Origin of the sequence: Streptomyces fildesensis (genome assembly GCF_016107395.1) — a bacterium.
In the GTDB taxonomy this organism is placed as follows: domain Bacteria; phylum Actinomycetota; class Actinomycetes; order Streptomycetales; family Streptomycetaceae; genus Actinacidiphila; species Actinacidiphila fildesensis.
In genome coordinates this window covers 1-230,686 of record NZ_JAAIKO010000001.1, presented here as the reverse complement: position 1 = coordinate 230,686, position 230,686 = coordinate 1, and the positions used below count along the sequence as shown (strand labels likewise).

At 71.5% G+C, this 230,686-nt stretch carries 192 protein-coding genes, 2 tRNA genes, 1 pseudogene and 1 riboswitch (1 of these 196 cut by a window edge); of the genes and pseudogenes, 112 read left to right on the top strand and 83 right to left on the bottom strand.

Annotated features, from left to right (window positions below; genetic code table 11):
• The 3 genes in view from C6N31_RS00965 to C6N31_RS00955 are tightly spaced (at most 19 nt apart) and all read right to left on the bottom strand, a layout consistent with a single transcriptional unit that may run on beyond the window.
• Positions 1-808 carry the 5' portion of an Mrp/NBP35 family ATP-binding protein gene (locus C6N31_RS00965; protein ID WP_138350998.1) on the bottom strand. 350 nt of this gene lie to the left of the window's left edge, so only the first 808 of its 1,158 coding nucleotides appear in the window; the start codon lies at positions 806-808; its stop codon lies beyond the left edge, outside the window.
• A 19-nt stretch (positions 809-827) separates the two neighbouring features.
• The gene (locus tag C6N31_RS00960; protein WP_138350997.1) at positions 828-1,382 is read right to left on the bottom strand and encodes a DUF1003 domain-containing protein; all 555 of its coding nucleotides are present in this window, start codon (positions 1,380-1,382) and stop codon (positions 828-830) included.
• Complete coding sequence (locus C6N31_RS00955) at positions 1,372-2,685, bottom strand: magnesium transporter MgtE N-terminal domain-containing protein (RefSeq protein ID WP_138350996.1); 1,314 nt, start codon at positions 2,683-2,685, stop codon at positions 1,372-1,374. The genes C6N31_RS00960 and C6N31_RS00955 overlap by 11 nt, the downstream gene beginning before the upstream one ends.
• A 285-nt stretch (positions 2,686-2,970) precedes the next feature.
• On the opposite strand from C6N31_RS00955, the gene C6N31_RS00950 reads away from it, so the two are divergent.
• A complete protein-coding gene (locus tag C6N31_RS00950) occupies positions 2,971-3,696 on the top strand; it encodes a hypothetical protein (protein ID WP_164295276.1) in 726 nt (241 codons plus the stop codon).
• 33 nt (positions 3,697-3,729) lie between these two features.
• Here C6N31_RS00950 and C6N31_RS00945 read toward each other — a convergent pair whose 3' ends face one another.
• A complete protein-coding gene (locus C6N31_RS00945) occupies positions 3,730-4,257 on the bottom strand; it encodes a hypothetical protein (protein ID WP_138350994.1) in 528 nt (175 codons plus the stop codon).
• Positions 4,258-4,410: 153 nt separating this feature from the next.
• Here C6N31_RS00945 and C6N31_RS00940 point away from each other — a divergent pair, with 153 nt between their 5' ends.
• On the top strand, positions 4,411-5,379 hold the full coding sequence (locus C6N31_RS00940) for a DMT family transporter (RefSeq protein ID WP_138350993.1): 969 nt from the start codon (positions 4,411-4,413) through the stop codon (positions 5,377-5,379).
• A gap of 26 nt (positions 5,380-5,405) precedes the next feature.
• On the opposite strand, the gene C6N31_RS00935 is transcribed toward C6N31_RS00940, so the two are convergent.
• Complete coding sequence (locus C6N31_RS00935; RefSeq protein WP_138350992.1) at positions 5,406-6,521, bottom strand: magnesium and cobalt transport protein CorA; 1,116 nt, start codon at positions 6,519-6,521, stop codon at positions 5,406-5,408.
• Positions 6,522-6,946: 425 nt separating this feature from the next.
• On the opposite strand from C6N31_RS00935, the gene C6N31_RS00930 reads away from it, so the two are divergent.
• From C6N31_RS00930 to C6N31_RS00915, 4 genes are all read left to right on the top strand, one after another.
• Positions 6,947-7,534, top strand: a complete 588-nt coding sequence (locus C6N31_RS00930) for a suppressor of fused domain protein (RefSeq protein WP_138350991.1) — start codon at positions 6,947-6,949, stop codon at positions 7,532-7,534.
• Positions 7,535-7,699: 165 nt separating this feature from the next.
• On the top strand, positions 7,700-8,338 hold the full coding sequence (locus C6N31_RS00925) for a DUF6758 family protein (protein WP_138350990.1): 639 nt from the start codon (positions 7,700-7,702) through the stop codon (positions 8,336-8,338).
• Positions 8,339-8,420: 82 nt separating this feature from the next.
• The gene (locus tag C6N31_RS00920) at positions 8,421-9,278 is read left to right on the top strand and encodes a PHP domain-containing protein (RefSeq protein ID WP_198357007.1); all 858 of its coding nucleotides are present in this window, start codon (positions 8,421-8,423) and stop codon (positions 9,276-9,278) included.
• Between the two features lie 145 nt (positions 9,279-9,423).
• On the top strand, positions 9,424-10,032 hold the full coding sequence (locus C6N31_RS00915; protein WP_138350988.1) for a MarC family protein: 609 nt from the start codon (positions 9,424-9,426) through the stop codon (positions 10,030-10,032).
• A gap of 84 nt (positions 10,033-10,116) precedes the next feature.
• Here the strand turns inward: C6N31_RS00915 and C6N31_RS00910 are convergent, their stop codons facing one another.
• Positions 10,117-10,257, bottom strand: coding sequence for a DUF8834 family protein (locus C6N31_RS00910; RefSeq protein WP_187145002.1), 141 nt, complete (start codon positions 10,255-10,257; stop codon positions 10,117-10,119).
• 124 nt (positions 10,258-10,381) lie between these two features.
• On the opposite strand from C6N31_RS00910, the gene C6N31_RS00905 reads away from it, so the two are divergent.
• Positions 10,382-11,278, top strand: coding sequence for an NYN domain-containing protein (locus tag C6N31_RS00905; RefSeq protein WP_138350987.1), 897 nt, complete (start codon positions 10,382-10,384; stop codon positions 11,276-11,278).
• A 4-nt stretch (positions 11,279-11,282) separates the two neighbouring features.
• On the opposite strand, the gene C6N31_RS00900 is transcribed toward C6N31_RS00905, so the two are convergent.
• Positions 11,283-12,140, bottom strand: a complete 858-nt coding sequence (locus tag C6N31_RS00900; protein ID WP_198357006.1) for an alpha/beta fold hydrolase — start codon at positions 12,138-12,140, stop codon at positions 11,283-11,285.
• Between the two features lie 130 nt (positions 12,141-12,270).
• The gene (locus C6N31_RS00895) at positions 12,271-13,869 is read right to left on the bottom strand and encodes a DEAD/DEAH box helicase (RefSeq protein WP_417791749.1); all 1,599 of its coding nucleotides are present in this window, start codon (positions 13,867-13,869) and stop codon (positions 12,271-12,273) included.
• Positions 13,870-14,327: 458 nt separating this feature from the next.
• Here C6N31_RS00895 and C6N31_RS00890 point away from each other — a divergent pair, with 458 nt between their 5' ends.
• Entirely contained in the window at positions 14,328-15,065 is a 738-nt protein-coding gene (locus C6N31_RS00890) for a ferritin-like fold-containing protein (protein ID WP_374117421.1), read from the top strand.
• Between the two features lie 46 nt (positions 15,066-15,111).
• Here the strand turns inward: C6N31_RS00890 and C6N31_RS00885 are convergent, their stop codons facing one another.
• From C6N31_RS00885 to C6N31_RS00870, 4 genes are all read right to left on the bottom strand, one after another.
• Positions 15,112-15,390, bottom strand: coding sequence for a hypothetical protein (locus C6N31_RS00885; protein ID WP_138350984.1), 279 nt, complete (start codon positions 15,388-15,390; stop codon positions 15,112-15,114).
• A 112-nt stretch (positions 15,391-15,502) separates the two neighbouring features.
• Entirely contained in the window at positions 15,503-15,733 is a 231-nt protein-coding gene (locus C6N31_RS00880; protein WP_138350983.1) for a DUF3107 domain-containing protein, read from the bottom strand.
• Positions 15,734-15,904: 171 nt separating this feature from the next.
• Positions 15,905-16,546, bottom strand: a complete 642-nt coding sequence (locus C6N31_RS00875) for a TetR/AcrR family transcriptional regulator (RefSeq protein WP_138350982.1) — start codon at positions 16,544-16,546, stop codon at positions 15,905-15,907.
• 102 nt (positions 16,547-16,648) lie between these two features.
• The gene (locus C6N31_RS00870; protein WP_138350981.1) at positions 16,649-16,885 is read right to left on the bottom strand and encodes an Rv3202a family protein; all 237 of its coding nucleotides are present in this window, start codon (positions 16,883-16,885) and stop codon (positions 16,649-16,651) included.
• Positions 16,886-16,990: 105 nt separating this feature from the next.
• On the opposite strand from C6N31_RS00870, the gene C6N31_RS00865 reads away from it, so the two are divergent.
• From C6N31_RS00865 to moeZ, 12 genes are all read left to right on the top strand, one after another.
• On the top strand, positions 16,991-18,016 hold the full coding sequence (locus C6N31_RS00865; protein ID WP_138350980.1) for an alpha/beta fold hydrolase: 1,026 nt from the start codon (positions 16,991-16,993) through the stop codon (positions 18,014-18,016).
• 8 nt (positions 18,017-18,024) lie between these two features.
• Positions 18,025-19,455 (top strand): DUF3152 domain-containing protein, encoded by a 1,431-nt coding sequence (locus C6N31_RS45835; protein WP_244809396.1) that lies wholly within the window; start codon positions 18,025-18,027, stop codon positions 19,453-19,455.
• A gap of 82 nt (positions 19,456-19,537) precedes the next feature.
• The gene (locus C6N31_RS46025; RefSeq protein ID WP_368860151.1) at positions 19,538-19,630 is read left to right on the top strand and encodes an Ms4533A family Cys-rich leader peptide; all 93 of its coding nucleotides are present in this window, start codon (positions 19,538-19,540) and stop codon (positions 19,628-19,630) included.
• A gap of 176 nt (positions 19,631-19,806) precedes the next feature.
• Positions 19,807-21,525 carry an ABC transporter substrate-binding protein gene (locus tag C6N31_RS00855; protein WP_198357005.1) on the top strand — a complete coding sequence of 573 codons (1,719 nt, stop codon included), beginning with the start codon at positions 19,807-19,809 and terminating at the stop codon, positions 21,523-21,525.
• Positions 21,522-22,520, top strand: a complete 999-nt coding sequence (locus C6N31_RS00850) for an ABC transporter permease (protein WP_381586396.1) — start codon at positions 21,522-21,524, stop codon at positions 22,518-22,520. The genes C6N31_RS00855 and C6N31_RS00850 overlap by 4 nt, the downstream gene beginning before the upstream one ends.
• Complete coding sequence (locus tag C6N31_RS00845; protein ID WP_164295271.1) at positions 22,517-23,506, top strand: ABC transporter permease; 990 nt, start codon at positions 22,517-22,519, stop codon at positions 23,504-23,506. The genes C6N31_RS00850 and C6N31_RS00845 overlap by 4 nt, the downstream gene beginning before the upstream one ends.
• Entirely contained in the window at positions 23,503-25,218 is a 1,716-nt protein-coding gene (locus C6N31_RS00840) for an ABC transporter ATP-binding protein (RefSeq protein WP_198357004.1), read from the top strand. Before C6N31_RS00845 ends, C6N31_RS00840 begins: the two co-directional genes overlap by 4 nt.
• A gap of 270 nt (positions 25,219-25,488) precedes the next feature.
• Positions 25,489-27,252, top strand: coding sequence for a DUF3492 domain-containing protein (locus tag C6N31_RS00835; RefSeq protein ID WP_198357003.1), 1,764 nt, complete (start codon positions 25,489-25,491; stop codon positions 27,250-27,252).
• On the top strand, positions 27,249-29,246 hold the full coding sequence (locus C6N31_RS00830) for a hypothetical protein (protein ID WP_198357002.1): 1,998 nt from the start codon (positions 27,249-27,251) through the stop codon (positions 29,244-29,246). The genes C6N31_RS00835 and C6N31_RS00830 overlap by 4 nt, the downstream gene beginning before the upstream one ends.
• Before the next feature lie 79 nt (positions 29,247-29,325).
• Positions 29,326-30,237: an NAD-dependent epimerase/dehydratase family protein gene (locus tag C6N31_RS00825; RefSeq protein ID WP_138350974.1), complete on the top strand. Its 912-nt coding sequence runs from the start codon at positions 29,326-29,328 to the stop codon at positions 30,235-30,237.
• The gene (locus C6N31_RS00820) at positions 30,225-31,070 is read left to right on the top strand and encodes a spherulation-specific family 4 protein (RefSeq protein WP_138350973.1); all 846 of its coding nucleotides are present in this window, start codon (positions 30,225-30,227) and stop codon (positions 31,068-31,070) included. Before C6N31_RS00825 ends, C6N31_RS00820 begins: the two co-directional genes overlap by 13 nt.
• Before the next feature lie 110 nt (positions 31,071-31,180).
• Positions 31,181-32,359 (top strand): adenylyltransferase/sulfurtransferase MoeZ, encoded by a 1,179-nt coding sequence (moeZ, locus tag C6N31_RS00815; protein ID WP_138350972.1) that lies wholly within the window; start codon positions 31,181-31,183, stop codon positions 32,357-32,359.
• A gap of 71 nt (positions 32,360-32,430) precedes the next feature.
• Here the strand turns inward: moeZ and C6N31_RS00810 are convergent, their stop codons facing one another.
• The 8 genes from C6N31_RS00810 to C6N31_RS00775 all read right to left on the bottom strand — a co-directional run bounded on the left by C6N31_RS00810 (position 32,431) and on the right by C6N31_RS00775 (position 45,431).
• The gene (locus C6N31_RS00810; RefSeq protein WP_138350971.1) at positions 32,431-34,035 is read right to left on the bottom strand and encodes an alpha/beta hydrolase; all 1,605 of its coding nucleotides are present in this window, start codon (positions 34,033-34,035) and stop codon (positions 32,431-32,433) included.
• Between the two features lie 101 nt (positions 34,036-34,136).
• A complete protein-coding gene (locus tag C6N31_RS00805; protein ID WP_138350970.1) occupies positions 34,137-35,216 on the bottom strand; it encodes a hypothetical protein in 1,080 nt (359 codons plus the stop codon).
• Positions 35,204-35,869 (bottom strand): hypothetical protein, encoded by a 666-nt coding sequence (locus C6N31_RS00800; protein WP_138350969.1) that lies wholly within the window; start codon positions 35,867-35,869, stop codon positions 35,204-35,206. The genes C6N31_RS00805 and C6N31_RS00800 overlap by 13 nt, the downstream gene beginning before the upstream one ends.
• 201 nt (positions 35,870-36,070) lie before the next feature.
• On the bottom strand, positions 36,071-37,156 hold the full coding sequence (locus C6N31_RS00795) for a phosphotransferase family protein (protein WP_138351084.1): 1,086 nt from the start codon (positions 37,154-37,156) through the stop codon (positions 36,071-36,073).
• A gap of 149 nt (positions 37,157-37,305) precedes the next feature.
• Positions 37,306-38,466 carry an Rv3169 family protein gene (locus C6N31_RS00790; protein ID WP_138350968.1) on the bottom strand — a complete coding sequence of 387 codons (1,161 nt, stop codon included), beginning with the start codon at positions 38,464-38,466 and terminating at the stop codon, positions 37,306-37,308.
• Between the two features lie 329 nt (positions 38,467-38,795).
• Complete coding sequence (locus C6N31_RS00785; RefSeq protein ID WP_232484653.1) at positions 38,796-39,560, bottom strand: VC0807 family protein; 765 nt, start codon at positions 39,558-39,560, stop codon at positions 38,796-38,798.
• A 182-nt stretch (positions 39,561-39,742) separates the two neighbouring features.
• Entirely contained in the window at positions 39,743-42,346 is a 2,604-nt protein-coding gene (locus tag C6N31_RS00780) for a glycosyl hydrolase (RefSeq protein WP_198357001.1), read from the bottom strand.
• A gap of 184 nt (positions 42,347-42,530) precedes the next feature.
• Positions 42,531-45,431, bottom strand: coding sequence for a flippase-like domain-containing protein (locus C6N31_RS00775; RefSeq protein ID WP_138350966.1), 2,901 nt, complete (start codon positions 45,429-45,431; stop codon positions 42,531-42,533).
• Between the two features lie 80 nt (positions 45,432-45,511).
• Here C6N31_RS00775 and C6N31_RS00770 point away from each other — a divergent pair, with 80 nt between their 5' ends.
• From C6N31_RS00770 to nudC, 8 genes are all read left to right on the top strand, one after another.
• Positions 45,512-45,877 carry an MGMT family protein gene (locus C6N31_RS00770; protein WP_138350965.1) on the top strand — a complete coding sequence of 122 codons (366 nt, stop codon included), beginning with the start codon at positions 45,512-45,514 and terminating at the stop codon, positions 45,875-45,877.
• Between the two features lie 107 nt (positions 45,878-45,984).
• A complete protein-coding gene (locus C6N31_RS00765; protein WP_198357000.1) occupies positions 45,985-46,146 on the top strand; it encodes a hypothetical protein in 162 nt (53 codons plus the stop codon).
• A gap of 175 nt (positions 46,147-46,321) precedes the next feature.
• A complete protein-coding gene (locus C6N31_RS00760; protein WP_381586453.1) occupies positions 46,322-49,750 on the top strand; it encodes an ATP-dependent helicase in 3,429 nt (1,142 codons plus the stop codon).
• A 130-nt stretch (positions 49,751-49,880) separates the two neighbouring features.
• Positions 49,881-50,672, top strand: a complete 792-nt coding sequence (locus tag C6N31_RS00755) for a hypothetical protein (RefSeq protein ID WP_198356999.1) — start codon at positions 49,881-49,883, stop codon at positions 50,670-50,672.
• Positions 50,673-50,753: 81 nt separating this feature from the next.
• Positions 50,754-51,563 carry a hypothetical protein gene (locus C6N31_RS00750; protein ID WP_138350962.1) on the top strand — a complete coding sequence of 270 codons (810 nt, stop codon included), beginning with the start codon at positions 50,754-50,756 and terminating at the stop codon, positions 51,561-51,563.
• Positions 51,564-51,764: 201 nt separating this feature from the next.
• Positions 51,765-55,331: an ATP-dependent helicase gene (locus C6N31_RS00745; RefSeq protein ID WP_198356998.1), complete on the top strand. Its 3,567-nt coding sequence runs from the start codon at positions 51,765-51,767 to the stop codon at positions 55,329-55,331.
• A 63-nt stretch (positions 55,332-55,394) separates the two neighbouring features.
• Complete coding sequence (locus C6N31_RS00740) at positions 55,395-56,813, top strand: M20/M25/M40 family metallo-hydrolase (RefSeq protein WP_138350960.1); 1,419 nt, start codon at positions 55,395-55,397, stop codon at positions 56,811-56,813.
• An 88-nt stretch (positions 56,814-56,901) separates the two neighbouring features.
• Entirely contained in the window at positions 56,902-57,840 is a 939-nt protein-coding gene (gene nudC / locus C6N31_RS00735) for an NAD(+) diphosphatase (RefSeq protein WP_232484650.1), read from the top strand.
• Between the two features lie 79 nt (positions 57,841-57,919).
• Here the strand turns inward: nudC and C6N31_RS00730 are convergent, their stop codons facing one another.
• Positions 57,920-58,162 (bottom strand): mycoredoxin, encoded by a 243-nt coding sequence (locus C6N31_RS00730; protein WP_138350959.1) that lies wholly within the window; start codon positions 58,160-58,162, stop codon positions 57,920-57,922.
• Between the two features lie 175 nt (positions 58,163-58,337).
• Between C6N31_RS00730 and C6N31_RS00725 the strand changes: the two genes are divergently transcribed.
• From C6N31_RS00725 to C6N31_RS00705, 5 genes are all read left to right on the top strand, one after another.
• Positions 58,338-60,542, top strand: a complete 2,205-nt coding sequence (locus C6N31_RS00725) for an ATP-dependent DNA helicase UvrD2 (protein WP_138350958.1) — start codon at positions 58,338-58,340, stop codon at positions 60,540-60,542.
• A 160-nt stretch (positions 60,543-60,702) separates the two neighbouring features.
• Complete coding sequence (locus tag C6N31_RS00720) at positions 60,703-60,984, top strand: hypothetical protein (RefSeq protein ID WP_164298489.1); 282 nt, start codon at positions 60,703-60,705, stop codon at positions 60,982-60,984.
• A 125-nt stretch (positions 60,985-61,109) separates the two neighbouring features.
• Complete coding sequence (locus C6N31_RS00715) at positions 61,110-61,469, top strand: WhiB family transcriptional regulator (RefSeq protein WP_138350957.1); 360 nt, start codon at positions 61,110-61,112, stop codon at positions 61,467-61,469.
• On the top strand, positions 61,466-61,792 hold the full coding sequence (locus C6N31_RS00710) for a putative WhiB-interacting protein (protein WP_138350956.1): 327 nt from the start codon (positions 61,466-61,468) through the stop codon (positions 61,790-61,792). The genes C6N31_RS00715 and C6N31_RS00710 overlap by 4 nt, the downstream gene beginning before the upstream one ends.
• A gap of 149 nt (positions 61,793-61,941) precedes the next feature.
• Positions 61,942-62,139: a hypothetical protein gene (locus tag C6N31_RS00705; protein WP_138350955.1), complete on the top strand. Its 198-nt coding sequence runs from the start codon at positions 61,942-61,944 to the stop codon at positions 62,137-62,139.
• Positions 62,140-62,154: 15 nt separating this feature from the next.
• Here the strand turns inward: C6N31_RS00705 and C6N31_RS00700 are convergent, their stop codons facing one another.
• Both C6N31_RS00700 and C6N31_RS00695 read right to left on the bottom strand, forming a co-directional pair.
• The gene (locus C6N31_RS00700) at positions 62,155-63,504 is read right to left on the bottom strand and encodes an ABC1 kinase family protein (RefSeq protein WP_138350954.1); all 1,350 of its coding nucleotides are present in this window, start codon (positions 63,502-63,504) and stop codon (positions 62,155-62,157) included.
• Between the two features lie 20 nt (positions 63,505-63,524).
• The gene (locus C6N31_RS00695) at positions 63,525-64,691 is read right to left on the bottom strand and encodes a TOMM precursor leader peptide-binding protein (RefSeq protein WP_198356997.1); all 1,167 of its coding nucleotides are present in this window, start codon (positions 64,689-64,691) and stop codon (positions 63,525-63,527) included.
• Between the two features lie 223 nt (positions 64,692-64,914).
• On the opposite strand from C6N31_RS00695, the gene C6N31_RS00690 reads away from it, so the two are divergent.
• From C6N31_RS00690 to C6N31_RS00675, 4 genes are all read left to right on the top strand, one after another.
• Positions 64,915-65,490: a M48 metallopeptidase family protein gene (locus tag C6N31_RS00690; protein WP_138350952.1), complete on the top strand. Its 576-nt coding sequence runs from the start codon at positions 64,915-64,917 to the stop codon at positions 65,488-65,490.
• Positions 65,491-65,560: 70 nt separating this feature from the next.
• Complete coding sequence (locus tag C6N31_RS00685; RefSeq protein WP_198356996.1) at positions 65,561-67,138, top strand: TerD family protein; 1,578 nt, start codon at positions 65,561-65,563, stop codon at positions 67,136-67,138.
• 6 nt (positions 67,139-67,144) lie between these two features.
• The gene (locus tag C6N31_RS00680) at positions 67,145-67,828 is read left to right on the top strand and encodes an AIM24 family protein (RefSeq protein ID WP_138350950.1); all 684 of its coding nucleotides are present in this window, start codon (positions 67,145-67,147) and stop codon (positions 67,826-67,828) included.
• Between the two features lie 15 nt (positions 67,829-67,843).
• The gene (locus tag C6N31_RS00675; protein WP_138350949.1) at positions 67,844-68,614 is read left to right on the top strand and encodes an AIM24 family protein; all 771 of its coding nucleotides are present in this window, start codon (positions 67,844-67,846) and stop codon (positions 68,612-68,614) included.
• A 36-nt stretch (positions 68,615-68,650) separates the two neighbouring features.
• Here the strand turns inward: C6N31_RS00675 and C6N31_RS00670 are convergent, their stop codons facing one another.
• Entirely contained in the window at positions 68,651-69,178 is a 528-nt protein-coding gene (locus C6N31_RS00670; RefSeq protein WP_138350948.1) for an NUDIX hydrolase, read from the bottom strand.
• Positions 69,175-70,626, bottom strand: coding sequence for a zinc-dependent metalloprotease (locus C6N31_RS00665; RefSeq protein ID WP_138350947.1), 1,452 nt, complete (start codon positions 70,624-70,626; stop codon positions 69,175-69,177). Before C6N31_RS00665 ends, C6N31_RS00670 begins: the two co-directional genes overlap by 4 nt.
• 129 nt (positions 70,627-70,755) lie before the next feature.
• Between C6N31_RS00665 and C6N31_RS00660 the strand changes: the two genes are divergently transcribed.
• From C6N31_RS00660 to C6N31_RS00645, 4 genes are all read left to right on the top strand, one after another.
• Complete coding sequence (locus C6N31_RS00660; protein WP_138350946.1) at positions 70,756-71,859, top strand: NAD-dependent epimerase/dehydratase family protein; 1,104 nt, start codon at positions 70,756-70,758, stop codon at positions 71,857-71,859.
• Between the two features lie 109 nt (positions 71,860-71,968).
• On the top strand, positions 71,969-72,427 hold the full coding sequence (locus tag C6N31_RS00655; protein ID WP_138350945.1) for a molybdenum cofactor biosynthesis protein MoaE: 459 nt from the start codon (positions 71,969-71,971) through the stop codon (positions 72,425-72,427).
• A gap of 118 nt (positions 72,428-72,545) precedes the next feature.
• Positions 72,546-72,704, top strand: a complete 159-nt coding sequence (locus C6N31_RS00650) for a hypothetical protein (RefSeq protein WP_187145007.1) — start codon at positions 72,546-72,548, stop codon at positions 72,702-72,704.
• A 76-nt stretch (positions 72,705-72,780) separates the two neighbouring features.
• Entirely contained in the window at positions 72,781-73,857 is a 1,077-nt protein-coding gene (locus C6N31_RS00645; protein WP_138350944.1) for a YlbL family protein, read from the top strand.
• A 90-nt stretch (positions 73,858-73,947) separates the two neighbouring features.
• On the opposite strand, the gene C6N31_RS00640 is transcribed toward C6N31_RS00645, so the two are convergent.
• Positions 73,948-74,502 (bottom strand): PPA1309 family protein, encoded by a 555-nt coding sequence (locus C6N31_RS00640; RefSeq protein WP_203675294.1) that lies wholly within the window; start codon positions 74,500-74,502, stop codon positions 73,948-73,950.
• A 131-nt stretch (positions 74,503-74,633) separates the two neighbouring features.
• Here C6N31_RS00640 and C6N31_RS00635 point away from each other — a divergent pair, with 131 nt between their 5' ends.
• The 5 genes from C6N31_RS00635 to C6N31_RS00615 all read left to right on the top strand — a co-directional run bounded on the left by C6N31_RS00635 (position 74,634) and on the right by C6N31_RS00615 (position 81,490).
• On the top strand, positions 74,634-77,492 hold the full coding sequence (locus C6N31_RS00635) for a UPF0182 family membrane protein (RefSeq protein ID WP_164299437.1): 2,859 nt from the start codon (positions 74,634-74,636) through the stop codon (positions 77,490-77,492).
• A 41-nt stretch (positions 77,493-77,533) separates the two neighbouring features.
• Positions 77,534-77,607, top strand: a tRNA-Met gene (locus C6N31_RS00630).
• 167 nt (positions 77,608-77,774) lie between these two features.
• Positions 77,775-79,670: a tetratricopeptide repeat protein gene (locus tag C6N31_RS00625; protein ID WP_138350942.1), complete on the top strand. Its 1,896-nt coding sequence runs from the start codon at positions 77,775-77,777 to the stop codon at positions 79,668-79,670.
• A gap of 121 nt (positions 79,671-79,791) precedes the next feature.
• Positions 79,792-79,865 (top strand) — tRNA-Met (locus C6N31_RS00620).
• Between the two features lie 239 nt (positions 79,866-80,104).
• On the top strand, positions 80,105-81,490 hold the full coding sequence (locus C6N31_RS00615; RefSeq protein ID WP_138350941.1) for a hypothetical protein: 1,386 nt from the start codon (positions 80,105-80,107) through the stop codon (positions 81,488-81,490).
• Here C6N31_RS00615 and C6N31_RS00610 read toward each other — a convergent pair.
• Positions 81,456-81,866 carry a Fur family transcriptional regulator gene (locus C6N31_RS00610; RefSeq protein WP_138350940.1) on the bottom strand — a complete coding sequence of 137 codons (411 nt, stop codon included), beginning with the start codon at positions 81,864-81,866 and terminating at the stop codon, positions 81,456-81,458. The two genes, C6N31_RS00615 and C6N31_RS00610, sit on opposite strands and share 35 nt — an antisense overlap.
• Positions 81,867-82,006: 140 nt before the next feature.
• On the opposite strand from C6N31_RS00610, the gene C6N31_RS00605 reads away from it, so the two are divergent.
• The gene (locus tag C6N31_RS00605; protein WP_198356995.1) at positions 82,007-83,467 is read left to right on the top strand and encodes a catalase; all 1,461 of its coding nucleotides are present in this window, start codon (positions 82,007-82,009) and stop codon (positions 83,465-83,467) included.
• Positions 83,468-83,731: 264 nt separating this feature from the next.
• Here the strand turns inward: C6N31_RS00605 and C6N31_RS00600 are convergent, their stop codons facing one another.
• Together C6N31_RS00600 and hisN are read right to left on the bottom strand one after the other, a co-directional pair.
• Positions 83,732-84,142, bottom strand: a complete 411-nt coding sequence (locus C6N31_RS00600) for a CBS domain-containing protein (RefSeq protein WP_138350938.1) — start codon at positions 84,140-84,142, stop codon at positions 83,732-83,734.
• A 102-nt stretch (positions 84,143-84,244) separates the two neighbouring features.
• On the bottom strand, positions 84,245-85,045 hold the full coding sequence (gene hisN / locus C6N31_RS00595; protein ID WP_138350937.1) for a histidinol-phosphatase: 801 nt from the start codon (positions 85,043-85,045) through the stop codon (positions 84,245-84,247).
• A gap of 133 nt (positions 85,046-85,178) precedes the next feature.
• Between hisN and C6N31_RS00590 the strand changes: the two genes are divergently transcribed.
• Positions 85,179-85,859 carry a TetR/AcrR family transcriptional regulator gene (locus C6N31_RS00590; RefSeq protein WP_138350936.1) on the top strand — a complete coding sequence of 227 codons (681 nt, stop codon included), beginning with the start codon at positions 85,179-85,181 and terminating at the stop codon, positions 85,857-85,859.
• A 110-nt stretch (positions 85,860-85,969) separates the two neighbouring features.
• Positions 85,970-87,556, top strand: a complete 1,587-nt coding sequence (locus tag C6N31_RS00585; protein ID WP_198356994.1) for an MFS transporter — start codon at positions 85,970-85,972, stop codon at positions 87,554-87,556.
• 58 nt (positions 87,557-87,614) lie between these two features.
• Here C6N31_RS00585 and C6N31_RS00580 read toward each other — a convergent pair whose 3' ends face one another.
• The 4 genes from C6N31_RS00580 to C6N31_RS00565 form a co-directional block, all read right to left on the bottom strand.
• Positions 87,615-87,938 (bottom strand): DMT family transporter, encoded by a 324-nt coding sequence (locus C6N31_RS00580; protein ID WP_138351078.1) that lies wholly within the window; start codon positions 87,936-87,938, stop codon positions 87,615-87,617.
• Between the two features lie 161 nt (positions 87,939-88,099).
• Positions 88,100-89,104, bottom strand: coding sequence for a ribosome small subunit-dependent GTPase A (gene rsgA, locus C6N31_RS00575; RefSeq protein ID WP_138350934.1), 1,005 nt, complete (start codon positions 89,102-89,104; stop codon positions 88,100-88,102).
• Between the two features lie 7 nt (positions 89,105-89,111).
• Positions 89,112-90,449, bottom strand: coding sequence for a 3-phosphoshikimate 1-carboxyvinyltransferase (gene aroA / locus C6N31_RS00570; RefSeq protein WP_138350933.1), 1,338 nt, complete (start codon positions 90,447-90,449; stop codon positions 89,112-89,114).
• A 112-nt stretch (positions 90,450-90,561) separates the two neighbouring features.
• Complete coding sequence (locus C6N31_RS00565; protein ID WP_138350932.1) at positions 90,562-91,275, bottom strand: M50 family metallopeptidase; 714 nt, start codon at positions 91,273-91,275, stop codon at positions 90,562-90,564.
• Between the two features lie 54 nt (positions 91,276-91,329).
• On the opposite strand from C6N31_RS00565, the gene C6N31_RS00560 reads away from it, so the two are divergent.
• The 9 genes from C6N31_RS00560 to def all read left to right on the top strand — a co-directional run bounded on the left by C6N31_RS00560 (position 91,330) and on the right by def (position 99,070).
• Positions 91,330-92,145 carry an SOS response-associated peptidase gene (locus C6N31_RS00560; protein ID WP_138350931.1) on the top strand — a complete coding sequence of 272 codons (816 nt, stop codon included), beginning with the start codon at positions 91,330-91,332 and terminating at the stop codon, positions 92,143-92,145.
• Positions 92,146-92,159: 14 nt separating this feature from the next.
• Positions 92,160-92,825, top strand: a complete 666-nt coding sequence (locus tag C6N31_RS00555; protein ID WP_138350930.1) for an alpha/beta hydrolase family protein — start codon at positions 92,160-92,162, stop codon at positions 92,823-92,825.
• Positions 92,826-93,066: 241 nt separating this feature from the next.
• Positions 93,067-93,732, top strand: a complete 666-nt coding sequence (locus tag C6N31_RS00550; protein WP_187145327.1) for a sigma-70 family RNA polymerase sigma factor — start codon at positions 93,067-93,069, stop codon at positions 93,730-93,732.
• Positions 93,729-94,052 carry a mycothiol system anti-sigma-R factor gene (gene rsrA, locus C6N31_RS00545; RefSeq protein WP_138350928.1) on the top strand — a complete coding sequence of 108 codons (324 nt, stop codon included), beginning with the start codon at positions 93,729-93,731 and terminating at the stop codon, positions 94,050-94,052. The genes C6N31_RS00550 and rsrA overlap by 4 nt, the downstream gene beginning before the upstream one ends.
• 207 nt (positions 94,053-94,259) lie before the next feature.
• Complete coding sequence (locus tag C6N31_RS00540) at positions 94,260-95,660, top strand: HD-GYP domain-containing protein (RefSeq protein WP_138351077.1); 1,401 nt, start codon at positions 94,260-94,262, stop codon at positions 95,658-95,660.
• Positions 95,657-97,126: an HD domain-containing protein gene (locus tag C6N31_RS00535; protein WP_138350927.1), complete on the top strand. Its 1,470-nt coding sequence runs from the start codon at positions 95,657-95,659 to the stop codon at positions 97,124-97,126. The genes C6N31_RS00540 and C6N31_RS00535 overlap by 4 nt, the downstream gene beginning before the upstream one ends.
• An 89-nt stretch (positions 97,127-97,215) precedes the next feature.
• Entirely contained in the window at positions 97,216-97,338 is a 123-nt protein-coding gene (locus C6N31_RS45060; protein ID WP_269284347.1) for a biotin/lipoyl-binding protein, read from the top strand.
• A 17-nt stretch (positions 97,339-97,355) separates the two neighbouring features.
• Positions 97,356-98,351, top strand: a complete 996-nt coding sequence (locus tag C6N31_RS00530) for a tetratricopeptide repeat protein (RefSeq protein WP_138350925.1) — start codon at positions 97,356-97,358, stop codon at positions 98,349-98,351.
• Between the two features lie 62 nt (positions 98,352-98,413).
• Complete coding sequence (gene def, locus C6N31_RS00525) at positions 98,414-99,070, top strand: peptide deformylase (protein ID WP_198356993.1); 657 nt, start codon at positions 98,414-98,416, stop codon at positions 99,068-99,070.
• 89 nt (positions 99,071-99,159) lie between these two features.
• Here the strand turns inward: def and C6N31_RS00520 are convergent, their stop codons facing one another.
• The 4 genes from C6N31_RS00520 to C6N31_RS00505 form a co-directional block, all read right to left on the bottom strand.
• Entirely contained in the window at positions 99,160-100,191 is a 1,032-nt protein-coding gene (locus C6N31_RS00520) for a ribonucleotide-diphosphate reductase subunit beta (protein ID WP_138350923.1), read from the bottom strand.
• On the bottom strand, positions 100,191-102,548 hold the full coding sequence (locus C6N31_RS00515; RefSeq protein ID WP_244809401.1) for a ribonucleoside-diphosphate reductase subunit alpha: 2,358 nt from the start codon (positions 102,546-102,548) through the stop codon (positions 100,191-100,193). Before C6N31_RS00515 ends, C6N31_RS00520 begins: the two co-directional genes overlap by 1 nt.
• A 170-nt stretch (positions 102,549-102,718) precedes the next feature.
• Positions 102,719-102,796: riboswitch (cobalamin riboswitch) on the bottom strand.
• Positions 102,797-102,890: 94 nt separating this feature from the next.
• Positions 102,891-103,385 (bottom strand): GNAT family N-acetyltransferase, encoded by a 495-nt coding sequence (locus tag C6N31_RS00510; RefSeq protein WP_138350921.1) that lies wholly within the window; start codon positions 103,383-103,385, stop codon positions 102,891-102,893.
• A 55-nt stretch (positions 103,386-103,440) separates the two neighbouring features.
• On the bottom strand, positions 103,441-103,644 hold the full coding sequence (locus tag C6N31_RS00505; RefSeq protein ID WP_138350920.1) for a hypothetical protein: 204 nt from the start codon (positions 103,642-103,644) through the stop codon (positions 103,441-103,443).
• Between the two features lie 88 nt (positions 103,645-103,732).
• Between C6N31_RS00505 and C6N31_RS00500 the strand changes: the two genes are divergently transcribed.
• On the top strand, positions 103,733-104,707 hold the full coding sequence (locus C6N31_RS00500) for a helix-turn-helix domain-containing protein (protein ID WP_138350919.1): 975 nt from the start codon (positions 103,733-103,735) through the stop codon (positions 104,705-104,707).
• 36 nt (positions 104,708-104,743) lie between these two features.
• On the opposite strand, the gene mctP is transcribed toward C6N31_RS00500, so the two are convergent.
• The 3 genes from mctP to C6N31_RS00485 all read right to left on the bottom strand — a co-directional run bounded on the left by mctP (position 104,744) and on the right by C6N31_RS00485 (position 107,621).
• On the bottom strand, positions 104,744-106,396 hold the full coding sequence (gene mctP, locus C6N31_RS00495; RefSeq protein WP_138350918.1) for a monocarboxylate uptake permease MctP: 1,653 nt from the start codon (positions 106,394-106,396) through the stop codon (positions 104,744-104,746).
• Positions 106,393-106,659 (bottom strand): DUF3311 domain-containing protein, encoded by a 267-nt coding sequence (locus tag C6N31_RS00490; protein WP_138350917.1) that lies wholly within the window; start codon positions 106,657-106,659, stop codon positions 106,393-106,395. The genes mctP and C6N31_RS00490 overlap by 4 nt, the downstream gene beginning before the upstream one ends.
• Positions 106,660-106,838: 179 nt before the next feature.
• Positions 106,839-107,621 (bottom strand): GntR family transcriptional regulator, encoded by a 783-nt coding sequence (locus tag C6N31_RS00485; protein WP_138351076.1) that lies wholly within the window; start codon positions 107,619-107,621, stop codon positions 106,839-106,841.
• A 320-nt stretch (positions 107,622-107,941) separates the two neighbouring features.
• Between C6N31_RS00485 and C6N31_RS00480 the strand changes: the two genes are divergently transcribed.
• The 6 genes from C6N31_RS00480 to C6N31_RS00455 all read left to right on the top strand — a co-directional run bounded on the left by C6N31_RS00480 (position 107,942) and on the right by C6N31_RS00455 (position 115,741).
• The gene (locus tag C6N31_RS00480; protein WP_138350916.1) at positions 107,942-109,237 is read left to right on the top strand and encodes an extracellular solute-binding protein; all 1,296 of its coding nucleotides are present in this window, start codon (positions 107,942-107,944) and stop codon (positions 109,235-109,237) included.
• A 114-nt stretch (positions 109,238-109,351) separates the two neighbouring features.
• Positions 109,352-110,359: a carbohydrate ABC transporter permease gene (locus C6N31_RS00475; protein WP_138350915.1), complete on the top strand. Its 1,008-nt coding sequence runs from the start codon at positions 109,352-109,354 to the stop codon at positions 110,357-110,359.
• Complete coding sequence (locus C6N31_RS00470) at positions 110,356-111,210, top strand: carbohydrate ABC transporter permease (RefSeq protein ID WP_244809403.1); 855 nt, start codon at positions 110,356-110,358, stop codon at positions 111,208-111,210. Before C6N31_RS00475 ends, C6N31_RS00470 begins: the two co-directional genes overlap by 4 nt.
• Positions 111,207-112,751 (top strand): glycoside hydrolase family 3 protein, encoded by a 1,545-nt coding sequence (locus C6N31_RS00465; RefSeq protein WP_138350914.1) that lies wholly within the window; start codon positions 111,207-111,209, stop codon positions 112,749-112,751. Before C6N31_RS00470 ends, C6N31_RS00465 begins: the two co-directional genes overlap by 4 nt.
• A gap of 41 nt (positions 112,752-112,792) precedes the next feature.
• Positions 112,793-113,863, top strand: coding sequence for an SIS domain-containing protein (locus tag C6N31_RS00460; RefSeq protein WP_138350913.1), 1,071 nt, complete (start codon positions 112,793-112,795; stop codon positions 113,861-113,863).
• A gap of 429 nt (positions 113,864-114,292) precedes the next feature.
• Positions 114,293-115,741 (top strand): sensor histidine kinase, encoded by a 1,449-nt coding sequence (locus C6N31_RS00455; protein WP_138351074.1) that lies wholly within the window; start codon positions 114,293-114,295, stop codon positions 115,739-115,741.
• A 131-nt stretch (positions 115,742-115,872) separates the two neighbouring features.
• Here the strand turns inward: C6N31_RS00455 and C6N31_RS00450 are convergent, their stop codons facing one another.
• Both C6N31_RS00450 and C6N31_RS00445 read right to left on the bottom strand, forming a co-directional pair.
• Complete coding sequence (locus tag C6N31_RS00450; RefSeq protein WP_138350912.1) at positions 115,873-116,130, bottom strand: WhiB family transcriptional regulator; 258 nt, start codon at positions 116,128-116,130, stop codon at positions 115,873-115,875.
• 317 nt (positions 116,131-116,447) lie between these two features.
• Positions 116,448-117,416: a diacylglycerol/lipid kinase family protein gene (locus tag C6N31_RS00445; RefSeq protein ID WP_138350911.1), complete on the bottom strand. Its 969-nt coding sequence runs from the start codon at positions 117,414-117,416 to the stop codon at positions 116,448-116,450.
• A 48-nt stretch (positions 117,417-117,464) separates the two neighbouring features.
• Here C6N31_RS00445 and C6N31_RS00440 point away from each other — a divergent pair, with 48 nt between their 5' ends.
• Complete coding sequence (locus tag C6N31_RS00440) at positions 117,465-117,884, top strand: hypothetical protein (protein WP_244809405.1); 420 nt, start codon at positions 117,465-117,467, stop codon at positions 117,882-117,884.
• Positions 117,885-117,957: 73 nt separating this feature from the next.
• On the opposite strand, the gene C6N31_RS00435 is transcribed toward C6N31_RS00440, so the two are convergent.
• From C6N31_RS00435 to C6N31_RS00415, 5 genes are all read right to left on the bottom strand, one after another.
• On the bottom strand, positions 117,958-118,923 hold the full coding sequence (locus tag C6N31_RS00435; protein WP_232484647.1) for an RNA polymerase sigma factor SigF: 966 nt from the start codon (positions 118,921-118,923) through the stop codon (positions 117,958-117,960).
• A 109-nt stretch (positions 118,924-119,032) separates the two neighbouring features.
• Positions 119,033-119,446, bottom strand: a complete 414-nt coding sequence (locus tag C6N31_RS00430; protein ID WP_138350908.1) for an ATP-binding protein — start codon at positions 119,444-119,446, stop codon at positions 119,033-119,035.
• A gap of 182 nt (positions 119,447-119,628) precedes the next feature.
• On the bottom strand, positions 119,629-120,198 hold the full coding sequence (locus C6N31_RS00425) for a GNAT family N-acetyltransferase (protein WP_138350907.1): 570 nt from the start codon (positions 120,196-120,198) through the stop codon (positions 119,629-119,631).
• A gap of 9 nt (positions 120,199-120,207) precedes the next feature.
• Positions 120,208-120,930 carry an AAA family ATPase gene (locus C6N31_RS00420; protein ID WP_138350906.1) on the bottom strand — a complete coding sequence of 241 codons (723 nt, stop codon included), beginning with the start codon at positions 120,928-120,930 and terminating at the stop codon, positions 120,208-120,210.
• Positions 120,931-120,958: 28 nt separating this feature from the next.
• On the bottom strand, positions 120,959-121,858 hold the full coding sequence (locus C6N31_RS00415; protein WP_244809407.1) for a 1-aminocyclopropane-1-carboxylate deaminase/D-cysteine desulfhydrase: 900 nt from the start codon (positions 121,856-121,858) through the stop codon (positions 120,959-120,961).
• A gap of 129 nt (positions 121,859-121,987) precedes the next feature.
• On the opposite strand from C6N31_RS00415, the gene C6N31_RS00410 reads away from it, so the two are divergent.
• Positions 121,988-122,917, top strand: coding sequence for a MurR/RpiR family transcriptional regulator (locus C6N31_RS00410; RefSeq protein ID WP_244809409.1), 930 nt, complete (start codon positions 121,988-121,990; stop codon positions 122,915-122,917).
• Between the two features lie 113 nt (positions 122,918-123,030).
• Here C6N31_RS00410 and sodN read toward each other — a convergent pair whose 3' ends face one another.
• Positions 123,031-123,426 carry a superoxide dismutase, Ni gene (gene sodN, locus C6N31_RS00405; RefSeq protein WP_138350904.1) on the bottom strand — a complete coding sequence of 132 codons (396 nt, stop codon included), beginning with the start codon at positions 123,424-123,426 and terminating at the stop codon, positions 123,031-123,033.
• A 140-nt stretch (positions 123,427-123,566) separates the two neighbouring features.
• Between sodN and sodX the strand changes: the two genes are divergently transcribed.
• Entirely contained in the window at positions 123,567-123,989 is a 423-nt protein-coding gene (gene sodX, locus C6N31_RS00400; RefSeq protein ID WP_198356992.1) for a nickel-type superoxide dismutase maturation protease, read from the top strand.
• Here sodX and C6N31_RS00395 read toward each other — a convergent pair.
• Entirely contained in the window at positions 123,893-124,522 is a 630-nt protein-coding gene (locus C6N31_RS00395) for a CGNR zinc finger domain-containing protein (protein WP_138350902.1), read from the bottom strand. The genes sodX and C6N31_RS00395 overlap by 97 nt on opposite strands.
• Before the next feature lie 79 nt (positions 124,523-124,601).
• Between C6N31_RS00395 and C6N31_RS00390 the strand changes: the two genes are divergently transcribed.
• Positions 124,602-125,387 carry a class I SAM-dependent methyltransferase gene (locus C6N31_RS00390; protein ID WP_138350901.1) on the top strand — a complete coding sequence of 262 codons (786 nt, stop codon included), beginning with the start codon at positions 124,602-124,604 and terminating at the stop codon, positions 125,385-125,387.
• Positions 125,388-125,473: 86 nt separating this feature from the next.
• On the opposite strand, the gene C6N31_RS00385 is transcribed toward C6N31_RS00390, so the two are convergent.
• Genes C6N31_RS00385 through C6N31_RS00375 form a run of 3 tightly spaced genes read right to left on the bottom strand, consistent with a single transcriptional unit; the run spans position 125,474 to position 128,181 of the window.
• Positions 125,474-126,241: an amino acid ABC transporter ATP-binding protein gene (locus C6N31_RS00385; RefSeq protein WP_138350900.1), complete on the bottom strand. Its 768-nt coding sequence runs from the start codon at positions 126,239-126,241 to the stop codon at positions 125,474-125,476.
• Positions 126,238-127,194, bottom strand: coding sequence for an amino acid ABC transporter permease (locus C6N31_RS00380; protein ID WP_138350899.1), 957 nt, complete (start codon positions 127,192-127,194; stop codon positions 126,238-126,240). Before C6N31_RS00380 ends, C6N31_RS00385 begins: the two co-directional genes overlap by 4 nt.
• 30 nt (positions 127,195-127,224) lie before the next feature.
• The gene (locus C6N31_RS00375; RefSeq protein WP_138350898.1) at positions 127,225-128,181 is read right to left on the bottom strand and encodes an ABC transporter substrate-binding protein; all 957 of its coding nucleotides are present in this window, start codon (positions 128,179-128,181) and stop codon (positions 127,225-127,227) included.
• Between the two features lie 506 nt (positions 128,182-128,687).
• Between C6N31_RS00375 and C6N31_RS00370 the strand changes: the two genes are divergently transcribed.
• The gene (locus tag C6N31_RS00370) at positions 128,688-129,884 is read left to right on the top strand and encodes an NAD(P)-dependent malic enzyme (RefSeq protein WP_138350897.1); all 1,197 of its coding nucleotides are present in this window, start codon (positions 128,688-128,690) and stop codon (positions 129,882-129,884) included.
• 79 nt (positions 129,885-129,963) lie between these two features.
• Here the strand turns inward: C6N31_RS00370 and C6N31_RS00365 are convergent, their stop codons facing one another.
• Together C6N31_RS00365 and C6N31_RS00360 are read right to left on the bottom strand one after the other, a co-directional pair.
• On the bottom strand, positions 129,964-130,704 hold the full coding sequence (locus tag C6N31_RS00365; protein ID WP_138350896.1) for a hypothetical protein: 741 nt from the start codon (positions 130,702-130,704) through the stop codon (positions 129,964-129,966).
• Positions 130,701-131,207: a SigE family RNA polymerase sigma factor gene (locus C6N31_RS00360; RefSeq protein WP_138350895.1), complete on the bottom strand. Its 507-nt coding sequence runs from the start codon at positions 131,205-131,207 to the stop codon at positions 130,701-130,703. Before C6N31_RS00360 ends, C6N31_RS00365 begins: the two co-directional genes overlap by 4 nt.
• Before the next feature lie 183 nt (positions 131,208-131,390).
• On the opposite strand from C6N31_RS00360, the gene C6N31_RS00355 reads away from it, so the two are divergent.
• Complete coding sequence (locus C6N31_RS00355; RefSeq protein WP_138350894.1) at positions 131,391-132,356, top strand: zinc-binding dehydrogenase; 966 nt, start codon at positions 131,391-131,393, stop codon at positions 132,354-132,356.
• 70 nt (positions 132,357-132,426) lie between these two features.
• On the opposite strand, the gene C6N31_RS00350 is transcribed toward C6N31_RS00355, so the two are convergent.
• The 3 genes from C6N31_RS00350 to C6N31_RS00340 form a co-directional block, all read right to left on the bottom strand.
• Positions 132,427-133,419 (bottom strand): PadR family transcriptional regulator, encoded by a 993-nt coding sequence (locus C6N31_RS00350; RefSeq protein WP_138350893.1) that lies wholly within the window; start codon positions 133,417-133,419, stop codon positions 132,427-132,429.
• Between the two features lies 1 nt (position 133,420).
• The gene (locus C6N31_RS00345; RefSeq protein WP_138350892.1) at positions 133,421-134,302 is read right to left on the bottom strand and encodes a DUF4097 family beta strand repeat-containing protein; all 882 of its coding nucleotides are present in this window, start codon (positions 134,300-134,302) and stop codon (positions 133,421-133,423) included.
• 169 nt (positions 134,303-134,471) lie between these two features.
• A complete protein-coding gene (locus C6N31_RS00340; RefSeq protein ID WP_138350891.1) occupies positions 134,472-134,657 on the bottom strand; it encodes a DUF6104 family protein in 186 nt (61 codons plus the stop codon).
• Between the two features lie 169 nt (positions 134,658-134,826).
• Here C6N31_RS00340 and C6N31_RS00335 point away from each other — a divergent pair, with 169 nt between their 5' ends.
• The 7 genes from C6N31_RS00335 (at position 134,827) to fxsT (ending at position 147,637) form a co-directional block, all read left to right on the top strand.
• The gene (locus C6N31_RS00335; RefSeq protein WP_244809410.1) at positions 134,827-136,938 is read left to right on the top strand and encodes a VMAP-C domain-containing protein; all 2,112 of its coding nucleotides are present in this window, start codon (positions 134,827-134,829) and stop codon (positions 136,936-136,938) included.
• Positions 136,939-137,038: 100 nt separating this feature from the next.
• Positions 137,039-138,088 (top strand): AAA family ATPase, encoded by a 1,050-nt coding sequence (locus C6N31_RS00330; RefSeq protein WP_244809411.1) that lies wholly within the window; start codon positions 137,039-137,041, stop codon positions 138,086-138,088.
• 4 nt (positions 138,089-138,092) lie between these two features.
• The gene (locus C6N31_RS00325; protein WP_198356991.1) at positions 138,093-141,530 is read left to right on the top strand and encodes an SAV_2336 N-terminal domain-related protein; all 3,438 of its coding nucleotides are present in this window, start codon (positions 138,093-138,095) and stop codon (positions 141,528-141,530) included.
• A 97-nt stretch (positions 141,531-141,627) separates the two neighbouring features.
• The gene (gene fxsA, locus C6N31_RS00320; protein WP_138350888.1) at positions 141,628-141,819 is read left to right on the top strand and encodes an FxSxx-COOH cyclophane-containing RiPP peptide; all 192 of its coding nucleotides are present in this window, start codon (positions 141,628-141,630) and stop codon (positions 141,817-141,819) included.
• A 241-nt stretch (positions 141,820-142,060) separates the two neighbouring features.
• Positions 142,061-143,161: an FxsB family cyclophane-forming radical SAM/SPASM peptide maturase gene (locus C6N31_RS00315; protein ID WP_138351071.1), complete on the top strand. Its 1,101-nt coding sequence runs from the start codon at positions 142,061-142,063 to the stop codon at positions 143,159-143,161.
• Positions 143,158-144,582: an HEXXH motif domain-containing protein gene (locus C6N31_RS00310; RefSeq protein WP_138350887.1), complete on the top strand. Its 1,425-nt coding sequence runs from the start codon at positions 143,158-143,160 to the stop codon at positions 144,580-144,582. Before C6N31_RS00315 ends, C6N31_RS00310 begins: the two co-directional genes overlap by 4 nt.
• Positions 144,583-144,640: 58 nt before the next feature.
• Positions 144,641-147,637, top strand: a complete 2,997-nt coding sequence (gene fxsT / locus C6N31_RS00305) for an FxSxx-COOH system tetratricopeptide repeat protein (protein WP_138350886.1) — start codon at positions 144,641-144,643, stop codon at positions 147,635-147,637.
• Positions 147,638-147,730: 93 nt separating this feature from the next.
• Here fxsT and C6N31_RS00300 read toward each other — a convergent pair whose 3' ends face one another.
• The 3 genes from C6N31_RS00300 to C6N31_RS00290 form a co-directional block, all read right to left on the bottom strand.
• Positions 147,731-151,516, bottom strand: coding sequence for a multifunctional oxoglutarate decarboxylase/oxoglutarate dehydrogenase thiamine pyrophosphate-binding subunit/dihydrolipoyllysine-residue succinyltransferase subunit (locus C6N31_RS00300; RefSeq protein WP_198356990.1), 3,786 nt, complete (start codon positions 151,514-151,516; stop codon positions 147,731-147,733).
• A 230-nt stretch (positions 151,517-151,746) separates the two neighbouring features.
• The gene (locus tag C6N31_RS00295) at positions 151,747-152,823 is read right to left on the bottom strand and encodes a HAMP domain-containing sensor histidine kinase (RefSeq protein WP_138350884.1); all 1,077 of its coding nucleotides are present in this window, start codon (positions 152,821-152,823) and stop codon (positions 151,747-151,749) included.
• Positions 152,820-153,536 (bottom strand): response regulator transcription factor, encoded by a 717-nt coding sequence (locus C6N31_RS00290; RefSeq protein WP_138350883.1) that lies wholly within the window; start codon positions 153,534-153,536, stop codon positions 152,820-152,822. The genes C6N31_RS00295 and C6N31_RS00290 overlap by 4 nt, the downstream gene beginning before the upstream one ends.
• 202 nt (positions 153,537-153,738) lie before the next feature.
• Between C6N31_RS00290 and lon the strand changes: the two genes are divergently transcribed.
• Positions 153,739-156,156: an endopeptidase La gene (gene lon, locus C6N31_RS00285; protein ID WP_138350882.1), complete on the top strand. Its 2,418-nt coding sequence runs from the start codon at positions 153,739-153,741 to the stop codon at positions 156,154-156,156.
• Positions 156,157-156,289: 133 nt separating this feature from the next.
• Here lon and C6N31_RS00280 read toward each other — a convergent pair whose 3' ends face one another.
• Complete coding sequence (locus C6N31_RS00280; RefSeq protein ID WP_138350881.1) at positions 156,290-157,147, bottom strand: lysozyme; 858 nt, start codon at positions 157,145-157,147, stop codon at positions 156,290-156,292.
• 211 nt (positions 157,148-157,358) lie between these two features.
• Here C6N31_RS00280 and C6N31_RS00275 point away from each other — a divergent pair, with 211 nt between their 5' ends.
• Positions 157,359-157,784: a MarR family winged helix-turn-helix transcriptional regulator gene (locus C6N31_RS00275; protein WP_138351069.1), complete on the top strand. Its 426-nt coding sequence runs from the start codon at positions 157,359-157,361 to the stop codon at positions 157,782-157,784.
• A gap of 48 nt (positions 157,785-157,832) precedes the next feature.
• On the opposite strand, the gene C6N31_RS00270 is transcribed toward C6N31_RS00275, so the two are convergent.
• A complete protein-coding gene (locus tag C6N31_RS00270; RefSeq protein WP_138350880.1) occupies positions 157,833-158,603 on the bottom strand; it encodes a hypothetical protein in 771 nt (256 codons plus the stop codon).
• 369 nt (positions 158,604-158,972) lie between these two features.
• Here C6N31_RS00270 and C6N31_RS00265 point away from each other — a divergent pair, with 369 nt between their 5' ends.
• Genes C6N31_RS00265 through C6N31_RS00245 form a run of 5 tightly spaced genes read left to right on the top strand, consistent with a single transcriptional unit; the run spans position 158,973 to position 164,170 of the window.
• The gene (locus C6N31_RS00265; protein WP_244809412.1) at positions 158,973-161,369 is read left to right on the top strand and encodes a sensor histidine kinase; all 2,397 of its coding nucleotides are present in this window, start codon (positions 158,973-158,975) and stop codon (positions 161,367-161,369) included.
• The gene (locus tag C6N31_RS00260; RefSeq protein ID WP_187145008.1) at positions 161,366-161,881 is read left to right on the top strand and encodes a roadblock/LC7 domain-containing protein; all 516 of its coding nucleotides are present in this window, start codon (positions 161,366-161,368) and stop codon (positions 161,879-161,881) included. The genes C6N31_RS00265 and C6N31_RS00260 overlap by 4 nt, the downstream gene beginning before the upstream one ends.
• A complete protein-coding gene (locus C6N31_RS00255; protein ID WP_138350879.1) occupies positions 161,881-162,276 on the top strand; it encodes a DUF742 domain-containing protein in 396 nt (131 codons plus the stop codon). Before C6N31_RS00260 ends, C6N31_RS00255 begins: the two co-directional genes overlap by 1 nt.
• Entirely contained in the window at positions 162,257-162,865 is a 609-nt protein-coding gene (locus C6N31_RS00250) for a GTP-binding protein (protein ID WP_138350878.1), read from the top strand. The genes C6N31_RS00255 and C6N31_RS00250 overlap by 20 nt, the downstream gene beginning before the upstream one ends.
• A gap of 42 nt (positions 162,866-162,907) precedes the next feature.
• Entirely contained in the window at positions 162,908-164,170 is a 1,263-nt protein-coding gene (locus C6N31_RS00245; RefSeq protein WP_138350877.1) for a styrene monooxygenase/indole monooxygenase family protein, read from the top strand.
• A 126-nt stretch (positions 164,171-164,296) separates the two neighbouring features.
• On the opposite strand, the gene C6N31_RS00240 is transcribed toward C6N31_RS00245, so the two are convergent.
• From C6N31_RS00240 to C6N31_RS00215, 6 genes are all read right to left on the bottom strand, one after another.
• Positions 164,297-165,412 (bottom strand): C40 family peptidase, encoded by a 1,116-nt coding sequence (locus tag C6N31_RS00240; protein WP_307811123.1) that lies wholly within the window; start codon positions 165,410-165,412, stop codon positions 164,297-164,299.
• A 176-nt stretch (positions 165,413-165,588) separates the two neighbouring features.
• Entirely contained in the window at positions 165,589-166,827 is a 1,239-nt protein-coding gene (locus C6N31_RS00235; RefSeq protein ID WP_138350876.1) for a PQQ-binding-like beta-propeller repeat protein, read from the bottom strand.
• Between the two features lie 115 nt (positions 166,828-166,942).
• Positions 166,943-168,505, bottom strand: coding sequence for a chitinase (locus C6N31_RS00230; protein ID WP_232484692.1), 1,563 nt, complete (start codon positions 168,503-168,505; stop codon positions 166,943-166,945).
• A gap of 236 nt (positions 168,506-168,741) precedes the next feature.
• The gene (locus C6N31_RS00225) at positions 168,742-169,038 is read right to left on the bottom strand and encodes a DUF8847 domain-containing protein (protein ID WP_138350875.1); all 297 of its coding nucleotides are present in this window, start codon (positions 169,036-169,038) and stop codon (positions 168,742-168,744) included.
• Complete coding sequence (locus C6N31_RS00220) at positions 169,035-169,790, bottom strand: TetR/AcrR family transcriptional regulator (protein WP_138350874.1); 756 nt, start codon at positions 169,788-169,790, stop codon at positions 169,035-169,037. Before C6N31_RS00220 ends, C6N31_RS00225 begins: the two co-directional genes overlap by 4 nt.
• Positions 169,791-169,860: 70 nt before the next feature.
• On the bottom strand, positions 169,861-170,751 hold the full coding sequence (locus C6N31_RS00215; protein ID WP_232484645.1) for an AurF N-oxygenase family protein: 891 nt from the start codon (positions 170,749-170,751) through the stop codon (positions 169,861-169,863).
• Positions 170,752-170,923: 172 nt separating this feature from the next.
• Here C6N31_RS00215 and C6N31_RS00210 point away from each other — a divergent pair, with 172 nt between their 5' ends.
• The 3 genes from C6N31_RS00210 to C6N31_RS00200 all read left to right on the top strand — a co-directional run bounded on the left by C6N31_RS00210 (position 170,924) and on the right by C6N31_RS00200 (position 174,116).
• Complete coding sequence (locus tag C6N31_RS00210) at positions 170,924-172,039, top strand: ferritin-like domain-containing protein (RefSeq protein ID WP_138350872.1); 1,116 nt, start codon at positions 170,924-170,926, stop codon at positions 172,037-172,039.
• Positions 172,040-172,099: 60 nt separating this feature from the next.
• Complete coding sequence (locus C6N31_RS00205; protein ID WP_138350871.1) at positions 172,100-173,239, top strand: CapA family protein; 1,140 nt, start codon at positions 172,100-172,102, stop codon at positions 173,237-173,239.
• 106 nt (positions 173,240-173,345) lie between these two features.
• Positions 173,346-174,116, top strand: coding sequence for a polysaccharide deacetylase family protein (locus C6N31_RS00200; protein WP_138350870.1), 771 nt, complete (start codon positions 173,346-173,348; stop codon positions 174,114-174,116).
• Positions 174,117-174,155: 39 nt separating this feature from the next.
• On the opposite strand, the gene C6N31_RS00195 is transcribed toward C6N31_RS00200, so the two are convergent.
• Together C6N31_RS00195 and C6N31_RS00190 are read right to left on the bottom strand one after the other, a co-directional pair.
• Positions 174,156-175,607 (bottom strand): penicillin-binding transpeptidase domain-containing protein, encoded by a 1,452-nt coding sequence (locus C6N31_RS00195; RefSeq protein ID WP_198356988.1) that lies wholly within the window; start codon positions 175,605-175,607, stop codon positions 174,156-174,158.
• Positions 175,604-176,953, bottom strand: coding sequence for an FtsW/RodA/SpoVE family cell cycle protein (locus C6N31_RS00190; RefSeq protein ID WP_138350868.1), 1,350 nt, complete (start codon positions 176,951-176,953; stop codon positions 175,604-175,606). Before C6N31_RS00190 ends, C6N31_RS00195 begins: the two co-directional genes overlap by 4 nt.
• A 96-nt stretch (positions 176,954-177,049) precedes the next feature.
• Here C6N31_RS00190 and C6N31_RS00185 point away from each other — a divergent pair, with 96 nt between their 5' ends.
• The 3 genes from C6N31_RS00185 (at position 177,050) to C6N31_RS00175 (ending at position 179,128) form a co-directional block, all read left to right on the top strand.
• Positions 177,050-177,703, top strand: coding sequence for a pentapeptide repeat-containing protein (locus tag C6N31_RS00185; RefSeq protein WP_138350867.1), 654 nt, complete (start codon positions 177,050-177,052; stop codon positions 177,701-177,703).
• 23 nt (positions 177,704-177,726) lie between these two features.
• Positions 177,727-178,215, top strand: coding sequence for a glutathione peroxidase (locus C6N31_RS00180; RefSeq protein ID WP_138350866.1), 489 nt, complete (start codon positions 177,727-177,729; stop codon positions 178,213-178,215).
• Positions 178,216-178,495: 280 nt separating this feature from the next.
• Complete coding sequence (locus C6N31_RS00175) at positions 178,496-179,128, top strand: hypothetical protein (RefSeq protein ID WP_198356987.1); 633 nt, start codon at positions 178,496-178,498, stop codon at positions 179,126-179,128.
• A 303-nt stretch (positions 179,129-179,431) separates the two neighbouring features.
• Here C6N31_RS00175 and C6N31_RS00170 read toward each other — a convergent pair whose 3' ends face one another.
• The gene (locus C6N31_RS00170) at positions 179,432-179,623 is read right to left on the bottom strand and encodes a hypothetical protein (RefSeq protein WP_138350865.1); all 192 of its coding nucleotides are present in this window, start codon (positions 179,621-179,623) and stop codon (positions 179,432-179,434) included.
• A gap of 154 nt (positions 179,624-179,777) precedes the next feature.
• Positions 179,778-180,785 (bottom strand): helix-turn-helix transcriptional regulator, encoded by a 1,008-nt coding sequence (locus C6N31_RS00165; protein ID WP_138350864.1) that lies wholly within the window; start codon positions 180,783-180,785, stop codon positions 179,778-179,780.
• Positions 180,786-181,169: 384 nt separating this feature from the next.
• Here C6N31_RS00165 and C6N31_RS00160 point away from each other — a divergent pair, with 384 nt between their 5' ends.
• The 8 genes from C6N31_RS00160 (at position 181,170) to C6N31_RS00125 (ending at position 192,314) form a co-directional block, all read left to right on the top strand.
• The gene (locus C6N31_RS00160) at positions 181,170-182,990 is read left to right on the top strand and encodes a fatty acyl-AMP ligase (RefSeq protein WP_198356986.1); all 1,821 of its coding nucleotides are present in this window, start codon (positions 181,170-181,172) and stop codon (positions 182,988-182,990) included.
• A complete protein-coding gene (locus C6N31_RS43530) occupies positions 182,984-184,765 on the top strand; it encodes an acyl-CoA dehydrogenase family protein (protein ID WP_307811121.1) in 1,782 nt (593 codons plus the stop codon). The genes C6N31_RS00160 and C6N31_RS43530 overlap by 7 nt, the downstream gene beginning before the upstream one ends.
• A gap of 38 nt (positions 184,766-184,803) precedes the next feature.
• Complete coding sequence (locus C6N31_RS00150) at positions 184,804-185,097, top strand: acyl carrier protein (protein ID WP_138350861.1); 294 nt, start codon at positions 184,804-184,806, stop codon at positions 185,095-185,097.
• A complete protein-coding gene (locus tag C6N31_RS00145) occupies positions 185,097-188,132 on the top strand; it encodes a type I polyketide synthase (protein WP_198356985.1) in 3,036 nt (1,011 codons plus the stop codon). Before C6N31_RS00150 ends, C6N31_RS00145 begins: the two co-directional genes overlap by 1 nt.
• Positions 188,129-189,148, top strand: a complete 1,020-nt coding sequence (locus tag C6N31_RS00140) for a 3-oxoacyl-ACP synthase III family protein (protein ID WP_198356984.1) — start codon at positions 188,129-188,131, stop codon at positions 189,146-189,148. Before C6N31_RS00145 ends, C6N31_RS00140 begins: the two co-directional genes overlap by 4 nt.
• Positions 189,149-189,177: 29 nt before the next feature.
• Positions 189,178-191,151 carry an HAD-IIIC family phosphatase gene (locus C6N31_RS00135; RefSeq protein ID WP_198356983.1) on the top strand — a complete coding sequence of 658 codons (1,974 nt, stop codon included), beginning with the start codon at positions 189,178-189,180 and terminating at the stop codon, positions 191,149-191,151.
• Complete coding sequence (locus C6N31_RS00130; RefSeq protein ID WP_138350857.1) at positions 191,148-191,402, top strand: phosphopantetheine-binding protein; 255 nt, start codon at positions 191,148-191,150, stop codon at positions 191,400-191,402. The genes C6N31_RS00135 and C6N31_RS00130 overlap by 4 nt, the downstream gene beginning before the upstream one ends.
• A 63-nt stretch (positions 191,403-191,465) precedes the next feature.
• Positions 191,466-192,314: a 4'-phosphopantetheinyl transferase family protein gene (locus tag C6N31_RS00125; RefSeq protein WP_138350856.1), complete on the top strand. Its 849-nt coding sequence runs from the start codon at positions 191,466-191,468 to the stop codon at positions 192,312-192,314.
• A 30-nt stretch (positions 192,315-192,344) separates the two neighbouring features.
• On the opposite strand, the gene C6N31_RS00120 is transcribed toward C6N31_RS00125, so the two are convergent.
• On the bottom strand, positions 192,345-193,376 hold the full coding sequence (locus C6N31_RS00120) for a LuxR C-terminal-related transcriptional regulator (protein ID WP_138350855.1): 1,032 nt from the start codon (positions 193,374-193,376) through the stop codon (positions 192,345-192,347).
• Positions 193,377-193,573: 197 nt separating this feature from the next.
• On the opposite strand from C6N31_RS00120, the gene C6N31_RS00115 reads away from it, so the two are divergent.
• Positions 193,574-193,747, top strand: a complete 174-nt coding sequence (locus C6N31_RS00115; protein WP_187145010.1) for a hypothetical protein — start codon at positions 193,574-193,576, stop codon at positions 193,745-193,747.
• A gap of 41 nt (positions 193,748-193,788) precedes the next feature.
• Here the strand turns inward: C6N31_RS00115 and C6N31_RS00110 are convergent, their stop codons facing one another.
• Positions 193,789-194,511, bottom strand: coding sequence for a 4'-phosphopantetheinyl transferase family protein (locus C6N31_RS00110; RefSeq protein WP_138350854.1), 723 nt, complete (start codon positions 194,509-194,511; stop codon positions 193,789-193,791).
• Positions 194,512-194,866: 355 nt separating this feature from the next.
• Between C6N31_RS00110 and C6N31_RS00105 the strand changes: the two genes are divergently transcribed.
• From C6N31_RS00105 to C6N31_RS00095, 3 genes are all read left to right on the top strand, one after another.
• A complete protein-coding gene (locus C6N31_RS00105; protein WP_381586450.1) occupies positions 194,867-195,694 on the top strand; it encodes a metallophosphoesterase family protein in 828 nt (275 codons plus the stop codon).
• Between the two features lie 240 nt (positions 195,695-195,934).
• The gene (locus C6N31_RS00100; protein WP_138350852.1) at positions 195,935-198,784 is read left to right on the top strand and encodes a helix-turn-helix transcriptional regulator; all 2,850 of its coding nucleotides are present in this window, start codon (positions 195,935-195,937) and stop codon (positions 198,782-198,784) included.
• Positions 198,785-198,863: 79 nt separating this feature from the next.
• Positions 198,864-199,085 carry an MbtH family protein gene (locus tag C6N31_RS00095; RefSeq protein ID WP_138350851.1) on the top strand — a complete coding sequence of 74 codons (222 nt, stop codon included), beginning with the start codon at positions 198,864-198,866 and terminating at the stop codon, positions 199,083-199,085.
• Here the strand turns inward: C6N31_RS00095 and C6N31_RS00090 are convergent.
• From C6N31_RS00090 to C6N31_RS00080, 3 genes are all read right to left on the bottom strand, one after another.
• Positions 199,050-199,967 (bottom strand): hypothetical protein, encoded by a 918-nt coding sequence (locus C6N31_RS00090; RefSeq protein ID WP_198356982.1) that lies wholly within the window; start codon positions 199,965-199,967, stop codon positions 199,050-199,052. The genes C6N31_RS00095 and C6N31_RS00090 overlap by 36 nt on opposite strands.
• Complete coding sequence (locus C6N31_RS00085) at positions 199,968-200,729, bottom strand: SAM-dependent methyltransferase (protein ID WP_198356981.1); 762 nt, start codon at positions 200,727-200,729, stop codon at positions 199,968-199,970.
• A gap of 137 nt (positions 200,730-200,866) precedes the next feature.
• Positions 200,867-201,112, bottom strand: a complete 246-nt coding sequence (locus tag C6N31_RS00080) for a hypothetical protein (protein WP_164293333.1) — start codon at positions 201,110-201,112, stop codon at positions 200,867-200,869.
• Between the two features lie 292 nt (positions 201,113-201,404).
• On the opposite strand from C6N31_RS00080, the gene C6N31_RS00075 reads away from it, so the two are divergent.
• Complete coding sequence (locus tag C6N31_RS00075; RefSeq protein ID WP_232484643.1) at positions 201,405-202,358, top strand: polyprenyl synthetase family protein; 954 nt, start codon at positions 201,405-201,407, stop codon at positions 202,356-202,358.
• Positions 202,359-202,384: 26 nt separating this feature from the next.
• Here the strand turns inward: C6N31_RS00075 and C6N31_RS00070 are convergent, their stop codons facing one another.
• The 5 genes from C6N31_RS00070 to C6N31_RS00050 form a co-directional block, all read right to left on the bottom strand.
• Positions 202,385-204,175 (bottom strand): AMP-binding protein, encoded by a 1,791-nt coding sequence (locus C6N31_RS00070; RefSeq protein WP_198356980.1) that lies wholly within the window; start codon positions 204,173-204,175, stop codon positions 202,385-202,387.
• On the bottom strand, positions 204,166-206,430 hold the full coding sequence (locus C6N31_RS00065; RefSeq protein ID WP_198356979.1) for a helix-turn-helix transcriptional regulator: 2,265 nt from the start codon (positions 206,428-206,430) through the stop codon (positions 204,166-204,168). Before C6N31_RS00065 ends, C6N31_RS00070 begins: the two co-directional genes overlap by 10 nt.
• Before the next feature lie 82 nt (positions 206,431-206,512).
• Positions 206,513-209,281: an AfsR/SARP family transcriptional regulator gene (locus C6N31_RS43525; protein ID WP_232484642.1), complete on the bottom strand. Its 2,769-nt coding sequence runs from the start codon at positions 209,279-209,281 to the stop codon at positions 206,513-206,515.
• Positions 209,282-209,372: 91 nt separating this feature from the next.
• Complete coding sequence (locus C6N31_RS00055) at positions 209,373-210,374, bottom strand: AfsA-related hotdog domain-containing protein (protein ID WP_138350844.1); 1,002 nt, start codon at positions 210,372-210,374, stop codon at positions 209,373-209,375.
• A 315-nt stretch (positions 210,375-210,689) separates the two neighbouring features.
• Positions 210,690-212,126: a helix-turn-helix transcriptional regulator gene (locus tag C6N31_RS00050; protein ID WP_138350843.1), complete on the bottom strand. Its 1,437-nt coding sequence runs from the start codon at positions 212,124-212,126 to the stop codon at positions 210,690-210,692.
• Positions 212,127-212,372: 246 nt separating this feature from the next.
• Between C6N31_RS00050 and C6N31_RS00045 the strand changes: the two genes are divergently transcribed.
• The gene (locus C6N31_RS00045) at positions 212,373-213,740 is read left to right on the top strand and encodes an MFS transporter (protein ID WP_138350842.1); all 1,368 of its coding nucleotides are present in this window, start codon (positions 212,373-212,375) and stop codon (positions 213,738-213,740) included.
• A 27-nt stretch (positions 213,741-213,767) separates the two neighbouring features.
• Here the strand turns inward: C6N31_RS00045 and hypE are convergent, their stop codons facing one another.
• Positions 213,768-214,775 (bottom strand): hydrogenase expression/formation protein HypE, encoded by a 1,008-nt coding sequence (gene hypE / locus C6N31_RS00040; RefSeq protein WP_138350841.1) that lies wholly within the window; start codon positions 214,773-214,775, stop codon positions 213,768-213,770.
• Positions 214,776-215,003: 228 nt separating this feature from the next.
• On the opposite strand from hypE, the gene C6N31_RS00035 reads away from it, so the two are divergent.
• The 7 genes and pseudogenes from C6N31_RS00035 to C6N31_RS00005 form a co-directional block, all read left to right on the top strand.
• A complete protein-coding gene (locus C6N31_RS00035; protein WP_138350840.1) occupies positions 215,004-216,527 on the top strand; it encodes an amidase in 1,524 nt (507 codons plus the stop codon).
• 8 nt (positions 216,528-216,535) lie between these two features.
• Positions 216,536-217,306: a thioesterase II family protein gene (locus C6N31_RS00030; protein WP_138350839.1), complete on the top strand. Its 771-nt coding sequence runs from the start codon at positions 216,536-216,538 to the stop codon at positions 217,304-217,306.
• Between the two features lie 180 nt (positions 217,307-217,486).
• Positions 217,487-218,242 carry a hypothetical protein gene (locus tag C6N31_RS00025; RefSeq protein WP_138350838.1) on the top strand — a complete coding sequence of 252 codons (756 nt, stop codon included), beginning with the start codon at positions 217,487-217,489 and terminating at the stop codon, positions 218,240-218,242.
• Between the two features lie 3 nt (positions 218,243-218,245).
• Positions 218,246-220,078, top strand: a complete 1,833-nt coding sequence (locus C6N31_RS00020; RefSeq protein WP_198356978.1) for a non-ribosomal peptide synthetase — start codon at positions 218,246-218,248, stop codon at positions 220,076-220,078.
• Between the two features lie 92 nt (positions 220,079-220,170).
• Positions 220,171-221,199 carry a methyltransferase gene (locus tag C6N31_RS00015; RefSeq protein WP_187145012.1) on the top strand — a complete coding sequence of 343 codons (1,029 nt, stop codon included), beginning with the start codon at positions 220,171-220,173 and terminating at the stop codon, positions 221,197-221,199.
• Between the two features lie 23 nt (positions 221,200-221,222).
• A complete protein-coding gene (locus C6N31_RS00010; RefSeq protein ID WP_138350835.1) occupies positions 221,223-221,471 on the top strand; it encodes a phosphopantetheine-binding protein in 249 nt (82 codons plus the stop codon).
• 256 nt (positions 221,472-221,727) lie between these two features.
• A pseudogene (locus C6N31_RS00005) lies at positions 221,728-230,686 on the top strand (type I polyketide synthase); the annotation flags it as partial.

Below are 230,686 nucleotides of genomic sequence, written 5' to 3'. Positions count from 1 at the left end.
CGCGCTCCGCGACCTCGGCGGCCGCCTGCTGAGGCGTCGTCACCACGAGGATCTCGGCGTTCGGGACGAGCTGCGCGACGGAGATCGCGATGTCGCCGGTGCCCGGCGGCAGGTCCAGCAGCAGGACGTCCAGGTCGCCCCAGTACACATCGGCGAGGAACTGCTGCAGCGCGCGGTGCAGCATCGGGCCGCGCCACACCACGGGCGCGTTGCCCGGGGTGAACATGCCGATCGAGATGACCTTCACCCCGTGCGACGACGGCGGCATGATCATGTTCTCGACCTGCGTCGGCCGGCCCTCGACACCGAGCATGCGCGGTACCGAGTGGCCGTAGATGTCCGCGTCCACGACGCCGACCTTGAGGCCGTCGGCGGCCATCGCCGCCGCCAGGTTCACCGTCACCGAGGACTTGCCGACGCCGCCCTTGCCGGAGGCGACCGCGTAGACCCGGGTCAGCGAGCCGGGCTGGGCGAAGGGCACCTCGCGCTCGGCGGTGCCGCCGCGCAGATTGCCGGCGAGCTCCTTGCGCTGCTCGTCGCTCATGACGTCCAGCTCGACGGTGACACCGGTGACGCCCGGTACCCCTTCGACTGCCGTGGTGACATTCGTGGTGATCGTCTCGCGCATCGGGCAGCCCGACACCGTCAGATAGACGGCGACCTTCACGGTGCCGTCGTCCGCGATGTCCACGGATTTGACCATGCCGAGATCAGTGATCGGCTTGTGGATCTCCGGGTCGTTCACCGTCGCGAGCGCCGCGCGCACGGCGTCGGCGGTCGGAGCGGATCCGTGAATGTCGGTAGCCATACGGTCGATGGTACGGCGCTCACCGGTCGGTTCCGGCGTCGCCTTCGTCACGCCGCTCTTCCAGTTCCTTCAGCAGATCCTGGAGCTCGGAACGGATCCAGTCGCGGGTGGCGACCTCCCCGAGGTTCATCCGCAGCGACGCCACCTCCCGCGTCAGGTATTCGGTGTCGGCGATGCTGCGCTCGTTCTGTTTGCGGTCCTGCTCGTGGGTGACGCGGTCCCTGTCGTCCTGCCGGTTCTGCGCGAGCAGGATCAGCGGGGCCGCGTACGACGCCTGGAGCGAGAGCATCAGGGTCAGGAAGATGAAGGGGTACTGGTCCCAGCGCATCGAGTCCGGAGCGAAGACGTTCCACAGCACCCACAGGATGATGAGGACCGTCATCCAGACGATGAAGCGCCCGGTGCCCAGGAAGCGCGCGATCCGCTCCGAGAACCGGCCGAACTCCTCCGGGTCGTAGGCCGGCAGCAGCCGCCGCCGGGTCGGGCGGGGCTGGTCCAGGCGGACCCGGTGCCGCGGCGCGGCGGTGGAGCCGCCCGGTGTCTTCGCGCGCTCGCGCTCCACGTCAGCGGGCATCGGCGGGCCTGTTCTCGTCCGGGCGGGCCTCACCGACGTGGTACGCGCCGGCCGCGCCGTGCAGCTCGGTCTCGCGCCAGTCGTCGGGCAGCAGGTGGTCCAGCACGTCGTCGACCGTCACCGCGCCGAGCAGCGATCCGCTCTCGTCCACGACGGGTGCCGAGATCAGGTTGTACGTGGCGAGGTAGCTGGTCACCGCGGACAGCGGGGTGCCGGGCGGCAGCGGCAGCAGGTCGGTGTCGACGATGGAGCCGACCAGGGTGAAGGGCGGGTCGCGCAGCAGCCGCTGGAAGTGCACCAGACCCAGGTACTTGCCGGTCGGGGTCTCGTCGGGCGGCCGGCAGACATAGACCTGGGCGGCGAGCGCGGGGGACAGGTCGGGGTTGCGGACCCGGGCGAGCGCGTCGGCGATCGTCGCGTCGGGCCGCAGCACGATGGGCTCGGTGGTCATCAGGCCGCCGGCCGTGCGCTCCTCGTAGGAGAGCAGCCGGCGCACATCGGCCGCGTCCTGCGGCTGCATCAGCGTGAGCAGGCGCTCCTGGTCGACCTCGGGCAGCTCGGAGAGCAGGTCGGCCGCGTCGTCCGGGTCCATCGCCTCCAGGACGTCGGCCGCGCGCTCCTCCTTGAGCTTGCCGAGGATCTCCACCTGGTCGTCGTCCGGCAGCTCCTCCAGGACGTCGGCGAGCCGGTCGTCGTCCAGGGCGGCGGCGACCTCGCCGCGGCGCTTGGGCGACAGGTGGTGCAGCACGTTCGCGAGGTCGGCGGGGCGCAGCCGCTCGAACGTGGCGAGCAGGTTCTCGGCGCCCTGTCCGTGCTCCTCCAGGGAGAAGCCGGTCACGGCGGACCAGTCCAGGGTCAGCGTCTCGCCGCGCCTGCGCAGCGCACCGCCCTTGCCCCGGCGGACGAAGACCTTGTCGATCTCCCAGTCGCGGCGGGCTGGCAGCTGCACCATCGAGATGTCCAGCACCGTCACCTCCTCGCCGGTCGCGACGATCCTGACCCGCCGGTCGAGCAGTTCGCCGAGGACCAGGGTCTCGGTCGGCCGCTGCTCGAAGCGCCGCATGTTGACGACGCCGGTGGTGATCACCTGGCCGGACTCGACGCCGGTCACCCGGGTCATCGGCAGGAAGATCCGCCGCCGGCTGACCACCTCGACGACCAGCCCGAGCACCCGCGGCGGCTTCCCGCCGACCCGCAGCATGACGACAAGGTCCCGGACCCGGCCGACCTGGTCGCCGCCCGGGTCGAAGACCGCGACACCGGAGATGTGGGAGATGAACACGCGCGGGGCACCTGCGGCCATGCGGTGCCTCCTGGCGTCGTGCGGGTCACGGTTCGTCGCTGTCAGGCTAACCCGCTCGGATCTTGGCTGCCGCACGGTGCTGCTCCGCGGGGCGGCGGGCGACCCCGGGCAGGCACCGGGCAGGCACCGGGCAGGCACCAGGCAGGCACCGGGCAGGCCCTGGCAGGCCACAGGCTCCAGGTCGCCCGTGGAATGGTGCGGTCCGGGTCTCGGCAGGGAGCTGTACGCTGCGGTAGCTTCGGGTCTCCCCACCACCGTTCCCCTGCCGCTGGAGGAAGAGAACACGTGTTTCCCGGCCGCCGATCCGTTGTTCTAGTCGGGGCGCTGTGCGCCGGACTGACCCTCGCCGGCTGCGGCGACCCGGACGCCGGGACCAACGGGGTCGCCAAACTGCCCCCCAAGACGATCGAGCAGCGAGCCCGCGACGCCGCCGCCGCGGCACAGACCGTCCGGCTGTCCGGCACCGTGGTCAGCAAGGGGAAGACGTACAAGCTCGACATGCGGCTGCGCGGCAACGGCGGCGTCGGCGACGTCTCGACGCAGAGCAGCACGTTCCAGCTGCTGCGGGTCGACGACGACCTGTATTTGAAGGCGGGCGCCGACTTCTACGGTGACGCCGGCTCCGACAAGAACAGCCAGGCCGCCGCGGCGAAGCTGAAGGACAAGTACGTCAAGGTGCCGGCGGGCGACCCCGCCTACCAGCAGTTCAGTGGCTTCACGGACAAGAAGGTGCTGCTCGACGCGCTCTTCGCGCTCAACGGCGAGCTGTCCACCGGCGACCACCGCAAGGTCAACGGCACCCGCACCATCGCCCTCGCCGCGGACGGCGGCGGAGGCGGCACCCTCGACGTCTCCCTGGAGGGCAGCCCCTACCCGCTGCGGTACGAACGCGCGGGCGGCTCCGGCACCCTCACGCTCGCCGACTGGGGCAAGGACTTCGCCCTCGCGGCGCCGGACGCCGCCCATGTCGTCGACTACGGCAAGTCCGTGACGGGCACCTCGGGCGGCTGACGCCGCCCCGGCCGTACGATCCGGGTACTACCGTCAGCCGCGCTTCCTGCGGCGGGCCAGCAGCCGCGGCAGCGCCTCCGGCATCGGCTGCCGGGTCGTGGCGGGCGACGGAACGGGGCCGGCCGCACCCGAGCCGTCCGGCATGGTGCCGGGCTGCTCGCTCGGCGGTCCTGACGGTACGAGCCGCAGCACCTGGCACTCACGCGCCCAGCGCACGGTCATCGTCTCGGCGTCCGGTGCGTTCAGCCGCTTGCCCTTGAGCTCCTCGACGGCGGCGGTCCACCCGTCGCTGTCGGGGACGAGCGCGGAGACGGTGGCGGGCCACGCGACCAGCCGGCCGCCCTTGTCCTTGCTGCGCACCGTCACGACCGCGGTGCCGCCGTCGGTCAGCCCGCCGAGCGGCTGCTCCCCGGGGCCGCCGCCGACCACGCACATCGCGCCGTCCACCCAGGCGTGCCACACCGCCTGCGGCGGGCGGCCGGTCGGGGCCTGGACCCAGACCAGGCCGGACTTCTTGGTGGCCTCCTCGACGAGGGCGGTCTGTTCGGCGGTTTCCGTCATGGGGCTCACCTTATTCGGTGCGCCCTTCCCCGCGGCGTGCTCCGCGGCGTTCCCTGCGGCCCTCCAGGCGGGTCCAAGCGCTGGACGACAGGAGCATGCTCTTGTCACGGCCCTTACGCTGGTCGGAGACCCTGTTCCGACCGAGGAGAACCCGTGTCCGCCGAGCCGCGCACCGTCGCCCCGCCAGTCGCCGTGCCCCCCGCGGCAGCGGTCGCGCACCGGCCGCTGGACCTGACGCTGCTGGCCGTCGCCATCGCCGGCGTCTCGTTCTCCGCGCCGCTGATCGCGGCGACCGCCGCCCCGGCGCTGGCCATCGCGTTCTGGCGGAACGCCATGGCGATCGGGGTGCTCACCCCGTTCGTGCTGCGCAGCAACCTCGGCGAGCTGCGCCGGATGGGCCGCCGCTCGCTGCTGCTGTCGGTGGCGGCGGGCGCGACGCTCGCACTGCACTTCGGCCTGTGGCTGCCGAGTCTGTCGATGACGTCGGTCGCGACCTCGACCGCGCTGTGCACCACGACCCCGATCTGGACCACGATCATCCTGCGGATACGCGGCCACCGGCCGCCCCGCATGGTGTGGGCGGGCACCCTGCTGGCCGTGGTCGGCGTCATCATCCTGACCGGTATCGACATGTCGACCGACACCCGCGCGCTGGCCGGTGACGCGCTCGCGCTGGGCGCGGGCATGGCGGCGGCCGCGTACGTCCTGCTGGGCGCCGAGGTCCGCAGGACCGCCAGCACCACCGCGTACACCTACATCTGCTACTCGACGACCGCGGTCGCGCTGCTCGTCGCGTGCCTGGTCTCCGGCGCCTCGCTGGGCGGGTACAGCGGTGAGACCTGGCTGAAGCTCGTCGCGCTCACCGTCGCCGCGCAGCTGCTGGGCCACTCGCTGCTGAACCGGGTGGTGCACGGGCTCGGCCCGTCCACCACCTCGACCGCGATCCTGCTGGAGACACCGGGCGCGGCCCTCATCGCGGCACTCTGGCTCGGCCAGACCCCGCCGGCGATGGCCTACCCGGCGCTCGGAGTGATCCTCGCCGGCCTGGCACTGGTGATCCTGGCGGACCGGAAGGCCGGCCCGGTGCCGGCAGACCTGCCGGCGACGCCCGGGGGAGCCTGACCACCACCACTGCCGGCAGCGGCCACCTACAGCCAGCCGTTCCGGCGGAATCCGCGGTGGATGCTGAAGCAGATGGCGACTGTCGCGCACAGGACCATCGGGTAGCCGTAGCGCCAGTGCAGCTCCGGCATGTGGTCGAAGTTCATGCCGTACACCCCGGTGATCATCGTCGGGACGGCGAGGATGGCCGCCCATGCGGTGATCTTGCGCATGTCCTCGTTCTGCGCGACGGTCGCCTGCGCCAGGTTCGCCTGCAGGATCGAGTTGAGCAGATCGTCGAAGCCGACCACCTGCTCGTGGACCCGCGCCACGTGGTCGGCGACATCGCGGAAGTACTTCTGGATCTCGGGGTCGATCAGCCGCATCGGCCGCTCGCTGAGCAGCTGCATCGGCCGCAGCAGCGGTGAGACGGCGCGCTTGAACTCCAGTACCTCGCGCTTGAGCTGGTAGATCCGGCCGGCGTCGCCACCGCGCGCGGACTTGCCCTGCGCGGCGGAGAAGACGTCGATCTCCACGTCGTCGATGTCGTCCTGCACGGCCTCGGTGACGGCGAGATAGTCGTCGACCACCTGGTCGGCGATGGCGTGCAGCACGGCCGAGGGGCCCTTGGCGAGCAGCTCGGGGTCCTCCTCCAGCCGGTGCCGCAGCGCGCGCAGCGAGCCGTGGCCGCCGTGCCGGACGGTGATGACGAAGTGCCGGCCGGTGAAGACCATGACCTCGCCGCTCTCCACGACCTCGCTGGTCGCGGTGAGTTCGGTGTGCTCGACGTACCTGATGGTCTTGAAGACGGTGAACAGGATGTCGTCGTAGCGCTCCAGCTTGGGGCGCTGGTGGGCGTGCACGGCGTCCTCGACGGCCAGCGGGTGCAGCCCGAACACCTCGGCGATGCCGGCGAACTCCTGCTCCGTGGGCTCGTGCAGACCGATCCAGACGAAGCCCTCGCTGCGGCTGCCGGTGCGCACCTTCTCCAGCGCGACGGCCGGGTCGATGTGGTCGCTGCAGCGCGCGCCGTCGCGGTAGACGGCGCAGTCCACGACCGCGCTCGTCGCGCTCGGCGTACGGGTCGCGCCGTAGTCGTATGAAACGGCGCTCTTGCGCAGGGAGGGACGGACCACTGCACGCAGGTCACGGATCATCGACATGGCAAGCTCCTTCACGGACTGGCCGACGGCACGGAAGCCGCACTGAAATGCTGATCAAGGCAGGGTGATCACAAGGCAGTTCAGGGCGCTCTTCCGGCGCGATGCCCGCGGCGGGCGCGGATCCATGGGGAAGTGAGAACTTCCGTGTTTCCCGGCGACGGTGCTGGGTATGGAACGCGAAGACTCAGCCGGCGAGGCGGCGGAAGGAAGAGCGGGCAGGACTGCAAGGTCGACTATGATCCATGTCAACCCCACCTCCTCCGGCCGATCCCCGCTGAGGGATGACGTATACCCATGGCAGCGCCGGACTTCACGGCGGGCCAACGCCCCACCTTAGCAAGCGCCCGGAGCGCTCCTGCCCGGCTTTGCCTGTTCCATACGGTTCCCCTACCTGTCGCGGGCACGGCGGACCTATGCTCCGCGGTATGGGCGATCTTCTTCAGCTGGTCGAGGCGCGACTGCACTCGGCGTTCGGTGAGCGGCACAGCAGGGCGGCGGTGACCTTCCTCGGCACCGACCGTATCGAGGTGCTGCGCTTCGTCGACGGCGATGTGCTGCGCTACGCGACGCTCGGCATGTCGCGGCAGCCGATGAGCGATCCCCTCGCCACCGTCGCCGACCCGCTGCGCGGCCCGCGCGCCGAACTGGTGCTGTCCGTACGGGCCGGGCTCGCCCCCGTGGACCAGGTGCTGCGGCCGCTCGCCGTGCTCGCCGCCTCGCCCCAGGTCGAGGGCGTCGTGGTGGCTCCCGGCGCCTCGCTGGACGTCGGCGGACCGCTGTGGACCGGCGCGCCGTTCTCCGCCGTGCTGGTCGCGGAGCCCGGCGGCCTGGTCGAGGACCTCGGCCTGGACGAACCGCTGGACCCGGTCCGGTTCTTCCCCGTGCTGCCGATGACACCGAACGAGGCGGCCTGGAAGCGCGTCCACGGCGGCGCCGCGCTGCAGGAACGCTGGCTGAAGTACGGCACGGATCTGCGCGACCCGCTGCGGGCGTCGGTACCGCTCACCGACTGACCCGGCCGACCCGTCCGGACCCGCCCGTCGTACGTCCCGCCGCACGTTCCGTCCCCACAAGTCCCGCCCCTGGAGCCCGTCCCGCCGTGCGTACGGCTGATCCCTCGACGCCGGACGGGTGATCGTCCTTGACGCGGGCACGTCGCGGGAGGACCGTTGGGCTCTATGAGGGGCGAACCCAGTTGCCCGAAGTGTGGTGGCCGGGTGCGAGCGCCCGGCCTCTTCGCCGATGCCTGGCAGTGCGGCGTGCACGGGACCGTGTATCCGCTCCAGCCGGTCGTCCCGCCGAGCGTCGAGGCGCTCGGGGTGGTGGTGCACCGCGCGAAGGTACCGGTGTGGATGCCCTGGCCGCTGCCGGTCGGCTGGCTGTTCTCCGGGGTGGCCTCCGCGGGCGACGACCGCAGCGGCGGGCGGGCGACCGCCGTGGCCTGCTCCGGTCCCGGGCCGCTCGGCGGCCCCGGTGAGCTGCTGCTGATCGCCGAGGAACTGGGTGTGGGCCTCGGAGCGCGCTACGCGGGCATCCAGGGACCCGATCCCGGCCCCTCGATGTGTGTGGACCGGTCCCCGCACACCAAGGTGCTGGCCGCGGGCCGGCCCACCCCGCTGTGGCATGTGGAGGACGCGCCCGGTGACCGGGCGGTCTTCGCGGGCGAGGCGCTCGGGCTGTGGCTCTGGGCGATCGTGTGGCCCGAGCAGTCCGGGCTGATGATGTACGACGAGCTGGTGCTCACCGATCTGCGGGACGCGGGGGCGGAAGTCGACCTGCTGTCGTGCGGTGCGCTGTCTCCCCGGCTGCTCTCCTGAGATTCGCAGGTTCCCCGGCCCGCTATCCTTATTTTCCGAAAGCCTGTGCCGTATACCGCCTAGCGCCGTTGGGAGCCGTGCCGTGCGCATCGACCTGCACACCCACTCCACGGCCTCGGACGGTACGGACACCCCCGCCGAGCTGGTGCGCAACGCCGCCGCCGAGGGTCTCGACGTCGTGGCGATCACCGACCACGACACGGTCGGCGGCCATGACGAGGCCGCCAAGGCGCTGTACGACCTCGGGTCGCCGCTGACGCTGGTGACCGGCGCGGAGCTGTCCTGCAAGGTCGACGGCATCAGCATGCACATGCTGGCGTACCTCTTCGACCCCGTGGAGCCCGAGCTGTTCCGGGAGCGCGAGCTCGTACGGGACGACCGGGTGCCGCGTGCGCGGGCCATGGTCGGCAAGCTCCAGGAGCTCGGCGTCCCGGTCACTTGGGAGCAGGTCGCCGCGATCGCCGGTGACGGCTCCGTGGGCCGGCCGCACATCGCGACCGCGCTCGTCGACCTCGGCGTCGTGGACACCGTCTCGGACGCGTTCACGGACCGGTGGCTGGCCAACGACGGCCGCGCGTACGTCGGGAAGCACGAGTTCGACCCCTTCGACGCCGTACGCCTGGTGAAGGCGGCCGGCGGGGTCACCGTCTTCGCGCACCCGGGCGCCCACAAGCGCGGCGAGACCGTTCCGGAGCGCGTCATAGCCGCTCTGGCGGCGGCCGGACTCGACGGCATCGAGGTGGACCACATGGACCACGACGAGGCCAGCCGGGCCCGGCTGCGCGGCTTCGCCGCCGAGACGGGGCTGCTCGCCACCGGCTCCAGCGACTACCACGGCAGCCGCAAGGCCTGTCGGCTCGGGGAGTTCGTCACCGACCCCGAGGTGTACCGGGAGATCGCGCGCAGGGCGACCGGCGCGGTCCCGATCAGCGCCGTCTAGCGCTCCTCCCGCCCCCCGGCGGCCCCGGCGCCCCGCGTCCCGCCGCCTCCTCGCCGCTCGTTCCCGCCGTGCGTCCTGATGCCCCGGCCTCAGACGCCGGCGCCCCGCCCGTTTTGCCGGCCCACCGCGGAAAGCCCCCACTGAAATGCTCGACGTCACCCTCTTCGGGTCGGTCTTTGTCACGCTCTTCGTGATCATGGACCCGCCCGGGATCACCCCGATCTTCCTCGCGCTGACCTCCGGGCGCGCCACCAAGGTGCAGCGCCGGATGGCCTGGCAGGCGGCCTCCGTCGCCTTCGGCGTCATCACCGTCTTCGGCCTCTTCGGCCATCAGATCCTCGACTACCTGCATGTCTCGGTCCCCGCGCTGCGGATCGCCGGCGGTCTGCTGCTGCTGCTCATCGCGCTCGACCTGCTCACCGGCAAGATGGACGAGCCGACCCAGACCAAGGACGTGAACGTCGCGCTGGTGCCGCTGGGGATGCCGCTGCTGGCCGGGCCCGGTGCGATCGTGACCGTGATCCTGGCGGTGCAGAACGCCCACGGCTTCGGCGAGCAGGCGTCGGTGTGGCTGGCGATCGCCGCCATGCACGTCGTGCTGTGGCTGGTCATGCGCTACTCGCTGGCGATCATCCGGCTCATCAAGGAGGGCGGTGTGGTGCTGGTGACCCGGCTGTCCGGGATGCTGCTCTCGGCCATCGCCGTTCAGCAGGTGGCCAACGGGGTGCTGGGGTTCGTGCACGGCGAGGGCTGACCCGGACGGCCCCCGTGGCGCCCACCGGACGCAGAAGCGCCCCTGTACGTCTTGCGTACAGGGGCGCCGTCGTCGAATGCTGTCTCAGATCGCCGGTCGGATGTAGATCCGCTGGCCGATGGCCGCGGCCTGTTGGACGATCTTGTTGACGGCGGCGGCGTCCACGACTGTGCTGTCCACAGCGGTGCCGTTCCGGTCGTCGAGTCGCATGATCTCGAAGCGCATGGTGCTTCTCCCTTCGTCGCACTGTCCATGAGTAGTCAACGAACCCCCTCACTAAAACATTCCCTACGCTAATGAAAACTTTTCCGAGCCTAAGTACTCACGAGTACGGGACAATGGCGGACCTATGGACAACGACAACGCGCTGGCCGCCATGGCCGCCGGTATCGAGCGCACCAACGAGCTCCTGCAGCGGGTCCTGGCCGAAGTCGCCACCACCCCCGCCACCCACGCCGTGTTCGTGGACGCCGGCTACGTCTACGCCGCCGCGGGCCGCCTCGTCGCGGGCACCGAGGACCGGCAGACCTTCGACCTGGACGCCGAGGGCATCATCGAGGCGTTCATCGACAAGGCGCGCTCGCTCTTCCCGGACAGCCGGCTGCTCCGCGTCTACTGGTACGACGGCGCCCGCCGCCGGATCCACACCCGCGAGCAGGAGCGCATCGCCGAACTCCCCGACGTCAAGGTCCGGCTCGGCAACCTCAACGCCAGCCGCCAGCAGAAGGGCGTCGACTCCCTCATCCGCACCGACCTCGAATCGCTCGCCCGGCACCGCGCCATCAGCGACGCGGTCCTCATCGGCGGTGACGAGGACCTGGTGTCCGCCGTCGAGGCGGCCCAGGGCTACGGCGCGCGGGTGCACCTGTGGGGCATCGAGGCCACCGAAGGACGCAACCAGGCGGACCCCCTGCTCTGGGAGGTCGACAGCCAGCGCACCTTCGACCTCGAGTTCTGCAAGCCGTATCTGACCCGGCGACCCGTGCCCGAGTACGGTGACGCGCCGGTGCCCTCGCGGGCGGACGTGCACTTCGTGGGCGCCCGGGTGGCCGGCCAGTGGCTCGCCGTCCGGGGCCGCGACACCCTCGCGGAACTGCTGCCCGGCCGGCCCTATCTGCCGCCGGCCTACGACCAGGAACTGCTCGTCGAAGCCGAGGGATTGCTCGGCATCTCGCTGCGCGCCCACGCCGACCTGCGACGTTCGCTGCGCGACGGCTTCTGGGACCACCTCACCGCCCAGCTCTGACTCCTCACTCGCCCTTCGGGCTCCAGAAATCGATCAGCGCCTCGGCCGTCGCCTCCGGCTGGTCCACATTCGGTGAGTGCTCGGCGCCCTTGATGACCACCCGCCGCGCGCCCAGCCGCAGCGCCATCTCGTCGAGCCACTCCGGCGGCCACGCGTAGTCGACGTCGCCGGAGAGCACCAGCGTGCGGATCGGTACGGCGGCCAGCTCGGCGACCCGGTCGGGCTCCGCGATCAGCTGCTTGCCGGTCGCGATCAGCTGCTCGGGGACATTGCCCATCCAGCGCCGGTACAGGAACTCCGCGATGGCGGGCGGGACGTCCGGCGCGTCGGCGTTCTCCGCGTCCATGTCGCGCATCGCCTGCCAGACCGCCTCCATCCCCATCGCGGGCAGCGCCTCGACGAGCATCCGCGTCCTGGCCTGCTGCTCGGCGTCGATGGCGGCCGGCCCGGAACTCATGATCGTCAGAGACGTCCACGGCGGTGCCGCGTCGATCGCCGCCGCCCGCACGATCAGCCCGCCCAGCGAGTGGCCCAGTACGTGCACCGGACCCGAACCGCCCAGCGCCTCGGTCTGCGCGAGGACGTCGGCGGCCAGTTCGGCCTGGGTGTACGCGATCTCCTCGGGCGGGCCGCCCGTCTCGTGCTGCCCTCTGCCGTCGACCGCGACCACCCGGTAGCCGGCCAGTGCCAGCGGTTCGAGCAGCGCGATGAAGTCCTCTTTGCTCCCGGTGAACCCGGGCACCAGCAGGGCGGTGCCCAGGACCGCCGTTCCGGCGTCCAGCACCGCGAAGTCGCCCCTCGCGGTGGCGAGGCGGTACGCACGGGCCCCTTCGGGCAGCTCCAGTGTCGGCGGTCTGCTCATGCCGTGAGATTACGCGACGCGTGTGTACGACAGGTTGCGGACAGCGACAGAACGCCGACGCCCCCGGTGGAGAACCGGGGGCGTCGGCGTTGCTGGTGGTGCTGTTCCGCTGTGCTGTTCCGCGGGTCGGTCAGCTGTCGGCCGGCTCGGCCTTCGCGGGACGGGTACGACGACGGCGGCGGGCCGGCTTGGCCTCGTCACCCTCGGCGGTGGGAGCCTCGGCCGGAGCGGCCTCGACCATGGTCGCCGGAGCGCCCTCCGCGGCCGGAGCGCCCTCCGCTGCCGGAGCGGCGGCGCGGGTACGGCGACGGCGGCGCGGGGCCGCCTTCGCCTCGCCCTCGGTGTCCGCCACGTCGATGACCGGGGTCACGGCCGCGGCCGCATCCACCGCGACGACGGCGGTCTCACCGGCGACGGTCTCACCGGCACGGGTGCGGGTGCGCTGACGCGGGGTGCGGGTCCGCGGCGGACGCTCCTCGGTCACGGTCGCCGCTGCGGCGACGGCGGGCTTGCGCCCACCGGTCCTGCCGCGGCCACCGGTCTCGCCGAGGTCCTCGACGGTCTCCGCGCCGAGGCCGGCACGGGTCCGATCGGCCCGGGGCAGTATGCCCTTGGTGCCGGCCGGGATGTTGAGCAGCTCGTACAGGTGCGCGGAGGTGGAGTACGTCTCCTCCGGCTCGTCGAACGGCAGGTCCAGCGCCTTGTTGATGAGCTTCCAGCGCGGGATGTCGTCCCAGTCGACCAGCGTGATCGCGATACCGGTCTTGCCGGCGCGGCCGGTGCGGCCGACGCGGTGGAGGTACGTCTTCTCGTCCTCCGGCGACTGGTAGTTGATGACGTGCGTCACACCGTCGACGTCGATACCGCGGGCGGCGACGTCGGTGCAGACCAGCACGTCCACCTTGCCGTTGCGGAACGCGCGCAGGGCCTGCTCACGAGCACCCTGGCCCAGGTCGCCGTGGACCGCGCCGGAGGCGAAGCCGCGCTGGGCGAGCTGGTCGGCGATGTCGGCCGCGGTGCGCTTGGTGCGGCAGAAGATCATCGCGAGGCCACGGCCGTCGGCCTGCAGGATGCGGGAGACGAGCTCCGGCTTGTCCATGGAGTGCGCGCGGAAGATGTGCTGCGTGATGTTCGCGACAGTCGCGCCCTCGTCGTCCGGCGAGGTGGCGCGGATGTGCGTGGGCTGCGACATGTAGCGGCGGGCCAGGTTGATGACCGCGCCCGGCATGGTGGCCGAGAACAGCATCGTCTGGCGCTTCGGCGGCAGCATGGCCATGATCCGCTCGACGTCGGGCAGGAAGCCCAGGTCCAGCATCTCGTCGGCCTCGTCCAGGACGAGGGCGCGCACCGACTTCAGGTTCAGCTTCTTCTGGCCCGCGAGGTCCAGCAGCCGGCCCGGGGTGCCGACGACGATGTCGATGCCCTTCTTGAGGGCCTCGACCTGCGGCTCGTAGGCGCGGCCGCCGTAGATGGCCAGGACGCGCACATTGCGCACCTTGCCGGCGGTCAGCAGGTCGTTGGTGACCTGCTGGCACAGCTCACGGGTGGGGACGACGATCAGGGCCTGCGGCCCGTCGGGGAGGTCCTCGGCCTTGGCGCGGCCGGCCTCGACGTCGGCGGCGACCGTGACGCGCTCCAGCAGCGGCAGGCCGAAGCCCAGCGTCTTGCCGGTGCCGGTCTTGGCCTGGCCGATGATGTCATTGCCCGCCAGGGCGACCGGAAGGGTCATCTCCTGGATCGGGAACGGATTGATGATGCCGACAGCCTCAAGGGCTTCGGCGGTCTCGGAAAGGATTCCGAGGCTGCGGAAAGTCGTGGTGGTCAGGATGCTTGCCTCTTCTGTGAGACGCGGCACTGGGCTGTGAGGGGGGTCGAGCGTCCGCGTCCGGAAAGGAACGCCGGGCGCTGACCGCGCAGGTGTCGTCCAGCCGTGGGTGGCTGAGAAGCGCGGGACCGCTGCCCTCGCACATGCCGCGAGTGGGCCCCTCCTGCTGTCAGGAGGGCGGTCGGTGTAGGAGCCGATCGGGCCACCGACCGGGCATCCAGATACTGCGTACAGTGCACAGGAAATTGCCGAAAATCGGCGGAGTGCATTACCACTCTACCCCGGAAACACGCAGCTGCACCCGATCAAATGTTTCGGCGGGGGCTACGGGGGTGGTCCGGCGGGACCCGGACTTGGCTATTGTGCGCAGCATGGAGACGCCTGACGAGACGACCGCACCTGCCACCGGAATCGCTGCCCTGGACTGGGCCGGAGCTTCCGCGGACCCCCACTACCGGGCCGCGGTGGTGGATCTGCTGGGTGCGCTGGCCTACGGCGAACTGGCCGCGTTCGAACGCCTCGCGGACGACGCGAAGCTCGCGCCGGAGCTTGAGGACAAAGCTCAGCTGGCCGCCATGGCGGCGGCTGAATTCCACCACTTCGAGCGGCTGCGGGACCGGCTTTCCGAGATCGGGGCCTCCGCGAAGGAAGCCATGGAACCCTTCGGCGCCGCGCTGGACGAGTTCCACCGGCAGACCGCTCCGTCGGACTGGCTGGAGGGTCTGGTCAAGGCCTACGTCGGCGACTCGATCGCCTCGGACTTCTACCGCGAGGTCGCGGCGCGGCTCGACACCGACACCCGCACGCTCGTGCTGGCCGTACTGGACGACACCGGCCACGCCAGCTTCGCCGTCGAGAAGGTCCGCGCCGCCATCGAGGCGGACCCGCGGGTCGGCGGCCGGCTCGCGCTGTGGGCGCGGCGGCTGATGGGTGAGGCGCTGTCACAGGCGCAGCGCGTCGTCGCCGACCGGGACGCGCTGTCCACGATGCTCGTCGGGGGAGTGGCCGGCGGTTTCGACCTGGCCGAGGCCGGCCGGATGTTCACCCGGATCACCGAAGCGCACACCAAGCGGATGGCGGCACTCGGGCTGGCTGCCTGACCCTCGCTCAGGCCTGGTCCTCAGCTGTGGTCCTCAGCTGTGGTCCTCAGGCCCGCCCCGCGACCGAGTGGCGGAGAAAGCGCCGGTCGTCAGCGGGGCGGAGGAGCAGGCTGAGCAGCGCCGCCGCGACGAGCGCCGACACCGGGAGCGTCACGGCCGCGTGGCCGGCGCCGAGAACCGTACGGGTGATCAGACCTCCGACCAGGGCCGCGATCGGACCGGTGGCGAGGACGAGGACGCGGGACGGGAAGCGTTCGGGCAAGAAGTGCGTGGCGGCGTAGGCGATGCCCAGACCGAGCGCGGCGAATGCGACTGCTTCCCACATGTACGGGGTCCTTCCCGAGGGGGCCGACCGTTGCATAACGGTCCTACCCCTTCGGGGAGCCGGACAAAACGGAGGGCTCGCACCCGATTACGGTGCGAGCCCTCCGCCGTCGTCACATCGACGCGCCGAAGCCGACCTTCCGGCTGGCGGGCTGGCCGATCTCCACGTACGCGATCTTGGCTGCGGGGATGAGGACCTTGTGGCCCTTCTCGTCCACCAGGCTCAGGAGCGGCGACGCGCCGGAGAGGGCGTCAGCGACGGCCTTCTCGACCTCCTCGGCCGACTGCACGCTCTCGATGCTGATCTCGCGCGGCGCGTGCTGCACGCCGATCTTGACCTCCACGGCTCTGTACCTCCAGGTCTGGCGGTGTGCGCGTCTTCGCGCCGTACGCAGGAAACACTAGCCGGGCTCGGAGGGGTGGAATCCGAAGATGATGAACGCCGGTAGCGAACAGCGACGGGGAATAACCGGCGGTGGCCGTCCGCGGCAGCCGTCAGTGGTGGCCGGCGGCCGTCAGTGGTGGCCGTCCGTGCCGTGCAGCGGGAAACCGGCGATACCGCGCCAGGCCAGCGACGTCAGCAGGTTGACGGCGGTGTCCCGGGGGATCTGGCTGTTGCTGGAGAGCCAGTAGCGGGCCACGACCTGGGAGACGCCGCCGAGGCCGACGGCCAGCAGCATCGACTGTTCGCGGGGCAGCCCGGTGTCCTCCGCGATGACCTCGCAGATCGCCTCGGCGCACTCCAGCGAGACCTTGTCGACGCGCTCGCGGACCGCGGGCTCGTTCGTCAGGTCCGATTCGAAGACCAGCCGGAAGGCGCCGCCCTCGTCCTCCACGTACGCGAAATAGGCGTCCATGGTCGCCTCGACGCGCAGTTTGTTGTCGGAGGTGGAGGCCAGTGCGGTACGCACCGCTTGCAGCAGTGACTCGCAGTGCTGGTCGAGCAGCGCCAGATACAGCTCCAGCTTGCCCGGGAAGTGCTGGTAGAGCACCGGCTTGCTGACGCCGGCCCGCTCGGCGATGTCGTCCATCGCGGCGGCGTGGTAGCCCTGGGCGACGAACACTTCCTGGGCCGCGCCCAGGAGTTGTTCGCGGCGGGCCCGGCGGGGCAGGCGGGTGCCGCGCGGGCGTGCCTGAGTGTGCTCGATGGCTGTCACGCCGCCTCCCAATCTGTTGAAGGAACACTGCGGGTGCCATCGTACTTTTCGGTAACGGGGCTGTGCGCGGTGCGAGAGCACATTCTCACTACCTGGAACCTTTCAGCGATAGTCCTCCTCGTCCAGGTTGACGACACGACGTTGTTCCGCGACGTCCGCGGGATCGGCGGACGCGACGGGCGAATCGGAGTCCTCCCCGGCCGGGACGTCGTCGCGGTGGACGACATCGGTGTGCTGCTCGGCGGCATCGGCTTCGGGGGTTTCGATGTCCATCTCGATGGCCGGATCGTCGGCGGCGGCCTCGAATTCATCCTCGGAAATCTGGACTTCGTCGGACACGGTGACTCCCTTCCTTACTGTCGAGCGTAGGAGCGCGGGGTCCTGAGCGCAGCCTGTGAGGGCGAACACACAGGCGCATGCGTGATCGTCTCGTAACATTGCCCCATGTCCTCGACGGAGTCTCCTCAAGCTGCGATCGCTCCCGCAGCCGTCCCCCCGCAGGGGCCGCGGCTCGGACCAGGGGAAACGCAGCGAAATGTGAGCCTGCCCGGTCTCTCTCTGGTGGTCCGCGAGCGGACCTCGGAGCGCGACGGACTCGAACCGGCCGTTCTTGTGCACGGACTGGGCGGTTCGTCGCAGAACTGGACACAACTGATGGACCGGCTGGCCGACCGGCTCGACAGTCAGGCACCGGATCTGCCCGGCTTCGGCTTCTCGCCGCCGCCGGACGACGGTGACTACTCGATCGCCGGACACGCCCGGGCGGTGGTCCGGCTGATCGAGTCCGGCGAGCGGGGTCCGGTCCATCTGTTCGGCAACTCGATGGGCGGCGCGGTGGCGACGAAGGTCGCGGCGGCCCGTCCCGACCTGGTCAGGACGCTGACACTGGTCTCGCCCGCGCTGCCGGAGCTTCCGCCGCAGCGCACCGCGTGGCCGACGGCGTTCGTCTCGATGCCGGGGATCCCGGCGCTCTATCTGCGGGCGACCAAGGACTGGCCGGCCGAGCGGCGGACCCAGGAACTGCTCACGCTGTGTTACGGCGACGCCTCGTCGGTCGGTGACCGGGCGCGGGCGGAGGCGGTCGAGGAGTACGAACGGCGGATCGCACTCCCGTACTTCTGGGATGCGATGGTCCGTTCGACACGGGGCATCGTCAACGCGTACACCTTGGGTGGACAACACTCTCTGTGGCGGCAGGCGGAGCGGGTACTCGCGCCGACGCTGCTGGTCTACGGGGGGCGCGACAAGCTGGTCTCCTTCCGGATGGCGCGGAAGGCGTCCCAGGCGTTCCGCGACTCCCGGCTGGTGACGCTGCCCGACAGCGGGCACGTCGCGATGATGGAGCACCCTGACGTGGTGGCACGGGCCTTCCGGGACCTGCTCGATCAGACGGACGGTCACGCGGTGAACGAAAAGACGGGCGCTCGCGTAATGAACGACACGACGAGCGACGCGGCGAGCAGGAGCTGATTGAGGGCGTGGGGAAACACAGCGCGGGCGGCGGCCGGCAGAGCCGCGACAACGACATATCGAGCACCCTCGGTGGCGGTCGTGCAGGCCAGGGCCGCAGACGCCGGGGTGACGTCGGCGTTCCCGTCTCCGTCCCGTCCCAGGCTCCGGCGCCGGGCGCCCGCTACGACGGCGGTTACGTCGTCGGCGACCACCCGGACTCCCGCCCGCACCCCGAGCACCGTGAGCACGCCGCCTGGGGCGCCCAGGACGGCTGGGCGGCGGAGAGCGGCCGTGGCCGGAGCACCGGCTACCGGCCGGACGAGCTCCCGGACCCGTACGACACGGGTCAGTGGCAGACGTTCGACGAGCCCGTCCTCCCCGTCCCGGATCCGTACGACACCGGTCAGTGGCAGACGTTCCAGCAGTCCGTCCACCCCGTCCAGGACCCGTACGACACCGGCCAGTGGCAGACGTTCGACGAGCCGGTCCTCCCGCCGCAGTCCTTCGAGGCCCCGCCCGGCCGCCGGATACCCCGGCAGCGCATCGAGCAGGAGACGGTTCCGGAGCCGGAGCCGGAGCCCGTCCTGGACTCCGACCTGCCGGAGGCCACGGCCGCCGACACCGGCCGGAAGAGCGGTGGCAAGGGCCGTACGTTCACCGGGATCGCCGCCGCCGCGGTGGTGACCGTGCTCGCCGTGGTCGTCGCCGGGCAGGTCGGCAGCGGTGGCGCCGGACACAGCGAGGCCGGGGCCTCCGACGGCGCGACCCGCGACGGCAGCGACGCGGCCTCACGGTCGAAGGACCGTCCGACGCCCGGCGTCGCACCCTCCAACGCACCCGCCGTGGCCGTCGCCGGCTACGACCAGCTGATGGCCAGGCAGTACCCGCTCGACGCCAAGCTGGCCCTGAGCGGCCAGTTCCAGACGATGCCGGGACACGACCCGGCGCCGGGCAAGGGGAAGGTGCTGCGCTTCCGGGTGGACGTGGAGAAGGGCCTGCCGCTCGATTCCGCGCTCTTCACCCGGACGGTCTTCACCACCCTGAACGACGACCGGAGTTGGGGGCACGGCGGGACCAAGACGTTCGAGCGGGTGTCATCGGGCCCCGTCGACATCGTCGTCACGCTCGCCAGCCCCGGCACCACTGCTAAGTGGTGTGCGAAATCCGGCCTGGACATCACCGTTGACAATGTGTCATGTGACGCCGCGTCCACCGAGCGCACCATGATCAACGCGTTCCGCTGGGCACAGGGCGCCGTCACGTTCGGCCCCGACCGGATGCACGAGTACCGGCAGATGCTCATCAACCACGAGGTCGGCCACCGGCTCGGGCACGGCCACGTCGGCTGCCCGAAGGCGGGCGAGCTCGCGCCGGTCATGATGCAGCAGACGAAGTTCCTGTCGCTCGACGGCGGCCCCACCTGCAAGCCCAACGCCTGGCCGTTCCCGAAGGCCTGACCAGCGGTTTCGACCGCCTGAGCACGAATGATCCCGCCGACCGGATTTTGACATCGGCGGGATCGTCGTTCACTCTTCTCCCATGTCGCACCGCCACGCACCCGAGGACGCCAGCATCAAGCTGGTGCTCATCGGCGTGGCCGAAATCTGCGTAGCCGACATTCTCTGTCGGTGACCCACGGTTCGGTCGCGTAGAGGCTTTCCGCCTCCGCCCCGAGCTGTCCATCCGTGGGCAGACGCACCCCCCTGAGTTCGAGCCATTTCTCCGTTGAGGGGAAGCGGCTGCTGCTGCCCGCGGGTATTCGTTGAATCCTGCCGTCATACCTCGCAGCCGCGAAAGGCCGATCTCTCATGCGTCAACTGTCCCTCATATCCCGCCGCGTGGCAGCGGTAGCCGTTGGTCTGGCCCTCGCCGGAGGGGCCGCCGCCTGCGGCCCGAAGGACAGCGGCGGCGCCAAGGCCTCCACCGACGCCAAGCCCGCCAAGGGCGGCACCCTCTACGTGCTGAACAACCAGGCGCAGGAGGACTTCGACCCGGCCCGCCTGTACACCTCGGGCGGCGGAAACGTTCCCTCGCTGGTCTACCGCACGCTCACCACCCGCACCCGGGCCAACGGCGCCGAGGGCTCGAAGGTCGCCGCGGACCTGGCCACCAACACCGGCGAGCCGAGCAAGGACGCCACCGTCTGGACGTACCACCTCAAGGACGGCCTGAAGTACGAGGACGGCTCGCCCATCACCACCGCCGACATCAAGTACGGCATCGAGCGCGCCTTCGCGGCCGAGCTGTCCGGCGGCGCGCCCTACCTGCGCGACTGGCTGATCGGCGGCGCCGCGTACCAGGGCCCGTACAAGGACAAGAACGGACTGGCCTCGGTGGAGACGCCGGACGCCAGGACGATCGTGTTCCACCTGAACAAGCCCGAGGGCGAGTTCCCGTTCCTGGCCACGCAGACCTCGTTCGCCCCGGTGCCGAAGGCGAAGGACACCGGCACCAAGTACGCCGAGCACCCGGTCTCCTCGGGCCCGTACAAGGTGATCAAAAACGAGAACAACGGTGAGCACCTGGTGCTGGAGCGCAACCCCAACTGGTCGGAGGCCACCGACGACCAGCGCAAGGCGTACCCGGACAGCATCGACGTCCAGTCGGGTCTCGACCAGGCTGTGATCAACCAGCGGCTGTCCACCGGCACGGGCAAGGACGCGGCGGCCGTCACCACCGACACCAACCTCGGCCCGGCCGAGCTGGCCAAGGTCAACGGTGACAAGGCGCTCGCGAGCCGGGTCGGCACCGGCCACTTCGGCTACACCGACTACATCGCCTTCAACCCGAAGGTGAAGCCGTTCGACAACCCGAAGGTGCGCCAGGCCATCGCGTACGCGGTCAACCGCACCACCGTGGTCAACGCGGTCGGCGGCTCCTCGCTCGCCGACCAGGCCACCACGTACCTGCCGGAGCAGGCGTCCTTCGGCTACACGCCGTACGACCCGTTCCCGGCCGGCAAGACCGGGGACCCGGTCAAGGCCAAGCAGGTGCTGGCGGAGGCCGGCTACCCGAACGGGATCACCGTCTCGCTCACCCATGACGTCACCAAGGCCGACGAGCAGGGCCCCGAGGTCGCCACGGCCGTCCAGGACGCGCTGAAGGCGGCGGGCATCACCGTCAAGCTCGACGGCCAGGAGCACAAGGCGTTCAGCGAAAAGATCCACAACGTGTCGACCGAGCCGGGCTTCTTCCTCACCGGCTGGGGTGCGGACTGGCCGTCCGGCGGCCCGTTCCTCGGCCCGATCTTCGACGGCCGGCAGATCGTCAAGGACGGCTCCAACTTCAACAACGCGCAGCTCGACGACCCGGCGGTCAACAAGGAGATCGACGAGATCAACAAGCTGACCGACCTCAAGGCCGCGGCGGTCCGCTGGGGCGCGCTGGACAAGAAGATCGGCGAGCAGGCCGTCACCGTGCCGCTCTTCCACCCGGTCTACAAGCGGCTGTTCGGCAAGGACATCAAGAACGTCGTGATCAGCGACTGGACCGGCGTCCTGGACATCTCGCAGGTCTCGGTCAAGTGACCACCCAGGACCTGACGGCCGTCGAGGCGGGGGCGGCCGGCAACCCGGCCGCCCCCGCCCCGGGGGCCCGGCAGGTCTGGCGGCGGCTGCGCGCCCAGCGCGCGGCCGTCGCCGGGACCGCCGTCATCGCACTCCTCGTCCTGGTGGCGCTCGCCGCACCCCTGCTGAGCGCCATCGAGGGCCAGAACACCACGGCCTACCACCCCGAGCTGGTCGACTCCGCCTCCGGCGGCGTACCGCTCGGCTCCTTCGGCGGGATCAGCGGCGACCACTGGCTCGGTGTCGAACCCGGCACCGGGCGCGACATGTTCTCCCGGCTCGTGCACGGCGCCCAGATCTCGCTGGCCGTCGCACTCGGCGCCACCCTCGTGCAGATCCTCGTCGGCGTCGGCACCGGCCTCGCCGCGGGGCTCGGCAACCGCTTCGTGGACAACCTGCTCAGCCGCGTCACCGACGTCATGATCACCATGCCCGCGCTGGTCTTCGCCATCGCGCTGATGGCCGTGGTGCCCGACAGCTTCCCGCGCCCGCTGCTGCTGGCGCTCATCATCGGCTTCGTCGCGTGGGGCAGCATCTCCAAGCTCGTCAGGGCCCAGGTGCTCAGCCTCAAGTCCCTGGACTACGTGGCGGCCTCCCGGCTCGCCGGCTCCGGCACCTGGCGGATCGCCCGCCGTGAACTGCTGCCGTCACTCGTCGCACCGGTCATCACGTACGCCGCCCTCCTCATCCCGGCGAACATGGTCATCGAGTCCGGGCTCTCGTTCCTCGGCATCGGCGTGAAGCCCCCCACCCCGTCCTGGGGCCAGATGCTCTCCAGCGCCAACACCTGGTACGAGGCCGATCCCGCGTACGTGCTGCTGCCCGCCGCGATGCTGTTCATCAGCGTGCTCGCCTTCACCGTGCTCGCCGACGGCATCAGGACCGCCCTCGACCCCCGCGCCGCCAGCCGGCTCCGCATCGGCACCGGCCGCAAGCGCGAGGAGGCCGCGTCATGATCCGCTTCCTGCTGCGCCGCACGGTCTCCGCCGCGGTGGTTCTGCTGGTGCTGGCCGTCGTGCTGTACGCCGTGTTCTACCTGGCGCCCGGCGACCCCGCGCAACTGTCCTGCGGGCCCAAGTGCTCGCCCGCCCAACTCGTGCAGATCCGCGAGCAGATGGGCCTGAACGACTCGGTGTACGTACAGTTCTGGCACTTCCTGCAGGGCATCGTCACCGGTCACGACTACAGCACCGGCACCGGTACGGTGCACTGCTCCGCGCCCTGCTTCGGCCAGTCGTACCGCACCGGCGAACTCGTCAGCGACATCCTCGTCGCCAAGCTGCCCGCCACCGCCTCCCTCGCCATCGGCGCGATGGTGCTGTGGCTGCTGCTCGGCATCGGCACCGGCGTGCTGTCCGCGCTGCGCCGCGGCCGGCCCACCGAACGGCTGCTCACCGGGCTCACCCTCGCGGGCACCGCCACCCCGGTGTTCATCATCGGCATCCTGCTGCTGATGCTCTTCTGCTCGGTGCTGCAGTGGCTGCCCTACCCCTCCTACGTGCCGTTCACCGACGACCCGCAGCAGTGGGCCTGGAACCTGCTGCTGCCCTGGCTGGCGCTCGCCCTCGTCGAGTCCGCCAAGTACGCGCGGCTGACCCGCAGTTCCATGCTGGAGACGCTCGCGGAGGACCACATCCGCACCTTCCGCGCCTACGGCGTCAGCGAGCGCGCGATCATCGGACGGCACGCGCTGCGGGCCGCCCTCACCCCGGTGATCGCGCTGTCGGCGCTCGACCTGGGGACGATGTTCGGCGGCGCCCTGCTGACCGAGTCGCTGTTCAACGTGCCAGGGCTCGGCCAGAAGCTCGTGCAGTCCGTCGAGCTCAAGGACCTGCCGGTCGTGGTGGGCATCGTGCTCGTCATGGGCTTCGCCGTCGTCATCGCCAACGCCGCCGCGGACGTGCTCTACGCGCTGGCCGACCGAAGGGTGGTGCTGGCATGAGCGCGGCCACCGATTCCGCAGTGGATCCCGCCGCCACGGCCGGCCTCGCCGAGCCGCTGGTGGAGGTCAGGGACCTCGTCATCGACTTCCCGACCGCGTCCGGCACCGTACGGGCCGTCGACGGTCTCAGCTTCCGGCTCGAAGCGGGCGGCGCCCTCGGCATCGTCGGTGAGTCGGGATCCGGCAAGAGCGCCACCGCGTACGCCCTGCTGGACCTGCACCGGGGGACCGGCGCGCGGACCGGCGGCACCGTACGGGTCGCCGGGACGGACGTCCTCGGCGCCGACGACACCGAACTGCGGCGGCTGCGCGGCGGCCGGGCGGCGATGGTCTTCCAGGACCCGCTCTCCTCGCTCGACCCGTACTACGCGATCGGCGACCAGATCGCCGAGGTCTACCGCGTCCATGTGAAGGCCACCCGGCGGGCGGCCCGCGAGCGGGCCGTCCAGGTGCTGGACCGGGTCGGCATCCCGGACGCGGCCCGGCGCTCGCGCGCCCGGCCGCACGAGTTCAGCGGCGGCATGCGGCAGCGCGCGCTCATCGCCATGGCGCTGGCCTGCGAACCACGGCTGCTGATCGCCGACGAGCCGACCACCGCACTCGACGTCACCGTCCAGGCCCAGATCCTCGACCTGCTGCACGAACTGCGGGCCGAGACCGGCATGGGGCTGCTGCTCGTCACCCACGACCTGGGTGTCGTGGCCGGCAGCGTCGACGACGTACTCGTCATGCGGAACGGCACCGCCGTCGAACGCGGCGCGGTGAGCGCCGTCCTGGACGACCCGCGCGAGCCCTACACGCGGGCACTGCTCGCGGCGGTGCCGCAGGTGGACGCGGCGCGGCCGGTCGTCCTCGTGAAGCAGCGGACGGGCGACGAACGGAAGGCTGCCGTGGAAGCGCCGCTTCTCGAAGCGGTCGGTCTGCGGCGGGAGTTCGGCAAGCGCCAGGACACCGTGACCGCCGTGGACGGCGTGTCGCTGACCGTCCGGCGCGGCGAGACGCTCGGCATCGTCGGGGAGAGCGGCAGCGGGAAGACCACCCTCGGCCGGATGCTGGTGCGGCTGCTCGACCCCACGGCCGGTGAACTCCGTTACGACGGCCGGGACATCGGCAAGCTCGGCGACAAGGCGCTGCGACCGTTGCGCCGCGAGCTGCAGATGGTCTTCCAGGACCCGGTCTCGTCGCTGAACCCGCGGCGCAGCATCGGCGAGTCGATCGCCGACCCGCTGCGGGCGGCGGGAGAGCTTTCGGACAAGGCGGTCGTCGAGCGGGTGCGGGAACTGCTGGAGCGGGTCGGTCTGGAACCGGACTGGTACCACCGGTACCCGCACGAGTTCAGCGGCGGCCAGCGGCAGCGGGTCGGGATCGCGCGGGCGCTGGCACCGGCCCCGAAGCTGATCGTCTGCGACGAGCCGGTCTCGGCGCTCGACGTGACGACCCAGGCCCAGGTCGTCGCGCTGCTCGGTGAACTGCAGCGTGACCTGGGGCTCTCGCTGGTCTTCATCGCGCACGACCTGGCGGTGGTGCGGCAGGTCAGCGACCGGGTCGCGGTCATGCGCGCCGGGAAGATCGTCGAGGAGGGGCCGGCGGACGCGGTGTACGACTCGCCCCAGCACGCGTACACCAAGGGCCTGCTGGCGGCCGTGCCGGTGCTCGACCCGGTCGAGTCCGCGGTGCGGCGCGCGAGCCGGAAGGGGCTCGCCGAAGTCTGAGAAACGCTTCCCGGGAGTCCGGGGAACGCTTCCTGCCGGAGCGCGGCACGGTCGCGGACAGGGTGAGTGGAGTGTGTTGTTCCGCGCACCCTAAGCGACGACAACGCGTTGTGGTGCGAGAAGTTACGACCGTTCACCCCTTCTGGTGGCGCGGCGGACAACCGTCCGTCGCGCCACTGTCGTACCGGCATACCGTCGTCGCGCCGGGCAGACGTATCCGCCCTCCCGGCCATGCATCCGGCGGACCGGCGAAGGAAGGGGGGCGTACACATGCGCATCGCGTTGCTCACCGAGGGTGGCTACCCGTACGCACGAGGTGAAGGTGGCGCCTGGTGCGACCGGCTCGTGCGCGGGCTTCCGGGCCACGAATTCGAGGTGTACGCGCTCAGCAGGTCCGAGCGGACGGAGGCCGGGGGACGGGTCGAACTGCCGTCGCAGGTACGGCGGGTGCGCAGCGAGCGCCTGTGGGGCGCGCCGCCGGAGGACGACGGCAGCCGCGGCCGGGCGGCCAGCCGGGCGCGCCGCCACCGGTTCCTGCACCACTACCGGGAGCTGGCCGCCGCGCTGGCGGGCGGCGACGAGGGATCCGCCGCGGGCCGCACCGATGACGTCATCGGCGTGTCCGGTGCGGGAGCCGACGGCTACGGAGGTGCCCGGGCGGACCGTTTCGCCTCCGGTCTGTACGGGCTGGCCGAACTCGCCCACGAGGACGGCGGACTGCCCGGGTTGCTCCGGTCCGAGCACGCGCTGCGCGCCCTGGAGGACGCCTGCCGCGCTCCCGGCGTACGACCCCTGCTGGCCACCGTCGGCGTGGCGGACCTGCTCACCGCCGCCGAACTTCTGGAACGCGCCCTGAGACCGCTGTCCGCGCCCTGGTACGAACCGGACGAGCTCGGCGCCGCCGATCTGTGCCACGCCGTCTCCGGCGGTCCCGCGACCCTTCCCGGCCTGCTGGCCAAACGGTTCTTCGGAACGCCGCTCCTGGTCACCGAGTACGGCGTCCGGCTGCGCGAGGCGCTCCTCGCGCACCGCGCCTCCGGCCTCTCCGCCGAAGTCCGCGCGCTCCTCACCGCGTTCCACCGGCTGCTCGCCGGTGAGTCCTACCGCGAGGCGGCCCTGATCACCCCGGGCAGCACCCATGCCCGCCGCTGGCAGGAACGCTGCGGCGCCGACCGCTCCCGGCTGCGGACCGTCTACCCGGGCATGGAGGCCGCCCGCTTCGCCCGCGCCGGCGAAGCCGCGGAAGCGGCCGGCGCGGACGTCCAGGGCGGGCACACCGACCCCACGCTCACCTGGGTCGGCCGCCCGGACCCGGCCAAGGACCTCATCGCGCTCCTGCACGCCTTCGACGCGATACGCACGGCGGAACCGGGCGCACGGCTCCGGATCCTGCACGTCCGCGGCGGCGTCGACTCCTACCTGGCGGGCTGCCGCACGCTGGCCGCCCAGCTCTTCCCCGACGAGGCCCAGGACGCGGTGACGGTCGGCGAGAGCCCCGTCACCTTCGAGGAGATCGGCTCACCCGGCGCACCACAGCTCGCCGACGCGTACGCCTCCGGTGACGTCGTCGTGCTGTCCAGCATCGTCGAGGGCTTCCCGCTGAGCCTCGTCGAGGCGATGTTCTGCGGCCGCGCGACGGTCTCCACCGACGTGGGCGCCGTCCGCGAGGTCATCGGCGGCACGGGGCTCGTCGTACCGCCCCGCAACCCCAAGGCGCTCGCCGACGCCTGCCTCGCGCTGCTGCGCGAGCCCGAGCGCGCCGCCCGGCTCGGCGCCGCCGCGCGCGAGCGGGCGCTCGAACTCTTCACCGTCGAGCGGTGCGTGGGCGCGTTCCGCGAGATCTATCTGGAGCTCGTCGCGCACTGTCCGGTGCGCCGCGAGCCGCTGCTCGACACCGACGGCGTGCCGCGCCCGTTCTCCGAGCCCGCCGAGGCCCATGTCCCCGGCCGCCTCACGCCCGTGCTGCCCGCCCCCACCTGGGCCCGCCGCCCGCAACCCGCGGGCTTCCCGTTCCCGGGAGGTGACCTCGCATGACCGCGACCCGAGGCTCCGCGCAGGCCGCCCTCCTCGCCCGCATCCTCTCCGACGTCCCCACCGACCCGACCCCGCCCAACGAGACCTTCCCAGGCGCCGACCTCCTCCCCCCGGCCTTCCGCCGGGCGGCCTCCGGCCCGGTGGATGATTCCGCGACCGCCGCGGAAGAGGTCCTGACCGACGGCACCGACGGCACCGACGGCACCGACGGCACCGACGGCGTCGACCGCCCGGCCGGCGGTCGGGCCGGTGACCCGGCTCCGGCCCCGGAGTCCGAGCCGGAGCGCGAACCGGAGCCGGAGCAGGAGGACGGCATCGCGACGGCCGAAGCCGCAGCCGAGGGCCTGAGCGGCTGCGTGGGTCCTTCCGACGAGGCGGATCCCGCCGCGGCCCCGGACCGCGTGAACGCGGACGACACCATCGCGTGGCCGGAACACGAAGCCGCCGCCGAAGCCGCCTCCGGGGCGGAGCCGCTCATGGAGGCGCCCAGCCGCGGACTCGACGCGGCGGGCGACATCCGTGCGCGGGTCGTGGCGGCCCTGGGCTACGGCCCGGGAACGGACGGCCGCACGCCTCTGGCGGAGCCGGCTGTGGAGGGCGGGGTGTTGTTCTCGGGGGCGCGGCCGGGGCCGGTTCTGGCGGTCGGTGGCGGTGGGGTTCCCGCCTCGGCGGCGGGTCCGAGTGGCCGGGATACCGGTGGGTCGCACGCGCCGGAGTTGCCCGTCGTTGGCGGGGGTTCGTACCGCCCGGTGGAGGCGGCTGCGGACGACCGGGTCCTGCTGTCGGAGTTGCAGCCCGAGCTGATCCTGCCGGTCGGTGAGGGCGGGGGTCTCGCCTCGGCGGCGGGTCCGGGCGCCCGGGATGGTGTCCTGCCGGATCGCGACTCCGAACCCGCCGGGAGGGCCTCGGTGGCGCGGCGGCGGGGGCCTGCTGATCCGGTGCGTGGGGTGATGCACCGGCATGAGGAGTTGTGCGCCGGGGCGGTGGATGTGCTGGAGATCGCCGCAGGGCTGGAGGCGCACGGTGTCACCGACCGGGTGGCGGGACGGTTCCGGCACCGGGACGTGTTCTCGCTCGCGGACGAGTTGTACGCCCGCGTCCCGCACGGCGCCGCGGGGGAGCGGGCCGGCGGGCAGCGGGTGGCGGCGCGGGTCGGACCGGTACGGGTCGGGCTGCTGCATGTGGTGCCCGGCGCGGGCTGCGCCGCGGCGGCCGCGTTCGTGGTGCGGTCGCCCGCCGTCGGCGCGGTGATCGCCCTGCTCGTCGCGCTGGCCACCTGGGCGGCGCTGCGACGCGGCCCGCTGCGTACCGCGAGCGCCGGCGGGGCGCTCTCGGGCGGGTGGCTGCTGGCGTTCGCGCTGTGCGGTGGTCCGCTGCTGACGAGCCTGCTCGGCGCGCCGTTCGACCCGCCCGCCGGCGGCCCGTTCGTGGCGCTGGCCCTCACCCTGGCGCCCGCCGCGTGGTGCGCCCACCGGTTCGCGCTGCGGGCGCGGGCCGAACTCACGCCGAGCCGCGGGCTCGGGGAGTTCGCCGCCCGGGTGCGCCCGCTGCTCGCCGGCACCCTCGTGCTGTATCTCGCGGTGTTGCTCGCCCTCCTGTGGGCCGCCGCCGCGCTGGCCGGTCCCGCCGGTGTCGCCGGGGCGGGCGCCCTCGGGATGCTGCTGTTCACCGCCCGGCTGCTCGCGGTGCACGGCTTCACGAGGGCGGCCGCGTGGGGGACCGGCGCGCCGGCCGCGGCCGAGGGAGCCGCGCTCGGCGCAGCCGTACTGCACCACGTGCCGGGCCTGGCCGCCGTCTCGGCCCCGGTCGAGTGGCTCGGCCCGGCGGCGATACCCGTCCTGGCCTGCGGCTGCGCCGCCACAGTCCTCGTAGTGCATGCCTTCCGCGCCCTCACCCGGGCCTCGGCGCACGGCACCGGTGCCCGCACGGGCACCCCCGCCGCCACCCACCCCCGTACGACAGACCTCCGCAACACCAACCAGGAGAAACGTTGATCACGCACCGAACGACCTCGCTCCGCCCACCGCGCGGGACAGCGCACCGGCAAGGACACCGGGTGGGGGGTGTCGGCCGATGAGAGTGCTGCTGCTCGGAGCCGATGGATTCCTCGGCCGGCACGTGGCCGAACGGCTGCTCGCCGACCCCGCCGTACAGCTGACCGCGCTGGGGCGCAGCGACGACGCCGATGTGCGGTTCGACCTGGCGAGCGGGGCGCCGGGAGCGCTGGCGCGGTTCCTGGACGCCGTGCACCCGGGCGTCGTCGTCAACTGCGCGGGCGCGACCCGCGGCGGGGCCCGGGACCTGACCCGGCACAACACGGTGGCGGTGGCGACCGTGTGCGAGGCGATGCGGCGCAGCAGCACCGGCGCGCGCCTGGTCCAGGTGGGCTGCGCCGCCGAATACGGTCCTTCGCCGGTCGGCGCGTCCACCGCCGAGGACGCGGTGCCGCGGCCGGGCGGCCCGTACGGGGTGAGCAAGCTCGCCGCGTCCGAGCTGGTGCTGGGCTCGGGTCTCGACGCGGTGGTGCTGCGGGTGTTCAGCCCGGTCGGCCCCGGCACGCCGACGAGTTCACCGCTGGGGCGGGTGGCCGAGGCGCTGCGCCGGGCGATGCAGAGCGGGGACGGCGAGCTGAAGCTCGGCGGGCTCGCCGTGCAGCGCGACTTCATCGACGTCCGTGACGTCTCGCGGGCGGTGCACGCGGCGTCGCTGTCGGCCGCGCAGGGCCTGGTGAACATCGGCTCCGGCCGGGCCGTACGGATGCGCGACATGGCGGCCGGGCTCGCGCATGTCGCGGGCTACGACGGCACCCTCCACGAGCTGGACGAGCCGCAGGTCGCGCCCGGCCCGCCCCCGTACCCCGACGGCTGCGGCATCTGGCAGCAGGCGGATGTGCGGACGGCCCGTGACCGGCTGGGCTGGCGGCCCCGCATCGGCCTCGAGGAATCGCTGGCCGACGTCTGGATGGAGGCGGCATGTCGCGTCTGACGCCGCCGCACTTCTGGGGTGCGGGGCTGCGCGACCGCTCCGGCGGGGCCGGCCCGGGAGCGGGCGGCCAGGCCCGTTCCGACCGGCTCGGCTTCGGCGTCCCGGTGAACGCGCACCCGCTGGTCGCACCGGCCGAGTGGGGTGAACTCGCCCGCCCGGGAACCCCGTTGCACTGGGTGGTGCTGAACGTGGCGCGCGGCCCCGGCACCCGGCCCGACCCGCTGTACACGGAGGCGGTGGCGCGGCTCCGGGAGAGCGGGGTGCCGGTCCTCGGTCATCTGGACGCCGGGCTCGGCGCCCGGCCGTTCGGCGCGCTCGTCTCGGACGCCTCCCACTACCTGGACTGGTACCGGGTGGACGGCTTCTACCTGGACCGCGCGCCGACGGAGCGTTCCGCGCTGAACGAGTGCCGCCGGGTGACGACGACGCTGCGGGCACTGCTGGCGGGGGACGACGGGGACAGCGCTGACAGTGATAGTGGCGACGGTGGTGACGGGCACATCGTGCTGGGGCACGGCATGCATCCGTATCCCGGGTACGCCGAGATCGCCGACCAGCTGGTGACGTTCTCCGGCCCCTGGACCCGGTACCGCTGGTCCGAGGCCCCGCAGTGGACGGCCGCGTACCCGCCGGAGCGCTTCGCGCACCTCGTCCACGGAGTGCCGCGGTCGCATCTGGTGACGGCGATGCGGATCGCCCGCTGGCAGGGCGCCGCCACCGTCTGCTTCACGGACCGCACCGACCGGGACGGCACCGACCCGTGGGAGGGGCTGGCCGGCTACTGGGACGAATCGGTGCGAACGTTACGAAAGCAGCCGCCGCCCAGTATCTGATCCCCTTCGGTCTCGCTCCTCGGACCGGGTGTCTCGGAATGAAGACCGGCGTGGCAGTGTTACGGAGAGAACCACCCGTACACCCGTATGCCTACCGATCCGGAGTCCCCGTGTCGCTGCCACCCCTGGTCGAGCCGGCTGCCGAGCTCACCGTCGACGAGGTCCGCAGGTACTCGCGCCACCTGATCATCCCCGATGTGGGGATGGACGGACAGAAGCGGCTGAAGAACGCCAAGGTGCTGTGTGTCGGCGCCGGCGGCCTCGGCTCGCCGGCCCTGATGTACCTGGCCGCCGCCGGTGTCGGCACGCTCGGCATCGTGGAGTTCGACGAGGTCGACGAGTCGAACCTGCAGCGCCAGATCATCCACAGCCAGGCGGACATCGGCCGTTCCAAGGCCCAGTCCGCGCGCGATTCCGTCCTCGGCATCAACCCGTACGTGAATGTCGTTCTCCACGAGGAGCGCCTCGAGGCCGAGAACGTCATGGAGATCTTCTCCCAGTACGACCTGATCGTCGACGGCACGGACAACTTCGCGACCCGCTACCTGGTCAACGACGCGTGCGTGCTTCTGGACAAGCCCTACGTCTGGGGCTCGATCTACCGCTTCGACGGGCAGGCGTCCGTCTTCTGGAGCGAGCACGGCCCGTGCTACCGCTGCCTCTACCCGGAGCCCCCGCCCCCCGGCATGGTCCCCTCCTGCGCCGAGGGCGGCGTGCTGGGCGTGCTCTGCGCGTCCATCGGGTCGATCCAGGTCACCGAGGCGATCAAGCTGCTCGCCGGTATCGGCGACCCGCTGGTCGGCCGTCTGATGATCTACGACGCGCTGGAGATGACCTACCGCCAGGTCAAGGTCCGCAAGGACCCGGAGTGCGCGGTCTGCGGTGAGAACCCGACCGTCACCGAGCTGATCGACTACGAGGCCTTCTGCGGCGTCGTCTCCGAGGAGGCCCAGGAGGCCGCCGCGGGTTCGACGATCACGCCGAAGCAGCTCAAGGAGTGGATCGACGACGGCGAGAACATCGAGATCATCGATGTCCGCGAGCCGAACGAGTACGAGATCGTCTCCATCCCGGGCGCCAAGCTCATCCCCAAGGGCGAGTTCCTGATGGGCACCGCCCTGCAGAACCTGCCCCAGGACAAGCGCATCGTCCTGCACTGCAAGACGGGCGTCCGCTCCGCGGAAGTCCTCGCCGTCCTGAAGTCCGCGGGCTTCTCGGACGCGGTGCACGTCGGTGGCGGCGTCATCGGCTGGGTACACACGGTCGAGCCGCACAAGCCGGTCTACTAGCGGTATCGCTGGTCGCGCATATGTTGAGGGCCCGCACACCGGAAACGGTGTGCGGGCCCTCACGTGCGTGATCAGGAGCAGGTCGTGCCCTTCGCGGGGACCGTTCCCTCCAGCAGGTAGGCGTTGACGGTCTCCGTCATGCAGGTGTTGCCGCTGTTGTACGCGCCGTGGCCCTCGCCCTTGTAGGTGATCTCGATCCCGACGTCCGGGCCGAGCCCGGCTGCCATCTTCCCGGCGCCCTCGTACGGCGTGGCCGGGTCGCCGGTGTTGCCGATGACGAGCATCGGCGCCGCGCCCGGGGCGCTGACGTCAGGCGTCTGCCAGTTGCCCGGTACCGGCCAGCCGGTGCAGGCCGGGAGGCTCCAGGCCAGGAACTCGCCGAAGATGGCGGAGGCCTGACGGAACGCGGGCAGCTTCTCGCGCACCTGCTCCTGGGTGTAACGCTGCTTGGCGTCGGCGCAGTTGACCGCCGTGTTGGCCGGCATCAGGTTGTTGTACCGGCCGTTCTGGTCCCGGCCGGCGAACGAGTCGGCGAAGGCGAGCAGCAGATTGCCGCTGCCCGTCGCCTTGGCCTCCTTGAGCGCCATGGTCAGGTACTTCCAGTCGTCCTTGGAGTACAGCGTGGCGGCGATCCCGTTCGTCGCGATGGTCTGGGTGACCTTGCGGCCGTCGTCGGTCGGCAGCGGCTTCCCGTCGAGCTTCGCCAGGAACGCGGAGATCCACTGGTCGCCGGCCTGCCGGCTGCGGCCGGCCGGGCAGTTGGCGGTGTTCTTCGCGCAGTCCGTCAGGTAGTTGTCCAGCGCGAGCTGGAAGCCCTTCGCCTGGCCGATGCCGGCCTGCTCCGGGTCGAGCGTCGGGTCGACCACCCCGTCGAGGACCGCGCGGCCCACCGTGCCCGGGAACAGATGGGCGTAGACGCCGCCGAGCTCCGTGCCGTATGAGATGCCGAAGTAGTGCAACTGTTTGTCACCCAGCACCTGGCGCATCAGATCCATGTCGCGGGCGGCACTGATCGTGTCGACGTGCGGCAGCACGTCGCCCGAGTTCTGCACGCAGGCCGCGACCAGCTTCCGCAGATCTGCCTGCTGCGCCTGTACCTCGTCGGGTGTGTCCGGGGTCCCGTCGATCTGCCGCGAGACGTCCGTGGCCCGGTCGTCCAGGCACTTCACGCCCTGGCTCTCGCCGACGCCGCGCGGATCGAAGCTCACCAGGTCGTAGCGCGACCGCAGCTTCTCGTAGTCCTTCCCGAACGACGGCAGCGCGGCCACGCCCGACCCGCCGGGGCCGCCGAAGTTGAACACCAGCGACCCGATCCGGCCGCTGCCGGTGGCCTTGGCGCGGATCATCGCGAGACCGATGGTCGGCCCGTCCGGCTTCGCGTAGTCCAGCGGCGCCTTGAGCGTCGAGCACTGCCATTCGCTCCCGGGCGCCTTGCCGTCCGTGCCCTGCGCCACACTCGGCGCCGGGCACCGCCGCCAGCTCAGCTTCTGCCCGGTCAGCGACCCGGGCAGCGCGCCCGGCGCGCCGGCCGGCGGCGTGCTGCCTGTCACGGAGGCCGTAGCCGCGGGCTTGTCGTCCGCGGCCTTCGAGTCCCCGCCCCCGCACCCCGCCGCCCCCAGCGCGATGACCAACGCGACACCCACCACCGCGTCCCGCCGCACCCGTACGTTGCTCATGGATCTCCCACCCGTCGTTCCCAATGCGCGGATGATCCCATACAGGCGGATAGGTCTGCTTGCGGTTGCGGCACGGCGGTGGGTGGCGGCGGGGCGGACGATCAGCGGACGACGCTCTGGATCTCGCGGACGGTGACGGCCTTCGGCTCGTTGATGACGCCGTTGGGCAGCCCGGTCGGCACACCGCCGTCGGAGCCGACCCAACTGACCTTCCACGTCGCGGTGACATTGAGCTGGTACGCCCCGGAGTGCTCCGTCGAACGGAGATACGTGACGCCGCAGGGCGGATTGCCGGTCGCTCCCCTGGCGTACGCGGCGCCCACCTTGCCGTCCGGGGCGATCGGGCACTCACCCGAAGCGGGGAACACGGTGGCATCGGACGTACCGGGCTCGATCCGCACACTGCTCGCCTGCGCGGTGGTCTCCGCCCAGATCTCCTGGCCGCCGCCGAGGTTCACGGACGCGCGGACCTTCACCGGCGTGTACTTCTCCCGCAGCCACACCCACGTCGGCAGGTTGACCGTCTGCGTTGTCGTCGGGCTCATGGTGATGGTCACGCCCGGGAGACGCGTGCTCGCGAAGGCGAGTTTGGAGAGCATCTCCGGGGTGATGACGTGCCTCGTCGCGCCCGGCGGCCGCTCGCCGTTCGGCACCCACAGCGGATTCTGGTCGTTGCACGACATCTGGTCGAACGCGCTGGCGGCGGGGTTGGTGGACACGGCCCACCACTGGCCCTTGCCCTCCTGCTCGATGTTGAAGTCCTTGTAGCCCTTGACGCCGGGGTAGTCGTAGCCGTCCTGGTAGTGCGCGAGGTCCATGCCCATGGCGGTGGAGAAGCTGCCGTGGACGTTGGGGGACTGCTCCTTGTAGCTCTTGGTGTACTCGTCCTTGAACTGCTGGGCGCTGTACTTGGGCCCGAACCAGCAAGGCGGCGGCGTCCAGGACGTATCGACCGAGGCGATCCGCTTGCGGCCGGGGTCGGTGGCGCCGGGTGTCACGGGAACCACCGAGTATCCGGCGGCGGCGTTGAGGTTGCGGGTGTCGTTGCCACCCGACACATGTGTCTTCGGCGGAATGGGAATCGTGTCGTTGGCGTAGCTCGTTCCCGCCGCGGAAACGACGGTGACGGCAGCGAGGGCCAGCGCCCGGCGCAGCGGTATCGAGCCACCTATTGCTTGCACTGCAGGGCACTCTCCTTCACTTCGATGGATGCCGCCTGCCACAGATCGACGTTGGGCCTGAACTTGATCAGGACGATGTCGTAGAACCTGTAGCTCTCATTGTTCTCCGGGGTGACGGCGACCTTTCCGGTCGGGATCGCCTTGCTGTACAGCTTGGCCTGGTTGTTGCAGAAGGTGACCTCGGCGGAAGTCTTGTTGGCCGCGACCTTGATGACGGGACGGTAGTAGTGGTCGGTGCCGGTGAGCGTGCTCTTGGCGTCCACATGGCGCTGGACATAGCTCTTGCCGTACACGAGCGCGCTGTCCGTCGCGTAATTGGCCAGGCCGCTCTTCGTCACGCTCTGCTTCACGACTCCGTGCACCAGTGACTGCATGAAGTTCGCCGTGGCGGCCAATGCGACCGCCTGCGTGTGGTCCGACGGCCTCGGCCAGTCGAAATTCAGCTTCAGGTCGGCGGGTAGTGCCAGGCTCGGGTCGATCGTCAACGGGGCGGCGGTCGGCGCGGCAGTGGTCGCGGCGGTGGACGGTGCGGTCGTCGGGACGCCGTCGATCGTGTCGGACGTGCCGTCGGATCCGCCCCCGCCGCAGGCGGTGAGCAGCAGGGCGGTCGCCGTCGCGAGGGCGGCGGCGGTGAGCGCTGTGGGGGCTCGCATAAAAGTGAAGGGCTCCCGGTCGGTGGGTGGGCACCGTCGGGTCAGCTCGCTGTACGTCCCCGTGGTCCCCGTACGTAGGACGTACGACGTTACCCAAGTCACGCGGGGGGATCGAGGGAGGGTCTGTGCCTAATACGTCACGTTCATGTCACTGCCGGCGAGCGGGTCGCGGGGGCCCGGCCGGACGGGCCCCCGTGACCGTCACCAGTAGCGGTTCTCGATCATCGCCTCCAGGGAGGTGCGGTGCATGATCAGGTCGTCCGGGTCGCTGGGGAGGGGGCGTTCGCCGAAGTGGATCTGGCGGTAGCCGATGCGGAGCATGACGTTGGCGTGCCGGAGGGCCGCGTACAGGGTGTGGAAGTCCAGGTCGCGGGGGGTGTGGCCGGTGGCGTCGCGGTAGCGGTCGGCGATGGCGTCGCGGGTCATGAAGCCGGGGAGGCCCGGGTAGCCGGTCTGTTCCGTCAGGTCCTGGAAGAAGCGGTGGAGGTAGATCATCCAGCCGAGGTCGAGCTCACGGGGGCCGAGGGCGGCCATCTCCCAGTCGAGGACGGCGACAGGGTCGAAGCCCGCGTAGAGGATGTTGCCGATGCGGGCGTCGCCCCAGCTCAGGACGGTGGGGCCGGGGTCGTCCGGCCACAGTTCGTCGAGCCGGTCGAAGGCGCGCTCGATGAGCGGGGAGCGGGGGCGGCCGTCGACGACCCAGTGGTAGTACTCGCGTTGGGCCGTCACATGGTCGCGCAGGGCGTCGCCGGAGGGCCCGGCCAGGAACGCGACCGGTTCCACCGGGACGGTGTGCAGCTCGGCCAGGACGTCGACGGTGGAGCGCTGGAGGTGCTCGCGGTCGGCGGGTTCGGCTTCGTAGAGCCAATTGTCGCCGTAGGTGTACGGCATGACGTCGGGCGGTACGCGGCCCTCGACGCGTTCCATGACGAAGAACGGCGCGCCGAGCGGGTCCGGGTCGGTCTCCAGCCACAGCAGGGCCGGGAGCGGGGTCTTGCTGTGCTGGGCGACGGCCTGGATGGTGCGGTACTGGCGCTCCATGTCGTACACGGGGAAGGCCGCGTACGCGTCGGGGTCCGCGGCCAGCCGCAGGACGCAGGGGCGCAGCTGCTGGCGGGCGGTGCCGGCCCGGTGCGGCACCGCGAGGTCGAACAGAACGGTCTCGCTGGACATGCCGTTGGAGGACGGGACGTGGAAGGTGCGGGTGTGCGCGCCGGGTTCGCGGGCGTGCAGCCAGGCGTCGAGCCGCTGCCGGAGGAGCTGGGGATCGCGGGTGCTGGTGGTCATGTGCGGTGCGGGGGGTGGGGTCGGGCTCGACACGGGTCCTCCTTGCGGGCCTTGCCGGACAGGGCTTCGGCTACTCCCCATTCCTTGCCGGAATCGGCGGGGAGTACGCGGGGCTGCTCCAAAGGGCTACGAGCCGTGGGCTGACAGGGTTACGGCGCCACCGAGTCGAAGCCGGTGAACCCGCTCGGGTCGTGCCGCCCGAAGCTGCCGTGCTCGAAGATGCCGTAGCCGGTGGCGCCGTCCCAGGTGAAGCGGGCCGCGTGGTCGATGACGCCGTACGCCGCCAGGCCCAGGCCCGCCGGGTCCGCCAGGTCGTACGTGCGGCGGTCCAGCCAGCCGCGGCCCTTCCACTCGCCGTGCTGCCAGTCGTCGGCCGGCGGGTAGCCGGCGCCGACCGCGAGCGGGCTGCCGCCCAGCAGTTCGACGTGGATCTCGATCGGCTTGCGGTCGGCTCCGGTGAGGTGGATGACGGCCGACTCGGGGTGCCGGCTGCCGGAGCGGTACGTGATGTCGACGTGGGCGCGCCCGAGTTGCTCGTCGGGGCGGCCGGCGTCCGCGGGGTGTACGAGGACGGCGCTGTCGAGGGTGCGGTAGCCGTCGGCGTCCTCCTGGAGGATCACCATGACGAAGCGGTCCTCGAAGCGGATCGGGATCCACAGCCAGTGGAAGCCCTCGGCACGGAACTCCTCGGCGGCCCGGCCGGGCGCCTCGCCGGGGATGGGGCGGACGCCCCAGCTGCGGTCGCGGGTGGCGGTGAAGCGGCCGCGTTCCACGGTGATCTCCTGGCCGCCGGCGCGGATCACGCCGTGGCAGCTGCCGGCCTGGCAGAACCGGTTGGCTTCGAGGAAGAGCCGGTCGCCGGTGTACTGGATGTGGTGCGGCTCCTCGACGGCCGGGAAGTCCGCCTCCCAGACCAGGTCGAAGGAGAGGCTCGAAGCCTCGTCGCCGTCCGGGTCCGCGCCGTCCGGGTCCGGTTCCTGCGGTTCGCACACCAGCCGCAGCCGTTTGAGCGGTTCCTGGACCTCGATCCGCAGCGGTCCGACCTGCTGCCGCATCCGGTCCTCGCCGAGCGCGTCCGAGGCTCTGACGGCGATGAGCCGGTCGCCCTGGAGCAGCGTCGCGTAGGCGTCGGTGACGCCGAGGTTCGGGTAGACGCCGAGGCCGGTGATGAGCAGCGCCCGGCCCTCGTGGTCGAAGACCTGGAAGATCGACCGGTCGTAGGCGTTGCGGTCACCGCTGGCGACATGGCGCATGGATCGGGCGATCTGGTGCACGGGGTACTCGTCCAGCGGAACGGGGCGTTGGGGCACGGCCGTCTCCTCCTCCTCGGTCTCCTCGGTGTCGAGAATTCCCTGACGGTACGTCAGTTATGGAGGCCGGGCCTAGATCCGTGCACGTATCACTCGGATTTCGGGCCGTACGCGGCGGCGAGCGCGGCGAACGACTCCTTCGGCTCCCACGCCAGGTCCGGATGGGCCGTTCCACGGCCCGACGGCAGCATCCTGACCACGCCGTACGCGGCCGGATCGAGGTCATGGCGCGGGCCGGGGGAGGCGGCGGGGGAGAAGCCCGTGTCGTAGTTGATGCCCTTGGCGCGCAGGGGAGTTCCTTCCGGAGGCGAGAGGGGGAGCGACGTGTGTCAGGCCGCGACGGTCTCCGTCGCCATGGCACTCGCCTCCGACGCGGCGCCTTCGTCGGCCGCCTTCACCTCGCCCGCGATCATCCGCTCGATCGGGTTGGTGGCGATGCCGCCGACCACCGCGGCGAGGAGGACGGACGCGATCAGCAGGACGGTCGACAGCCAGACCATGGTGGAGACCGGGAGGATGAAGGCCAGCACGATCCGCGCGACGCACTCGCTCAGCATGGAGACGCCCCAGATCGTGCTGAACAGCAGCTCCGCCCGCCGGAAGCGGGCGCTTCCGGCCGACAGCCGGTCCCAGGCGAGGATGTTGGCGGCCTTGCCCTTCGTCATGAACGGCTTCAGGCCGACCGACATCAGCCGCTTCCCGGTGGCGGCCGCGATCAGTACGGAGATCCCCACCACGCTGCTGAGCGCCGAGTCCTTGACGATCATCAGCCGTGCGTCGCCGGTGACGAAGCTGAGGACGATTCCCACCAGGTTGACCACCAGCATGATGCCGGCGAGCCCGTTGAACGACCGGTCCCGGGCCGCCGCGACGACGGTGCGGACAGCGGGGACGATGCTGCTCAGCATGAGCGACGCGACCAGGCCGACGCCGAAGCCGTTGTGCAGCAGGTAGTACGAACCGAGCGGCACGGCGATGTCGAGGACGAGCGGCTTCAGCATCGTGACCAGCGGGTTGGACTCCTGCTCGGTCTCAGCGGCCTTGCTCTGCGTCTGCGTCCGCGTCTCCTGCTGCACCTGCTGGACCTGCGTCATGTCCGGGCTCCTCCGTGAGAACTTCTGGTAGGAAGAGCTTCGCGCGGAGGGTGGTGCGCTCGGCAGAGCTGGATCTCCAGGCTTCGGCAGTACAAATGTCCTGGCCGGATCGCGGCGATCCGGCCAGGACATCCGTTACTTCCGTGGAGACGGCCGCGCCGTCGGATGCGCGGGCCGCACCGTCACCTCAGATCGATCGAGAAGATGCCGCGGCCGTGCGTCGCCGCGTACAGGCGCCCGTCGGGGCCCGTCCTGATCTGCAGGACGGCCACGGCGGGAAGGTGCCCCACGCGCTTCCAGCCGGTGCCGCCGGGTGCCCGGTAGATGACGCCCAGGTCGGTCGCGAGTACCAGGCCGCCGCCCGGGAGGGCGACGATGGAGTCGGACGGCACGTCGGGCATGTTCGACGAGATGTCCTTCCACGTGGTGCCGCCGTCCGTGGACTCGAAGACATGGCCGACACCGGCACCGGGACCTTCGGTCCAGTGCCGGGAGAAGCCATTGACCGCGAGGTACACGTGGTCGGCGTTCCTCGGGTCGATGGCGAAGCCGGAAAGGTATCGGTTGGGTACGGTGCCGTCCGCCCCGGTCGCGGGGAGGTCGATCTGGTGCCAGCCGGTGCCGTCCGCGTTGCCGACGGCGATGCCGCGCGTGAAACCCTGGTTGTTGCAGGGGCCGCACCACGCCGCGTAGACCTTGCCGCCGGAAGCGGCCACCGCGGTGGCGGTGTGGCCCTCTCCGAGGTCGAAGGCGTTGGTCCACTCGCCGGAGCTGCGGATCGCGTAGCCGTGGCTCTGCGTCCAGACGTGCCGGCCGCCGGCCACCCAGGCGTTGCTGTTCCTGATGTCCGCCGCGAGCGGGGCGATGAAGCGGGCCTCCCCGGTGGCGTTGTCGGCCGGGGCGACGGAGTACGAGGTGGCCTTCGTCGGGTCGGTGGTCCATGAGCCGTCGTTCACGGCACAGTTCTGGGTGACCTGAACCGCCAGATAGACGTATTCCTGGGCGATGTTGCAGCCGTTGGCCGGGTCGGTGATCGTGTCGGCGCCGTCGCCGCCGAAGTTGGAGCCCATGACGGTGTCGTGCGGACGCAGAACGGACTGCCCGTTGTCCTGCAGGCCGCCGTTGACCGCCACCCCGCGGAAGGCCGGGTCCTTGCCGATGCCCACCGAGTAGTACTGCAGGGTGTCGATGGTGCCGTCATTGAGCGAGGCCCAGTCCGTGGCATGACCGGACGAGTCCTGCGCGCCGTTCACCGGGCGGCGGTAGACGCCACCGTCGTTGCCCGCGTAGAAGTACGTTCTGCCGTGGTAGCTGCCGATGGCGGCCGCGTGCTGGTCCGGGTGGACGGTCTGGCTGCAGGCGCCGGTCTGCCGGGACGGATCAATGCTCCAGCAGGGGAAGTTGAAGTTCCAGTACGGTCCGACGGCCGACCAGGTCGCACCGGCGTTCGTCGTCTCGAAGACCTCTTCCAGACCGGCGTAGAGGTGGTCCGCGTTGTGGGGGTCCACCTGCAGAAACTGGTTGTACCAGGCCTGCACGCCCGGCATGAAGCCACTGCTGTTCAGCGCCGATCCGGCGGCGCTGAGGGTCGGATAGTCCGCGATCCGGGTCCACGGACCCAGCGGAGAGCCGGACTTGGAGGTGTAGATCCCCGCCAGCGAGCTGTCCGGATTGGCGGCCTGCTGAGCGGGGGACTGGTCGATGGCGTAGTAGCGCGAACCGTCGGCCGAGCGGGCGAAGGTGACGTTGCCGACGTCGGTCGCGGCGGTCGGCAGATCGCCGAGTGACGTGACGCGTTGCCAGCTCCCGCCGGTCTTCGCGTAGAAGCCGTTGTACGTGTCGCCGCTGCGCCAGCCGACGGCGAGGACCACCCGCGAGGGATGCTTCGGGTCGATCGCGACGTCGTTGGCGATGTTCTTGTACGGCGCGGACGGGTCGTTCGCCTGCGAACCTCCGGGCAGGAAGTCCGGATTGGGGGCGAACTCCAGTTTCCAGGGGCCGCCGGTGTGGCTGACGGAGTGGCTCCACACGCCGCGGCTCGTCGACGCCCACACCGTGTCGCCGCCGAAGCGCAGGGTGTGGACGGTGGTGTTGTCCAGTTCCTTGCCGCCGACCCGGCTGTACGCCGAGAACGTGCCGTGCCGCGGATCGGACAGCAGGTACACACCGCTGCCGAGGTAGGCGTCCGCGTTGGTCGTCGCCTCGCCGGTGCCCAGCCAGAGCCTGCCCGCGCTGTCCAGCGCGAGTGCCCCGGTGGCCTGGGCGGGCAGGGCGTCGCTGATGGCCTGCCAGTTGCCGCCGCCGGTACGGGATCTCCACACCCCGCCGCCCGCACTGCCCTCGTAGACATAGCCGGCGTTGTCGGCGACCAGGGCCGCGGTGCGGCCGGTGACGTTGCCGGCGCCGCCACTGGAGTTGGAGTCGATGTCGCGGTAGCGCGGATCGTCGGCGTTGTAGACGAGACCGGTGTCGTGCCGCCAGGTCCCGCCCGTGTTCGGGAGGGCGTTGAGGGCCGCCCAGGCGGCACCGTACGCGCCGGGCTGGATGACGCCGGGGGAGGTGCGGGCCTCGGCGAACTGATCCGCACCCTCGGCTATCTCGTCGGCCTCACCGCCCTCGTCGCCGTCGGTGGCGGCCGTGGCGGCACGTGCGAGGGTGCTGGTGACGGAGTGCGGTCTGGGGCTGCCGTGGCCGGGTGCGGCTCCGGCGGGTACCGCGATGAGCGCGGCTGTCGCGGTGATGGCGCAGATCGTGAGCCATCGCCTCTTGCGGGTTGGTGCCGACATCAGTTCCTCCCCGGTGGAGCCCGGATGGGCCGGTGCGAAGGTGTGCACGCCAGACCCGACCACGGGAGGGGGAGGAAGAGATGCTGAAAGGAGGGAACTTGGGCAAATTTTGACGAGAACCTGTCAGTCGATCAAAGCTGCCCCGACCTGGAGGCGACGGGCATCGTCCGCCGGCGGCGGTCGCTCAGAGATCGCCCTTGCGGCTGAGGTAGTTGAAGGAGAGCCAGCCCGGCAGGACGGGGAGCCAGAAGGTCAGGAGCCGGAAGAGCAGCACCGCCGGCGTGGCGATCGTGCCCGGCAGGCCGGCCGCGATCAGACCACCGGTGAGGGCGAACTCGACCGCGCCGACACCGCCGGGGGTCGGCGCCGCGGAGCCGAGGGCGTTGCCCGCGAGGAAGACGACCGCGATCGTCGAGTAGCTGAGGCTGCCGCCGAAGGAGCGTACGCAGGCGTCGAGACAGATCACGAAGGTGACGGTGACCATCAGCGTGCCGCCGATGCCCGTCACCAGCTTCGCCGGGCGCTGCAGCACGTCGAGCATGCGTGGGATGACGCCCGCGAACAGCGCCCGTACCCGGGTGGAGACGAACTTGCGCAGGGTCGGGATCGCCGTCCCGACCAGCACCAGCACACCCGCGGTGAGGAGCCCGGCCATGACCGTGCGGGACGGTGACAGCGACGGCGTCTTCTCGGTGCCGGTGATGTAGCCGAAGGTCAGCAGCAGCAGGATGTGCGAGCCGAGACCGACCAGCTGGGACGCGCCGACACTCGCCACCGCGAGGCCCGGCCGTACGCCCGTCTTCTGCAGATACCGGGTGTTGAGGGCGACGCCGCCGACCGCCGCCGGGGCGACGAGCTTCACGAACGATCCGGCGATCTGCGCCATGACCGTCCTGAACAGCGACAGCCGCTCCGGGACGAAGCCGGCCAGCGCGCAGGCCGCCGCCACATAACTGAGCGCGGAGCCGACCACGGCGACGGCCGCCCAGCCGTAGTTCGCTCGGGAGATCGTGTCGGCGATCGGCACCGAGCTGATCTGCGACAGCAGGAAGTACGCGGCGAAGGCGCCCGCGATGACCGTGACGAGGGTGCGCGGCTTGATCCGCTCCAGACGGACCGGCTCCACCGGGGCCTGCGGCCGGATGAGCAGCACCTGCTGGCGGATCCTGGAGAGCAGATCCTCCTCGCGGGCCTCGTCCTGGGCCACTTCGATGGCGCGTTTCTCGGCCCGTTTCTCGGCCTTGGCCGAGCCGCGCGAGGGGGCGGCCGCGGCCGCCGCGGCCCGCGCCTCCTTGTCGGCCGCGGACGCGGCGAGCACGGCGTCCCGCTCGCGCTGCGCCCGCGCGCGGTTCAGCTGCTTGAGCTCCGCGCGGGTGGAGCGGCTCAGCGCGATCGGCTGGAGCAGCGGCAGGGAGTTCGCGACCGCGTCGGGGCCGAGGACGGCGACGGCCGACTTGACCGCCGGTTCCGGGCCGACGCGCAGCGCGACGGTGGTCAGCAGCTGGGCGATGTCCATCCGCAGCACGATGTCGCCGGCCGCGATCTCGCCGCCGCGCAGATCCGTCAGAAAGACCTTGCCGGAACGATCCACCAGAAGGGATTCGCCGACCAGCCGCCGATGGGCGATCCGCCGCGACTGGAGCGCCTTGACCTGCTGCCAGGCGTTGTACAGCAGCGCGTCGGTGAGCTCCTCGTCCGGCAGCGAGTTCAGCCGGCGGCCGCCGATGTGCTCGTAGACGAGCATGACGGCGTCCGGGCCCAGCTCGGAGGTGGCGATCAGCTTCGGCGCGTTGGCCCCGGCGGCGATGGCCGCGTACGCGAGCAGCGCCTCCTGCTCCAGGGTCTGGCGCAGCGACTGCAGGCTGCGGCGCTGGTTGATGCCGCGCAGCGAGATGCGGCGCCACACCCGGTAGAAGAAGCCGTGCGCCTGCTGCTCGCGGTCCACGACGGTGACGTCGAGCGGCGGTCCGTCCTCCAGGGTGACGAGATAGCCGCGGCCGCGTTCGGAGTCGGGGGTCTCGGGGACCTCGTCGTCCGCGCGGCGGGTGGTCAGCGGCGCGAAGCCGACGCGCCGCAGGCCGGCGAGCAGGTTCTGGCCGGTCGGCCGGACGTTCGGCGAGCCGACCGAGTACAGGGTGCCGTAGGCGACGGTCCAGCCGATGAGCACCGTCACGATGATCGAGAACGGCGTCGTGTAGCCGCCGACCAGCACCGCGAACGCGTCCAGCAGCAGCACGAACCACAGCAGCACCCGCCAGCGCGGGCGCCGGGCCATGCCGACGGCCGTCATATAGGCGATGACCGGTGCCAGATAGCCGTGCACGGGGTCGGTGATCCCGCCGCCACCCGGCGCGATCTGGGTCATCGCGGCCCTGATCGGGTCCGGTGCGGCGTTCGTCACCCACAGGTCGGTGGCCAGCGCCACGCCGTGGGCGAGGACGGCGGCGAGCACGCCGTCGGCGATCCGCAGCCCGTCCCGTTTGATCAGCCGCTCGATCGCGAAGGCGACCGGGACGATCAGTACGGCGATGCTCGCGGTGAGGCCGGCGAAGGTGCTCAGCGCGTCGGGCGAGTTGCGCGCGCCCTTGGCGATGTCCGCCTCGACACCGCTGGTGGTGGCATGGGCGAAACCGGCGATGGCCATGACCACGGCGATGCCGAGCAGACCGAGCAGGAACCGCATGAGGTCGGCGGGGCGGTGCACGCGGGCGGCGAGCAGCGGCTCGTCGCTGGAGACGTCGTCGCTGTGGACGACATCGGTCTCTTCGGCGGACTGGGCGGGCTGGTCGGACCGGGCGGGCTCGTCGGCTGCTACCGGTTCGGTCGCTTCGAGCGGTTCGGCGTTTTCAGCCGCTTTGACTGGTTCGGTCGCTTCGGTCGGTTCCGTTGCTCCGGTCGCTTCGGGTTTGTCCGAGGGGGTTTCGTTCGAGGCGGTCGAGGCCTCAGGACCGGTGCTGCCGTTGGCGCCGCTGTCGGCTCCGGGTGTCACGCTGTCGGGCGACGGCACGTCAACGGGGCGGCCGGCCGAAGTGGCCGCCGCGTCCTGGTCCTGCTGTCCCGCTGTCTCGTTTTGTTCTCGTATCACCAGTCACCCCGCGGACGATGGTGGCATGAGCAGTGCGGGGATGCGCGCTGAACCCCCCGTTGTCGGTGGCCTGAGGCAGGATGGGCCGGATGAGTGAGCGGACGAACGAGGAGACCGCGCCCTCCGAATACGCAGAGCGGGTGCTGGAAACCGCCGAGGCCATCCCGCCCGGCCGGGTGATGACGTACGGGGATGTCGCCGAGTGGCTCGACGAGGGAGGGCCGCGGCAGGTCGGCCGCGTCATGGCGCTGTACGGCGGCGCCGTGCCGTGGTGGCGCGTGGTGCGTTCCGACGGCCACCTGCTGCCCGGCCATGAGCTGCGCGCGCTGGCGCACTACCGGGAGGAGGGCACGCCGCTGCGGGAGGCGGCGCGCTCCGCCGAGGGTCATGTGCCGCGTATCGATATGCGGCGGGCCCGGTGGGACGGCGCGCCCACCGGGGAATGACGACCGGATGCTCACAGTTTCCAGCTTCGGCCATGGCGGGCCGGAATATGCGGTGGGCCGTCCGTACGGAGTACGTGAACGCGTGGGCGAACGAGGTCGTGAATGAGGTGAGGGAGTATGCGGTCGAGCACCTGACCGAGAACCCGACCGGGAACCCGACCGGGAACCCGACCGAGTACGTGACGAAGAAGTACGCGACGAAGCACGTGACCGAGTCCACGCCCGAACACCGGTGGGACCGGCTGCGGCCCGTGCGCCGGGAGGCGTAGCGTCGACAGCTGACCGCACCGGCCCCACGGTCCGGGTCACCGTCCGGACCACCGGGCGGTACGAGAAGCCCCCGCAGGACCTGCAGCACCCGAGCCACCCACAGCACCCACGGAACCGGCGAACCACGTGACCTCCTCCTCCCTCCGACCGGCGCAGCGCGCGCCGCACCGGGGGATCGACACGGGCACCGCCGCCTACCGTCTGCTGCGGACCCCGCCCGCGCGGACCGCGCCTCCTGTTCTGGACGCGTCACAGCGCGCGGTGGTTGAGCACCGGTCGGGACCGTTGCTGGTCCTCGCGGGACCGGGCACCGGCAAGACCACGACGCTCGTCGAGGCGGTCGCCGAACGGGTGCGGCTCGGCACCGCCCCCGAGCGGATCCTCGTCCTGACGTTCAGCCGCAAGGCGGCGGTCGAGCTCCGGGACCGGATGGCCGCCCGTATGGGGGGCACGGCCACCGCACAGGCGACCACGTTCCACTCCTTCTGTTATGCCCTGCTCCGCGCGCACCAGGACCCGGAGCTCTTCGCCGATCCGCTGCGGCTGCTGTCCGGGCCCGAGCAGGACGTCGTCGTCCGTGAGCTGCTGGCGGGACAGAGCGCGCTGGAGAAGGACGGGCGCGGCCGGATCCGCTGGCCCGACGACCTGCGGGCCGCACGCACCACCCGCGGCTTCGCGGACGAGGTGCGCGCCGTGCTCGCCCGCAGCCGTGAGCTGGGCCTGGGCCCGGCGGCACTGCAGGACTTCGCCCGGCGGATCGGCCGCCCGGACTGGTCGGCGGCGGCGTCCTTCCTCGCCGAGTACCTGGACGTGCTCGACCTCCAGGGCGTCCTGGACTACGCCGAGCTGCTGCACCGGGCGGTGCTGCTCGCGGAGCGCCCGGAGGTCTTCGAGGCCCTGGCCGGGCAGTACGACGCCGTCTTCGTCGACGAGTACCAGGACACCGATCCGGCGCAGGTCCGGCTGCTGCGCGCGCTGGCGGGCCAGGGCCGCACCCTCGTCGCCTTCGGTGACCCCGACCAGTCGATCTACGCCTTCCGCGGCGCCGACGTGAACGGCATCCTCGAATTCCCGGACGCCTTCCCGCGCCGCGACGGCCGTCCCGCCCCCGTCCACGTCCTCACCGTCTCGCGGCGCGCCGGCGCCGCCCTGCTGGACGCCACCCGCCTCGTCACCCGCCGGATGTCGCTGCCGCGACTGCCCGCCGCGGCCGTCCGCGCCCACCGCGAACTGACCGCGGTCCGGGACGGCGGCACGGTCGCCGTCCGCACGTACCCCCTGGCGGGCGCCGAGCTCGACGGCATCGCCGACACCCTGCGCCGCGCCCATCTGGAGGACGGCATCCCGTGGCGCGACATGGCCGTCCTGGTCCGGGCAGGGGCCCGCTCCATCCCGGGCCTGCGCCGCGCGCTGACCTCCGCGGGTGTCCCCATCGAGATAGACGGTGACGATCTGCCGCTCCGGCACGAACCCGCCGTCGCCCCGCTCCTGCTGGCGCTGCGCGTCGCCGCCGCGGGCGCGCAGGGGGCACCCGTCGTACCCGCCCAGACCCGGATCGGCGAGCACGAGGAGCCGGCAGAACCCGAAGAGGCGGCAGAACCGGAGGAGAACGAGGCAGAGTCCGCGGGCGGGCCCGATCCAGAGCCCGACCCCGAGCCCGAGCCCGAGCCCGACCCCGAGCCCGAGCCCGACCCCGCGTCCGTGAGCGTCGAGGACGCGATCACGCTGCTGACGTCACCCCTCGGCGGCATGGACGCCGCGGACCTGCGCCGGCTGGGGCGGGCCCTGCGGGAGGAGGAGCGGGCCGCCGGCCGTACCGTGCCGCGGCCCTCCGATCTGCTGATCGCGGAGGCGCTGGGAGAACCGGAGCGGCTGGTGGCGCACGATCCGGCGTACGCGCGCGGCGCGCAGCGGCTCGGCATGCTGCTGCGGAAGGCGCGGGAGCTGTTGGCGGGCGGCGGCACCGCGGAGCAGGCGCTGTGGGAGCTGTGGGACGGATCGCCGTGGCCGCAGCGGCTGGAGCGGTCGGCGACCCGTGGCGGCACGGCCGGGCGGAACGCGGACCGGGACCTGGACGCGGTGTGCGCGCTGTTCGAGACGGCGGCGCGCGCCGAGGAGCGGACCGGCGGCCGTGGGGCGCTGAACTTCCTGGAGGAGCTGGACGCGCAGGACATCGCCGCCGACACGCTGAGCCGCCGGGCCGTCCGTACCGACGCCGTACGCCTGATGACCGCGCACCGGTCCAAGGGGCTGGAGTGGCGGCTGGTGGTGGTCGCCGGAGTGCAGGAGGGCCTCTGGCCGGACCTGCGCCGCCGGGGTTCACTGCTCGAAGCCGACCGGATCGGCCGCGACGGGCTCGCGGAGCCGCTCACCCCCGGCGCCCTGCTGGCCGAGGAGCGGCGGCTGTTCTACGTGGCGGCGACCCGCGCGAAGGAGCGGCTCGTCGTCACCGCGGTCAAGGCGGCGGCGGACGACGGCGACCAGCCGTCCCGCTTCCTGACCGAGCTCGGCGTCGAGCCGCAGGACGTCACGCACCGGGCGCGCCGTCCGCTGGCCGTCTCCGCGCTCGTCGCGGAGCTGCGCGCGACCACCGTCGACCCGGCCGCGTCCCCGGCGCTGCGCGAGGCCGCCGCCCTGCGGCTGGCCCGGCTCGCCTCGCTGAACGACGCCGGGCACGCGCTCGTACCGTCCGCGCACCCCGACCGCTGGTGGGGCCTGTACGAGCCGACGCGCTCGGCCGTTCCGCTGCGCGACCGCGATCAGCCGGTGGCGCTGTCGGGCAGCGCGCTCGACCAGCTCGCCAACACCTGCTCGCTGCAGTGGTTCCTGGGCCGCGAGGTGAAGGCGGAGCCGCCGTCGACCGCCGCGCAGGGCTTCGGCAACGTCGTGCACGTGCTGGCCGACGAGGTCGCCTCCGGGCGGACCCCCGCCGACCTGGACGTACTGATGGCCCGGCTGGACACCGTCTGGGACGCCCTGGCCTTCGACGCGCCGTGGAAGTCCCTCCAGGAGAAGCGGAACGCGCGGGACGCGCTGGAACGCTTCCTGCACTGGCACGTGATGGAGCGCGGCCGGGCGTCCGTCGCCACCGAGCACGGCTTCGACGTCGTCATCGAAGCCGGCGAGGTGCAGGTCCGGATCCGCGGCAGCATGGACCGGGTCGAGGCGGACGCGGACGGCAACGCCTATGTCGTCGACTTCAAGACCGGCAAGTCCAAGCCGACGGCGAAGGAGGTCGAGCGCCACCCGCAGCTCGCCGTCTACCAGCTCGCGGTCCGGGAGGGCGCGGTCGACGAGCTGTTCGGCGGCGACCGTCCGCTGCCGGGTGGCGCCGAACTCGTGCAACTGCGCCTCGGCGCGGCGAAGAAGGACGGCGGCGACACCGTGCCGGCCGTCCAGCGCCAGCAGCCGCTCGCGGAGAAGCGGGCGGAGGCGGCGGAGGCCGGCGGCGAGGGGGAGTGGGTGGTGGAGGACCTGCTGGCCGACGCGGCCGGCCGGGTCCTGGACGAGCGCTTCACCCCTGCCACCGGCCAGCACTGCACGCACTGCGCGTTCCGTGCGGCCTGCAGCGCGCAGCCGGAGGGCCGGCACGTCGTGGAGTAGGCCGCGAAGCACCCCGTGCCGCCGCCGCGTGACCTGTGCCTCGATCGTGCAACCCTTTCGGCCGTTCGTGCGTCCGTTCGACGTAAGGGCAAGTGTGGGTATGCGGGTGGGTTGAAGGAAAGTGGCCGTCGTGGCGTTGAGGCGCAGTGTTGTCGCAGTCGTAGTGGTCTGCGGTATGGCCATGGGGGCGCTGTCCGGCTGCCAGGGCACGGCGGACCGCGGGCGGGCGGTCCACGCGGCGTCCAAGCCGGCGACCGCGACCGGCACCCCGTCGGACGGCTCGCTGGAGGGACTGACGGCGCCGGAGATCTCCCGCCGGATGTCGTTGGCGATGAATCTCGTCACCTCCATGACCATGGAGTTCTCCGGAGTCCTGCAGAGCAAGCAGGTCCAGGTGAAGATCGCGGCGACCACGGACGGCGTTTGCGCGGCCGCGGCGCGGCTGAACAGCGGGACGATGCAGATCATCAGAACCGCCGACCGGACCGCGTACATCAAGGGCGATGCCAGGTACTGGACGTCACTGAGCCCCAAGGGCAAGTCGTTCGGGGCGCTGGCGGCCAACCGGTGGATCAGGTTCCCCTTCACCTCCGCCCCCGGCAAGCGGCTGTCCCAGAGCTGCGAGGTGGCGAACGTCCTGAAGACCCTGCAGCTGGCGCACGAATCGGCCACGAAGGGTGCCCCGGCGACGGTCGACGGAAAGCCGGTGGTCACCATCAAGAAGAAGGACCGGCAGGGGGCCGTCACCTATTACGTGGCGGCGCACGGCCCTTCGTACCTGCTGAAGCTCACGGACCAGACCGGGGGGACCATGACCTTCGGATCCTTCGGCAAGCCGGTCAACGTCGAGGCCCCGCCCGCGAACCAGACGATCGACTTCAGTCTGCTCGGCGGGGACTCCGGCCTGGGCCTCAACGCCTGAGAGGGCCGGGTCAAACCCGTTGCGCCCGCATGTTTATCTTGTGCTTATCAGCATGATGCGTGTGGGTGGAGGAGAAATCCGGTGGCAGTACAGCGGAACGTCGTGGCGGCCTCACTGGTCTGTGCGGCCCTGGTGGGCGGAGTGACCGGCTGCGGGGGCGACAAGTCCGACGACGCGGTGATCGGCTCCAAGCCGAAGCCGTCCGTCTCGGCGAGCACCACCGCGGCGACGGGGCTCGACGCCCTGACCGCGCGGCAGATCTCGGACAAGGCCGAGGCCGCGCTCAAGTCCCTCACCTCGGTGAAGGTGGACTTCGCGATGATGGACACCGGAAAGCCCATGCAGTTCAAGGCTTCCATGTCCAAGGCGGGCGAGTGCGCCGGTGCGATGAGCCAGGGCAAGTCGACGATGCAGTTCATCGGCACGCACCACACCAGCTACATGAAGGCCAACGACACCTTCTGGCGCGAAGCGGGCGGCAAGGAGGACGGCGACGCCACGGTCGAGCTGCTGCACGGCAAGTGGGTGAAGGTGCCCGGCGACGCCGCCAAGGACAAGGACCTGGCGTCCTTCTGCGACCTGGACTCGTTCCTCGACAACATGTCGTCGGACGACAAGGACGGCACCTTCAGCAAGGGCGCCCCGACCACCATCGACGGACAGCCGGTCGTCACGATCATCCAGAAGAAGGCCGGCGACTCGGAGAAGACCACCATCTACGTGGCGGCCCAGGGCGAGCCGTACCCGTTGAAGATCGTCAACGAGGGCGGCAAGGAGCCGGGCCACGCCACCTTCGGCGACTTCAACAAGCCGGTCAAGGCGGTGGCCCCGCCGGCCTCCCAGACGGTGGACATCAGCAAGTTCCAGGACGACGGCGGCAAGAACGTCTGACGGAGGCGGGGCACGGGCGCCGGGGCACGGGCACCTGGGCACGGGCACCTGGGCACCTGGGCACGGGCCACCTGGGCACCTGGGCACGGGCCACCAGGGCACGGTCGCCGCGAGGTGCACACCGCGGGGTGAACGCCCGGCGGCAGGCGTCCGTGCCCAGGTGGCAGCCGGTTGTCGGTGGGGCCGGATAGCCTCACTGGGGTGGCAGCACGCATCACGGACCCCGAGCAGCTCAAGGCGCTCCTCGGCATCCCTTTCACCCCGGAGCAGATGGAGTGCGTCACCGCACCTCTCGCCCCGAACGTGATCGTGGCGGGTGCGGGCTCCGGCAAGACGACGGTGATGGCCGCCCGGGTGGTCTGGCTGGTCGGGACGGGGCAGGTCGCCCCGGAGGAAGTGCTCGGCCTGACGTTCACCAACAAGGCCGCCGGTGAGCTCGCCGAGCGGGTCCGCAGGGCGCTCGTCCAGGCCGGGATCACCGACCCGGATCCGATCGGCCCGCCCGGTTCCGGGGAAGCACCCGGCGAGGGCGCGACCGGCGAGCCGCAGATCTCCACGTATCACGCGTTCGCCGGCCAGCTCCTCAAGGAACACGGGCTGCGCATCGGGCTCGAGCCCACCGCCCGGCTGCTCGCCGACGCCACCCGCTACCAGCTCGCCGCGAAGGTGCTGCGGGCCGCGCCCGGCCCGTACCCGGCGCTGACCAAGAGCCTGCCCTCCCTGGTCAGCGACCTGCTGGCGCTGGAGGGCGAGCTCAATGAACACCTCGTTCCGCCCGACCGGCTGCGCGCCCACGACACCGGCTGGCTCGACACCCTGGGCCCCGTCAAACTCACCAACGCGGACCTGCGCAAGCTGCCGGAGACCGCGCAGGCCCGGCAGGACCTCACCGGGCTCGCCACCGCCTACCGCGAGCAGAAGCAGCGCCGCGACCTGCTGGACTTCGGCGACCAGATCGCCCTGTCGGCGACCGTGGCCCGGACCCGCCCGGAGGTCGGCAGGATCCTGCGCGAGCAGTACAAGGTGGTGCTGCTCGACGAGTACCAGGACACCTCCGTCGCCCAGCGGCTGCTGCTCGCAGGGCTGTTCGGCGGCGAGGGCACCGGCCACCCGGTCACCGCCGTCGGCGACCCCTGCCAGGCGATCTACGGCTGGCGCGGCGCCTCCGTCGCCAACCTCGACGACTTCCCCGCGCACTTCCCGAACGCCGACGGCACCCCCGCCCGCCGCTTCTCGCTCAGCGAGAACCGCCGCAGCGGCGGCCGCCTCCTGGACCTCGCCAACGGCCTCGCCACCGAACTGCGCGCCCGGCACGAAGGCGTCGAGGCGCTGCGCCCGGCGCCCGGCGCCGAGCGCGACGGACTGGTGCGCTGCGCGCTGCTGTCCAGCCAGGCCGGGGAGATCGAGTGGCTGGCGGACTCCCTCGCGCACCTGGTGCGCACCGGCACCGAGCCCGGCGAGATCGCCGTCCTGTGCCGTACGACGGGCCACTTCGCCGACATCCATGCCGCACTCGTCGCCCGTGACATCCCGGTCGAGGTGGTGGGCCTGTCCGGGCTGCTGCATCTGCCCGAGGTCGCCGACCTGGTCGCCGTCTGCGAGGTCCTGCACGACCCGACGGCGAACGCGTCGCTGGTCCGGCTGCTCACCGGTCCCCGCTGGCGGATCGGCGCCCGGGACCTGGCGCTGCTCGGCCGCCGGGCCCGGGTCCTCGTCCGGTTCGGCGCGGGCGGCGCGGAGGACGACCCCGAGCGGCGGCTGGCGGCGGCCGTCGAAGGCGTCGACCCGGCCGAGGTGGTCTCGCTCGCCGACGCCCTGGAGACGTTCCTCGACGCCGACCCGGGCGACGAGCTGCCGTTCTCACCCGAGGCGCGGGTCCGGTTCGCCCGGCTGGCGGCCGAGATACGGGATCTGCGGCGCGCGCTGGCCGACCCGCTGATGGACGTCCTGCACCGGGTGCTCGCGGTCACCGGCCTGGAGGTCGAGCTGTCCGCGTCCCCGCACGCGCTGGCCGCCCGCCGCAAGGAGACGCTGAACGCCTTCCTGGACATCGCCGCCAACTTCGCCTCCCTCGACGGTGAGGCGACCCTCCTGGCGTTCCTCGGCTTCCTGCGCACCGCCGCCCAGTACGAGAAGGGCCTGGACAGCTCGCTCCCCGGCGGCGAGAACACCGTGAAGGTGCTCACCGCGCACAAGTCGAAGGGCTTGGAATGGGACGTCGTGGCCGTCCCGGGGCTGGTGAAGAAGGGCTTTCCGAACGAGCGCGGCCGTGAGCTGTGGACCGCCAACGCCAAGGTGCTCCCGCACACCCTGCGCGGCGACGCGGCGACCCTCCCCGATGTCGACGAATGGTCGAAGGCGGGCCTCGACCAGTTCCGTGACGCGATGAAGGAGCACAACCGGATCGAGGAACTCCGCCTCGGCTATGTCACCTTCACCCGGCCGCGCTCACTGCTGCTCGGCTCCGGCTACTGGTGGGGGCCCACCCAGAAGACCCCGTACGGCCCGTCCGCGTTCCTGGACGCGCTGCGCGTGCACTGCGAGGCGGGCCACGGCGAGATCGAGCACTGGACGGAGCCCCCCGCGGAGGACGCCGTCAATCCGGCGCTGCAGACCTCCGTCGAGCACGCCTGGCCGCTCCCGCTCGACCCCACCGCCCTCGACCGCCGCCGCCAGGCGGCCAGGACGGTCCTCGCGTACCTGGACGCGCCGGAGGAGCACGCGTTCGCGGACGCGGAAGCGGGCACGTTCGCGGACGCGGAAGGGGAGATGGAGGACGAGCCCGCCTGGGCGGACGAGGAGGAGTGGGAGGACGCCGACTGGGACGAGCTCTCGGCGGAGCGTCCCGCGGGCCTCGAGCATCCCGAGAGCCCCGATGCCGATCCCGATCCCGATCCGGTGCCGGTGGCGGAGCCGGTGCCGGAGCGTCCCGTCGACCCCGACCACGCGGTTCCCGACCCCAGGGTTGCTGAGACCGCCGTTGCCGGAGCTCCCGCACGGGCGCACCTGCTCCCCGAGGAGTCCCGTCTCGTCGCCTCCTGGGACCGGGACCTCGACGCCCTCGCCGGGGAGCTGCGGCGCGCCCGGGCGACCGTCCGGGACGTGCCGGTGCCTCCCGTTCTCACCGCCTCGCAGCTGATGCGGCTGGCCGCCGACCCGGACGGGTTCGCGCGCGAGCTCGCCCGCCCCATGCCCCGTGCCCCGCAGCCCGCGGCGCGCCGCGGCACCCGTTTCCACGCCTGGGTCGAGTCCCGCTTCGACGAACGGCCGCTCTTCGCCCCGGAGGACCTGCCCGGAGTCGAGGGCGGTGACGAGATCGACGACGAGCGCGACCTCGCCGCCCTCAAGGAGGCGTTCCTCGGCACCCCGTACGCCGACCGCTCGCCCTACCGCGTCGAGGCGCCCTTCCAACTGGCGCTGGCCGGCCGCATGATCCGCGGCCGGATCGACGCCGTCTACCGCACCGAAGGCACCACGGACACCACAGGCACCACAGGAACCACAGGCGCCACGGACACCGAAGGTGCGGACGGGGACGCCGGCGCGGGCGCCACCTACGAGATCGTCGACTGGAAGACCAACCGCTCCCGGTCCGCCGACCCGCTCCAGCTGGCCCTCTACCGGCTCGCCTGGGCCGAGCAGCACCAACTGCCGCTGCACCGGGTGACCGCCGCGTTCCTCTACGTCCGCACCGGTGAGGTCGTCCGGCCCGCGTCCCTGCCGGACCGTGCCGCCCTGGAGCGGCTGCTGCTCGACGAGCCGGGCTGAGAGCCGGGCTGATGCCGCCACCTCCGGGCGGAGGGGTCCGGCGCGCCGGTTAGGCTCGACGTCATGAGTACCGCCCCGGACAGCGCAGTCCACGCCTACATCGACGCCCACCGTTCCGCGTTCCTCGCCGACCTCGTCGAGTGGCTGCGGATCCCGTCCGTCTCCGCGGACCCCGACCGCGCGGACGATGTGCTGGGCAGTGCGCGATGGCTGGCGGCGAAGCTGGCGGAGACCGGCTTCCCGACCGCCGAGGTCTGGGAGAGCGACGGGCTGCCGGCGGTCTTCGCCGAGTGGCCGTCCGGCGATCCGCAGGCGCCGACGGTGCTGGTCTACGGCCACCATGACGTGCAGCCCGCCGCCCGCGAGGACGGCTGGGACACCGACCCGTTCGAGCCGCACACCGCCGACGGCCGGATCTACGCCCGGGGCGCGGCCGACGACAAGGGCCAGGTCCTCTTCCACACGCTGGGCCTGCGCGCCCACCTCGCCGCGACCGGCAGGACCGCGCCGGCCGTGAACCTCAAGCTGCTGATCGAGGGCGAGGAGGAGTCCGGTTCGCCGAACTTCCTCACCCTGATCCGGAAGCACGCCGACCGGCTGGCCTGCGACGCGGTGATCGTCTCCGACACCGGGATGTGGTCGGAGGACACCCCGACCGTCTGCACCGGCATGCGCGGTCTGGCCGACTGCCAGGTCGATCTGTACGGGCCCGACCAGGACATCCACTCGGGTTCGTTCGGCGGCGCGGTGCCCAACCCCGCCACCGAGGCCGCCCGGCTGGTCGCCGCGCTGCACGACGACGACCGGCGGGTGGCGATCCCGGGGTTCTACGACGGTGCCGTCGAGCTGACCGCCCGTGAGCGGGAGCTCTTCGCGGCGCTGCCGTTCGAGGAGTCGCGCTGGCTGAGCACCGCCAAGTCCCACGGGGCGCTCGGCGAGGCGGACCACACCACCCTGGAGCGCATCTGGGCCCGGCCGACCGCCGAGGTCAACGGCATCTACGGCGGCTACCAGGGCCCCGGCGGCAAGACCATCGTCCCGGCCTCCGCCCACCTCAAGCTGTCCTTCCGGCTGGTCGCGGGACAGGACGCGGGCGCGGTGCAGCAGCTCGTCACCGACTGGGTCGCCGCCCGGCTCCCGGACGGCATCCGCCACGAGGTCACCTTCTGGGGCACCACCCGCCCCTGCCTGACCCCGCTGGACCACCCGGCACTGCAGTCGGTCGTCCGGTCGATGGGCCGGGCCTTCCAGCAGGAGATCCTCTTCACCCGTGAGGGCGGTTCAGGACCGGCCGCGGATCTGCAGGACGTGCTGGGTGTGCCGGTGCTGTTCCTGGGCATCTCCGTACCGTCCGACGGCTGGCACTCGGTGAACGAGAAGGTCGAGCTCGACCTGCTGTTCAAGGGTGTGGAGACCGCCGCCTACCTGTGGGGCGACCTCGCCGAGAACTGGCGTCCGGCCTCCGCCGACGTCACCGGGTGACACCGCCGGCGCCACCGGCGCGCCCCACCGACACCAGTCACTGACAACGACAGCCGCGCTACCGCGTACCGCAGGTACGCACGGGGAGTTGGAAGCAGCCTTGTCCGAGATCGACCTGTCAACCCAGCCGCTGACCCTCGCCCAGACGGGCGTGGACCGCGCCGCCCACCACCGGCTCGACGAGGCCTGGCTGGCCGCCGCCTGGAGCCATCCGACGACCCGGGTCTTCGTGGTCTCCGGCGGCCAGGTCCTGGTCGAGGAGAAGGACGGCACCACCGAACTCGTCATGGTCCCGGCCTTCGACGCGCCCGAGACCGAGACCCACCGCTACTTCCTCGGCATCGGCGAGGACGGCGTGCGGTACTTCGCGCTGCAGAAGGACGCGCTGCCGGGACGGATGGACGACGTGGCACGGGCGGCCGGGCTGCGCGAGGTGGCCGGGCTGCTCTCCCCGCTGGAGGCCGGCCTGATGGCGCACGCCGTCGCGCTGGAGAACTGGCAGCGGATGCACCGCTTCTGCTCCCGCTGCGGCGAGCGCACCGTCATCGCCGCCGCCGGCCACATCCGGCGCTGCCAGGCGTGCGGTGCCGAGCACTACCCGCGCACCGACCCCGCCGTGATCATGCTGGTGACGGACGACCAGGACCGTGCACTGCTGGGCCGCCAGGCGCACTGGCCGGAAGGGCGCTTCTCGACGCTCGCGGGCTTCGTGGAGCCGGGCGAGTCACTGGAGCAGGCCGTGGTCCGCGAGACGGCGGAGGAGGCGGGGGTGGCGGTCGGCGACGTGACATATGTCGCGAGCCAGCCGTGGCCGTTCCCGTCGAGTCTGATGCTCGGCTTCATGGCCCGCGCCACTTCACCGGACATCCAGGTCGACGGCGAGGAGATCCACGAGGCCCGCTGGTTCTCCCGCGAGGACCTGCGCAAGGGCATCGAGTCCGGGGAGATCCTGCCGCCGGGCGGCATCTCGATCGCCGCCCGCCTGATGGAGCTCTGGTACGGCAGCCCGTTCCCGGCCGCCGGCTAGCAGCACCCCGGACAGCACTCCGCCGGGGCGCGGTCGCGCCCCGGCGGATGCGGGTGGGATCAGGCGTCGAGCTGGGGAATCAGACGCCGAGCTTCTGCTTGACCTGCGCCAGCGACGGGTTCGGGAGCGCCGAGCCGTCCGGGAAGAGGACGGTGGGGACCAGCTGGTTGCCGCCGTTGACCTTCTCGACGAACGCCGCGGACTCCGGGTCGTTCTCGATGTTGATCTCCGTGTAGCCGATGCCCTCGCGGTCCATCTGGCCCTTGAGCCGACGGCAGTAGCCGCACCAGGTGGTGCTGTACATCGTCACAGTGCCCGACATGGGTGTCCGCTCCTCACAAGCAGGTGGAATCGTCGATCGGGAGAACGCTGACCCTGCTCCGGGCATTCCTGGACTCCCCGATCTCACCCCTGCACCACCGCTCGCGGTCCGACAATCGCACCTCGGCTGTGGATAACTTTCCCGACCGCCTCCGCGGACCTGGCAGCATGGCGGGGTGACCGCACCAACGCACACCTCGCTCTTCCCCGCAGTACCGGATTCCCCCGACGCCGTGCTCGACGGGCTCGACCCCGAACAGCGCGAGGTCGCCACCGCCCTGCACGGGCCGGTCTGCGTGCTGGCCGGCGCCGGCACGGGCAAGACCCGGGCGATCACCCACCGGATCGCCTACGGGGTGCGGGCGGGGATACTGCAGCCCGGCAGTGTGCTCGCGGTCACCTTCACCGCCCGCGCGGCGGGGGAGATGCGTGGCCGGCTGCGCCAGCTCGGCGCGGGCGGCGTCCAGGCGCGTACGTTCCACTCCGCCGCGCTGCGCCAGCTCCAGTACTTCTGGCCGCGCGCCATCGGCGGTGAGATGCCGCGGCTCGTCGAGCGCAAGGTCCAGCTCGTCGCCGAGGCCGGCGCCCGCTGCCGGATCCGGCTGGACCGCAGCGAGCTGCGGGACGTGACGGGCGAGATCGAATGGTGCAAGGTCACCCAGACCGTTCCCGAGGACTACCCGGCGGCCGCCGCGAAGTCCGGCCGTGAGGTCCCCCGGGACCCGGCCGAGATCGCCAAGATCTACACGGCGTACGAGCAGCTCAAGCGGGACCGCGGCGTCATCGACTTCGAGGACGTGCTGCTGCTCACCGTGGGCGTCCTGCAGGAGCGCCCGGACGTCGCGGACACCATCCGCTCCCAGTACCAGCACTTCGTCGTCGACGAGTACCAGGACGTCAGCCCGCTCCAGCAGCGGCTGCTGGACCTGTGGCTCGGCGGCCGGGACACCATCTGCGTGGTCGGGGACGCCTCCCAGACCATCTACTCCTTCACCGGCGCCACCCCTGACTACCTGCTCGGCTTCCGCTCCCGGCACCCGGAAGCCACCGTCGTGAAGCTCGTCCGCGACTACCGCTCCACCCCTCAGGTGGTGCAGCTGGCCAACGGGCTGCTCTCCCAGGCCAGGGGCCAGGCGGCCCAGCACCGGCTGGAACTGGTCTCGCAGCGCGAGCCGGGCCCCGAGCCCGGCTACACCGAGTACGTGGACGAGCCCACCGAGGCCGAGGGCACCGCCCGCCGGATCAAGGAGCTCATCGCCGGCGGGGTGCGCCCCAGCGAGATCGCCATCCTGTACCGCATCAACGCCCAGTCCGAGGTCTACGAGCAGGCGCTCGCCGACGCCGGGGTGCCGTACCAGCTGCGCGGGGCGGAGCGGTTCTTCGACCGCCCCGAGGTCCGCGAGGCCGGGCTGCTGCTGCGCGGCGCCGCCCGGGCCGGGGCAGGTTCCGATCCGGGGATGGCCGGTACGGAAGTGCCCGAGCACGTCAGGGCCGTCCTCAGCTCCCGCGGCTGGACGGCCGAGGCCCCCGCCGGATCGGGCGCGGTCCGGGACCGCTGGGAATCGCTGGCCGCGTTGGTCCGGCTCGCCGACGACTTCGCGCTGGCCCGCCCCGAGGCCACCTTGTCGGATCTTGTCGCGGAGCTGGACGAGCGGGCGAGCGCCCAGCACGCCCCGACGGTCGAGGGCGTCACCCTCGCCTCGCTGCACGCCGCCAAGGGCCTGGAGTGGGACGCGGTGTTCCTCGTCGGGCTGACCGAGGGCATGATGCCGATCACGTACGCCAAGACCGACGAGCAGGTCGAGGAGGAGCGCCGGCTGCTGTACGTCGGCGTCACCCGGGCCCGGCTCCATCTGTTCCTGTCCTGGGCGCTCTCCCGCTCGCCCGGCGGACGCGCCACCCGCAAGCCCTCACGCTTCCTGGACGGCCTGCGGCCCGGTTCCGCGACTCGCGGCACCGGAAACCGCTTCGCGGCCGGTACGGGCGGCATCGAGCGCGGAGTGGCCGCCGCCAAGCGCAAGCGTGGCCCGGTGCGCTGCCGGGTCTGCGGCCGCACCCTGTCGGAGGCCGGCGAGATCAAGCTGATGCGCTGCGAGGACTGCCCGTCCGATCTGGACGAGGGGCTGTACGAGCGGCTGCGCGACTGGCGCATGGAGCAGGCCAGGGAGCTGGGCCAGCCCGCGTACTGTGTCTTCACCGACAAGACGCTGCTGGCCATCGCCGAGGTCCGGCCCGCAGGACCGGCCGAGCTCTCCGCGATCGCCGGAGTCGGCAGCCGAAAGCTGGACAAGTACGGCGCCGAGGTCCTGGCGCTGTGCACCGGCGGGGATGCCGGCCCCGTAGCCGGTGACGAAGCTGTTGCAGAAGAACCAGAAAAATAGTTTGCGCCCGGCGAGGAAGTCCCCATAGCCTTCCGGAGCACGGTCACTGCGGCTCTTCCAAGAGCCGGGGAGATCGTGATGTACTGACCAAGCACCACAGGCCCTACGAGACGCCGAGAGGAGGCGAAGACCCGTGACCATCAACTTCGAGAACGTGAAAATGACCGATCGTCCGGTCGTCGTCGCCACCTGCCCGCTCGGCTCCCCGCTGCCTGGCACCGGTATGTCCGGTGCCCCGGCTCTGCGCCTGGCTTCCATCGCGGAACTCTCGATCCGCGAGCGCAGCGAGCGAGCGACCAAGGCACCGGCAGTACTGGAGACGAAGGCCCCGGCCTATGTCTTTACGCCCGGCGGTGCCGGTCACAGCACAAATGGACAGAAGCAGCAGCACCTCTCGATGTGGGCCTTCCGCGGGCTCGAACCCTGGAGCGATCCAGTCTGATCGACGATCAGACCGGCACCTTCCAGGGCCGCGGAATCCCAGACCGGGATCCGCGGCCCTTTTGTTTTCTCCAGCCGAACCACCGGCCCACCGGCCGGACCAGACAGACGAGGAACACCAAGACCGTGCATGCCACCCCGCACGCCCCGTCCGTATCGCCCACAGACCAGCTCCCCCCGCCCGCGGTCCACTCGGAGGTCCCGTTGCTGCCCCTGACCGAGCTCGATGACGAAATCGAGCGCCTCGGTGTACCCGTCCCCTGCCGGACCTACGACCCGGAGGTCTTCTTCGCGGAGTCCCCGGCCGACGTCGAGTACGCCAAGTCGCTGTGCCAGACCTGTCCCGTCCGCGAGGCCTGCCTCGCCGGTGCGAAGGACCGCCGTGAGCCTTGGGGCGTCTGGGGTGGAGAGCTCTTCATCCAGGGCGTCGTCGTAGCCCGCAAGCGGCCCCGTGGCCGTCCGCGCAAGAACGCAGTAGCGGTGTGAACACCAGCGCCGTAGGAACAGTCGACCGACCCCTGACGCACGACCCGAAGAAGCAGGTCCCCATGAACCCCTCCACAGAAGTGGCGCACGCCACCGAAGCCTCCCGACACACTTCCGGCGCGTACAGCGCCCGCCAGAACAGGAACCTCGAAATGCAACTCATGCCAGAAGCCTTGGCACGTGCCCATATGCAACAACGCCTCTACGAGGCCGAGCACGAACGTCAGGCCCTTCGAGTGGTGTCGGCCCGCCGACTCCAGCGCCGGGCCGAACGAGTCTCGCTGCGCGCCCGCCGTGCGCTGGCGATGGCCGTCATGCAGTAACAGCGGCCACCACGCTCCAACGGCCGCACACCAGCGGCTGAGCAACACCACTCCGTGCCACAGCGAACACCGCGGGGCCGGTCCGAAAGGACCGGCCCCGCGGTGCGTTACGGCGTATTAACGGGCACTGGGAGAGGTATCGTCGCCAAGTGGACCAGAAGACTCAGCACAACCGGGTCGGGACTGCCCAGACAACGACGTGCGCGCGCTGCGGTGCCGTCGAGGAGGGTCTGCCGATCACCTGGACCTGCTCCGTGGAGAACAGCCGGCGCGTCTATTTCTGTGACCGGTGCGGCCGGGAGAACCTCCGCAGTATCGAAGGTCGTCTCGACTCCTCCTGGTGGTAGCTGCCCGCCGCGTGGTTACGCCGACTCCGCCGCCCCATCGGCGTCGAAGCCCGGCAGCCACTCCAGCAGTTCATCGCGCAGCCGCACCGTCGCGCCCAGCTGGCACAGGACGCCGATGGTGCTCAAGGTCACGCGGTGGATCAGCAGATACGACGGCGGCAGGTTCAGCTGCTTGCCCAACTGATGGGCGGGCGAGCGCGGATCGGCGATCCGTGCCGCCTGGGCGCGCATCCAGCTGCGGACGAAGGTGAACTCCTCGGACCCGGCCGGCTCGATGATCGGCCGCAGATAGTCCAGCACCGCGTCCGGGCGCAGCTTGATCGACGGCCGGACGAAGCCCTCCTGACGGAGCATCGCGTGCACCGATTCGGCATCGCCCTCCAGCGCCAGCCGCAGCGCGGTGCCGATCGGCAGCGGCAGCCCGTCGGGCAGCCGGTCCACCGTCCCGAAGTCCAGCACGCCCAGCCGCCAGCCCTCGGCGGGGCCGTCGTCCACCAGCAGCCGGAAGTTTCCCGGGTGCGGGTCGGCGTGCAGCAGCCCGGTACGCGCCGGGCCCGCGAACAGGAAGCGCGCCAGCAGCTGGCCGGCCCGGTCCCGCTGCTCCTGGGTGCCCTTGGCGATCACCTCGGCCATGGGCACGCCGTCCATCCACTCGGTGACCAGGACCTGATCGGCCTGGTGCACCACATCGGGCACCGAGACATCGGGGTCGCCGGCGAACTCCGCGGCGTGGGCGTGCTGTGCCTGGGCCTCCAACTCGTAGTCCAGCTCCTCCGAGACCCGGTCGCGCAGCTCGGCGATGAGCGGCTTGATGTCCATCCCGGGGATCAGCGGGCCGAACAGCCGGGCCACCCGGCCCAGTTGGGACAGGTCCGAGAGAAGGGCCGCCCCGGCGCCCGGGTACTGCACCTTCACCGCCACCGTCCGGCCGTCGTGCCACACCGCGCGGTGCACCTGGCCGATCGAGGCGGCCGCGGCCGGAGTCTCGTCGAATTCGGTGAACAGCTCCCGCCAGTCCGCGCCCAGCCGCTCGGTGAGCACCTTGCGCACGGTGCTTGCGGGCATCGGCGGCGCGGAGTCCTGCAGTTTGGTGAGCGCGGCCCGGTACGGACCCGCCACGTCCTCGGGCAGCGCGGCCTCGAACACCGACAGCGCCTGGCCGAACTTCATGGCCCCGCCCTTGAGCTCTCCGAGCACCTTGAACAACTGCTCGGCCGTGCGTTCCTGCAGTTCGCTCGCGACGACCTCGGCAGGACGACCGCCCAGCCGCTTGCCCAGCCCGAGTGTGGCGCGGCCCGCGAACCCCAAGGGGAGCGCGGCCAGTTTCGCGGTGCGAGTCACCGCCTTACGAGGAAGATCAGACATGCGCTCCTCATTCCCGTCGGTCACCCGGCCATTGTGCCTCTCCGCACTCGCGGCGCGGCGGGCAGCACCACCCTCGGGTCATTTCCCGCACCACAACCGCATCTGATGTCACCGGGAACCGGTCGTACTTCCATGGACAGCCGGGCCAGCGCGATCTCCACCCGGGCCCCGGAACTCGGCGGACTTCCGCCGTCGAGGAAGGCCAGCGCATGGGCGGCGGCGAGCCCCGCGACCGTCGTCGCCAGGGCGATGTCGCAGGCCGGAACCGCGGGCGCCCGGCCCGATCGGAGCTGGGCGAGCATCCGCGGCCACGCGGGATCCGCGTCCGCCAGCCGCAGCGCCAGACAGCCCGCACAGCCGGTACGCCCCGGAACGACGAGCGGGCCGACCACTCCCATGCCTTCGACGACGCCCGTATAGAGGTGCGGGATGCCCGCCGCGAGCAGCCGTTCCGCCTCCCGGGGCTCCGGAGCGTAGGCCGCCAGCCCGTCGCGCGGGGCCACCACGACCAGCGAGAGCCGGGAATCCTCCGGCTCCTGTCCGGGCCCGCGCCCGGCCCGGGGTCCCCGGCGGCCGAGCGCCGCCGCGCGCGGATCGGGCGCGGCCCGGCGCACCGCCCCGCGGGCGGCCGCGTCCCGCCGGTCACCGATGTGCTCGGCCGGGATGCCGCCCGGGCTCACGTCCCACGGCTCGACCCGTCCGCCGTCCAGCACCTCCACCCGGCCGACGCCGGCCGCCGACAGCAGCGCGGCGACGGCCGCCCCGACCCGGCCCGCGCCGCGGACCCGCACCCGCGCCGCCCGCCGGTCCCGCATCCGGCCGGCCGCGCCGCCGGGACCCGCGTGCACGACGGACAGCGCGGCAAGGTCGGGCCGCAGCCGGTCGATCGCCGCCGTCCGGTGCCGGACCGCCTCGGACAGCCGGGCATGCGCCGCCGCATCGTCCAGCACACCGCCCTCGGCGAGCAGCCCCAGCAACTGCCGGACCTGCTGCGCTCCCAGCCCCAGCGCCTCGGCGTCCCGGGTCAGCAGGGCCGCCCCGCGGGTGCCGTCCAGCAGATCCAGGAATCCCGCCGCCGCGCCGTCGACCGAGTCCAGGACGACCGCGTGCGCCGGATCAATTCCGAACTGCACGCTCTCGCGGTTGCGCCAACTGCGCCGCATGGCGGTTTTGAGCATGGGACGCATGGCCACCCCCGGTGGATCACCGCGAATCCATTCAAGATCCGCACCAGTTTCCGCATCGCTGTAATGCGGCAGTCACAGAATGCACGCGGACGCCGACGGTGACGAAAAGTTATCCACAGGTTGTGAGGGATAGTCGTTCAATATGCGCACGAAGCGAGGTGATTCCCTCGCCGACCGGCCTGGGGACGGGACTTCGCGGACCCCCACCCGGTAACGTCGGAGCGTGTCCGCCGACCCCGCGCATGACCTCTCCAGCCAGCAGTCCCTCACCTCCCGGACGAGTGAGGTCGAAGTGCGCCGCAGCGCCCGAAGGCGCCGGACGGTCTCGGCCTACCGCGAGGGGGACCGCACCGTCGTCCTCATTCCGGCCCGGATGTCGGTCGCCGAGGAGCAACGCTGGGTGACGGTGATGCTCGAGAAACTCGCGGCGCAGGAGAGCAAGCGGATGCTCGGCGACGACGAGCTCTTCACCCGCGCCGCCCAGCTCTCCGAGCAGTATCTGGACGCCCGAGCGGAACCGGACACCGTCCGCTGGGTCACCAACCAGAACTCCCGCTGGGGGTCCTGCACCCCCTCCGAGGGCAGCATCCGTCTCTCCCACCGGCTGCAGGGCATGCCCGAGTACGTCATCGACTACGTTCTGCTGCACGAACTCGCGCATCTGCTGGTACCGGGCCACGGCCCGAGCTTCTGGAAGCTGCTGGAGTCGTATCCGCGGACCGAACGGGCCCGCGGATATCTCGAGGGGGTCGTGGCGGCCGGCCGGCTGCCGGAGCTGCCCACCGCCCGCGAGGAATAGCCGCTGTCGGGGCCAGGGGCTAGCCTGTCGCAACGCACATGCATTTACGGGATGGGGGACGGTCGTTCGTATGGCCAGGGAATTCCAGCGTGGCCACAAGGCCAAGATCAGTGATCTCACGGCGGGGACGGATCTGTACATCGGTGTGCAGATCGCCGGACCCGGCCTGTCGTTCGACATCAGCTGCTTCGGGCTCGACGAGAAGGAGCAGCTGTCCGACGACAGTTACTTCATCTTCTTCAACCAGCCCAAGTCGCCCGAGGAATCCATCCAGCAGCTCGGCGCGCAGGCGGGGGACAGCGAGTCCTTCCGTGTGACGCTCGACCGGATTCCCCCCAAGATCCGCAAGCTCTCCTTCACCGCGACCATCGACGGCAACGGCCAGATGTCGCAGGTCGGACCCGGGTACATCCGTATCGTCGCCGGCGGTGAGGAAGTCGCGCGCTACACCTTCACCGGCGCCGAGTTCAGCACCGAGCGCGCGGTGATGCTCGCCGATGTGTACCTCAAGGACGTCTGGCGCTTCGCCGCCGTCGGCCAGGGCTTCGACGGCGGACTGGACGCGCTGCTGCGCAACTTCGGCGGCGAGGTCGCCGAAGAGGCGCCGGCCGCCGCGCCTCCGCAGCAGGCCGGGGCCCCGGGCTTCGCACCGCCGCCCGGCGGTGCCGCGCCCGCCCCCTCGTTCGGCGCTCCCGCCGCCGGGCAGGGGTTCACGCCGCCCCCGGGCAACCCGTCCATCCACCAGCAGCAGACCATGATCGCGCCGCTGGTCACTCCGCCGCAGGCGCCCGGCCAGCCGCAGTTCGGCCAGGTCCCGCCGCCGCAGCCGCCCCCCGGACAGGTGCCCGGCCAGCAGTTCGGCCAGCCGCCCGGCCCGCCGCAGTACGGGCAGCCGCAGTTCGGCCAGCCGCCGGGCCAGCCGCAGTTCGGCCAGGTACCGGGCCAGCCGGCACCGTACGGCCAGCCGCAGGCGGGCCAGCCGGCCGGCGGGATCTCCGGCGCCATGCAGAAGTTCCGTGAGACGCCCACCGGCCAGCGGTGGACGCAGCAGAACAACAAGATGATGCGGGCCGACCTCTCGCAGGCCGGCGGCCAGCCGGTGCTCGCCCGCCAGGGCAGCATGGTTCTGTACCAGGGCAAGGTCGAATACAGCTACAAGGGTGCCGGGTTCGCCGGCCGGATCGTCGGCGGCGCCACCGGCCAGGAGATGCAGCTGATGCGCTGCACCGGCCAGGGCCAGGTCTTCTTCGCGGAGAACGGCGCCCACCTGCACCCGATCGAACTCCAGGGCGATGCCATCTGCGTCTCCTCGGAGAACGTGCTCGCCTTCGACGAGAGCCTGCAGTACGAGGTGCGCAGGATCGAGGGCCACGGCATCCCCGGCGGCGCGCTGTTCACGATGCAGTTCCAGGGCACCGGAACGATCATCGTCAAGACCCATGGCACCCCCGTGGTGCTGCCCGTCACCCCGACCACGTACGCGGACTGCAATGCGATCGTCGCCTGGTCGGCGGCCTCCCAGGTGATCATCTCCAGCCAGGTCCGGCTGCGGAGGAACGCCTACCCCGGCCACAGCGGAGAGACCGTGAACCTCCAGTTCCGCGGCGCTCCCGGCAACTTCATCGTCGTCCAGCCCTACGAGGTGTGACCCGCAATGGACCAGCAGATGATCGCGGGCTACGCACCGACCCCGGTGTCCGCCCGGATGGAGACCCACGGCTCGGCGATGCTCAAGGTCGCCATGCAGACCGGCCAGGACCTGTTCGCCCGTACCGGCTCGATGGTCGCGTACGAGGGCTTCGTCCAGTACGAGCCCAATCCGCCGGCCGTCCGGCAGATGGCCTCGCAGTGGCTCACCGGTGAGGGCGCCCCGTTGATGAAGTGCACCGGCGACGGCCTGCTCTATCTGGCCGACTACGGCGCCGACGTGGTGTGCGTCAATCTCAACAACGAGTCCCTGTCGGTCAACGGCACCAACCTGCTCGCCTTCGACGCGCACCTCCAGTGGGGCGTCGAGCGGGTCAAGGGGCTCGCCAAGTTCGCCGGCCAGGGCCTGTTCAACGTGGGGGTGAAGGGCACCGGCTGGGTCGCCATCACCTCCCGCGGCACACCGATCGTCGTCGACTGCGGAAGCGGCGCCGACGAGACCTACGTCGACCCGGACGCACTCGTCGCCTGGTCGTCGGGGCTCAAGATGAAGGCCAAGCGCAGCTTCAAGGCGTCCTCCCTGATCGGGCGGGGCAGCGGCGAGGCGTTCCAGATCGCGTTCTCCGGCCAGGGCTTCGTGGTGGTACAGCCCAGCGAGGACAGCACAGACCGCCTCCGGGCACGGGGCTGAGGGGGAGCGACCGATATGCAGAGCCCGCTTTTCGCGAACACCGAGGTCCAGTCGAACGACCTCTACGCACTCCAGAATCCGTACCTGTTGCGGGTCAAGCTGGAGGGCAACTCCGGCCGTGACTGTCTCGCCCGCAAGGGCGCGATGGTCGCCTACCAGGGCATGATCGAATTCGACGGCGAGTACCAGTCACGCAACCAGGGCGGCGCGCGCATGGCCACCGGCGAGGGCCTGGACCTGATGCGCTGCTCCGGGCAGGGCACGGTCTACCTCGCCAACCTGGCCCAGCACATCCACGTCGTGGACGTCGACCATGACGGCCTCACCGTGGACAGCGCCTATGTGCTCGCCCTCGACTCCGGGCTGCACTGGGACGTGATCGCCGTGGACAGCCAGTTCGGCCTGTCCGGCACCGGCGCCTACAACCTGAACATCTCGGGCCAGGGCAAGGTCGCGCTGATGACCTCGGGCAAGCCGCTGCTGATGCCGGTGACCCCGGACAAGTACGTCTCCTGCGACGCCGACGCGGTGGTCGCCTGGTCCTCCTCGCTGCGGGTCCAGATGCAGGCGCAGACCAGCAGTTCCTCGGTCTACCGCCGGCGCGGCAACACCGGAGAGGGCTGGGAGCTCAACTTCGTGGGCCAGGGATACGTCCTGGTGCAGCCCAGCGAGCTGATGCCGCCGCAGAACGCGGAGATCGGCCAGGGCCTGCGGGCCCAGTTCGGGGTGGGCCAGGCGGGCGCCCACGCCCAGAACCTGGGCAACATCTGGACCAACAACCGCTGATCCTGCCGTACGTACGGGCCGTGCCCGCGCGCCGCCTCAGAGCAGCGCGCGGGTACGGGCCAGCAGTGTCTCCACCGAACCGTCGGCGACCGAGCCGACCTCGTCGTAGCCGTACCAGCGCAGGTCCAGCGACTCCTCGCTGATCGCCTCGACCGCGCCGGCCGGCGCGACCGCCGCGTACTGCACATCCAGATGCCAGGCGCAGGGCGTGGAGTGCCGGTCCAGGTTCACCGGCTCAGGACGCAGCAGCGTCAGCCCGGGAATGCCGGACTCCTCGGTGGCCTCACGCAGCGCGGCGGCCGCCAGAGTGGCGTCCTCCGGCTCGCAGTGGCCGCCCATCTGGAGCCACATCTTCAGCTTCTTGTGCAGCGTCAGCAGCACCCGCCCGGTCACCGGGTCCACCACCAGCGCGCTGGCGGTGATGTGCCCCGGCTGCGAGGCCTTCCACATGCCGTCGGGACTGCTGTCGAGATGGTCGAGGTACTCCAGCCGCAGCTGTTCCTGACCGGCGTCCGGCGCGTCCCAGTCCTTCAGGACGCGCACCGCGTCCGCGTGCAGACTCACTTGCCCTCGTCGTCCTTGGTCTCGTCGGAAGCGCTGGGACCGTCGTCCGACTTCTTCGGCTCGTCCTTGGTCAGCCGCTTCTCGGCGGCCTCGCCGAGCATCTTGTCGAGCTCGGAGAAGTCGGCGGACTCGCGGTGCACGAAGCCGTCCGGGTCGTCCAGGTCCTCCGCGGTGGGCAGCATGTCCGGGTGCTCCCACAGGCCGTCGCGGCCGTCGACACCGCGGGCGTCGGTCAGCGAGGCCCACAGCCGGGAGGCGTCCCGCAGCCGGCGCGGGCGCAGCTCCAGACCGATGAGCGTCGCGAACGTCTGCTCGGCGGGGCCACCGGTCGCCCGGCGGCGGCGCAGCGTCTCGCGCAGCGCGGCGGCGGACGGCAGATGCGGCGCGGCGGCGGCGTGCACGACCGCGTCCACCCAGCCCTCGACGAGCGCGAGCGCCGTTTCCAGCCGGGCCAGGGCGGCCTTCTGCTCGGGGGTGTCCTCGGGCTGGAACATGCCCTGCGCCAGCGCTTCCTGCATGGCCTCGGGGTTCGACGGGTCGAGCTGGCCGACCGCGTCCTCCAGCTTCGCCGTGTCGACCTTGATGCCCCGTGCGTAACCCTCGACGGCGCCGAACAGATGCGCCCGCAGCCACGGCACATGGGCGAAGAGCCGCTGATGGGCGGCCTCGCGCAGCGCCAGGTACAGCCGCACCTCCTCCTGCGGGACGCCGAGGCCCTCACCGAAGGCCGCGATGTTCGCGGGGAGCAGCGCGGCCTTGCCGGCCGGGCCGAGCGGGAGGCTGACGTCGGTGGAGCCGACCACCTCGCCCGCCAGGGTGCCCAGCGCCTGGCCGATCTGGCTGCCGAACATCGCTCCGCCCATGGAGCGCATCATGCCGAGCAGCGGCCCGGACATGGCCTGCATCTCCTCGGGGAGCACATCGCCCATGGCGGCGCCGACCCGCTCCGCGACCGGGTCCACCAGTTCCTTCCACGCCGGCAGGGTCGCCTCGACCCATTCGGCGCGGCTCCACGCCACAGCGCTGCCCGAGCCGGAGGGCAGCGACGTCGCCCCGTCCAGCCACAGGTCGGCCAGCCGGATGGCCTCGGAGACCCAGGAGCGCTCGGCCGGGCCGACGCTCGCGTCCTTGACGCCGTCCGCGGTGCCCTGCGCGACGGTCTGGCGTGCGATGTCCTTGGCCATGTCCCAGTTCACCGGGCCGCCCTCGTACGAGAGCATCTGGCCGAGCTGCTGGAAGGCGGCACCGAGATCGTTGGGGTTCAGGGAGCCGAACATCGCGGCGAACGGGTTGTCCCCGCCGGCGCCACCGAACGGGTTCACGCCACCGAAACCGAAGGGATTGTCGGCAGGCCCCTGCCCCGGCCGGTCGCCGCGCTGGTTCTTGCCCTCGTCCCCGTCCTCGGGCTCCTCGGGAGGGACGCCGAATCCGAATGGGTGGTCGCTCACGGGTTTCCTCGGCTCTATGTGTTGGGGCTGTGTCTTGTGGGCTGTACCTCCAGCCTAGACACCAGTCAGGCAGGATGGCTGCGTACCAAGTGCGCACCTCGTACCAGAAACAACCGTGGGAGACACCCGGTGAGTTCCCCAGAAGCACACGTTCGCCCAGAGCGGAGCCCGTCCAAGGCCCCCGCGGGCCCTGTGGTGGCGATCACCGGTGCGGCGTCCGGCCTCGGCCGTCTGCTCGCGCTGCGTCTCGTCGAGTCCGACGAGGTCAAGAAGGTCGTCGCGATCGACGAACGCCGCGGGGACGTGCCCGGAGCGACCTGGCGGGTGCTCGACGTACGCGACCCCGCCATCGCCGAGAAACTGCGCGGCGTCGACGTCGTCGTCCATCTCGGTCTCGACCTCGATCTGGAGTCCGACCCCAAGGCGCGTACCGCCTTCAACGTGCGGGGCACCCAGACGGTGCTCACCGCGGCGGCCGCCGCCGGGGTGCGCCGTGCGGTGCTGTGCACCTCGGCGATGGTCTACGGCGCCCAGGCCGACAACGACGTGCCGCTCGCGGAGGACGCCCCGCTGCGCGCCACCGCCGAGGCCAGCTTCGTCGACGACCTGCTGGAGATCGAACGGCTGGGCCGCCGCGCGCCGCGTGCCCACCCTGGGCTGAACGTCACGATCCTGCGCCCCGCCGTGCTGGTCGGTGGCACGGACACCGCGCTGACCAGGTATTTCGAGTCGCCCCGGCTCCTGGTGGTGGCGGGCAGCCGGCCCTGCTGGCAGTTCTGCCACGTCGAGGACCTGGTGTCGGCACTGGAGTACGCGGTGCTGGAGAAGGTCGACGGGGAGATGGCCGTCGGCTGTGACGGCTGGCTGGAGCAGGAGGAGGTCGAGGAGCTGTCGGGCATCCGCCGGATGGAGTTGCCGCCGGCCATCGCCTTCGGTGCCGCCTCCCGCCTGCACCGCCTCGGCCTCACCCCGTCCCCGGCCGGCGACCTGGCGTACACGATGCACCCGTGGGTGGTCAGCGGCAGCCGGCTGCACGAGGCGGGCTGGCGCCCCCAGTGGACCAACGAGGAGGTGCTGGCCCAGCTCCTGGAGGAGGTCGCGGGCCGGAACTCCGTCGCGGGCCGCCGGCTGGGCCGCAAGGACGCCACCACCCTGGGCGCGGCAGGCGCGACGGTCGCCCTGGTGGGCACGGCCGCGCTGGTGCGCCGGGCCCGCAAGCGGCGCGGAATCTAGGTCGTACACGGCTCCGGTAGGGCTCCCGCTACGGCTCCGGGAAGCGCCGCCACCCCCGGCGGACCAACCACCGGAATCGAACTTCCGCATCGCGGGCGGATGAGGCAGCATGTGCCGCATGGCACCGACGCACGCTGACGCGCAGAACCCGATCCGGCTCCTGGAGATCCGCGACACGCCCCTGTCCGTGGACGAGGTCTTCGCGGCCGTCGGGCACGAGGCCGCGGGGGGTACGGCGCTGTTCGTCGGGACCGTACGGGACCACGACGGCGGTTCCGGCGCCGAGGTGACGGGTCTCGGCTACTCGTCGCACCCCACCGCGGAAGCGGAGATGCGGCGGATCGCGGAGAAGATCGCGGCGGAGTTCCCGGTCCGGGCGCTCGCCGCGGTACACCGTGTGGGTGACCTCCAAGTGGGCGATTTGGCGGTCGTCGTGGCAGTCTCGTGTCCGCACCGCGGCGAGGCGTTCGAGGCCTGCCGGCGGCTGATCGACGAGCTCAAGGCCGAAGTGCCGATCTGGAAGCACCAGACCTTCGCCGACGGCCAAGAAGAGTGGGTGGGCGCGTAGCGCCGTACCGGCAGCCTCTCCGGTTGCGTAACTCCCCACCCGCCCCGACCGTTGTCCTACTGGGTAGCTAATCTGCTCATAGGTCCATAATTGGCGTACGCGGGGTCGGGAGTCCTTCATGGCAGCGCTCGCTTGGTTGCTCATTCCGCTTGTCGCCGTGCTCGTTGCCACCGTCTGGGGCAGCTGGGCCGCGCGCACCCGGGCAACCGGGGACGGCTCCTCGCTGGCGGACTACGAGCGCTTCCGCGAGGCGATGCAGAAGTCGCATTCCGGTTAACCGGGCCGCGGACGCCCCCGCCGCTACGGACCGGCCCAGCGGGCCGTTTGTCGGACCGGTCCCGTACATTCGTGGCATGCCACGCCGCACCGCGACGCTGATCGCCTCGACCCTGACGCTGATAGCGCTGCTGTGCGTCGCCCTGCTGACGCCGGCGCCGTACGCCGAGATGTCTCCCGGGCCGACCGTCAACACCCTCGGCGACCACGGGGGTGAACCGGTTCTGCAGATTTCCGGGCACCAGACCTATCCGACGACCGGTCATCTCAACATGACCACCGTCAGGGTGACCGGCGCCGACTACCGGATGAACCTGGTGGAGGCCGTGGTCGGCTGGATCGGCCATGACGAGAAGGTCGTCGAGCACGACACCCTCTACCCGCAGGGCCAGACCGCCGAGCAGGCCGATCAGCAGAACGCCGAGGAGTTCACCCAGTCCCAGGACAGTGCCAAGGTCTCGGCGCTCAAGAAGCTGAACATCGCGGTCTCCTCCCGCGTCATCGTGGGCGCGGTCGTCAAGGACAGCGCCTCCGAGGGCAAGCTGCACGCCGGCGACGTGATCAAGGCCGTGGACGGCACCGAGGTGAAGGAGCCGGGCGATGTCGCCAAGCTCGTCACCAAGCACCAGCCGGGCGAGAACGTCGTCTTCACCGTCATCCCGGAGGAAGCGGCCAAGAAGAAGGACGGCGCGACCAAGGAGGTCGTGGTCACCACCCGGAAGTCGGCCGACGACGGCAAGGCGCGGGCGGTCGTCGGTATCCAGGCCGGTGTCGAGCACCTCTTCCCGTTCACGATCGACATCAAGCTCGCCGATGTCGGCGGCCCGAGCGCGGGCCTGATGTTCGCCCTCGGCATCGTCGACAAGCTCACCCCGGGCGACATGACCGGCGGGAAGTTCGTGGCCGGCACCGGCACGATCGACGACAACGGCAAGGTGGGCCCGATCGGCGGTATCGGCCTCAAGACGATCGGGGCCCGCGGGCAGGGCGCGCAGTACTTCCTGACCCCGGCCGACAACTGTGCCGAGGCCGCCAAGGACATCCCCTCCGGCCTCACCCTCGTCAAGGTGAGCACGATCGACGACGCCATGTCTGCCCTGGAGAACATCAAGGCCGACAAGACGGACGCCCTGCCGAGCTGCTCGAAGAACTGACCCGCTGGGGCCTGCCCGGCCTTCGTGACCGGCCGGACAGGTCCTGGCCGGGCGGGCCCGTCACGGACCTGCCCGGCTGCGCGCCCGTTCTCAGCTCTCGAAGGTGGCGGCCAGTGCCTCGGCCAGGCCCGGTACCAGGTCGGAGCCGGTCAGGACCTCGGTGGCGGTGTCCTTGGACCGGAGCCTGATGGCGGACTCGCGGGCACCGTTGCGCAGCACGGCCACCGTCATCCGCACCTCCTGGCGCTCCGGGTGCTCGGCGACCCACTTCGCCAGCTTGGCGTCGTTCAGCCCCTCGGGGATCGCCGCCTCCGCGGACGGCGGCAGCATCAGCCGCTCCACCGTCATGGCGCAGCCGGCGATGACGTCCGGCCAGGCGATGGTGGCGAGGAACTCGTCCAGCGCCTTGCCTTCGGGCAGCTCGTCCTGCTCGACCGGGGTCAGCGCCCCGGCGTTCTTCTCCGCGAGCCCCAGCTGATCGGCCAGGCCCGGTTCCTGTGTACGCAGGCGTGCGGTGTCGACCAGGGCGAACAGCCGCGCGGGCCGGTCCCAGCCGAGACCGGACGCATATTCGTCGATCTCCAGTACGGCACGGGTCAGCGGGCTCGCCGCGAGAGGTGCTCCATCGGTCGCAATGTTGGACATGGTCAATATCCTGCCTGTTCCCAGGCCAAAATCGGGAACCGAGTAAAGCGTGAGTAAGTTGCACCAGTGGGGGTCCGACCCGGGACGCCCGTAGACACCGAACTTTCGAGGTGCGCACCTTGGTATTCCAGATGCCGGATCGCGGCGGAGGTCCGACGGGGCCGCGGATCAGACTCGGCCGTCCGTCCCGGCGTACGCGGACGCTACTGATGACGCTTGGCGCGCTGATCGTGCTCGCCATCGCGTTCGTCATGTTCGCGGGCTTCTGGACGGACTGGCTCTGGTACCGCTCGGTCCATTATTCGTCGGTCTTCACCACCACCCTGTGGACGAAGATCGGCCTGTTCTTCACCTTCGGCCTGCTGATGGCCGCGGCCGTCGGCGTCAACATCTATCTGGCCCACCGGCTCCGGCCGCCGCTCAGCGCGATGTCGCTGGAGCAGCAGAGCCTGGACCGATACCGGATGGGTATCGCGCCCTACAAGAAGTGGGTGCTGCTCGCGGTCTGCGCCATGGTCGGCCTCATCGCGGGCGGCTCGGCGTCCGGCCAGTGGCGCACGTGGCTGCTGTACACGAACGCCACGCAGTTCGGCACGAAGGATCCGCAGTTCCACAAGGACGTGGCGTTCTACGCCTTCGACCTGCCCTGGTACCGCTTCCTGCTGAGCTTCGGCTTCGCGGCCGTGGTGCTCGGCCTGGTGGCGGCCGCGCTGGTGCACTACCTGTACGGCGGTCTGCGGATCACCTCGCCCGGCGGGCGGGCCACGGCAGCGGCCACCGGCCACCTGTCGGTGCTGCTGGGCATCTTCGTGTCGCTCAAGGCCGTCGCGTACTGGCTGGACCGGTACGGGCTCGCGGTGAAGTCGAGCGACTTCAAGGCCACCACCAGCTGGACCGGTCTGCGCTATGTGGACGCGAACGCGTATCTGCCGGCGAAGAACATCCTCTTCGCCATCGCGATCATCTGCGCGCTGCTGTTCTTCGCGACGCTGTGGCGGCGCACCTGGTCGCTGCCGATGATCGGTTTCGGTCTGATGGTGCTCTCCGCGATCCTGATCGGCGGGCTCTACCCGGCGATCGTGCAGAAGTTCCAGGTGCAGCCGAACGAGGCCGCCAAGGAAGCGCCGTACATCCAGAAGAACATCGACGCGACCCGCGAGGCCTACGGGATCGGCGGGAGCAAGGTCAGCCCGTATCCGGGGACCCCCACCACGCCGAACAAGGACATCCTGCGGGCCGACGCCAACACCACGGCGAGTGTGCGTCTGCTGGACCCGAACGTGGTCTCGCCGACCTTCCAGCAGCTGCAGCAGACCCGCGGCTACTACGCCTTCCCGTCCACGCTCGACGTCGACCGGTACACGACCGACAAGAAGGAGCAGGACACGGTCGTCGGCCTGCGCGAGCTGAACGTCAACGGCATCCCCGAGAACAACTGGATCAACGACCACTTCAAGTACACCCACGGGTACGGAATGGTCGCGGCCAAGGGGACGAACGCGCTGCCGGACGGCTCGCCGGACTTCACCGAGAAGGACCTGCCGGCCACCGGCAACCTCCCCGAGTACCAGCAGCGGATCTACTACGGCGAGCAGACCAAGCAGTACTCGATCGTCGGCGGCCCGACGAAGGAGATCGACTACACCGACAACAGCGGTGAGAAGGCCTACACCTACACCGGCAAGAGCGGCGTCGGGCTCGACAACCCGATCACGCGGGCCGCGTACGCGGTGAGCTTCGGTGAGCCGCAGATCCTGTACTCGGGGGCGATCGGCAAGGGCTCCAAGGTGCTCTACAACCGGACGCCCAAGGAGCGGGTCGAGGCCGTCGCGCCGTGGCTCACCATCGACGGCGACCCGTACCCGTCGGTCGTCGACGGCCATGTGAAGTGGATCGTGGACGCCTACACGACCACCAACGGCTATCCGTACGCCTCCCGCACCACGCTGGGTGACACCACGGCCGACTCGCTGACCGACGGCCAGCGCACGGTGCTCGCGCAGCAGAACCAGGTCAACTACATCCGCAACTCGGTCAAGGCGACCGTGGACGCGTACGACGGCACGGTCACCCTGTACCAGTGGGACGCCAAGGACCCGGTGCTGAAGACCTGGATGAAGGCCTTCCCCGGCACGGTCAAGGACAAGAGCGAGATCAGTCCTGACCTGATGGCGCACCTGCGGTACCCGCAGGACCTGTTCAAGGTGCAGCGGCAGCTGCTGACCCGCTACCACGTGACCCTCGCGTCGACGTTCTACAGCGGCAGCGAGGTGTGGCAGGTCCCGGACGACCCGGCGGCGAAGACCGGCAAGGCGGTTCCGCCGTACTACCTGAGCCTGAAGATGCCGGACCAGAACTCGCAGGCGTTCTCGCTGACGACCACGTTCACGCCCAACGGGCGCGACAACCTCAGCGCGTTCATGGCGGTCGACGCCGATGCGACGAGCAAGGACTACGGCGCGATCAGACTGCTCCAGCTGCCACCGAACACCACGGTGGACGGGCCGAAACAGGTGCAGAGCAAGCTCAACTCCGACAACAAGGTCGCGCCACAGATCAACCTGCTCAAACGCGGGGGCGATTCGACGGTCGAGTACGGCAACCTGCTCACGGTGCCGCTGAACGGCGGCCTGCTGTACGTGGAGCCGGTCTACGTCAGGGGCGCGGGCACCAACTACCCGCTCCTCAGGAAGGTTCTGGTGACCTACGGGAATCAGATCGGCTTCCAGGACACCCTTGAGGCGGCGCTGAACGAGGTGTTCAGCAGCGAAGGGACCACCCAGCCACCACCGAGTACCGGGCAGCCCACGAAGCCGACACCCGATCCGACGGTCGCCGCGGCGCTCGCGGACGCGCAGAAGGCGTTCGACGCGGGCCAGGCGGCGCTGAAGGCCGGCGACTGGGCCAAGTACGGCCAGACGCAGAAGGATCTGGCCGCCGCACTCCAGAGGGCGGCGGAAGCGGAGCAGAAGACGGCAAAGAAGGGCTGATCAGACACACCGCGCGCCGTGGTACGGTTGGGACACAACGGCGCGGGGTGGAGCAGCTCGGTAGCTCGCTGGGCTCATAACCCAGAGGTCGCAGGTTCAAATCCTGTCCCCGCTACTGCAGAAGAGGCTCGGAGTCAACAGACTCCGGGCCTCTTCACTTATTTGGGGGACGCACAGAGCTTTGCGTTTGGTAAGGCGTCAAGTCGGGAAGTCGACAAAACGCTGAAGTGACCTATTGGGTTGCGGTATACCAGGTGTACGGCGGTAACGGGTGGTGCGACGATGGACCTTATGGGGGATGGTGCAAGACTGCTGAATACTCGTCAGATCCATGATCGAGGGTCGACGGGTGACACGTCGACGTCTGCTTCCAGGCTCGTGCCGGCTGTCACCAGTCTCCTGCCGGCGCCGCGCGCCGCCGATTCGCTTCCCGTTGCCAGGACCGACAGGACCGAGCTCTCCGACCTGCCCGAGGCCTCCGAGGCCGCCGAACTCGCCGACGAGGAAAGCCTCGCGGTCCGCGAGGAGGCCGAGATCGAGGTCCGGCACCGCCGGGCCGCCGACCACGGCGACCCCGCCGCCATGAGCGCGCTGGGCACCCTGCTGCTGCGCCGCGGCGACCTGGACGGGGCCGAGCCGTATCTGCGTGCCGCGACCGCGAACGGCGACCGCGCGGCCGCCAACAACCTTGCCCTGCTGCTGCATCAGCGCGGCTACCCGGAGGAGGCGGCCAACTGGTGGCGGATCGCCGCCGTCGCGGGTTCCGCCCCGGCCGCGCACGCGCTGGGCCGGCACTACCGCGAGCGCGGCGACGAGCCCGGTGCCGAGTACTGGCTGCGCCAGGCAGCCGAGTCGGGCCACACGCTGGGCGCGTACGCCCTGGCCGATCTGCTCGACCACCGGCGGGACGTCGGCGCCGAGCGCTGGTTCCGGGTCGCCGCCGAGCACGGCCACCGCGAGGCCTCGTACCGCATCGCGCGGATCTGCGCCGAGCGCGGCGAGGAGCGCGAGGCCGAGCAGTGGTACCGGCAGGCAGCCGCGCGCCGGCACCGCCGCGCCGCGCTGCGCCTCGGCACGCTCCTGGAGGAGCGCGGCGAGACCAAGGAAGCCGGCCACTGGTACCTGACCGCGGCCCGCGACGGTGAGGCGCGCGCCGCCTGCGCGCTCGCCTTCCTGCTGCGCGACGCCGGCGATGTGGACTCCGCGGCCACCTGGTGGCGGCGCGCCGCCCAGGCGGGCGACGGCAACGCCGCCAACGCGCTCGGAGCGCTGCACGCCGAGGAGGGCGAGACGCAGACCGCCGAGCGCTGGTACCGCAGCGCCCTGGCGGCGGGCGACATCAACGGGGCGTTCAACCTCGGCCTGCTCTGCGCCGGCCAGGGCCGCACCGCGCAGGCCGAGCAGTGGTACCGCAAGGCCGCGTACGCCGGCCACCGCGAGGCCGCCAACGCGCTCGCCGTCCTGCTGCTGCAGCGCGGAGACGCGGCCGGCGCCGAACCGTGGTTCTCCAAGGCGGCCGAGGCCGGCAGCGTCGACGCCGCCTTCAACCTCGGCATCCTGCACACCAACCGGGGCGACGAGGCCGCCGCCCGTGGCTGGTACGAGCGGGCCGCCGCGGCCGGCCACACCGAGGCCGCGCTCCAGGTCGCCATCGTGCTGCTGCGCGAGGGCGACAGCCACGGCGCCGAGCGCCATCTGCGGTGCGCCGCGGGCGGCGGCAGCCCCGAGGCCGCCTTCCGGCTCGGCGCGCTGCTGGACCGGGCGGACACCGACGAGGCCGAGGTGGAGGCCGAGGAGTGGTACGGCCGCGCCGCCCGGCAGGGGCACCGGCGTGCCCAGGTGCGGCTCGGCATGTGCGCCGCCAAGCGCGGCGACGTGGTGGACGCGGCGCACTGGTACCGCGAGGCCGCCGAGGCGGGCAGCCGCAACGGCGCGTTCAACCTCGGACTGCTGCTGGCCCGCGAGGGCAGCGAGCCCGAGGCCGCCCTGTGGTGGACCCGTGCCGCCGACGCCGGCCACGGCCGCGCGGCGCTGCGGATGGCGCTGCTCGCCGCCCGGCACGGCGAGCTGGCCGAGGCCCAGGGCTGGTGCGCGCGGGCGGTCGAGTGCGGTCCTGCCGAGGTCGCCGAGCGCGCCGCACGGCTCACCGACGCCGTGAAGCACGAGCTCACGGCGTAGGTCGCGGCGTCGCAGGGCCGCCCCGGCCGGGCTCCGGCCCGGTCGCTGCCCGCGCTCCTTGCCCGCAAGGGAACTGATTTGCACTGCTCAGCGCATCTGGTCTACATTGAGGACACAACGGCGCGGGGTGGAGCAGCTCGGTAGCTCGCTGGGCTCATAACCCAGAGGTCGCAGGTTCAAATCCTGTCCCCGCTACTTCAGTACCAAGGCCCGGTTCCTGAGAAATCAGGAACCGGGCCTTCGTCGTTCCCCTTGCTGCGCGGTCCTGGTACGCAGCCCTGGTACGCGGCCCTGGAGCGTCCCGGAGTAGTGCCTCGGACATCGTTCGGGCAAAAGCGCGCAAACATCCTTGGAAGCCTTCCCTGCCGGCGCGATCCTGGTCTTCTACGCGGTGCGAGGAGGCGGGGTTGCTGCGCGGACGGTTTGGGCGGACCGTGCTGCGACGGCGTGACGGGCCGGCGCCGGCCACGGTGCTCGACGCGGAACGCTGGAGCGGGTTGTGCCGGGCGGCCGTGACCGGTCGGCCGGAGACCGTCGAGGCACTGCTGGACGCCCTGCGGGCCGCGGTGGACGGCGGCCTCCCCTACGACCGTGCCGCGGCGCTCGACGCGCTGCTGCGGTCTCCTCCGGAGCTGCTGCCCCATCTGGACCGCGGCGCCCGCGCCCGGGGCGCCCCGTCGGTGCCGCTCCGCCCTGGCGGCGCCGATCCGCTGCGCTTGCTGCTGGCCTCGCTGGACCGCGACGGTCACGTCCGGCAGGCCGCGGTGGAGGCGCTGACCGGGGTCGGCGGGCCGCTGGCCGCGGCGGCGCTGGCCCTGCGCACGGTCGACTGGGTGCCCGCCGTACGGGAGCGCGCCGTGGCGGCGCTGCCCGCGCGGACCGCGCCCGACGAAGTCGCCGCCGCCCTGCGGCTGTTGCTGCGGCTGGGCGGCAGGCGCCGGGCGGGCGGTCAGCCGGCCGGGTACCGCGCGGTGCTCGCGGAGCCGGCGTACCGGCGTGCGGTCCGCGCGCTGGCCGCCGACGGTGATCCGCGGACCCGCCGCTTCGGGATGGAACTGGCCCTGGAACTGGGGGAGTACGTACGCGGCGACCTGCTGCGGACCGCGCTGCGCGACCGGGACCAGGTGTGCCGGCGGCTGTGCGCGGAACGGCTGCTGGAGATCGATCCGGATCAGGCGGGACGGCTGATGTGGGCGCGCAGCGCGGCGGTGCGGGAGCTCGCTGTGGCGGCGCTGCCCGTCGACGTGCCGGCCGCGCGCCTGGTGAGCGTGCTCGCCGATCCGGCCCGGATGGTGCGGGCGCAGGCGCGGTGGCAGCTGTACCGGCGCGGTGAGCCGCCGGCCCGGGTCTACCGCAGACAGCTCGGCCGGTGCGGGCCCGGCGGTCCGGCGGGGCTGGTGGCCGGTCTGCTGGCGGGCCTGGGGGAGTGCGGCGACGCGACGGACGTACCGGTGCTGTTGCGCTTCACCGGGCCGGGAGCAGGGCCGGGAGCAGGGCCGGGACCCGAGCCGGGAGCCGGGCCTGGGCCGGTCGCCCGGCCGGCGCGGGTACGGCGCTGTGCCGTGCGGGCGCTGGGGCGGCTCGCGCCCGCGGACGATCTGGTGCGGTTGCTGGCGCCACTGGTGCTCGACCCCGATCCGGGGGTGGCCAGGGAGGTGTTCGAGGCGCTGGCGCGGGTGGCCGCGCAGGTGCCCGCCGAAACGGTCTGGGTGGGCAGGACCCGTACCGAGCCGGCCGTGCGCAGGGCGGCCGAGCGGCTGGCGCCGGACGCGGGAGCCGCGCCCGTCAGGAGCAGTCGGGGCACAGACCGCGGTAGGTGACCTCGACGTCGGCGATGGTGAAGCCGAAGCGCTCGGTCGCGGGGAGGCTCGCGAGCGGGTCGCCGGCGGGGTGGACATCGCGGATCGTGCCGCAGCGCGAGCAGATCAGGTGCTGGTGCGGGTGGTGCGCGTTCGGGTCGTACCGCTTGGCGCGGCCGTCCGTCGCGACCTCGATGACCTCACCGAGGGTCACCATCTCACCGAGGGTGTTGTAGACGGTCGCCCGGGAGATCTCCGGCAACCGGGATGTGGCGCGGGCGTGCACCTCGTCGGCGGTCAGGTGCACGTGGTCGCCGTCGAGGACCTCGGCCACGACACGCCGCTGGGCGGTCAGCCGCCAGCCGCGTTCGCGCAGTCGTTCCAGAAGGTCACTCATACGCAGCAGCGTAACAGCGCTCGGTCCGGGGTCCGAATAAGTCCGGGGATGGTGCTCTTCTTGACTTAGACTCTGTCTATCGTAGGATCGATTCCGGCGACAGCCGAGGGACAGGTCGATCAGGATCCAGGGAGACGCACGTGACGGTTCAGGAAACGGGCCCGCTGACCACCGAGGCCGGAGCACCGGTGGCGGACAACCAGAACAGCCAGACGGCAGGTCCGGGCGGCCCGGTGCTGATCCAGGACCAGTCGCTGCTGGAGAAGCTCGCGCACTTCAACCGTGAGCGCATCCCGGAGCGCATCGTGCACGCCCGCGGCGCCGGCGCCTACGGCACCTTCACGCTGACGCGTGACGTCTCGGAGTGGACCCGGGCGGCGTTCCTGTCCGAGGTCGGCAAGCAGACCGAGACCTTCCTGCGGTTCTCCACCGTGGCGGGCAACCTGGGCTCGGCGGACGCGGTGCGCGACCCGCGCGGTTTCGCGCTGAAGTTCTACACCGAGGACGGCAACTACGACCTCGTCGGGAACAACACCCCCGTGTTCTTCATCAAGGACGCCATCAAGTTCCCCGACTTCATCCACACCCAGAAGCGCGATCCGTACACCGGCTCCCAGGAGGCGGACAACGTATGGGACTTCTGGGGCCTGAGCCCCGAGTCGACGCACCAGGTGACCTGGCTCTTCGGCGACCGCGGCATCCCGGCGACGCTGCGCAACATGAACGGCTACGGCTCGCACACCTACCAGTGGAACAACGCCGCGGGCGAGGTCTTCTGGGTCAAGTACCACTTCAAGACCGACCAGGGCATCAAGAACCTGACCACGGACGAGGCGAACCGGCTCTCGGGCATGGACCCCGACTCGCACCAGCGTGATCTGCGCGAGTCGATAGAGCGCGGCGACTTCCCGTCCTGGACGGTGCAGATCCAGGTCATGCCGGCGGCCGACGCGGCGAACTACCGCTTCAACCCGTTCGACCTCACCAAGGTGTGGCCGCACGCGGACTACCCGCCGATCGGGATCGGCAAGCTGGAGCTCAACCGCAATCCGGAGAACATCTTCGCCGAGGTCGAGCAGTCGATCTTCTCCCCGGCGCACTTCGTGCCCGGTATCGGCCCGTCCCCGGACAAGATGCTCCAGGGCCGGCTGTTCGCGTACGGCGACGCCCACCGCTACCGCGTCGGCATCAACGCCGACCACCTGCCGGTGAACCGCCCGCACGCCACCGAGGCACGCACCAACAGCCGTGACGGCTACCTGTACGACGGCCGTCACAAGGGCGCCAAGAACTACGAGCCGAACAGCTTCGGCGGCCCGCAGCAGACCAACGAGCCGCTGTGGCAGCCGCTCCCGGTCTCCGGTGCCACCGGCGCCTCCGAGGCGCCCTCGCACGCCGAGGACGACGACTTCGTGCAGGCCGGAAACCTCTACCGCGCCATGTCCGAGGACGAGAAGGAGCGCCTGGTCGACAACCTGGCGCAGTTCATCTCCAAGGTCTCGCGCGACGACATCGCCGAGCGCGCGGTGAACAACTTCCGCCAGGCGGACCCCGACTACGGCAAGCGGCTGGAAGCCGCGGTCCAGGCCCTCCGCGGCTGACCGGACGCTTGTCGTAACGACCTGGGGGGCGAGGCGGAGTGGATTAGCGAGCGGCGTCATGCGGCTTCGCGTCCAAGGCGGAGGAGGGAGGCGACGCGGAGCGTCGTCGACCGACGACAACGCCGGAGGCGGAGTCGCAGGGCGTCGGGAGCCCGCTCCGTATCGCTCCCCAGGTCGTAAACCGAAGAGGCCGGACGCCATGGGGCTCCGGCCTCTTCGCCGTCCCCGGCCGGCGCGGCCGTGAACGCGGGTCGTGGGCGGGGGTCAGCCGGCCAGTGCGCTCTGCGCTCCGGCGGTGGCCCGGTCCGGGGCCCAGCAGCGGATGATGTCGCGGACCGACACGATCCCGACGGGGTCGCGGCCGTCCAGCACGATCAGATGCCGGAAACCGCCGTGCACCATGGCGGACGCGGCGTCCTCCAGGGTCCACTCGGGCGTCGCGAAGACGACGTCGGTGGTGGTGTGGTCGTGGGCGGTCTCGACGTCCGGGTTCAGGCCGGCGCCGATGGCGTTGAGGATGTCGCGCTCGGTGAGGATGCCGACTCCCCAGGTGTCGGAGTCGAGGACGACGGCCGCGCCGATGCGTCGGACGGCCATCAGGCGGGCGGCCTGGCGCAGTGTGTGGGCGGGTCCGATGGTCAGGACGACGGTGCTCATGGCGTCTCGGACGAGCATGGGCTACCCCTAGAGAATGCGTTCACAAGTTCACAAGCTCGGGCATTCTCATGTTCACATGCTCTGTCCGGCTCAGCAAGGGGAGGCGCGCCGCCGTTTCGTTCAGCCCGTGCGCCCCAGGTATCCCAGCAGCTCCTCGTGGAGGAGCCCGTTCGAGGCCGCCGCGTTCCCGCCGAACGGGCCGGGCTCGCCGTCCAGGCTGGTGTACCGGCCGCCGGCCTCCTGCACGATGACGGCGGGCGCCGCCATGTCCCACAGGCTCAGCTCCGGCTCGGCGCAGATGTCGACCGAGCCCTCGGCGACCATCATGTACGGCCAGAAATCGCCGTAGCCGCGGGTGCGCCAGCAGTTCCGGGACAGGTGCAGAAAGCCGTCGAGCCGGCCCTGCTCCTCCCAGCCGCTGAGCGAGGAGTACGCGAAGGACGCGTCCTCCAGCTTGTTGATCTTCGACACATGCAGCCGGGTGGCGGCCGACAGGCTGCGCCCGGTGTACGCGCCGCCGCCCTTCGAGGCCCACCAGCGCCGCCCGAGCGCCGGCGCGGAGACCACGCCCACCACACCCTCGTCACCCTGCTCGCCGCGCACCATCAGCGCGATGAGGGTCGCCCAGACGGGTACCCCGCGCACGTAGTTCTTGGTGCCGTCGATCGGGTCGACGATCCACCGGCGCGGGCCGTTGCCGTGGCTGCCGTACTCCTCGCCGAGCACCGCGTCCCGGGGCCGGGCGCGGCCCAACTGGCTGCGGATCAGCTCCTCCGCCGCTTTGTCGGCCTCGCTCACCGGCGTCATGTCGGGCTTGGTCTCGACCTTGAGGTCCAGAGCCTTGAAGCGCTCCATGGTGGTGGCGTCGGCGGCATCCGCGAGGATGTGGGCGAGGCGCAGGTCGTCGTTGAAGTCGGGCATAAGGCGAACAGTAGCGATCGCAACCGGCCGAGGTCACGCGGACGGTGCGCGGAGCCTTGACAGCGGTCTGTGACGCGTCAATTCTTTGCCCACGGCCGCTGTCCGGGACATATGCGGGCCCTTGGAGGCAATGATGCCTACTGCGCGGGAATCATTACTGGACGCGGCTCTGGCCGCACTGGGCGCCCGGCCCTGGGCGGCGGTGCGGATGGTCGATGTGGCGCTGTCGGCCGGGGTGTCCCGGCAGACCCTCTACAACGAGTTCAGCAGCAAGGAAGGCCTCGCCCGCGCGCTCGCGCGCCGCGAGGCCGACACGTTTCTGGCCGGGGTCGAGAACGCCCTGGCGGAAGCGGAACGGCAGGGCGCGGACGCGGGCGACTGCTTCGCCGCCGCCGCGGCCTGGACGCTGCACAGCGCGCGCCGCAGCCCACTGGTCCGCGCCACTCTGACGGGCTGCCGCAGCGAGCGGCTGCCGGCCGCGGCGGTCGCCGGGATCCCGCTCCAGCGCTCGCCGCATCCGACGCGTACCGCTGCCGCGCACGCTTCGCCGTCGTACGCCCCGGCGTCGCACACCCCGCCTCCGGCGCCGGAGGTCGCGCCCTCGCCCGCCGAAATCGTCACCGAGATCCGCAACCGGGCGGTCGGCGCGCTCGAACACGGCTACCCGAAGCTGGATCTGGCCGACATCGGCTGGGCGTGCGAGGCCGCGGTCCGGCTCACGCTCGCCTACGTCGTCGCCCCTTCGACCTCCGACGAGGACGCCTGCCTGCAGGTCGCGCGGCTGGTCCGCGGGCTGCTGGCACGCGGCTGGTGAGCCGCGGGCGGACCGGTCAGCGATCGGTGCGCGAACGGTCAGCGCCCCCTTGGAGTCTGTGAGCCAGGACGCCGCAGCGTCCGGCCCACACCACCCAGAGGGAGCACGACATGACGGGGACCGGTACGTCGAACGGCACGGCCTTGGCCGGCCGCAAGGAATGGACGGGCCTCGCGGTCCTCTTCCTGCCCACGCTCCTCATCTCGATGGACATCAGCGTGCTGTTCTTCGCGCTGCCGTTCATCAGTGAGGACCTGGCACCCAGCGGCACCCAGCAGCTGTGGATCATGGACATGTACGGCTTCGTCCTCGCCGGCATGCTGATCACGATGGGGGCGCTCGGCGACCGGATCGGCCGGCGCCGCCTGCTGCTCATCGGCGCCACCGCCTTCGGCGTCGCCTCCGTCGTCGCCGCCTACTCCGGCAGCGCCGAGGTGCTGATCGCCACTCGCGCGCTGCTCGGTCTCGGCGGCGCCACCCTCATGCCCTCGACGCTCGCGCTGATCCGCAACATGTTCCACGACGCCAGGCAGCGCAAGACCGCGATCTCCATCTGGACCGGCGCCATGGTCGGCGGCGCCACCGTCGGGCCGATCGTCGGCGGCTTCGTCCTGGAGCACTTCTGGTGGGGCGCCGCGTTCCTGATCAACGTGCCCGCCATGGTGCTGCTGCTGGTCCTCGCCCCGGCGCTGCTGCCCGAGTACCGCGCCCCCCGGGCCGGCCGGTTCGACGTGCTCAGCGCGTTCCTGTCGCTCGCCGCCGTCCTCCCGGTCATCTACGGGATCAAGCAGATGGCCGTGCACGGAGTCGGGCCGGTGCCCGCCCTGTCGGTCGTGGTGGGGCTGGCGGTGGCCTGGGTCTTCGTCCGCAGGCAGCGCACCTCGGCCAACCCGCTGATCGACGTCGAGCTGTTCCGGCAGCGCACGTTCAGCGCGTCCCTGCTGATCAACGTGCTGGCGATGTTCGCCTTCATCGGCGTCACGCTCTACACCAACCAGTATCTGCAACTCGTCCTCGGCAAGAGCCCGTTCCACGCGGCGCTGTGGTCCATGGCCGTCATGCCCGCCATCATGATCGCGATGACGGTCTCCGGCATCCTCGCCGACAAGGTGCGCCCCGCCTATCTGCTGGCCGCCGGGCTGCTGCTGACGACGGCCGGGGCCCTGGTGCTCACCCGGGTCCGGACGGACTCCGGCATCGCGGTCGTCCTGACCGGCGCCGCGCTGGTCGCCGCCGGGCTGCTGATGGGCAGCACCCTCACCGCCGACCTGATCCTGGCGGCGGCGCCGCCCGAGCGGGCCGGCTCCGCCTCCGCCCTGTCCGAGACCGGCAGCGAGTTCGGCGGCGCGCTCGGCATGGCGATCCTGGGCACCATCGGAACGGCCGTCTACCACGACCGGATGAGCGGTACACCGGCGGAGGCGCACGAGACCCTCGGCGGCGCGGTCGCCGCGGCAGCGCAGCTCCCCGGCAGGACCGGCACCGAACTGCTCGACACCGCACGGGAAGCGTTCACGGCGGGCGTCCACGCCGCCGCCTTCGGCGCCGCGATCGTCACGTTCACGGCCGCGGTCCTCGCGGTGGTCCTGCTCCGCCAGGTGCCGGCGTCCGCGCCGGCCGCCAAGGGCACGGAGAACGACGGGGATTCGGCCGGGGAGCCGGCCGGCGGGAACGCCTCGGAGGCGGTCGCGCGCTGAGTCCGCGCGACGAAGGTGAGGGGGCCGTCCGGCGACACCGCCGGACGGCCCCCTTCGGTCAGTGCGAGGAGCCCGACAGCTGCAGACCCACAACGCCCGCCAGGACCAGGCAGATTGAGACGATCTTGAGCGTCGAGACGATGTCGCCGAGGAAGACCATGCCGTAGATGGCGGTTCCCGAGGCGCCGATCCCCGTCCACACCGCGTACGCGGGACCGACGTCGAGCTTCTTCAGGGACAGGGTGAGCAGGCCGAAGCTCCCGAGGGCGAAGACCGCGAAGGCGATCGTCGGCCACAGACGGGTGAACCCGTGGGAGAGCTTGAGACAGACCGCGAAGCCGGTCTCCAGGATGCCTGCGACCACCACGAGCAGCCATGCCATCGAGGTGCCTCCCGTTCCGTCGCCCTGCCTGCCGTCCGAGGCGCTGCTGTCGGACTGATGGATCATCACACAGCATGCCCCGAAATGGCGGCAACGTTCCTCGGGTGAAGAGGCAAACGGGCGAACGGACGAACGAGAGCGCCGGGGACGATCGCCAGGGATCAGTCGCCCTCGCGGCGTTCACGGGTCGCGAGCAGCCGGCGCAGCGAGTCGAGCCGGGCCGGATCGGCGTGACCGGCGGCGACCCACGCGTCCAGCGCGCACTCGGGTTCGTCATGGCTGCAGCCGCGCGGGCACTCCTCGGTCCCGGCCACCAGCTCGGGGAAGGCCAGGATGACGCGCGACGGATCGATGTGGTGCAGGCCGAAGGAGCGCACGCCCGGGGTGTCCACGACCCAGCCGTCGGCGTCGCCGGGGAGCGGGAGGGCCAGCGCCGACGTGGTGGTGTGCCGGCCGCGGCCGGTGACGGCGTTGACGATGCCGGTGGCGCGCTGCCGCTCGACGAGCGCGTTCACCAGGGTGGTCTTGCCGACACCGCTGTGCCCGACGAACGCGGTGATCCGGCCCTTGAGACGCTCGCGGACCGCGTCCACCCCGCCGGTCAGGAAGTCGTCCCGGGTGGTGACCACATAGGAGACGCCCAGCGTCGCGTACGTCTCCAGCAGCGTGTCCGCCGACGCCAGATCGGACTTGGTCAGCACGAGCAGCGGCTCCAGGCCCGCGTCGTACGCCGCCACCAGACAGCGGTCGATCATGCGGGGGCGCGGCTCGGGATCGGCCAGCGCGGTGACGATCGCGAGCTGGTCGGCGTTGGCGACGACCACGCGCTCGTACGGATCGTCGTCGTCGGCGGTGCGCCGCAGCACGGACTTGCGCGGCTCGACCCGCACGATGCGCGCCAGGGTGTCCTTGCCGCCGCTCAGGTCGCCGACGACCGCGACGCGGTCGCCCACCACGGCGCTCTTGCGGCCCAGTTCGCGGGCCTTCATCGCGACGATGGTGCGGTCCTCGATCAGGACGTGCAGCCGGCCGCGGTCCACGGTGAGGACCATGCCCTCGGCCGCGTCCTCGTGCTTCGGCCGGATGTTGGTGCGGGGACGGTTGCCCTTGGTGTTCGGGCGGACCCGGATGTCGTCCTCGTCGGGGTTCTTGCCGTAGCGACGCATGGCGCGGTCAGCCCCGCCCCGCCGTGACGGGGGTCCCGAGCATCTCGGTCCACAGTTCAGGGAACTCCGGGAGCGTCTTGGCGGTGGTGGCGACGTTCTCCACCAGGACGCCGGGCACGGCCAGGCCGAGCACGGCCGCCGCCGTCGCCAGCCGGTGGTCCTCGTAGGTGTGGAAGACCCCGCCGCGCAGCGCGCGGGGCCGGATCCGCAGTCCGTCCTCGGTCTCGGTGGCGTCGCCGCCCAGACCGTTGATCTCGGTGACGAGCGCCGCGAGGCGGTCCGTCTCGTGCAGCCGCAGATGCGCGACCCCGGACAGCACGGACTCCGACCCGGCCAGCGCGGCGACCGCCGCGATGACGGGCGTCAGCTCGCCGACCTCGTGCAGGTCCGCGGTGATGCCCAGGATCCGGCCGGTGCCGGTGAACGTCAGCCCCTGCTCGGTCAGCTCGCACGCACCGCCCATGCGGGTGAAGATCTCCCGCAGGGCGTCGCCCGGCTGGGTGGTCCGCTCGGGCCAGTCCGGCACGGTGACCCGGCCGCCGGTGACCAGCGCCGCAGCCAGGAACGGCGCCGCGTTCGACAGGTCCGGCTCCACCGTCAGGTCCCGGCCGAGCAGCGCGCTCGGTGCTACCCGCCAGACGTTCGGCTCGCCGCCGTCCTGCGGGGCGTCCACCTTGGCGCCCGCGACCCGCAGCATGTCGATCGTCATGCGGATGTGGGGGAGGGAGGGGAGCGTGCGGCCGGTGTGCCGCAGCTCGAGACCCTGGTTGAAGCGCGGTCCCGAGAGCAGCAGCGCGCTCACGAACTGCGAGGACGACGAGGCGTCGACCTCCACCGGCCCGCCGGACAGCGAGCCGGCGCCCTGCACGGTCAGCGGCAGCGCGCCGCGTCCCTCGTCGTCGATCCGGGCGCCCAGCGTGCGCAGCGCGTCGATCACGCCCTGCAGCGGCCGCTCGTACGCCCGGGGGTCGCCCTCGAAGCGGACCGGGCCGTCGGCCAGCGCCGCGACCGGCGGCAGGAAGCGCATGACGGTGCCGGCGTTGCCGACGTCGATCCGCGCCGGGCCGTGCAGCCCGGCCGGGATGACCCGCCAGGCCTCACCGCCGCCGCCCGTGTTCACCTGCTCGTCGATCTGCACGCCCATGGCGCGCAGCGCGTCCGCCATCAGCACGGTGTCGCGGCTGCGCAGCGGGCGCCGGATCCAGCCGGGCTCGGAGGCGTGCGCGGCGAGCACCAGCGCGCGATTGGTGACCGATTTGGATCCGGGCACAGTGACCGTCGCGTCGACGGGGCCGGAGGCGACGGGGGCGGGCCAGAGAGCGGTGTGCGGGGAACTGTCGGTCATGGGCACCAAGCCTAGTGGCTGGCGGCGGCCCCGCCCGGAGTGCGGGAGCCGGGCAGGAGGCCGCGGAGGGCCGTTCCGGAGCCCGGCGAGGACCCCGTGGGGCCCACCGGCCTCACAGGCCGAGCAGCCAGCGCCCGCCACCGACGAGCGCGCAGACGGCCGTCGCGTAGAACAGCAGCAGCCACAGGCCCACCGGGGTGTGGGTCAGCCGGCCCAGCTGGTCCGCGTCCGAGGTGTTCGACCGTTCGCGTCTGCGGGTGCGCTGCAGCTCGAAGACCGGACGCGAGCCGCCGAGCAGCAGGAACCAGACGACGAGGTAGGCGAAGGCCGCCTGCACCTGCGGTCCGGTCAGCCAGGAGACCAGCAGGAACGCGGCACCGGTCACCACGACCGTGAGCGCCCCGTACGCGTTGCGGATCATGATCAGCATCGCCAGCAGCAGCGCGGTGGCCCCCCACAGCAGCGCGGTGATGTGCCCGGCGGCCAGCAGCGCGGCCCCGGCCAGGCCCAGCAGCGGCGGCGCGGTGTACCCGGCGGCGGCCGTCAGGATCATGCCGAGCCCCGAGGGCTTGCCGCGCGAGACGGTGAGGCCCGAGGTGTCCGAGTGCAGCCTGATGCCCTCCAGGCTGCGCCCGGTGAGCAGCGCGAGCAGGCCGTGGCCGCCCTCGTGCGCGATGGTGATCGCGTTGCGGCTCAGCCGCCATATGCCGTCCGGCAGCACGGCGGCCAGCGCTATCAGCGCCGTACCGCCGACCAGCCAGGCCGACGGATCGGGCTGGGTACCGACCACGCGGTCCCATAGTTCCGTGAAGCTCTTGATATCCATCGTTCCCCTGCAACGTGCGGCGCCATGTCGGAGTGCCGTGGCAGTCTGGCACTCATGTGTGGTCGATATGCGGCGAGCCGGCAACCCGAGGATCTGGCGGCTCTTTTCGAGGTCCAACAGCGGGAGCCGAAGGAGGAGTTGGCGCCGAACTGGAATGTGGCGCCGACGGATCCGGTGTGCGTCGTGCTGGAGCGTCCGCTGAAGGGCGCGGAGACCCCCGAGCCGGTACGGCAGCTGCGCAAGCTGCGCTGGGGGCTGGTGCCGTCATGGGCGAAGACCCCCGACGTCGGCGTGAAGATGATCAACGCACGGGCGGAGACGGTGCACGAGAAGCCGTCCTTCCGCCGCCCCTTCAGCGCCCGCCGCTGCCTCATACCCGCCGACGGCTACTACGAGTGGGTGACCGCGAAGGACGAGCGGCAGCTGGAGGAGCAGGGGAAGAAGAAGCGGGCGCGCAAGCAGCCGTACTTCGTGACCCCCGCGGACGGCTCGGTGATGGCGATGGCCGGGCTGTACGAGTTCTGGCGGGACCGGACGCTGCCCGACGACCACCCGCAGGCGTGGTGGTCCACCTGCACCGTCATCACGACGGAGGCGGAGCAGACCCCGCCCGCCGGATTCGCCGGCGAGGGACCGGCCTCCTTGGCCGCCGTCCACCCCCGGATGCCGCTGATGCTGGCCCCGGACCGCTGGGACGCCTGGCTGGATCCGGCCACCACCGATCCCGACGAGCTGCGCGGCCTGCTCGTGCCGCCGCCGGCCGGAACGGTGCGGTTGTATCCGGTCGGCACGGACGTGAGCAACGTCAGGAACAACGGGCCGCAGCTGACCGACGCGCTCGCCGCCCCCGCGGAGGAAACCCTTTTCTGACCGGGACCGGCAGGATGGGGCGGGTGATCGACACACCGGCGGGCGAGGCCCGCGTGACGTGGCATGACGGCGGGCGCGACGCGCGGGCGGTCCTCGCGCTGGGACACGGGGCAGGGGGCGGCATCGAGGCCCGCGACCTGGTCGCGCTGGCGGCCGCGCTGCCCGCCCTGGGCGTGACCGTGGCGCTGGTCGAGCAGCCGTGGCGGGTGGCGGGCAGGAAGGTGGCGCCCGCGCCGAAGACCCTGGACGTGGGCTGGCGCGCGCTGTGGCCCGTCCTGGCGGAGCCCGGCCTGCCGGTGATCGCGGGCGGCCGCAGCGCCGGGGCCCGGGTCGCCTGCCGCACGGCTGTGGAGCTGGGTGCTGCCGCCGTGCTGGCCCTGTCGTTCCCGCTGCATCCGCCGGGCCGGCCGGAGAAGTCCCGGGCCGCCGAGCTGCTGGGCTCCGGCGTTCCGACGCTGGTGGTGCAGGGCGGCCGGGATCCGTTCGGGCCGCCGGAGGAGTTCCCCGCCGGGACGGAGATCGTCGCGGTGCCGTACGCCGACCACGGCTTCGCCGTCCCGAAGAGGGCCGACCTCTCCCAGGAGGACGCACTCTCCGTGATCACGGACGGTGTCGGTGACTGGCTGTCCGCACTCGGACACACGTCCGTTCGCACACGGGCGCGGGAACGGCGGGAATGACGGCCGTGATCCGTGCGTTGTCCGGATCACCGGTACGAAAACGCAGAGTGAGGAAGGCAGCCGCATGGTTTCAGCCGCATGCCAGCCACGCGCAAACGCGAAGGCGAAGGCGCCCTACCTGGACTGGGCCCAGTGGCCTGCGACAGGCGGCAGGACCGGCACGCCCGGCACGCCGATCTCCAGCGGGATATCCTCCGAACCGAGCGGGTCCGGTTTTGGGCCCGTGACCGTTTTGGAGGAGGTGGTTCCGGTCACCGGCACCAACGACAGCACAGCGGGTGCTGCGGGCACGGCCGGCGAGGAAGCACAGGAGAGCTCCGCGGAGCGCAATGAGCGCTTCGAGCGTGACGCCCTCACCTTCCTCGACCAGATGTACTCGGCCGCGCTGCGGATGACCCGCAACCCCGCGGACGCCGAGGACCTGGTGCAGGAGACGTACGCGAAGGCGTACGCGTCCTTCCACCAGTTCCGTGAGGGAACGAACCTCAAGGCGTGGCTCTACCGCATTCTCACCAACAGCTTCATCAACTCCTACCGCAAGAAGCAGCGCGAGCCGCTGCGCAGCGGCTCGGAGGAGATCGAGGACTGGCAGCTCGCACGCGCCGAGTCGCACATGTCGACCGGCCTGCGTTCGGCCGAGTCCCAGGCGCTCGACCACCTGCCCGACTCCGATGTGAAGTCGGCGCTGCAGGCGATCCCCGAGGAATTCCGTATCGCCGTCTATCTCGCGGATGTCGAGGGCTTTGCGTACAAGGAGATCGCGGACATCATGGGGACACCCATCGGCACGGTGATGTCCCGACTGCACCGCGGGCGGCGCCAGCTGCGCTCGATGCTCGAGGACTACGCCCGTGAGCGCGGGCTCGTCCCGGCCGGCGCGGGAGACGAGAAGGGCTCAGGGACATGAGCTGCGGCAACGCACATGAGACGGACTGCTCCGAGGTACTCGACCACCTCTACGAGTACCTCGACGAGGAGATGTCCGACGACGCCTGCGCCAAGTTCAGGGAGCACTTCGACGAGTGCCACCCGTGCTTGGAGAAGTACGGCCTCGAGCAGGCGGTGAAGAAGCTCGTCAAGCGCTGCTGCGGCCATGACGACGTTCCCACCGACCTCCGGTCGAAGGTCATGATGCGGATCGAGCTGATCCGTTCCGGCGAGATCTCACCGGTGCCGGAACAGGCACCCGAGATCATCGCCGGGAGCGGAGCCGAAGCTCACCCGTAGGGGTGACTGACGACAGGCCCACTCCGCCCAAACCGCATATCGGTCTCCCGCCCGACGGGCGCGGCCCTATCCTCCGAGGATTCAACGGGGGTCGGGCCGCGCCCGTCGCAGGCACTGGGAGGCAAGGTGCTGGATTCGAGGATCCGGGCGGACGGCCTGCGGTCGGCGATCAGGGCGGACGGCCTGCGGTCGAGGATCCGGGTGAGTCTGCGGACCCTGCCGCCGGCGGCCCGCGGCTACATCGCCGTGGTGCTGCTCACCGCCTGCTTATGCGCGGCCCCGGCGTTGGACGGCCGGACGCCCTGGGCGACGGTCGCCGTCCTCGCCGTCCTGTACGCGGTCTGCGAGATCGGCTTTCTGCCCCCGGGACGCGGGACCCTGTCTGCCGCGGGCCGGGACCCCGGACGTGAGGCGCCCGCCGGGATCGGCTCGTTCTACCCCGTACTGCTCGCCGCGGCGCTGATGCTGCCGCCGTCCGCCGCCGCGCTCGTCGCCCTGCCGGGATCGCTGGCCGGCCGGGTCGGGCAGAGCCCGCGCTGGCTGCGGCGCTGCTGGCGCGCCGGCCAGCTCGCCGTCGCCACCTTCGCCGCCGGCCACGCGCAGCGGCTGCTGGGCGGCGAACGCGCCCTGGACGAACTCGACTTCCCTTACCTGCTGCTCCCGGCCGCCGCTGCCGCGCTCACCTTCTGCGTGGTGGCCACCACCCTCGTCGGCGGGGTGCTCGTCACCGCCGAGCGCTGCCCGCCGCGCGCCGCCTGGGGTACCCCGCTGCTGGGCTCGATCGCACCGCACCTGACCTACGGGATGGTCGGGCTGATGATGGCGGCGCTGTGGCGCGGCTCGTACGGGGCCTTCGCCGCCGTACTGGTGCTGCTCCCCATGCACATCTCCTGCTGGGTCTTCGCGCAGGTCCACCGCGAACACACCGCGCACCGGGCGACCGTCCGGGCCCTCGTGCAGGCCGTCGAGATCAAGGACCGCTACACGCGCGGCCACAGCGAACGCGTGGGCCGCGCCTCGGTGTTCATCGCCCGCGAGATCGGTATGGCCGAGGACCGGGTCGACGCGCTGCGCTTCGCCGGGATCCTGCACGACATCGGCAAGATCGGCGTCCCCACCCGGCTGTTGCGCAAGGACGGTCCGCTCACCCCCGAGGAGCGCCGGGTGATCGAACTGCACCCGGAGTACGGCCACGAGGTGGTGCGCGGCATCGCGTTCCTCGGCGAGGCGCGCGCCGCGATCCTGCACCACCACGAACGGATCGACGGCAGCGGCTACCCGTTCGGGCTGACCGGCGACCAGATCCCCGAGTTCGCCCGCGTCGTGGCCGTCGCCGACGCCTTCGACGCCATGACCTCCACCCGCAGCTACCGCCGGGCCAGGGGCGTCGACGAGGCGCTGGCCGAACTCCGCCGCTGCGCCGGGACCCAGTTCGACCCGGCCATGGTCAGCGGCCTCATCCACGCCCTCGACCGGCACGTCTGGACCCCCACCGCGACGGCCGACGTACCCGGCATGCCCACGCCGGGCGCCGCCGAGCCCGCCCTCCCGCTGCCGCGCGCCGCCGGCCGCACCGCCACCGGCGCAGCTCCGGACCGCCGGCCATGACGTCTCCCCGTGACGATCCCGCGGCCCGGCCACCCCGATGGCCCCCCGGCCGCAGGCTCCGGCACGGACGGCCCGGCCGGGCCGCGGCCCGCGCCGGAGCCCGCCCGCGTACCCCGCTCGTCGTGGGAGCGGCCTACGCGGCGACCGCGCTGCTCACCGCCGTGGCGATCGGCTGGACGGCGTGGGCCGGTGTCGCCGAGCCCGCGACGGCCACCGCCTTCGGAGCGCTGATCGCGGTGGGGGAGGCGGCCCGGATCCCGCTGCCCGGTGACCGCGAGGCGGCGCCGCTGGCCACCGCGGGCGCGCTGGCGTACGCGCTGCTCGGCGAGGCGGACGGTGTCCCGACCTCGCACGGAGTCCTGCAGGTCGTCGCGGTCGTCGTGGTGGCCGCCGCACTCGGCCGGCTGGCCAACGCGCTGCCCGGCCCCCGCACCGTCCGTGCGGCCCGCTGCACCCAGGACACCGCGGACCCGCGCTCCCTGGACAACGCAGCCCGCCGCGTCCTCGCCGTGGCCTTCGCCGCCACCTGTTTCCAGCCGCTCTACAACTCCGGCCTGCTGCAGCGCTTCTTCGACCCCGGTCCGCTCTACGCGCTGTTCCTGTTCGCGCTGCTCGCGCTCACCGCCCTGTGCGACGCGGTGCTGGCCGCCACCCTCGCCGCCGCCAGAACCGGCCACCCCTTCGCGCCCGTCCTGCGTGACGAGCTGCGGGCCCTGCCCACCATCGGCTCCGCCGTCTGCGCCGGCGGTGTCGTGATGGCCCTGGCGGTCGGCGTCGCCGGGCTGTGGGCGCTGCCCGTCTTCAGCCTTCCGCTGCTGCTCACCCAGGTCTCGTTCCGCCGCCATGCCGCGATCCGGGCCACCTACCGGCAGACGATCGCCTCCCTCGCACGCGCCACCGAGGTCGCCGGCTACACGCCCACGGGCCACGCCCGCCGGGTGACCGCCCTCAGCCGGGAGGTGGGCCGGGAACTGGGGATGGCGCAGCGTGAGCTGCTGCTCCTGGAGTACGCGGCCCTCATGCACGACATCGGCCAGCTCTCCCTGGTCGACCCCGTCCCCGGCGGCGCCACCGAGCCGCTGGAGCCCGAGGAGCGGCGCCGTATCGCGCTGCTGGGAGGTGTCGTGGTCCGCCAGACCGGCGTTCCGGCCGAGGTCGCGGTGATCGTCGAGTGCCAGGCCGACCCGTACCGCGAACAGCCCCTTGCCGGCCGGATCGTCCGCGCCGTCAACGCGTACGAGGACCTGACCGGCGGGACGGCGGCCCTGGACCGCCGTCTGGCGGCCGTGGAGCGGCTGCGGCTGTCCACCGCCCGGGACTACGATCCGGGCGTCGTGGACGCGCTGACCCGGGTTCTCGCCCGTGGCGGAGCGGCCCGGGCCGCCGGCGGGGAACCGGACGGTAATGAGCGGCGCCCGCGACCGGCATGGTTGGATGCGGCTGGGGATGGCAAGGAGGAGTGGTGAGGACCGGAATCCGGGCTGAGACTCCGGCCGATATGTGGAAGGTTGTCACTGAGCGGGGGAACAACCTGCGGGTGGACGGGAGCGTCGTCATGCTGGAGACCGTGGAGCAGGAAATCCCGGTACTCACCGAGATGCCGGGAATCGTCACCGGGCTGAAAGTGTCCGAGGGGGACGTGGTGCGGAAAGGCGACGTCCCGGCCGTGATCGGCTGAGCAGGCAGGCGGGAATCGTGAGGATCTTCGGCAGAGTGCGGCACCGGCCCTCCCCTACGTGGCGGCAGGCCACCGACCGCGCCTTCTCGCTCATCGGCGACGGGCGCTACGAGGACGCGGGCGCGCTGCTGACGCGCGCCGCCGACATGGAACCGTGGCTCTCCGAGTCCTGGTACAACCTCGCGCTGCTGCACAAGTTCCGCCACGACTGGGAGCAGGCCCGCACCGCCGGGCTGCGTGCCGTGGCCCTGCTGGACCGCGACTCCGGCGCCCCGGACTGGTGGAACCTCGGCATCGCCGCCACCGCCCTGCAGGACTGGCCGCTGGCCCGCCGCTCCTGGCAGGCGTACGGGCTGCGGCTGCCGTCCGGCTCCGCCGAGAGCGCCTCCGAGGAAGCGGTCCGGCTGGCGCTGGGCAGCGCCGCCGTAAGGCTGTCGCCGGAGGGCGAGGCCGAGGTCGTCTGGGGCCGCCGGCTGGATCCGGCCAGGATCGAGGTGCTGAGCATCCCGCTGCCGTCCTCGGGCCGCCGCTGGGGCGAGGTCGTGCTGCACGACGGCGTCCCGCACGGTGAGCGCGCCACCGCGGAGGGCTCCGCGAAGTCCGTGTACCCGGTGTTCGACGAGATCGAGCTGTGGGCGCCCTCGCCGGTGCCCACCTGGCTGGTCCTGCTGGAGGCCGCCACCGCGGCCGACCGGGACGCCCTGGAGCGGCTGGCCGCCGACGCCGGCTTCGCCGCCGAGGACTGGTCGTCCTCCGTGCGGCTGCTCTGCCGTACCTGCTCGGAGAGCCGGATGCCCACCGACGACGGCTCCGCGACCTCCCGCGACCCCCATGACCACGGTGAACCCGGCCACCCCGGCCACCTCAGCCACCACAGCGCGGGCTCCCTCTGGGTCCCCGAACGTGAGTGCGGGATAGCGGCGCCCGCCGCCCTCGTACGAGGCCTTCTCGACAGCTGGATCGCGGACAGCCCGGACACCCGGGACTGGCGTGATCTGGAGGAGGTCTGCTGACCTTGCGCGGCCCCGTACGCTTGACGGGTCTATGACGGAATTGGGAAGGCGTACGGCGGAACATGTCGCAGCAGGAAACCGAGAAGCAGCAGGACCGGCACGCGCACGAGCACGGTGAAGCGTCGGAGTTCTTCGACGACACCACGGACGCCGAGGCGCGCGAGCTGGCGTACCGCGAGCGCGGGACGGCCCGCCCGATCACCGTCGTGGGCAATCCGGTGCTCCACAAGGAGTGCCGCGACGTCACGGAGTTCGACGACGCGCTCGCCGCCCTCGTGGACGACATGTTCGCGAGCCAGAAGGCCGCCGAGGGCGTCGGCCTCGCCGCCAACCAGATCGGCGTCGACCTCAAGGTCTTCGTCTACGACTGCCCGGACGACGACGGCGTGCGCCACACCGGCGCCGTCTGCAACCCCGTCCTGGACGAGATCCCCGCCGACCGGCGCGTGCTCGACGACTCCAACGAGGGCTGCCTCTCGGTGCCCGGCGCCTACATGGAACTGGCCCGCCCGGACTACGCGATCGTCCGCGGCCAGGACCTCAAGGGCAACCCCATCGCCCTGGAGGGCACCGGCTACTTCGCCCGCTGCCTCCAGCACGAGACCGACCACCTGTACGGCTACCTGTACATCGACCGGCTCTCCAAGCGCGACCGCAAGGACGTGCTGCGCCAGATGGAAGAAGCCACCCCCAAGTTCGCCACGGTCCCCAACGCCTGACCGTCGCCTGCAGCACCACGCGTAAGGGCCCCGCTCATGGAGCGGGGCCCTTACGCGTTGCCGGCCGTGGTGGCCGGCCGTCGTGGTGACTAGAAGTCGTCGTCGAAGCCGACCGTGCCCTCGACCGCCACCTGGTAGGCGGAGGCGCGGCGTTCGAAGAAGTTGGTCAGTTCCTGGACGCCCTGGAGCTCCATGAAGGAGAACGGGTTCTCCGAACCGTAGACCGGCTTGATGCCGAGCCGGGCGAGGCGCTGGTCGGCGACGCACTGGAGGTACTCGCGCATCGACTCGGTGTTCATGCCGGGCAGGCCGTCACCGCAGAGGTCGCGGCCGAACTGGAGCTCCGCCTCGACGGCCTCGCGGATCATGTCGGTGATCTGCTGGTCGAGTTCCGCGTCGAAGAGGTCCGGCTCTTCCTCCCGGACGGTGTCGACGAACGCGAACGCCGCGTCCATGTGGCCGGTCTCGTCCCGGAAGACCCAGTTGGTGCCGGTCGCCAGTCCGTGCAGCAGGCCCCGCGAGCGGAACCAGTAGACGTAGGCGAAGGCGCCGTAGAAGAACAGCCCCTCGATGCAGGCCGCGAAGCAGATGAGGTTGAGCAGGAAGCGGCGCCGGTCGGACTTCGACTCCAGCCGGTCGATCTTCTCGACGGAGTCCATCCACTTGAAGCAGAACTGCGCCTTCTCGCGGATCGACGGGATGCTCTCGACCGCGTCGAACGCGGCGGCCCGGTCGTCCGGATCGGGGAGGTACGTGTCGAGCAGCGTCAGATAGAACTGGACGTGCACGGCCTCCTCGAAGAGCTGACGGGACAGGTAGAGCCGGGCCTCGGGCGAGTTGATGTGCTTGTAGAGCGTGAGCACGAGGTTGTTGGAGACGATCGAGTCACCGGTCGCGAAGAACGCGACGAGGCGGCCGATCATGTGCTGCTCGCCGGGGGAGAGCTTGGCGAGGTCGGCGACGTCGGAGTGGAGGTCGACCTCCTCGACGGACCAGGTGTTCTTGATCGCGTTGTGGTAGCGCTCGTAGAACTCCGGGTAGCGCATCGGACGCAGGGTCAGCTCGAAGCCCGGGTCGAGGAGGTGCTTCTCGTGCGTCGTCGTGTTGGTGGTGGTCGGCATTACTGGCAGGCCTCGCAGGACTCGGGGTTTTCCAGGGAGCAGGCGACGGCGTCGTCGTCGGTCGTCTGCTGGACGGGGATGGGCGCGGGCACGGCGGCGGCCGGTGCTGCCGCGGCGGCGCGGGCGATCCGGGTGGCCGGCCGGGACCGCAGGTAGTACGTGGTCTTCAGGCCCTGCTTCCAGGCGTACGCGTACATCGAGCTGAGCTTGCCGATGGTCGGCGAGGCCATGAAGAGGTTCAGCGACTGGCTCTGGTCGAGGTACGGGGTGCGTGCCGCGGCCATGTCGATCAGGGCGCGCTGCGGCAGCTCCCAGGCGGTGCGGTACAGGGCGCGCACCTCGGCCGGGATCCAGGTGAAGCCCTCGACGGAGCCGTTGGACTCGCGCAGCGCCTCGCGGGACTGGGCGTCCCAGACGCCGAGCTCCTTGAGCTCGTTCACCAGGTAGGAGTTGACCTGGAGGAACTCACCCGACAGCGTCTCGCGCTTGAAGAGGTTGGAGACCTGCGGCTCGATGCACTCGTAGACACCGGCGATCGAGGCGATCGTCGCGGTCGGCGCGATGGCCAGCAGCAGGGAGTTGCGCATGCCGGTCTTCGCGATCCGGGCGCGCAGCGCGTCCCAGCGCTCCGGCCAGAGCGACTCGGCGGTGTCGTAGTGGTCGGGGTGCAGCACGCCCTGGGCGGTACGGGTCTGCTCCCAGCCGGGGTGCGGGCCGTGCCGCTCGGCGAGGGTGGCGGACGCCTCGTAAGCGGCGAGCATGATCCGCTCCGAGATGCGGGTGGACAGCGTCCGCGCCTCGGCGCAGTCGAACGGCAGCCGCAGCTTGAAGAAGACGTCCTGCAGGCCCATCAGGCCCAGGCCGACCGGCCGCCAGCGGGAGTTCGACGCGCCGGCCTGGTCGGTCGGGTAGAAGTTGATGTCCACCACGCGGTCGAGGAAGGTGACGGCGGTGCGGACGGTGGCGTCGAGCTTCTCCCAGTCCATCTCGCCGTCGGTGCCCAGGTGCGCGGAGAGGTTCACCGAGCCGAGGTTGCAGACGGCGGTCTCGCCGTCGTCGGAGACCTCCAGGATCTCCGTGCACAGGTTCGAGGAGTGGACCACGTTGCCGGGCAGCGCCGTCTGGTTGGCGGTGCGGTTGGCGGAGTCCTTGAAGTTCAGCCAGCCGTTGCCGGTCTGCGCGAGGGTGCGCATCATCCGGGCGTAGAGCTGGCGGGCCGGGATGGTCTTGATGGCCAGACCGGCGGACTCGGCCTTGCGGTAGGCCTCGTCGAAGTCGCCGCCCCACAGGTCGACGAGCTCGGGTACGTCGGCGGGGGAGAACAGCGACCAGTCGGTGTCCGCGTCCACCCGGCGCATGAACTCGTCGGGGATCCAGTGCGCGAGGTTCAGGTTGTGCGTACGCCTGGCCTCCTCACCGGTGTTGTCGCGCAGCTCCAGGAACTCCTCGATGTCGGCGTGCCACGTCTCCAGGTAGACGGCGGCGGCGCCCTTGCGCCGGCCGCCCTGGTTGACGGCGGCGACGGACGCGTCGAGGGTGCGCAGGAACGGGACGATGCCGTTGGAGTGCCCGTTGGTGCCGCGGATCAGCGAGCCGCGGGAGCGGATCCGGCTGAACGGGATGCCGATGCCGCCGGCGTGCTTCGACAGCCGGGCGACCTGGTGGTAGCGGTCGTAGATGGAGTCCAGCTCGTCGAGCGGGGAGTCCAGCAGGTAGCAGGACGACATCTGCGGGTGCCGGGTACCGGAGTTGAAGAGCGTGGGGGAGCTGGGGAGGTAGGAGAGCGTGCTGGTCAGCGCGTAGAGCTCGCCGACCTCGACGAGGGCGCGCACCGAGTGGTCCGCGGCCAGACCGCAGGCGACGCGCAGCAGGAAGTGCTGCGGGGTCTCGATGACCTGGCGGGTGATCGGGTGCCGGAGCAGGTAGCGGCTGTGCAGGGTGCGCAGGCCGAAGTACTCGAGGCGGTCGTCGGCGGTGTCGTCGATCATCGCGTCCAGGCGGGCGGCGTGCAGCATGACGAACTCGGCCGTGGCGTCGGCGATCAGGCCTTCGCGGTGCCCGACGGCGATGGAGGCGGAGAAGGAGACGGCGCCCTGCCCCGCCGCCTCGTCGGCGACCGCGCGGGCCAGCAGCCGGGCCGCGAGCCGGCTGTACTGGGGGTCCTCGGAGATCAGTCCGGCGGCGGCCTCGGTGGCCAGCGCCCGCAGTTCGGCCTCGTCCGATCCGGCGTTGCGGCCGCGGAGGGCGGCAGCGGCGACCCGGCCGGGGTCGGTGTCGGGGAGGTCGACGGTCAGTTCCGTCAGGGTGTGCAGCAGGATGGTTCCTGCTGAGGCGGGGGCTGCGGGCGCGATGGTCACGTTGGTGCTCTCTCCCTCGAACGCGGCGACGGCGTCGCGAGGGGGGAGGAGCAGGCGCGTTCGGGCACACCGCATCAGGGCAGGGGTGTGCCATATCGCGTCCGCCGGCCCAACCCGCGAGGCCCGGACAACACTGCACCCGGAAGGCAGGACCGGATGCGCCGTCAGCAGGTGGCCGGACTGTGCGGGCGTGCGCAGGCACGACCGCTCACCGTTGCGGGGCAGTGCCGGATTCTCACCGGCTTCCCCTGCGTGGACAGCGGTCCTGAGCATACATCTAGTGGCGCCTCGCAGCGCTAACCCCAGATGTTGTGTCTGGTGTGGTGCGCGGTGGACGGTGCGTTACAACGGGAGGGCGTACGTGAAGAGGTGGACGTCCGGAACGGGCGACCAGTCGCGGTCCGGCGTGCGCCGGAATCCGAGCCGTTCGTAGATGCGGTGGGCGCCGGTCATCGACTGCTGGGTGGACATCACCAGTTGCCGTACGCCGAGGGCACGGGCCCGTTCCACACACGCGAGGACGAGTGCCTCGCCGGTGCCGCGGCCGCGCGCGGCCGGGTCGACGGCCAGCATCCGGAACTCCGCCTCGCCGTCCCGGGCTATGTCGCCCCAGGGGCTGCCGGGAGGGGCGAACGTCACGCAGCCGAGCAGCGTGTCGTCCGCCGCGTCGACCGCGACGAGCACCTCCGCGGAGACGGCGCGGGCGCGGGCATCGCGCAGTTTCGGGGCGTACTGGCCGTCCGGCTGGGTGTGGCCGTCGGCGATGAAGGCGTCGGCGGTGATGCGGCCTGCCTCATCGAGCTCGTCCGCGCGCGCGGGGCGGATGATGATGTCCATCCCCGCAGTCTGCCGCATGGCCGGCGCCGGCCTTCGCGGAGTGCGGCGGGTGCATTCAGACGACCGGGCTGAAGGCGCCGCGGGTGGGCTCGGCCGACCTGAGGGCCGACGCCGACTGCTCCTCGTGACGCCGCTCCGCGGCCCTCGCGGCGCGGATCTGGCGGGAGATGCGGAGCTCGACGCGGAAGCCGATCAGGGCGGGCAGGGCGACGAGGAGGATCAGGGCGGTGGCGGCCAGGAGGCCGAGGAATGTGTTCATGCATCTATTTTCGGGCGGGCGGCCCCGCCACGGGAGTGGCAGGACTGACTCACTACCGCTAATTACTGCCAAGTGGGATGCTGGAACCATGCTGGAAAACGTGGCAGTGGTTCTGATGGACGGCGGACACGCCTTCGAACTGGGCGTTGTCTGTGAAGTCTTCGGCATCGACCGCAGTGAGCAGGGGCTGCCCGTCTACGACTTCGCCGTCGTCGGCATCGGGAAGCACCCCGTCCATCTGCACAACGGCATGGACGTCTCGACGCCGTACGGTGTCGACCGGCTGGAGGAGGCGGACCTCATCGCCGTCCCGGCCGGGTGCGACTACCCCGAGCGGGCGGAGTACCCGCCGGAGCTGCTGCGCGCGCTGCGCGGCGCCGTGGAGCGGGGCGGCCGGGTGCTCAGCGTGTGCTCGGGAGCGTTCGTGCTGGGCGCGGCCGGGCTGCTGGACGGCCGGAGCTGCACCACGCACTGGCGGCACACCGAGGCGCTGTCGCGCCGCTTCCCGCTCGCACAGGTCGAGGCGGACGTGCTGTACGTGGATGACGACCCGGTGATCACGTCGGCCGGCACGGCGGCGGGCATCGACGCCTGTCTGCACCTGGTCCGCAAGGAGCAGGGCAGCGCGGTGGCCACCGGCATCGCCCGGCGCATGGTCGTGCCGCCGCACCGGGAGGGCGGGCAGGCGCAGTACGTGGACCGGCCACTGCCGCGCGGCCGGTGCGACACCGTGGGCGCGGTGCTCAGCTGGATGGAGCGCCATCTGGACCGTGAGGTGACCGTCGAGGAGCTGGCCGCCCGCGCCCATATGTCGCCGCGCACGTTCGCCCGCCGCTTCCAGCAGGAGACGGGCACCACCCCGTACCGCTGGCTGCTGGGCCAGCGGGTGCTGCTGGCGCGCGAGTTGCTGGAGGGGACGGACGAGACGATGGAGGCGATCGCCACCCGCGCGGGCCTCGGCAGCGCGGCGACCCTGCGCCATCACTTCGCCCAGTGGGTGGGCACCACCCCGCAGGCCTACCGCCGGACGTTCCGGGACCCGGTGCCCGCGCGGAGCGCGTGACACCGGGTCCCGGGGAACCGCGGAGGAACCGGAAGCTCAGGAAACCACCAGTGGCAGTTCCTCCTTGGCGTCCGGCTCTCCGGTGCCCTTGACGCCCGGCTCACCGGAGTCGGCCGTGTAGTCGGAGGGCGAGGTCTCGTCGACGCCCTCGGGCGCCTTGAGCGCCTTGAGGACGAAGGTCAGGACGACCGCCACGACTATGTTGATCACGAAGGCCGTGAGGCCGATGTAGCCCTTCTCGCCGATGTACGGGATCAGGTCGGCGTTCCCGGCGAAGTGCGTCTGTGCCGGGGTGTGCTGCTCGTACGCCTTCCAGGTGCCGTAGACCATGCCCGCGGCCCAGCCGGCCAGTAGCGCCCAGCGGTGGAACCACCGGGTGAACAGCCCGCCGACGATGGCCGGGACGGTCTGCAGGATCCAGATGCCGCCCAGCAGCTGGAAGTTGATCGCGACCGTCTTGTCCATGGTGAGGACGAAGATCAGCGCGCCGACCTTCACCAGCAGCGACACCAGCTTGGAGACCTTGGTCTCCTGCGCGGGGGTCGCGTCGGGCTTGATGAAGTCCTTGTAGATGTTGCGGGTGAACAGGTTCGCCGCGGCGATCGACATGATGGCCGCGGGCACCAGCGCGCCGATGCCGATCGCGGCGAACGCCACCCCCGCGAACCAGTCAGGGAACATGTTCTCGAACAGCTGCGGGATCGCCGTCTGCGGGTTGTAGCCCTTCACCCCGACACCGACGCCGGCCGCCAGCGCCATGAAGCCGAGCATCGCCAGCAGGCCCAGCATCAGGGAGTACAGCGGCAGGATGGTGGTGTTGCGGCGGATGACGTTGCGGCTCTTGCCGGACAGCACCGCGGTCACCGAGTGCGGGTACAGGAACAGCGCCATGGCCGAGCCGAGCGCCAGGGTCGCGTACGCCCACTGCGCTTGCGGCCCGGAGACCAGCGAGCCCTTGGGCTTCCCGGTCGCCGGGTTGACGGTGGCGTACGCCTTGCCCGCCTTGTCGAAGATGTCGTCGAACCCGCCCAGTTTGTACGGGATGTAGATGATCGCCACCGCGATGACGATGTAGATCAGCGCGTCCTTGACGAACGCGATCATCGCGGGCGCGCGCAGCCCCGAGGAGTACGTGTACGCCGCGAGCACCCCGAACGCGATCAGCAGCGGCAGGTCCTTCATGAACCAGCTGGAGTTCTCGCCGCCGCCCACGCCCATCACGTCCAGGACCGCCTGGATCCCGACGAGTTGCAGCGCGATGTACGGCATCGTGGCGAGGATGCCGGTGACGGCCATCGCCAGCGACAGGCCCTTGGAGCCGAAGCGGCCGCGGATGAAGTCCGAGGACGTGACGTAGCCGTGCTTGTGGGAGATCGACCAGAGCCGCGGCAGGAAGAGGAAGACCAGGGGGTACGTGATGATCGTGTACGGCACCGCGAAGAAGCCGGCCGCGCCCGCCGCGTAGATCGCCGCCGGGACGGCGACGAAGGTGTACGCCGTGTAGAGGTCGCCGCCGAGCAGGAACCAGGTGATCCAGGTGCCGAAGCTCCGGCCGCCCAGGCCCCATTCGTCCAGGCTCAGCGCGTTGTCGGCGCGCCGCCAGCGGGCCGCCAGGAAGCCGAGGACGGTGACCGCCACGAAGAAGAAGATGAAGACGCCGAGCGCCACACCGTTGACTCCACCGGTCATGACGCGGCTCCCTTGCGTGCGCGTTCCTCACGGCGGACCAGGAGGTAGGCGATCGTGGTCAGTCCGGCCGAGATGAAGACCCAGGCCATCTGGTACCAGTAGAAGAACGGGATGCCGATGAACTCCGGCGTCAGACGCGCGTAGGAGCTGACCCACAGCATCGCGACCAACGGGATGACCAGGCATACACCGGCCACCACACGCGAAGGTGTGACGACCGGTGTGCGGTTGGGCGTGGGTGATGTTTCCGGTGGTGCTGACATCTTCTCGGCTCCGTCCCCTAGAGCGAATCTCCTGCGTAATGCGCAGGAAATCTAGGGCAGCACTCCGCCACACGTCACTAGCGGTCCGCATATCGGTACGGACTCGATTCCGGACGAGAGGGGAATCGGGTGGATCGGAGCCGGTTCGGCCGGAATGCGGCCCGGCGGTCGGTCGGTGGTCAGTCGGTGGGGCGGCTCAGCCTGGCGACGAACTTGTACCGGTCGCCGCGGTAGACGGAACGCACCCATTCGACCGGTTCGCCCGTGGTGTCGATGGAGTGCCGGGACAGCATGAGCATCGGCAGACCGACGTCCGTGCCGAGCAGGCCGGCCTCCCGGGGTGTGGCCAGCGAGGTCTCGATGGTCTCCTCGGCCTCGGCCAGCCGTACGTCGTAGACCTCCGCCAGCGCCGTGTACAGAGAGGTGTACTTGGCGAGGCTGCGGCGCAGCGCGGGGAAGCGCTTCGCCGACAGATGGGTGATCTCGATGGCCATCGGCTCGCTGTTGGCGAGCCGCAGCCGCTCGATGCGCAGGACCCGGCCGCCGGTCTTCATGTCGAGGAGGCCGGCGAGCCGGTCGTCCGCGGTGATGTAGCCGATGTCCAGGAGCTGTGATGTGGGCTCCAGGCCCTGGGCGCGCATGTCCTCCGTGTACGAGGTGAGTTGCAGTGCCTGGGAGACCTTCGGCTTGGCGACGAAGGTGCCCTTGCCCTGGATGCGTTCGAGGCGCCCCTCGACGACCAGTTCCTGCAGGGCCTGCCGCACGGTGGTGCGGGAGGTGTCGAATTCCGCCGCGAGCGTGCGCTCGGGCGGGACCGGTGTGCCGGGCGGCATCGTCTGCGTGATGTCCAGCAGATGTCGCTTGAGGCGGTAGTACTTGGGCACACGTGCGGTGCGCCCGGCGGCGCCCGCCGTCTCCGGCACGTCCGATGCCGGCGTGCCGCCGCCCCCGTCGCTGTCCATGACGTCTACTCCCGACTGCTGTCGTGCTGCCGTCACCGGCTCCTCCGTCTATCGCGGCTCACATGGTGGCACGGGCTGCTGTGGTGCAGGGAGGCGATGGCAGGTGACGTCCCCCTCAGGTGTCGGTCCGATAACAGACCTAACAGCGCTTCTTATACACCCTTGACACCCCTAAAGGTCTAGGCCAAGCTGCGCTCACTGGTCTAAACCATTAAAGACCAATCCCAGACCCACAAGCAGGACGCGGCATTTGCCGTGTCTCGCGGCAGCCGACTTTTCGGGCGGTGGGGGGTGGTTTCGGGCATCCTGAGGAGGGTGGCATGAAGCGCAAGCTCATCGCGGCAATCGGTGTCGCGACCATGATCGCGGGCGTCGCAGCGTGTGGCAGCGACAAGAAGGACGACACGGCCGCGAAGCCGGCGGACCGCAAGGACACCGTGACCGTCTGGCTCATGAGTGACGCCCAGAGCACCTGGCCGGAGCTGGTCAAGAGCGTCAACGACCAGTTCAAGGCGAAGTACCCGAACGTCACCGTGAAGGTGCAGTACCAGCAGTGGAGCGACAAGGTCCAGAAGCTGGACGCCGCGCTCTCCGGCTCTAGCGCCCCGGATGTCGTCGAGCTCGGCAACACCGAGACCATGACGTACATCCTCAACGGTGCCCTCGCCGAGGTCGACAAGACCAAGTTCGAGAATTCGGCCACCTGGATCAAGGGCCTCGAGGACACCTGCTCGTACCAGGGCAAGCTCTACTGCGTGCCGTACTACGCCGGTGCCCGTGTGGCGATCTACAACGCCGATGTCTTCAAGGCCGCCACCGGCTCCGCCGACCTGCCGAAGACCGAGACCGACCTGACCGCCGCGCTGGACAAGATCGCGGCCGCGAAGGGCGCCGACAAGGCGTACTCGCCGCTCTACCTGCCGGGCGAGTACTGGTACGCGGCCATGTCCTACGTCAAGGCGTACGGCGGCCAGATCGCCAAGTACGACGGCGGCAAGTGGACCGGCACCCTGTCCTCCCCGGAGGCCCAGGAAGGTCTGAAGCACTTCATCGAGCTGGTCAACAAGTACAACCACGGTGACAAGACCAAGGACGAGGCGGACCACGCCGCGGTCATGGCCCAGGAGAAGACCGCGCTGATCTACGGCAACGGCTGGGAGTCCGGCAGCGTCGTCGACACCAAGGCGCCCGGCAACCCGAAGCTGAAGGACGCCATCAAGACGGCCGGTATGCCCGGCCCGAACGGCAAGGCGCTGCCGTCCTTTATCGGTGGCTCGGACCTCGCCGTCGTCGGCAAGTCCAAGGTGCAGGACCTCGCCAAGGAGTGGATCGCCAGCTTCACCAGCGAGAAGTCCGAGGCCGTACTGGCCAGCAAGAAGATCCTCCCGAACAACACCAAGCAGCTCGAGCCGCTGAAGTCGGACCCGGCCACCGCGCCGATCGCCAACGCGGTGCCCGACGCCTGGTTCACCCCGATCGCTCCGGGCTGGGCCACGATCGAGAAGCAGAACATCCTCAAGAACATGCTGCTCGACATCATCAAGGGCAAGTCCATCGCCGACGCCACCAAGGCGGCCGACGACAAGATCAACTCGCTGATCAACAACGCCTCCTGATCCCAGGCCTCGCCCGTGGGGGGCGGGGAAACAGGCGCTGCGAGCGCGGACGGTCCACGGATGTGGGCCGTCCGCCTCCGCACCCGGCATGGACGACGAAGAAAGGTCAGCGAGATGAGTGCCGCCGACACGCATGCCACCGAGCCGCTGGAGCGGGGTCTCGTGAAGAGCCCGCCGCCGGCTCAGGACCGGCCCGCATCCGGGCGGGGGGCCCGCCGCCGGCCGGCCACCCGGCAGAACAGAACCCTGCCGTACTTGCTGATCACTCCGGCCCTGGTGGTCATGGCGGGCGTGCTCGGCTGGCCGCTGATCGACACCGTGGTGCTGTCCTTCCAGGACATGCGGCGCAACAACCTGTGGGGCGGCACGACACCGCCGTGGGTCGGTCTCGACCAGTACACGACGATCCTCGGCGACTCCGAGTTCTGGCATGTGTTCATCCGCACGGTCGTCTTCGTCGTCGTCTGTGTCTTCTTCACCATGTTGCTCGGGCTGCTCATAGCCATGCTGCTGCAACGGGTGTCGCCCTGGCTCCGGGTGATGATCACCAGCGCGATGGTCGCCGTCTGGGCGATGCCGCTGCTGGTCTCCACCTCGGTCTTCAAGTTCATGTTCGACTCGGACTACGGGCTGGTCAACGAGCTGCTCAGCAAGCTCCCCGGGGTCGACTACGCCGGCCACAACTGGTTCCTCAACCCCACCTCGGGGCTGGCGATCATCGCCGCCCTGGTGGTCTGGGCGGCCATCCCGTTCATCGCCATCAGCCTGCACTCGGCGCTCACCCAGGTGCCCAAGGAGCTGGAGGAGGCGGCCAGGATCGACGGCGCCAGCGGCTTCGGCATCTTCCGGTTCGTCACCTTCCCGGTGATCAAGCCGGTCTTCGTCATGACCACGACGCTGTCGATCATCTGGGACTTCGGTGTGCTCGGCCAGGTGCTGCTGATGCGCAACAACCACCCGGAGCCGGACTACCAGCTGCTGGGCCTCTACTCCTTCACCCAGGCGTTCACCAGTAACTCCTTCAGCACGGGTGCCGCGATCTCCATCATCACCGTGGTGATGCTGTCCGGCGTCTCCGTCTACTACCTGCGCCAGCTGATGAAGATCGGAGAGGTCGAGTGACTACCGCCGCCAAGGTCACCTACAAGAGCAAGAAGAAGAACCGCACCGGCTGGAACATCCTCGGCCTGCTCACCTTCGTGGTCATGGGCTTCCCGGTCTACTGGATGGTCATCACCGCGCTCCGGCCCAGCACCGAGATCCTCAGCTACCACCAGAAGCTCTGGCCGAGCTCGATCACGTTCGACCAGTTCCACCGGGCGATGGACATGCCCAACTTCTGGGACAACGTGAAGAGCAGCGTGATCATCTCGCTGTTCAGCGTCATCATCGCCATCGGCGTCGGGCTGCTCGCCGCCTACGCGCTGGGCCGCTTCCACTTCTGGGGCCGCCGCGGGCTGATGATCACGCTGCTGCTGATCCAGATGATCCCCGGCACCTCGATGCTGATCCCCATCTACATCCAGCTCAACGACATGGGCGGGCTGAACCAGTACTGGGGCGTCATCGTCGTGTACGCGGCGACGACGCTGCCCTTCTCGGTGTGGATGCTGCGCGGATTCATCGTCAACATCCCCAAGGAGCTGGAGGAGTCGGCCATGGTCGACGGCTGCAGCCAGATGGCCGCCTTCCGCCGCGTGGTCTTCCCGCTGCTGGCACCCGGCCTGGTCGCCGCCTCGATCTACGCCCTGATGACGGCCTGGAACGAATACCTTTTCGCTTACGTCCTCCTCCAGGACAACGACAAGTACACACTCAGCATTTGGCTGCTGAACTTCACCGGTCAGCGCGGCACCGACTTCGGCGCGCTGATGGCGGGCTCCATCCTGGTGGCCCTGCCCGTGGTGATCTTCTTCGTCATGGTCCAGCGCAAGGTCGCTTCCGGTCTGACCGCCGGGGCGGTGAAGGGATGACCGTCATTTCTACCGACTCCGCCCCCGACACCCTCATCCGGGACGCGCTCGCCGTCCTGCAGCCGGGATTCATCGGGACCACCGCACCCGAGTGGCTGCTGCTCCGGCTCGCCGAAGGCCTCGGCTCCGTGGCGCTGTTCGCCCGGAACATCGAATCGCCCGAGCAGCTGTCCGCGCTCACCGCGCAGTTGCGCGCGGTACGGGCGGACGTGCTGGTCGCGGCCGACGAGGAGGGCGGTGACGTCACCCGCCTCGAAGCGCGGACCGGCTCGTCCTTCCCCGGCAACCTCGCGCTCGGCGCGGTCGACGACGCGGACCTGACGCAGGAGGTGGCGGCGGAGCTCGGCCGCCGGCTCGGCACCTGCGGGGTCAACTTCAACTGGGCGCCGTCCGCGGACGTCAACTCCGACCCCGGCAACCCGGTGATCGGCGTACGGTCCTTCGGCTCGGACCCGCACCTCGTCGCACGCAACACCGCCGCGTACATCACCGGTCTGCAGTCCGCCGGGGTGGCGGCCTGCACCAAGCACTTCCCCGGCCACGGCGACACGGCCGTCGACTCGCACCACTCGATGCCCAACATCGAGGTCGGCCTGCAGACCCTGCAGGACCGTGAACTGGTGCCGTTCCGGGCCGCCGTCGCAGCCGGGACCAAGGCCGTGATGAGCGCCCACATCCTGGTGCCGGCCCTCGACCCGGACCGGCCCGCCACGCTCAGCCCCAGCGCGCTCAACGGGCTGCTGCGCGCGCCCGCCGCGGAGGGCGGCCTCGGTTACGACGGACTCATCGTCACCGACGGCATCGAGATGCAGGCCATCGCGGCGACGTACGGCATCGAGCGCGGCACCGTCATGGCGCTGCTGGCCGGTGCCGACGCCATCTGTGTCGGCGGAGGTCTCGCCGACGAGGAGACCGTGCTGCGGCTCCGCGACGCCATCGTTCGTGCGGTGCGCGACGGCGATCTGCCCGAGGAGCGGCTTGCCGACGCCGCCGCCCGGGTGCGGTCGCTCGCGGCATGGACGGCCGAGCGGTCGGGTGCGGCGGAGGGGACCGCACCCGACCCCGAGGTCGGCCTCATCGCGGCCCGCCGGGCCGTGCGGGTGACCCGTACGGAGGAGTACGTACCGATCGCGACCGCGCCGTACGTGGCCGCCTTCACCCCGGTCGCGAACATCGCGGTCGGCGCCGAGACGCCCTGGGGGGTGGCCGCGGAACTGGAGCGGCTGCTGCCCGGCACCGTGACCGGCACCTTCCGCGCGGCGGACGCCGAGGCCGGCGGGGCGGACGCCCTCTGCGCGAAAGTGCTGCAGTCCGCGTCCGACCGTAGGATCGTCGCAGTGGTCCGCGACGTGCACCGCCACGCGTGGATGGCCGACGCTCTGGACGCCCTGCTCGCCGCCCGGCCCGACACGGTCGTGGTGGAGATGGGGGTGCCCCAGGCGCCGCCCTCCGGCGCGCTGCACATCGCGACCCATGGCGCTGCCCGTGTGTGCGGGCGAGCAGCCGCGGAGGTCATCGCCGGCAAGGAAGCCGGGCTCTGACCGGCGCGGAGGAGATTCGCAACAGCCTGGAGGCCCACCGCATGTCCGCCCCGACGCCGGACCGGAAGATTCTGATACCGGGCCGGATCATGTCCGGCGAGATGGCCGAGCAGCCCGCCGTACTGCGGCGCATCCTGGAGCGGGGTGCGCCGCGGATCCGCGCGGTCGCCGCGAAGGTCGCGGCGCGCAACCCGCGCTTCGTGCTGCTCACCGCCCGCGGTACGTCCGACAACGCGGCGCTGTACGCGAAGTACCTGATCGAGGTGCTGCTCGGGAAGCCCGCGGGGCTGACCTCGATGTCGACCACCACCGCGTACGGCGCGACGCCGGACCTCACGGACTGCCTGGTCATCACCGTCAGCCAGTCCGGTGGCTCGCCCGACCTGGTGGCCTCCACCCGGGCGGCCCGCGAGGCCGGTGCGATCACCGTCGCGGTGACGAACAACCCGGAGTCCCCGCTCGCCGAGGTCTCCGAGTTCCACATCGACGTGCTGGCAGGACCGGAGAAGGCGCTCCCGGCGACCAAGACGTACACCGCCGAGCTGCTGGCCCTGTACCTGTTCGTGGAGGGCCTGCGCGGTGGTGACGGCTCCGCCGCCGAGGTGCTGCCGGAACTGGCCGAGGGGATCCTGGCGCGCGGCGCCGAGGTCAAGGCGCTGGCCGGCCGCTACCGCTTCGCGGAGCGCATGGTCATCACCTCCCGCGGCTACGGCTACCCGACCGCGCGGGAGGCCGCGCTGAAGCTGATGGAGACCAGCTACATCCCGGCCCTGGCGTACTCGGGCGCGGATCTGCTGCACGGCCCGCTGGCCATGGTCGACAACATCTCGCCGGTGATCGCCATCGTCACCGAGGGCAGGGGCGGAGAGGCCCTCCAGCCGGTCCTGGACCGGCTGCGCGGCCGGGGCGCGGACCTGGTGGTCATCGGCCCCCAGGCCCAGGTGGACGCCGCCTCAGCGGGCTTCGCCCTGCCGACGAAGGGGGTCGCCGAGGAGGTCCAGCCGATCCTGGAGATCCTGCCGCTGCAGATGCTGGCCTACGAGGTCACCATCGCCCGCGGCCAGGACCCGGACGCCCCGCGCGCCCTCGCCAAGGTGACGGAAACGCACTGACCGCGGCCCCGGCCGTGTGGAACGGGAAAGGCCCCGTCGCGTGCTGCGACGGGGCCTTCCGCGTGTGAGCGGGGAGGGAGCGGGCCCCGGCGGGAACGGGGCCGGTGCCCGGAAAACGCCACGGGCCGCGGCGCCGGGAAGGGACCCTCAGCCCTTCCAGCACCGCAGCCCGGAGCTGCTGTCGACGCCGTGGCCGACGGGGTGTGCGGTTCCCCGTGGCCCGTTAGGGCCGACCGGTGAGGCCACGGCGTAGTCAGGGCAGAGAACGCCTGGCCTCGATCCACCCTCCTGTGCGGGGAGGATGGAGGTCTGTTCGGTCCATTGTGGACTAGACCATTCGTCCTTGTCCATGGAATCGCGGCCATCGGTGGAAAAAAGGCCCGGCACGGATGGCGCGAATTGGCCTGTACGCTCGCAGACGTGCCCTCCATGAACGACCTCGTACGCCAGCACACCGGCCTCGACGACTCCGATCTCGAATGGCTCCACCTGCTGGTCTCCGAGTGGCAGCTGCTCTCCGACCTGTCCTTCGCCGACCTCGTCCTGTGGGTGCCCACCCTGGACGGCACACGCTATGTCTCGGTCGCCCAGATGCGGCCGAACACCGGACCGACCTCGTACCAGGACGACATGGTCGGCCATCTGGTGCCGCGCGGCCGCCGTCCCATGCTGGACGCGGCGCTGGACGAGGGCCGGATCGTCCGTGAGGGCGACCCCGAATGGCGTGACGAGGTCCCGGTCCGGGTCGAGTCGATCCCGGTCCGCCGCGAGGGCCGGGTGCTGGGCGTGATCGCCCGCAACACCAACCTGCTGACCGTCCGCACCCCCAGCCGGCTCGAGCTCACCTATCTGCAGAGCGCCTCGGACCTGGCGCAGATGATCGCCGCCGGCTCCTTCCCGTTCCCCGCCGAGCAGGTCGACATGGACGCGGCGCCGCGCGCCGGCGACGGTCTGATCCGGCTCGACGCGGACGGCATCGTGCAGTACGCCAGTCCCAACGCGCTCTCCGCGTACCACCGGCTGGGCCTCGCCGCCGACATCGTCGGACTGCACCTCGGCGCGACCACCGCCGAACTCGCCCCCGCCCGCGGCCCGGTGGACGAGGCGATGGTCAAACTCGCCAGCGGCTGGGCGCCTCGTGAGGCCGAGGTCGAGGGTGGCGACGGCGTCATCCAGCTGCGCACCATCCCGCTGCGGCCCAAGGGCACCCACATCGGCTCACTCGTCCTGCTGCGCGATGTCACCGAGCTGCGGCGCCGCGAACGCGAGTTGATGACCAAGGACGCCACCATCCGGGAGATCCACCACCGGGTGAAGAACAATCTGCAGACCGTCGCCGCACTGCTGCGGCTGCAGGCCCGCCGGATGGATTCCGACAAGGCGCGCGAGGCGCTGGAGGAAGCGGTCCGCCGGGTCGGCTCGATCGCGATCGTGCACGAGACGCTCTCCCAGAACCTGGACGAGCGCGTCGAGTTCGACGACATCGCCGACCGGGTGCTCTCGATGGTCGCCGAGATCTCACCCGGCCGCGTCACGGCCCGCCGCACCGGGCGCTTCGGCATCCTGACCGCCGAGGTCGCCACCCCGCTGGCGATGGTTCTCACCGAACTGCTGCAGAACGCGCTGGAGCACGGCTTCGGCCCGGGGGAGAGCGGCACGGTCGAGGTGGGGGCGACGGCCGGCCGCGACAAGCTGATCATCACCGTCCAGGACAACGGCCGCGGGCTGCCGGAGGGCTTCAACCCGCAGCGCGCCGGAAATCTGGGACTGCAGATCGTCCGCACCCTGGTGGTCGGCGAACTGTCCGGCACGTTCGACATGGTCCCGGCGCCGGAGGGCGGCACCAGGGTCGTGCTGGAACTTCCGGCCGAGGCGTAATTCCGGTGCCGGTGGTCGGGGGAGAACAGCAGTAAGCCCCGACCGCCAGGCGGTCGGGGCTTACCGGATGCTGTGTGCTGCGCGTACGAATTCGGGTGCTGCGCGCTGCGGCTCGGGGGTAAAGCGGGGCGTCAGACGCTGGCGTTGCGGGCCCTGTTGCGGGCGGCGCGGCGCTTCATTGCGCGACGCTCGTCCTCGCTGAGGCCACCCCAGACGCCTGCGTCCTGGCCGCTCTCCAGCGCCCACTGCAGGCACTGCTCCATGACGGGGCAGCGGCGGCAGACGGCCTTGGCTTCCTCGATCTGCAGCAGCGCAGGACCGGTGTTGCCGATGGGGAAGAAGAGTTCCGGGTCTTCCTCGCGGCAAACGGCGCGATGACGCCAGTCCATGGCTGCTCCAACTCCTTTGTGACAAGCACGTTGCTTGTGAATGTGAACGCTTTCACGAATCCCCTCACAGGGCACGGCACTACGCCCAGTTACCTGGTGCAGTCCCGCTGGTGTGAGGTGGTGGATTCGGGCTCTCAAGGGACTCCGGTTGTTGGCCGTCCCGATCGCCATGTAGAGACTCGCAAACCTGGGCTGCGGATACAACCCCTTCAGGAAAGTTTTTTTTGATTCCTCGGTGTCGCCTGCATCACAGCCGTACTTCCATGGGGTGCAGGGCAGCCTAAACGTTCGAGTAAAAGGACTTTGGGCTCTTCCGCTTACACAATCACACGCAGTGCACGGCGTACGCCTGTGAAGGTTGCGCTGGTTCGCAGCCCCAGGTGGTCGCCGTCCACCTGGAACGGGAGTGGAGCCTGCGAATGCAAGGTGAAGTCCGTCAGGTCGTGGACGGACGCCACATGCTTACCGTGCGGGCCTCGATCGGGGGTCGAACGCAGCAGTTGCGTGGCGTAACGCATCGCTGACGTCGTCGACATCTTCGAGACTCCGAGCAGGTCGAGGCCGGTGTCGAAGGAGGCCTCGGGGGACGCGTACACCGGACGATTGCCCAGGTAGGTCCAGGGGGCGGTGTTGCAGACTATGGCCAGCACCAGCCCGGTGACCGGGTCCTCGTCCGGGCGCTCCAGCGTGATCGAACCGCCCCGCCGGTGCGTCTCCGCCAGGAACTGGCGCATCACCTGGCGCATGTAGAGCGCGTGCGTCGAGCGCTTCCCTTGATCCCGCTGCTGTTCGACCCGGCCGACCACGCCGGCGTCGAAACCCAGCCCGGCGCAGAAGGTGAACCAGCGCGAGGGCACTCCCTCGTCCTCCGTACCGGGCGTGCCGCTCACCAGTCCCAGGCCGACCGTGCGCGACGACTGGTCGTGCAGGGCGTCCAGCAGTGCCCCGGTCGCCTCGACGGCGTCATTGGGCAGTCCCAGGGCGCGCGCGAAGACATTGGTCGAGCCGCCGGGGACCACGGCCAGCTGCGGCAGCCGGTCGGGATCGGGTCCGTTGTGCAGCAGTCCGTTGACCACTTCGTTGACCGTGCCGTCACCGCCCAGCGCGACGACCAGTTCGATCTCGCCGCCCTCGGCGGCCTGCCGGGCGAGATCCCGGGCGTGGCCGCGGTACTCGGTGGCGGCCACTTCCAGCTTCAGATCGCTGGCGAGTGCGTGGGCCAGAACGTCACGGACCCGCGCACTGGTGGTGGTGGCAGCAGGGTTGACCACGAGAAGTGCGCGCATGAGGGGAAGCGTACCTACCCATAAGTACACCGGGCTACGCTGGCCGGTGTGAGCCAGATCCCCCCGACCCCGTCACCCAAACCGCGCCGGCTGACCGCCGCCGCGGGCCTCGCGGCCCTCGAAGGGCTCGCCCTCGCGGCCTGCGGGCTCGTGCTGCTGGTGCTGGCGCTGACCGGTCACTCCGACAACGTCCGCAACGCCGTGGTGGGTGCGCTCACCGTTCTCGCCCTCGGCGCGATCCCGCTGGCGGCGGCGTACGGGCTGCTGCACGCCCGGCGCTGGAGCCGCGGCCCCGCGCTGATCATCCAGCTGCTGGCGCTGCCGGTGGCCTGGACGCTCGTGCACGGCGCGGCGGCGCTCGTCGCGGCCGGCGTCGCGCTGGCCCTCATGGCGCTGGCCGGGCTGGTCCTGCTCGTCCACCCCGCCACGACCGCCGCCCTGGGGATCGGCGACCGCAGCCAGGCCTAGGTCTCCGCGGCCTGAGTTTCTACGCCCTGGGCCTGCCGGACGCCTCAGGAAGCTGTCCGGCAGGCGTCATGGGCTACTCCTCGACGAGGAGCTTCTCGCGGAGCTGCATGAGAGTGCGGGCCAGCAGCCGGGAGACGTGCATCTGGGAGATGCCGACCTCGATGGCGATCTGCGACTGGGTCATGTTGCCGAAGAACCGCAGCATGAGGATCTTCTTCTCCCGGGGCGGCAGCGACTCCAGGAGCGGTTTGAGCGATTCCCGGTACTCGACGCCTTCGAGCGCCTCGTCCATGGCCCCGAGGGTGTCCGCGACGGCCGGGGAGTCGTCGTCGGTGTCCGGAACGTCGAGGGACAGGGTGCTGTAGGCGTTCGCGGATTCGAGGCCCTCCAGCACCTCCTCCTCCGTGATCTTGAGCTGGACCGCCAGCTCGTGCACGGTCGGCGCCCGGCCGAAGCGCTGGGAGAGCTCTCCGGTGGCGGTGGTCAGGGCCAGCCGCAGCTCCTGGAGCCTGCGGGGGACGCGGACCGCCCAGCCCTTGTCCCTGAAGTGACGTTTGATCTCGCCGACGACCGTGGGGGTCGCGTACGTGGAGAACTCCACGCCGCGGTCCACGTCGAAGCGGTCGACGGACTTGATCAGACCGATGGTGGCGACCTGGGTGAGGTCGTCCAGCGGCTCCCCGCGGTTGCGGAAACGCCGCGCCAGGTGCTCCACCAGGGGCAGGTGCATACGCACCAGCCGATTGCGCAGCTCGGCGCGTTCCGGTGAGCCGTCCGGGAGCTTGCTCAGCTCCACGAAGAGCGCTCGGGCGCCGGCCCGGTCATGCGGGTCGTGCTGCTCTTGCTGGTCCATGGGATCCGCCTGCTCCGCCGCGTCCATTCCATCCGTACGGGACCCGGGGTGCTGCCGCGCCGCATACCGCCCGACCGCCCCGGCGGGCGACGCCTGGGCGGGTACGGCGGCACGGCCCCGCACCGCGGGCGTGCTGCTGTCCGCCGGGGGTCCGGGAGCTGCCTCCCGGGAAAGATCAGCACTCATGGCGTTTCCCCGTTCCGTGCACGGTTGTACCGTTACCGGCCCTTCGGGGGACCGGGACACGCTGACCTGCTTCGGGTCCGCGCCTGCGGGCTGCCTGCATCTGGGGACCTCACGACTGTCCGGGGCCGGCACCGCGCTTCTTGTGCAGGCTGATGCTGACGGTCTTGTCCTCCGCGACCGTGGCATCCACCTCGCCCGCCAGTGCGGAGAGCACTGTCCAGGCGAAGGTGTCCCGCTCCGGAGCGCGACCATCGGTCGTGGGCGCCGAAACTCTCACCCACAGAGCGTCTCCGACGAGTCGGAAGACGCAACTCAATACGCTGCCGGGAACGGCCTGCTGCAGCAGGATCGCGCACGCCTCGTCCACGGCGATGCGCAGGTCTTCGATCTCGTCGAGGGTGAAGTCCAGCCGTGCCGCGAGTCCGGCCGTAGCCGTACGCAACACCGACAGATAGGCCCCCGCCGCGGGCAGCCGGACCTCAACGAAGTCCTTCGTCCCGGGCTCGCCTGCGATCTGGGACACCCTCACCTCCAAGGTGGCACACAGTGATTGCTCTGGTTCGCCAGCGACGCTATCGCGATCTGTGCCCTGATGTCGCCCGGACGGAGCACTGCCGCCGCCATGAGTGAGCCCTGGCCCGACACCCCACGACTGTCACCCATGGTAAGCGTATGAGTACGCAACGTGGCTAGGGGTGTGCGGTCTCAATTCGAAAGAGATGTCGCATCGTTGCCCACGCCCGGGTGGACTGCCAGGTCGGCGAGGGTGCGGAGCGGTTCGCCGGTCAGTCGTTGCACGGTCCAGCCGTCCTGTCCGAAGGCGCCGATGGAGCGGTAGAAGCCGATCGCGGGATCGTTCCAGTCCAGTACTGCCCATTCGAAGCGCTCGTAGCCGCGTGTGACGCAGATCGAGGCCAGTTCGGCCAGGAGTGCCTTGCCGTGGCCGCCGCCGCGCGCTTCGGGCTTTACGTACAGATCCTCCAGGTACACCCCGTGTGTGCCCGTCCAGGTGGAGAAATTCCGGAACCACAGGGCGAATCCCACCGTGCGGTCCCCGGACGAATCACCGGATACGTCCTCGGGGCCGGCTGCGGGCGCGTCCGTGGAATCGTCCTCCGCGATCAGGGCGAAGATCGCCGGGTGCTCGCAGAAAAGGGCGTCGTGCAGTTGCTCCGGCGTCGCGCGGGCTTCCGCCAGCGCCTTTTCGTACTCCGCGAGTTCGCGGATCATGGCGTGGATCGCCGGGACGTCGGCGGGGGTGGCGGCTCGGATCATGAGCCCAGGTTACGTCCCGATGATGTGGCGCAGGTAAGCGTTGGGATCGGTCAGATACCGGCGCCAGTGGTCGACGATCGCCAGGTCCTCCCAGCGCGCGGAATGCGCTCCGTCCTCGCCGATCTCGAGGATCGTGGCGCCCGGGGTCGCGGTCAGCAGCGGTGAGTGAGTGGCGCAGATCACCTGGGCGCCGGTGCCGGCGAGCTCGTGCATCAGGCCCACCAGGTGCAGACAGGACGTGAAGGAGAGCGCCGCCTCCGGCTCGTCCATCACGTACAGGCCGGGCTGCCGGAACATCTCGCGGAAGGCCGTCAGGAAGCCCTCTCCGTGGCTCATGGTGTGCACGGCGACGTCCTCGCGCTCCAGGGCGTCCAGGGCGGTCTCCGCGCGCAGGAAGAAGCCCTTGCGGCGGGTGCGGGGGCCGTCGAGCATGCGGCGGCCGGACCGGGTGGCGTCGAAGCGGATCCGCTGGCCCAGATCGGACTTCTCGCGGTTGCTCGCGTACTTGTATCCGGCCCGGCCGCCGTACGAGTCCAGGCCGAAGCCCTCCGCGAGCGCCTCGACGAGGGTGGACTTGCCGGAGCCGTTCTCGCCGACGAGGAAGGTGATCGGGGAGGTGAAGCGCAGCCCGCCGTCGAGCAGCTGGGCGACGGCGGGGACCCGCCAGGGCCAGACGCCGGGCGGGAACTCGTCGGTGGCGGGAACATGCGCGTAGGCGCGTTCGATCAGCACGCGTTGTCCGTCCTCATCCGGTCATGCCTCATCCGGTCACGACGGCCGCGAGGCGGGTGCCGGGGGAGAAGGCCCCCTCGTCCGCCAGGGTGAACAGGCCGTGCAGCATCTTCGCCACGTAGACGCGGTCCGGGACCAGGCCGTGCCGGACGGCGAAGTCCGCCGCGAAGGCGTCCAGGCCGGGGGTGGTGCGGGCGTACCCGCCGTGGTGGAAGCGCTCGTCGAGCGTCCAGTCGCCGGTCCGCCCGCCGAACGCGTCCTCCTGCAGCCGCTGGACGGCGGCGCCGAGGAAGCCGCCCTTGAGGACCGGGAAGCCGATCGCGCGCTGGCCGCCGGGCGCCAGCCCCGCGGCCAGCCCGGCCAGCGTGCCCCCGGTGCCGCAGGCCACCGCGACGACGTCCGCCTCGCCGCGCAGCTCCCGGCCCAGCTCGGCACAGCCCTGGGCCGCCAGCGCGTTGCTGCCGCCCTCGGGCACCACGTAGCAGCGGCCGAAGCGCTCCCGCAGCTCTTCGGCGACGTCCGGCTCGGCCTTGCGGCGGTACGTGGTCCGGTCGACGAAGGCCAGCCGCATGCCGTCGGCCGCGGCGCGGGCCAGCGAGTCGTTCAGCGGGCGCCGGGCCAGCTCGTCGCCGCGTACGACGCCGATGGTCGTGAAGCCGAGCAGCCGTCCGGCGGCCGCGGTCGCGCGCAGATGGTTGGAGTAGGCGCCGCCGAACGTCAGCAGGGTGTCGTGGCCGGCGTCCGCGGCGGCCTGGAGGTTGAGCCGCAGCTTGCGCCATTTGTTGCCCGGCAGGTCCGGATGGATCAGATCGTCCCGCTTCAGCAGCAACCGGACGCCGTGCCGCGCGAGCCGGGCGTCCTCGATCGCGACCAGCGGTGAGGGCAGCCGGGGTCGCAGCGCGTCGAGCGGCAGGCCGGTGGCGGTCACCTCGTCATTGTCACCCGCACGGGTGAGGTCGGCAGCCCGCGGGTCGCAAACCGCCGCAATGGCCTCACAAGTCCCCCGGGCCGCGGAAGAAGCTCCCGAAAAGGGCCGCCCCCGGTGCATTCTTCTCCCGTGAAGACGGACGGCACGAACGGCACAGACCTCTCCGGCGGCCCGGGCCTGGAGCGGGAGCGGGAATCCCCAGCCGGGCCCGGCGACGGGCTCGCCGCGACGGTACGCGGGCTGCTGCCCTCGCTGACACCCGCCTCCGCGCGCATCGCCCGGCTGATCGTCGAGGACCCGGCCCAGGTCGCCCGCAGCACGATCTCCGAACTGAGCGCGCTGGCCGGCACCAGCGACTCGTCGATCGTCAGGACCGCCAGGGCGCTGGGCTTCTCCGGCTACCCCGAGCTCCGGCTGGCGCTGGCCGCCTCGGCCGCCCGGCAGCCCCCGCGCTCGACCCTGACCTCGGGGATCACCCGGCAGGACTCACCCGCGGAAGTGATGGCCAAGCTGGTGCACACCGAGTCCCAGGCCGTCCTGGAGACCGAGACCCAGCTCGATCCGGGGCAGTTGCTGGGCGCCGTGCTCGCGGTCTGCGGCGACGGCCAGCTGCACATCGCCGGCGTCGGCGCGTCCGGGCTGGTCGCGCAGGACCTGCACCAGAAGCTGCAGCGCATAGGACGGCCCTGCCACGCACACGGCGACTCCCAGTCCGCGCTGACCAGCGCGGTGCTGCTCGGCCCCGGCGACGTCTTCCTCGCCGTGTCGCACTCCGGCGAGAGCCGCGACGTCCTGGAGCCGCTGCGCCGGGCCGCCGCGGAGGGCGCGACCACCGTCGTCATCACCAACCACCCGCAGTCGTCGGCCGCCCGGCTGGCCGACTTCGTCCTGGCGTCGGCGGGCCGCGAGACGACCTTCCGGCCCGGCGCGATGGCCAGCCGGATCAGCCAACTGGTCGTCGTCGACTGCCTCTTCGTCTGCGTGGCGCAGCGCACCTACGAGAAGTCCGACCACGCCCTGCGCGTCACCCACCAGGCCCTGGAGAGCGACCGCGCCTGAACACCCGGGCCCGGAACGCGAGAACGCCCGTACCCGGTACGCGAACGCGGACCGGGTACGGGCGAATGGTCTGTGACCGTGGTGTTGTCACAGGCCGAGGGCCCCGGTGGAGCTCAGGCCTTCTTGGTCTCCCAGAAGATGGTGTCGATCTGGGCGATCAGCTCGAGGAGCTTCTCGCCGGTCTTCGGGTCGTTCGACGCCTTGGCAGCACTGCCTGCCTTGAGGGCGTCGTTGATGAGCTGGTGCAGCTCCGGGTACTTCTCGAAGTGCGGCGGCTTGAAGTAGTCGCTCCACAGCACCGAGATGTGGTGCTTGGCGAGCTCCGCGCGCTGCTCCTTGATGATGATGGCGCGGGTCCGGAAGTCCGGGTCCTCGTTGGCCTGGTACTTCTCCTGGACGGCCTTGACCGACTCGGCCTCGATGCGGGCCTGGGCCGGGTCGTATACGCCGCAGGGCAGGTCGCAGTGGGCGCTGACCTTAACCTTGGGCGCGAACAGGCGAGAGAACATGGCTGTCCTTCCTTGTGATCGTCTTTCCAGGTGGGAGATTACTCCCTGGGGGAGTCGTTTTCTCGGGTGCCCCATGTGGCTTAGGACAAAAGTCTGGTGTCACCCTGGGGCTGGTGGAGGAAGGGACGAGGAGGCGCAGCATGCGGGAACGGCGGGTCCGACCGGTCTACGCGGTCGAGGTGACCGGTCCTTCGATGGTCCCGACGCTCTACGAGGGCGATCGGCTGTTCGTGCGAAACGTCAACGGCCCGGCGGACGTCCGGGAGGGTGACGTCGTGGTCCTGCGGCACCCGCTGCAGCAGGACCTGCTCATCGTGAAGCGGGCGGTCGAGCGCCGTGAGGGCGGCTGGTGGGTGCTCGCCGACAATCCCTTCGGGCCGATCGCGGACAGCAGCGTATTCGGCACGGTGCCGGACGACTTGGTGCTCGCCCGGGCCCTGGTGCGGTTCCGGCCGCCCCGGGGGCTTCAGAGGTCGGTGGCCGGGGTGCTGTCGTGGGCGGCGTCCTGTGTGCGGCCGCTGAGCGCGGACCGTTCGTTCTCCAGGCGCTTGCGGGCGCGGTAGGCCGCCACGTTCGCGCGGGTCGCGCAGCGGTCGGAGCAGTAGCGGCGGGATCTGTTGGTCGATGTGTCGACATAGGCGTTGCGGCAGGGGGCCGCCTCGCAGATGCCCAGCCGGTCCACGCCCAGTTCGGTCAGCTGGAAGGCCAGCCCCATGCAGGCGGTGGCGGCGTATCCCGCGGTGGCGGTGGCGGCGTGGTCGGCGAGGTGCATGTGCCAGTCGGGCCGGCCGGTCTCGTCGAGGTGTTCGTGCCCGGAGATCTGCGGGCTGACCGGGAACTCCAGCAGCAGCGCGTTGAGCAGGTCCACGGCGCGTACCTCGTCGCCCTCGTCGGCGGCCTCGAAGACCCCGCGCAGCCGGGTGCGTACGGCGCGCAGCCGGGGCACGTCGGCGTCGGTGCTGCGCGCGGCGGCCTGGGTGCTGGCGCCGAAGAGCGCGCGGACGGCGTCGACGCCGGTGAGGTCGTCCGTCCCGCGTTCCGGCTCCTCGCTGTTCACCAGGCGCACGGCGTAGTCCGAGTAATAGGCCAGTTCCACTTGTGATCCTTACGCGTGCGTTCTAGGCTCAGTAATGGTCGAGGTAGCTATCAGGGTATTACGAACGGGGGAGACGGCGATGACGGGTACACCGGCGGCACCGACGGCACCCGCGGTGCGCACCGCGGACTGGCAGAGCTGGCAGAAGAGCTGGGACCGCCAGCAGGAGTGGTACCTGCCGGACCGCGAGGAGCGGTTCCGGGTGATGCTGGACATGGTCGAGGCATTGGTCGGGCCCGCGCCCAAGGTGCTGGACCTCGCGTGCGGCACGGGCAGTATCTCGGACCGCGTGCTGCGGCGCTTCCCCGAGGCGCGATCCACCGGCGTCGACCTCGATCCGGCCCTGCTGACCATCGCCCGGGGGCACTTCGAGGGCGAGTCGCGGATCGAGTTCGTCACCGCCGATCTGCGCGACCCGCGGTGGACCGACCGGCTCCCGCACCGGGAGTACGACGCCGTCCTCACCGCGACGGCGCTGCACTGGCTGCGGACGGATCCGCTGCGCGAGCTGTACGGCCGGGTCGCCGGCGTCCTGCGGCCCGGCGGGGTCTTCATGAACGCCGACCACGCGCCCGACGAATCCACGCCCCGGATCAACGAGGCGGAGCGGGCGCTGCGGCACGCGCGCATGGCGCGGGAGAAGGCGGAGGGCGTGCTGGACTGGACCGAGTGGTGGGACCTGGCCCGCCAGGACGAGCTGCTGGCCGGACCGGTCGCCGAGCGCTACGAGATCTTCGGCTCGCACGCCGACGGCGAGCCGCACTCCGTCGAATGGCACGCCCAGGCGCTCCGCGACGCCGGCTTCGCCGAGGCCCGCGCCGTCTGGCGCTCGGTCCCCGACGCGCTGGTGCTCGGCCTGAAATAACGCGCGGAACAACGCGCGCCGCCCCGGACAGGAGAAGGCCGGACGGCCGGGCTCGCGGCCCGGCCGTCCGGCCTCGTCCGTTCGGGTCACAGCACCTTGGACAGGAACGCCTTGGTGCGGTCGTGCTGCGGGTTGTTCAGGACGTCACGGGGGTTCCCCGCCTCGACGACGATGCCGTCGTCCATGAAGACCAGCGCGTCGCCCACCTCGCGGGCGAAGCCCATCTCATGGGTGACGACGATCATCGTCATGCCGTCCTCGGCGAGCCCGCGCATGACGTCGAGGACGTCACCGACGAGCTCCGGGTCGAGCGCGGAGGTCGGCTCGTCGAAGAGCATCAGCTTCGGCTCCATCGCCAGCGCGCGGGCGATGGCCACCCGCTGCTGCTGTCCGCCGGACAGCTGCGAGGGGTAGTTGGCCGCCTTGTCGGCCAGGCCGACCCGGTCGAGCAGCCGCTCCGCGCGGGCCCGGGCGGTCGCCTTCGACTCGCCCTTGACCTGCATCGGGGCTTCCATGACGTTCTCGATCGCCGTCATGTGCGGGAAGAGGTTGAAGCGCTGGAACACCATGCCGATGTCCCGCCGCTTCGCCGCGACCTCGCTGTCCTTCAGCTCGTAGAGCTTGTCGCCCTTCTGCCGGTAGCCGACCAGCTCGCCGTCCACCCACAGGCGGCCGGCGTTGATCTGCTCCAGGTGGTTGATGCACCGCAGGAAGGTGGACTTGCCCGAGCCGGACGGGCCGACGAGGCAGAACACCTCGCGCGGCGCGACCTCCAGCTCGATCCCCTTGAGGATGTGCGCCAGGCCGAACGACTTGTGGACGGCCTCGGCCTTGACCATGGGCTGAACGGTCATCGGGCCACCTCCGGACGGCGCAACGTGCTGAGATTCGCCTTGATCTTCTGCCACGGGGTGAGCGGCAGACTGCGCAGCGAGCCCCGGGCGAAGCGGCGTTCCAGGTAGTACTGGCCGACGCTGAACACGCTGGTCAGGGCGAGGTACCAGATGGACGCGACGAAGAACATCTCCATGGTCGCGAAGGAACTCGCGGCGATGTCCTGCGCGCTGCGCAGCAGGTCCTGGTACTGGACGGCGACGACCAGCGAGGACGTCTTGAGCATGTTGATGAACTCGTTGCCGCTCGGCGGGATGATCACCCGCATGGCCTGCGGCAGCACCACGCGGCGCATGGTCTGGCCCTGCTTCATGCCCAGGGCGTGCGACGCCTCGGTCTGGCCCTCGTCGACCGACTGGATGCCGGCCCGCACGATCTCGGCCATGTAGGCGCCCTCGTTCAGACCGAGCCCCAGCAGGGCGGCCACGAACGGGGTCATGACGTCGACCATGTTGTTCTTGTAGATCGGGCCGAGGTTCAGGACCGGGAAGATCAGCGCCAGGTTGAACCAGATGAGCAGCTGTACATAGACCGGGGTGCCGCGGAAGAACCAGATGTAGAGCCAGGCGACGCCGCCTGTCACCGGGTTCTTGGAGAGCCGCATGACGGCGAAGAGCACACCGAGCAGCAGCCCCATCAGCATCGACAGGACGCTGATGAGGATGGTGTGCCACATACCGGTCAGGATGGAGTGGTCGAACAGCTTCTCCGGCACGGTCGCCCAGCGCACATCGCCCTGGGAGAACGAGAACACCAGTGCGGCCAGCACGGCCACGACGACGACCGCACTGATCCAGCGCCCGTAATGGCGTACGGGGATCGCCCGGATGGCCTCCGCGGGGACCGCGGTGGCGGTCCCGGCGGACCCGCTCGACGGAGCGTCAGCGGGTTCCTTATCGAATTTGTCAGTCACTGCGACTGCCCTTCAGTGGAGCGCGTGGGGTCAGGAGCCGCCGTTGATCGCGGCCTTGGTGATCGCGCCGTCGCCGGCGCCCCACTTGTCGAGGGCTGCCTTGTAGCTGCCGTCGGCGATGATCGCGTCCATCGCCAGCTTGATCGCGTCGCGCAGCTGCGTGTTGCTCTTGTCCACGGCGATGCCGAACGGTCCGGCGTCGGACTTGTTGGCCACCGACTCGAAGTCGTTGCCGCCGCCCGCGGTCTTGGCGATGTACGCGGCGACCGGGGAGTCGTTCAGGTCGGCGACCGCTCCGCCGGCCTTGACGCGGGTCTGGGCCTCGGCGTCGGTCGGGAAGGACTCGATGGACAGCGCTCCCTTGCCGTCCGTCGTGCACTTCTTGGAGAGGTCCTTGGCGGCCGCCTCGAAGGTCGTACCGCGCTGGACGGCCAGCTTCTTGCCGCACAGGTCGTCGACGGAGGTGATGTGCTCCGGGTTGCCCTTCTTGACCAGGATGCCGGTGCTCGCGGTGAAGTAGTCGACGAAGTCGACGCCCTTACCGGTCTTCTGCCCCTTGTCGTCCAGGCCCTCCTGGCGGGCCTTGGTGTCGCTGACGGAGGACATGACGACGCCGTAGCGGCCGGTCTGCATCGCGGCCAGGAGGCCGTCGAAGGTGCCGCTGGTGAACTTGAACGTCACGCCGAGCTGCTTGCCGAGCGCCGCGGCGATGTCGGGGTCGACGCCGACGATGGTGCCGTTCTGCTTCAGCTCCATCGGGGCGTACGTGGCGTCGGTGCCGACCTCGATGACACCGGCGTCCTGGAACTTCTTGGGCAGCTTGTTGAAGAGCGGAGCACTGTTCGACTTCGTCGAGGTGTCGGGGCCGCTGTCCTTCTTGGTCTGGTCGCCACAGCCGCTGAGCAGCAGGGTGCCCGCGACCGCGATCGCGCCGACCGCTGTGATCCGAGATGTGGCGGCCGAGCGACGGGTGGTGCGTGCGGTCATTGCTGGTTCCTCCTGCGGAATGTGGGCGGAGTGGGGAAGACGGTGGGTGGGGATCCCCTATTCGAGTGTCGCCACCCGGTGTGATGTGCGCATCTTGCCATCCGGACAGACCCAGTCAGTGGTCCAGTTGTGTCAAAATCGGATAACGGGCGATCCCCGGGCTCTCACCGGGCCGGCACACCAAGGCCGGACCACGGTGGGGCCACGCCGACCAGTCGCACACAGTATCCGCGGTTACTCCCCATTCGGGCCTTTTTGCCGCGCTGTATGCCGTTATTTCCGATTCGCCTCCTTCTGGCGGAACCGAATAGGACTCGTCAGCGGAATCGGTCTTCCGGTAGAACGGATCCTTACCCCTCATCCCGGGGCCCATGGCATGCGTGCGGCATGCCTGGCGCCGGTGCCTTCAGGACCACTCAAGTGCCTGGGTGTACCGATGCCGAGCCCGCCTATCTCCATTTCTGGAGGTAGTACCCTCGAAACCAAATCAGACAAAGGGGTCAATTGTGGCAGCGGAGATCGTCAATCCTCGGACCGATACGGACACGTTTCCCATCGATCCGGTCTTCGCCCTGCACCGTGGCGGAAAGATGGAGGTGGCCGCGACCGTGCCGGTGCGCGATGCGGACGATCTGTCCCTCGCCTACACGCCGGGTGTCGCGAAGGTCTGCACGGCCATTGCCGAGCAGCCCGATCTGGTGAACGACTACACCTGGAAGTCCAACGTCGTGGCCGTGGTCACGGACGGCACCGCGGTGCTCGGACTCGGTGACATCGGCCCGGAAGCCTCCCTGCCGGTGATGGAGGGCAAGGCGATCCTCTTCAAGCAGTTCGGCGGGGTCAACGCGGTCCCCATCGCGCTGGCCTGCACGGACGTGGACGAGATCGTCGAAACCGTGGTGCGGATGGCGCCGTCCTTCGGCGGCGTCAACCTGGAGGACATCTCCGCCCCCCGCTGCTTCGAGATCGAGCGGAAGCTGCAGGAGCGCCTCGACATCCCGGTCTTCCACGACGACCAGCACGGCACCGCCGTCGTGACGCTCGCCGCGCTGCGCAACGCCGCCAAGCTCACCAACCGGTCGCTGGGCCAGCTGCGCGCGGTGATCTCGGGCGCGGGAGCGGCCGGGGTCGCGATCGCCAAGATCCTCATCGAGGCGGGAATCGGCGATGTCGCCGTCACCGACCGCAAGGGGATCGTGCACGGCGGCCGTGACGACCTGAACTCCGTCAAGCGCGAGCTGGCCACGTACACCAATAAGGCTGGTCTTTCCGGTTCGCTGGAGACCGCCCTGGACGGAGCCGACGTCTTCATCGGCGTGTCCGGCGGAACCGTGCGCGAGGAGGCGGTGGCCACCATGGCCAAGGGCGCCTTCATCTTCGCCATGGCCAACCCGACGCCGGAGATCCACCCGGATGTCGCACACAAGTACGCCGCCGTCGTCGCCACCGGCCGCAGCGACTTCCCGAACCAGATCAACAACGTCCTGGCGTTCCCGGGCATCTTCGCCGGCGCCCTCCAGGTGCGCGCCTCGCGCATCACCGAGGGCATGAAGATCGCCGCCGCCGAGGCGCTGGCCGCCGTCGTCGCCGACGAGCTCAGCGCCGACTGCGTCATCCCGTCGCCCTTCGACGAGCGGGTCGCCCCGGCGGTCACCGCCGCGGTCGCGGCCGCCGCCCGCGCGGAGGGCGTCGCCCGCCGCTGACCGCCCTCCGGGCGGGTTGTCGCAGGACAGGAATGACGGCGGGCCGGCACCCATGGGTGCCGGCCCGCCGTCGCCGGTGTCAGGACTTGGGCAGCGGTACGAGCAGCTCCGGGCGCAGCGCGAGATCGCGGAGCTGCGCCATGGTCAACGGTGGCGCGGCCATCCAGGCGGGGTCGGAGCGACGGCCGGACAGCGAGTCGCCGGCGTTGACCTGGATGAACATCGTCCGGCCGTCGGGAAGGCCCAGGCCGGCGCAGTATCCCGCGACGCTCTTCGTGCCGTCGTCGTACAACTGAATGCCGGGCACGATGCGCCAGGTCCACAACGTGCGGCCGCCGCTCAGTTCCACCTTCCCGCAGTCCGCCGTCCAGCGCTTCGTGTCGAATTCGGCACAGACGTCGTGCGCCCCTGACCCGTCCGGAGCGAAATTGTGGATCGAGATCTCGCCGTACTTCCCGCCCTTGGCCACCAGGTACATCCCGTCGCCGATCGCGACGTCCTTGCCGCTACCGGGCTTGCTGTTCAGTTCGATCCGGCCCACCTCCGGCGGGAGCAGCTCCCTGAGCAGCGCGGTCTGCGTCGGGCCGCTGTACCCGGCGGCGATCTGCACCCGCCGTGCGTCCACCGCACCCGGCAGCAGCAGGCCGGCGGTCACCGCGCCGGCGAGAGCCAGCGCGGAAACGGCGATCCGGGCCCGCCGGCGCCGCCGCCGTATGCTCCGGGCCTGGGCGAAGATCCGCTCGCTCGTACCGTTCGGCACGGGGACGACACCGTCGACGGCCCGCCGCAACAGCTCTCTGACCGCTTGGTCCTGGTTCATACCCGCTCCTCCCGCATCTCGGCGCGCAGCGCCGCCATCCCGCGTGCCGTATGGCTCTTGACGGTGTTCTCACGCATGCCGAGCGCCTCGGCGGTGGCCTCGACGCTCAGGTCCTCCCAGTACCGCAGGACGAGCACGGCGCGCTGCCGCGGCGTGAGCCGGGAGAGTGCGACGCGGACGGCCACACCGGTGTCGGTGTCGGTCTCCGGGCCGATCCGCTCGGGGAGTTCGCCGTAGGGCTGCTCGCGGTGCCAGAAGCGGCGGCGGGAGGCGATGAAGGTGTTGACCAGCGTCTTGCGGGCGTAGGCCTCGACATTGTCGAGGCGCTCCAGCCGGCGCCAGCCCAGGATGACCTTCACCAGTGTCGTCTGGACGAGGTCGTCGGCCTCGTCGCTGTTGCCGCACAGCAGGAACGCGCTCCGGAAGAGCGCGAACCGTCTGCCGGCGACGAACGCGTGCAACGCGTCGTCGTCGCCTCCGCCGGCGCTGCCGTCCTGCCGCATGTCGTCCCCTCCCCGTGCCGCGTGGGCGGATCGCCCGTCACTGTGTCAGTGCGCTGGGAGGCCCGGGAGGTTGCACCAAGGGCAAGGGGTGACGTGTCCGGGGGTGACGGGATCAGGGTGACGTATGTCGCTTCGTACGGCGGGGTCTTCACCGGATGTCGATCGCGCCGATAGTTTCTGGGCATGTTCGCTGCCTATGCCGCACGTATCGACCGTGATCAGCCGCTGAACGGCCTGGAGCTGGGGGAACGCCCGGAGCCGGAACGCCGGGAGGGGTGGACGACGGTCACGGTGCGGGCCGCGTCGCTCAACCACCACGACCTGTGGTCGCTGCGCGGGGTGGGGCTCGGGCAGGAGCGGCTGCCGATGATCCTCGGCTGTGACGCGGCGGGTGTCGACGAGAACGGCAACGAGGTCGTCCTGCACTCCGTCATCGGCCAGTCCGGGCACGGCGTCGGACCGGACGAGCCGCGTTCGATCCTCACCGAGCGGTACCAGGGGACGTTCGCCGAGCGGGTGTCGGTGCCGGCCTGGAACGTGCTGCCGAAGCCCGCCGAGCTCTCCTTCGAGGAGGCGGCCTGTCTGCCGACCGCGTGGCTGACCGCGTACCGGATGCTCTTCACCAACGCGGGCGTGCGGCCGGGCGATTCCGTCCTGGTGCAGGGCGCGGGCGGCGGGGTGGCGACGGCGGCGATCGTGCTGGCGAAGGCGGCCGGGCTGCGGGTGTTCGCGACGAGCCGGGACAAGGCCAAGCGTGAGCGCGCGGTGGAGCTGGGCGCGGAGGAGGCCTTCGAGCCGGGCGCGCGGCTGCCGCGGCGGGTCGACGCGGTGATCGAGACGGTGGGCGCCGCCACCTGGTCGCATTCGGTGAAGTCGCTCAGGCCCGGCGGCACGCTGGTGATCTCGGGCGCCACGAGCGGCTCGAACCCGCCGGCCGCCGAACTCACCCGGATCTTCTTCCTGGAGCTGAAGGTCGTCGGCTCGACGATGGGCACCAAGGACGAGCTGGAGGATCTGCTCAGCTTCTGCGCGGCCACCGGTGTCCGGCCGGTGATCGACTCCGTACTGCCGCTCGAACGAGCCCGCGAGGGCTTCGAGAAGATGGCGGGCGGCGAGCTGTTCGGAAAGATCGTGCTGACGACGGGCTGACGACGGGCCGACGGACAGCGGGCTCCGACCAGTCGGAGCCCGCTGTCCGTGTCCCCGCGTCGTCCCCGCGTCAGTCCTTGCGGCCGCGCAGCACAGCGCCGATCCGGGCAGCCGCCGTCGACAGATGGCGGCGGGTCTCGCGCAGCTGACCGGCGTCCACGCCCCGGTCGCGGGCCGCGTCACGGATGTCGTCGCGAAAACGGTCCAGGAGGCGTTCCAGCTCGCGGCCCGGGTCGGCGACGGCGTCCTCGGAGTCGTTCTCCCTGGCCCAGTCGGGCGCGTCCGCCGGCACCTCGGCCGAGGCGGCGTCCGCGTCAGTGGTGCTGCTCGTCGCGCCGTCCGGATCGGTCTTCAGGTAGCCGGGCCAGGCGGTCGAGATATGGCCGGTGGCCCGGCCCAGCGCGCCCAGTTCGCGGTTGAGTTCGGCGAGGCCCTCCTTGAGGCCGCCCTGCCAGTCGCCCTCGCGGACGTGGGACTGCACCTGCTCCTGCACCTGCTTGGCGATCCGCTGCACCTCGACCCGGGCGAAGTCCTGCGCCTCCTTGGCCTGGAGGCGGGCGTTGCGCGCATCCTCCTTGGCCCGGCGGCTCTCCTCCTTGGCGCGGCGGGCCTGGTCCTTCCACTCCTGCTTCATGGCGCGGAAGTCGGTGCCGACACCGTTGCCCGCGGGGGAGTTGCGAGCCTCCTGCGCCGCGGCCCGGATCTCCCGGCGCAGATCACCGGCGGCGCCGCGGACGTCCTCGCGGATCTCGGCGGCCAGCGTCGAGACCGATTCGCGGATCTCGTTCTCCAGGTCGGCGATCTCGTCGGCCCTGGCGGCCAGTTCGGCGCGGCCGGCGTCGGAGATGGAGTACACCTTGCGGCCGCCCTCGGTGCTGTGGGTGACCAGGCCCTCCTTCTCCAGCTTGGCCAGCCGCGGGTAGACGGTGCCGGCGGAGGGCGCGTAGAGGCCGTGGAAACGCTCCTCCAGCAGCCGGATGACCTCGTAGCCGTGGCGCGGGGCCTCGTCCAGGAGCTTGAGGAGGTACAGCCGCAGGCGGCCGTGGGCGAAGACGGGGGCCATGTCAGATGTCCTTCCGGAGTGAGGGGGTCCCGTCGGTCAGCGCGCCGGCCGGCTCGTCGTCGACCGGTGGGCGGCGCAGCAGCGCGATGGCGCCGGAGACGGTGGTGGCCTTCAGATGGGCGCCGCCGGTGCCGACCCGTCCGGTGATGCGCTTGGCGCCCCACTGGCCGGTGACCCGCAGGTCCTCGAAGGCGCAGGACACGGCGCCGCTGGCGGTGTTGGCGTCGACCTCGGCGTTCGCGGGATCCGGGATGCGGATGGCGATCTCGCCGGAGACGGTGTTCAGCCGGACGTCGGCGCCCGGGGGCGTCTCGACGGGGGCCAGGTCGAGCACCATGTTGCCGCTGACGGAGTCGGCCTTGATGCGGGCGCCGCTGCCCTCGACGACGGTCAGGTCGCCGGAGACGGTGTTGATGTGCAGGTCGCCGGAGACCGCCTGGGCCTCGACGTTGCCCGAGATGGTGTTGGCGCTGACCGAGCCGGCCACGCCGACCAGGGTGACGTCCCCGTTGACCCCGCGTACCTGGGTGGCTTCGGAGATGCCGGAGATCACCGCGCTGGCGCCGACCACGCCGACCTCGACGCGGGTGCGCTGCGGCACGGCGAGCGAGACGACCGCGTGCCGCTCCCAGCCCTTGCCGCCGAGCCACTTGAGGAAGCCCTTCCAGGGCAGGTCGTCATAGCCGACGGTGAGGACGCCGCCCTTGAGGCTGACGAGCAGCGGCGGTCCGTCGAGCTCACTGACCTCCAGCCGGGCCGGGCCCTCCTCGACACCGACGACGTTCACCGCGCCGCCGACGATGCGCACGCGCACCGTGTCGACCTGCGCGTCGAAGACAAGCTTGTGTGGTTCCGTCACGGTCCATTCCGACGTGCCGCTCATGTCGACCCTCCTCGGTGGTACGTCAGGCAACGCAACATATCGCGTCTCTTGAGAGACACGATATATCGCGTACTGGAGAAGTCAAGCGGCCTGTTCCGCGGTCCTGAGCCGTACTCGAGCCGTCCCCGAGCGGTGTCGATGGGCGCCGGTGCGGCGCCCGCGCGGGCCGTCACTCCTCGTCGTCGTCCTCGTCGTCCAGCCGGGCCAGCCAGGTGGCCAGCCGCTCCACGGGGATCTCGAAGTCGGGATTGAGGTCGACGAACTCGCGCAGCCGGGAGGCGAGCCACTCGAAGGTGACCTCCTCCTCGCCGCGCCGGCTCTCCAGCTCCTCGATACCGCGATCGGTGAAGTACACGAGATGCTCCATAGCTCCAAGCAGGGGTCACCGGTGCACACGGACACCGCGACACGGGGACGGTGGGACATTCCAGGCAAGGATAGGCAGCATTCCGACACTCCCTCGCGCGGGTCCTCGCAGGCCGCTAGCCTTTCGTTACTGCTGGCCGAACGGGGGGTGGCGCGGCGTGACAGGGGGGTATGGGGGCGCACAGGACGCACAGGACGAGGACTCGGATCCCTTCGAGACCCTGGCGCCCCTGGTGAGAGCCGCCACCGTACGTGTTCATGCCCCTCCGTCCGGGTATGCCCCGGACGGGTCCGGCGGTCCGTCCGCCGGGGACGTCGCCGTCCGCCCATGGGGCAGCGGCTTCTTCGTCGCCCCCAACTGGGTGCTCACCTGCGCCCATGTGGCGCTCCGGGGCGAGGGAGGCGCGGTGGTTGACGGTGGGCGCGAGGTCGGCATCACCTTCGACGGGCGCACGGTCCGCGGCCGCGTCGAATGGGCCGAACCGGCGGCGAATCCCGGACCGGGGTTGTGGCCCGCCCCCGACCTGGCGCTGATCCGGCTGCTGGAACCGGTGCCGCACGCCTGTGTCTGGCTCACCGAGCGCACCTCGAAGGTCTTCACCCGCAAGGAAGTCGCCTTCTTCGGCTGCATGGAGGTGGACGGCGAGGTCGAGGACGTCAGCGGCCGGTGCACGATCCGCGGCGAGCTGGGCAAGGACGGCAAGCTCCGCCTCGGCAACGAGGACGAGATCCCGTCGGGCGCCTCCGGCGGCCCGGTCGTCGACCTCGCCCGTGGCGAGGTGATCGGCGTGCTCAAGGCCCGGCGCGGCGGCCAGGACGGCGGACTGGCCATATCCGTCGTGCAGTTACGCGGGCTGCCGCTGCCGCAGGGGCCGGTCGGCGCCGAGTCCGACGACCTCTTCCAGCGGGTGGTGCACGCCCACGACCGGCATCATGCCGACCGCCACCGGCGCGCCGACACCAACGTCACGACCTGGACCGACGCCCACAACCTGATGGGCGCCACCCCCGGGCGCGCCCTTTCGCCCGGGATGCGCACCGAACTGCTCGGACTGCTCGCCGAACTCCCGCCACCGGTCAGCACATTGAGCCTGCTGGCGACGGTCAACGAACTGCGCGGCCAGCCCTGCGAGAACCTGCCGCTGGCGCCGCGCGGCTGGCGCGACGGGCTCGGGCTGCTCTACGAACTGCGGCGCGGGCAGAGCGAGTTGGAGACGGTGCTGCGCTACTGCGTCCATGCGGCGACGGCGGAGCGCCCGTACGAGGCGGCGCACGGCGCCGAGCGGCGGCTGTGGAACTGGGCGGCGGCCGTCGCCGCGAGCGAACGGGACCTGTCGCGCGGCTTCCGCAACGAGCTGGGCCGCGAATGGCTCGCCCGGGTCAACGACCGCAGGACGGACCCCGGCCCGTCCGGTGTGCGGGTCCCGGGCGCCGGCGGTCCGCCCGCCCGTGAGGCGGTCTCGCACCCCTCGGTGCTGCTGGAGATCGACCGCCGCGGCTGGGAACGGGACAGCTACGACTGGCGGATCGCCATCGTGGACGCGGCGGGCGACGTCCGGCCGGTGGCCGAGGGTGCGGAAGGCACCCGCCTCGGCGAACTGCCGGTGCGGCTGAGCGCCCCGCTCGCCGAGGCGTTCCGCCGCTGCGACGAGCCGGACCGCCGGGCGGTCCTGCAGGTGGCGGTGGTCAGAGCGCTGCTCGAACTGCCGGTGGAGACCTGGCGGATACCGGCGGACGGGACGACGCTGGGGGAGCAGCGTCCGGTCGTGGTGCGCCGGGCCGACCCGGAGTACGACCCGGACGAGGTCGGCGAGGACGCGGCCCTGCGGAGGGCCCGCTGGAAGCGGGTGCAGGCCGGGCCGATGGAACCGGTGGTGCTGGACTGCGACGCCGGGGAGCCGGGGCCGGTCCCCTCGGACGACGAACTGCGCTCCCGTGGCCTGTACTCGGTGCCCGCGCTGTGCCGGGCCTCGGATGCCGAGGACGGCCCCGCGAACCTGCGCCGGGTCACCAACGCCGGGTACGGAGTGGTCCTCTGGCGCCGCGAACGGGCCGAACGGGACCTGGTGTGCACCGATTTCCACCGGGGGGTGGAACACGCGGTCGCCGCCGCCGCGCAGGCGGACCGGCTGCCGGAGGCGGTGCGTAAGCTGCGTGCCGATCTCGCCCGCCGCGAGCCCGAGGCCTACATCTCCAAGGGACTGATCCTGCTGTACGACGACCCGACCCGCCCGCTGCCCGGCACCGATCAGCCGCTGGAGACGCCATGACCGGCCGAACACACCCCTTATGTTCCGCCCCCACTCCGTGGGACGGTCGATACGTGGTCTGCGCTCCTGCCATCGACGTACGAGCGACGAGGAGCATGTAGTGCCTGACATCAACGCGCGGCCCGACGGGAATGCCGGGACCGACGGCAACGAAGAGAACGAGTGGCTGATCTACCGGGGTGCCGGGGAGCCGCACGACGGGATCAGTACGCTGCCCGATCCGCCGCCGTGGCGGGATTTCGACGGCGGCCCCCTCGTCGAGCCCGGCCCCGGCACGGACAGCGCCTCGACCCGCAGGCTCGGCGCGTACCGGCACATGGCGCAGCTGCACCGGCCCAGTCCGGAAGAGCTGGAGATCGTCAACGCCGCGCTGTACCTGCGCCGTCCGCTGCTGGTCACCGGCAGTCCCGGCACCGGCAAGAGCACGCTGGCGCATGCCGTCGCGTACGAGCTGGGTCTCGGACGGGTGCTGCGCTGGCCCATCGTCAGCCGCACCACGCTGCAGGACGGCCTCTACCGCTACGACGCCATCGCGCGGCTCCAGGACACCCAGATCGCGGCGAGCGGCCGGGCCCAGACGCCCGGCGGCATCGGCAGCTACATCCGGCTGGGCCCGCTGGGCACGGCGCTGCTGCCGACGGCGCGGCCCCGCGTCCTGCTCGTGGACGAACTGGACAAGAGCGATATCGATCTTCCCAATGACCTGCTGAACGTGCTGGAGGAGGGCGAGTTCGCGATCCCCGAGCTCGAACGGCTCGCCGAGCGCGAGCCGCGGGTCGAGGTGCTCACCGACGACAGTACGAAGGTGACGGTCGAGGACGGCCGGGTCGGCTGCCGGGCCTTCCCCTTCGTCGTGCTCACCAGCAACGGCGAGCGCGACTTCCCGGCGCCGCTGCTGCGGCGCTGCATCCATCTCGAACTGGGGCAGCCCGACCACAAACGGCTGGCCACCGTGGTCCGGGCGCATCTGGGGACCGAGGCGGCCAGAATCGGCGACGATCTGATCACCCGGTTCCTGGAGCGCTCGCGCAGCGAACTCCTCGCCGCCGACCAGCTGTTGAACGCGATCTACCTCACGCACCACGCCGCGCCGCCGTCCCGCGACCGGCTCGCCGACATGCTCATCCAGCGACTCGACCGGCCGAGGTGAGGGTGTGACAGCGCCTCCCCCCTCCCCGCCACCCGAGGCCCAGCCGCCTCCGTCGCCGCCTCCGCGGCCGCGCCGTGATCCGCTCGCGGAGATCATCGAGCGGCTGCGCGGGGCGGGGCTCGACCCGGACCTGGGTGAACTGGCCGACGCCGTCTGGCTGGCGCGCTGGTCGCAGCCCGCCGGGGCCGGCGCGGAGCCCGGTGAGTGGGCCGACGGCCCGCGCCCGGCGGACCGGGCGACCGGGACGGCCGCGGTGGACACCGTGGACCGGCCGGCGGACCCGGCGGCCGACGCGGGGGACCGTCCCGACGATCCGGGGGCGGGATCCGGCCATCCCGGCGGCGGTCTGCCCGGGGGCAGCATCGCGCTGTATCCGGGGGACCGGGACCGTACGGCCGGTGGCGGACGGGGCTCCCCGCTGCCGGGCGGCGCCTTCTCCATCGGCGTGCCCGAGGCACCCGCACTGCCGGGACTGCTGGAACTGCAGCGGGCGCTGCGCCCGTTGCAGCGCTACCACAGCGCCGCACCGCCGATCCGCAGCGAGCTGGACGAGTCGGCGACGGCGGAGCGCAGCGCGCGGGCCGGCGGTCTGCTGATGCCGGTCTTCCGCAGCATCTCGCGGGGCGACGCCTCGCTGCAGTTGCTGATGGACGCCTCGTCGTCGATGTACGTGTGGGAACGCATGCTCGGCGAGTTCCAGCAGGTCTTCGGCCAGTTGGGCGCCTTCCGTGACGTCCATGTGCAGTATCTGCACCAGACCCCGGACGGCGGCGCCGCGGTGAGCCGCCGCTTCGAACCCGGCGCCGCCGGGCTGCGCTCCGCGGACCAGCTCAACGACCCGACGGGACGTCAGGTGACAGTGCTCGTCAGCGACTGCGCCGGCCCGCTGTGGCGCAGCGGCGAGGCGCACCGGCTGCTGCACCGGCTGTCCCGGCACGCGCCCGTCGCCGTGCTCCAGCCGCTGCCGCAGCGGCTGTGGTCCCGTACCCGGCTGCCGACCTCGTACGGGCTGCTGATGCGAGGACAAGGCCCCGGACAGTCGGCGACGCTGCACTTCGAGGGGGAGGGCGCGCTGGAGCGACCCGGCATGGTCCCGGTCCCGGTGCTGCCGCCGACCGCCGCCGCGCTGGGCGCGTGGGCGCGGCTGCTGTCGGGCACCGGCACGGGACCGGTGCCGGCCGCGGTGGGCTGGGTGCGCGCCGACCAGCCGGCCGCACCGCCGTCCCGGCCGCGCAGACCGCTGGCCCCGGCCGAGCTCGTCGCCCGGTTCCGGTCCGCCGCCTCCCCGGGCGCTGCGCAGCTCGCGGTGTACGTGGCCGCGGCCCCGCTCTATCTGCCGGTGATGCAGCTGGTGCAGCGCACGATGCTGCCCGACTCCGGACCCGCGGAACTCTCCGAGGTGCTGCTCAGCGGGCTGCTCACCCGGGCCGGCTCGGGCGGCTCCGGCGGTCCCGGAACGGAGACGCCCCCGTACGGAACAGTGCTGGACACCCCCGCGTACGGCACCGTGATCGGCGAGGTGCCCGCGGTACGTCCGCCGGCGCAGTGGTACGCGTTCGCCGAGGGCGTCCAGGACGTCCTGCTGGGCCCGTTGGGGCGGGACGAGGCACTGCTGGTGCTCAAGCACTGCTCCGAGTACGTCGAGCAGCGGTTCGGGCTCGGCGGCCCCAACTTCCCGGCGCTGGCCATCGCCCAGCTGGCGGACGGCCGTGGCGGCGGAGCCGTGCCGGGACGGATACCGGCGCTGGACGGCGGTGCGGAGGAGTCGGCCCGGCGGGCCGCGCAGCCCTTCGCCCAGGTGGCGGCGAAGGTGCTGGAACGCTTCATCCCGCTGACGGACGTGACCGAGCAGATCGGTGTCGAGGGCGCCGGCGCTCCCCGTTCGCAGGCGGCGCTGGAACGGGCCAGGGTGCTCGTCGGGCGCTTCGAGTCCGACGGCATGGTGCAGAGCCTGCTGGACGCCGTACAACTGCTCCGCCGGGCGGCGGCCGCCGCGCTGCCGACCGCGGCCGATCCCGAGCTGTGGGGCGAGCTGGCGCAGAACCTGCTGCGGCTGTGGCGGCTGCAGGGCGAGGCCGGTCTGCTGCGCGAGGCGCAGGAGGCCGCGGAGATCGCGGTCGCCTCGCCCGGTGCGGTGCGGGCCCGCGCCGTGCTGGCCCGGGTGCTGCACGCGGCCGCCTCCGACCTGCGGGCGCTCGGCCAGCGGCAGGCCGCGCTGGAGCTGCTGCGGCGCGCCGACCGGGAGTTCACGGCGGCCGGCGCGGGCGCCGGGCTGGAGCCGGACGAGACGCTGCGGATCACCCTGGAGCGGGCCGAGGCGCTGGAGGAGCAGTGGCGGCTCAGCGGTGAGACCGGGCCGTTGCAGGAGACCATCGGCATGCTGGAGGCGTACTCCGACGGGCATCCCCGGTCCGGGGAGGACGTCCCCCAGCCGGCCGGCCTTTCGCTGGCCCGCGGGCGGGCGCTGTTGATGCTGGCCGGGACGGGTGACGATGCCGAGCGCTCCCGGGTGTACGCCGCGCAGGCCGCCGGGTCGCTGGAGTACGCCCGCGCAGCGCTGGCCGCGGAACAGGCGCCGATCGAGGACAGGGTCCGGGTTCAGCTGCTGCTGATCGACGCACTGCTGCTGGCGGGCGACCGGCTGGAGCAGGCCGGCCGGCTGGTGGCGCGGACGCTGGAGGACGTCAGGGAGCGGATACTCCGGGCCGAGGTGCTGGTCCGGTCGGCCCGGCTGTGGGTGCACCGGTATGCGGCGGGCGGGCCGCCGTCGGATCTGGACGAGGCGGCCGACCGGTTCCAGGATGCGGGCCACCAGATGATGCGGGACCGGCCCGAGTACGGCGAGTTGATGGAGGAGTGGGGCACGGTCCTGCTCCAGCGGGCGGAACTGGCGGGCGGGGCGGCGTTCGTCTCCCGTGCGATCCGGGTGCTGCGGGACTGCCGGATGCAGTCCCCGGCCGGTCACCCCCGGCTCACCCAGCGGCTGATGATGCTGGGCCGGGCGTTGTTGCTGCGGTACCGGACGAGTCAGGACCTGGTCGACCTCCGCGAGGCCGAGCACATCTTCGGGCTCGCGGCCCGGAACGGCGGCGCTCCGCTGGTGCGGGCCCGCGCCTGGCTGGAGCTGGGTGAGGCGAACCGGCTGAACTTCCGGCACACCGGGGGATCCGACCGGCTGGACCAGGCGGCGGACGCCTTCCGCAGGGCGGCCGAGACGGCCAGGGCTGCCGAGGAGGGGTCGGCCGACCCGGCCCCGGCGGTGCGGCTGACGGCCGAGGCGCACCACCGGCGCGGTGTGGTGTACGAGGCGGCACAACGGCCGCGGGCCGCGCGGGAGGCGTACCGGGCGGCCTTGGAGGAGTGGCGCAGACTCCCGGACGGTGGCGGACGGGACGCCGACTGGACGGCGGAACGGCTGGCCGCTCTGGGCGGCGGACGGTAGGCGCGGCGTTCCCGACGCCGTGCCGGGGGTTTTGCCCACCCGATGGGCGGGCATCCCAGATGGGCCCCAACTGCGGGGAATTGAGGGTGGTGTGACGATGGGTCAGGAAAATAGCGCGGAGCGTACCGGAACGGCGGCAGATCCGGACGGACTGCCGGATCTGCTGGACCTGGATCTGGAGACGCTGCGGGAACTGGACCACCCCGTGCTGTCCGAGGTACTGGAGGGCCTGCGGACCCGGCTGGGTGAGCCGTCCGAGACCCTTTGGGCATTCAACAGCGCTTTCTGAACGCGCGGCCGCCCGGCTCCTTCGCCCTGGTGCCCCGCCCGGTTTCGGTCGGATCGCAGGCCGATCCGGACAATGCCGCCGCACCGGGGTTTGTGCTGCCGCGAGAGAAGGAAGGTTCCGCCACGGACCGGGGGACAGGGGACATGCTGTGAGGCAGGCCACGGAAGGACCGGTGACGTCGCGGGAACCGGCAGGACCGGACGGTCCACGTGCGGTCCCCTTCCGCCAGTTCATCCTCAAGATGAACGGCCGCTGCAACCTCGCTTGCCGCTACTGCTATCTCTACGCGGGCCCGGACAGCGGCTGGCGGCACCGTCCCGCTACCCCCGCCGCACCGGTGCTCGACGCCACCGCCGCCCGGATCGCCGAACACGCCGCCGCGCACGGGCTCACCGACATCGCGGTCGTCCTGCACGGCGGCGAACCGCTGCTCGCCGAGACCGAAGCGCTCGGCGCCGTCGTCGACCGGGTGCGGGCCGCGGTGCCCGTGGACTGCGCCGTGCACGGCACCGTCCAGACCAACGGCACGCTGCTCGACGACGACCGGCTGCGGACGCTGGCCGCGCACCGGATCCGGGTCGGGGTGAGTCTCGACGGCGGGCTGCCCGGCCACAACCTGGCGCGAGTGGACCACGCGGGCCGTCCGTCCTGGCCGGCCGCCGCCCGCGGGCTGCGGTTGCTCGCCGAGGACCGGCACCGGGGGAGCTACGCGGGCGTGCTCTGTGTCGTCGACCTCGCCTCCGACCCCGCCGAGGTCTACGGGTCGCTGCTCGACTTCTCGCCGCCCGCGGTGGACTTCCTCCTCCCGCACGGCAACTGGAGTGTGCCGCCGCCAGGCCTGCCCGCGCCGGCCGAGCGGCCGTCCCCGTACGGCGACTGGCTGTGCACCGTCTTCGACCAGTGGTGGCGGTCCGACCGCCGCCGGATCCGGGTGCGGATCTTCGAGGAGTGCCTCGCGCTGCTCCTCGGCGTCCCGGCGGCCACCGAATCGCTGGGGCTGCGGGCGTTCGACGCCGTGGTGGTGGAGACCGACGGCAGCATCGAGCAGGTGGACTCGCTCAAGTCCGCCTACGAGGGCGCCGCCGCCACCGGGCTCGACGTCTTCCACCACACGTTCGACGAGGCACTCGCACACCCGGGTGTCGCCGCCCGCCAGGGCGGGCTCGCCGCGCTGGCCGGGCAGTGCCGCCGGTGCCCGCTGGTCCAGGTGTGCGGCGGCGGCAACTACGCCCACCGATATGTCGACGGCGAGGGCTTCCGCCATCCGTCCGTATATTGCGCCGATCTCCAGCGGCTGATCCGGCATGTCGCGGATCGGCTGGCCGAGGCGGCCGCGGCATGACCACAGGGATCCTCTCCGGTGCGGCCGGCCGCATCTCCGACGCCCTGCTCCGGGAACTCGGCGGCACCCACGGCGGGCGTGCGGAGCTCGCCCTTCTCGCGGCGGGCCAGCACCGGCTGCGGCTGCTCCAGCTCCGCGCCCTGTCCGACGCGGTCGCACAGCACCGCGGCCCGGCCGCGCCCGTGTTCCGCCGGCACTGGGCGCTGTTGGAGGCCGCCGACCGGTTCGACCGGGACGCGACGCGGCGTGTGCTGTTCTACCCCCTCGTCGGCCCCTGGGTCCGCCGCTGCCTGCTCCGGCTCGGCACCGGGGGGCACGGACCGGCACTCACCCACGAGCTGGCCTACCTCGGCGCCCTCGCGGCGGCCGCCGGGGTACGCGCCGGTGTGCCGTTCGCCCTCCGGCTCGACGACGAGGACGGTGCGCTGCCACTGCCCACTCTGGGGGCGCTGAGCGCGACCGGCGGAGGCGGTCAGCAGGCGTTCGGAACCGTTGAACTCCTCTTCGACGGGGACGTGCTGACGGTCACTCCGCAGGGGGACGCCCCTGCCGTGATCCGCCGCGGCCCCGACGGGAGCTGGCGGTCGGACGATCCGCGCTGGTTCCCGTTGCGGGTCCTCACCGGTGGACCGCGGCCGGTCCTGCTCGACGAGATCGACCCGTTCCGGACGCAGGGCAGCGGACTGGAACGGCACTGCCCGCGGGCCGGCGACCGGCTGACGCCCGCCGAGTCCGACCAGTGGCAGCACGCCTGGGCGGGCGCCATGGCCGTGCTGCACCTCGGCGGGGAGACGCGTCCCGCCGAGGTGGCGGATCTGCTGGAGTGCTTCGTGCCGCTGCTCCCGTCGCCCGGTGCGGGGTCGCACACCAGCGGTGTGTCCCGCAGCGGGACCCGCCGCGAGGCTTTCGGCGCCGTGCTCAGCAGCATCCCGCAGAGCCCCGGGTATCTCGCCGCGACGCTCGTCCATGAACTGCAGCACGCCAAACTCGGTGCTCTCGCCGACCTTGTACCGCTACATACGGCGGATGCCCAGCGACGGTACTGGGCCCCCTGGCGGCCCGATCCGCGGCCCTTCGACGGGCTGCTGCAGGGCGCGTACTCCCATCTGGCACTCGCCGAGTACTGGCAGCTGTTCGCCAGGGACACCAAGGACGCCGCGGAACGCGACAAGGCGTGGGCCGAACACTCCCGCTGCCGCGAACAGGTCGGCGCCGCACTGCCCGCGCTGGCCGGATCGCGGAGCCTCACGCCCGAGGGAAGAGTGTTCGTCAACGCCATGGTCCGACAGCTCACCCGATTGAAGGATCATCCCCCGCCCGAGGGGCACTTGGCCCGCGCGAGTGCGTATGTGGAGACCGCCCGCGGGATGTGGTGGAGGCGGACCTCGGGAGGGGAATCACCGGTGTATGTTCCCAGCTAAGGGATCTGACGGTCCGTCGAGGCCGTACGTTCGTTCGCATCACGAGGGAGACGGTCGCATGGCCGTAGTGCGGAAGTCGGCGGCAACGGCCGAAAGGCAGCCCGTCACCATCAGTTTCGCGGGATTCAACCGGGCCTGGGCCGCGTGGATCGGCTCGCGTCTCGAACGGCAGGGGCACCGGGTCGCCTTCGAGCGGTTCGACCCGCCCCCGGGGACCACGATCGAGCAGGCGCTCGAAGACCTGTTGCTCGCCGAGGGACGCATCCTCGTCATTCTCAGCGACTGGTACTTCCAGTTGGGCCCGCGCACCCACGAGGAGTGGAACCAGGCGCTGCGCGCCGTCGTCGCGACGAACACCGACCGCTTCGCCGCGGTCTCCGTCACCAACGCCGCGCTCCCGACCGCGACCGCCGCGCTCAGCGCTTCCTCACTGTGGGGCATCGGCGCGCATGAGGCCGAACGCCGGCTGCTGGCACGGCTCGGTACCGTCGACACCGCTCCCCTGGAGGAGAACCCGGCCCGCTCCGGCCCCCGCTTCCCCGCCGACCAGCCGCGGGTCTGGGGCGGCGTCCCGCGCCGCAACATCCGGTTCACCGGCCGGGAGAACCTGCTCGGCAGCATCTATCACCGGCTGCAGCAGGCCGAACACGGCGCCGCCGTCGTGACACTGCTCGGCATGTCCGGCGTCGGCAAGACCCAGATCGCCGCCGAGTACGTCTACCGCTTCGGTTCCGAGTACGACGCGGTGTGGTGGGTCCCCGCCGACCAGCGCGGCACCCTGCGCCAGCGGCTGGCCGAACTCGCCCCGGCCCTCGGCCTCACCACCGGGCCCGAGTACGGCGAGCGGCTGCGCGCCGTGCTCGACGCGTTGCGCCGAGGCAACCCGTACTCCCGCTGGCTGCTCGTACTGGACGGCGCCGACCAGGTCGGGGACATCGCGGACCTGCTGCCCAGCGGACCCGGGCATGTGCTGATCACCTCGCAGAACCGGGCCTGGGGCGAACACAACACCGCCCTGATGGAGGTCCCCGTCTACAGCCGCGACGAGAGCGTCGCCTTCGTCCGCCGCCGGGCCGACAGGCTCGACGACACCGACGCCGACCGGCTCGCGGAGGCGCTGGAGGACCTGCCGCTGCTGCTCGACCAGACGGCCGGCTGGCTGAGCGACTCCACCATGTCGGTGGACGAGTACATCGGGCTGCTGAGCACCGGGAACAACTCCGAGGCCGGCCTCAAGGTCGCCGCCGACTTCCCGATGACCTTCCAGACCGCCTGGTCGATACTGCTCAACCAACTGCGGGACACCGAGCCCGCCTCCATCGACCTGCTGCGGATGTGCGTCTTCTTCGCGCCCGGTCCCATTCCGGTCCGGCTGCTGCGCGAACTGCCGGTACGTGACCTTCCCGAGCAGCTCGTCGGGTTGATGAACGATCCGCTGCGCTGGAACGACGCCACGGCCAAGCTCGTCCAGTACTCGGTGGTCCGCCGCGAGTCGCACGACGTGGGGTCCGACGATCCGGGCGGCGGCTCCGAGATCCTGCACATGCACCGCATGGTCCACCAGACGGTGCGCGACGGCATGTCCGAGGCCGACCGGCGCGAGTACGCCGTGGTGGTGCGCCGCGCGCTGGCCGCCGCCGACCCGGGCCGGCCCACCGACACCCGGCTGTGGCCGCGGTACGCGGAGATCACGCCGCACCTGAAGGCGGCGGGGGTGCTGGAGAGCACCGACCCGGACATCCAGCAGCTGGTGCTCAACTCGCTCCGGTACATGTACCTGTCGGGCGAGTACACCTCCGGGCTCAAGCTGGCGGAACGCGGGCTCGCCGCCTGGAAGGCACTGCTCGGGGAATTCCACCCCCGTATCTGGGACATCACCCGGCACTACGCCAACCTCCTGCACGCGACCGGCAGTTACGAGAAGGCTGAGTCGATCTGCCGGATCGCCGTGGACCATCTGCGGGAGGAGCGCGGGCAGCAGGACCTCGACCTGCTGCGCGCCGCCACCGGCCTGGCCGCGTCCCTGCGCGGCCTCGCCCGGTACGACGAGGCGCACGAGGTGTCCCGGCTGGTGCTGGAGGGCTATCTCGAACTCGTCGGGGACCGCGATTCGCGCACCCTCAGCGCCCGCAACAACCTCGCCGTCTCGGTGCGGCTGCTCGGCCGCTACCAGGAGGCGCTCGAACTCGACCGGCAGACCCTCGACATCCGTCGCGACGCGCTGCGCCCGCGGCACTCCTGGACGCTCTTCTCCGAGATCAACTACGCCTGGGACCTGCGGCTGCTCGGACGGTACGACGAGTCCGTCTCGGTACAGGAACGCAGCGTCCGTACCCACCGCGACGTCATGGGCGTCGACAACCCGCAGACCCTGCGGGCCGAACACACCCTCATCATGGGCCAGTACCGGACGGGTGAACGCCGCGCCCCGGTGCTGCTGGCCCGGCTGCTGGAACGAGTGGAGCGGGTGCTGGGCGAGAACCACCCCCTGACGCTCATGGTCGCCTCCAGCTACTCCTGTGTGGCACGCGAACACGGCGACCTGGACCGCGCACGCGGCGTCGGCGAGGGTGTCGCCCGGCGCTACCGCGCCACTCTCGGCCCCGTACACCCGTATGTGCTGGGCTGCCTCGGCAACAACGGGCTCGTGCTGCGCGCGGCGGGTGAGCGCCAACAGGCCCAGGAACTGATCGAGGAGGCGCTCACGGGGATGAACGAGGCGGTCGGACCGGACCATCCCTGGACGCTGGGCTGCGCACTGAACGCCACCGCCACCCGCAACTTCTCCGGTGATCCCGAAGGGGCGGCCGAACTCAGCCGCGACACATCGGCGCGCGCCGCGGTCTCCCTGGGCGCCACCCACCCGCTGACGCTCTCCGCCCGGATCGCGCTCGCCGCCGACCTGCGGGCGCTGCGCAAGATCCAGGAGGCGGAGAAGATCGAGGAGGAGGCGCTCGCCTCGCTGTCCGCGACGCAGGGCGCCCAGCACGTCCACACCGTCTCCGCCCGGTCCCGCACCCGGCCGTTCTGGGACTTCGAGCCCCAGGGCACCTAGCGCACCGCCTGGGCACGGACAAGGGCCGGGCCCGCCACCTGGATTCAGGTAGCGGGCCCGGCCCTTGTCGCACGTGGTGTCGTGCGCCCGTGGTCAGATCTCGAAGACCTCGTTGACCAGGGACTCCTGCTCGGCCTGGTGGCGCTTGGCGGAGCCGACGGCCGGCGACGAGGACGACGGGCGGGAAACCCGGCGCAGTCGGTCGGCGTTGTCGGGAGCGGCGCCCAGCACCAGGTCCAGGTGGTCGATCAGGTTCAGCGCGATGAACGGCCACGCACCCTGGTTGGCCGGCTCGTCCTGCGCCCACACGTACTTCTGGGCACCGGTGTACCGCGCCAGCTCGGTCTGGATCTCCTTGCCGGGGAGCGGGTAGAGCCGCTCGATCCGGACGATGGCGACCTCGTTCGCGCCCTTGGCCTCACGTGCCGCGATCAGGTCGTAGTAGACCTTGCCGGAGCAGAAGACCACCTTGCGGACGGCGGACGGGCTGACCGTCGTGTCACCGATGACCGGCTGGAACCCGCCCGAAGTGAAGTCCTCGGACCGGGAGTTCGCGGCCTTCAGTCGCAGCATCGACTTCGGGGTGAAGACGATGAGCGGCTTGTGGTGCGGGTTGTGCACCTGCCAGCGCAGCAGGTGGAAGTAGTTCGCCGGCGTGGTGGGGCTGGCGACCGTCATGTTGTTCTGGGCGCACATCGCCAGGAACCGCTCGATGCGGGCCGAGGAGTGGTCCGGGCCCTGTCCCTCGTAGCCGTGCGGCAGCAGCAGGGTGACGCCGGACGTCTGGCCCCACTTCTGCTCGGCGGAGGAGATGAACTCGTCGACGACGGTCTGCGCGCCGTTGACGAAGTCACCGAACTGCGCCTCCCACATCACCAGCGCCTCGGGCCGGGCCAGCGAGTAGCCGTACTCGAAGCCCATCGCCGCGTACTCGCTGAGCAGCGAGTCGTAGACGTTGTAACGGGCCTGGTCCTCGGAGAGGTAGAGCAGCGGGGTGTAGTCCTCGCCGGTCTCCCGGTCGACCAGCACGGCGTGCCGCTGGCCGAACGTGCCACGGCGGGAGTCCTGGCCGGCGAGCCGGACCGGGGTGCCCTCCATGAGCAGCGAGCCGACGGCGAGGGTCTCGCCCATCGCCCAGTCGATTGTGCCGTCCTCGACGCTGGCCGCGCGGCGCTGCAGCTGCGGCAGCAGGCGCGGGTGGACGGTGATCCGGTCCGGGATGTTGACCTGGGCGGCGGCGATCCGCTTGATGGTCTCCTGGCTGATCGCCGTGTCCAGCTTGACCGGGAACTCCTGCGTCGGCACCGGCATTTCGGTGGCGGCAGGGGTGGAGGCGGCCTCGCGGACCTCGGTGAAGACCTTCTCCAGCTGGCCCTGGTAGTCCTGCAGAGCCTGCTCGGCCTCTTCCAGGGTGATGTCGCCCCGGCCGATGAGGGACTCGGTGTAGAGCTTGCGCACCGAGCGCTTCTTGTCGATCAGGTCGTACATCAGGGGCTGGGTGAACGACGGGTTGTCGGCCTCGTTGTGACCGCGGCGGCGGTAGCAGACCAGGTCGATCACGACGTCCTTGTTGAACGTCTGGCGGAACTCGAAGGCCAGCCGCGCGACGCGGACCACGGCCTCCGGGTCGTCGCCGTTCACGTGGAAGATCGGCGCCTCGATCATGCGGGCGACGTCGGTGCAGTACATCGACGAGCGCGACGCGGCCGGGGCGGCGGTGAAGCCGACCTGGTTGTTGATCACGATGTGCACGGTGCCGCCGGTGCGGTAGCCGCGCAGCTGCGACATGTTCAGCGTCTCCGCGACGACGCCCTGGCCGGCGAAGGCCGCGTCGCCGTGCAGCGCGACCGGCATGACGGTGAAGTCGGTGCCCGCCTTGTTGATGATGTCCTGCTTGGCGCGCGCGATGCCCTCGACGATCGGGTCGACGGCCTCCAGGTGCGAGGGGTTCGCCGCCAGCGAGACGGTGATCTGCTCGCCGTCCAGACCGGTGAAGGTGCCCTGAGCGCCCAGGTGGTACTTGACGTCGCCGGAGCCGTGCATCGACTTCGGGTCGAGGTTGCCCTCGAACTCGCGGAAGATCTGCGCGTACGACTTGCCGACGATGTTCGCCAGCACGTTCAGCCGGCCACGGTGGGCCATGCCGATGACGACCTCGTCCAGACGCGACTCGGCGGCCGCGTCGATGACGGCGTCGAGCAGCGGGATGACGGACTCGCCGCCCTCCAGCGAGAACCGCTTCTGGCCGACGTACTTGGTCTGCAGGAACGTCTCGAACGCTTCGGCCGCGTTCAGCCGGCGCAGGATCCGCAGCTGCTCGTCGCGCTCCGGCTTGGTGTGCGACCGCTCGACGCGGTCCTGGATCCACCGGCGCTGCTTCGGGTCCTGGATGTGCATGAACTCGACGCCGACGGTGCGGCAGTACGAGTCGCGCAGCACACCGAGGATGTCGCGGAGCTTCATCAGCGACTTGCCGGCGAACCCGCCGACCGCGAACTCGCGCTCCAGGTCCCACAGGGTGAGGCCGTGCTCCAGGACGTCCAGGTCCGGGTGCTTGCGCTGGCGGTACTCCAGCGGGTCGGTGTCGGCCATGACGTGGCCGCGGACCCGGTAGGAGTGGATCAGCTCGAAGACCCGCGCGGCCTTGGTGACGTCGTCGTCGTGCGCGGTGTCGATGTCGGTCCGCCAGCGGACCGGCTCGTACGGGATCCGCAGCGACTCGAAGATGTCGTCGAAGAAGCCGTTCTCGCCGAGCAGGAACAGGCTCATCTGGCGCAGGAACTCGCCGGACGCCGCACCCTGGATGACCCGGTGGTCGTAGGTGCTGGTCAGCGTCATGACCTTGGAGATGCCGAGCTTGTTCAGGGTGTCCTGCGACGTGCCCTGGAACTCCGCCGGGTAGTCCATCGCGCCGACGCCGAGGATCAGACCCTGGCCGGGCATCAGCCGCGGCACGGAGTGCACGGTGCCGATGCCGCCGGGGTTGGTCAGCGACGCGGTGACGCCGGTGAAGTCGTCCATCGTCAGCTTGTTCGCGCGGGCGCGGCGGACGATGTCCTCGTACGCCTGCCAGAACTCGAAGAAGTTGAGCGTCTCGGCCTTCTTGATGGCCGCGACGACCAGCTGGCGGTCGCCGTTGGGCTTCACCAGGTCGATGGCCAGGCCCAGGTTGACGTGGGCCGGCTTGACCAGCGTCGGCTTGCCGTCCTTCTCCGTGAAGGAGTGGTTCATCGTCGGCATGGCCTTGAGGGCCTGCACCATCGCGTACCCGATGAGGTGCGTGAAGGAGACCTTCCCGCCCCGGGCGCGCTTGAGGTGGTTGTTGATGACGATGCGGTTGTCGAACAGCAGCTTCACGGGAATCGCGCGAACGCTGGTCGCCGTCGGCAGTTCGAGGCTGGCGTTCATGTTCTTCGCGACGGCGGCCGACGGGCCGCGCAGCGTGACGTACTCCGGTCCCTCGGCAGCCGCTGCCGGCTCCGCGGCCTTGGCCGGGGCTGCCGCAGCCTTCGCGGGAGCGGCGGCCGGCTTGGCGGGGGCCGGGCTGGTGGCCGCGGGCGTGGCTGCCGCGGCGGCCGGCGCCGGAGCGGCGGCCTTCGCAGCGGCCGGCGCGGCCTGTGGGGCAGGGACAGCAGCCGTGACCGGGGCGGCCGGGGCCGGCGCGGCCGGGGCGGCCACGGACGAACCCGTGTCCGTCCCTGGCTTGTAATCGGCAAAGAAGTCCCACCAGGCTCGGTCTACCGAGTTCGGGTCCTGGAGGTACTGCTGGTAGATCTCATCGACGAGCCACTCGTTGGGGCCGAAGCCCGCGGCAGGGCTCTTGCCCTGACCGTTGGTCTCGATCGATGTGCTCGAGCTATTGGGGGACTGTGGCGACACGGCGGCAACCGCCCTCTTCCGCTTCACAAGATGGTGGACAGCGGGAATAAAGGCTACGCCTACCGGGCCGTTCGGCGCAGGCCCGGGGGTCAGTCGTCGCGTAAGTCACACCGGAAGAGGGGTTTCGGCGCTGTGCATGGCGGGAAATTGGTCCCTCTTAAGGGGTTGTGACGGCGTCCCCCCGTACGAGTACGGCCCGCTGTCCGCCGCACCCGTATTGCCAGCCTATGTCAACGTTGCGCGGGAACCGAACCCGGAAGCGTGACGCGGATCCGGCAGCCACGGGGGGATTCGGCCACCTCGATGTCCCCGCCGTGCAGATCGACCGCCCAGCGGGCGATGGCCAGCCCCAGTCCCGTACCGCCGTCGCCGCCGGGGTGGGCGCCCCGGTTGAAGCGGTCGAAGACCCGGTTGCGCTCGGACTCCGGGATGCCCGGACCCTCGTCCCGCACATCCAGGTCCAGGCTCCCGGGCACGGCCCCGCGCCGGGCGCGGACGGTGACCCGGCCGCCGGGCGGGCTGTGCTTGACGGCGTTGTCGACGAGGTTGGCCACCACCTGGTGCAGCCGCTCGGCGTCGGCGTACGCGGTCAGCTCCGGCGGTGAGACGTCCAGGTGCAGATGGACGTCGGCGCGGGGGCGGCTGCGCCGGCCGGCGCGGGCGGCGCCCTCCATGCCCAGGCTGGCCGTCTTCAGGACGGCCGACAGATAGGGCCAGACCTCGAAGGGCTTGGCGTCCAGGTGCACCGCGCCGCTGTCCAGCCGGGACAGGTCCAGCAGCTGGCTGACCAGCTTGCCCAGCCGCTCGGTCTGCTGCAGCGCGGTCCGCATCGTCTCGGGATCGGCCTCGGACACCCCGTCGACGACGTTCTCCAGGACCGCGCGCAGCGCCGCGATGGGCGTCCTGAGCTCATGTGAGACATTCGCCACCAGTTCCTTGCGGTGCTGGTCGACGGCCTCCAGATCGGCCGCCATGCGGTTGAACGTCTCCGCCAGCTCACCGACCTCGTCGCGGCGCACCTGCGCCACCCGTCGGCTGTAGTCGCCCTGCGCCATGGCCCGCGCGACCGCGGTCATCTCCCGCAGCGGCGCCGTCAGGCCGTGCGCCACGAACTGGGTGATCAGCAGACAGGCGATGATCGAGAAGATCGTGATCACCCGGAGCTCGGTGGCCGAGTGGATCGCGACGATCACCAGCAGCGTCGTGATCAGCACCGAGACGACGACCAGCAGTTGCAGGGCCGCCTTGATGGACCGCAGCGGGTCGTAGGGCCTCAGCGCCGCCCACAGGCGCGCCCACAGCCTCATGGGGCCGGGGTCTCCAGCGCGTAGCCGACGCCGTGCACCGTACGGATCCGCTCGGCGCCGATCTTGCGGCGCAGCGCCTTCACGTGGCTGTCGACGGTGCGGGTGCCGGACGCGTCGGCCCAGTCCCAGACCTCGGCGAGCAGCTGCTCACGGGAGAGGACGGCGCGCGGCTGCTGTGCCAGGCACACCAGCAGGTCGAATTCGGTCGGGGTCAGGTGCACATCCGTGCCGCGCACCCGGACCCGTCTCTGGGAGTTGTCGATCTCCAGGTCGCCCAGTTGCAGACTGCCGCCGCGCGGGCTGTGCGCGGCTATCGTCGCGCGCTCCACGCGGCGCAGCAGTACGTGCACCCGGGCGGCCAGCTCGCGCATGGAGAACGGCTTGGTCATGTAGTCGTCCGCGCCGACCCCGAGGCCGACGAGCATGTCGGTCTCGTCGTCACGTGCGGTCAGCATCAGCACCGGCACCGGCCGCTGCGCCTGGACCCGGCGGCAGACCTCCAGGCCGTCGTAGCCGGGCAGCATGACGTCGAGCACCAGCAGATCGGGCTGCCAGGCGATCGCGGTCTCCACCGCGGTGGGTCCGTCGCCCGCTGTGCGTACCTGGAACCCTTCGGCGCGCAGCCTTGCCGCGATGGCGTCGGCGATCGTCGGATCGTCCTCCACCACCAGCACCCGGCGCTGTGCGCCTGGTGTCGTCTGTGTGCTGTCCATTGCCGCCCCACAAGGTCGTCCCGGTTGGCATGCAGCGTACGGGGCGGTCGGCGCGCTCGGCTACGTGGCCCAAAAGGGGCACCCGGCGTCCTTTCCGGGCGTCACGAACGTGATCGCTCAGAGCGAACATCCGTTGGGGAACACCGGGGGCATCAGATGCATTGAGTCCACATAGCTCAACTTGCTTGCTTAGGGAGAGATCATGGCTGCTGTAACCGCATCGTCCGGACCGCTCACCCTGCCCGTGCTGCCACTGGATGACGCTGTGGTGCTGCCCGGCATGGTGGTGCCGCTGGACCTGACCGACACCGAGGTGCGCGCGGCCGTGGAAGCCGCGCAGGCCGCGCACGTCTCAGGAAGTAAGAGCAAGCCGCAGGTGCTGCTTGTTCCACGGATCGACGGCACGTACGCCGCGGTCGGCACGCTCGGCTGGATCGAGCAGGTCGGCCGGCTGCCCGACGGGGACCCGGGCGCGGTCATCCGCGGGGTGACCAGGGTGCGGATCGGGGCCGGCACCACCGGACCCGGCGCCGCGCTGTGGGTGGAGGCGACCAAGGTCGAGGAGCCGGCGGTCACCGAGGCGCCCGGCGCGGTCGCCGAGCTCGTCAAGGAGTACAAGGCACTGGCCACCAGCTGGCTGCGCAAGCGCGGCGCCTGGCAGGTCGTGGACCGGGTGCAGCAGATCGAGGACGTCTCGCAGCTCGCGGACAACTCCGGCTACTCCTCGTTCCTGACGACCGAGCAGCGGTTGCAGCTGCTGGAGACCGGCGACCCGGTGGAGCGGCTGCGGATCGCCATCGCCACGCTGCGCGACCACCTCGCGGAGCAGGACGTCGCGGACACCATCCGCAAGGACGTGCAGGAGGGGATGGAGAAGGCGCAGCGCGAGTTCCTGCTCCGCCAGCAGCTGGACGCCGTCCGCAAGGAGCTGTCCGAGCTGAACGGTGAGCCGGAGGACGAGGCCGGTGACTACCGGGCCCGCGTCGAGGCCGCCGATCTGCCGGAGAAGGTCCGCGAGGCCGCGCTCAAGGAGGTCGAGAAGCTGGAGCGCTCCTCCGACGCCTCGCCCGAGGGCAGCTGGATCCGCACCTGGCTGGACACGGTGCTCGAACTGCCGTGGAACACCACCACCGACGACGTGTACGACATCCCGGGCGCGCGCTCGGTGCTCGACGCGGACCACGCGGGCCTCGACGACGTCAAGGAGCGCATCACCGAGTACCTGGCGGTGCGCAAGCGCCGCTCGGACCGCGGTCTGGGCGTCGTGGGCGGCCGTCGCGGAGGCGCCGTGCTGGCGCTCGTCGGCCCTCCCGGGGTCGGCAAGACCTCGCTCGGCGAATCCGTCGCGAAGGCGATGGGACGGAAGTTCGTCCGGGTCTCGCTCGGCGGCGTCCGGGACGAGGCGGAGATCCGCGGCCACCGGCGCACCTACGTCGGCGCGCTGCCCGGCCGCATCGTCCGGGCCATCAAGGAGGCCGGGTCGATGAACCCGGTGGTGCTGCTCGACGAGATCGACAAGGTCGGCTCCGACTACCGGGGCGACCCGGCGGCGGCACTGCTGGAGGTGCTGGACCCGGCACAGAACCACACCTTCCGGGACCACTACCTGGAGGTCGAACTGGACCTGAGCGATGTGGTCTTCCTGGCCACCGCCAACGTCCTGGACTCGATCCCCGAGCCGCTGCTCGACCGGATGGAACTGGTCAGGCTGGACGGCTACACCGAGGACGAGAAGGTCACCATCGCCCGTGACCACCTGCTCCCGCGCCAGCTGGAGCGGGCCGGACTGGTCACCGACGAGGTGTCGCTCGACGATTCGGCGCTGCGCAAGCTCGCCGGGGAGTACACCCGCGAGGCGGGTGTGCGCACCCTGGAGCGGTCGATCGCCCGCATCCTGCGGAAGATCGCGGCCCGGCACGAACTGGGCGAGCAGAAGCTGCCGTTCACCGTCACCGACGCGGATCTGCGGGCGCTGATCGGGCGGCCGCACCACACCCCCGAGTCGGCGCAGGAGCCGGACGAGCGGCGGACGGCCGTCCCCGGGGTGGCGACCGGCCTGGCCGTGACCGGGGCGGGCGGCGACGTGCTGTTCATCGAGGCGTCGCTGGCCGACCCGGAGACGGGCGGATCGGGGCTGACCCTCACCGGCCAGCTCGGCGACGTCATGAAGGAGTCGGCACAGATCGCGCTCTCCTTCCTGCGCTCGCACGGCGCGGAACTGGAGCTGCCGGTCGGCGACCTGAAGGAGCGCGGTGTGCACATCCACGTGCCCGCCGGCGGCATCCCGAAGGACGGCCCGAGCGCGGGCGTCACGATGACGACGGCGCTCGCCTCGCTGCTGTCGGGGCAGCGGGTCCGCACCGATGTGGCGATGACCGGTGAGGTGTCGCTGACCGGGCGGGTGCTGCCGATCGGCGGCGTCAAGCAGAAGCTGCTGGCCGCGCACCGGGCCGGAATCACCACGGTGATCATCCCGAAGCGCAACGAGCCCGACCTGGACGACGTGCCCGCGGAGATCCTGGAGAAGCTCGAGGTGCACCCGGTCTCCGACGTCCGGCAGGTGCTGAAGCTGGCGCTCGAGCAGTCGGTGACGGAGGACCGGATCCCGGTCGCCGCCTGACCGTCGGACCGCTGCCGTGGCGGCAACGGAGCGGTGCACACAGAACAGGGCGCTCCCCTCCCCCCGTGCGGAGGGGCGGCGCCCTGTTCCGTGTTCTGTTTCCGTGTTCTGTGCGGTTCAGCGGGCCGGGCGGCTATCCGTTGGCGAAGGCCTGCAGCCGGTCGTAGGCCCCGTTGAAGCGGTCCTGGTCACCGGGGAAGACGCCGGAGTCGGCGTACTGCCAGATGGTGTGGAAGCCCCAGCCGGCCGGCAGGGTGCCGGCGCTGGTGGAGTAGCGCGCGATCCACAGCGGGTTGTTGGCGGCGAAGGCACTGCTGTTGCCGGTGCACTGGGTCCACCAGTTGGTGGAGGTGTAGATCGTCGGGTACCGGCCGGTACGGGCGCGGTACTCGTTGCTGAACGAGGCGATCCAGCTGACCATGCTGCTCGCGCTCAGGCCGTAGCAGGTGGCGCCGTACGGGTTGTACTCGATGTCGAGCGCGCCCGGCAGGGTCTTGCCGTCACCGGACCAGCCGCCGCCGTGGTTGACGAAGTAGTCGGCCTGGGCGGCGCCGCCGGAGTTGTCCGGCAGCGCGAAGTGGTACGAGCCGCGGATCATCCCGACGTTGTACGAGCCGTTGTACTGCTGGGCGAAGTAGGGATTGGTGTACGAGGTGCCCTCGGTGGCCTTGATGTAGGCGAACCGTCCGCCGTTGGACCAGGCCGCGGACCAGTTGACGTTGCCCTGGTAGCCGCTGACGTCCATGCCCGGAGTCTGGGTGACCAGTGGGGTGGCCACGCCTCCGGTGGTGCTGCCGCCCTCGTGGGCGCGGATGGTCGAGCCCATCCAGTCGAGTTCGGGGTGGGTCATCGGGCCGCTGCCGACCGCGCCGGCGGAATTCGGCAGGGAGAACAAGAGGGCGAGCACAGCGAAGAGCAGTCCGGCGGCGAAGGCCGTCCGGGTGCGGAAGAATCCTGATCTGCGCACGGCGGATTGGGCTCCGAAGGACATATGTTCCTCCATGGGGGACGGGGCCTGACGCGCACCATGGCCTTGGGGTGGCCATGACAAGACGAAGGTAGGGGCGGAAACTACGCGCGTGGAAGGGTCCCCGGGAACCGCCGTTGGTCTACACCTACGAAATACTTGAGCAGCTGCGGGAACGACGATCGCTGAAAGAAACTTTCAGCCCCCTGAAAGCGGGAGCGCTGTGGACGAGCAGATGGAAGCCCTGGAACGCGAGCTGACGGTGTTCTACCGGCGGGCTCGCGCGTCCTCCGGCGAGATGGCGCGTGAGCTGCACCCGGAACTGGAACCCGCCGCCTACGGGCTCCTGGTCCGGCTCCAGGAGTGCGAGCCCGAGCGCGCCACCGACCTCGCCGCGTACTTCGGCGTCGGCAAGGCCACCATGAGCCGGCAGCTGCGCGCGCTGGAGGTGCTGGGGCTGATCACCCGCGAGCCGGATCCCGCCGACGGCCGCGCCTTCCTGATGCGGATGACGGCCGAGGGCCGCGAGCGCTTCTCCCGCGTGCGCGCCGCCCGGCGCTCCCGCTACCTCCGGCGGCTGGCGGCCTGGGACCGCGGCGAGGTCAGCGAACTGGCCCGGCTGCTGCAGCGGCTGAACGAACTGCAGGGCTCGGAGGACTAGGGCACGCCCTGGAGGCCCCCTCCGGACGGATGAAAGCGACCCGCCGGGTCAGAGCTCAACGAGGGCGGCCGTCGCGTCGTCGAACGGCTTGCCGCGCGGGACGGCGCGGCCCTCGGGGTCGGCGGCCTCCACGGCGCGCACCCGCCGGATCAGCGTCTGCGGTCCCTCCTCGCGCAGCAGCGCGAAGGTGCCGGCCCAGTCGTCCGTACGGAAGACCTCGACCAGCCGGGTCGCCCCGTCGCTCAGCGCCGCGAACGCGCGGACGTCGCCGCGCGGGGTGGTGCCGGTGACCGCGCGGGAGACCACCGCCGGATCGGCGGCGGCGGTGAAGAAGCCGCCCTCGGCGTTGCGCAGCGCGGGGACGGCGCGGCCCTCGGCCACCAGCCGGTCGATGCGGTCGTCCAGCACCGGTGTGATCTTGCCGTCGGCGGCCTCCAGGAGCAGCACCGAATCGGAGAGCACGAGATGCTCCACAGTGTCCTGGTTCCACCGGACTGTGACCACCGTGGCCTGCGGTGTGAGCTGGTGATAAAGATCACAGGTGTCGCGGTGCGCGTCCGCCGTACGGGCAATTGCGGACGCCAAACAGTCGGAGAGAGTCATCTCCGGTCGCGAAACGGACAGTTCGAGCAGGGCCCCGCCGAGCCGCGCCACGAACCAGGGCACCGAGTGGATGCAGTCCCCGTTGCCGGGCCGCGGCGTCACGCCATCCAGCAGAACCAGCACGCCACCGTGCCCGGAAGCGGGCAGGGCCAGCGAAAGGAAGTCCTCGTTGGGGTGGTCGGGGGTGCCGGGCTCGGTGCTGCTCTCGATGCGCATGGCTCAATTCTGCCGGAGCGCCGTTCGAACCTCTTGGTCCGTACCTGACGGGCCCCGTATCGCGCCCGGTGCGGATCCCATGGCGCCTGACATGGGCGGATGGGATGCGGGCGGGCATCCTGCCAGGGCTCGGGCGCGACGCCAAACCCGTTCGGCGATCACGGATCGAGACGTTCCGCGCCGGACTTGTCCGTCAACTCATGGGTGCGATTCACTCGTTCGGGTGTCGGGGGAGGGGGACGCGCGGCCCCGTCTACAACGGGCTGAGAAGGTCGGGCCCATTGACCAGGCGAGACGGGATTGCGAGCTCCGGTGCGAAGACGACGTGAACCGCGCGACGGGGTCCCCCCGGCGGCGGGCAAAGGACGGGTGCGCAGCCGCTTGCTGGCCGCCCTGTTGATCTGTGCTGTCATCGTGCCGGCCGCGGCCGCGCCCGGTGTGGCGGTCGCCGTGCGCGACGTGTCCGACGCGCAGGACGAGGTGACGGGGGCCGAGTTGGCCGTCCGGGCGATCTCGCTGTCGCACTCCCTGGCCGACGAACGCGACGACATGGCCGCCTTCGTCGCCGGCGGCCGCTCCACCGCGCCCGGCACCGGCGCCCCCGGACTCTCCGAATCGCAGCGCAACCGGGTGGACCGGCAGGCGCAGAGCCTCTCGGCCGACGAGGACACCGGCGCGGAACCGCGCGAAGTGCTGGCGACCCTCCCGCAGATCCGGCAGGAGGCGCTGACCGGCACCGGTACGCCGCAGGCCGTCGTAGCCGCGTACGCCCCGCTGCTGGACGCCCTGGGCCGGGTGACGGGTCCGGTGACCGCACCGCTCAGCCGCGCCGCCGCGCTGGCCGCCACCGAGCGCGGGCTGCTGGTGAGCGCGCTCACCGGCTCCGGCTCCCAGCGGCCGCTGGCCACCGACGCGCAGACCGCCGCGGTACAGGAGCGGGCCGCGCTCGCCGACTTCCGCGCCACCGCGCCCCAGGACCTCCGCGACCAGTACAGCCAGACCGTCACCGGCGCGGATGTCACCGAGGCCGAGAGCGACCTCCGGCTCCTCACCGACCAGCCGCAGCTGACCGGTTCCGACCGGGCGCTCGGCACGGCCGAGGTGAAGGCCGCGCTCACCGCCAGGATCGACCTCATGCGCAGCGTCGAGTCCTCGCTCGCCACCGCCGAGGCCGACGCGGCCGGCGAACGGCGGGACGACGCGGTGACCGCCCTCGAACTGCGGGTCGCCCTCGCCGCGCTGTGCCTGCTGGTCGCCGTCGGCGTCCTCGTCTCCACCGCCCGCTCCCTCACCCGGCCGCTCGCCGCGCTGCACCGCTTCGCCAAGGGCGGGTCCGAAGAGGCACGCGTCATCGGCAACGACGAGTTCGCGACGGTCGCCCGCCGTATCAACGTGCTCGTCACCGAGCTGCGCGCCGTACAGGCCCGCGGCCTCGAACTCGGCGCGGAACAGACCCGGCTGCTCGGCATCCGCGACGCGCTCACCGCGGAACGCGACAGCCTGCTGCGTCAGCGGGACGACGCAAGCGCCGCGAGCACCGTGAGCGCCAGGACCGGCACCGACCGGACCGGCGGGCACACCACGTACGTCAGCCTGTCGCTGCGCACCCTGGGCCTGGTGGAGCGCCAGCTCGCCCTGATCGAGGGCCTGGAGGAGCGCGAGCAGGACCCGGACCGGCTGGAGACGCTCTTCCGGCTGGACCACCTCGCCACCCGGATGCGCCGCAACAGCGAGAACCTGCTGGTCCTCGCCGGCACCGAGCACAGCCACGGCGGCGCCACCGTCAAGCCCGTGCCGCTGGTCGACGTGGCCCGTGCGGCGATCTCGGAGATAGAGCGCTACGAGCGGGTGCGGATCCAGGTGCTGCCCGCCGGGCAGCTGGCCGGCCACGCCGCCGACGACACCAGTCACCTGGTGGCCGAACTGCTGGACAACGCGACCGCGTTCTCGCCGCCCCAGGCCGAAGTACAGCTCTCCGGCTGGATGCTGGAGAACGGCGAGGCCATGATCTCCGTCGAGGACCAGGGCATCGGCGCTCCGCCGGAGCGGCTCGCCGAGCTGAACGCGCTGCTCACCGACCCCGAGCCGACCGCGCCCGGCAACGCGACCGGTATGGGGCTGTACGTCGTGGCCCGGCTCGCCGCCCGCCACGGGATCCGCGTCCAGCTGCGCGAGCAGAAGCAGGGCGGCATCGCGGCCGTCGTCATCCTGCCGCGCCGGCTGCTGCCCGCGGCCCGGCCCGACGAGGCTCCGGCCAACCCGGTGGAGGCCGCGATCGCGGGCGAGCCGATGCCGGTTGCCGTGTCGGAGACTCCGGAGCGGGCACCGGAACGGGTACCCGCCGAGCCGGAGGCGGTTCCGGACGCGGCCGGGGCCGGGGCCGCGGGTGACGCTTCCGTGGAGCACTCGGGACCCGAGCGGGACCCGGCCGGCGACCGGCCCACGGGCGGCGTCGTACGGCCGCGGCACGCGCCCGACGACGCGCAGGCGGAACCCGCCGGACCCGACGGATCCATCACCGGCAAGGGCCTGCCGCAGCGCGTGCCGCGCAGCAGCGGGCTGACCGGTGAGCCGGCCGCGCGGCGCCCGGAACGGACCGGGCCGGTGGACGCGGAGGCGCTACGGCGTAAGTTCGGCGGATTGCAGCAAGGACTTCGGGACGGACGACGGGACGCGGAAGAGGAGACCCGGGCGGCGGACCCGGAGAAGGCAGGCCCAACGGGGGGCACAGGCGCAGCTGGAACCATCGAGGAGGCGAGCCGTTGAACGCGGCGAGTACGGACACGAAGGACCTGAGCCATGAAGCCCGGAATCTGCGGTGGTTGCTGAGCAACTTCGTCGAGGAGGTGCCGGGTGTCCACTCGGTCGCCGTGGTCTCCTCCGACGGACTGCTGCTGATCAACTCCGACCCGGATCCGGCGGCCGCGGCGGAACCCGGCGGGCAGCAGCCGCCGGCCGGCCCCGCGGACGCCCGTGCGGACCTGGCCACGGTCGTCTCCGGCCTTGCCTCGCTGACCGACGGCGCGGCGCGCCTGATGGACGGCGGCCGGGTCCGGCAGACCGCGGTCGCCATGGACGAGGGCAGTCTCTTCGTGATGTCGATCAGCGACGGGTCGCTGCTCGGCGTCCACGCCTCCGCCGACTGCGACATGAGCGTCGTGGGGTACCACATGGCCCTGTTCGTCGGCCGGGCCGGCCACGTGCTGACGCCCCAGCTCCGCAACGAGTTGCGCCGGTCCCAGGAAGCCGCCGGCGCCGAGAGCGGGGGCGGTCGCTGATGTCCATGTCCTTGCCCCAGCGCGGCCTCGACCGCCGCACGGCCCGGGTCCGCCCGTACGCCCTGACCGGTGGACGCACTCGCTTCGGCCATGTGCTGTTCGTCGAGACCTTCGTGGCGAGCATCGACGGCCAGGAGCCGAATTTCGTGCTGACCGCCGGCCGCTGGGCCGAGCGGGTGATGCCGGAGATGCGCGCGATCGTGGAGTTGTGCCGCAGAATGCGGTCGGTGGCCGAGATCTCGGCACTGCTGCGGATGCCGCTCGGCGTCGTCCGCGTACTGCTCAGCGACCTGGCTGATCAGGGGAGGATCCGCGTCTACGGCACCGGGCACGGCCCCGGCAGCCCGGATCGCGCGCTGTTGGAAAGGGTGCTCGGTGGACTTCGCAGGCTTTGAGGAGACCGGCGGCACGCAGGAGTGGCAGACGGAGCGCGGGCGCGCGCCGGTCTCCACCAAGATCGTGGTCGCGGGCGGCTTCGGCGTGGGCAAGACGACGTTCGTCGGCTCGATCTCCGAGATCACGCCGCTCACCACCGAGGCGGTGATGACGCGGGCCAGCGAGTCCGTGGACGACCTCGGCTCGACCCCGGACAAGACGACGACCACCGTCGCGATGGACTTCGGCCGGATCACCCTGGACCAGGACCTCGTGCTGTACGTCTTCGGCACGCCCGGTCAGCAGCGCTTCTGGTTCATGTGGGACGACCTGGTGCGCGGCGCGATCGGCGCGATCGTGCTGGCGGACACCCGGCGGCTGGCCGAGTGCTTCCCGGCGCTCGACTACTTCGAGGGCTGCGGACTGCCGTACACGGTGGCGGTCAACCAGTTCGAGGGCACTCCGGAGTACACCGAGCAGGACGTCCGCGAGGCGCTCGCCGTACCGCCGCACATACCGGTGTTGATCTGCGACGCCCGGAAGCGGTATTCGGTAGTGGAGGCACTCATGGCCCTGGTGGCGCACGCACTGGCCGAACAGCCGCTCTGAGCGATCCGTTCCCGAATTTTTCACGAAAGCCGGACCTTCATCATGCGCAAGATACTCATCGTCGGAGCCGGTCAGGCCGGGCTCCAACTGGCCCTGGGTCTGCAGGGCCGTGGCTATGAAGTCACCCTCATGTCCAACCGCACGGCCGACGAGATACGCGACGGCCGGGTGATGTCCACGCAGTGCATGTTCGACACCGCGCTGCAGCACGAGCGCGATCTCGGCATCAACTTCTGGGAGGAGCAGACCCCGCGCATCGAGGGTCTCGGTGTCTCGGTCGCGGCCCCGGACGCGTCGCGCCCCATCGACTGGGTGGGCCGGCTGGACGGCTACGCGCAGTCCGTCGACCAGCGGGTGAAGATGGCCGGCTGGATGGAGACCTTCGCCGAGCGCGGCGGCAAGCTCGTCATCCACGGCGTCGCGGTCTCCGACCTCGACTACTTCTCGCGCGCCTACGACCTGGTGCTGGTCGCCGCGGGCAAGGGCGAGCTGGTCTCCATGTTCCGCCGCGACGCGTCCCGTTCGCCCTACGAGGCCCCGCAGCGCTCCCTGGCCGTGTCGTACGTGCACGGCCTCGCACCGCGCCCCGGGAGCGACGGCCGGCTCGCGGTCAACGTCAATCTGGTGCCGGGCATCGGCGAGCTGATCGTGATCCCGACCCTCACCACCTCGGGCCCCGCCGACATCCTCTTCTGGGAGGGCATCCCCGGCGGTCCGCTGGACGTCTTCCAGGGCGTCAAGGACCCCGAGGAGCAACTGCGCCTCACCCTCGACCTGATGCGGCAGTTCACCCCGTGGGAGTACGACCGGACCCGCTCGGTGGAACTCACCGATGCGAACGGCACCCTCGCCGGCCGGTACGCGCCCACGGTCCGGCAGGGCGTCGCCGAACTGCCGTCGGGCGGTCTCGTCCTCGGCGTCGCCGATGTCGTCGTCGCGAACGACCCCATCACCGGACAGGGCTCCAACAGCGCTGCCAAGTGTGCCGCGTCCTACCTGGAGAGCATCACCGAGCGCGGCGACCAGCCCTTCGACGGCGCGTGGATGCAGTCTGCCTTCGACCGGTACTGGCGGATCGCCGAGCCCGTCACCCAGTGGACGAACGCGATGCTCGCGCCGCCGCCCGAGCACGTTCTCCAGGTGATCGGCGCCGCGGGCGAGCTGCAGCCCGTCGCGGACCGCTTCGCCAACGGGTTCAACGACCCGGCCGACTACGGGCAGTGGCTCTTCGACCCGGAGCTGGCCGCGGCCTACCTCGGCGAGGTCCAGGCCGGTCGGACCGCGCAGCCCGCACAGGGCGCGTAACACGGCGGGGCCGGGCGGGCTCGCGACACGAGCCCGCCCGGCCCCGGAGTTTCCCGGTACCGCCAGGGCGTGTTTCGAAAGTAGCGCCGTTCGCCCGGAGGGCCAGGCGGGACTCTCGAAACACCCCTAGCCGACGTTGTTGCCCTGGTCGGAGCCACCGTCGATCGGCGTCCTGGCGTCCGCCTTGGGGACGGCCGGCGGGACGTAGTTCTTCATCGGGCCCTGTGCCGAGTCGGGCCGGACCGCTCCCAGGATCGGGTTGGCGGCGATGGGCGAGACCTTCACGACGGAGCCGGGCCGCGGCGCCTGGATGACGAGACCGTCGCCGATGTAGATGGCGACATGCGTGGCGCCCGGGAAGTAGACGACGAGGTCGCCGGGGCGCAGCAGGCTCAACGGAACCTTGGGCAGCTGCGCCCACTGCTCCTGGCTGGTGCGCGGGATCGCCTTCCCGGCGTGCAGCCAGGCCTGCGAGGTGAGGCCGGAGCAGTCGTACGCGTCCGGTCCTTCGGCGCCCCAGACATACGGCTTGCTGAGCTGCAGGAACGCGTAGCCGACCGCGCGGTTGCCCGCCTCGGACGGCGTCCGGCTGCCCGCGCCGAGGGCCTTGGAGTCCAGGAAGTCGCTCTGGGCCTGATTGATGCCCTGCTCCTCGAGCTTCTGGAGCTCGTCGAGCTGAACACCTGTCAGACCCGCGATGATGGTCTCGACGCGCTTGAGGTGCTCCTCGACCTGGACCTTCGCGGCGCCCTGCTGGGTCTGCAGCAGCTGCGCCTGGCCGAGCGCCGTCTGGGCGCCCGCGTTCAGCACCGCGATCCGCGCCTCACCGGTCTTCAGCTGCTCCAGGATGTCGGCCTCGCTCCCGGCGGCCCGCTGCAGTAGGTGCTTCTGCGAGAAGAGCTGCTGCGGGTCGTCGCCGACCAGGAGGTTGAGGTACGGCGAGACCCCGCCGTCCTGGTACTGCCGGCGGGCGAGCATCCCGATCTGGTCGCGGGCCTCGGCGACCGCGACCCGCTGGTCGGCCAGCTGCTTGTCCAGCAGAACGGCCGTGGCCCGCTGCTTGGCGGCGGCTTCCTTCGCCTTGTTGAAGGCCTCGGTCGCCTGCTCGGTCTGCAGATACAGCGTCTGGAGCTGGGTCAGCAGCTGGGGCAGCGGCTGTGACGGGGGGTCATGGGGCGCGGCGGCCGCCTGCTGGGCGGGGAGCGAGAGGGCGGCGGCCGCGAGGAGCGCACCGCATATCACCGCTCTTTGGATCCACCCACGGTTCCGTCGGGCCACTGACATCCCCTCACCTTCGGTTGCACAGAGGTGATCACCTGCTGCGCCAAGATCCTGTCACGGATTGTCGTATCTTCGACAGTGGGAATAGGCGATTCCGCTCAATCCGGTCACCCCCGTGGTGCCTTCCCCTCACCTGCTCAGCCCAACGGCAGGGCCGTCACCGTGTTTCCGTTCTGGACGAACAGGACGCTACCCCGGGCGGCGAGGCGTATGCCCGCGGCGGCGCCGGTCCCCGCTCCCGGAACCCGATAGCTCCATACCGCCTTACGGGTGCGGAGGTGGAACGCCGCGACGCACGGCCGGCCGCCTGCGGTGGGTGCGTGCAGCACCCCGCCGTGCACCACCGGCGCGCACTGCGTGCCCAGCGGTATCGCGGGGCCGCTCTCCCACAGCGTGCCGCCGGTGCGGGCGTCGAGGGCGAGGACGCCGGCGGCGGATCCGGTGGCGTACAGGACGCCGTCGGCGATCACCGGATCGCTGTAGGTCCGGTCGCGAGGAGTGTGGTGCCAGGCGACGGTGCCGTCGTCCAGCGCGACCGCGGTGATCCCGCCGCCCGCCACGTAGGCGCGCGGACCGGCGACCGCCGGGCGGCCGTTGCCGGTTCCCTGCAGGGCACGCGTCCACTGCCGTTCGCCGGTCCGCCGGTCGAGGGAGGTCAGGGCGTCGCCGTCGCAGTACAGCAGCCGGTCGCCCGGCAGCACCGCAGCCGGTGCCTCGGAGGGGATGTGTCCGGCGGTCGTCCGCCACAGTTCGCGGCGGTCCTTGAGGTCGTAGGCGAGCAGTAGCGCCGCGTAGTCGTCGTCGAGCGGGCTGCCCTGGGACGCCGTCAGATACAGCGCGCCGCCGTCGGAGGCCAGCAGCGCGTCCTGGGCGAACCGCAGACCGGCCGCGGGCTCCAGGGTCCAGCGGACCCGGCCCTTGGCAGCCGGGTCGACCGCGCGCGGGGCCGCGGCGCCGACGGTGTAGGCCACGTCCGCCAGCAGACCGTCACCGGTCGGCACCGGCGAGCCGTCGGGTTCGAAGCCGCCGGCGGTCCACAGCGGTTTCCCGGTGCGGGTGTCGAGGCCGATCAGACCGTCGTAGCCCTTGAGGACGAGGAGGGTGCCGCTCACCGCCACCGGCGCGACGTCCACCAGCTCGGGGCCGTCGTACGTCCACAACGGGGGCGGCGCGCTGCCGGGCGGGCGGGATCCCCTGGGATGGGGCTGCGAGGACCGGCTGCCGGAGGGGGAGGGCCCGGCGGCGCCGACATCGCTGCGGTGTCCGCCGGGGGCGTTGCGCAGCCAGGCGATCCCGGCCGCGCTCGCCATCGCGGCACCGCCGAAGGACACCGTCAGCAGAGCCCGGCGCGACATCCCGGCGGGCTGCTCCGACATGGCGTACGTGCCCCCTCCGGCCTGGACCTGTCGAGGGAGACTACGACCGCCCCCGGCCGGAATCCAGTCCGGCCGGGGGCGGTGCGGGGTTACTTCTGGTTGCTACGGATTGATCTCAGCTTCCGAAGTACGACCGGAAATTGTTGGAGAACTCCCAGTTGCTGTATTTGTCCCAGTTCACCGACCAGGTCATCAGGCCGCGCAGCGCGGGCCAGGTGCCGTGGGTGGTGTAGCTGCCGCAGTTCGTCTTCTTGGTCAGGCAGTCCAGCGCCTTGTTCACCTCGGCGGGTGCGGTGTAGCCGTTGCCGGCGTTGGTGCTCGCGGGCAGGCCGATGGCGATCTGGGAGGGCGCCAGCGGCGGGAACATGTTGGCGGTGTTGCCCGCGACGGGGAAGCCGGTGAGCAGCATGTCGGTCATGGCGATGTGGAAGTCCGCGCCGCCCATGGAGTGGTACTGGTTGTCCAGGCCCATGATCGAACCCGAGTTGTAGTCCTGGACGTGCAGCAGGGTCAGATCACCGCGCATCGCGTAGATCACCGGCAGATAGGCACCCGCGCGCGGGTCCTGGCCGCCCCAAGGGCCCGAGCCGTAGTACTGGTAGCCGAGCTGGACGAAGAAGGTCTCCGGCGCCATCGTCAGGACGAAGCTGCTGCCGTACTTGGCCTTGAGGGTCTTCAGCGCGGAGATCAGGTTCACCACGACCGGCGTCGTCGGGTTCTTGAAGTCGGTGTCGCCGGTGTTGAGGGAGAGCGAGTGGCCCTCGAAGTCGATGTCGAGGCCGTTGAGCCCCCACTTGTCGATGATCGCGCTCACCGAGGAGACGAAGGTGTCGCGGGCCGCGGCGGTGGTCAGCTGCACCTGGCCGTTCTGGCCGCCGATGGAGATGACGACCTTCTTGCCCTGGGCCTGCTTGGCCTGGATGGCGGCCTTGAACTCGGCGTCGGACTCGACGCCGGCGCACTCGGTCACGGGGCAGCGGTTGAAGCGGATGTCCCCGGAGGTGACGGAGGTCGGCTCACCGAAGGCGAGGTCGATGACGTTCCAGGTGCTGGGAACGTCGGCCATGCGCGTGTAGCCCGCGCCGTTGGCGAAGCTCGCGTGCAGATAGCCGACCAGCGCGTGGGTGGGCAGTCCGCCGGAGGGCGGCAGGGTGGTGGGCGGCGTGGTGGGAGGAGTCGTCGGCGGTGTCGTGGGGGGCGTCGTCGGCGGGGTGGTCGGCGGTGTCGTGGGCGGGGTGGTCGGCCCGCCAGGACCGCTGAGCGAGGCGTCGTCGGCGTAGTAGACCGGCTGGCCGTACCAGCCGTGCAGATAGACCGTGGCGCTGGTCTGGCTCGCGCCGGTCGTGAAGTTGACGCTCAGCTGCTGGTACGCGCCGCCGGTGCCCGGCGTCCAGGTGCTGGTGCCGCCGTCGACGCCGATGTACACGTACGAGCCCTTGACCTGGGTGGAGAAGGTGTAGGCGGTGTTCGGAGCGACGGTGACGGTCTGCTTGCACTGGGCGGTGTCGCTCGCGCCGGGGGTGCCGGCGAGCGCGTAACTCCCGCTCTTGGCCTGGCCGGTGACGGCCTTGGCGCTCGCGTCGCAGGTCCAGCCGGACAGGGATCCGGTCTCGAAACCGCCGTTGGCCAGGAACTCACCGGCGGTGGCGGAGGGGGCGAGTGCGACCAGGCCGCCCAGGGTGGCGGCGCAGGCGAGGGTGGCGGCGCCGGCGATGGCGGATCTCGACCGGCCGCGGAAGGGGGATGTGAGCACGGGGGGATGCTCCTTCTGCTTCAAGGAGTGCGCATGACGCAGTGCGCATGACAAGGCGCAGCAAACAGGTCTGGACCAATCCTGTCAATGGTCTGAACCAACACCCGTGCGACATCCGGTGGTCACCGCGCCCCCGCGCGGCCGTCATCCGCCGCTGTGCGTCAATCCCCGGGCGGCCGCGTCCCCTTGTTCCGTACGCTCTTCGACCACGGCCACTTCAGCCGGGTGTCCGGGACGGTCCCCTCGGGGTCGTACACGAAGACCCACCGGGTCTGCCGCGCCGCGCGCGGGCCCGGGCTCGGCTCGCGGTGGTACACGTGCACCACGGGTTTGCCCCCGTCGGCGTCCGGCACCGGCACGGTGTACACCTTCGGCGGCTGTCCGGTCGCCCCGACCAGGACGCCCATCAGGCGTCCGTCCAGCGGGCCGCCGACGAACTCCGTGTTCTCGCTTCTCACCCGCCCAGCATCCCACGGCCGCCGTCGTCGGGGAGCAGATGCGCGACGGCCTCCACGATCGGGGCAAGCCGCCGGGCCAGTTCGCCGGCCGGGCTGTCGGGGGTCTCCAGGGCCAGCGCCGCCGCGGCGATCCCGGCGGTCTCCGGGTCGGTCGTCGCGGTGATCACCAGCAGGCCGGTGAGATGGTCGACGAGCCAGCCGCGCAGCTCCGGCAGCGGCGGCTGCTTGCCCTCGTCCAGCCAGGTCAGCGACACCGCCTCGACGGAGGCGATCCAGGAGCGGACCATCATCGCCAGCCGCGGGCCGGGATCCGGCGCCCCCAGGTGCAGCAGCACCTGCTCGGCCGCGCTGCGCCGCACCCCGTCGACGATCGCGCCGGTCCGGCTGGTCTCGGCGACGCTGCCGCCGCGCAGCAGCGCGGAGTAGGCGGCGTCGTGCTCGTCCACGAACGCCAGATAGCGGTCCAGGGCGTGCGCCAGTCGCTGCGTCGGTGCGCCCTGCGACGGTTCGACGAAGCATTTCCGCAGCTCATCGGCGGCATTGTGCATCGCGGCCTCGTACAACTGCTGTTTGCCACCAGGGAAGTACCGGTAGACCAGCGGCCGTGACACCCCGGCGGCGGCCGCGACATCGTCGACCGACACGTCCTCGGGGCGGTGGTGCCCGAAGAGGTCCACCGCTGCCGCGAGCAACTGCGTACGGCGTTGCTCGACGCTGAGTCGGCGGTATGCGGGCGCCGCGCTGCCGTTCATGGGCGCAGCCTAACCGGTGGGGCCCGGCGCGGGTCCGGTAACGGCCGCGCGCCAGGTCGTAACGGGTCGTTCAGGCGAGCAGGCCCGAGGCGCGCCACAGCCGGCGGCCGGGGCCGCGCAGCACGTCGATCTCCTCCAGGAACTCGACGAGCCGCTTCGAGGACTGCAGCATGACGTCCCGGCGGTGGCCGCTGGCCTTCACCTGCGCCATCGCGTAGGCCGGGTTCAGCCCGACCGCCGCGTACACCTTCGGGCTGACCAGCGAGCCCGCCACGATCCTGGCGGTCTCCCCGGAGGTCAGCCGGGTGAGCTCGCGCTCCCAGCGCGGGGCGGTCGACATCTGGCGGGTCAGCTCCTCACGGGCGTACCGCACGTGCCGGGCCTCCTCGACCACATGGATGCGGGTCACCCCGCGCACCAGCGGCTGGACACGCTCGTCCGGGAAGGTCAGCCGCTGCATCCAGTCGAGGATCTCCTCGACGAGCAGCGTCCCGGTGAAGGCGCCGGGCGTCGTCGAGTACGTCTTCAGGATCCGGCCGAGGTGCAGATGGAGCTTGCTGGGCCGGTAGACCGGGGTGCCGGACTTCTTGACCAGCCGGCCGAACATCATCGAGTGCCGGCACTCGTCGGCGACCTCGGTCAGCGCGTACCGGACGTGCTGGCTGGTCGGGTCGAGGGCGTAGATGTGCCGGGCGAGCAGCTGCATCAGGATGATCTCGAACCAGATGCCCATCGAGGCGATGCTCGCGCCTTCGTGCCGGCTCAGCTCGATCCGCTGCTCCTGCGACATGTGCTTCCACAGCGGCGTGTCGTAGAGCGAGCACAGCTCCGGGGGCCAGAACCACTTGCCGTCCTCGAACGGGGCGTCCCAGTCCAGCTCGGTGTCGGGGTCGAAGGAGTGCTTGGCGGAGGCGTCGAGCAGCCGCTCCGCGACCTTCTCGCGCTCCGTGATTTTGGTCATGATGGGGGCCATACGCTTATGAGACTGCGTGTCAGCAAGGACGTCAATCCCTCGCGCAGAACTTGTTGACCCGGCGGTAACCGGCGTGTGAGTCTGCGAACGACCGCCAACGACCGCACGGCCAACGACCGGACCCCGTAACGAATTTCGGGCGAGCCACGAGGAGGCGTCAGTGTCGACGCACGAGCTCTACACGACAGCACCGACCGAAGCGCTCTGGGAGGTCACGGCGAGCGGCGCGGCCCGCTTCTCCTGGGAGTACGACGACGGGCGCGACCGGCTGCTGGCCCTCTACCAGAAGGGCAAGGACAAGCAGTGGGACGCCGTCCGGAGGATCGACTGGGACCTGGAGGTCGATCCCTACGACCCGCTCGGCGTCCCGGACGAGGCGCTCACCGTCTACGGGACCCGTTACTGGGACAAGATGGACGAACAGAACAAGAAGGACCTGCGACGGCACTACGCGTCCTGGCAGTTCAGCCAGTTCCTGCACGGCGAGCAGGGCGCCATGGTCTGCGCGGCCCGCATCGTCGAATCCGTCCCCGACCTGGACGCCAAGTTCTACTCCGCGACCCAGACCATGGACGAGGCCCGGCACGCCGAGATATACGCCCGGTTCCTGCAGGAAAAGGTCGGGATGCTGTATCCGATCAATGATTCCCTGCAGGGCCTGCTCGGCGACACCCTGCGCGATTCCCGCTGGGACATGCCCTATCTCGGAATGCAGGTCCTCATCGAAGGACTCGCCCTCGCCGCGTTCGGCATGCTCCGCGACACCACGGACAAACCGCTGCCCAAGCAGATCCTGGCCTACATCATGCAGGACGAGGCCCGGCACGTCGCTTTCGGGCGGATGGCCCTGCGTGACTACTACCAGCAGCTCAGCGACGGTGAACTCCGGGAACGTGAGGAATTCGTCATCGAGGGCTGCTATCTGATGCGCGACCGGCTGCGCGGGGTCGAGGTCCTGGAGAACTTCGGAATCCCGCGAAAGGACTCCGAGGAACTCAGCGAGAACTCCGAGTACCTGCACCTGTTCCGGAAACTGCTCTTCAGCCGGATCGTGCCCTGTGTGAAGGACATCGGTCTGTGGGGCCCCCGGCTGCAACAGGCCTATGTCGACATGGGCGTCTTCGACATGGGCGACTCCAGTCTCGATCTGCTCATGGCCGAGGACGAGGAGATCGCCGAGAAGCTCGACGCCGAGCGCTTCGCCGCCGAGGAGTCGGCCCGCGTCGCGGAGGTCGCCGACGCGATCACCCTCGGCTCGGGAACGGAGACCGCCTGAATCCCGGGGAGAGTTCCCAGGACGTCAAGAACATCTGCTCGGGAGTCGTACGCTTGCTCGATGCTTGAAGGACCGAGAGCGCGACGGCGCGTACGCATGGCGCTGGGGCTCGCACTGCTGACCCTCAGCGCCGCCTGTGGATCCGGCTCGAAGCCGTCGCCCGAGGTACTGGCGCCGGTGTCCGCCGCGCCCACCGCACAGGTCGACGGCCTGCCCGAAGGCTCGGTGGCGCCGGAGGCGACGACACCGGCCGCACCGGGGACGATCACCCTCGCGTTCGGCGGCGACGTGCACTTCACGGAGCGTACGCAGCCCCGGCTGGTCAACGGGATGACGGAGCCGGCGATCGGTCCGCTCTCCAAGACCCTCGCGGCGGCCGACTTCTCCATGGTCAACCTGGAGACGGCGATCACCACGCGGGGCACCCCGCAGCCCAAGACGTACCACTTCAGGACCCCCGCCACCGCGCTCGACGTCCTCAAGAAGTCGGGCGTGGACGCGGTCTCGATGGCGAACAACCACGCCGTCGACTACGGCGCGCAGGGGCTGACGGACACCCTCGCGGCGGTCAGGGACGCGCCGATCCCGGTCGTCGGCATCGGTGCGAACGAGGCCCAGGCCTACCGTCCGTATCTGAAGACGATCCGCGGGGTGAAGCTCGCCGTCCTCGCGGCCAGCCAGGTGCAGGACATCACCAACCAGAACTGGCGCGCCACGGCGTCCAAGCCGGGCATCGCCTCGGCACTGGAGCAGACCAAGCTGGTGGCGGCGGTCAAGGCGGCGAAGAAGAAGGCCGACGTCGTGGTCGTCTATCTGCACTGGGGCACCGAGGGGCAGTCCTGCCCGGGGCCCGAGCAGAAGTCCATCGCGGCCAAGCTGGCGGCGGCCGGGGCCACCGCGGTCGTCGGCACGCACGCACACGTGATGCTGGGCTCCGGGATGATGCGGCAGACCTATGTCGCCTACGGCATGGGCAATCTGCTCTGGTACGGCACCTCGCCCTACCCGAACTCCAACGACACCGGCATCACCACCCTGACCATCGCCAAGGGGAAGGTCGCGGGCGAGCGCTTCACGCCGGCCTTCGTCGACAACCACGGTGTGCCCATGCCCCAGGAGGACGCCGGGGCCAAACGCATCAACGACCGCCGCGCCGGGCTGCGCGGCTGCACGGGATTGTCAGCGGCGCCGAAGAAGTAGGAACCGCCGCGCTGTCACCGGCATCTATCACTGCAGATGTACGGGGGTTTGGCTGTGTGTTCAGTCCTGCCGTGCTGCGACGCGACGAGAGAAGGGGACTCAACCCATGGCGCGACTCACCGCGAGCCAGCGGAACGTAGCGATAACCGTTGCCTCGGTCATCGCCCTGATAGCCGCGATAGCCGGTGCCCTGGCGGTGTCCGGATACAACAAGGCACAGGCGGACGCGAAGGAGTCCAAGCCCACGGTGGACGCCAAGCCCGCCCGGCCGGTGCCGATCGAGATCGTGCACATGCCGGAGAGCGGCGGCAAGGCCGTCAACATCACCATCGACGACGGCCCCGACCCCACCTGGACGCCCAAGGTGCTCGAGGTGCTGAAGCAGAACGATGTGAAGGCCGTCTTCTGCGTGATCGGTCCGCAGGCGAAGGCCCACCCCGACCTCATCCGGCAGATCGTGGCCGCCGGACACCGGCTCTGTGACCACTCGATGACGCACGACACGGGGATGGACAAGAAGTCCGAGGCGTACCAGAGCCAGGAGATCCTCGACGCGCAGCGGATGATCGAGGAGGCCTCCGGTGGTGTGAAGGTGCAGTACTGGCGGGCCCCGGGCGGTGCTTTCACCCCCTTCAACCGCAAGCTCGCCGCGGCGCACGGAATGCGGCCGCTCGGCTGGAACGTGGACTCCAAGGACTTCGAGAAGCCCGGTGTCGGCGCCATCGTGAGCACCGTCAAGAAGGAGGTGGCGGGCGGTCCGACCCTCCTCTTCCACGACGGCGGCGGTAAGCGCGAGCAGACGGTCGCGGCCCTGGAGAAGGTGCTTCCGTGGCTGAAGCAGCAGGGCTACGCGTTCAGCTTCCCGAAGATCTACTAGACCCCGCAGCCCCGCAGCCCCGTTCAGCGGTGGCGCCGGTCAGCCCAGGACGGCCCGCATGACGTCGCGGGCGATGGGGGCCGCGCTGCCGCCGCCGGAGATGTCGGCCCGGACGGCCTCGGCGTCCTCGACGACGACGGCCACCGCGACGGCCGGCTGGCCGGCGGCGGACTTGGCGTAGGAGATGAACCAGGCATACGGCATGCCCTTGTTGCCGACGCCGTGCTGGGCGGTGCCGGTCTTGCCGCCGACCGTGATGCCGGGGATGGCCGCGTTGGTGCCGGTGCCCTTGGTGACGACGGCCTCCATCATCTGCTGGAGCCGGACGGCGGTGCCGGAGCTGACGGCCTGGTGCAGGAGGCGGCCGGCGGCCGCGGCGACCGTGACCCCGTTGGAGTTGGTGATCCGGTCGACGAGGTACGGGGACATCAGCTCACCGCCGTTGACGACCGCCGCCGCGACCATCGCCATCTGCAGCGGGGTCGCGGTGGTGTCGAACTGGCCGATGGACGACAGGGCGACCTGGTCGGGTCCCATCCTGGTGTCGAAGTTGCTCGGGGCGACGCTCGGCGGGATCCGCAGCCGGTGGTCGTTGAAGCCGAACGCCTGCGCCTGCTTCACCATCCCCTTCAGCCCGACGTCCACGCCGAGCTTCGCGAAGACGGTGTTGCACGAGACGGTGAAGGCGACGAGCAGGGTGGCGTCGGCGCAGCCCGCCGCCTCGTTCTCCAACTGGGTGGTGGTGCCGGGCAGCGTGTAGGGCTCGGGGGTCTTCGTCGGGGCCTTCGGATCGGTGACCTTGCCCGACTCCAGGGCCGCGGCGGCGGTGACGACCTTGAAGGTGGAACCCGGCGGGTATGTCTGGCGGATCGCCCGGTCCAGCATCGGCTGCTCGGGATCGGAGGTGAGCCGGGCCCACTCGGCGTTGACGTCACGGCCGGTCCCCGCGATCCCCGAGGGGTCGTAGGAGGGCGTGGAAACCAGCGCCAGGATCCGCCCGGTGGCCGGGTCGAGCGCGGCGACGGCGCCCGTGCGGTCGCCGAGCCCGGTGAAGGCGGCCTCCTGGGCGGCCGGGTTGATGGTGGTGTGGACGTCACCGCCCTTCTGCCGGGCGCGGGTGATCTCGTTCCACAGCGGCAGCGAGGCCAGCTGCGGGTCCGTGCCGGACAGCACGGCGTCCTCGGTGCCCTCCAGCATCCTCGTGCCGTACAGCTGCGACACATAGCCCGTGACGGGCGCGTACAGCGGCCCCTGGGTGTAGGTGCGCAGATACGTCAGCTGGTCGTCGGTCTCCCGGTAGCCGGTGACGGGCCTCCCCGCGACGAGGATGTCGCCGCGCGGCTGGTCGTAGCGGGCGATCATCGCGCGGCGGTTGGCCGGATTGGCGTTGAACGAGTCGGCCTGGAAGATCTGCACCCGGCTGGTGTTGATCAGCAGCGCGACCAGCAGGACCAGACAGCAGGCGGCGGCCCGCCGGATGTAGCGGATCACCAGGCACCCGCGTCCGGCAGGGGACGGCGCGCGCTGTCGCTGAGCCGGATCAGCAGCGCGACGATGATCCAGTTGGTGACGACGGACGAACCGCCCTGGGCGAGGAACGGCATCGCCATGCCGGTGAGCGGGATCAGGTCCATCACCCCGCCCGCGATCACGAAGACCTGCAGGGCCAGGATCGAGGCGAGGCCGATCGCCAGCAGCCGGCCGAACGGGTCGCGCAGCGCCAGCCCCGCCCGGTAGCCGCGGGCCACCAGCAGCGCGTAGAGCACGAGGAGCACCGTCAGCCCCGCCATGCCCAGCTCCTCGCCCACCGTGGAGAGGATGAAGTCGGACTTGGTGGCGAAGCCGATCAGATACGAGTGGCCCTGTCCGAGGCCGGTGCCGAGCATGCCGCCGGCGCCGAAGGCGAACAGCGACTGGGCGAGCTGGTTGGGTCCGTCGCCCGCCTCGATGCTGGCGAACGGGTGCAGCCAGTCCTCCACCCGCGCGTGGACATGCGGTTCGACCGCACCGACGGCGAAGGCGCCGAGCGCCGACAGCAGCAGCCCCACCGCGATCCAGCCGGTCCGGCCGGTCGCGACGTACAGCATCACCACGAACAGCCCGAAGAAGAGCAGCGAGGTGCCCAGGTCCCGCTCCGCGATCAGCAGGCACACGCTGAGCAGCCAGATCGTCACGATCGGGCCGAGCACCCGGCCGGTGGGCAGCTGCAGCTTCCAGAAGGTGCGGCCGGTGTACGCCAGGGCGTTGCGGTTGGTGGCGAGATACGCGGCGAAGAACAGCGCGAGCAGGATCTTGGCGAACTCGCCCGGCTGGATCGAGAAACCGGCGACCCGGATCCAGATCTTGGCGCCGTTGATCGCCGGGAAGGAGATCGGGACGACCATGAGGAACAGGGCCGCCGCGCAGCAGACGTACGCGTAGCGCGACAGCACCCGGTGGTCGCGCAGCACCAGGACCACCGCGATGAAGAGCCCGATGCCCAGCGTCGACCAGACCAGCTGGGTGGGAGCGCCCTCGGCACCGAGCACCGGCTCCAGATCGAGCCGGTAGATGAGGACCAGCCCGACCCCGTTGAGCAGGACGGCGATCGGGAGCAGCAGCGGGTCGGCGTAGGGCGCGCGGGCCCTGACCGCGACATGGGCGAGCAGGGCCAGCACGCCGAGCCCCGCTCCGTACCCCGCCGCGTCGGGCGGCACGGCGCCGTTCCTGGCCAGTCCCACTTCCGCGTAGCCGTACACCGAGATGAGAACCGCACCGATCAGCAGGGAGAGCTCCACGCCGCGCCGCTTCGGCAGCAGCACGAGGGGCGGGGGAGCGTCGGTGGTCGTTGCGCTCATGGGCTGCAACGTAGCAAGCGGCGGGGCCAATGTCCCTTATGTGACCGATGGGCACCGCGAGCCCCGCTGTCGGAGCCGGGACGTAGGCTGCAGGATGTGACACCACCCGAGGAGCTCGCCGACCTGCGCTACGCCGACCTGCTGCGCCCGCACGAGGGCGGCCTGGAGGTCGACGAGCGGTACGACACCGTGCACTTCGACCGGCTCACCTTCGAGGACGAGAAGGCCTCGGGGGCACACTTCCTCGAGTGCGCCATCACGGACTGCAGCTTCACCGGCACCCCGCTGCGCGGCGCCCGGTTCAACGACGTCTGGGCGCAGGCCACCCGCTTCACCGGCACCGCGCTCGCCGAGTCCTCCTGGCTCGACACCACCTTCTCGGCGTGCGCCCTGGCGGGCATCGAGGCGTACGGCTCGGTGCTGCGGCGGGTGGTGTTCCGCCAGTGCAAGTTCGACTCGGTGAACCTGCGGGCCACCACGCTGCACGACGTGGTCTTCGAGGACTGTGTGCTGCGGGACGTCGACCTCGGCGGCGCCAAGCTCACCGGGGTGACCTTCCCCGGCACCCGGCTGGAGCGCGTCCACCTCGCCCGCGCCACGCTGAAGAAGACCGATCTGCGCGGCGCCACCACCCTCGAACTCGCCGACGGCCATGAATCGCTCAAGGGTGCCCTCATCACCACCCTCCAGCTCTTCGACCTGGCCCCGGTGCTCGCCCAGACCCTCGGCATCACCGTCAAGGACAAGTAGTCAAGGACAAGTAGGAGACCCCTGTGAGCCTGTACGACATCCCGCTGCGCACCCTGTCCGGCGAGCCCGCCTCGCTGGCGGACCAGCGCGGCAAGGCGCTGCTCATCGTCAACGTCGCCTCCAAGTGCGGTCTCACCCCGCAGTACGAGGGCCTGGAGCGGCTGCAGCAGCGGTACGCGGAGCGCGGCTTCACCGTGCTCGGTGTGCCCAGCAACCAGTTCGCCGGCCAGGAGCCCGGCAGCGCGGAGGAGATCCAGACCTTCTGCTCCACCAGCTACGGTGTGAGCTTCCCGCTCCTCGAGAAGGCGGACGTCAACGGCGAGGAGCGGCACCCGCTGTACACCGAGCTGACGCAGGCGAAGGACGCCGAGGGCGAGGCCGGTGACGTGCAGTGGAACTTCGAGAAGTTCCTGATCGGCCCGGACGGCGAGGTGGCGGGAAGGTTCCGGCCGCGCACCGAGCCCGAGGCCGCTGAGCTGGTCGAAGCCATCGAAGCCGTGCTGCCCGCCTGACCTCGCAAGATCGCCTCGGGGGCTCCTAAGGGCGAGGCCACGCCATGGCGCGATCCGGCACGTTGGAACTCATTGTCCGGGTGGTCGCTCTCCTGCTTTTCTCTTCTTACCGCCTCGGCGAGGAAGGGACAGCGGAGTGCAGGAGAGCGAATTCCGTACCGGGCATCTATGCGTGGACACGGATCCTGCGCTGTGCCTCCCCTGCCAGGAGCGGTTGGATCGGCAACTCGCCTTGCTTCCCCGGGTATATGGCGAGTTGGAGGCTGCGCTCGTTCCGGCTGTGGACGGTGGCGACCGTGTCACCGCAGGTGGCCGGCCCGGCATCCCGCTGAACGGGCCGGCTGTCGATGCGCGCGCCGACATCCGAGGCACCCTCGCCTCCTGGGCCGATCTGATAGTCGAGGGCCGCACCGTCCGCCTCCCCCTGCGGACGGTGCCGGCCCTCGCCGCATTCCTACGACGCCATCTGGCGTGGCTGGCCGTCCACCCCGCGGCCGAGGACGCCGCGGCCGAGGTCGACGCACTCGTGCGCCGCTGCATGAAGATCGCCCGACCCCGTCTGGAGCGCCGTATCCCCGTTGGCCCGTGCATCGTGCAGTCCTGCCCCGGCCGCCTCACCGCCGTCGTCCGTGAACCCGGTTCCACGCTTCCCCCGGCTGTGGAGTGCGATACGGAGCGCGCGCATGTCTGGCCGCCGGAGCGCTGGCGCGCCCTGTACCGGGGCCGGGCCTGTGACGGGGTCCCGCCCGGGCTCAGCGCCCGCGAGATCTCCTCGGCCTGGCGGATTCCCGCAGGCACCGTCTACTGGCTCGCCAATGAGCACCAGTGGCGGCGCAAGCGCGACGGGCGGCAGGTCTTCTACGCCCAGGAGGACGTGCTGCGGACGCTGGGCCGCGACCGCCTCACGGGCTGAGCGCGCCCCGGCCTGCACGGAGCGGACCCGGGCCGGCGACGGTCCGTGAGCGGCCGGGCGAGAACGGCTGAAAAGATTCGGTGCCGGCTGGCCGGGAACGGCCCCTCATGGCTGAAAAGGCACCCTTGCCTCGTGCCGCACTCCGTAACCCGCGTAACCACGCATCCGGGCGGCCTTCCGAGCGACATGGCTGAAAATCGCTGTCGCTCTGGCCGAAACGCGTCCGGACGTACACAGCGCTGTACGGCCCGCGGCGTAGCCGCGAGCCGTACAGCGCTGTGGGGGAGGGGGGAAGGTCTGTTGTCAGGCAGTCGCCGAGGCGGGCACCCAGATGGCGGGTGCTGCTGTCTGGTCCCACAACTCCGGGCTGGCGCTCTGTGACGTGCGCTGCGACTCCGTGCCGGAGTCATGCGTCGCTGCCATGGCGGTCCCGCCGACTGAAGAAAGGGCGAGCACCAGGGCTGCGACCGCAGTGATCTTGGTCAGGTGCTGCATGCTCGACATCGTGATCCTTGTCTGGGAAGGCAGGAGATTGCTCACGGGTTCGGGATGCCCTTGTAGCAATGCCAGAGTGCCAAAAATGGACGGCAAGTGGCCAGTTAGGGCAGGTGCGTAAGTGCGCAATGGCGCGAATCGGAAGGTCATGAGGTCAGATGAACCCATGAGTGACGGCGAGGACGCCGGCCTGGAACCGGCTCTCGGCCTGCAGGTATCTCATGACCTCGGAGACCAGGCGGCTCACCGTACGCAGTGAGATCCCCAGTTTCCTGGCGATCCGCTCATCGGTGAGTCCATTGGCCAGGAGACGCATGGCGGTGCGGTGCTGTTCGGTCAGCTCGCTCGCGGAGTCGAACCGGTCAGCCACTTTGGTCGAGTACGGCACGGAGCGCAACCAGCAGTCCTCGTAGAGGGCGCTGTAGGTACGGACCAGCGCCCTACCGCGGACCAGGAGCGCGGCTTCCGACGGGTTGTCGGGGTTGGCCGCGAGGATCGCGGTGTGCATGTCGCCGATGCTCAGGTCCAGCGGGACCTGGGGCGCCAGCCGGACCTCCACACCCGCGGAGGCCAGCTCGGAGAGGTACTTGCGCTGCCGCGGCGCCGAGTTGATGCCCTGGGTGTAGATCGCCTGCACCCGGATACCGCGTTTGACCATGTCGGCGTCGCCCTGCAGGGACTCGGCCAGTACCTCGGCCGGCGGCAGCGGCCCCGGATGCATGGACCGCGAGCGGGTGGTGAGGGTGGCGTAGTAGTCACCGACCATCTGCCGCTTGCGGCCGTCACCGGTGATGATCTCGACCTCGACCTTGGCCGCGTCCCGCTGGACCGCGGGACGGTAGCGCTCCATCAAGGACTCCGACGCCCTGACGATCGCGGTCAGCTCTTCACGCTGCGCCTGCAGTGCGGCCCGCTGCCGGTCCAGCAGGCTGATCAGCGCGGTGTCCGGATCCACGGGGTCGACCTCCTCCGGGCTGCGTCCGGCGCGAATCAGCCCCAGCTCCCGGAGCTCAGCCCAGCCGGTCGCCGCCTCGGTGGCGGTGAGACCCAGTCGTGCCGCGGCCGTCGCCGGTGGGCACGACCCCTGATCACGCAATGCCTGGTACAAGGCAAGACCGACATCGTCGGATTCCGCCGCCCCGCCTCGAACAGTCACAGCCATGGCTACCCCCTCACCCAGAGGCGACTTTAGCAACGGTTGTGCCATATGCCAGCGGCCCGCTGCCAGCAGATGGCCGGTCATCGCGGTCGCACGTCGCCGCCGGGCCGCTGTGGCCGGGCCCCGGGGGCGGGGGGAGGAAACACTGTCCGGAATGCCGGGCTCCGCACGGCTCCTCCAGGAACTGCCGGGGGTCCGCTCCGCAGGATCGGTGACGCACGTCACCAACCTCCAATCCATCCTCTTGGCCGCTGGTCGGCCGTGTCAACCGGTTCACGCAACCGCTGCTTTAGCCACTCGACCGATCCTCCAACGACATGTGCGGGACCCGTTCCACGCCGGTCTGTCAGCGGACCGGTGGCTGCGCCGCGAGGGGATGTCGAGGGGATGTCATTGTCAGGCTTCGCCACTTTCACCGAGCTTGTCCTGGAACGGGCCGCGGAGCTCGCCGACGCGGACGCCCATGTCTTCCTCCGGGACGCGGGACCGGCCATGGCGGCCGAGCATCTGACCTACGCGGAGCTGGACCGGGAAGCGCGGCGGATCGCCTCCGTCCTGCAGCTGCACGGCGTGGAGGGGCAGCCGGTGCTGCTCCTGTACCCGACGACGGCCGAGTTCCTGAAGGCGTTCATCGGCTGCCTGTACGCCGGAGCGGTGGCCGTGCCGGCGCCGCTGCCCGGTGACGCCGGCCAGGAGAAGCGGCTGAGCCGTACCTCCGCGGTGATCCGGGACTCCGGAGCGAAGCTGGTGCTCACCGACCGGGCCAACGCGCCGGACATCGCGCTGTGGCTCTCCCGGGCCCGCCGCGAGGACGTGGTCTGCCTGGCCACGGACAACACCGGCTTCGGCGACCCGGCCGCCTGGCAGCCCGTCGCGGCCCGCCCCGACGACCTGGCGTTCCTGCAGTACACCTCGGGCTCGGTCTCCGACCCGCGCGGCGTCATGGTCTCGCACCGCAACCTGATGGCCAACGAGGCGGCCATCGCCCGGTCCCTGGGCACCACGTCGGAGGACCGGTTCGGCGGCTGGCTGCCGCACTTCCACGACATGGGCTTCATCGCCCACCTGCTGCACCCGCTCTGGCTGGGCAGCTCCTCGGTGCAGATGTCGCCCACCTCCTTCATCAAGCGGCCGGTGCGCTGGCTGCAGGCGATCGACGAGTACGGCGTGACCGCGGGCGGCGGCCCCAACTTCTGCTTCGAACTGTGCCTGCGCCGCGTCACCGACGAGCAGATCGCGGCGCTCGACCTGTCCCGCTGGCGGCTCGCGCTCAACGGCGCCGAGCCGGTCCGCGCCGACACCCTCAAGGCGTTCGCCGAGCGCTTCGCCCCCGCCGGGCTGCGGCCCCAGGCGCTGTACCCCTGCTACGGGCTGGCCGAGGCCACCCTCATCGTGTCCGGCGGCGTCCCCGACGCCCCGTTCACCGAGAAGCAGGCGGACACCAAGGCCCTGGAGCGCGACCAGCTGGCGGCGGCCGAGCCGGGCAAGCCGCAGCGGACCCTGGTCAGCAGCGGACAGGTCACCGACTTCGACGTACGGATCGTGGACCCGGCCGGCTACCGGGAGCTGCCGGCCGGCGCCGTCGGTGAGATCTGGCTGCGCGGCGACAGCGTCGCCCAGGGCTACTGGCGGCGGCCGGAGGAGTCCGACGCGACCTTCCACGGCACCCTGAACGACGGCGAGACCGGGTTCCTGCGCACCGGGGACCTGGGTGTGCTGGAGGACGGCGAGCTGTTCGTCACCGGCCGTCTCAAGGAAGTGATCATCATCAACGGGCGGAACGTGTACCCGCAGGACGTCGAGTTCGCGGTGCGCGCCATCAGCCCGGCGCTCGCCCACGGTGCCGGAGCCGCCTTCAGCGTCGAGGCCGGGCGCGAGCAGCTGGTGGTGGTGCAGGAGGTCAAGGGCGAGGGCGCGAGTGCGGCGAGCCTGCGCGCACTGGCTCAGCAGGTGCAGGCGATGATCGGCCAGGACTTCAACATCCCGGCGGGCAACGTCCTGCTGGTCCGGCCGGGCACGGTCCGCAGGACCACCAGCGGCAAGGTGCAGCGCACTCTGATGCGGCAGCTGTTCCTCGACGGCGAACTGCGCGGCGAGTACGAGGCGCTGGACCCGGCCGTGCACGCCGAGGTGCGGGCCCGCGACACCCTGCTCGGCGAGGACCTGCTGCAACCGGAACCCGCCGGTGGGAGAGGCAGGCCGTGGTGACCAGGCCCGCGACCGGCGGCCCCGCCGCCCTCGCCGAAGCACCCGCACCGCAGCAGCGTGAGGCTGCGGTGCAGGCGCGCGTCGCCGAACTGGAGGCGCTGCTCGGCGATCCCACCGATCCCGGCAATCCCTGCGGCTACCACGCGGTGCTGAACGCCGACCGGGCGGCGGTGCCGTTCACCCGGGGCGAGGCGCTGCTCGACGACTTCGGGATGAACCGCGAGTTCGTCCCCAGCAGGCTCGGCGGCCGGCTGGACTCCATCGACACCCTCGTCCGCGTCATGCGCCCGGTCTTCCGGCGGGACGTCGGGCTCGGCATGAGCTACGGGATGATGTCGTACATGGCCGCCTCCGACGTCTGGATGGCGGGCAGCGACGAGCAGCAGGAGTGGCTCGCCGGTTCGATGCTGCGGGGCGCGAAGGCGGCCATCGCGCAGCACGAGACGGCGCACAGCAACCAGCTGGTCCGCAGCCAGGTCGCGGCGCGGCGGGCGGACGGCGGCGGGTTCCTGCTCAGCGGCGGCAAGCCGGTGATCAACAACCTGGCCCGTTCCGAAGCCCTGGTGCTTTTCTGCCGCACCGACCCGGCGCCCGGCAGCCGCAGCCATTCGGTGCTGCTGCTGAACCCGGGCGAGCTGCCCGTGGACCGCTCCAGGATCGTGCCGCACCAGATGCCGGTCGGACTGCGCGGCAACGCCTTCGCGGGGCTGGAGTTCGACGACTGCCCGGTGCCGGAGTCCGCGCTGCTCGGGCCGGTCGGCAGCGGTATCGAGACGGCGCTGCGGTCCTTCCAGATCAGCCGTACCGTCATCGCCGCGACCGCGCTCGCGGCCGTGGACACCAGCCTGCGCACGGCGGTCCGCTTCGACCACGAGCACCGTGGCGGCGGCTGGGCCGGCGCCCGTTCCGACGCGCAGCGCACCGACGCCGCCGCGACCGGAGCCTTCGTCAACCTGCTGCTGTACGACAGCCTGGCGCTCGTCGCGATGCGCGCGATCCATCTGCTGCCGACGCAGACCAGCGTGTACTCGGCGGCGCTGAAGTACCTGCTGCCCCGGATCCTCACCGAGACGATGTACGACCTGTCGATCGTGCTCGGCGCCGGGTTCTACACCCGCGAGGGCACGCTGGGCATCTTCCAGAAGCACGTCAGGGACGTGCCGGTGCTCAGCCTCGGGCACGCCGGATCGGTGGCCTGCCAGGCCACCGTCATCCCGCAGCTGCACCGGCTGGCCCGGCAGTCCTGGTTCGTCGAGGACGACGCGCCCGCCGGGCTCTTCCGGCCGCGCGCCGAACTGCCGCCGCTGCACACCGAGTCGCTCAGCCTGGCCTGCGGCCGCGACAGCCTCAGCGCGTCGCTGCTGTCGGTCGCCGCCGCGATTCCGGGCCGCAGCCCGGTGGAGAAGGCGCTGCGCGGGCTGGCCGGGCAGTTGGTGGAGGAGTTCCGCGATCTGCGCGACCGGGTCCTGGCCCTGGAGCCCGCGGACCGCACCACCCCGGTGGGTCCTGCCTCGTTCGCCCTGATGGACCGGTACGCGCTGCTGCTCGCGGCGTCCGCCGTGCTGGGGGTGTGGCGGCACAACCAGGACGGCTCCGACCCGTTCCTGGCCGACCCGGCCTGGGCGGCCGCTGCCTTGCACCGCATCGCGCGGCGGCTGGGCGCGAAGGTCCCCGATCTGCCGGGGGAGTGCGAGACCCGGCTCCGGCACGAAGTCCACGTCCGTTTCAGCGCCCAGCGCAGCTACGACCTCTACAACACTCCCATTCCCGGCTGACGGTTCATGGGCCTGACGCGTACCCAAGGAGTCCAGCGATGACCGCTCCGACGACCCGGCACAGTGCTGTGCTCGCCGACAACCTGCACCGTGGCTGGTTGCTCGACCGGCTCGCGCTCTACCTCAACCGCCCGGCCGACAGCATCGACCCGACGGTGCCGCTGGCCGAGTTCGGCATGGACTCGGTGGCCGCGCTGAGCCTGTGCGGTGACCTGGAGGACCAGTTCGGGCTGTACGTGGAGCCCACCCTGCTGTGGGACCACCCGACGGTCGAGAGCCTCGTCGGGTACATGGCAGTGGAGATCCCACGGGTCGGGGAGGACAACCGCTGATGGACTCCATCGCCATCGTCGGGCTCGACTGCGCGTTCCCCGGAGCGCCGGGCAGCGACGCGTACTGGGACCTGCTGATGCGCGGCGGCGACGCCGTCGGCGACATTCCGGAGCAGCGCTGGAACCCCCGCGACTACGCCTCGCAGGAGCCCGGCGCCGTGCACTCGGAGATGACGCGCGGCGGCTTCATCGACGACGCGGACGCCTTCGACAACGACTTCTTCTCGGTGGCGCCGCGCGAGGCCGCCGCGATGGACCCGCAGCACCGGCTGCTGCTGCAGTGCGCCTGGCGCGCCCTGGAGGACTCCGGGCGGGCCCCGGGCGCGCTGGCCGGCACGGACGCCGGTGTCTTCGTCGGGGTGATGGGCGGCGAGTGGGGCCGGCTGCGGATGGGCGACCACACGGAGATCACCCCGCAGCTGGGCGCGGGCAGCAGCGCGGGGATGACCGCCAACCGGATCTCGTACCACCTGAACCTCACCGGGCCGAGCCTCGCCGTCGACACCGCCTGTTCCTCGTCGCTGGTCGCCGTGCACCTGGCCGCCAACGCGCTGCTGTCCGGCGAGTGCGACACGGCGCTGGCCGGCGGGGTGAACCTGGTGCTGTCCCCGGCGCTCGGCATCGTCTACACCCAGTTGGGGCTGGCCTCCTCGGACGGCCGCTGCCGTCCGTTCAGCGCGGACGCCGACGGCATCGCGCGCAGTGACGGCGTCGGCCTGGTCGTGCTGCGCAGGACCGCGGACGCGCTCGCCGACGGGCAGCGGATCTACGCGGTGATCCGCGGCACCGCGGTGAACCAGGACGGCCGCAGCAACGGTGTCACCGCCCCCAACCGCTGGTCGCAGCAGAAGGTCGTCGAGGCCGCGTACCGGCGGGCCGGCGTCACCCCGGAGCAGGTCTCGTTCATCGAGGCGCACGGCACCGGCACGGTGCTGGGCGACGCCATCGAATGCGCGGCGCTGGGCACGGTGCACGGTGTGGAGCGCGCCGAACCGTGCGCCATCGGCTCCGTGAAGGGCAACCTCGGGCACACCGAGGGCGCGGCGGGCATCGCGGGGCTGATCAAGGCGGCGCTGGCGCTGCACCACCGGATCGTCCCGGCCAGCCGGTTCGCGGACCGCGAGAACCCGCAGCTGCGGCTCGCGGAGCGCGGGCTGCGGCTGCTGAAGTCGCCGCTGCGGCTGCCGCCCGGCGAGGCCGTGGCCGGGGTGAGCAGCTTCGGCATGGGCGGTACCAACGCGCACGCGGTGCTCGCCACCGCGCCCAGGACCAGGAACAAGGCCGTCGGGTCCGGCGTCCGGCGGGACACGGCCGCCGGCGCGGCGGGCGTCTTCACCCTCACCGGCGACACCCCGGAAGCGCTGCGCCGCAATCTCGCGGACCAGGCGGAGGCCGTCGCGAAGCGGCCGCGCGGCGAGGCGGCGGCGCTGTGCTGGAGCAGCAACCGGATCAAGACCGGGCTGCCGTTCCGCTTCGCCCTCACCGCCCGCGACACCGCGGAACTCGCCGCGGGGCTGCGGCAGGCCGCCGGGCAGGACCTGCCCGGCGGGGTCGCGCACCGGCCGTGGAGCCGGCCCGTGGTGGCGTTCCTCTTCACCGGCCAGGGCAGCCAGTTCCCGGCGATGACCGCAGGGCTCCACCGTGACTCCGCCGTGTACCGGCACTTTCTCGACGAGGCCGACGCGGCCCTCGCCCCGCACACCGGGGGCTCCGTCCGCGATCTGATCCTGGGTGGTGAGCAGCGCATTCACGAGACCGGCACCGCGCAGCCCGCCCTGTTCGCGGTCGGCTACGCCCTGGCCCGTACCCTCACCGAACTCGGCGTCCAGCCTGCCGCCGTGCTCGGCCACAGCATCGGCGAGTACCCGGCGGCGGTGCTCGCCGGAGTGCTGAGCCTGGACGAGGCGGCCCGGCTGGTGGCCGTCCGCGGCGCGCTCATGCAGGAACTCCCCGCGGGCGGCGGCATGCTGGCGGTCAACGCGAGCCCCGCCGATCTGCGGAGCCTGCTCGACGACGAGCCGCAGGTGGGCCTCGGCGCGGTCAACGGGCCCGCCGACGTGGTGCTGTCCGGCGCCGTGAAGGCGCTGGAGCGGATCGCGGAGATCCTGCGCTCGCGGGGGGTGCGGACCAGGGCCGTACCGGTCTCGCACGCCTTCCACTCACCGCTGATGGCCCCGGCGCTGTCCCGGTTCGCGGAGACGGCCGGCACCGTCGCCGCCGCGCCGCCACAGGTGCCGCTGGCCTCCACCCGCTACGGGCGGATGCTGCGCGACGAGCCGATGGACGGCGCGTACTGGACCGGCCAGGCGGCCGAGCCGGTGCTCTTCTCGTCCGCGCTGGGCGCGCTCAACGAGGCGCTGGCACCCACCCATCTGATCGAGATCGGCCCCAAGCCGCAGCTGCTGCCGCTGGCGGGACGGGCCGGGCTGCGCGGGGACATCGAGTTCCTGCACCCGGCGCCGGGCGCCGAGGCGTCCGGCCGGGACCTGGCCGAACTGGTCGCCGCGCTCTACCGGGCCGGACTCGACCCGGAGTGGGACGCGCTCTACGCACCGCGGCAGCGCACGGCCGAACGGCTGCGGCCGTATGTGTTCTCGGACCGGCACCGCTTCTGGAACCGGCCGGCCGAGCCGTCGGAGCAGACCGCCAGGAGCCCGAAGGCCGCCGTACGCCCGGGGGAGCCGGTGCTCTCGCTGGGCCCCCCGGCCGCGCTCCCGGCCGAGTTCGCCGAGCCGGCGGACGCTCCACCCGCCCGGCTGGACGCGCTGTCGCAGGAGCGGGACCCGGTGCTGGCCGCCGTCGTCGAGGCCGTCGCGGAGGTCGGCGGCTATCCGCTGGAGCAGGTGGTGGCCTCGGCGCGCTTCTACGAGGACCTGGGATTCGACTCGGTGATGATCATGCAGCTCAAGGACCGGATCGAGGCGCGGCTGTCGAGCGCCGGCGAGATCTCCGTACAGCAACTCCTGCCCGCGCTGCGGTCCGTCGGCTCGCTGGCTGAGTTCCTGACCGAGTGCGTCAGCGTGCGTACGCCATGACCGGGACGACGGCGTACCTCGCCTCCACCGGTACAGCGCTGCCCGGAGCGCCGGTGGACAACAGCACCCTGGGGAAGCTGCTCAGCGTGAGCGAGGAGTGGATCGACATCTTCGTCGGCACCAGGACCCGGCACTTCGCCTGGGACCTGGCCACCGGCGAGGTCCACCAGAGCCTCACCGACCTGTGCGCGGAAGCCGGGGACCTGGCCATCGCCGGCGCCGGACTCGACGCCTCCGACATCGAGTTCCTCGTCCTCGCCACCGCGACCCCCGACACCCTGCTGCCGACCACCGCCGCCCGGGTCGCCGACCGGCTCGGGCTCAACTACCTGCCCGCGTATCAGCTCCAGGCCGGCTGCTCCGGCGCGGTGCAGGCCATCGACCTGGGACGTTCGCTGATCGCCGGCGGCTGCGGAGCGGGGCTGGTGATCGGCGGGGACGTGACCAACCGCCATCTCGACCTGCGCCGCGACCTGAGCCGGATGCCCACCGAGGAGCTGGTGAACTACGTGCTGTTCGGGGACGGCGCGGGCGCCGCCGTCCTCACCGCGGAGCCGGCCGGGGAACGGGTCGCGCTGCGCGGGGTGCTCAACCGCTTCGCCGGGCTCGGCCGGCCGCCCGGCCAGATCATCGACTGGTACGGGATCACCGACCGGCACACCGAACGCCAGATGATCTCCGAGGACTACAAGGAGATCGAGGAGAGCGTCCCCGTCATGGCCGTGGAGATCCTCTGGGACCTCCTGGGCCTGCTGGACTGGGGCATCGGCGACCTCGACTTCCTGCTGCCGCCGCAGCTCTCCACCCGGATGACCCAGCGCATCGTCGAGCACCTGGCGGTGCCGGGGGCCCGCGAGATCAGCTGTGTCTCCGACACCGGCAACACCGGCAACGCCCTGCCCTTCCAGCAGATCGAACGACTGCTGCCGGAACTGCGGGTCGGCCAGCGGGCGCTCACCATCGCGGTGGAGTCCAGCAAGTGGATCAAGACCGGGCTCGCTCTGGAGAAGGTCTGAGAAGGTCTGAGAAGGACGGATTGCGTTACATGACAACAGGACTGGAACGGCTGCGCGAGCTCAAGGCACTCGGGCGGCTCGAGGCGGAGTACGACCGGGTCGCCCCGCTGCTCGCGGAGCTCACCGACGACCCCGGCACGTCCGCGGCCGCCGATCTGCCGCGCGCCGGCCGGCTGCTCGCCGGCCTCGACCGCGCCGCCGTCCTGGCCGCCCATCCGGGCACCCCTGTCGTCACCGTCGCCGTCACCGGCCAGTCCACCGTGGCCCAGCTCGTCGACCCGCTCACCGCGGAACTGGCCCGGCACGGGCTGCTGCTGCACCCCGTGCTCGGCGACCACGGCGCCTACCTGCACGATCTGACCTCCGAGCAGGGGCTCTTCCACGGTCTGGGAGCCGACCTCTCGCTGTGTCTGCTCGACGCCGAGACCGTCTTCTCCGAGGTGCCGCTGCCCTGGGACGTCGCCGCGCTGTCCCGCGCCGCCGACGGCGTACTGGAGCGGCTCACCGGCCTGGCCGCCGAGCACGCCCGGCTCGCCGGGACGGCGGACGGAACCGGCGGCACGCTCGTGCTCAACACCCTGCCGCTGCTGCGCCGCCACACCCACCAGCTCGTCGACCACCGCTCGCGGGCCCGACTCGGCGCGGTGTGGCGGGAGTTCAACGCGGCGCTGCTCCGGCTGACCGAACGCTTCCCGGGCCTGGCCGTCATCGACCTCGATCCGCTGATCGCCGACACCGGCCCCGTCTTGGATCCCCGGCTGGCCGGCTACGCCAAGGCCCAGTACACCGCGGCGCTGCTCGCCGCCTACGCCCGGGAGGCCGCGCATCTCGCCAGGTCGCTGCGCGGGATGACGAAGAAGTGCCTGGTCCTCGACCTGGACGACACGCTCTGGGACGGCATCCTGGGCGACGCGGGGGCGGACGGGATCGCGGCGGCGGGGACGCTGCGCGGCGAGGCCTTCGGGGCGTTCCAGCGGACCGTCAAGCAGCTCGGCTCGCAGGGCGTGCTGCTCGCCGTGAGCAGCAAGAACGATGCGGAGCCGGTGCTCGCCGTGCTCCGCGACCACCCCGACATGGTGCTGCGCGAGACGGACTTCGTGCAGGTCAACGCCAACTGGCGGCCCAAGGACGGCAATGTCGCCGATATCGCCGACCGCCTCGGCATCGGCCTCGACTCCCTCGTCCTCGCCGACGACTCCCCGGCCGAACGCGCCCAGGTGCGGCACGGCGCCCCGCAGGTCGCCGTCGTCCCGCTCGACGACGAACCCGCGCTGCATGTGACGCGGCTGCTGGCGGACGGCTGGTTCGACACGCCCCGGCTGACGGACGAGGACCGGGCCAGGACCGGGCAGTACCGGGTGGAGCGCGAGCGCCGGGAGCTGCGCGAGGGCAGCGGCTCGCACGCGGACTTCCTGCGCGAGCTCAAGGTGGGGGTGGAGCTGAGCGCGCCCCTGGGGCACGAGTTCGCCCGGCTCGCCCAGCTCACGCAGCGCACCAACCAGTTCAACCTCACCGGACTGCGGCTGGCGCAGCCGGACCTGGAGGCACGGGCCGCCGATCCGCGGCAGCTGGTGCTCGTCGCGCGCGCGACCGACCGGTTCGGCGACAACGGGCTCGTCGGGGCGGTGCTCGGCCATCGCGCGGCCGACGGACTTCATCTGGACAACATCTGGTTGAGCTGCCGAGTTCTGGCAAGGGGCATCGAGCAGGGCTGCGTTGCCGTCCTGCTGGAGCGGGCGCGGGACGCCGGACTCGCCGCGGTGCACGCGCGGTACCGGCCGACCGCGAAGAACCACCGGGTGCGGGACTTCTATCCCTCGCTCGGCTTCGAGGAGGTGGGGGAGGACGGCGACGGTGCCGGCGTACTTCTGCGCCATGACCTGCGAACGGTCCTGCCGGTGCCGGAACACCTCACCCTCGACGCCCGGATCGAACGGCTCGACGCGGGCGGCCCGAACGACGGGCATGACCGGAACGACGGACCGGAAGGGGACCGCCGATGAGCGGCATCGACGACCTGGGCGGCTTTCTGCGGCTGCTGCGCACCGAACTGGGCCTGCAACTGTCCGACCGGGACGCGTACACCGACCTCGCGGACGTCGAGGGCTGGGACTCGCTGCACCTGCTCCGGCTGGTGTCACTGCTGGAGGACGAGACCGGGCGCCGGATCCCGGTCCGGCAGGTCCTGGAGGCCCGCACCTTCCAGCAGATCCACTCCCTGGTCGCCGGCGGCGCGAGAGCCGCCGCACCGTGAGACCCGCGCCACCGCGCACCTGGAACACCCAATGCTGTTGATCCACCGTCTGGAGGAGCAAGGATGACCGTCCCCGGGAACTCCACTCTCGGCCCACCCCTCGGCGAGCCGGTCGAGGTGGGCGCGAGGGTTGCCGCCTGGGACAGGGTCCGCGCCGACCTGACGGCCTACGGAACCGCGCTGATCTACGCCCAGCTGGCCGATCTGCAGCCGGACCTGCCCGAGGGCGAGGAACTGCGCGCGCTGCTCGGCCGGGACTGGTCCCGCTATCTCGACCTCGCCCACCCCGCCGTCCGCAGCCGCTACGCCGCCTCGCGGATCCTGCTGAAGTTCGCCGCCGGCGCGGTGCTCAACGGCGACCCCGACGACCTGGAGCTGGCCTACGGGCCGACCGGGCGGCCGTATCTGCGCGGCTGCGACCAGATCGACATCAGCCTCAGCCACACCGAGGACCTGCTGCTGGTCGGCCTCACCACCCGCGGTCTGATCGGCGTGGACGCCGAACGGACCGACCGGCAGATGTACGGCAGCGGCCTGGGCCGCCATGTGTGCACGCCGTACGAACTGGTCACCCTCGCCTCGCTGGAACAGGAGCAGCGCAACCCCAGCCTGGTGCGGCTGTGGACCCTCAAGGAGGCGTACAGCAAGGCCATCGGGCAGGGCATGCAGTTCCGGTTCAGCGAGTTCGGGTTCGGCCCGGACGGCAAGCCGGTACGCGTGCAGCGCCCGGACGGCACGGCCGGGACCGGGTCCGAGTGGGCGTTCCGTACCTTCGTGCTCGACACCGGCTACTGCGTGAGCGCGGCGGTGTACGACGCGGGCTTCGGCGCGGTGCTGGACACCGACATCACGACCATGCTCGACCAGGACGCCGCGGAGGCGATCACCGCCGCGCTCAATGAGCAGGAGTGACGTTTCTCCGGGTCGCTGTCCCCGGGGTCGTCACTCCTTGAGGCCGAACTGGTCCAGCATCCCGGACAGCGCGACGTTGAACCCCGCCTGGAACCGGCTGGTGGCCTCGAGCTGTTCGGTGATCTCCGATATGTGGCGGCGGCAGGTGCGTACCGACATGCCGAGCCGGCGGGCCACCATCTCGTCCTTGTACCCCTTGGCCATCAGCCGGATGATCGACGCGCGGAGATCGTCGGTCCCCGAGGACGTCGACTGGCTGTCGGGGTTGAACGGGGTGGCGCCGTCCCACAGGTGCTCGAAGACCGCGCAGAGGAAGGCGACCAGCGTCGGTTCGCGGACGATCGCCGCGCCGGGGGTCTTCGAAGCCGACTTGCGCTCCGGCAGGAAGACGGTCTCCCGATCGTAAATGATCATGCGGTCGATGAGTTCGTCCGCGGTGCGGACCTCGGCGCCCTCGGCGGAGATGTCCCGGACATACGCCCTGGTGGCGAGGTCGCTGCGGGCCGTGTGCTGGTAGATGGTGCGGATCCGCACCCCCCGGTCCAGCGTGTTCAGCGCGCGCTGGCGGGCCGACGCCAGCGACGGTGACGAGCGGGCGCCGCCGGGCTGCACCGTGAGCAGCTCCTTGCGGCACTGCTGCGTCAGGTGGTTGATCATCGACTGGATGGTGTCCTTGTCGCTGATGACATCGAAGGCCTCCAGCCGGTTGCGCATCCGGCGTCCCTCGAAGTACCGCGGCATCAGCGAGAGCAGCTTCGACCGCACATCGGTGACGGCCTGCTGCAGATCCCGGATCTGATGCTCGGCGGATCCCACCAGATCCGCGGCCGCGACGTCAGGTCCCACCGGAACCAGCACGTCGGGATCACCCGGCATCGGCTGCAGAAGATGCAGAAGTCGCAGGACGTGTTCCACCCGGTCGACCTCGGGCGTGGTGAGCGAAAGTCGCTCCGCGATGTCCGCCCGGTCGAACCGTCCGAACTCGACGGCGGCCCCGTAGGCGGCAGCGCTCAAGTCGTCCAACTCGGCGAACTCCGAACTGGAATTGCCGCTTCCGGCCATCCGTGGCGCTCCCCCGTGAGCTGTGAAGTTGCTGCCATGCAAGCTTAGGCCATCGGGTTGGCCTTGGAGCGGGGATTCGAACCTGGGCATTGTGTGCGGGTCGGACAGTGGCTCTAGTGAGCCTCAAGTGACGGCAGCACAGCAGTGAAGTCCGTTAGACCGATCCTTTTGGGGGAAACATGAGGGTTTCGGCGAATATGAAGAGTGTGACCGTACGGGCGATACTCGTCGCAAGTGCGGTCGCGGCGCTGGCGGTCGGGTACTCCCCGGCGCAGGCGCAGACCTTGGAACGTCAGGCGGGGGATGCCATCAGCACTCCTGCGGCTTACAACACGGGGCACGTACACGCTGATGACGACGAATGGGACTGACCATCCCGGGGGACTGACCATCCCCGGTCGTTCGGCCTGATTCACGCAGCGCTCCCTACCAGGATCTGGTAGGGAGCGTTCTGCTGTGCCCCCACCGTCGCGGGAACCGTGGCCGGAACCGCGATCGCACTGACCAGTACGCCACCGCCCGCCGACCAGCGGCCGCTGAAACCCGTGGGGTCCCCCTCTTTCAGGGCGGACGCCGGCAGCAGCAGCCGGGCGCGGAAGGTACGCGCCACCGGGTTGACGGTGATGAGCGCGTCCTCGAAGTCCAGCTCCCGGCCGGTGAGCGGGAACCAGGCCTTGTAGACCGACTCCTTCATGCTGAACAGCAGCCGGTCCCAGCACACCTCGGGGGCCGTCCGCATCAACTGACGCACCCAACCCCGCTCCTGGGGGAGCGCGATGGACTCCAGGATGCCCTCCGGGAGGGTGTCGTTGGGCTCGGCGTCGATCCCGATCGCCGCGATGTCACTGGTGCGGGCCACGGCCGCCGCACGGTAGCCGTTGCAGTGCGTCATGCTGCCGACCACGTCCGGCGCCCACTGCGGCGCGCCACGGGTGCCGGGGAGTATCGGCATCGCCGGCAGGCCGAGCCCGGCCAGGGCGCGGCGGGCGCACCAGCGCGCCGTGGTGAACTCCAGCCGCCGCTTCTCCACCGCGTTGCGGATCTGCTCCGCCTCCTCCGGGAACAGGGTCGCCTCGGGCGGATCCATCGTCGCGTCCACGGCGACGACCTCGGTGGGAAGCAGCTGCGCGATCATGGGAGCCCCGTTTCGTCCGACGCCTCGTCGGCGTCTGCTGCGTGCTCGCTCCGGTGTGTGGCGAGCGATTTCCACGCTGCCGTTCCGGGGGGTCACGGGACAACGAACGATGCTCCGGCGGCGCTGACAGGGCAGGTCACAGACCCGATTCATGGTCGGCAGCTGCTATCCGGGAGCGGGCGTGCGGACGGCCTGCCGGTCGGCAGGCACGGGCGCGCGCCGGCTTGCCATGCGGTTGCTACACGCCATGACAAGGCGGCCCGTGGGGCCGGGGGCAGGGGGTGCCTGCCCGGACTTAGGGGTTCTTCCCCACTCTTCGCCGTTCTACCCTCATCGGATGTCTCAAGGGAAGTTGCTGGGCATCAGTGACCTGCATGTCGCGCATCCGGAGAACCGGAAGATCCTCGAGGAGCTGCGCCCGGACAACCCGTCGGACTGGCTGATCGTCGCGGGCGACGTGGGCGAGATGCTCGAGGACATCGAGTGGGCGCTGGAACTGCTGAGCCTGCGCTACGCCCATGTCGTGTGGGCGCCGGGCAACCATGACCTGTGGACCCCGCACGGCGATTCCGTGCAGCTGCGCGGCGAGGCCCGCTACCGGCATCTGGTGGAGGTCTGCCGCTCGCTGGGCGTGCACAGCCCGGAGGACCCGTATCCGGTGTGGAGCGGCCCCGGCGGCCCGGTCGTCGTCGCGCCGCTGTTCCTGCTGTACGACTACACCTTCCGCACGCCCACCGCGGGCACGAAGGAGGAGTCGCTCGCGCAGGCCTACGAGGCCGGCATCGTCTGCACCGACGAGTTCCTGCTGCACCCCGATCCCTACCCCTCGCGGGACGCGTGGTGCCGGGCCCGGGTGGCGGAGACCGCGCAGCGGCTGGAAGCCTGCGATCCCGAACTGCGGACCGTCCTCGTCAACCACTTCCCCCTGGTGCGGGACCCGACGAATATCCTGCGTTATCCCGAATTCGCCCAATGGTGCGGAACGGAGCTGACCGCGGACTGGCACACCCGATTCCGGGCCGCCGCCGTCGTCTACGGCCACCTGCACATTCCGCGCACCACCTGGTACGACGGCGTGCGGTTCGAAGAGGTGTCGGTCGGCTACCCCCGTGAGTGGCGCACTCCAGGACACCCCAGGAACGTACCGCGGCAGATCCTTCCGGAGCCCGCCACGGCCCTCTGACCTGCCCCGCCCGACAGCACCCCGGGCGGGCACTCGCGCGCCGCTGGAGTACTTACTGCAGGGCAACTTCCGGCCACCGTGGGGCGCGAGTTCCCTGCCTACACTGGATTCCTGATTCAACGGGGAGAATCCTCCGTTTCAATTCGCCAGTGCCAATGCGCTTCCCCTGGGGAAAAAGGCCGGTTATTCCGGCCGGTGGGAGCGCGGACCGCACTGGATTACGGGGACAGTGGGGCGAAGATGGTGCTGATCGACCGTGAGGCGGAACTGGCGCTACTGGATACGGCCTTGGCCGGATGTATGGCAGGACATGCCCGGATCGTGCTGGTGGAAGGCGCGGTCGGCTGCGGGAAGAGCGAACTCGCCGACACCGTCGCCGAGTCGGCCGAGAAGGCCGGTGCCGTCGTGCTGCGCGCGATGGGATCCGCGGCGGAACGGGCCCTGCCACTGGCTGTACTGGGGCAGCTCGTCAACAGCGCGCCGCCCGGGACACTGCCGGAACCGGCGCAGAACCAGGGCCCGTCGAGGATCGAGGCCATGCAGGCGTTCAGCGACGCCGTCCATGACCTCAGTACGCGGACGCCGGTGGTGATCTGCGTCGACGACCTGCATCTGGTGGACGACCTGTCCTGCCGTTATCTGCTGCAGCTGGCCCGCAGGGCCCGCAACGCCAGGATCCTGCTGGTGCTGACCGAACCGGTGCACGAGCGCAGCGACGACCCGGTGTTCGGCACGGAGCTGCTGCGGCAGCCCAACTTCACCCGGGTCCGTCTGGAGCGGCTCGGCCGGTACGCCGTCGCCGAGGTGCTCGCCCAGGGACTCGACGGGCAGCCGGACACGGCGGGGGACGAGCGGCTCGCCGACCACGCCGGCCACTTCTGGACCGTCAGCGGCGGCAACCCGCTGCTGCTGCGCGCGCTTGTCGAGGAGTACCGGGTCGCCCGGCGCAACTCCCCGGCGGGCGCGATCCCGGAGCCGGAAGCGGGCGGCGCGTTCACCCAGGCGGTACTGGCGTGCCTGTACCGCTGCGGGCCGCGGACCACCCAGCTGGCCGAGGCGCTGGCCGTCCTGGGCAGGACCGGCACCGCGGAACTGGCCGCGCAACTGCTGGGCATCACCCCTCCCGCGGCGGTCCAGGGGGTCGCCGCGCTGAACGCCGCCGGGATCCTGGAGAGCTTCCGCTTCCGGCACCCCGCGGTGCGCCGCTCGCTCCTCGACCGGATGGATCCGGCCGCCCGCACCGGACTGCACCGGCGGGCCGCCCGGCTCGCGCACCAGTACGGCATGCCCGCGTCGGCCGTCGCCGGCCAGCTGCTCGCCGCCCAGCACGCGGACGAGGACTGGGCCGTGCCGGTCCTGCGGGCGGCGGCCGAGCAGCTGCTCGCCGACGGCAAGGCCGTACCGGCCGCCGCCTGCCTGGAGCTGGCGTACCAGGGGTGCACCGACGACGAGCAGCGCGCGGAGTTCCGCACCCGGCTGGCCGCCGTGACCTGGCGGACCAACCCGGGCGCCGCGGAACGGCACCTCGCCGAACCGCTGGACGCGCTGCGCGCCGACCGGCTCGCCCCCGCCCGGATGGGCCCGCTGGCCCGGCTGCTGGCCGCCCAGGGGCGGATCGACGAGGCCGGCGACGTACTCGCTCGGCTCGCGACCGCGACCGGTGACACGGGCCGCCGGCCCGACCCGCAGCACGGCACGGCACCGGTCTCGTCGCTGGGCTCGGCGCTCGGCAGCAGACCCGGCGGCCAGCTGCCGGGGCACCGGGACGATCCGCTGGACGGGCTGTCCGCCTTCCCGCGCTGGTCCGGCGGGCGGACCCGCGCCGCGGGCTCGCCGCCACCGTCCACCGCCGCGCACTCCAGCGTCAACGCCGCCACGGTGGCCGTCGCGCCGGCCGCCCTGTGGGCGATCCCGGACGGCGTGCAGGACGGCACGGCCGCCGAGGACGCCGAACTGTTCCTGCGCGGCACGACCCTCGCGGCCGCCACCGTGGAGCCGATCGTGCAGGCCCTGCGGGTCCTGCTGCACCTGGGCGGCGCGCAGCGGGCCGTGCACTGGAGCCAGGTCATCGGCGAGGAGGCCGCCCGCCGCGAAGCCCCGGGCTGGCAGGCGCTGTTCACCTCGCTGGGGGCCGAGGCCCTGCTGCGCCAGGGGGATCTGCAGGGCGCCGAGGAGCGGGCCGCGCATGCCCTCAAGCTGGTGCCGGAACGCGGCGGCAGCGTCTTCCTGTGCGGGGTGGCGGCGACACTGGTCCGCGCCCGTACCGCGATGGGCCACTACGACGCGGCCGCACGGGTGCTCAGCCAGCCGGTCCCCGAGGGCCTGGCCGGCAGCTTCCACGGGCTCGGCTATCTGCGCGCCCGCGGTCAGTACCACCTGGCGACCAGCCGCTACCACGCCGCGCTCGGCGACTTCCTGGACATCGGCCGGCGCACCAAGCGCTGGGGGCTGGACCGGCCGCTGCTGCTGCCGTGGCGCACCGACGCCGCCGAGGCGCTGCTGCAGCTCGGCGAGGCGCACCAGGCGGAGCGCTTCGTGACCGACCAGCTCGCCACCCGCGACGCCGCCAACCCATGGGTGTCCGGTATCTCGCTGCGGCTGCGCGCCGCGACGCGTGAGCCCAGGGAGCGGCAGATCCTGCTCGCCAAGTCCGTCGACGAGCTGCGCCGGTCGGGCGACCGCTACGAGCTGGCCCGGTCCATGGCCGAACTCGGCCAGGTGCTCAAGGAACTGGGCGAGCCCACCCGCGCCAACATGGTCAACCGGCGGGCCTGGCACCTGGCGCAGGAGTGCGGGGCCGAGGCGCTGCGCGAGAAGACCCTCCCGGGGCACAGCGCCGCGGGCGGGGTGCCGGAGGATCCGGCGCCGGTGGCGGCCTACGCGGACCTGGAGGCCAAGCTCAGCGACTCCGAGAAGCGGGTGGCGATGCTCGCGGTGCACGGGCACACCAACCGGGAGATCGCGATGAAGCTCTACATCACCGTCAGCACCGTCGAGCAGCACCTGACGCGGGTCTACCGCAAGCTCAGCATCAGCAGCCGGCAGGAGCTGCCGGTGGACCTTCAGCTCAGCGTCACCGAAATGGCGTGACCGCCGAACTCACGTGAGTCGCGCACTTGTTGGAAGTCCACAAACCGCAGCAACCCGTACCCAGGGAGAGGACGAGCAGTTGAGCACACCGTTCGAGGACCCGGACGCCACCTATCTGGCACTGGTCAACGACGAGGGCCAGTACTCCGTGTGGCCCGCCGCCAACGACGTGCCCGCCGGCTGGCGGATCGTCCTGGAGAAGAGCGGCCGGCAGGCCTGCCTGGACCACATCGAGGCGCACTGGACGGACATGCGGCCGGTGAGCCTACGCACCGCCATGAGCGGGCAGCCGGGCGAGTGACGCGCGGGCGTACACCACCTGGTAGCCCGGCAGGATGAACAGCGACTCACGGAACGACGTCGTCGACTCGGGCATCAACTCCGGTACGGAGTCGGGCTGTTCGTACATGAGTGCCCGCTCCAGCCGGAAGAAGTACAGATTGTGGGCGTCCACCCGGCGCTGGTAGGACCACCAGTCGCGGCACTCCTCGGGGCTGCCGCGCTCCCGCAGGTACGCGGCGACCAGCCGCTCCTCCAGGCAGTGCGCGAGCCGTTCCGACGCGAACTGCGACCGGACCGAGCGCCCCGGGCGGGCCCGTTCGTACAGGCAGTGGCCCAGCTCGTGGGCGATGCCGGCCAGGGCGTCGATCGTGGGGGCGTCCTGGCCCAGCACGATCGCCCGGCCGTTGTCGTCGTCCACCGTGCGGAACGGGGTGCCGGTCTCCTGGAGCGAGGACTCGGCCAGGATCCGCGTCACCTCCGCCCGCCGGTGCCGCAGCTCCGGCAGCCCGGCCAGGATCTCGGCGGCGGGCGCGTGGGTGGGGTGACGCAGGATGACGCTGTCGGCCGGGATGGGCAGCGGCAGTTCGGCGAGGAACGTCAGCATCGAGCGGCGCAGCGGCAGGACGTCCGCGTACTCGGGGCGCGCCATCACCTGCCGGACCTGCCGGTGGGTGCTGTCGATCAGCCGCCGCAGCCAAGGGGTTCCGCGGAGTCCGGCCAGGGCCGCCCGGCGGCCGCGCAGCACGCTCTCGATCAGCTCGCCGCGCCCCAGGACCGCCTCCTTCTGCAGCAGGCGGCGCTGGTTCCGGTACGCGGCCACGGCGGTGGCGTCGCCCGGGAAGACGGCATCGGCGGGTACGCGTGCGTCGGGTGCGTCAACCGCGGTGTTCCGGGGGCTCATTCACCAGGTGGCCGGCTCGGCCGGCTCGGAGCGGAACGGCGTCAGCAGGGCCAGGACGGCGCGGTCGACACGGTGCGGAACGGCGGCCGGGAGGTAGAGCGGACTCGCGAAGGGGACGTTGGCGAGCAGTTCGCACAGCGAGCCGACCCGGCCCCATGCCACGGCGGAGGTGCCGTCCGCGGCCGGGCCCGCCTCGACCAGGCAGGCGGGGTGCTCGGCGGCGTAGGCCCGCAGCAGCAGCCGCTGGAGCAGTTCCGCCTGGTCCGCGCCGTCGACGTGGTAGACGAAGGTGTTGAACGCGGGGTTCGGCAGCTGCTGGAAGAGCAGCAGGCGATGGGCGTCGACGACCAGGGTGCCGCGTTCCAGCGGGTCGATCCCCAGGTTGTTGACGGTGGTGGTGAAGTGTGAGACGCCCGGCTCGACATGCAGGGTCAGCTCACCCGCGTCGGCCAGTCGCTGGAGCTGCTGGACGACCGTGACGCCGAGCCGTGGATCGCCGGGCAGCAGGACGGCGATATCGCCGTCGGACCGCGCCCGGTCCAGGATGCGGCCGAGCAGCCGGCCGAAGTCGTCGTGGTCGCGTACGCCGGCCAGGTACAGCGCGTGCAGCGATTCGGTGGGCCGGTCGGTCAGTTCGCGGACCTCGACGGCCGGGTCGACCAGGTGGAGCACCGCTTCGGCTTCCCGCAACTGGCGCAGTCCGGCGAGGGTGAGCTGCTCGATCCCCTGGACGCCGAGCCCGACGACCCTGATGCGATTCATCGCGGTTCCTTCCCGGTGGCGGTGCCGCGCTACGGCGGGGTGGTGCGGGTGCGGGTGCGGGTGCGCGGGGCGGTGCGTGTGCGCGGGGCGGTGCGTGTGCGCGGGGCGGTCGTCAGGACCGCACCGCCCCGGCGGTGTCACGCGTCGCCGTTGTCCGCGTCGATGTCCTCGAGGATCTGCGCGAGGTCGGCCGGGACGACGCTCTGCAGGCGCGGGGTGTTGGCGTTGTTGTTGCCGTTGTTGTTCGAGTCGTTGTTGTTCATGTTGCTGTTGTTGTTGTCCGCGAAGTTCGTGGTCGCGTTGTTGTTCACGTTCGCGTTGTTGTTGGAGCTGTTGTTGCTGTTGTTCGAGTCGTTGTTGTTGTTCGACGAGTTGTTGGACACGAGTCCTCCTGCAGCAGTGCTGTGGGTCGGGCGTGGTGCCCGGTCTGCCCGCGTCGAGCAGCACCCCCATGAACCGACACCGCGCTAAAGCCGGGTATGCGCGGGGTTTGTGCCGGACCACGGCGCCATGACAAGCGCATAGCAACCCCCTGCCGGGCGCTCCCGCGGATGGCAGGGAACGGGCTCTTCGGAAGCCGCCGCGCGGCCGTTTCGGCCGGCGGGCCGCCCACCGCCCTTGAGCGGCACCGACCGCCCCGGAAGGCTCGGAGCAGCCGATCCAGGGAGGCTCATCATGACCACGCATCCTCTGCCGCCGAAGACATCCGTCCCCGGGCAACTGCGTGCCGGACTGCTCGACCAGGTGGAGGAGCGGCTGCGCGGCCTGCTGGCCGGGGAGTTCGACCGCTGGCACGCGGTGAACCCGAGGGCGGCGAGCCTGGTCGGTTCGATCACCGAGCTGGTGCGGGCGGGCGGCGACCGGGTCCGCCCCGCCATCTGCGTCACCGGCTACCTCGCCGCGGGCGGCGACCCCACCTCGACCGCGATCGTCGACGCGGCGGCCGCGCTGGAACTGCTCGACACCTGCTTCCTCATCCGCAGCGACATCCGCGACAACGCCCCGCTGCGGCACGGCATCCCCACCCTGCACGTCAGCCACGCCGCCGAGCACGAGCGCAGCGGCTGGCGCGGTGAGTCCCGGCGCTTCGGCGAGGGCACCGCGGTGCTCGCGGGCGATCTGGCGCTCGCCTACGCGGACCGGCTCGCGTCCCGGCTGCCCGCCGCCGCGTGGCAGCTGTGGGACGAGCTGCGCACCGAGCGCGTCATCGGCGCCCACACCGACGCCGCCTGCGCGACCGAGTACCTCGACGACCCGTGGCCGGGCCGCTGCATCGCGGGCTGCGCCAAGGGCTGCGGGGCGGGCTGGTACGCCCTGCACCACCCGCTGCAGCTCGGCGCCGCGCTGGCCGGCCGGCAGGACCTCGCCGCCTCGTACCGGGACTACGCCCGCCCGCTGCACGCCGCCTGGCGGCTGCGCGGCTTCCTGGAGGGCGGGCCCGGTTACGACTGGGACGCCCAGATGCTGCGCGAGGTGCTGCTCGGCACGGAGGAGCGGGACACGGCGGAGCGGATCATCTCCCAGCTCGTCGCCCGTGCCGACCGCGTCGTGGACGCCGCGCCGCTCGCCCCCGGCTGGCGCGACGAACTCGCCGCGTTCGCGATCCGGATCTCCGGCCTGTCGGAGTAACCCGGCCCCCGCACCATGAACCGGCCCTACGCGTCGGGCGCGGGGACCGGGACCGGGCGGGGCACGCCCGGCCGGATGCGGGCGAGCCAGCTGCGCAGGCCCTCCTTGCGCAGCTCGCCCCGGTCGTCCCTGGGCAGCGAACCGACCAGCTCCAGCCGGGTCGGCAGGAACGCGGCGGCGACGCCCCGGCCGGCCAGATGGTCCCGCAGTTCGACGAGGCCGGGCGGTTCCGCCTCGGTGGTGGGCACGACGACGGCGCACGGCATCTCGCCGTACTCCGGATCGACGTAGCCGACCACCGCGGCCTCGCGCACCCGGGGATGGGTGAGCAGCCGCTCCTCCAGCTCGGCCACCGGCACCAGGAAGATGCCGCCCAGCCGCTCACCGGCCCGCCGCATCACCTGGACGCCGCCGAGACCGTCGGCCTTGGCGAGGTCCCCGGTGTCGAGCCAGCCCTCGTCGCGGTCCCAGGTGATCAGCGGGGCCGGTCCGCCGCCGCGCTGCCACGTCGCCAGGCAGACGGAGGGACCGCGGACCCGGAGCTGGGACGTCCGCGCGTCGCCGACGCCCTCGGCGGGCACCACGGAGACCTCAAGACCCGGCAGCGGGCGCCCGTCGCTCTCGGCGTTGCGCTCGGCCGGGGTGTCGCCGCGGGTCACCGTGCCCATGCCCAGCTCCGGGGCGCCCCAGACGGTACGGACCGGGGCGCCCAGCGCCCCCGGCAGATCGGCGAGCAGCTGGGCCGGTGTGCTGGTGCGCCCGCCGGAGAGCAGCAGGCGCAGGGCGCCGAGCTCGCGGGGGCGGTGCTGCTGCGCGGCGAGCACCTCGGACCAGTAGACGGGCGCCGCGTACGCCTGGTTGACCCCGGCGGCGGCCATCAGGTCGAGGCAGCTGCCCGGATCCCAGACGTCCTGGTAGACCCCGGTGCCGCCGACCGCGAGCGGCCAGCAGACGCTGTAGAGCAGCGAGGCGAGGGAGGTGAGCGGCAGCGCCGAGTAGAAGACCTCGCCCGGCCGCCGGCCCGGTCCCGCAGGGTCCCGCTGGGTGCTGATGTTCGCGTACAGGGTGTTGGGGGTGTGCAGGGCGGCGGCGTAGGCGTCGCCCAGGCTCATGACGGTGATCATGAGGCTGATCCGGTCCGCCCGGTCGGAGCGCAGGCCCAACCGCCGTGCCCGCGGGCCGCGTTCGTGCGGGGTGCGCTGGAAGTACCCGGCGAAGTCGAGGGCTCCTGTCGCGGCGGCGTCACCGATCACCACGCGGTGCCGCAGCCAGGGCAGCGCCGGGGCGAGATCGGCGAGGGCCTGCGCGTGCGGGAAGCCCTCCCAGACGTCGGGCACCACACAGATCCGGGCCCGGCTGCCCTCCAGGATCCGCTCCAGGCCGTGCGCGCGCACGGTCGGCAGGACGGGAACGGCGAGCGCGCCCACCCGCAGACAGGCCAGGGTGAGCGCGGCGGCCTCCCACCAGCTCGGCAGCTGGAAGGCGACCGGATCGCCCGCGCCGATCCCGAGACGGTCGAGCGCGGCGGCGAACCGGTCGACGTACAGCGCGAGTTGTGCGTAGCTGACGGTGACCGTACGGCGGTCGGCGGGGCGGTGGATCCGCTGGGAGACGATCGCGGGCCGGCCGGGATCGGTGGCCGCGGTCCGGTACAGGTCGTACAGGAACGTCTCGTCCCGCCACCAGCCCTCGGCCCGGAACCGGGCCGCCACCTCCTCGGGCGGTGCGACGGCGGCCAGCAGCCCGGACAGGTGTCCGGTCGCCTGCTCCGCCGGGTCCGCGGCCGTCTCCGTACGCCCGTTCACGGTTACGGCCATCGGCCGACCGACCAGGCCACCTGCACCCGGGAGGTGCAGTTGAGCCGGCGCATCACCTGGCGGACGTGGTTGACCACCGTCCATTCGGAAATGCCGAGCTGACCGGCTATCTGCCGGTTGGTCAGACCCTCCGAGACGAGCATCGCGACCTGGACCTGGCGCGGGGTGAGCGGCTGGGCCGCCGGGCTCTCCTGCTCGGCGTGCGGGGCGGGCACGGCCGCCGCCAGCGCCTCCGCCACGGCCGCGCCGGGCGCCAGCCGCAGCCCCTCGGCCCACGCGGTGGCGAAGCCCGTCCAGTGCAGCCGCTCCCGCAGTCCGGCCAGCGCCTCCTCCAGCACCCCCCACCGCTCGTCGGGCACCTTGCCGCCGAAGCCGCGGCGCAGCGCGTCGGCGGCCGCGATCAGCCGGACGGCGCGCGGCTGCTGGCCGGGGGAGGCGCGGAGCAGCAGCAAGGCGAACGACTCCAGGGTGGCGGGGAGTTCGGTGCGCTCGCCGATCGAGTCGTACAGCCGCAGGCTCTCGCGCAACGCACGGTCCGCCGCGTCCAGGTCCCCGGCGTCCTCGGCGAAGGCCGCGGACTCGCGCAGCGCGGTCGCCAGTCCGCGCGGGTCGCGGATCCGCCGGTACGCGTCGAGCGCGCGGTCCAGCAGCTCCTTGCCCTTACGGGTCTCGCCCTGGACGCGCAGCGCCCCGGCCAGGGCGGTGCCGGCCTCGGCCGCGGGTCCCGCCGCGCCCAGCGACTCCAGGGTGGCCAGCGCGGGGCCGAGCGCCGCCTGCGCCCCGGACGGATCGCCCAGGAGCAGCAGCGCCCTGCCCATCCGCGCCGTCACCAGCGCGCCCTGCCGGCGGTCGCCGAGCCGCTTGCACAGCGCGAGCGCGCGGCGGTGCCGCCGTACCGCCATGTCCGGGTCGCCGAGCGCCGCGGTGAAGGTGCCCGACAGGTCGACGAGCCGGGCCCGCACCGGCTCCGGCAGCGTTCCGCCGCCGTCACCCGGCCCGTCCTCGGCGAGGCCGTCGCACCAGTCGAGGCCCTCGCGCAGCCGCCCCTGGACGAGCCACGGCTGCCGGCACGCGGTGACCAGCGCCGCGACGGCCTCCCGGTCGCCGCGGGCGCGCAGCCGGCGCAGCGCCGCGCTGATGTTGCCGCTCTCCGCGGCCAGGACCCCGAGCCACTTCTCCTGTTCGGTGCCGGCCAGCCGCGGTTCGGTGGCCGTCACCAGCCGCTGGTACTCGCTCGCGTGCCGGTCCAGCGCCGCGTCGGTGCCGCCCGCCTGCTCCAGTTCGGTGAGCAGGAACGACCGCACCGGCTCGGGGACGGCGAACCGGGGCTCGCCCAGCTCCTGGTCGACGACGGTCAGCAGGTTCTTGTCGATCAGCGTCTCCAGCACGTCCTCGGCGCCCACCCGGACCAGCATCGCCAGTCCGAATCCCCGCTCGAAGACGGCCAGCTGCTCCAGGTGCGCGCGCTGTCCGGGGTCCAGCTGCCGGCAGCTCCATCGCGCGAGCGCCGTCAGCGACCGGTGCCGTTCCGGCGCGTCCAGCGGGCCGCCGGCCAGGATCGTGGTCCGGTGCCGCAGCCGGGTGAGCAGGACGTGCGGCGGGAACAGCCGCAGCCGCCCGGCGGCCAGCTCGACGGCGAGCGGCAGCCCCTCCAGCAGAGCGCAGATCTCCGCGACGGCCGCGACGTTCTCCGCCGTCAGCGCGAAGCCGGGGTCGGCGTCCCGGGCCCGCCGGATGAACAGCGCGACCGACGGAACGTCCTGGACCTCCTGCACATCGGGTTCCGCCGCTGCGGCCGTCTCCGGCACCGGCAGCGGTGCGACGGGCAGCAGCCGCTCCCCGTAGACGCGCAGCGGCTCCTGGCCGGTGGCCAGCACCACCAAGTGATCGTTGGACGCGATGAGTTCGCCGATCCCGGCGACCGGGGGGACGTCCGGCTGGTCGCAGCCGTCGAGGACGAGCAGCACGTGCCCGTCCGGCACCCGGTCGGGCAGCGCCTCCCGCGCCAGGTCCACGCACCGCACCTCGTCGAAGAAGTCCGCCGCCCCGGCGGCGGCCTCCGCCGCGAGCCGGCTCTTCCCGACCCCGGCGGGCCCCGTCAGGGTCAGCAGCCGCACCGACGGATCCCGCAACCGCCCGGCCAGTACGACCGTTTCCGTCTCCCGCCCGACCAGACTCCGGCGCGGTCCGAACCGTTCAGGACCGGCCTGCGGGCGGTCGTGCCGCCGTTCCCGTTCCTGCTGCGATACCGGCATCGTTCCCCCTGCCCTCATAGGACGCGGTCATGGTCGGCCCCTCGGCCAAAGCAGTACTAAAACCTGGCGCCGGGCGTGCGGATCAGGCGGTAAGGGCCGAAAGACGGCCGGGCGCCGGGAGCGGCGACCGGCGTGGCGCCGGGGCCCGCAGCCGCCAGATGCCGGGGCGTACTTCGAGGTCGGTGGGCTTGCCTGCGGCCGGTGCCGGGTCACGCAACGCCCGCAGCGCGCGGCGGGCGTACGCCTCCAGCCGGCGGTCCTTGAGCGCCGTGGCGAGGTCCAGGCACTGGGTGAACCGGGCCCGGGCCGCTTCCGGGCCCTCCGCCTCCAGGGCGAGCAGGGCCAGTGCGCGCAGCGCGTCGTACCGGCCGCGGGCCCGGGCCGGGGCGGCGAGGGCGGCCAGGGCCGGTTCGAGCAGGGCGGCGGCCGCGGACGTGTCGCCGTTGTCCAGGTGGAGGTCGGCGAGGCCGACCAGGGCGCGGCCGTACTCGTACGGGTCGTCGCAGAGTTCCGCGGTGTCCCGGGCCCGCGTGTACAGGTCGGCGGCTTCGGCGAGCCGCCGGTTCTGCCAGGCGAGGTCACCCAGCGAACGCAGCATCCGGGCCTCGCCCGCCCGGTCGCCGCTCTGCCGGGCGGCGTCGAGCGCGAAGGTGTGGGTGGCCTGCCAGTCGGCCCAGGAGGCGTGCGCCTCCAGATAACCGGTCATGGCGTCGACGAGACGCAGCGCGGCGGACCACAGCCCGGCGGCGTGCGCCGCGCGGACCGCGTGCACCAGGGCCGGCTGCTCCTGGGCGAACCATTCCTGCGGGTGGTCGGTGACCGGACCGGGGACAGCCACCGGTCCGGTCACCGGTCGCGGGGTGAGCGCCGCGTCGGCGCGCTCGGCGGCCTGCGTGTACGCCTCGCACATCCGCTCGGTGGCGGCGCGTGCCGACTCCGGGGTCTCCTCGGCGGCGAGGAGTTCGGTGGCGAGGATCCGCAGCAGCTCATGGAAGTGGTAGCGGCCCTGGCGGAGCCCGTCGTGCACGGACGCCTCCAACAGCCGCCCGTCGACCAGGTTCTCGACGATCCGGCCGGCCTCGCCCTCCTCCAGACCGAGGACGGCGGCCGCCGCCCACAGCCCGAACGGTCCTGCGGGCAGCAGCCCCAGGAGACGGAACGCGCGCTGCGCGGCGGGGGAGGAGTCCAGATAGGCGACCATCAGGGTGCCGCGCACGTCGAGATCGCCGAGCTGGAGCTCGGTCAGCCGGGAGCGTTCGTCGCGCAGCCGGGCGGAGAGCGAACCGGCGGTCCAGTGCGGCCGGGCGCGCAACTGGGCGGCCGCGATGTGCACGGCGAGCGGCAGATGGCCGCAGAGCTCCACGATCTCGGCCGCCGCAGCGGGCTCAGCGGCCGCCGGGCCGGGCCCCGCCAGCGCGTCGAAGAGCCGCAGCGACTCCTCGGGGCCGAGGGCGTCCAGTACCACCGGGCGGACGCCGCCGAGTCCGGCGGGCAGCCGGCGGCCGGTGATGAGAGCGGTGGAGCCCGCGGTGGCGGGCAGCAGCGGGCGCAGCTGCGCCTCGGAGGTGGCGTTGTCCAGGACCAGCAGGATCCGGCGGTCGGTGAGCAGATGGCGCAGCGCGTCCTGGAGGTCCTGCGCCTCGGCGGGCAGGGTGACCTGCGTTCCCGCGCGGCGCAGCAGCCGGGCCATCGCGTCCGCCGCGCCGAGCGGCCGTCCGGGGTCGGGTTCCAGGTCGAGGAAGATCCGGCCGTCGGGGAAGGCGTCGGCGCTGCGGTGCGCGGCCTCGACGGCCAGCGCGGTCTTGCCGACGCCGGGCTTGCCGGTGAGGGCGACGCTGGTCCCGGCCGGGGCGTCCCGCAGCAGCCGCTCCACCTCGGCGAGCACCGCATCGCGGCCGGTGAACGCGCCGTCCGCGGCGGGCAGCGAGGTGACGGCCTGGAACGCGGGCCGTTCGGGAAGGCTCTGCGCCGGCCCGTCCGCAGCACCGGATCCGGACCCGGTCGCCGTTCCGACGACGACTGCGCCGCCGTTGCCACCGTTGGAGCCCGAGCTCAGCAGAGCCGCGTCCCCGGCCAGAATGCGCCGGTGCAGCCGCTGGAGCCGGGGGCCGGGCTCGATGGCCAGCTCGTCGACGAGGGTGCGGCGCACCCGTCCGAACGTACGCAGCGCCTCCGCCTGCCGGCCGGTCCGGTACAGCGCCACCATCAGATGGGCGTGGAACTCCTCGCGCAGTGGGTGCTCCGAGGCCAGGGACTGCAGTTCGGCGATGAGCCCGCGGTGCCGGCCGAGCTGGAGGTCCGCGCGGATCCGCTGGTCGAGCGCCGTCATCCGGGCCTCGGTCAGCCGGACCGCCGCACCGCCCAGCAGCGGGCCGTGCGGGGTGTCCGAGAGCAGCGGTCCGCGCCACAGCGCGATGGCCCGCTGCTGCAGTTCCGCGGCGGACGCGTAGTCCTCCGTCTCCAGGGCCTTGCGTCCGCGGGCGTGCAGCTCCTCGAACGTGGTCATGTCGAGCCGGTCGGGCTCCAGCCGCAGCAGATAGCCGGGCGGGCGGGTCAGCAGGGTGTCGCGGCCGTGCTCGGGGTCCGCGGAGTGCAGCAGCTTGCGCAGCTGGGAGACGTAGACCTGCAGGGTCGTGGTGGCGGTGCGCGGCGGGTTGTCCTGCCACAGCTCGTCGATCAGGCTCTCGACCGACACCACCTCGTTCGCCCGCACCAGCAGGGCGGCCAGCACGACGCGCAGCTTGGCGGCGCGCGGTGTGTAGGAGACGGCGGGCGTGGCGGCGCCGTCGGGGCCGGCCTCCGGCCCGTCGTCCCCACCGATCTCCATCGGGCCCAGAATCCAGAATCTCATCGCGTTACCCCCGTCCCGCTCTGCGTTCCCGCGTGCAAGGTTTGTGCAAGGCCTGCTGTCGTACGTACAAGGACCGGTCGGTGGCGCCGGGTCAGAAGTCCTGGACCACGGTGGTCCTGGCCTCCGCCACGGCACGCCGCCGCTGCGTCACCGTCAGCGTCACGGGCACGGCCGGCCGGCCGTACTCGTCCCGGCCGAGCGCCCCCGGCACCGCCGTGCAGCGCAACGGCAGTTCGGGCTCCGCGTAGCTGCGGAAGTGCACCTCGGACGAGGTCGGCGTGCTGCGTGCGGGGGCGAGCCCGAAGGCCCGGCCGGCCGCCAGCAGCGAGGTCTGGCGCAACGACTCCAGCAGATGCGTCCCCGACAGGTGGCCGCCCTCGGGGGCGAAGACCGGATTCGGGTTGTCGGTCAGCACCCACGTCGTGAGCCGGCCGCGCGAGGACTCCGACGGCTCGCTGACCACGACGTTCGAGACCGCGGAGCGGCCGACCTCGGCTGGGTCCACCGGCCGCAGCGCCCCGTCCGGGGCATCGTCCAGCTCCGGTGCGGCGCGCAGCGCCTGGCGGTTGTGGGCCAGGTGGTTGCGGTGCAGCTGCGGCATCAGGAAGACCAGCCCCGCCGTGCCGGTGCAGCACGGCATGTCGTTGATCTTCACGTCGATCTGGAAGTCGAGGCCGCGCGGTACGCCGTTCATCGCGTTCGCGGGCTTCGCGGTGATGCCCGTCGTCATCCTCGCCGTGCCCGAGTCCGTCGCGTTGGCCCAGTCGGTGCGCCAGGCGCGCAGCTCGGTGAGGTGCAGGTTGAAGCCGAAGAAGAGCCCCGGCCGGTCCTGCGGCACCCCGAAGTAGCGGTGGCCGACGAACTCGCCGATCTCCCGGATCGTCTCCGTGACGATCTGCGCGTCATGGAAGTGGCCGGGACCGTCGTTGAACAGCGGATGCGCCCGCGGCAGCTCACCGGCCAGCACGAAGTGTTCCTCCCCGACGCTCGGGGCATCCAGCAGGTAGTGGTCCCACGACGGCGGGCAGTGGATGAGGTGGCGGGTGCCGTTGCCGAGTGCCAGTTCAGCGGTGGCCGCGCTTTTTACTGTCATGGCGTCTCCTTGGTCCGGCGTCTTCCCCGCGGATGCGGCGTCGGGAGTCTCCTCGTCCAAGGTTCCGGAGCCAGGGGGGTCCGGGCCAGCTCAGAGCGGTGGCAGCAAGCTGCACGGCCGGAACTCCGCCCCGTTGATCCTCCGGTGAGGCTTTAGCGAAGCCCATGAGGTCAGGCGCACGCTCGTACCGCTGCCCCCGCTCCCTTACTCCCCCGCATGGGAGCCCTGGGCAACCCGCGAGCCCCGCCCCCGGGTCTTCCCCCGGACCCCTGGGCGGGGCCTTCGCCATACCCGGGCGCCTCGGGCCCCTCGCTCCTAGAGGTGACGGCCGCCGCGCCCCACCAGATGGGCGACCTGCGTACGGGACACGACACCCAGCTTCTTGAAGATCCGGCTCAGATACGTCTCCACGGTCTTGGGGCTGAGCTGCATCCGCCCCGCGATCTGCTGATTGGTGAAGCCCGCGCTGACGAGCACGGCGACCTGGACCTCACGGCGGCTCAGTGACGCCAGCTCGACGGCGCCGGGCCCGTCCGGCAGGTCGGCCGTCAGGTCCTCCGCGTCCATCGCGTCCGTCATCGCGGACAGCGGCATCGGCTTGCGGGCGGGTGCGGCGGTCACCTGAGTGCTTCCCTGCGCTGTTCCCTGCGTCGATCCCTGCGCGGTGGCCCGCAGCGCCCGGCCCTGCGCGCCGTAGCGCCAGCCGGCGTCGGTGGCGCGCAGGACGAGGCCCGCGACGGCCGGGTGCCGGAAGCGGAAGCGGCGCAGATGGCCGTCGGGCCGGATGAGGCCCTCGCTCTGCAGATCGTCGAGCCCGCCGAGCACCCGTTCCAGCGGCAGTTCCGCCACCTCGGCGACGGTGCCGGGCGTGAACGGGTCGCCGAGCAGGGCGGCGGCGCAGGCGGTCCGCCAGGCCACCGGGGACAGCGCGCGGAAGTCCACGGAAGCGGCGTCCGGATTGACCGGCAGCCGGCCCGCGTCCCGCAGGGCGTGCAGCAGCCCCGGTACCCCGGCCGCGTCGCGCAGCAGCAACTGGCGCCGGATCGGGTCGAGTCCGGGCGGCAGCAGCGCGGCGGCGTCCCGCTCGGGGAGCGGGGCGACGTCCAGGTGTCGCCAGGACGGCGTGGCGCCGTGCGCCCGCAGGGTACGCAGCGATGAGAGATGGCGCGCGGTGGGGGAGTCGCGGTAGGCGAGCGCGATGAGCACCGGTGCCTGCGGCGGATGCCGGACCAGGTGGTCCAGGAGCTGCAGCGACAGCGGATCGGCCCGGTGCACGTCGTCGAGGACCAGCAGCAGTCCGTTCGCCTCCGCCGCCCGTCCGATCAGGGCGCGCATCGCGCGGATCAGCCAGTACGCGTCCGGGTCGGCCGGGGCCGGCCCGGACGGCTCCTGGCGCCCCGCGGCCAGCGCGGGAAAGACCCCGGCGAGCCGGTCCGCCTCCCCGGGGCCCAGCCGTTCGGCCAGGTCGGGGCCGATGCGCGCCAGCTGGTCGTCGAGCGCGTCGACGAACACCTCGAACGGCACGGGTCCGCCGAGCCGTCCGGCCCGGCCCGCGGCCACTGTCCAGCCGCCGTCGTGCGCCGCGGCGATCAGCTCCGCCAGCAGCCGGGACTTGCCGACCCATGGCTCACCGGCCAGCGAGACGATCCGCGCCGACGTCCGGGCGAGCCGCAACGACTCCTCCAGGACCAGCAGTTCCTTGTGACGGCCGACCGGTGCGGAGCCGGTGGCCTGCGACAGGGCGGTCTCCACAGGCGGCACGTTGTCCTCGCTGTCCTCGGTGATTCCAGGGTCCCGGTGATCTCGGCGGCACTCGCAGCGTGCCCGCCCCCGGGGGACCCGGCCAAGAGCGTTCCCCTGTCCGGAAGCTGCACGACAGGAAGTGCCATGTGGGGGAATTCCCCGACTTCCGCCAAGGCTGCCCGTTGGTCAGGCTCGGGGGCAAGTGGGCCTGGCGGCATCCCGCCACGTCCCCGACCGATGTCGGAGGAGCACGTCATGACGGCCGTCGAACCCGAACAAGCTGTCCTGCCGGCGCGGCCCCGACCGCAGGCCGCGCCCGCCGTCCCGGGCGCGCGCCTGCGCTTCGGCTACGCCTCCGGCTCGCTGGTCACCGGCACGTTCAACACCCTGCCGGGCCTTCTGCTGCTGCCCTATCTGACCGACACCCTCGGTATCGGGGCCGCCCTGGCCGGCACGGTCGTGCTGCTCCCCAAGGTGTGGGACGCGGTACTCAACCCGCTGGTCGGCCGGGCGAGCGACCGCACCCGGACGCGCTGGGGCGCGCGCCGGCCGTATGTGCTGCTCGGCGGTCTCGCCGCGGCCCTGACGTTCGCGCTCATGTTCTCGGGCGTGGCGGCCGGTACGGCGGGCGCCTGGTTCACCGGCGCCGGATTCCTGCTCTCCGCGACGGCCTTCGCGTTCTTCCAGGTGCCGTACGCGGCCATGCCCGCCGAGATCACCACCCGGCGCCAGGACCAACTGCGGTTGGTCGGCGGTCGGGTGGCCGTCATCGGTATCGCCGCGCTGATCGCCGGCGCCGCGGGACCCGCCATCGCGGACGCGGGCGGCGGGGGCATTCCCGGACACCGCTGGGTCGGCCTGTTCGGCGCGCTCGTCATCACCGCCGGAGCGGTCGGCGCCTTCCTCGGCACGGCCGGAACCCGCGGTGACCGGGTCCTGGAGAGCGAGCCGAGCCTGCGCCACCAGTTCGCCGTGGCCCGCGCCAACGCCCCGTTCATGGCGCTGCTGCGCTGCGGCGTCGTCCAGTCCCTCGCGACCGGCTTCATGCTCGTCGGAGCCCCGTACTTCACCGACCACGTGCTGCACGATTCGGACGCCACCGGGCTGGTCGTCGGCGCCTTCGTCCTGCCGAACCTGCTCACCGTCAACCTCTGGTCGCGGCTCGGCTCCCGTAGCGGCAACCGCCAGGGATACGCCACCGCCTGCGGGCTCTTCATCGCCGGCTGCCTGCTGCTGCTCGCCTCGCCGGACCTGCCCGTCGCCGTGGTCGCCGTCGCCATCGCCGTGACCGGCACCGGGCACGCCGGCCAGCTGCTCTTCCTGTACGCGATGCTCACCGACCGCACCACCCACGACACCGAACGCACCGGCCGCCGCCAGGCCGGTGTCTTCTCCGGCGTCTTCACCACCGGCGAGATGCTCGGCCTCGCCCTGGCGCCCTTCCTCTACGGGCTGGTCCTGCAGATCTTCGGCTATGCCTCGTCCACCGACGGCGAGTCCGCCCAGCAGAGCTCCACGGCCGAACTGGGCGTGCTGCTCGGCTTCACCCTGCTGCCGGTCCTCGCGACCGCCGCCGCCCTGACGCTGCTGCGCGGCTACGACCGGCTGGTCGCGGCGGCCTGAGGGGTTCCGCCGCGCGGGGCGCGGCCGTCAGCGCAGCCGCGGTGGTTCCGCGCTGCCCGGCGGCACCCCGGCGGGCAGCCGGTGGACCGGCCCGTCGGGGGAGCGGAGCTCAACGGCCCCGGCGGTGTCGTCGGTGACCGTGCCGACGATGGCGGCCTGGCGGCCGTACGGGTGGGAGCGGAGCGCGGCGAGGACCGCGTCGGCCGCCGCCGGTGGCGCGAACAGGCACATCGAGCCGGCGTTCGCGGTGTGCAGCGGTGCCAGGCCCAGCAGTTCGAAGGCGGGCCGCGCCTCGTACTGGACGGGAAGCGCCCCCTCGTCGATCCGCAGCGTGAGCCCGCGGGCCGTCGCGCAGGTGCGCAGCGTCGCGGCGAGTCCGCCCGAGGTGATCGGTGCGGCGGCCCGGACCGCGCCCGGCGGCAGCCCGTTCAGCAGGGACGTCAACGGAGCGCAGTCGCTGGGCACATGGTGTTCGAAGCCGAGTCCGGCCCGCAGCGACAGCAGATGGACGGCGTGGTTGCCGAGCGGCGCGGTCACCAGGACGCGGTCGCCGGGCCGTACCGCGCCCAGCGACAGCGGCGGACGGCGGTGGACCCCGATGCCGGTGGCGGTGAGGAACAGCTGGTCGGCGTCGCCCGCACGCACCACCCGGGTGTCGACGGCGGCGATGGCGATCCCCGCCTCATGGGCGGTGTCGCGGATGGACTCCGTGATGCGGTGCAGGAGTTGCAGCGGTGTCCCGGCCTCGACGATCAGCCCGAGCGTGAGGGCGTACGGGTCGGCTCCGGTCGCGATGAGCGCGTTGACGGTGCCGGCCACCGCGAGCCGGCCGAGGTCGCCGTTGCCGAAGAACGGCGGGTCGACCACGTAGCTGCCGGTACGGACGGTGAGCGGCTCGCCGGACAGCGGCGGGAGCCCGCCGGGCGCGAGCCCCGGTCCGAGGACGTCCAGGACCAGAGCCGTCAACTGCCGTGGGCCGGTTCCGGAGTCGTCGGCGAGCGCGACCTGCCCGACCGGCCAGGAATTCACATCCATTATCAAGGAAGGCTCCCCTGTGAACCGGCCGAATAGGCCCTCAGAGCCCGGACGGGCACGGTCGCACCATGTTCCCCGTGGGCCCTTTCACGGTAGTCGGGGGAAGTTCTGACAGCAGGTCGACAGGGGGTGCTAGGGGGCAGGAAAGGGGGTCTGGACCACAATTCCCCTTACCTAGACTCGGAGTCCGAATTCAGCAGGGATCGGCCGAGGACAGGATGGACGGGAATGGCTGACGTCAGGACCCGGGTGGCAGAGGCGTTCGACCGGGCGGACCGGCTCGACCCGGTGCTCGGTACGTATCTCGGCCGGTTCACCGAACAGGCCGCCGCCACGGCGGAGCAACTGGACACCGCCGTGGCGGACGGTGCCGAGGCCGGGCCGCTGCACGGGCTGACGCTGGGCGTGAAGGATGTCTTCGCGACCCGTGAGGCGCCCGCGACCTGCCAGAGCCGGGTGCACGACGCGGACTGGTGGGCCGGGCGCGACGCCGTACCGGTCGCCCGGCTGCGGGCGGCGGGCGCGGTACCGCTGGGCCGCACCACCATGGCGGAGCACGCGCTGGGCCGGCCCGACCCGGCGCTGGACTTCCCCGTGCCGCGCAACCCGTGGGACCTCAACCGCTGGACGGGCGGCTCCAGCTGCGGCAGCGCCAACGGGCTGCCCGCCGAGCTGTTCGACGTCGGCCTCGGCACGGACAGCAACGGCAGCATCCGCATCCCGGCGGCGCTGTGCGGCGTCACCGGCTTCAAGCCCACCCACGGCCTGGTCCCCGACGGCGGCTGCCGCCCGCTGAGCCGCTCGCTGGATGTCGTCGGCCCGCTGGCCCGCAACGTCAGGGACTGCGCGAGCACCCTCGCGGTGCTGGCCGGGCGGCCGGACGCCACCGGCTGGCGGACCGACCTGCGCGGCGCCCGCATCGGCGTTCCGGCGAAGGCGCTCGAGGAGTCGGCGCAGCTGTCGGAGGACTGCGCGGCGGCGTTCGCCGGCGCCCTCGAAGAGCTGCGGGAAGCCGGCGCCGAGATCGTCACCGTGGAACTCCCCGAGGTGTACCCGCTGTTCGCGGCGCAGTTCATCACCCTCCTCGCGGAGGCGTTCGAGCTGCACGGCGCCGGGCTGCGCACCCGCTGGGCGGAGTACGGGCGGCCGTTCCGCCGGACCGCCGTCCTCGGCGGCCTCGTCGGCGCGCCCACCTATCTGCACGCACAGCGGGTCCGCGCCTCGGCCGCCGCGAGCCTGCGCGAACGCTTCGACGGCCTCGACGCGATGGCCACCCCGACCTGGCCGACCACCGCGCCCCGTTACGACGACCCCGCCGCGCTGGGCACCGTCTCCTGGCTGCCCGGCCTGTGGAGCGCCGTGGGCTTCCCGGCCGTCGCGGTCCCGATGGGCTTCGGCGGCGACGGCATGCCGCTGTCGCTGCAGCTCGCGGGCCTGCCGTGGAGCGACTTCGGGCTCGCGGCGCTCGCCGACGTCTACCAGTCGAACACCAACTGGCACCTGCGCCGCCCGGACCTCGCCGCCGGATCGCTGCCCGCCGCCGTCCCGGTCTCCGAACCGCAGGCGTCCCCGGGCGACCCGGAGAAGCAGCGGTGGCTCGCCGCCGCGCTGCGCGACACCGGAGTGGACGTCGACGACGCCGAGGTCGCGGAATTCACCGGGATGTGGGGGCTCACCTCGATGCTGTTCGGCTTCCTTCCCGAACTCCCGGTGGACCAGGGCCCGCTGACGCCCACCCTGCCCCCTCTGTGAGGAGAACCATGACCAGCACCGCCCCTACCACCAGCAATCAGTACATCCGGCGCTACCACACCGCCCTCGCGGGCACCCCGCGCCTGGTCTGCTTCCCGCACGCCGGCGGATCGGCGAGCTTCTACTTCCCGGTGTCGCAGGTGCTCGCCCCGGACATCGACGTACTGGTCGTGCAGTACCCGGGCCGGCAGGACCGGCGCAAGGAACCGCTCATCGACACCATCGCGGAGCTCGCCGACCGGGTCTTCGAGGACCTGCGGGAGTTCGCCGACGAACCGCTGACGTTCTTCGGCCACAGCATGGGCGCCACGGTGGCCTTCGAGGTCGCCCGGCGCATGGCGGACGCCGGCCTGCCCGCGCCCGCCCGGCTGATCGCCTCCGCCCGCCGCGCCCCGTCCCGTACCCGCGCCGACCGGGTGCACCAGAAGGACGACGAGGGCCTGATCACGGAGTTGCGCCGGCTCAGCGGAACCGATTCGCGGGTGCTGGGCAACGAGGAGATCATGCGGCTCGCCATCCCCTCGATCCGCAACGACTACAAGGCGGTCGAGACCTACCGCGCGGACGCCGGGGTGCGGATCGACTGCCCCGTCACGGTGTTCGTCGGCGACGACGATCCGACGACCACGCTCGCCGAGGCCGCTGCCTGGAGCGACCACACCACCGGCGCCTGCGAGCTCCAGGTGTTCCCCGGCGGCGGCCACTTCTACCTCGCCGACCGGCCGAAGGAAGTGCTCGACGCCATCACCCGGCGCATGGGCGTGGCCGTCGCGGGCTAGCGGCTGTCCGACCCCTGCGCTCGTGACGGTTAGGGGTGCGGCGGGCGTGCCTAGGGGGTCCGCCCGTCAGCACCTTTCGTCTAGCGTCATGCCAACGGAAGAATTCCTGGAATCGGCTGGATTGGGAATCACGTGAGTCTCCTTTCATGGAAATCGCTGACAAAAGGCGACCGGGACGAATTGATTCTGTCGGTCGATTTCAGCACCAGCGGGCGCACCCAGGCGAGTTTCGCCGACTTCGCTCCCCGGCTGGACCCGCCCGCCGCCGCCTTCTGGACGACGCTCCCGCCGACCGCGGACGACGCGGTCGCCCTCGACGGCTATGTCGACTGGTGGCTCACCGACGTACGGGAGAGCGGCCGGCGCGTCACCGCCGTCCTCGGCTACTGCGCGGGAGCGGTCTTCGCCGCCGCGCTCGCCGAACGGATCGGTGCGTGGCAGGACACCCCGGCCCTGGTGCTGTTCGACCCCGAACTGCCCAACACGGTCGGCCTGTACAAGGACTTCCACGCCGCGGGCGACTCGCTCGCCTCGCTGCTGATGCCCGAGGAACTGACCGAGTTCCACGAGGCGGGACGGCAGATCGAGCGGCGCTACGCCGACGACCTCGCGGCAGTCGGCCCCGAACTCGCCCTGATCTTCACCCGCGCGGTGGGCACCGCCGCCGAACGCCTCGAACTCGACGACGACATCCGCGACGATCTCGCCGGAGTCTTCGGCTCGCTGGTCGGCTACCTGGCCGCCGCCTCGTCCATCGACCCGCTGCCGCTGTGGGCCCGCGGCATCGCGATCACCTCGGGCCCGCCGTCGTACCCCGTCGGCCGGGAGATCCGCTTCGACGTCGACCACGACGACCTGCTGCGCATCAACGGCGTCGCCCGCGCCCTGTCGGAGCTGCTCTCCGGCGACCGCACCGAATCAACCGCAGGCAGGTGACCCATGGCTGACCACGGGGGAATCGACGCCGGTCCGCGCAGGACCGACACGACCGACAGCACGGACGGCGGGCTGCTGCCCGCCCGGATCGAGGAGCAGGTACGGCGCACGCCCGGGGCCGTCGCGGTCTCCGACGGCGGTACTGAACTCACGTACGCCGAACTGAACGCACGGGCGAACCGCCTCGCGCACCACCTGATAGCCGGCGGCGCGGGACCCGAACAGCTCGTGGCCGTCGGGATGCGCCGCTCCCTCGATCTGGTGGTGGCGTTCCTCGCCGTGCTCAAGGCCGGGGCCGCCTATCTGCCGCTGGACCTGGACAACCCGGCCGAGCGGCTCACGTTCATGATGGCCGACGCCCGGCCCGCGCTGCTGGTGACCACCGCGGCCGAAGCCGGCTCGGCCACCGGCGACCAGCCAATGATCGCGCTCGACGACCCGGAGACCGCCGCCCTCGTCGCGGCGGCACCGGCCACCGACCCCGGTGACGCCGACCGGACCGCGCCGCTGCGCCCGGACAACCCGGCGTACGTCATCTACACCTCGGGATCGACCGGCCGGCCCAAGGGCGTCGTCGTCACGCACCGCCCGCTGGCCGCCTACCTCGACTACGCCCGCGCCACCTACCCCAGCGCGGCGGGCCGGGCCCTGCTGCACTCCTCCGTGGCCTTCGACATGACCGTCACGACCCTGTACGCGCCGTTGATCTCCGGCGGCCGCGTCCAGGTCGGCCCGCTGGAGGAGGTGCGCGAGCGGCCCACGTTCCTGAAGGTCACCCCGTCGCACATGGCGCTCCTCGCGACGCTGCCGCCGGAGTCCGCGCCCACCGGGGAACTGGTGGTGGGTGGTGAACTGCTGCTCTCCGAGACCGTCGAGACGTTCCGCAAGGACAACCCGGGCGTCACCGTCGTCAACGAGTACGGCCCGACCGAGGCCACCGTCGGCTGCTGCGTGCACATCCTGGCGCCGGACGACGAGCTGCAGCCCGGCGCGGTGTCCATCGGACGCCCCACCCACGCCAGTGAACTCCACGTCCTGGACGGGTCCCTGCGGCCCGTCCCGGCGGGGAGGACCGGCGAGCTGTACATCGCGGGCGGCCAGCTGGCCCGCGGCTACCTCAACCGGCCGGGACTGACCGCGGAACGCTTCGTCGCCGACCCGTTCGGCGCCCCCGGATCGCGGATGTACCGGACCGGCGACCGGGTGCGCCGCTCGGCCGACGGCACCCTGGACTTCCTCGGCCGGTTCGACGGCCAGGTCAAGATCCGCGGCTTCCGCATCGAACTGGGCGAGATCGAGTCCGCGCTGCTGCGCCGGCTGGAGGTCCGCCAGGCCGCGGTGACGGTCCATCAGGAGGGCGCAGGCAGCGCCCACCTGATCGCCTACGTGGTGCCGTCGTCCAAGGGCGGCATCGACGTCGGCCGGCTGTCCGCGTACGCCGCCGAGACGCTGCCCGAATACATGGTCCCCAGCGTGATCCTCACCCTGGACGCCCTCCCGCTGAACGCCAACGGCAAGCTGGAGGCCGGCTCCCTGCCGGTGCCCCGCTTCGCCTCCCTGACCGCGTTCCGCGCCCCGTGGACCGAGGTTCAGACGCTGCTGTGCGAGCTGTTCGCCCAGTACTCCGGGGCGGCCAGGGTCGGCGTCGACGACGACTTCTTCGCGCTCGGCGGCACCAGCCTCGGAGCCGCCCAGGTGGCCAACAAGGCCCGCAGGAGCGGCGTCCGCTTCAGCCTCCAGGACGTGGTCGACCACCGCACCGCGCTGCGGCTGGCCGCGGCCGTCTCCGAGGACTCCGACGGCGCGGCTCCGGTCCCCTCGCTCTCCACCACGTAGGTCCCCGTACCACCACACAGGTCCCGTACCACCACACAGGTCCCGTACGTCCCTCCTGCCCTTCGGTCTTCAACCAGTAGAGGATGAACACGATGTCGCTCTTGCAACTCGCGGGCATGGGGTGGATCTCCCGCTCGCTCAGCGTCGCCGCCCGGCTCGGTATCGCCGACCACCTCGCGGACGGTCCCAAGTCGCCCGCGGAGCTCGCGCAGCTCACCGACTCCGACCCGGACGGGGTGCTGTACCTGCTGCGGGTGCTCGGCATCGTCGGCGTCTTCAAGGAGAACGAGGACGGCACGTTCGAGCACACCGAGACGTCGCAGCCGCTGCGCGACGACCACCCGCAGTCGATGCGCTACTGGTGCGTACTCGGCGGCGAGATGTACTACGACGTCTGGCGCGACCTGCTGACGACCGTCAAGACCGGCAAGCCGGCCTCCCAGTCCGAGTACGGCGGCTCCATCTACGCCTACATGGACCAGGACACCGACGCCGGCGAGATCTACGACAAGGCCATGGCGGACATCACCCGCCCGGCCGCCGCCGAGCTCGCCCGTGACTTCGACTTCTCGTGGATCCGCAAGGTCGTCGACATCGGCGGCGGCACCGGCCACCTGCTCAAGGGCATCCTGGGCGCGCACCCCGACGTCGAGGGCGTCGTCGCCGACCGCGCCGACGTCGCCGAGCGCGGCACCAAGGAACTCGCCGCCACCGGCGACGAGGACCTCATCCGCCGGCTGACGTTCGTCGAGTCGGACTTCTTCGCGGAGGTTCCGGCGGGCGGCGACGCGTACTTCCTCAAGAACGTGCTCCACAACTGGAGCCCGGACAGCAGCGTCAAGATCCTGGAGACCGTGCGCAAGGCCATGGTCCGCACCGTCGAGGACTCCGAGGGCCTGGCGGCCGAGCCGGTGCTCTTCGTGATCGAGCCGCTGCTCGGCCACGACAACGCGTCCGCGATCCGCTCGCTCTTCCAGATGGTCGTCTGCGAGGAGGGCACCCGTATCCGCTCCGAGCCGGACATGCGCAAGCAGGCGGAAGGCGCCGGCTTCGAAATCCGCTCGATCAAGCACCTGTCCACGGAGCACAGCGTGGTCGAAATGATCCTGGCCCGGGACTGACGGGACAGAAAGGAAGCATTCGTATGTGGGACGCCCAGTTCGAAGAAATCGTCAGGCCCCATCTCTCATTCCTGCCCGAGGACGCCGAATTCACCCCCGAGCTCGATCTTCGGGAATTCGGCCTCGACTCCCTCGGCATCGTCGACCTGCTGATCGCGCTGGAGAACGCGTACGACGTCAAGTTCACCGACGACGCGCTCGCCATGGAGACGTTCGAGACGCCGGGCGCGTTGTGGGGAACGCTGTCGGGTCTCCTGGTCCCCGTCGGCTGACGGTCGGCCGACCGGTTGGTTGACCGGCCGGTTGGCCGGCGAAGAGGGCTTGGAACAGTACATCGGGGGCACGGCATCCTTGGCGGGATGCCGTGCCCTGCGGCGTTTGCGGCGGCCCCTCTGTCCACCCCTGCCCACCCCTGACCGCCATCGCCGGATAGGGGTGGGCAGGGGTGGTTGGTCCGGAAGGGCCGAAATAGCGTGACCGGAACGAATGGCTGTTCCAGTTCTTCCTCATGAGGTGGACCACGTGTCGAAAGAGTCGAATGAAGAAAAGCTCCTCGACTACCTCAAGCGGGCTACGGCCGAGCTGAGGGAGACTCGTCGGCGCCTCCGTGAAGAGGAGGACAAGCAGCGCGAACCGATTGCCATCATCGGAATGTCCTGCCGGTTCCCCGGCGGTGTACGCAATCCCGAGGAACTGTGGGACCTGCTCGCCGCCGGCGGCGACGCGATATCGGACTTCCCGTCGGACCGCGGCTGGGACGTCGAGGGCATCTACGACCCCGACCCGGACACCGAGGCCACCGGCAAGACGTACTCCCGCGAAGGCGGCTTCGTCCACGACGCCACCGAGTTCGACGCCGAGTTCTTCGGCATCAGCCCGCGCGAGGCCCTGGCGACCGACCCCCAGCAGCGGCTGCTGCTGGAGGCGTCCTGGGAAGCGTTCGAACGCGCCGGCATCGACCCCGCGACCATGCGCGGCAGCTCCACCGGCGTCTTCGCGGGCATCATGTACCACGAGTACGGCACCGACCGCACGGTCGTGCCCGAAGGCGTCGAAGGCTTCCTCGGCACCGGCACCGCGGGCAGCGTCCTGTCCGGCCGTGTCTCGTACACCCTGGGCCTCGAAGGCCCGGCCGTGACCGTGGACACCGCCTGCTCCTCCTCCCTCGTCACCGTCCACCTGGCCGCCTCCGCGCTGCGCCAGGGCGAATGCTCGCTGGCCCTCGCGGGCGGTGTGACGGTCATGGCGACCCTTGACACCTTTGTCGACTTCAGCCAGCAGCGCGGCCTCGCCGCGGACGGCAGGTGCAAGCCGTTCGCCGACGCGGCCGACGGCACGGGCTGGGGCGAAGGGGTCGGCGTCCTGGTCCTGGAGCGACTGTCCGACGCGCGCCGCAACGGTCACCGCGTACTGGCCGTCGTGAAGGGGAGCGCGGTCAACCAGGACGGCGCCAGCAGCCAGCTCACCGCCCCCAACGGGCCCTCGCAGCAGCGCGTCATCCGGCAGGCCCTGGCCGGCGCCCGGCTCTCGGCCGAGGACATCGACGCCGTCGAGGCGCACGGAACCGGCACCCGGCTCGGCGACCCCATCGAGGCGCAGGCGCTCCTCGCGACGTACGGACAGGAGCGGGCGGACGGCCGTCCGCTGTGGCTCGGTTCGGTCAAGTCCAACCTCGGCCACACGCAGGCCGCCGCGGGCGTCGCCGGCATCATCAAGATGGTGCTCGCCCTCGGGCACGAGGAACTGCCCCGCACCCTGCACGTGGACGCCCCGAGCTCGCACGTGGACTGGACGGCGGGCTCCGTCGAGCTGCTGACCGAGGCCCGGCCGTGGCCGGCGGGGGAGCGGACCCGCCGCGCGGGCGTCTCGTCCTTCGGCATCAGCGGGACGAACGCGCATGTGATCGTGGAGGAGGCTCCGGCCGAGGCCGCTGTTGAAGACGTCGTGGCGCCCGTGGTCCCGGCGCTGCCGGTGGTGCCGTGGATGCTGTCGGGCAAGTCGCCCGAGGCGCTGCGGGCGCAGGCGGCACGCCTGCGGGAGTTCGTGCTGGCCGACGCGGGTCTCGACCCGGCGGCGGTCGGTTCGGCACTCGCGACGACCCGCGCGGTGTTCGCGCACCGGGGCGGCGTCGTGGCCGCCGACCGTGATGGTCTGCTGGCCGGACTGGCGGTACTCGCCGAGGGCGAGAGCGCCCCCGGCGCGGTGCAGGGCCTGGCCGGCTCCGGCCGGACGGCGTTCCTCTTCACCGGGCAGGGCAGCCAGCGGGCCGGTATGGGACGTGAGCTGTACGCGGCGTTCCCGGTGTTCGCGGAGGCGCTGGACGCGGTGTGTGCGGCGCTCGATGCGCACCTTGAACGGCCGCTGAAGGATGTTCTCTTCGCGGAGGCGGACAGCCGGTTGAACGAGACGGCCTTTACGCAGCCGGCTCTCTTCGCCCTGGAGGTCGCACTCTTCCGGCTGCTGGAGTCCTTCGGGGTCCGGCCGCAGGTGCTGGCGGGTCACTCCATCGGTGAGCTGGCCGCCGCACACGTCGCAGGGGTCTGGTCGCTGGAGGACGCGGCGCTGCTCGTTGCGGCTCGTGGCCGTCTGATGCAGCAACTGCCCGCCGGTGGTGCGATGGCGGCGATCCAGGCCACCGAGGCCGAAGTCCTGCCGCAGCTCACCGACAGGGTGGGGATCGCGGCCGTCAACGGGCCCACCTCCATCGTCGTCTCGGGTGATGAAGACGCCGTGGCCGCCGTGATCGCGCACTTCGACGGCATCGGACGGAAGACCAAGCGCCTCACCGTCAGCCACGCCTTCCACTCCGTCCACATGGAGCCGATGCTCGAGGAGTTCCGTGCCGTTGCGGCCGGGCTCACGTACAACGCGCCCTCGATCCCGATCGTCTCGACGCTGACGGGCAAGGCCGCCACCGACCAGGAGCTGACCGACCCGGCGTACTGGGTCCGGCACGTCCGCGAGGCCGTGCGCTTCGCCGATGCCGTCACCACGCTCCAGGACCAGGGCGTCAGCACCTTCCTGGAGCTCGGCCCGGACGCGGTCCTGACCGCCATGGGCGCCGACAGCGCCACGGAGAACACGACCCTCGTCCCGGCACTGCGCCGCGACCACGACGAAGCGCAGATCTTCGTCACCTCCCTCGCGACCCTCCACACCCGGGGCGTCCCCGTCGCCTGGCCGGCCTTCTTCGGCACCGGTCGCGCGCTCGTCGACCTCCCCACCTACGCCTTCCGGTCGAGCCGTTACTGGCTGGACACCCCGGCGGCCTCGGCCGCCGGTGACATGGCCGCCGTCGGCCTCGTGGACGCGGGGCACCCGTTGCTCGGCGCGGCCGTCGTGCTGCCGGAGTCGGACGGGCTGCTGTTCACGGGCCGGCTGTCGCTCGGCTCCCACCCGTGGCTGGCGGAGCACGTGGTCGCGGGCACGGTCGTCGTGCCGGGGGCGGCGCTCGTCGAGATCGCCGTGCGCGCGGGCGACGGGACCGGCTGCGGTGTGCTGGACGAACTCACGCTGCACGCACCGCTGGTGGTGCCCGGCACCAGGACCGTTCAGTTGCGGGTCCAGATCGGTGAGCCCGGTCGGGACGGACGGCGGACGGTGGTGGTGTTCTCGCGTATCGAGGACGCCTCCGAGAGCGCCTGGACGCGGCACGCCGACGGTCTGCTCGCGCCCCATGACACCGCAGCCGCAGCCGGTTTCGACCTGGCGCAGTGGCCGCCGACCGGGGCCGAGGCCGTAGCGGTCGACGGGCTGTACGCGGCGATGGCCGCGAGCGGCCTGGAGTACGGGACGACGTTCCAGGGAGTGCGGGCCGCCTGGCGGCACGGCGAGGAGATCTTCGCCGAGGTCGCCCTGCCGGAAGGGGTCGAGGCCGCGGGCTTCGGCATCCACCCCGCGCTGCTGGACGCCGCCCTGCACGGAATCGCGCTCGCGCAGCCGGACGGCGGCGCGGCCGAGCTGCCGTTCGCCTGGTCCGACGTCGCTCTGCACGCGGCGGGCGCGACCGCCCTGCGGGTGCGGATCACCCCCGCGGCCTCCGGCTACACCCTGCGGCTGGCCGACCCCCAGGGCGCTCCCGTGGCCACGGTGGGTTCGCTGGCACTGCGCCCGGTCGCCACCGGTGAGCTGCAGAGCGCGCACGACCGTGAGCTGTACGAGATCCGGTGGAGCCCGCTGCCGCAGCAGGCGTCGCACGAGGATGCGGGTGCGGCAGCGGCAGCGGCAGCGGAGATCCTGAACGTCCCTGCGGGGGTCGACCCCGCCGAGGCGGTCACCGGAGTCCTGGCGCGGCTGCAGGAGTGGCTGGCCGACGAGGAGGCGTCCGACGCACGCCTCGTCGTCCGCACCCGGGGCGCGGTCGCTGCCCTTCCCGGCGAGGACATCACGGACCTCGCGCAGGCCGCCGTCCACGGCCTCGTCAGGGCCGCACAGACGGAGCACCCGGGCCGCATCGTCCTCCTCGACACGGAGGCGGACACGGACACGGACACGGACGACATCCCGGACGCTGTCACGGTCTCGGGGGAGCCGGAACTGGCGCTCCGGGAGGGCCAGTTGTTCGTACCGCGCCTGGCGCGCACCGTTCCCGCCACCGGCGGAGTGACGTGGCGTGCCGACGGCACCGTACTGATCACCGGTGGAACCGGCGGCCTGGGCGCGCTCACCGCGCGCCACCTGGTCGCCGAGCACGGAGTCCGCAACCTGGTGCTGACCAGCCGCCGCGGCCTCCAGGCCCCCGGCGCCACCGAGTTGGTGGCCGAGCTGGAGACGGCCGGTGCTTCGGTGAGCGTCGCCGCCTGCGACGTCTCCGACCGTTCCGCGCTGGCCCAGCTGCTCGCCGAGGAGTCGATCACCGCGATCGTGCACGCGGCGGGCGTGGTCGACGACGGCATGATCACCTCGCTCACCGCCGACCGGGTGGCCGCCGTCCTGGCCCCCAAGGCGGACGCGGCCCGGCACCTCCACGAGCTGACGGCCGACGCCGACCTCGACGCGTTCATCCTGTTCTCGTCCGCCGCCGGCACGTTCGACGGTTCAGGGCAGGGCGGTTACGCCGCCGCGAACGCCTACCTCGACGCGCTGGCGGTCCACCGCCGGAGCCAGGGACTGGCCGGGCTCTCGCTCGCCTGGGGCCTGTGGGACCCGGCGGTCGGCGGCATGGGCGCCGAGCTGACCACGGCGGACGTGGAGCGGATGGAACGCTCCGGCGTCCTCGCGATCGGCCGGCAGCAGGGACTGGCCCTGCTCGACGCCGCGCTCGCCGACAACCACGCCCACCTGCTCCCCGTCGCCTTCGGCAGGAGCGCCCTGGAGCAGCGGGCCCGGCTCAACACCCTCCCCGCCGTCCTGCGCGGTCTGACGCGTCCGGCCCCCACCGCCCGCAAGGCGGCGGCATCGGCCGCCACGGACGCCGCCGGGCTGGCGGAGCGCCTCGGCGCACTGACCGGAGTGGAACGGCGCCGGCTGCTCCTCGACCTCGTCCGGCGCCACGTGGCCGCCGTGCTCGGTTACGACGGCGTGCAGAAGGTCGCCGGCGACAAGCCGTTCAAGGAGTTCGGCTTCGACTCGCTCACGGCGGTGGAGTTCCGCAACCGCCTCGGCGCCGAAGCCGAGGTGCGGCTGCCCGCGACGCTCGTCTTCGACTACCCGACGCCGCTCGCCGTGGCCGAGTTCCTGCTGGTGGAGCTGCTGGGCGAGGAGGCCGCGAGCGCGGCCGACGTGACGGCCGCGGTGGTCCCGGCGGCGGGATCCGTGCTCGACGAGCCGATCGCGATCGTCGGGATGGCCTGCCGGTTCCCCGGCGGGGTCTCCTCGCCCGAGGAGCTGTGGGCACTGCTGGCGAGCGGTGGCGACGGGGTGTCGTCGTTCCCGGTCGACCGTGGCTGGGACGTCGAAGGCATCTACGACCCCGACCCGGACGCGGTCGGCAAGACGTACTCGCGCCACGGCGGATTCCTGGACCGGGCGGCCGACTTCGACCCCGGCTTCTTCGGGATCAGCCCCCGCGAGGCACTCGCGATGGACCCGCAGCACCGGCTGTTGCTGGAGTCGTCGTGGGAGGCGTTCGAGCGCGCGGGCATCGACCCGGCGACCGTACGCGGCAGCTCCACCGGCGTCTTCGCCGGCGTGATGTACCACGACTACACCTCGGTGCTGGAGCAGTCTGCCCACCGCAACACCGAGGGCTTCATGGGCGTCGGCGGCAGCATCGCCTCCGGCCGTGTCTCGTACACCCTGGGCCTCGAAGGCCCGGCCGTGACCGTGGACACCGCCTGCTCGTCCTCGCTCGTCGCCGTCCACCTGGCCGGCCAGGCGCTGCGCTCGGGCGAGTGCTCGCTCGCCCTCGCGGGCGGCGTGACGGTCATGGCGACCCCGGACACCTTCGTCGACTTCAGCCGCCAGCGGGGCCTCGCCCCCGACGGCTACTGCAAGCCGTTCGCCGAGGCCGCCGACGGCACCGGCTGGGGTGAGGGCGTCGGCATGCTGCTCCTGGAGCGGCTCTCCGACGCGCAGCGCAACGGCCACCGGGTGCTGGCGGTCGTGCGCAGTAGCGCGATCAACCAGGACGGCGCGAGCAACGGACTCACGGCCCCCAACGGCCCGTCCCAGCAGCGCGTCATCCGGCAGGCCCTCGCCGCCGGTTCGCTCACGACCAGTGACGTCGACGCCGTCGAGGCGCACGGCACGGGCACCCGCCTGGGCGACCCGATCGAGGCGCAGGCGCTGCTGGCGACGTACGGGCAGGAGCGGGCGGACGGTCAGCCGCTGTGGCTGGGTTCGGTGAAGTCGAACCTCGGTCACACGCAGGCTGCCGCCGGTGTCGCGGGCATCATCAAGATGGTGCTGGCGATGCGGCACCAGGAGTTGCCGCGCACGCTGGGCGTCGACGCTCCCAGCTCGCATGTGGACTGGTCGGCGGGGTCTGTCGAGTTGTTGACGGAGGCGCGGCCGTGGCCGGTGCGGGAGCGTCCGCGTCGTGCGGGTGTGTCGTCGTTCGGGATCAGTGGGACGAACGCGCATGTGATCGTGGAAGAGGCTCCGGCCGAGGTCGTGACGGATGCGGTTGCTTCGGTTGAGCTGCCGGTGGTGCCGTGGGTGCTGTCGGGCAAGACGCCGGAGGCGTTGAAGGCTCAGGCGGCCCGGTTGCGGGAGTTCGTGCTGGCCGATGCGGGTCTGGATCCGGTGTCGGTGGGTTCGGCGCTGGCGACCACGCGTGCGGGCTTCGCGCAACGTGCGGGTGTGGTGGCGGCGGACCGTGAAGGCCTGCTGAACGCTCTGGACGCGGTCGTTGACGGTGAGGCCAAGACGACTGTGGCCGGCGCCGGCGATCTGGCGTTCCTCTTCACGGGGCAGGGCAGCCAGCGGGCGGGGATGGGGCGTGAGCTCTACGCGGCCTTCCCGGTGTTCGCGGAGGCGCTGGACGCGGTGTGTGCCGCACTCGACGCGCACCTTGAACTGCCGCTGAAGGATGTTCTCTTCGCCGACGATGACCGGTTGGACGAGACGGGCTTCACGCAGCCTGCTCTGTTCGCGCTGGAAGTGGCGTTGTTCCGGTTGTTGGAGTCCTTCGGGATCCGGCCTCAGGTGCTGGCCGGTCACTCCATTGGTGAGCTGGCCGCCGCGCATGTCGCGGGGGTGTGGTCGCTGGAGGATGCGGCGCTGCTGGTTGCGGCTCGTGGCCGGTTGATGCAGCAGCTTCCCTCCGGCGGTGCGATGGCAGCGATCCAGGCCACGGAGGCCGAAGTCCTGCCCACGCTCACGGAGAAGGTGGGGATCGCGGCCGTCAACGGCCCGACATCCATCGTCGTCTCCGGTGACGAGGACGCTGTCGCCGGGGTCATCGCGCACTTCGACGCTCTGGGACGGAAGACCAAGAGGCTGACCGTCAGCCACGCCTTTCACTCCCTGCACATGGAGCCGATGCTCGAGGAGTTCGGCACTATCGCGGCCGGGCTCACGTACAACGCGCCCTCGATCCCGATCGTCTCGACGCTGACCGGACAGCCCGCCACCACCGAAGAACTCACCGACCCCGCCTACTGGGTCCGGCACGTGCGCGAGGCCGTGCGCTTCGCCGACGCCGTCACCACCCTTGAGGGCCAGGGCGTCACCACATTTCTGGAACTGGGCCCCGACGCCGTTCTGACGGTGATGGGCGCGGACAGCGTCACGGATGCGGCCGGTACCGCACTGATCGCGTCGCTGCGTCGGGAGCAGGACGAGGCCGAGACCTTCGTGTCGTCCGTCGCCGCACTGCACACGCGTGGCGTCGAGGTCGACTGGCGGGCCTTCTTCGGCACCGGCGCGACCACCCCGCTGCTCGACCTGCCCACCTACGCCTTCCAACACCAGCACTACTGGCCGGAGCGGGCCGCCGTCACGGCGGGAGACGTCCGGGCGGCCGGCCTCGCGGATGCGGAACACCCCCTGCTGGGAGCGGCCATCGCTCTTCCCGACTCCGACGGGGTGCTCTTCACCGGGCGGCTGTCGCTGTCGTCGCACCCGTGGCTGGCGGAGCACGCGGTCTCCGGCACCGTGGTCGTGCCCGGTGCGGCGCTCGTCGAGATCGCCGTGCGGGCGGGCGACGAGACGGGCTGCGGAGCGCTGGAGGAGCTGATGCTCCAGGCACCGTTGGTGCTCGACGGACAGGGCGCCGTACAGCTGCGGGTCACGGTCGGCGAGGCCGACGCGCGTGGCCGGCGGACGGTGAGCGTGTTCTCGCGCGCCGAGGAGACGACGGACGACCGGCAGTGGGTCCGGAACGCCGAGGGCGTGCTGAGCGCCGACGTTCCGGAGCCCGGGTTCGACTTGGCGCAGTGGCCGCCCGCCGGCAGCGAGCCGGTCGCGGTGGAGAGCCTCTACGCCGATCTGGCCGGGCTGGGACTGGAGTACGGGCCGCTCTTCCAGGGTCTGCAGGCCGCCTGGCGCCTCGGTGAGAACGTCTACACCGAGGTCGTCCTGCCGGAAGGCACCGAAGGAGCCGAGGCCGACGCCTTCGCTCTCCACCCCGCCCTGCTGGACGCCGCTCTGCACGGCATCGCCCTGCGGGAGACGGACAACGGCGCGGCCGAGCTGCCGTTCGCCTGGTCCGACGTGGCGGTGTACGCGACCGGTGCGACCGCGCTGCGGGTGCGGATCGCCCCCGCGGACTCGGGCTACGCGCTGCAGCTCGCCGACGACCAGGGCGTACCGGTGGCGACGGTCGGCGCCCTCGCGCTGCGGCCGATCGCGGCCGATGACTTCGCCACCCCGGAGCGCCTCGCCCACGACTCGCTCTTCCACCTGGACTGGATCGCGCTCCCCGCGCCGGCGGCCTCGGCCGACGGAACGGGCGACGCGACGGTGTACCGGTGCCCGGCCGGAGCGACGGCGAACGAGACGCTCGACGCCGTACTCGCCTTCACCCAGGACTGGTTGACCGCCGATGCGGACCGCCGTTTGGTGGTGGTGACGCGGGGTGCGGTGGCTGTTCTGCCGGGTGAGG

What these genes read in the sequence shown, in the direction of transcription:
- C6N31_RS00960 (WP_138350997.1), bottom strand. Translation starts at nt 1,382, where the DNA reads ATGCCCGCTGACGTGGAGCGCGAGCGCGCGAAGACACCGGGCGGCTCC.
- C6N31_RS00955 (WP_138350996.1), bottom strand. Translation starts at nt 2,685, where the DNA reads ATGGCCGCAGGTGCCCCGCGCGTGTTCATCTCCCACATCTCCGGTGTC.
- C6N31_RS00945 (WP_138350994.1), bottom strand. Translation starts at nt 4,257, where the DNA reads ATGACGGAAACCGCCGAACAGACCGCCCTCGTCGAGGAGGCCACCAAG.
- C6N31_RS00935 (WP_138350992.1), bottom strand. Translation starts at nt 6,521, where the DNA reads ATGTCGATGATCCGTGACCTGCGTGCAGTGGTCCGTCCCTCCCTGCGC.
- C6N31_RS00930 (WP_138350991.1), top strand. Translation starts at nt 6,947, where the DNA reads ATGGGCGATCTTCTTCAGCTGGTCGAGGCGCGACTGCACTCGGCGTTC.
- C6N31_RS00925 (WP_138350990.1), top strand. Translation starts at nt 7,700, where the DNA reads ATGAGGGGCGAACCCAGTTGCCCGAAGTGTGGTGGCCGGGTGCGAGCG.
- C6N31_RS00915 (WP_138350988.1), top strand. Translation starts at nt 9,424, where the DNA reads ATGCTCGACGTCACCCTCTTCGGGTCGGTCTTTGTCACGCTCTTCGTG.
- C6N31_RS00910 (WP_187145002.1), bottom strand. Translation starts at nt 10,257, where the DNA reads ATGCGCTTCGAGATCATGCGACTCGACGACCGGAACGGCACCGCTGTG.
- C6N31_RS00905 (WP_138350987.1), top strand. Translation starts at nt 10,382, where the DNA reads ATGGACAACGACAACGCGCTGGCCGCCATGGCCGCCGGTATCGAGCGC.
- C6N31_RS00900 (WP_198357006.1), bottom strand. Translation starts at nt 12,140, where the DNA reads ATGAGCAGACCGCCGACACTGGAGCTGCCCGAAGGGGCCCGTGCGTAC.
- C6N31_RS00895 (WP_417791749.1), bottom strand. Translation starts at nt 13,869, where the DNA reads ATGACCCTTCCGGTCGCCCTGGCGGGCAATGACATCATCGGCCAGGCC.
- C6N31_RS00885 (WP_138350984.1), bottom strand. Translation starts at nt 15,390, where the DNA reads ATGTGGGAAGCAGTCGCATTCGCCGCGCTCGGTCTGGGCATCGCCTAC.
- C6N31_RS00865 (WP_138350980.1), top strand. Translation starts at nt 16,991, where the DNA reads ATGTCCTCGACGGAGTCTCCTCAAGCTGCGATCGCTCCCGCAGCCGTC.
- C6N31_RS46025 (WP_368860151.1), top strand. Translation starts at nt 19,538, where the DNA reads ATGTCGCACCGCCACGCACCCGAGGACGCCAGCATCAAGCTGGTGCTC.
- C6N31_RS00855 (WP_198357005.1), top strand. Translation starts at nt 19,807, where the DNA reads ATGCGTCAACTGTCCCTCATATCCCGCCGCGTGGCAGCGGTAGCCGTT.
- C6N31_RS00845 (WP_164295271.1), top strand. Translation starts at nt 22,517, where the DNA reads ATGATCCGCTTCCTGCTGCGCCGCACGGTCTCCGCCGCGGTGGTTCTG.
- C6N31_RS00840 (WP_198357004.1), top strand. Translation starts at nt 23,503, where the DNA reads ATGAGCGCGGCCACCGATTCCGCAGTGGATCCCGCCGCCACGGCCGGC.
- C6N31_RS00835 (WP_198357003.1), top strand. Translation starts at nt 25,489, where the DNA reads ATGCGCATCGCGTTGCTCACCGAGGGTGGCTACCCGTACGCACGAGGT.
- C6N31_RS00830 (WP_198357002.1), top strand. Translation starts at nt 27,249, where the DNA reads ATGACCGCGACCCGAGGCTCCGCGCAGGCCGCCCTCCTCGCCCGCATC.
- C6N31_RS00825 (WP_138350974.1), top strand. Translation starts at nt 29,326, where the DNA reads ATGAGAGTGCTGCTGCTCGGAGCCGATGGATTCCTCGGCCGGCACGTG.
- C6N31_RS00820 (WP_138350973.1), top strand. Translation starts at nt 30,225, where the DNA reads ATGTCGCGTCTGACGCCGCCGCACTTCTGGGGTGCGGGGCTGCGCGAC.
- C6N31_RS00810 (WP_138350971.1), bottom strand. Translation starts at nt 34,035, where the DNA reads ATGAGCAACGTACGGGTGCGGCGGGACGCGGTGGTGGGTGTCGCGTTG.
- C6N31_RS00800 (WP_138350969.1), bottom strand. Translation starts at nt 35,869, where the DNA reads ATGCGAGCCCCCACAGCGCTCACCGCCGCCGCCCTCGCGACGGCGACC.
- C6N31_RS00795 (WP_138351084.1), bottom strand. Translation starts at nt 37,156, where the DNA reads ATGACCACCAGCACCCGCGATCCCCAGCTCCTCCGGCAGCGGCTCGAC.
- C6N31_RS00785 (WP_232484653.1), bottom strand. Translation starts at nt 39,560, where the DNA reads ATGACGCAGGTCCAGCAGGTGCAGCAGGAGACGCGGACGCAGACGCAG.
- C6N31_RS00780 (WP_198357001.1), bottom strand. Translation starts at nt 42,346, where the DNA reads ATGTCGGCACCAACCCGCAAGAGGCGATGGCTCACGATCTGCGCCATC.
- C6N31_RS00770 (WP_138350965.1), top strand. Translation starts at nt 45,512, where the DNA reads ATGGGCCGGATGAGTGAGCGGACGAACGAGGAGACCGCGCCCTCCGAA.
- C6N31_RS00740 (WP_138350960.1), top strand. Translation starts at nt 55,395, where the DNA reads ATGAGTACCGCCCCGGACAGCGCAGTCCACGCCTACATCGACGCCCAC.
- C6N31_RS00730 (WP_138350959.1), bottom strand. Translation starts at nt 58,162, where the DNA reads ATGTCGGGCACTGTGACGATGTACAGCACCACCTGGTGCGGCTACTGC.
- C6N31_RS00720 (WP_164298489.1), top strand. Translation starts at nt 60,703, where the DNA reads ATGACCGATCGTCCGGTCGTCGTCGCCACCTGCCCGCTCGGCTCCCCG.
- C6N31_RS00700 (WP_138350954.1), bottom strand. Translation starts at nt 63,504, where the DNA reads ATGTCTGATCTTCCTCGTAAGGCGGTGACTCGCACCGCGAAACTGGCC.
- C6N31_RS00695 (WP_198356997.1), bottom strand. Translation starts at nt 64,691, where the DNA reads ATGCGTCCCATGCTCAAAACCGCCATGCGGCGCAGTTGGCGCAACCGC.
- C6N31_RS00685 (WP_198356996.1), top strand. Translation starts at nt 65,561, where the DNA reads ATGGCCAGGGAATTCCAGCGTGGCCACAAGGCCAAGATCAGTGATCTC.
- C6N31_RS00680 (WP_138350950.1), top strand. Translation starts at nt 67,145, where the DNA reads ATGGACCAGCAGATGATCGCGGGCTACGCACCGACCCCGGTGTCCGCC.
- C6N31_RS00675 (WP_138350949.1), top strand. Translation starts at nt 67,844, where the DNA reads ATGCAGAGCCCGCTTTTCGCGAACACCGAGGTCCAGTCGAACGACCTC.
- C6N31_RS00655 (WP_138350945.1), top strand. Translation starts at nt 71,969, where the DNA reads ATGTGCCGCATGGCACCGACGCACGCTGACGCGCAGAACCCGATCCGG.
- C6N31_RS00650 (WP_187145007.1), top strand. Translation starts at nt 72,546, where the DNA reads ATGGCAGCGCTCGCTTGGTTGCTCATTCCGCTTGTCGCCGTGCTCGTT.
- C6N31_RS00645 (WP_138350944.1), top strand. Translation starts at nt 72,781, where the DNA reads ATGCCACGCCGCACCGCGACGCTGATCGCCTCGACCCTGACGCTGATA.
- C6N31_RS00640 (WP_203675294.1), bottom strand. Translation starts at nt 74,502, where the DNA reads ATGTCCAACATTGCGACCGATGGAGCACCTCTCGCGGCGAGCCCGCTG.
- C6N31_RS00635 (WP_164299437.1), top strand. Translation starts at nt 74,634, where the DNA reads ATGCCGGATCGCGGCGGAGGTCCGACGGGGCCGCGGATCAGACTCGGC.
- C6N31_RS00625 (WP_138350942.1), top strand. Translation starts at nt 77,775, where the DNA reads ATGGACCTTATGGGGGATGGTGCAAGACTGCTGAATACTCGTCAGATC.
- C6N31_RS00610 (WP_138350940.1), bottom strand. Translation starts at nt 81,866, where the DNA reads ATGAGTGACCTTCTGGAACGACTGCGCGAACGCGGCTGGCGGCTGACC.
- C6N31_RS00600 (WP_138350938.1), bottom strand. Translation starts at nt 84,142, where the DNA reads ATGCTCGTCCGAGACGCCATGAGCACCGTCGTCCTGACCATCGGACCC.
- hisN (WP_138350937.1), bottom strand. Translation starts at nt 85,045, where the DNA reads ATGCCCGACTTCAACGACGACCTGCGCCTCGCCCACATCCTCGCGGAT.
- C6N31_RS00590 (WP_138350936.1), top strand. Translation starts at nt 85,179, where the DNA reads ATGCCTACTGCGCGGGAATCATTACTGGACGCGGCTCTGGCCGCACTG.
- C6N31_RS00585 (WP_198356994.1), top strand. Translation starts at nt 85,970, where the DNA reads ATGACGGGGACCGGTACGTCGAACGGCACGGCCTTGGCCGGCCGCAAG.
- C6N31_RS00580 (WP_138351078.1), bottom strand. Translation starts at nt 87,938, where the DNA reads ATGGCATGGCTGCTCGTGGTGGTCGCAGGCATCCTGGAGACCGGCTTC.
- rsgA (WP_138350934.1), bottom strand. Translation starts at nt 89,104, where the DNA reads ATGCGTCGCTACGGCAAGAACCCCGACGAGGACGACATCCGGGTCCGC.
- aroA (WP_138350933.1), bottom strand. Translation starts at nt 90,449, where the DNA reads ATGACCGACAGTTCCCCGCACACCGCTCTCTGGCCCGCCCCCGTCGCC.
- C6N31_RS00565 (WP_138350932.1), bottom strand. Translation starts at nt 91,275, where the DNA reads ATGGATATCAAGAGCTTCACGGAACTATGGGACCGCGTGGTCGGTACC.
- C6N31_RS00560 (WP_138350931.1), top strand. Translation starts at nt 91,330, where the DNA reads ATGTGTGGTCGATATGCGGCGAGCCGGCAACCCGAGGATCTGGCGGCT.
- C6N31_RS00555 (WP_138350930.1), top strand. Translation starts at nt 92,160, where the DNA reads ATGGGGCGGGTGATCGACACACCGGCGGGCGAGGCCCGCGTGACGTGG.
- rsrA (WP_138350928.1), top strand. Translation starts at nt 93,729, where the DNA reads ATGAGCTGCGGCAACGCACATGAGACGGACTGCTCCGAGGTACTCGAC.
- C6N31_RS00535 (WP_138350927.1), top strand. Translation starts at nt 95,657, where the DNA reads ATGACGTCTCCCCGTGACGATCCCGCGGCCCGGCCACCCCGATGGCCC.
- C6N31_RS45060 (WP_269284347.1), top strand. Translation starts at nt 97,216, where the DNA reads ATGCTGGAGACCGTGGAGCAGGAAATCCCGGTACTCACCGAGATGCCG.
- def (WP_198356993.1), top strand. Translation starts at nt 98,414, where the DNA reads ATGTCGCAGCAGGAAACCGAGAAGCAGCAGGACCGGCACGCGCACGAG.
- C6N31_RS00520 (WP_138350923.1), bottom strand. Translation starts at nt 100,191, where the DNA reads ATGCCGACCACCACCAACACGACGACGCACGAGAAGCACCTCCTCGAC.
- C6N31_RS00510 (WP_138350921.1), bottom strand. Translation starts at nt 103,385, where the DNA reads ATGGACATCATCATCCGCCCCGCGCGCGCGGACGAGCTCGATGAGGCA.
- C6N31_RS00505 (WP_138350920.1), bottom strand. Translation starts at nt 103,644, where the DNA reads ATGAACACATTCCTCGGCCTCCTGGCCGCCACCGCCCTGATCCTCCTC.
- C6N31_RS00500 (WP_138350919.1), top strand. Translation starts at nt 103,733, where the DNA reads ATGCTGGAAAACGTGGCAGTGGTTCTGATGGACGGCGGACACGCCTTC.
- mctP (WP_138350918.1), bottom strand. Translation starts at nt 106,396, where the DNA reads ATGACCGGTGGAGTCAACGGTGTGGCGCTCGGCGTCTTCATCTTCTTC.
- C6N31_RS00490 (WP_138350917.1), bottom strand. Translation starts at nt 106,659, where the DNA reads ATGTCAGCACCACCGGAAACATCACCCACGCCCAACCGCACACCGGTC.
- C6N31_RS00485 (WP_138351076.1), bottom strand. Translation starts at nt 107,621, where the DNA reads ATGGACAGCGACGGGGGCGGCGGCACGCCGGCATCGGACGTGCCGGAG.
- C6N31_RS00480 (WP_138350916.1), top strand. Translation starts at nt 107,942, where the DNA reads ATGAAGCGCAAGCTCATCGCGGCAATCGGTGTCGCGACCATGATCGCG.
- C6N31_RS00475 (WP_138350915.1), top strand. Translation starts at nt 109,352, where the DNA reads ATGAGTGCCGCCGACACGCATGCCACCGAGCCGCTGGAGCGGGGTCTC.
- C6N31_RS00465 (WP_138350914.1), top strand. Translation starts at nt 111,207, where the DNA reads ATGACCGTCATTTCTACCGACTCCGCCCCCGACACCCTCATCCGGGAC.
- C6N31_RS00460 (WP_138350913.1), top strand. Translation starts at nt 112,793, where the DNA reads ATGTCCGCCCCGACGCCGGACCGGAAGATTCTGATACCGGGCCGGATC.
- C6N31_RS00455 (WP_138351074.1), top strand. Translation starts at nt 114,293, where the DNA reads ATGAACGACCTCGTACGCCAGCACACCGGCCTCGACGACTCCGATCTC.
- C6N31_RS00450 (WP_138350912.1), bottom strand. Translation starts at nt 116,130, where the DNA reads ATGGACTGGCGTCATCGCGCCGTTTGCCGCGAGGAAGACCCGGAACTC.
- C6N31_RS00445 (WP_138350911.1), bottom strand. Translation starts at nt 117,416, where the DNA reads ATGCGCGCACTTCTCGTGGTCAACCCTGCTGCCACCACCACCAGTGCG.
- C6N31_RS00435 (WP_232484647.1), bottom strand. Translation starts at nt 118,923, where the DNA reads ATGAGTGCTGATCTTTCCCGGGAGGCAGCTCCCGGACCCCCGGCGGAC.
- C6N31_RS00425 (WP_138350907.1), bottom strand. Translation starts at nt 120,198, where the DNA reads ATGATCCGAGCCGCCACCCCCGCCGACGTCCCGGCGATCCACGCCATG.
- sodN (WP_138350904.1), bottom strand. Translation starts at nt 123,426, where the DNA reads ATGTTCTCTCGCCTGTTCGCGCCCAAGGTTAAGGTCAGCGCCCACTGC.
- sodX (WP_198356992.1), top strand. Translation starts at nt 123,567, where the DNA reads ATGCGGGAACGGCGGGTCCGACCGGTCTACGCGGTCGAGGTGACCGGT.
- C6N31_RS00390 (WP_138350901.1), top strand. Translation starts at nt 124,602, where the DNA reads ATGACGGGTACACCGGCGGCACCGACGGCACCCGCGGTGCGCACCGCG.
- C6N31_RS00385 (WP_138350900.1), bottom strand. Translation starts at nt 126,241, where the DNA reads ATGACCGTTCAGCCCATGGTCAAGGCCGAGGCCGTCCACAAGTCGTTC.
- C6N31_RS00375 (WP_138350898.1), bottom strand. Translation starts at nt 128,181, where the DNA reads ATGACCGCACGCACCACCCGTCGCTCGGCCGCCACATCTCGGATCACA.
- C6N31_RS00365 (WP_138350896.1), bottom strand. Translation starts at nt 130,704, where the DNA reads ATGAACCAGGACCAAGCGGTCAGAGAGCTGTTGCGGCGGGCCGTCGAC.
- C6N31_RS00360 (WP_138350895.1), bottom strand. Translation starts at nt 131,207, where the DNA reads ATGCGGCAGGACGGCAGCGCCGGCGGAGGCGACGACGACGCGTTGCAC.
- C6N31_RS00355 (WP_138350894.1), top strand. Translation starts at nt 131,391, where the DNA reads ATGTTCGCTGCCTATGCCGCACGTATCGACCGTGATCAGCCGCTGAAC.
- C6N31_RS00350 (WP_138350893.1), bottom strand. Translation starts at nt 133,419, where the DNA reads ATGGCCCCCGTCTTCGCCCACGGCCGCCTGCGGCTGTACCTCCTCAAG.
- C6N31_RS00345 (WP_138350892.1), bottom strand. Translation starts at nt 134,302, where the DNA reads ATGAGCGGCACGTCGGAATGGACCGTGACGGAACCACACAAGCTTGTC.
- fxsA (WP_138350888.1), top strand. Translation starts at nt 141,628, where the DNA reads ATGGGTCAGGAAAATAGCGCGGAGCGTACCGGAACGGCGGCAGATCCG.
- C6N31_RS00315 (WP_138351071.1), top strand. Translation starts at nt 142,061, where the DNA reads ATGAACGGCCGCTGCAACCTCGCTTGCCGCTACTGCTATCTCTACGCG.
- C6N31_RS00310 (WP_138350887.1), top strand. Translation starts at nt 143,158, where the DNA reads ATGACCACAGGGATCCTCTCCGGTGCGGCCGGCCGCATCTCCGACGCC.
- fxsT (WP_138350886.1), top strand. Translation starts at nt 144,641, where the DNA reads ATGGCCGTAGTGCGGAAGTCGGCGGCAACGGCCGAAAGGCAGCCCGTC.
- C6N31_RS00295 (WP_138350884.1), bottom strand. Translation starts at nt 152,823, where the DNA reads ATGAGGCTGTGGGCGCGCCTGTGGGCGGCGCTGAGGCCCTACGACCCG.
- C6N31_RS00290 (WP_138350883.1), bottom strand. Translation starts at nt 153,536, where the DNA reads ATGGACAGCACACAGACGACACCAGGCGCACAGCGCCGGGTGCTGGTG.
- lon (WP_138350882.1), top strand. Translation starts at nt 153,739, where the DNA reads ATGGCTGCTGTAACCGCATCGTCCGGACCGCTCACCCTGCCCGTGCTG.
- C6N31_RS00280 (WP_138350881.1), bottom strand. Translation starts at nt 157,147, where the DNA reads ATGTCCTTCGGAGCCCAATCCGCCGTGCGCAGATCAGGATTCTTCCGC.
- C6N31_RS00275 (WP_138351069.1), top strand. Translation starts at nt 157,359, where the DNA reads ATGGAAGCCCTGGAACGCGAGCTGACGGTGTTCTACCGGCGGGCTCGC.
- C6N31_RS00270 (WP_138350880.1), bottom strand. Translation starts at nt 158,603, where the DNA reads ATGCGCATCGAGAGCAGCACCGAGCCCGGCACCCCCGACCACCCCAAC.
- C6N31_RS00255 (WP_138350879.1), top strand. Translation starts at nt 161,881, where the DNA reads ATGTCCATGTCCTTGCCCCAGCGCGGCCTCGACCGCCGCACGGCCCGG.
- C6N31_RS00245 (WP_138350877.1), top strand. Translation starts at nt 162,908, where the DNA reads ATGCGCAAGATACTCATCGTCGGAGCCGGTCAGGCCGGGCTCCAACTG.
- C6N31_RS00235 (WP_138350876.1), bottom strand. Translation starts at nt 166,827, where the DNA reads ATGTCGGAGCAGCCCGCCGGGATGTCGCGCCGGGCTCTGCTGACGGTG.
- C6N31_RS00220 (WP_138350874.1), bottom strand. Translation starts at nt 169,790, where the DNA reads ATGAACGGCAGCGCGGCGCCCGCATACCGCCGACTCAGCGTCGAGCAA.
- C6N31_RS00215 (WP_232484645.1), bottom strand. Translation starts at nt 170,751, where the DNA reads ATGACCAAAATCACGGAGCGCGAGAAGGTCGCGGAGCGGCTGCTCGAC.
- C6N31_RS00205 (WP_138350871.1), top strand. Translation starts at nt 172,100, where the DNA reads ATGCTTGAAGGACCGAGAGCGCGACGGCGCGTACGCATGGCGCTGGGG.
- C6N31_RS00200 (WP_138350870.1), top strand. Translation starts at nt 173,346, where the DNA reads ATGGCGCGACTCACCGCGAGCCAGCGGAACGTAGCGATAACCGTTGCC.
- C6N31_RS00190 (WP_138350868.1), bottom strand. Translation starts at nt 176,953, where the DNA reads ATGAGCGCAACGACCACCGACGCTCCCCCGCCCCTCGTGCTGCTGCCG.
- C6N31_RS00170 (WP_138350865.1), bottom strand. Translation starts at nt 179,623, where the DNA reads ATGCAGCACCTGACCAAGATCACTGCGGTCGCAGCCCTGGTGCTCGCC.
- C6N31_RS00165 (WP_138350864.1), bottom strand. Translation starts at nt 180,785, where the DNA reads ATGGCTGTGACTGTTCGAGGCGGGGCGGCGGAATCCGACGATGTCGGT.
- C6N31_RS00160 (WP_198356986.1), top strand. Translation starts at nt 181,170, where the DNA reads ATGTCATTGTCAGGCTTCGCCACTTTCACCGAGCTTGTCCTGGAACGG.
- C6N31_RS00150 (WP_138350861.1), top strand. Translation starts at nt 184,804, where the DNA reads ATGACCGCTCCGACGACCCGGCACAGTGCTGTGCTCGCCGACAACCTG.
- C6N31_RS00145 (WP_198356985.1), top strand. Translation starts at nt 185,097, where the DNA reads ATGGACTCCATCGCCATCGTCGGGCTCGACTGCGCGTTCCCCGGAGCG.
- C6N31_RS00140 (WP_198356984.1), top strand. Translation starts at nt 188,129, where the DNA reads ATGACCGGGACGACGGCGTACCTCGCCTCCACCGGTACAGCGCTGCCC.
- C6N31_RS00135 (WP_198356983.1), top strand. Translation starts at nt 189,178, where the DNA reads ATGACAACAGGACTGGAACGGCTGCGCGAGCTCAAGGCACTCGGGCGG.
- C6N31_RS00130 (WP_138350857.1), top strand. Translation starts at nt 191,148, where the DNA reads ATGAGCGGCATCGACGACCTGGGCGGCTTTCTGCGGCTGCTGCGCACC.
- C6N31_RS00125 (WP_138350856.1), top strand. Translation starts at nt 191,466, where the DNA reads ATGACCGTCCCCGGGAACTCCACTCTCGGCCCACCCCTCGGCGAGCCG.
- C6N31_RS00120 (WP_138350855.1), bottom strand. Translation starts at nt 193,376, where the DNA reads ATGGCCGGAAGCGGCAATTCCAGTTCGGAGTTCGCCGAGTTGGACGAC.
- C6N31_RS00115 (WP_187145010.1), top strand. Translation starts at nt 193,574, where the DNA reads ATGAAGAGTGTGACCGTACGGGCGATACTCGTCGCAAGTGCGGTCGCG.
- C6N31_RS00110 (WP_138350854.1), bottom strand. Translation starts at nt 194,511, where the DNA reads ATGATCGCGCAGCTGCTTCCCACCGAGGTCGTCGCCGTGGACGCGACG.
- C6N31_RS00100 (WP_138350852.1), top strand. Translation starts at nt 195,935, where the DNA reads ATGGTGCTGATCGACCGTGAGGCGGAACTGGCGCTACTGGATACGGCC.
- C6N31_RS00090 (WP_198356982.1), bottom strand. Translation starts at nt 199,967, where the DNA reads ATGAGCCCCCGGAACACCGCGGTTGACGCACCCGACGCACGCGTACCC.
- C6N31_RS00085 (WP_198356981.1), bottom strand. Translation starts at nt 200,729, where the DNA reads ATGAATCGCATCAGGGTCGTCGGGCTCGGCGTCCAGGGGATCGAGCAG.
- C6N31_RS00075 (WP_232484643.1), top strand. Translation starts at nt 201,405, where the DNA reads ATGACCACGCATCCTCTGCCGCCGAAGACATCCGTCCCCGGGCAACTG.
- C6N31_RS00070 (WP_198356980.1), bottom strand. Translation starts at nt 204,175, where the DNA reads ATGGCCGTAACCGTGAACGGGCGTACGGAGACGGCCGCGGACCCGGCG.
- C6N31_RS00065 (WP_198356979.1), bottom strand. Translation starts at nt 206,430, where the DNA reads ATGCCGGTATCGCAGCAGGAACGGGAACGGCGGCACGACCGCCCGCAG.
- C6N31_RS43525 (WP_232484642.1), bottom strand. Translation starts at nt 209,281, where the DNA reads ATGAGATTCTGGATTCTGGGCCCGATGGAGATCGGTGGGGACGACGGG.
- C6N31_RS00055 (WP_138350844.1), bottom strand. Translation starts at nt 210,374, where the DNA reads ATGACAGTAAAAAGCGCGGCCACCGCTGAACTGGCACTCGGCAACGGC.
- C6N31_RS00045 (WP_138350842.1), top strand. Translation starts at nt 212,373, where the DNA reads ATGACGGCCGTCGAACCCGAACAAGCTGTCCTGCCGGCGCGGCCCCGA.
- hypE (WP_138350841.1), bottom strand. Translation starts at nt 214,775, where the DNA reads ATGGATGTGAATTCCTGGCCGGTCGGGCAGGTCGCGCTCGCCGACGAC.
- C6N31_RS00035 (WP_138350840.1), top strand. Translation starts at nt 215,004, where the DNA reads ATGGCTGACGTCAGGACCCGGGTGGCAGAGGCGTTCGACCGGGCGGAC.
- C6N31_RS00030 (WP_138350839.1), top strand. Translation starts at nt 216,536, where the DNA reads ATGACCAGCACCGCCCCTACCACCAGCAATCAGTACATCCGGCGCTAC.
- C6N31_RS00020 (WP_198356978.1), top strand. Translation starts at nt 218,246, where the DNA reads ATGGCTGACCACGGGGGAATCGACGCCGGTCCGCGCAGGACCGACACG.
- C6N31_RS00015 (WP_187145012.1), top strand. Translation starts at nt 220,171, where the DNA reads ATGTCGCTCTTGCAACTCGCGGGCATGGGGTGGATCTCCCGCTCGCTC.
- C6N31_RS00010 (WP_138350835.1), top strand. Translation starts at nt 221,223, where the DNA reads ATGTGGGACGCCCAGTTCGAAGAAATCGTCAGGCCCCATCTCTCATTC.